Raw genomic sequence first — 202,390 nt, 5'->3', positions numbered from 1 at the left:
GCCGCCTGTCCTGCCCGCGGCGGCGCCGGCATCGCCGGGCGCCCGCCGCGTCTGATCAGTCCGACAACAGCATCCGCTCGAGCTGCTCGAGGATTGCGTCGCGCTTGTCCTTCGGCAGGCCGCGCAGGCGCAGTTCGATGCGATCTTCGCCATACGACTTCAGGTCGCCGACCGACTTGCCGCCAAGCTTGATCTCGAGACGCTGCGCATAGCGCTGACGGCCGGCAGCCTTCGGCGTTTCCTGCGCCGCGACGCGACCCTTGACGATGTCCGACACCTGGCGCGTGCTGAGATCGTCCGACACGATCTTGTTGATCAGCCGCAGCGTGGCCTCGGTGCCGCGCGCGTTGTGATAGCGGCCGACCTGATACGCCATGTTCGAACCGAAGCGATCGGGGCGTGCGACCATTTCCTGCATGATCGCTTCCGGCAGCTTGCCGATCGACAGGGCGACGGCCACCGTCGACTCGTCGAGGCCAAGGTGCTCGGAGAGTTCCTTCTGGCTCTGGAAATGCTTGTCGTCGAGGAAGCGGCGCCACACGACGGCGTTGTCGAACACCGTCTGCGAATCGCGCTGGACGTTGAGATCGTAGCCGAGCTTGTAGCTCTGGATACCGATCGGCACGTCGATCACGATTGCCTTGACCGACTCCTTGTTGGCTTCCTTCAATGCCCGTACACGGCGGCCGCCGTCGCTGACGAAATACGTGCCCGGGTTGTCGTAATCCGGAATCACGTGGATCGCCTGCTGTTGCCCTTGCTTCGCGAGGTTGACCGCGAGTTCGGCAATCGACGATTTCAGATAGAAGTGCCGCGGATTGAACGGGCTATGCTTGATCGCCTTCAGCGACAGCTCGATCACCTGCCCGGGCGCATAGCGGTTCTCGAGACGCCACGCACGGTATTGGGACGATTCGTCCGTCGACGCATCGAGGGTGATGTCCGGCGCCGACGGCGTGACGCTGTCTTTCTTGGCTGATTTCGGTGCTGCAGGTGCGGGCGTTTCCGATTTGACGAGACCGTCGATCGCATTGAGTCGATCGAGCGCCGTGCGCTTCTCGCTCGTCGTGATATCCGGGCGCGCTTGGAATCCTTTGGCAAATTGGGAGGGTTTCATGTGACTCCTTTGTGCGCATAAAGTCAGGGCAGCATGGCGACGATTTCGTCGGCGCATGCGCGAATTTCCGTGGCGGCCAGCTTGCCGCCACGATCGTTCATCTGCAGCACGGTCTGACCGAGCGCCATCGCCTGCTTGTACGCCTCCCGGGTCGGGATCTGCGTTTTCAGCAACGGGAAGCCGAGTTCCTCGAGTGCGCGCTTGAGCTCGCGGGTCAGCATGCGCTTCTCTTCGGTCTTGTTCAGCAGGAAGACTGCGCGGAGGTCTTCGTTCATGACCTGCGCCTGCTGGATCAGTTTGACCAACCCGACGCTCGACCAGTAATCAGCCGGCGACGACGACGTCGGAATCACGGCAATCGATGCGGCCAGCAGGACGACGCCCGATACCTTCTCGGTGATCGACGGCGGGCAGTCCACGACGATGATGTCGTAGTCGTTGATGAACTTCTTGATCTCGCGATGGATCTGGCCATCGGCTTCGGCAAGGTTGACGACCGGAAACGGGATGCCGTTTTCACTGTCGCCGGATGCGCTCGACCAGTGAACCAGCGTGTTTTGACGGTCGGCGTCGATGACGAGGACGCGCTTCCCTTTTTCATGGAACGCGGCACCGAGGTGCATGGCAATCGTGCTTTTGCCGACGCCACCTTTTTGTTGAGTGACTGCAATGATTTCCGCGGCCAATTTTCACTCCTATTTTGGTCGTTGGAATTCTACAGGACGATATTTGAATTTCAATGAAATTGTCGTTCGACAACTACGCATTGGCCATTCGGGCTATCGGTTTATGCGCATAAACCGATGCCCCGATGGCGGCCGGAGCTGGCGCGCGTGCCGGGTTGGCGCATGAAGATGTCCGCATGGTTTTGTCGCTCCACGGTATGTGAATGGCGGGGCGAACGGTGGTCAGGTCATTGCCAGGCCAATCGGCACGATGCGAGCAACGCATCGACGTATAACGGAATCACCGTGTGGCAACAGCCCGCGGAGTTTATGCGCATCAATCGAAGGCGCCCTTCCGCTCATGCATGGGGGGATTCGTGACGATCGCCGGTGGCGCGGCCCCTCGAGCGGCCCCCAGACTGGTGAGCGGCTCTCACGCATGGCATGGTCGGCGTGCGTCAGGCCTTGTGTCGTTTATGCGCATAAACCGACCACTGATCAGCGTCCGCTCGCTCGTGGCATGACAGGCGGGTTGAGCCACGGTGCTGCGAATCGCGATGATCGGACGGTGTCAGGCGCACACCCCCCTGCCAGACACGGCCGCGCGCCACGCAATCCTTCCACGGCGATAGAGGGCATCACGCATCGTCGGGTTTATGCGCATAAAGAGGCGGGGCACTATTGAACGTCCCGACATTCCGCCGCCCTCGGGATCAAGCGACCAGCAAGCGTCCGAGACGCCGATGCGCAGTGCGACAACCCTACTCCCCGCTTCGAGCACGCCGTGAGGACTGGCTACAATACGAGACCCTATCACCCAGGTCCGAATGATGATCACGATCTACCACAACCCCCGATGCTCGAAGTCGCGCGAGACGCTGGCGCTTGTCGAGGCGCTGAAGCCGAGCGGCACGCCCGTGAATGTCATCGAGTATCTGAAGACGCCTCCGACGGTCGAGGCGTTGGAAACGCTGCATCGTCAGCTCGCGCGTCCGGTTCGCGACATGCTGCGCGACAACGAGGAGCCGTACAAGGCGCTCGATCTCGGTCGCGCGGATTTGACCGATGCGCAGGCCTACGACGCGATCGCCGCCCATCCGGTCCTGCTTCAGCGTCCGATCGTCGTGTACAAGGGCAAGGCCGCCATCGGCCGGCCGCCCGAATCGGTGCGCGAATTGTTCGAATAATTCTAATTTCACGTATTTTTCTTATTGTGCCGATCCGGCGCGAATGCTCCGGATTGATCGATGCGTGCTCGACGTGCGGCCGGATCGGCCGCGTCGGCACCGCGATCTATCGGCGCGTCCCACGGCGGGTATCACGCCGACACGCGTCAACGGCAGGAATCACCGGCAGCGTCGCTCGACGATCAACGCCGATGCGCACGTCGCGTTTCTCGACCGCCAGCGTCAGCCCAAAGCCGGCGAAGCCGTCACGCCTCCTCGTCCCCCTGCCCCGCCGCGGCCTTCGCCGCCGCGCGCAGCAGCGCGATCTGCTCACGGTATTGCCGGCAGCCGCTGCAGGTCGGCAAATGCACGCGCACCTGCACGCGCTCGTGGACCGTCAGGCGCCGGTCGAGCGCATCCGACAGCAGTCGCGTCACGTCAGTACATTTCCCCGGCAGCATCTTCGGTCGTCAGTCCTTTTTCACTGAGGCAGGTTCGCAGGCGCGTGCGCGCCCGATACAGCAGCACGCTGCAATGATTCGTCGTCAGCGTCAATTCGCTGCAGATGTCCGTAATTTCCACGTCGAGGAATTCGCGCATCATGAACACGCGCCCGATCTGCTCCGGCAGGTGATCGAGGCAGGTCTGGAACAGCGTCCAGAACTGCTGCTGCTGCAACAGCGTTTCCGGTCTCGGCCACGGTCGCGGCTTCGCATGCGCGGCCCAGTGCCCGTTTTCCTTGAACAGCTCGCGATCGAGCGCCGATTCCCCGTCGAGCTCGGCATCGAGTGCCGACAAGCTCACCGTGCGCTGCCGCGCGCGCAGCACGTCGATCAGCTTGTTGCGCAGGATGCCGAACACCCAGGTCTTGTGGGCCGACAGCCCGGCGAAATCGCCCGCATGCGACCACGCGGCGGCGAGCGCTTCCTGCACGGCGTCTTCGGCCGCGTCGGCATCGCGGAGCTGGAGTCGCGCGAAGCGCAGCAGGTCGTGCCGCAGTTGCGCGAGATAGGCGGGATCGTCGTAAGCGGACGGCATCGTCGGGAATCTCTCGGGAGGAAGCCGCGCGCGCCACAGGTCGCCGCGCCGCGCGGTGCGAGCAGCTTACTGGGCGTCGCGCCTGCCCGCAATGCGCAACATTGTTCATGAATTCGGCTGGCGGGCTGCGCTATGCTTGCCGACAGGTTGGCTTCGCGCAAACGTTGGTGCGCGACCGGTCATGTGTAACAGCCGGGCATGTCGACAAAGTTATCCACAATTTCTGTGGAAAACCTTGTGGAAAGTCGGCCGGGCGGCCCCGTGGGACGGTTCGCGGGCTGGCTTGCCTATAAACAGACCTTTGCCGCCTATCCTGAAGCAATCGATTCTATTCCACACCCACCGGAAGGAGACAGTCATGGCACATCGCATTGCGGTCATCGTCGGCAGCCTGCGTCGCGCTTCGTGGAACCGCGCGCTCGCGCACGCCGTGATCTCGCTCGCCCCCGCCGATTTCTCGTTCGAGTTCGTCGAGATCGGCGAATTGCCGCTGTACAGCCAGGACTACGACGCGGATTTCCCGGAAGTCGCGAAGCGCTTCAAGCAGTCGATCGAAGCCGCCGATGCGCTGCTGTTCTTCACGCCCGAGTACAACCGCTCGATTCCGGGCGTGCTCAAGAATGCGCTCGACTGGGGCTCGCGCCCGTGGGGTTCCAATTCGTGGTCGGGCAAGCCGGGTGCGGTGCTCGGCACGTCGCCGGGCGCGACGGGCACCGCGCTCGCGCAGCAGCACCTGCGCAACGTGCTCGCGTATCTCGACGTGAAGACCCTCGGGCAACCCGAGATGTTCATCAAGCACGATCCGGCACGCATCGACGATCAGGGCCAGATCGTCAGCGAAGACACCCGCAAGTTCCTGCAGGGCTTCGTCGATCGCTACGCCGCGTGGGTGCGGCTGAACAAGGGGGCCTGAGGCCAGCGAAGCGCCGGCCGCGGGCCGGCGCGCTCCGTCAGGCGCCGGCCGCGTGCCGCGCATCGCGTGCATCGCGCGTGTCGCGGATGCCCAGCAGGATCTCGTCGAGCAGCGCGATGTCGAACGGCTTCGACAGCACGCGGACGTTGACGGTGCGCGTGCGGTCGAGTTCCTCCGCGTAACCCGTGACGAGAATCACGGGCAGTTTCTCCGGCCGCTTCTCGACCGCTTCGGCGAGGTCGATGCCGTTCAGGCGGCCCGGCATGTGGATATCCGAAATCACGAGGTCGAAGCCGTCGTCCGCCGGCGCTGCTTCGACGAGACTCAGCGCGTCGTCGGCGGTGGGCGCGTAGGTCACGCGGTGCCCGAGCAGCGACAGCAGCGCTTCGGTGCCGGCCGCGACTTCGCTGTTGTCCTCGACGAGCAGGACGTGCAGGCCGGCGAGCGCGCCCGTGCCCGCGTCGTGCGCGACCGCCGGCGGCCGTGCGACGACATCCTCGGCGCGCGCGCGTGGCAGGTAGAGGCGCACCGACGTGCCCGCACCGACCGCGCTGTCGATCGTCGCGAGGCCACCCGAGCGTTCGCAGAACGCGAATACCTGCGGCAGGCCGAGCCCCGTCCCCATCCCCTGCGCCTTCGTCGTGAACAGCGGCTCGAACGCGCGGGCGAGCACGTCGGGCGCCATCCCCGAACCCGTATCGTCGAGCGAGATCTGCACGAAGTCGCCGGTCAGCGGAAAGCCGTCCTCGCGACGCAGCGTCACGTTGCGCGCGCCGACCGTGAAGCGGCCGCCGGCCGCCATCGCGTCGCGCGCGTTGACCGCGAGGTTGATCACCGCGAGTTCGAGCTCGGCGACGTCGACGCGGATCGGCCACACGCCGGGCTCGATCGCGACGACCAGCGACGATTTCGAACCGAGCGACGTCTTCAGCAGTTCGCGGCATGTGCCGACCCATTGCCCGACGTCGATCGTCTCGTTGTGCAGCGGCTGCTTGCGTGCGACACCGAGCAACTGGCGCGTGAGCGACTGCCCGTTCTTCAGCGCGCGTTCGATCGCGCCGAGTTCCTTGTCGAGATGCTGGGCCTCGCGCCGCCGCACGATCTGCACGTTGCTCGAGATGATCATCAGCAGGTTGTTGAAATCGTGCGCGACGCTGCCGACGAGATTGCCGAGCGCCTGCATCTTGCGCGACTGCCGGTACGCCGATTCGATCGAGCGCCGCATCGACGCTTCGGCCTGCCAGCGGTCCCACGCCTCCTCTTCCGCCTTCAGCCGCTTGAGCGACAGCCAGATCACCGACCACAGCGCGACCGACGGCGCGAACATCGAGAGGAACAGCACGCTCAGGTGTTCGTACCATTCATGCCAGATCGCCGACGTGCGATACGCGCACGTCACGTAGACGGGATAGCTGCCGACCTGGCGATACGCGACGATCTCGCTGCCGGCATCGTGGCGCACGCGCACGACGCCGCCGCGCGGGTCGCTGTGCTCGTCGCCGAACGACAGCGCGCGATAGGCTTCGGCCGCGGCGGGCGGCGGCGGATACGACGCGATCACCGCGCCGTCCGAGCGCGCGAGCGCCATCGTCATCGGCGTGCTGGCGCCGCCGAGCAGGTCGCGGTAGAACGCGTTGAAATACGACGACTTCAGCGCGATCGACACCATCCCGGCGAACGAACCGTCGCTATGGCGACGCGCGACGCCCGTGTTGAACACGGGCGTGTCCGCGAGCCGCCTCGGCCCCTGCATCACGCGCGAGATGTGTTCGATCACCTTGCCGTCGCGAATGCCGGCGAAATCGTCGCGGTTCGCGATCGACGCATAGGGCGCCGGATAGTAGAGGCTGTTCGCGAGCAGCATCCCGCTCGCGCCGAAGATCGACACGGCAGCCACCTGCGGATAGCCGCCGCCGATCGTGTTCAGCGCTTCGTGGATGTCGGACTCCCTGTTGCGCACGGTCGCATCGTCCATGTCCTGCACGAGATCGACGATGCGCGCGTCCAGCGTCTCGCTCAGGTCGAACACCTTGAGCGCGTGCTCCTCGGCAACCCGCACGGTGCGCATCGTCACGTCGCTCGCGGCGGCCTCGCGTGTCTTCAGGTCGTTGTACGCCATTACCACGACATAGATGCAGGGCAGCACGATCGCCGCGACGAGCAGCACGATCAGCGTCACGCGTCGCACCGCGAAATCGTGCTCGGGCGCACCGGACGCATAGTTGCCGTCGTCCTGCCAGTCGTCGGCGGGCGTGGAGGCGGGAGCGTGGGAATCGGCGGGCCGGTCGGACGTCATCGAGGAAGCGGTGAGGCGGAGGTGCCTGCCATCATAAACGAGTTGCGCCCGGAGCTCGCGCCACGCGGCGCGCGCCGTCCTGACGTTTCCGACAGGGGGATATTGTCAGATTGAAAACGCGACGAATCCGGCAGCGCAAACGTACACAAGGAAAAATTTTGCGTCCTTGGCGTAAAAATGGTCGTAGCTGTTTTCGGAATGCGGCGCGATCGGATCGATTCTGTCTGAATCAGCAAAAATGGCGAGTTGCATCGCCTCCGGTTTACTCCGAGAATCGCGCCTTGCTTTCCCTATGACAGATAGATACGCGCCTGCTGATGCCAGCGCGCAGCCCGCCGCGGGCGACAGTTGCCGCGGCGTCCGGCGCAGGGGTGCCCGGCGGCTGCACGCGTTCGCTTACACGGCGCCTAAAGAAACGCGGCGCGCGGTCGTTAACGCGAGAGAGACCATTCCGTATACCGCTTCGCCCCATGCCTTTGCCGATTGTAATTGCCGACGATTCGCTGCTCGCTCGCAAACTTCTGACAAAGGCGCTGCCGGGAGGCTGGGACGTCGATGTCGCGTATGCCGCGAATGGTCGAGAGGCCTTGGCGCTCTATCGTGACGGCAAAGCTTCCGTAATGTTTCTGGACCTGACGATGCCCGACATGAGCGGATATCAGGTGCTGGAGACACTGCGCCACGAAGATATGAACACGTTCGTGATCGTGGTATCCGCCGATATCCAGCCGCAGGCGCAAGCACGCGTGCGCGAATTGGGCGCGATCGCATTCGTTGCCAAGCCCGTGACGTCGGAGGCATTGCTGCCCATTCTCAAGGAGTATGGGTTGTATGCCTGACTCGGTGTTCACGGCGGAGCAACGCGACGCGTTGCAGGAGATCGCCAACCTCGCAATGGGCCGTGCCGCCGCACGGCTCGCGTTGTTGCTCGGGCGCTTCATCGAACTGTCGGTGCCGCGCGTGCGGGTCGTGAAAGCGACCGACGCGGGCGACGCGCTGCGCGAGATGACGGGCATCTACGACAACGTGACCGCCGTGCGCCAGGGCTTCCGTTCCGACATCAAGGGCGAGGCGATCGTGTTGTGCCGTACCGCGGGCATCGCGCGGCTCATGTCGGTCGTCGACCGCACGTTCGGCGAAGGCGTGTACGGCGGGATGGCGACACCCGACGAAGTCGTGTTCGACGTCGCGAACGTGCTGATGGGCGCCTGCGTCGCCTCGATCCTCGACGAGCTCGGCCGCAAGCCCGTGTTCTTTCCGCCGGGGCTGCTCGGCGCGAACGTGTCGTTCGACGACGTCTTCCAGCCGACCGAGCTGGCATGGAGCGTGGCCTTGCTGCTCGAGGTGAACTTCGGGCTCGAGGACCACGCGTTCCGGGCGCACTTCGTGATGCTGATGGCCGAGGATTCGATCCGGCTGATGGGCGACGCGCTCGACGCGTTGCTGTCCGCGCTATGACGGCCGCGACGCCGTCGCTGAGCGATCTCGTGATCGAGCGGGTGGGCTTCGGCCTGTTCGTGCTCGACCGCGCGATGACCGTGCTGATGTGGAATCGCTTCATGCAGGACCACAGCGGCATCCCGGCCGCCGACGTGATCGGCCGCAACCTGTTCGACTGTTTTCCCGACCTGCCGCGCGCGTGGCTGTCGCGCAAGCTCGAGAGCGTGTTCCAGCTCGGCAGCTTCGCGTTCAGCTCGTGGGAGCAGCGGCCCTACCTGTTCCGCTTCGAGCACGACCGGCCGATTACGGGCGGCGTCGACTACATGCAGCAGGACTGCACGTTCATGCCGCTCACGCGCGGCCGCGACGTCGAAGCCGTGTGCGTGACGATCTCGGACGTCACGCACGTGAGCGTGATGCAGCGCGAGCGCGAGGAAGCGGTCGCGAAGCTGCGCGAACACGCGAATCGGGACGGCCTGACCGGCATCGCGAACCGGCGCTTCTTCGAGGCGCGGCTCGGCGACGAATTCGCGCGCTGGCAGCGCTACGGCGGCGACATGTCGGTGCTGCTGTTCGACCTCGACCACTTCAAGACGATCAACGACCGTTTCGGGCATGCGGCCGGCGACGCCGTGCTGCGCGAGACGGCGCGTCGCGTCGCGTCGATCGTGCGTGCGCAGGATACGTTCGGCCGCTTCGGCGGCGAGGAATTCGCGCTGCTGCTGCCGTGCACGAATCTCGACGAGGCGATGCGCGTGGCCGACAAGGTGCGCGATGCGATCGGCAGCGTGCCGGTCGATGCCGAGGGCGTCAGCGTGCCGGTGACGGCGAGCGTCGGCGGCGCGTGTGCAAAGCCGGGTGCGCCCACTTGCGACGTGCTCGTCAACGAGGCCGACGCCGCGCTCTATCGCGCGAAGCGGCTCGGGCGCGACCGTTCGGTGGCCTACGCGTAGGCGCACCCGCACCGCCCTGCTGGGCACGGAGCGGAGGCGCCCCGCGCGTGCCGTGCTCAGCTTTTCGCGATGTCGGCCAGCACGCCGGCCAGGACGGCCGGCTGCGACACGAACGGCGAATGGCTGGTGTCGAGCTGGTGCACGTGGGTCGGGTTGCCGGGCGCGAACGCGTCGGCTTCGTCGATGAAGCGCTGCTGCAACGCGGGCAGGATCACGCGATCCTGCAGGCACTTGATGTAGTGGCGGTCGATTGCGCCCCAGCGCGCGGCCGTCGTCGGGATCGCGGTCGCGAACGGCGCGGCCGGCACGTCGCAGGTCATCAGGTTCGCGACGGCCTCGAAGTCGGCCTGCGGCACGTCGTCGTACAGCGCGCGCTTCGCGAGCGCGCGATACGCGGCGTCACCGCTGCGCGGGTCGATGCGCAGCGCACCGGCGACGCGCGGGCTCGCCAGCATCAGCGGGCCGAGCATTTCACCCTTGTTCTCGGGCGCGCGCACGTAGTCGAGGCCCGGCACGCCCGACGCGGGCATGAAGGCCGCGAGATAGACGATCTTCGCGATTTTTTCGGGCGCGCGTTCGGCCGCCGCCGTGATCGCGAGGCCGCCCATGCTGTGCCCGACGAGCACGACCTTGCCGTGGCCGAGCGCGTACGCGTCGTCGACCGCCTGCATGACCTGCGTCGCGTAATCGTCGAGCGTCGTGTTCGCGACCGGCGACGGCTCGGCGCCGAACGCATCCTTGTCGAGCGGGCGGGTGAAGTAGGAAGCCGGAAAGCGGGCGTTGATGCCGTGCGCGGGCAGGTCGCGCGCGATCGACAGGTGGCCGCGCTCCGCCAGCGCGGCCGCAACGTGCGCGTAGCACCACGCGCCGTGCCAGGCGCCGTGCACGAGCACGAAAACGGGATGGGCGGACTGCGGGGATGCGGGTGGCACGGCTGTCACGTTCGTCTCCATGAGTTCGGAATGCGTTGTCCGGATAAAGCGTCATCTTAGACGAACCGACGCGAGCCCAAGCGGCGGCGGCCGGTCGCACCGGATCGGCCGCCGGCCATGTGTCCCCGAATGTGTCGCGGAGACGACATTTCGTTCATATCTGATTTAAATTCGCGGCAGATCGCGCTAATTTGTTGCTTTGCCCGCGATTGTGCCCCATGAACGTCGACTATCTCTTCTATCGGAAGCCGAACAAACCCGGCCCCTATTCGCTCGACGACCTGGGCGACATCGCGCCGCCGATCGGTCCGGGCGACCTGATACGCGCGGGCATCGCGCGCGTGTTCGCGCAGATCGACTGGCAGGAATCGCCCGATGTGCCGGGTGCGTGGTTCGGCACGGGCGGCGCGGTGTTCCAGTTCACCGCGGAGCCCGACGGTCACGTGACGAGCTTCATGGGCTCGCGCCTCGAGCGCCGCTCGATGCTGCAGCTCACCCGCGAAATGGGGCTCATTGCGCTCGACCTGCAGCGCGACATCGTCTACGGCTAGGCCTGAAGCGCCTGTAGAGGCCCTCGACCAGGCGTCCCCGGCCCGCAGGGGCCGTCCGGCCGAGGGCGGCCAGCCGCGCACGGCGGGCCGCGGAGCCCGGCGCCGCGCGTCCGGGCGCCGCCCTGCCGCACGCCGGCCGCACCGCCATCGAACTTCAAAGATTGCTATACTTTCGCCCAATTCCGGCTTCCGGCCGGTAATTTGTGCCTGTCTGCGTCGATCGTTCGCATATCTCGCACACATTTGACACCCTGACCATCCCAGCCGGGCATGGCTTCTTCAATCGCCCCGCGTGGGTGTCTCCGTGGAGCTTGTCTTGGCCGTTTCCAATTCCGTCGTGGACGAACAAGAAACCGACGCCGCTGCCGTCACATCGGGCAGTTCTTTCTATCTTGCAATGCGCATCCTGCCGGCCGTGCAGCGCGATGCGATGTTCCAGGTCTACGCGTTTTGCCGCGCGGTCGACGACATCGCCGACAGCGACCTGCCGCGCGCCGAGCGCAATGCGGGCCTCGATCGCTGGCGTGCCGACATCGACGCATGCTACGCCGGCCGCCCGCCGCGCCACCTGGCCGCGCTCGACCGCGAGATCCGTGCATTCAACCTGCAGCGCGACGATTTCCACGCGATGATCGACGGGATGGCGATGGATGCGGCCGAAGACATCTGCGCGCCCGACGAGCCGACGCTCGACCTCTTCTGCGATCGCGTGGCGAGCGCGGCCGGCCGGCTGTCGGTGAGGATTTTCGGGATGCCTGAAGCCGAAGGGATCAAGCTGTCGCATCACCTCGGTCGCGCGCTGCAACTGACCAACATCCTGCGCGACATCGACGACGATGCGGCGATCAACCGCTGCTACCTGCCGCGCGAGCTGCTCACGCGCGAAGGCATCGCGATTACCGATCCGGCGACGATCGTGCGCGATCCGGCGCTGCCGCGCGTGTGCGTGACGCTCGTCGAGCGCGCGCTCGAGCATTTCCGCCAGGCCGACGCGGTGATGGATACGTGCCCGCGTGCGCAGGTGAAGGCGCCGCGCATCATGTCGGGCGCGTATCGCTGCATTCTCGAAGCCGCGATCGCACGCGGCTTCGCCTTCCCGCGCGCGCCGTTGCGCAAGCCGAAGGCGCGCATGCTGATGATCGCCGCGCGCTACGCGCTGTTCTGAGCCGACCGAGTCGATGCCCAGAACCGTCCACGTGATCGGCGCCGGCCTTGCCGGCCTGTCGGCCGCGGTCGAGCTGCAACGCCGCGGGCGACGCATCGTGCTGCACGACGCGCACGCGCATGCGGGCGGCCGCTGCCGCTCATGGTTCGACGGGACGCTGAACACGACGCTCGACAGCGGGCTGCACACGGTGTTCGCGGGGCAGCCCGCGACGCAGCGCTACCTGCGCGCGATCGGCGCGGCCGACCAGCTCGCGGGGCCCGCGCTGCCTGAATTCCCGGTCGTGGACATCGCATCGCAGCAGCGCTGGACGCTGCGCTTCGGCGACGGGCGCTGGCCGTCGTGGCTGTTCGATGCCGCGTCGCGTGCGCCGGGCACGACGCCGCTCGACTACCTCGCGCTCGCTCCGCTCGCGTTCGCGCGCATGGGCCGCTCACTCGCACAGACGATGCGGTGCGACGGCATGCTGTGGGAACGTTGGCTGCGGCCGTATTTCCTCGGTGTGCTGAACGTCGAGCCGCGCCACGCGAGCGCCGAACTCGCGCGTGCGGCGCTGTGCGGCACGTTTGCGGCGGGCGGCCCCGGCTGCCGTCCGCTCGTCGCGCGCCATGGTCTCGGCAGCGCATTCATCGAACCGGCGCTGCGGATGCTGCAGCACGGCGGCGCGCAGATCCGGCTGAACTCGCGGCTCGACGCGTTCGAATTCGGCGCGCACGGCAATGCGGTCGATGCGGTCTCGGTCGGCGGCGAGCGGATCGATCTCGCACCGGGCGACGCCGTCGTGCTGGCCGTGCCGCCCGAGGTCGCGCAGCCGCTCGTGCCCGAACTCACCGCGCCCGACACGTTCAGCGCGGTCGTGACCGCGTATTTCGCGGTCGAGGCGCCGGCCGGTACGCCGTTGCAGACGGCGGTCGTGAACGGTGTCGTCGATGCGGTGCGCACCGGCGGCGGCCCGCTCGCGGCGACGATCCGCGACGCCGGCCGCTGGCTCGACACGCCGCGCGACACGCTTGCGCGGCGCATCTGGGAAGACGTCGCGCGGGTGACGGGCGCGGACCCGGAAACCATCCCCGCATGGCAGCTCGTCGTCGAGCCGCGCGCGGGCTTTGCGGCGGTGCCGTCGCAGGAAATGAAGCGTCCGGCCGTGCGTACGCGCTGGACCAATCTCGTGCTGGCGGGCGACTGGATTGCCACCGGCTTGCCCGCCACGATCGAGGGCGCGATCCGCTCCGGCCAGCTGGCCGCGGACGTGCTCCAGACACAGTAAGCAACAGAGGGACCGATGAACGATCTCACCGAAATGGCTACCTTGTCCGCCGGCACCGTGCCGGCCGGCGTCGATGCGGCCGTCGTGCGTGCGACCGACGCGCTGCTGGCCGCGCAGAACGCGGACGGCCACTGGGTTTACGAACTTGAAGCCGATTCGACGATTCCCGCCGAATACGTGCTGCTCGTCCACTATCTCGGCGAGACGCCGAACGTCGAACTCGAACGGAAGATCGGCAAGTATCTGCGCCGCATCCAGCAGGCCGACGGCGGCTGGCCGCTGTTCACCGACGGCGCGCCGAACATCAGCGCGAGCGTGAAGGCGTATTTCGCGCTGAAGGTGATCGGCGACGACGAGAACGCCGAGCACATGCAGCGTGCGCGCCGCGCCATTCATGCGATGGGCGGTGCCGAGATGTCGAACGTGTTCACGCGCATCCAGCTTGCGCTGTACGGCGCGATTCCGTGGCGCGCGGTGCCGATGATGCCGGTCGAGATCATGCTGCTGCCGCAGTGGTTCCCGTTCCACCTGTCGAAGGTGTCGTACTGGGCGCGCACCGTGATCGTGCCGCTGCTCGTGCTGAACGCGAAGCGCCCGCTCGCGAAGAACCCGCGCGGCGTGCGCATCGACGAGCTGTTCATCGACCCGCCCGTGAACGCCGGGCTGCTGCCGCGCCAGGGCCACCAGAGCGCCGGCTGGTTCGCGTTCTTCCGCGTGGTCGACCATGCGCTGCGCGCGGTCGACGGCCTGTTCCCGAACTACACGCGCGAACGCGCGATCCGCCAGGCCGTCTCGTTCGTCGACGAGCGCCTGAACGGCGAGGACGGCCTCGGCGCGATCTATCCGGCGATGGCCAACGCGGTGATGATGTACGACGTGCTCGGCTATGCGGAAGATCATCCGAACCGCGCGATCGCACGCAAGTCGATCGAGAAGCTGCTCGTCGTGCACGACGACGAAGCGTATTGCCAGCCGTGCCTGTCGCCGGTGTGGGACACGTCGCTCGCCGCGCATGCGTTGCTCGAGACGGGCGACGCGCGTGCCGAGGAAGCCGCGCTGCGCGGCCTCGAATGGCTGCGCCCGCTGCAGATCCTCGACGTGCGCGGCGACTGGATCTCGCGCCGCCCGCACGTGCGGCCCGGCGGCTGGGCATTCCAGTACGCGAACGCGCACTACCCGGACGTCGACGATACGGCGGTGGTCGCGGTGGCGATGGATCGCGCGCAGAAACTCCGGCAGAACGACGCGTATCGCGACTCGATCGCACGCGCGCGCGAGTGGGTCGTCGGGATGCAGAGCAGCGACGGCGGCTGGGGCGCGTTCGAACCGGAAAACACGCAGTACTACCTGAACAACATCCCGTTCTCGGATCACGGCGCGCTGCTCGATCCGCCGACGGCCGACGTGTCGGGCCGCTGCCTGTCGATGCTGGCGCAGCTTGGCGAGACGCCGCTGAACAGCGAGCCCGCGCGCCGCGCGCTCGACTACATGCTCAAGGAGCAGGAACCGGACGGCAGCTGGTATGGCCGCTGGGGGATGAACTACGTGTACGGCACGTGGACGGCACTGTGCTCGCTGAACGCGGCCGGCCTGACGCCGGACGACCCGCGCATGAAGCGCGGCGCGCAGTGGCTGCTGTCGATCCAGAACAAGGACGGCGGCTGGGGCGAGGACGGCGACAGCTACAAGCTGAACTATCGCGGCTTCGAACAGGCGCCGAGCACGGCGTCGCAGACGGCCTGGGCGCTGCTCGGCCTGATGGCGGCCGGCGAGGTGAACAACCCGGCGGTGGCGCGCGGTGTCGACTACCTGATCGCCAACCAGAACGAAGAAGGCCTGTGGGACGAGGCGCGCTTCACGGCGACGGGCTTCCCGCGCGTGTTCTACCTGCGCTACCACGGCTATCGCAAGTTCTTCCCGCTGTGGGCGCTTGCGCGCTATCGCAACCTGAAGCGCGACAACACGACGCGCGTCACGGTCGGGCTGTAACGCGTGGCGACGCAATCCACCGGCATGCTGCCCGTCATCGCCGTGACGGGGATGGCATTCGAGGCGCGCATTGCGCGCGGCGACGGCGTCGAAGCTGTCTTCGCCGCGCGCGCCGACCGGCTCGAACGCGCGCTGACCGAGGCGACCGCGCGCGGTTGCGCGGGCATCGTGAGCTTCGGCACGGCAGGCGGGCTCGCGCCCGACCTCGCGCCCGGCGCGCTGGTGATCGCGAACGCGATCGACGGGCCGTTCGGCCGCGTCGAGACCGATACGCGCTGGAGCACGCGGCTCGTCGCCGCGCTGCACGACACGCCGGTGTGGGCGCGCGTCACGCGCGGCACGATCGCGGCCGTGGGCGCACCGGTCGTCAGCGAACAGGAAAAGACGTCGCTGCATCGCGCGAAGGGCGCGCTCGCCGTCGACATGGAGTCGCATATCGCGGCGGCCTTCGCGGCTGCGCGCGGCGTGCCGTTCGCGGTGTGCCGCGCGATCGTCGATCCGGCGTGGCGCACGCTGCCGCGCGCGGCGACGGCCGGCCTGCGCGACGACGGCAGCACGGCGATCCTGCCGATCCTGCGTGAGCTGCTGAAGCAGCCGTCGCAGCTCGGTCCGCTGCTGCAGGTGGCCAGCGACGCGCGTGCGGCGCGCACGACGCTGATCCAGGCGCGGCACGCGTTCGAGCGTGCGGGCGCGATGCGGATCGGGTGAGCGGGCGCTTCCGTTTTTCCTCCCACCTTCCTCCCTCCCTTTTCCTTCGAAAGAACGGCGTCCGCCGCGACGGCGGTGTGCGCCGTCGTGTGCAATGTCGGAGCGCTACCGAACCTACCGGGTCGAGATGCCTGCCGGCCACCTGAAACAGGCCTACACTCATCCATGCCCCGCGGTATCTGAGTACCGGCCGCCACATCGGTTCGCGGCAAAGGAGAAGCCATGGAAAAGATCCCGAAATCCACAGCCTTGTTCATCGCAGGCTTTGGCCCGATTGTGAGTGAAGCCCAGGCAAGCCGCGACCTCTACAGTCAGGCCCTCGGTATTCCCTTCAAGGAAGAGAAAGGCGGCTACCTTCATACGGAGAGTCTGAAAGGCGCAAACACGTTCGCGTTGTGGCCGCTTTCTCAGGCCGCTCAGTCGTGCTTCGGCACGGATTCGTGGCGTCGTGACGTACCCATCCCACAAGCCTGGATCGAGTTCGATGTCGACAACGTCGAAGCCGCTACGGCAGAACTTGAATCACGCGGGTATCGAATGCTCGTCAGGAATCGGAACGAGCCGTGGGGCCAGACAGTCAGCCGCTTCATCGGGCCGGAAGGATTGCTGGTGGGAATCACTTTTACGCCGTCGATGCGGGACGAGAAATGATGGCGGACCGGGTTGTGGCAACGGTCGTCAAACGACCTCAAGCTTGCTGCAAATTCACCAAAACAAAAAAAAGAGCGCTGCATCGAGCAGCGCTCCTGATCGTCTTGCAGCCGGTGCGGCGCTAGCTACTGCGCTGCGGGACCGCTCGCAGGCACCGCCGGCGCACTCGCCGGCATCGCACTGCCCGCCCCCGGATCGTCATATTGCGGCAGCCCAGGCGCGGCCGGTGCGCTGGCCGGCGCCCCGCCCGACTCGCCCGGATCCTCGTAGTTCGGCAGCCCGGGCGCCGCCGGCGTGCCGGCGGGCTTGCCGCCCGGCGCCGCTTCCCCACCCGATTCATCCGGCTCGTTGTATTGCGGCAGCGCGCCCGGCGCGGACTCGCCCTTGTAGGTCAGCGACTTGCGCTGCTGCAGGTACGCGTCGCGCACGAACGAATACGGATCGAGCGCGGCCTGCTTCAGCAGGTCGGTCGCGCCGAGCAGGTCCGAGCGCGCGCTGATGAACTGCGCGATGTACATCGGGTTGCGCGCGGCCGGCTCGATGTAGTTGAGCAGGTTGAAGCGCACGTCCACCGCGCGGCCGACGCCGTCGCGGAACGTACTCGGCCCGAACACGGGCAGCACGAGGTACGGGCCCGACGGCACGCCCCAGCGCGCCATCGTCAGGCCGAAGTCCTGGTGATGCTTCGGCAGCCCGGCCGGCGTCGCGATGTCGATCAGGCCGGCGACGCCGAACAGCGAGTTCATCGCCACGCGCATCAAGTCCTGCGTCGCATCGGTGATGCGCAACTGCAGCAGGTTGTTCGCGATGTTGCCGAGGTCGCCGAGGTTCGAGAAGAAGTTGCTGATCGCGGTGCGCACGGGCGTCGGCGTGACCTTCTGGTAACCCTTCGCGATCGGCTGGGCGATGTTCGTGTCGACGGTGTCGTTGAACTTGTACATCGCCCGGTTCATCGGCTCGAGCGGGTCGTTGGGGTTGCGGTTCGGTCCCGTCGCGCAGCCGGTCAGCACTGCGCTGGCGGCAACGGTCGCCGCAATGATTCGCACCTTATTCATTGATTCCTTGCGATTGGTTCTTGGCGCGTTTGACGCGCGGTTTGCCCATCAGGACGGGCTGGAACACCACGGCGCCGATCAGCGTGCAGGTCAGGGCCAGCGCGAGCAGCTTGCCCATGCTCGACGTGCCCGGGTGGTGCGACAGCCACAGGCTGCCGAATGCGGTCGCCGTCGTCGCGGCGCTGAACAGGACGGCGTGCGTGAGGCTCGAGTGCAGCAGCCCGGTTTGCCCCGCGCGCCACGCCATCACGAAATACACCTTGAACGCGACGCCGACGCCGAGCATCAGCGGCAGCGCGATGATGTTCGCGAAGTTGAGCGACATGCCGAGCACGACGCACAGTTCGAGCGTCACGATGCCCGACACGAGCAGCGGCACCAGCGTGCGCAGCACGTCGCCGAAGCGGCGCAGCGTGACCCACAGCAGGATCGTGATCGAGATGATCGACCACAGTGCCGCATGCAGGAACGCGTTGATGATCGTGTCGGCCGAATGCAGGATCGAGATCGGCCCGCCGGTCGCGCCCGGCTCCGCGGCCTTCACGGTCTTCGCGAAGCGGCGCAGCATCGTGTCGTCGTTCGGGTCGACGCCCTTCGGCACCTTCGGCGAAATCTGCACGAGTGCGTGGCCGTCCGGTGCGACCCAGTCGCGCACGAGCTGCGGCGGCAGCGATTCGCGCGTGATGTCCTGCGGCTGCAGCAGCGAGGCGAGCTGGTTGAGCGCGATGCGCAGCGTGTCGGAGAACGCACGCTCGGCGCGGTCGCGCGTCGCGGCGTCCGCGGCGGCGAGTTTCGCGAGCGAGGCCGACAGATGCTGCGCGGCGGCCGCTCCCGGGCCCGGGTGATCTTCGGCCGCGTAGCTCAGCAGGTCCGACACGCGCTTGAGCGCGGCGACGCGCTGCGCGTCGGTCGCGGGCGGCGCGGCCGGTTGTGTCAGCGCGGGCAGCAGCTCGCCCGCGGCCGCGGCGATCGCCGCGCGCTTGGCCGGCTGGTCGGCGGGGATGAAGGTCGACAGCGTGGTCGTGCGGCCCACTTCAGGCAGCGCGTCGAGGCGCTTCGCGGCCGCGTCGGCATCGGCGAGCGACGGCGCGAGCAGCGTGACGTCGTTGACGGCGGCTTCCGGCGAATCCTTCAGTGCGAGCAGTGTCGCCATCGATTCGCTGTGCGGATCCTTCAGGTGCAGCGGGTTGAAGTCGAAGTGGAGGAACGCGAGCAGCGGCAGCGCGCCGACCACGACCACGAGCGTGCCGATCAGGATCGGCTTGCGATGGCGATCGAGGTAGTCGTCGACCGGCGCGAGCCACGGGAAGCCCGGCGTCTTCGATTCGCCCGGCGGCGCGAACAGGCGCAGCAGCGCCGGCAGCAGCGTGATCGTGGTCAGCAGCGCGACGAACATCCCGACGCCCGCGATCAGGCCGAGTTCGGACACGCCGCGATAGGCGGTGGGAATGAACGAGAAGAAGCTCGCCGCGACGGCCGCGGTGGCCAGCGCGAGCGGCATGCCCATGGAATGCGCGGCGCCGATCAGCGCGTGATCGATGCGCGGATCGCGGAAGCGCTCCTCGCGGTATTTCACGCCGTACTGGATCGAGAAGTCGACGCCGAGGCCGACGAACAGCACCATGAACGCGACCGAGATCATGTTCAGCGAGCCCACCATCGCGAGGCCGAGCGCGGCGGTCACGACGAGGCCGACGAACAGCGTGACGAGCACCGAGCCGATCATCCGCTTCGAGCGCAGCGCCAGCCACAGGATGACGAGCACGGCGAGCAGCGTGAGCACGCCGTTGAGCGCCGCGCCATCCTCGACGGACGCGAATTCGTCGTCGGCGAGCGGCTGCTCGCCGGTCAGGCGCACCGCGGCGCCGTAGCGCTTCTCGAGGTCGAGCGAACGGGCCGCGTCGCGGATCACCTGGCTGGTTTCCGCGCCGGCCTTCAGCGCACCGTAGTTGACCACCGGCTGCACGGTGACGAATGCGCGCGCGGGCTGACGCGCGGCATCGTTGTCGACCAGCGCGCGCCACGAGAACGCGGCCGGCTTGCCGGCCAGCACGTCGTCGACCGTCGCGGCGCTGCGTGCGAGCAGCTTCGCCATCGCGGGCAGTTTCACCTGGCCGGTCAGCAGCGGCTGGCCGAGCGTGGTGGAGAGTGTGGTGGCGAGACCGGTCAGGCTCGGGTTCTTCGCGAGTTCGTTGACGAGCGGGCGCGCGCTCGCGAGCTGCGAGGTGGTATCCGTGACGTCCTGCGTCGACAGGAACAGCAGCCCGTTGTGCTCGAAGAACGGCCCGCCGCCGGGTTCGGCGACCTGGCCGATACGACCGGCTTCGGCATCCTTGCGCAGCGCTTCGGTCAGCGCATGCGCGGCGGCGTTCGCGAATTCGGGCGCGGGCGCCTCGACGACCGCGAGGATCGTGCCGTTGCGTTGCGGGAACGCCTTGTCGACGGCCTGCCCGAGGGCGGCCCATTGCGGCTCGGCATCGACGAGCTTGCTGATGTCGGTGTTGATCTTGAAATGCTGCGCGACATAGACGCCGCTGAGCGCGGCGATGACGAGCGACAGGACGACGACCCAGACGGGGCGGCGCACCGACCATGCAACGAGTCGGACGATGAGAGATGTCACCATGTGGCGGTGGGGAGCGGCTGGCAAGGGCAAAGTAGCCAAGTATACCGGCGCAGCGTGGCGGCGGTCGTGACGTTGGGCGTCGTGGGGCCGGAAGAATCTTTTCCTGTCGGAGAGGGAATCGGCGCCGGGCCGGGTTCCCGTCATGGGTAAGCGTTTGTTTACTTTCCCCGAGGCCGCCGTTTCCGGCCGCGCCTGTGACAATCCGGCGTGAAAGGTAACAGTCGGTCACGGTGCGGCAAGCGTGCGTCAGGCCCGGTATACTTGCGTCGACCGGATGGCGCGCCGCGCCGTCCGTTTTTCCTTAGCGAGTGCGATATTCGTATGAAACGTCATCTGTTTGCTTTCGTCGCGGCGGCCGCCGTGTCGGTTTCCGCTTTCGCGCAGAGTGCGCCGGTCGACATCGTCCGCAACGCGGTCGAAGGTACCGTCAACGCGATGAAGGCCGATCCGGCCGCACGCGGCGGGGACATGGCGAAGGTCTCGGCGGTCGTCGAGCAGCGCTTCCTGCCTGCAACCAACTTCGAGCGCACGACCCGCATCGCGGTCGGCGATGCGTGGAAGCAGGCCACGCCGCAGCAACAGCAGGAGCTTTACAAGCAGTTCAAGCTGCTGATGACGCGCACCTACGCCGCGTCGCTCGCCCAGCTCGGCAGCCAGGACGCGAAGTTCTCGTTCAAGGCGGGCGGCGCGTCGGGCGCCGACGCGCTCGTGCAGTCGACCGTCACGACGCCGGGCGACAGCCAGTCGGTCGGCTATCGTCTCGGCAAGGTCGGCAACGACTGGAAGATCTACGACATCGACATGTCGGGCGCATGGCTGATCCAGGTCTACCAGGGCCAGTTCAAGAGCCAGCTCGCATCGGGCGGGATCGACGGCCTGATCGCGTATCTGCAGAAACACAATTCGCGGACGAACTGATAGGGATAAGGGCGATTCGACTTGCTCCGGGTGCGCAAGAACATGTATCATGGTCATCGGTAGCGTATAAACGGAACGGCGAAAGTCGTGCGTTACCCCCGCCCTGCGAGGGGTCACCACCCAAGTGTGGCGATAGCCAAGAGGTCCGATTAGCAGTTTGAACGAGGCTCCTTTCGAGGAGCCTTTTTCATTTCCGACGCTACCTGCTGTTGCCTTCAATACACCGGCTCCTTGATCGGTCGATTGATCAGCGTGTTGTGCAGGATCACATGCAGTCGGATCGGCTTCCTCTTCGGGCGGTTGCCTTTGTGGGACCGGTCCCGCACATAGGCGCTCTGGACGAACAGATTGAGTACGCCGCGCTTGGTCGCGCGCGACGCTGTGAAGTAGACCTCATATTCCTGAACTGCGCCCTGCTCGTCGACGGCTTCCATGACGAAGAAATTGCCTTTGCCGGTGTGATAGCAAGGGCGGACAGCCAATCCGTCAACAATTGCCGGCAGCAGCATGGACAGCCGGTAGCGCCGCTCACAGAACACGCGTGTTTCTCGAGCATCGCTATAGAGCCGCGCCGGATCGATCACCTCGCCTGGTTCGGCCGACCGGGTAAAGCAGTGCAGGCCAAAGATGAGCTGGACCACATATGTACGTGCCGGATGTTTGCCCTTTGCTGGCTGAACGAATTCGATCTGGCAGGGATGCAGGTGGGACAGGTCGTAATCGACGCCGGCAAACGTAAAGGCCTTCCATGCAATCATGACGATGCCGCCTCGTTTCTAACCGTCGCTGCACGTCTTGCTTTGACCGCAATGGACTTCGCGCCAGAATTCGCTTTGGTTTTCGCTTCCATGAGGACGTTCCGGTAATTCGGTGGAAGCAGTATCCAAGAGCAACCTCCAGCACGGCAATGGCGCACTGGCTCAACTGGGCGGCGCCGGCGCTCCCGACGTAGTTGGACTATATCGTCTGCTAGTCGTAGATATCGCTACCTATGCGTACGGTTTCTCTGCAATCCTGCTTATCTAGGGTGGGGGTGCCTCCCACTGGAGGGCGAATTTGCGTCCTAGTGCGAGGCGCGTGCGCCGCTCCAAAAAAATTGAAGCAACCTGGATTATCGGTGGTTTGGACACGCCACGAACGTGCCTACTACCTTCGGCATATAGGGGGCGAGCCAGTGATGAGGTTGATTGTCGAAATGGCAATGCCGGCCGGCAACATCGAGCACGCCTTGCTCTGCATGGCACGGGGCGTCTTGGCGTTTCGCCCCTACCGCCGCCGATGCTCGACCGCGAACTTGATCAGCTCGGCCTGCCCCTCGATTTCCAGCTTGCGCTTCAGGTTGAGCCGGTGCGTCTCGACCGTGCGCACCGACAGCCCCGTCTGCTGCGCGATCTGCTTGCTCGACAGCCCTTCCGCCAGCGCGTCGAGGATGTCGCGTTCGCGCGGCGTGAGCCGGTCGAGCGGCGACGCGGTCGTGCTCGCGTGGATCATCCGTGCGGCGAGCCCTTCGCTGAAGAACGTCTGGCCCGCCAGCACCGTGCCGATCGCGCGCACGATCTCGCTCGCGGGCGAATCCTTCAGCAGGTAGCCGCTCGCGCCGGCACGCACGGCCTGCGTCACGTATTCGACGTTGTCGTGCATCGACAGCATCAGCACGCGGATGCCCGGAAAACGATCGTGAAACACGCCCGCGAGCGTGATGCCGTTCATTCCGTTCATGCCGATGTCCATCAGCGCGAGATCGGGTTCGAGCGACGCGGCGAGCGCGAGCGCCTCGTCGGCGTTGCCGGCTTCGCCGACCACCGACAGGTCGGCCGCTTCGAGCCGCATCCGCAAGCCGTCGCGCACGAGCGGGTGATCGTCGACGAGCAGCAGTCGGGCGACCGGCTGGGCGACCGGCTGGGCGACGAGGTCGGCGGGGAGCCTTGCGGGGGTGTCCGGGGCGCTCATGGGCGATGGGTCTCCTTGAATCGAGTGGCGGCGCGCGCGGTCAGGCCGGTGAAGTCAGCGGCACGCGCGCGGCGACGATCGTGTGACCGACCTGCGACGTGATCGTCAGCGTACCGCCGAGCGCGTCGAGGCGCTCGCGCATGTTGCGCAGCCCGATGCCGCGGCGCGCGTCGGCCTGCGAGCGTTCGGCGTCGAAGCCGCAGCCGTTGTCGGCGATGGTCAGCGTGACGGATTGCGCGCCGACGTCGAGCGTGACGGCCGCGCGCGACGCCCGCGCATGATGCACGATGTTGCTGAGCGCTTCCTGCGCGATCCGGAACAGCGCGGTGTTGACCGCCGCGGGCAGCGGCCGGGTGCCGCTGTGCGCAACCTGCGTGTAGCCGATGTCGATGCCGCTTTCGGCGCCGAGCTCGCGCACCAGCTGCTCGAGCGCCGCCGCGAGGCCGAGATCGTCGAGCATCGCGGGGCGCAGCGCATGCGAGATGCGCCGCACTTCACGCAGCGTGTCGCCGAGCCGCACGACGCCCGAGGTCAGCGCCTGCTCGGCCTCGGGCATGCGCGCGGTACCGCGTTCGAAGCGCGCGAGCGCGGATTCGAGCATCAGCTTCGCCGATACCATCATCTGGCTGATCCCGTCATGCAGCTCGCGTGACAGCCGCGCCCGCTCCTGCTCCTGCGATTCGACGACGCGCTGCGCGAGCAGCTTGAGCTTCGCGTCGGCACTGCGCGACTCGCTGACGTTCAGCACCAGCGCGCATACGGCGATCGCGGCCGCCCCCGTGAGCGCGATCGCGGTGAGCCAGCTCATCGTGCGCTCGATGTTCGCGGACGCGCGCGCGTCGATGCGCTGCAGCGCGGTGTCGACATCGTCGAGATAGATGCCGGTGCCGACCATCCAGCCCCAGCGTTCGAGCGCGATGACGTAGCCGAGCTTCGGCGCGACGCGGCCCGTCGACGGCCGCTGCCACGCGTAGCGCACGTAGCCGCCGCCGCTCGACGCCGCGCCGATCAGCTTCTGGATCGTCAGCGCGCCCTGCGGGTCGCGCATCGACCAGTAGTTGTGGCCGACACGCTCGGGCTCGCGCGGATGCATCAGCGAATTGCCGTGCAGGTCGTATACGAAGAAATAGCCGTCCGGGCCGAAGTCCATCTTCTGCAGCATCGCGAGCGCCTGCGTGCGCAGCAGCGCGTCGTCGCGCGCGTTGCGGCCGCTCGCGTCGTAAAGCGGCATGATCGCGCTCGTCGCGAGCTCGACGTAATGCTTGAGCTCGACTTCCTTGCTCGACAGGTACGCGGCCTGGATCGTCGCGTGCTGCGTGCGCGCGAGGGACGTCGCCTGCTGGCGCACGCCGAAACCGATGCCGGCGATCGCGAGCAGGAACGGCACGATGGCCAGAAGGAAAATCTTTGCCTTGAGTCTCATGGTGGTGTGGGCCGGCCATGCGGGCCCGTGCCGGCGCATCGAGCCGGCGCATTGAGCCGGCGCATTGAGCCGGTATTGTCGGCGATTTTGCGCGGGCGTGGCGGTCCGGGCAGCCGGCGCCGCACGCCGCCGCCGCATCACGCCCGCCGGCGTTGGAAGCGCGTGGCGGCCTGCACGAACACCTGGTTGCGGCCGCGCTCCTTCGCGCGATACAGCGCGTCGTCGGCCAGCTTCAGCGCCGCGTGGACGCTGCCGTCCCATTCGGGGAAGCAGGTCGTCACGCCGATGCTGGCGGTCAGCCGGCCGAACTCGCTGGCGTCGTGCCGGATGCCGAGATCGAGGATGCCGGTGCGGATCGTCTCGGCGACCGCGGCCGCGCCGCCCGCGTCGACGCCCGGCAGGATCACGACGAACTCCTCGCCGCCGTAGCGCGCCGCGTAATCGGCCGGGCGGCGCAGGCAGCCGGCGATGCAGTGGCCGACCGCGGCGAGCGCGTCGTCGCCGGCCTGGTGCCCTTGCGTGTCGTTGTAGCGCTTGAAGTAGTCAACGTCGATGAACAGCAGCGACAGCGCATGCTGCGAGCGCGCGGCGCGGCGCCATTCGCGTGCGAGCGTGACGTCGAGCATGCGGCGGTTGTCGAGGCCCGTGAGGCCGTCCGTACGCGCGAGCGCCTGCAGTTCGGTTTCCGCGCGGTGGCGCTTGCGCAGCTGCACGTCGAGCAGCAGCGACAGGCCGACGAAGCCGATCGCGAGCGCAGCCATCGCGGAGCCGATCGGAATCGCACGGTCGTACCACGCGGCGTAGATGTCCGCTTCCGAGCGCGCGACCATGATGATGAGCGGCAGGTGCTCGAGGTGCCGGAACACGTACAGGCGGCGCACGCCGTCGATCGACGCGGTATCGGCGAAGCTGCCTTCGCTGGCGGTCATGAACCGCCGGAACGTGCTGGCGTGGCTGATGTCGCGGCCGACGATCTTCGGGTCGTACGGCTTGCGCATCAGCATCCGGCCGTTCGTCGCGATCAGCGATATCGCGCCGCGATCGCCGAGCGACAGCCGCGAGAACAGGTTCTGGAAATATTCGAGCCGGATCGACATCACGGCGGCGCCGCCGAACGAGCCGTCGGGCTTCGTGATCCGCCGGCTGAGCGCGATGCTCGGCGAGCCGTTGCGCAGCCGCGACCGATACGGATCGCTGACGTACAGGCCGACGTCGGGATGGTCGCGGTGCACCGTGAAGTACGGCTCGTTGCCGAAGTTGGCCTTGCGCGGCACGTCGCTCTTGCCGTCGACCTCGATGTCGCCCTTCGCGTCGAGCACGTAGATGCCGCCGAGGTACTTGGCCGTCGTCGCACGGTCGAACAGCACCTGGCGGCGCAGCGGCATCGGCAGGCGCGCGACGTCGGGCTGGCCCTGCCCGTCGACGACGGCCTGCAGCGACAGCGAATAGATTTCGATGTTGCGCTCGATGTCCCACGACGCCATCAGCGCGAGATTCTGCAGCGTGGTGCGCGCGCGCTCGCGCGCATCGATCCGGCCCTCGTAGAGCACGATGCCGCACAGCAGGAGCAGGATCAGCGCAATCAGCAGTCCCGAGTAGAAAATCAGGTGCGGACGCAGCAACCGGCGCAGGCGCGTGGCGGCGCGGCTCGTCAGGCCGGATTCGCTGGGCACTGCGTAGTCGGTTTCTGCCATGGTCCGAAGATCGGTGGGCATCGCCGGTGCGCGCAACGGGCGTGCCGGGCCGATGCAGTTGTTCTCGTATGGTGTTGCTGGCGGCGATCCGGTACGGCTCTGTTCATGCCGGATGGCGGGCGGGCCCGGGCGGGCACCGAAACCATCCGGATGTCTGTCTCCTGCTTGATGGAGAAACGGCCAGGCTGAACATCGGCGGCAGGCGGCTGATCCTCGCGCATTTGCCGTCGGCGTCCGATGCAGCGCACGTTGCACGGCGCGCATCGGACGCAGTATAACTGCGCGCTTTTGCGGGCGCGATAAATGTTGAGAATCGATGTGACGAATTGAATTACATCGGGTTTCAACGGACCCGAACGGCGGTTCGAGCCTTGTCCGGCAACGGTTTTCAGGCGCAGGAGGAGACTCACCCGATGCGCGGGATGGTCAAATCGAACGGCTGTTCGTGACCTGATATGAAAAACGGGCGGCCGCGATGGCCGCCCGTTTCGGCACGCAGGCACGCGGGGGCGACCCGCGTGCGGCGATCAGCCGGCGCGCTGATGCTGCTTGAACGCAAGCCGGAACCGGTGCAGCAGCGGTTCGGTATACCCGCTCGGCTGCGACGTGCCCTGCAGCGCGAGCGCGCACGCGGCCTTGAACGCGGTCGACTGGTCGTAGCCGGGTGCCATCGGGCGATAGTTCGGGTCGCCGGCGTTCTGCTGGTCGACGACGCGCGCCATCCGCTTGAACACGTCGAGCACGAACGCCTCGGTGATCACGCCGTGGCGCAGCCAGTTGGCGATGTGCTGGCTCGAAATGCGCAGCGTCGCGCGGTCTTCCATCAGGCCGACGTCGTGGATGTCGGGCACCTTCGAGCAGCCGACGCCCTGTTCGACCCAGCGCACGACGTAGCCGAGGATGCCCTGCGCGTTGTTCTCGACTTCGCTCAGGATCTCGGCTTCGCTCCACGCGGCGCGCTCGACGACCGGCACGGTCAGCAGCCCTTCGAGCAGCGTGTCGCGTTCGCTCGCGTACGGCGTCTTCTCGAGTGCCTGCTGGACGGCCTGCACGTCGACGAGGTGGTAGTGCAGCGCGTGCAGCGTCGCGGCGGTCGGCGACGGCACCCAGGCGGTGTTCGCGCCGGCGCGCGGATGCGCGATCTTCTGCTCGAGCATCGCGTGCATCAGGTCGGGCATCGCCCACATGCCCTTGCCGATCTGCGCGCGGCCGCGCAGGCCGGCCGACAGGCCCGCGAGCACGTTGTTGCGCTCGTACGACTGGATCCACGCCGACGATTTCATGTCGCCCTTGCGGATCATCGGGCCCGCTTCCATCGCGGTGTGCATCTCGTCGCCGGTGCGGTCGAGGAAGCCGGTGTTGATGAACGCGACGCGTGCGGCGGCGGCGGCGATACACGCGGCGAGGTTCACGCTGGTGCGGCGCTCCTCGTCCATGATGCCCATCTTCAGCGTATTGCGCGGCAGGTTGTACAGATCCTCGATGCGCGCGAACAACGTATCGGCGAATGCGACTTCGACCGGGCCGTGCATCTTCGGCTTCACGATGTAGATCGAGCCCGTGCGCGAGTTGCGCTTCGCCTTCAGGTCGTGCAGCGAGCACAGCACCGTGACGACGCCGTCGAGGATCCCTTCCGGAATCTCGTTGCCGTCGCGGTCGAGCACCGCGCCGTTGGTCATCAGGTGGCCGACGTTGCGCACGAACAGCAGCGAGCGGCCGTGCAGCGACAGCGTGCCGCCGTCGGGCGTCGTGTACTCGCGGTCGGCGTTCAGGCGGCGCGTGAAGGTCTTGCCGCCCTTCGCGACTTCCTCGACCAGCGTGCCCTGCATCAGGCCGAGCCAGTTGCGGTAGAGCTGGACCTTGTCGTCGGCGTCCACCGCCGCGACCGAATCCTCGCAGTCGATGATCGTGCTGACCGCGGCTTCGAGCACGACGTCCTTCACGTTCGCGAGATCGGCGCGGCCGATCGGCGTCGATGCGTCGATCTGGATCTCGAGGTGCAGGCCGTTGTGCTTCAGCAGGATCGCGGACGGTGCGTCGGCCGCGCCCTGGTAGCCGACGAACTGCGCCGGCTGCGCGAGGCCGACGATCCCCTTGGCGGTTTCGACGGCGAGCCGGCCGTCCTGCACGCGGTAGCGCAGCGCGTCGCGGTGCGAGCCGCTCGCGAGCGGCGCCGCGTTGTCGAGCACGTCACGCGCGTAGTCGATCACGCGCTGGCCGCGCGTCGGGTTGTAGGCCGTGGTGCGTTCGGCGCCGCCGTCTTCGGGCAGTGCGTCGGTGCCGTACAGCGCGTCGTACAGGCTGCCCCAGCGCGCGTTCGCGGCGTTCAGCGCATAGCGCGCGTTCGACAGCGGCACGACGAGCTGCGGGCCGGCCTGCGTCGCGATCTCGCTGTCGACGTTCGCGGTGGCTGCCGCGACGTTCGACGGGACCGGCACGAGGTAGCCGATCTGTTCGAGGAATGCGCGATACGCGGCGTGGTCGCGCACGGGGCCGGGGTGCGCGCGGTGCCAGGTGTCGAGTTCCTGCTGCAGGCGGTCGCGCTCCGCGAGCAGCTCGCGGTTGCGCGGCGCCAGGTCGTGCACCAGGGCCGAGAAACCGCTCCAGAACGCGGCCTTGTCGATGCCGGTGCCCGGCAACGCTTCGTTTTCAATGAACTGGCTCAGCGCTGGCGCGACTTGCAGTCCTGCTTGGTCGATCATCGTGATTCCTCCCGGGGAAAAAAATCGCGCGCGGCTTGGCTGGCTATGCCACGACGCTTTGTGTGCCGGCGCGGGCGATCTGCGCGTCCTGTTCGGACTTTACGCCAGACACGCCGATCGCGCCCGCGATCCGGCCGCCGACCGTGACCGGCACGCCGCCTTCGAGCAACCCCGTCAGCGGCACGCTGAGAAACGCGGTGCGGCCACCGTTGATCATATCCTCATACGCTTTCGTCTCGCGCCGGCCGAGCGCCGCCGCGCGCGCCTTGTCCTGCGCGACGTACGCGCTCGCGGGCGACGCGCCGTCGAGCCGCATGAGCGCGAGCAGGTGGCCGCCGTCGTCGACGACGGCGATCGACACGGCCCAGCCGTGGCGTTCCGCTTCCGCGCGGGCGGCGGCGAGCATGCGGTCCGCGTCGGCGCATTCGAGTACGGGTCTGGTTTGCATGGCGGTTGCTCCGGAATCAGTTGACGTGGGGGTGTCGAACAGTTCGCTCCAGTGCGCACGGGCGTGCGGCCCGCGCCATGCCGATCAGTCTGGCAGCCGATGCGGGCGGTGACAATCGGGTCTGGCCGCGGGCCGGTTGCGCGTTCCTTGACGCGCGTCACGGACCGCCGGTCGCGCACGGTCGTCGCGCATGCAAATATGTCACAATGTGAGCTATTTTCGCGTGACCTGTCGCGAGACGATCCGATGCGTCACCGTTTCTGCATGGAGGACGTCGCATGTCACATCAGACCCGTGGCGAAGCCGGCCCGGCGCCGGTCGACGCGCAGCGCGACGCGCTGCTCGCGGTGCTGGACGAACTGCTGGAAGCTGAGCGCGCGGGCGCGCGCGTCGCGTCCGAGACGGCGGCCGAGATCCACGATCCCGAGCTCCACCGGCTGGTCGCGGGCATCCGCCTGGACGAGGCACACTGGTGCAGCGTGCTCGTCGACGCGATCAGGTCGCTGAACGCGACGCCGACCCGCAAGACCGGCGCGTTCTACGAAAAGGCGATGGCGATCGACGACCTGGCCGAGCGGATGGCGTTCCTGAACCGCGGCCAGCGCTGGGTCGTGCGCAAGCTGCAGGCGCTGCTGCCGACGCTGGACAATCCCGAGATCCATCATGCGCTGACGTTGATGCTCGTGTCGCACGAGAAGAACATCGGGCATGTCGACGCGCGCTTGCGCGAAGGGCATCAGGCCCCCCCGCCGTAAACCTCCCGCGCCACCGCGCGCAGCGCGTCGACCATCACCGTCGCCATCGGCGAATCGGTCAGTTGTCCAGCAGGTTGTCGACGAGCCTGATCCAGCGGCGCACGGGCGTGCGGCCCGCGCCGTTCTGTTGCAGGGGCGCGCGTATCTCGACCAGATCGCCGGCACGATCTCGGAGGGGATACTCGTGACCAACGCGAACCTGCACCTGCCGGATCTGCTCGACGTCGCGCGGCGCGGTGTGCCGGTCGTGCTGTGCCTGTGGGAGCGGCCCGAGGCGCCGCCCGACGGATTGCCATGCGTGGCGATCGATTTTCGCGAGGCGGGACGGATCGCGACGCGGCATCTGCTCGAACTGGGCCATCGCGAGATCGGCGTGATCGTCGGCGGATCGGCGAGCGGCGTGCAGGCGGCGCGCTACGACGGCTTCGTCGACGCGATGCGCGAAGCGGGGCTCGATGCGTCGATCGTCGCGGCCGAGCCCGATTCGATCGAAGGCGGCGTGCGCGCGGCGGGGCGGCTGCTCGACGCGCATCCGCAGCTGACCGCGCTGGTCGCGACCAACGACCTGCCGGCGATCGGCGCGCTGCACGCGGCGGCCGATCGCGGCGTGCGCGTGCCCGATGATCTGTCGATCGTCGGGATGACCGACATTCATCTGGCCAGCGATACGCGCCCCACGCTGACGACCGTCGCGATCCCGACCGCCGAAGCGGCCGGCCTTGCGGTCGAGCTGCTCAATACGTTGCGCGAGGCGGGCGGCCGGATCGACGATGCCGCGCGCGTGCGGACAGCGTCGTTGCCGCGGCTGGTGGTGCGCGGCACGACCGCGCCGGCGGGCGAGCGCGCAACGCGCCGTGCCGCGCGATCGCGGCTCGACTGAGGCCGCAAGGCAGCCGTATATCGGCCATGTGCCCGCGGGAGCTTCGTTGGTAGAATTCGCATCCGTAGACAGCCGCAGGCCGCGCCCGGCTCCGCCGACGGCCGCGCCGCGCACCCGTGCACCGGTCGTTCGCGGCGGACGATGCGCGTGTTGCGCGATGGCGCATCGAGCGCGGCGACCGGATATCGACCGCCATCGTCGAATGATGACCGCGCCCGACGGCCGACCCGCGTCCGTCCCGGCGTCCGACCCAACACGTGAATGAAGAAAACCGTCAAGACAGGTGCGGCACCGACTTCCGGCACCGCGCGCACACGCCGGCCGACGCAGGCGGAACGCAGCCAGGCGACGCGCGAACGCGTCATCGCCGCCGCGATATCGCTGCTTCACAAGGAAGGCTATTCGGGCGCGACGACGCTTGCGATCCGGCGCGAAGCCGACGTCAGCATGGGCGCGATGCAGCATCAGTTTCCGACCAAGGCGGAACTGATGGCGGCGGTGCTGGAACGACTCACCGGCGAGCGCCTCGCGAAACTCGAGCATGCATTGCGCACCGCCAAGACCCCGCTCGAGCGCATCGATGGCCTGCTCGACGCCGCCGGTGCGCTGATCGGCTCGCCGTTGTTCGCCGCGAGCATGGAGATCCAGCTCGCGCGTCGCGCCGACAAGGAACTCGACGAAGTGACGGCACGCATCCTCGCACCCTTCGATGGACGGTTTCGCGCGCTGATGGGCGAAGTCACCGCCGGCCTCGACGAGGCGACCGCGTACAAGATCAGTCAGTTTCAATTGCTCGCCGGGGCAACGATTCGCGGCCTGACCGTCGATGTCGTCGGCGGCGCGGAGCCCGCCGCGGCGCGAGCCGCGTTCCGGTTCTGGCGCGAAATCGTGCTTCGGCAACTGGCGGATGACATAGCGCAGCCGGCGCCGACGAAGGCGGGAGCCGGCAAGCGCCGCGTGTCGCGCTGACGCGTATCGGGCGTGCTCGCGCGAGCCCCGACCGTATCGCGCGATGCATCCGCCGCGGCCCGGCCGGCCGCCGTCCGGATTGCGGAATCGGCGCCCGAACCCCGCATTCGCATTTCGAGAGATCGCTCGATTCGTCTCTTTGACAAGCAATATGCTCTACTTGTATGTTGCAAGGCAATTCCGGCGATGTCGCTGTCGATACACCGCTCGGCCTGCATCGCGGAACGCACGCAATTTGCAAGCAGGCTAACCTGCTTTTTTATAACTCGGGGCCGCCCCGACGTGGTTCGGACGCCCCATTTGGAGACATGGATGACGATCGACACTTCCCTCCCGCGATCCCCGGGGCGCCGTGCCGTCCTGCAGGCTGGCGCGGCGGCGGCCGGTTTCGCCTGCATGCCGGCGTTTGCCCGCGACAACGACGCACGCTTCGCCGACGATTTCGTTTGGGGCGTTGCGGCATCGGCCGCACAAACGGAAAGCCGCGACGGGCGCGGGCGAAGCAATTGGGACGTGTTCGCGGATCGCGCCGGGAATATCGCCGACGGCTCGACGAATGCGCGCTGCACGGAATTCGAGCGGCGCTATCCGGCCGACCTCGAGTGGATGGCCGCGGCCGGAATTCGCGCATTGCGGTTCTCGATCGCATGGCCGCGCGTGCAGCCGCAAGGGCCCGGCGCGGCGAGCGACGCGGGCCTCTCGACTTACGAACGGATGGTCGACGCGATGCTGGCGCGGGGCATCGAGCCCGTTCCCACGCTGTTTCACTGGGATACGCCGGTCTGGGCCGGCGATTTCCGGAGCCGCGACATCGCGTTCCGGCTCGCCGACTACGCGGATCGCGTGACGCGCCGGCTCGGCGATCGCGTGCGCCGCTGGATCGTGCTGAACGAGCCCAACAGCCTGGCGTTTCGCGGCTACGGCCTGGGTGTGCATGCGCCGGGCTTGCGTTCGCCGGAAGCCGCGTTCGCCGCGGTCCATCACCAGAATCTGGCTCAGGGCCTCGCCTTCCAGGCGCTGCGCGCGAACCTGCGCGACGCGCGGATCGGCACGACGATCAACCTGCAGCCGGTGCGTGCCACGGGGAGCCGCGATGAAGATCGCAAGGCGGCGCAGCTCGTCGACATGCTCTGGAATCGTGCGTTTCTCGATCCGTTGTACGGGAAAGATTATCCCGACGCGCTCAAGCGGTCGTTGTCCGCGTTCATCAGGCCCGACGACATGAACATCATCGCGGCGAAGCCCGATTTCCTCGGCATGAACTACTACTCGCGCATTTACGTTCGCGCCAACCAGGCTGCACCGTTCGGCATCGAACAGAGCGAGCAGCCGGCCGACCTGCCGCGCACAGCGGCTTTCTCGGTCGAACCGGACGGCATGACCGAGATGCTCGTTCGAGTACATCGCGACTACGGCGCGCCGGAAATCTACATCACCGAAACCGGGTTCGCACTGGACGATCCGCCGCCGCGCGACGGCGCGGTCGACGACGGCCCGCGCAGCGATTACCTGGCGCGCTATCTGCGCGCGGCGCACGACGCGTATCGCCAGGGCGTGCGGCTGAAGGGCCTGTTCTACTGGGCCGCCACCGACAACTGGGAATGGGGGCAGGGGTTTACGAAGAAGTTCGGCCTCGTGCACGTCGATCTCGACACGCAGGTTCGTACGCCCAAACGCAGCCTCGCGTACTACGCGCGCTGCATCGCGCGGAACGCGGTGGCGTGATGCAGCGCGGCCCGTTGCTCCGCAACGAAGCGTATTGCCGGGGCGGATGGCCGGGCGCGCGCTTCCGAAGCGCATGAAGGTCGGCCCGCGCGGACCGCCGCGATGCGATCCCGCGAGCCGGACGAAGCTGTTGCATCGACCAGGAACATACCTCGGCGATGTCTGAATAATAAGTAAAACGAAATATATGGATGGAGACAAATGAAACGAATCATCGTGGTTTCGGCGTTGGCATGCTTGGCCGCCGACGCCGTCGCGCAATCGAGCGTGACATTGTTCGGCTATGTCGGCGGCGGCGTGCGCTGGACCGACGGCGTGAAAGGGGGAAGCCAGGTCGGTTTCGACAACAACGCGATATCGGGCAACATCTTCGGTCTGAAGGGCGCGGAGGATCTCGGCGGCGGCCTGCAGGCGATCTTCATGCTGCAGAGCGGATTCCTGACGGGCACCGGGGCGCTGGGGAAATCGCCGGGGCTCCTGTTCTCACAGGTGTCCTATGTCGGCCTGAGCGGCACGTTCGGCCGCGTCACGTTCGGGCGACAGTTGAACGCGGCCGAGGACATCGGCATTGCGTTCGACCCGAATTACGCGCAAGGGCTGACGCTCGCGACGAATCCGGGCGCCGTGTGGGCCGGCAACTTCTTCACGCTCGATTCGCGCTTCAACAACACGATGAAGTACGTCGGTACGTTTGGCGGCGCGACCGTGCGCGGCAGCTACTCGCCCGGTGGAACCGCCGGCAACCAGCGCGCCGGTTCGAACGTCGCGGTCGGCGCGAGCTACCGGTTCCGGACGCTGTCGCTCGGCGTCGCGTACCAGACGACGTGGAATGCCGACGCATCGCAGTGGGCGCGCACGGTCATGGGCGGCGCGAGCTGGCAGATCGGCCCGGGCCGCGTCTACCTGAGCTACAGCGATCTCGCCGTCAGCGCCGCGAACGCCGGCGCGCCGGAACGGCGCGACCGGATACCGGCTGTCGGGATCGTCTATCAGGTCACGCCGTTCCTGCAATTTTCCGGCGCGACCTATTACGACTTCGGGCAGAACCTGAAGAATGCCGCGGGCATGGACGGGCGCAAGCTCACGTCGTACGCGATGCTGCAGTACTTCCTGTCGAAACGGACGAGCCTGTATGCGGAATTCGATCGCAACGGCTTCTCGGGCGCCTACAAGCGGGATCCGACCAACGTCGCGGGGCTGTCGCTGCGACCGGACGGACGCACGGTGACCGGCGTGTCGGTCGGCATGATCACGCAGTTCTGATGCGCGCGGCTTCAGCTGCCGGTGCGTCGTTCGATCTCCCTCCTTTTGCGGAATTCACACATGATTCATTCGAATCCCAGACTCGTCATGATGCTCGTCGCGCTGCTCGTCGCGACCGCGGCGCCGGCATTTGCCCAGCCGCCTGCATCGACCGCCGTGTCGGCTGCCGCTGCGACGAGCGATGCCGGCGTTGCCGGCGCCGCCGGCTCGAACCGCGACGCCGCGCGGGCCCGGCGCAAGATGAACCGGCAGCTCGTCAAGCGCGTGGCCGCGGCACTCGCACGCACGCGCGGGCTCGACTCGAGCCGCATCCTGATTCGTGCGTCCGACGGCACGGTGACGCTGTCAGGTAGCGTCCCGGACAACGTGCAGATTCCGCTGGCGGTCAATGCCGCGCAGCAGGTCGCCGGTGTGACGGCGCTCCGCAATCAGCTTCGTATCGGGATGCGCACGGAGTAGCATCGTCCGGCATGTCGGCCGGTGCGCGTGCGGCACGCGCGCCGGTGTTATCCGCCTTCGACGAGCCCCATCACGATGCGCCTGGCCGATTCGAGATGCGCGACCGTCATCGACCGAGCGGCACGCGCATTGCGTTCGCGGCACGCTCGAGTCGCCGAGCAGGCGATGGACGAGTTCGGCGCGCGCGAGCGTCTCGTCGTCGAGCCGCTTCACGCTCCGGTAGATCGCGTCGCCCATGGAGAAGACGCCCCCCGACGAAGGGCCCGGCCGCCGCGTCACGGCACGATTCCGTACACATCCCGCGCGGCCGCGCGAATCGCGTCGGCCATCACCGCGACGGCCGGTGAATGCAGCCGGTCGGTGCGCGTGATGATGCCGAAATCGTCCATCCGGCAATCCATCTCCAGCGGCAGCACCGTGACGATCCCGTGCCGCGCGTAGTAGCGCGCGACGTCCTCGGCCAGCACCGCGATCATGTCGCTCTGCTCCAGCAACTGCGTGATGAACAGCAGCGCCGCCGTTTCGACGAGGTTCGCCGGCGGCGCGAGGCTTGCGCGCTGGAACACGAGATCGAAGCGGTGGCGCAACACGCTGCCGGCCGGCGGCACGACCCACGCGGCGCGCTGCACGTCCGCGAGCGCCAGCGGCGCCTGCGCGAGCAGCGGATGACCGGTCCGCACGACGGCCGCCACCGACTCGCCGGTCAGCGGCTCGTAGCGCAGCCGCAGCTTGTCGTGTTCGGCGGAAAGCCGGCCGACCACGATGTCGATCTTCTCCTGCGCGAGATGTTCGAGCAGCACGTTGCTGGTGTCGATCTCGACCGACACGTGCAGGCCCGCATGCGTGCCCTTCACCGCGGCCACGGCCGGCGGCACCAGCCGCAAGCCCGGCGACGTGATCGCGCCCACCGCCACGTGGCCGAGATGGCCGGCCTTCAGCGCGGCCAGTTCCTCGTGCGCCTGGTCGAGGCTGCCGAGCGCCGCGCGCGCGTGACGGATCAGCGCGTCGCCGTACAGCGTCGGCCGCATCCCGCGCGGCAGGCGTTCGAACAGCACCGCGCCGATCGATTCCTCCAGTTCGCGCAGCAGCTTCGACGCGGCCGGCTGCGTCATGTTCAGCGCGGCCGCCGCGCGGTGAATGCTGCCTTCGTCGGCGAGCGCGACGACCAGCAGAAGCTGGCGCGTCTTCAGGCGGCCACGGTTTCCCCACGGGCTGGCTTCGGGCATCGTACGGGTTTATATCGATATCGGAATCGATATCGTAATCGCCAAAAACGTCATTAGCCAGTTATCAAAATTCTGCCTAGACTGCGCCGGTATCCCGTCACCACAGGACTGACGATGTCGGCAACAAAACCCAGGCTGCGCTCCGCCCAATGGTTCGGCACGAACGACAAGAACGGCTTCATGTACCGGAGCTGGATGAAGAATCAGGGCATTCCCGATCACGAGTTCGATGGCCGTCCGATCATCGGCATCTGCAACACGTGGTCCGAACTGACGCCGTGCAACGCGCACTTCCGCAAGCTCGCCGAGCACGTGAAGCGCGGGATCTCCGAAGCGGGCGGCTTCCCGGTCGAGTTCCCGGTGTTCTCGAACGGCGAATCGAACCTGCGCCCGTCGGCGATGCTCACGCGCAACCTCGCGTCGATGGACGTCGAGGAAGCGATCCGCGGCAACCCGATCGACGCGGTCGTGCTGCTCGCCGGCTGCGACAAGACGACGCCCGCGCTGCTGATGGGCGCGGCGAGCTGCGACGTGCCGGCGATCGTCGTGTCGGGCGGCCCGATGCTGAACGGCAAGCTCGAAGGCAGGAACATCGGCTCGGGCACGGCCGTGTGGCAGCTGCATGAATCACTGAAGGCCGGCGAGATCGACCTGCATCATTTCCTGTCGGCCGAAGCCGGGATGTCGCGCTCGGCCGGCACCTGCAACACGATGGGCACCGCGTCGACGATGGCGTGCATGGCCGAGGCGCTCGGCGTCGCGCTGCCGCACAACGCGGCGATTCCGGCGGTCGATTCGCGCCGCTACGTGCTCGCGCACATGTCCGGCATCCGCATCGTCGAGATGGCGCTCGAAGGGCTGGTGCTGTCGAAGGTCCTCACGCGCGCGGCGTTCGAGAACGCGATCCGCGCGAATGCGGCGATCGGCGGCTCGACGAATGCGGTGATCCACCTGAAGGCGATCGCCGGCCGCATCGGCGTGCCGCTCGAACTGGAGGACTGGATGCGCATCGGCCGCGACACGCCGACGATCGTCGACCTGATGCCGTCGGGGCGCTTCCTGATGGAGGAGTTCTATTACGCGGGCGGGCTGCCGGCCGTGCTGCGCCGGCTCGGCGAAGGCGGGCTGCTGCCGCACCCGGACGCGCTGACGGTGAACGGCAAGTCGCTGTGGGACAACGTGCGCGAAGCGCCGAACTACGACGACGAAGTGATCCGCCCGCTCGACCGGCCGCTGATCGCGGACGGCGGCATCTGCATCCTGCGCGGCAATCTCGCGCCGCGCGGCGCGGTGCTGAAGCCGTCGGCGGCGAGCCCCGAGCTGCTGAAGCATCGCGGCCGCGCGGTCGTGTTCGAGAACCTCGACCACTACAAGGCGACGATCAACGACGAGGCGCTCGACGTCGACGCCAGCTCGGTGCTCGTGCTGAAGAACTGCGGGCCGCGCGGTTATCCGGGCATGGCCGAGGTCGGCAACATGGGGCTGCCGCCGAAGCTGCTGCGCCAGGGCGTGAAGGACATGGTGCGGATTTCCGACGCGCGGATGAGCGGCACCGCGTACGGCACGGTCGTGCTGCACGTCGCGCCGGAGGCCGCCGCCGGCGGGCCGCTCGCGGCCGTGCGCAACGGCGACTGGATCGAGCTCGACTGCGAGGCCGGCACGCTGCATCTCGACATTACCGATGACGAACTTCAGCGCCGTTTGTCGGACGTCGATCCGACCGCGGCGCCGGGCGTGGCCGGGCAGCTCGGCAAGGGCGGCTACGCACGGCTGTACATCGATCACGTGCTGCAGGCCGACGAGGGGTGCGACCTCGACTTCCTGGTCGGCACGCGCGGCGCGGACGTGCCGAGCCATTCGCATTGAGCAGGGTGCGGTGCGGCGTGCGCGATACGCGGCACGGATGAAGCAGGACGGACCGGCGACGACGCCGGCGCAGTCCACCATGGAGACACGATGACGACGACACAGCACCCGTCCGCGACCCCGGCCGCGGCTCGATTCGGCCCGTCGGCCGCCGTCGACGAACGGCAGCTGATGCGCATGCTCACGCGCAAGCTGGTGCCGTTCCTCGCGCTGATCTACGTGGTGGCCTATGTCGACCGCACGGTCGTCGGCTTCGCGAAGCTGCACATGAACGCGGCCGTCGGCCTGAGCGACGCGGCATACGGGCTCGGCGCGGGCCTGTTCTTCGTGGGCTATTTCCTGTGCGAGGTGCCGAGCAATCTGGCGCTCGACCGCTTCGGCGCGCGGGTATGGTTCGCGCGCATCCTCGCGACGTGGGGCGCGATCACGATGGCGATGGCGCTCGTGCGCGGGCCGGCCAGCTTCTACACGCTGCGCTTCCTGCTCGGCGCGGCCGAGGCCGGCCTGTATCCGGGCATCCTGTATTTCCTCACGCAGTGGTTTCCGATGCGCGACCGCGCGCGCGTGTTCGGCCTGCTCGTGCTCGCGCAGCCGCTCGCGGGCATCGTGACGGGCCCGCTCGCGGGGCTGCTGCTGACCACGCACGGGCTGTTCGGGCTGTCGAACTGGCAGCTGCTGTTCGTCGTGAGCGGCCTGCCGGCCGTGCTGCTCGCGTGGCCGACGCTACGGCTGCTGCCCGATTCGCCGGACCGTGCGCGCTGGCTGAGCGACGACGAACGGCGCTGGATCGCGCGCCAGCTCGCCGCCGATCGCGAGGCCTACCGCCCCGACGTGCACCGCAATCCGCTCGCCGCGCTGGCCGACCGGCGCGTGCTGCTGCTCGCGGCCCTGTTCCTGCCGTTCCCGCTGTGCATCTACGGGCTGTCGCTGTGGCTGCCGTCGATCATTCACGCGTTCGGCGCGGGCGACGCGGCCACCGGCCTGCTGTCCGCCGTGCCGTACCTGTTCGCGGTGATCGGGCTGCTGATCGTGCCGCGCCATTCGGATCGCACGGGCGACCGCTACCGGCACATCGTCGTTGTGTCGGCCGCGGCCGCGCTGACGGTGGCCGCGAGCGCATGGGCGCGGCAGCCCGCGCTGCAGTTCCTGTTCATCTGTCTCACGGCATTCTCGCTTTACTCGATCCAGGCCGTCGTATGGGCGCTTCCCGGCGAATTCCTGACCGGGACGGGCGCGGCGGTCGGCATCGCGGCGATCAACTCGCTCGCGAATCTCGGCGGCTATGTCGGGCCGTACGGCATCGGCCTGATCAAACAGGCGACCGGCAGCCTCGCTGCCGGCCTGTATTTCCTTGCGGCGACGCTGCTGTTCGCGGTGCTGATCACGTTCGTGGTCCGCGCGGCGCTGCGCGCGCCGCAGCCGGCCGCGGGCGCGCCCGCCCGTGAATCGCGACCCTTTTCCGGCTGACCGCCGTTTCGAACGCAGGACCCGAATCATGACCACGAGCCGTCCGCCGCGCTATCGCGGCATCTTCCCCGTCGTCCCGACGACCTTCACCGACACCGGCGAGCTCGACCTCGCGAGCCAGAAACGCGCGGTCGATTTCATGATCGACGCGGGTTCCGACGGGCTGTGCATCCTCGCGAATTTCTCCGAGCAGTTCGCGATCACCGACGACGAACGCGACGTGCTCACGCGCACGATCCTCGAACACGTCGCGGGCCGCGTGCCGGTGATCGTCACGACGTCGCACTACAGCACGCAGGTGTGCGCGGCGCGCAGCCTGCGCGCGCAGCAGCTCGGCGCGGCGATGGTGATGGCGATGCCGCCTTATCACGGCGCGACGTTCCGCGTGCCGGAAGCGCAGGTCTTCGATTTCTTTGCGCGCGTGTCGGACGCGATCGCGATCCCGATCATGATCCAGGATGCGCCCGCGAGCGGCACGGTGCTGTCCGCGCCGTTCCTCGCGCGGATGGCGCGCGAGATCGAGCAGGTCGCGTACTTCAAGATCGAGACGCCCGGGGCGGCGAACAAGCTGCGTGAGCTGATCCGGCTCGGCGGCGACGCGATCGAGGGGCCGTGGGACGGCGAGGAGGCGATCACGCTGCTCGCCGACCTGCATGCCGGCGCGTCCGGCGCGATGACGGGCGGCGGGTTTCCGGACGGCATCCGGCCGATTCTCGAAGCGTTCCGCGAAGGCCGGCACGACGATGCGTTCGCGCGCTATCAGGCGTGGCTGCCGCTGATCAACCACGAGAACCGCCAGTCCGGGATCCTCACCGCGAAAGCGCTGATGCGCGAAGGCGGCGTGATCGCGTGCGAGCGGCCACGGCATCCGATGCCGGAACTGCATCCGGACACGCGCGCGGAACTGCTCGCGATCGCGCGCCGGCTCGATCCGCTCGTGCTGCGCTGGGCGCACTGAGCGGCCGGCGAAGGAGGAACGCAGATGAGCAAGGTGATTTCGCTGGGCGTGATCGGGATCGGCAAGATCGCGCGTGGCGAAAGCGACGTCGACGTGCGGCCGCTGCGCCTCGTCGCCGATGCGTTCCTGTTCGGCCGGCGCGTGCAGACCGACGCGTTCGGACGCTGACATCGTGCCGGCGCGTTCCACTGCGACCGTGCACGACGGATGTTGAAGACCCAGGCCAATACAAGGAGACACCGCATGAACCGCACGACCCACACGATTCGCCGATACACGCTGCGCGCGCTGCTCGCCGCGCTTTGCATCGCGCCGCTCGGCATGCAGGGCGCCGCGCGCGCCGACGCGCCGCTGAAGATCGGCTTCCTGGTGAAGATGCCCGAGCAGGCATGGTTCATCAACGAGCAGAACGCGGCGTCCGCGCTCGGCCAGAAGGAGAATTTCTCGGTCGTGAAGATCGGCACGCCCGACGGCGAGAAGGTGCTGGCCGCGATCGACAACCTCGGTTCGCAAGGGGCGCAGGGTTTCGTGATCTGCGCGCCCGACGTGCGCCTCGGGCCGGCGATCGCCGCGCGCGCGAAGCGCTACAACATGAAGTTCGTGACCGTCGACGACCAGCTCGTCGATTCGACCGGCAAGCCGCTGTCGAACGTGCCGCACCTCGGGATGTCGGCGACCAAGATCGGCAACCAGGTCGGCCAGGCGATTTCCGACGAGATGAAGCGACGCGGCTGGAAGCCCGAGGAAGTCGGCGCGCTGCGGATCACGAACTACGAGCTGCCGACCGCGAAGCTGCGCACCGACGGCGCGACGCAGGCGCTGCTCGCGAACGGTTTCCTCCAGGCGAACATCTTCGACGCGCCGCAGAAGACGACCGACGACGAAGGCGGCTTCAGCGCGGCCGCGCCGGTGCTCGCGCGGCATCCGAACATCAAGAAGTGGGTGGTCTACGCGCTGAACGAGGAAACCGTGCTCGGCGCGGTGCGCGCGACCGAACAGCTGCACATCCCGGCCGCCGACGTGATCGGCGTCGGCATCAACGGTGCGGGCGAGGCGTTCGCCGAATTCCAGAAGAAGGAGCCGACCGGCTTCTACGGGACGATCGCCGTCAGCTCGACGAACCACGGCAAGGACAGCACGCAGAACCTCGTCGACTGGATCCGCAATGGCAAGACGCCGCCGGCCGACACGCAGACGAGCGGCAAGCTGATGACGCGCGCGAACTGGCAGGCCGTGCGCGCCGAGCTCGGCATCTGACGACGGCCGGCGAGGACGCGATGACGACGGACACGATTACGCGGCCCGACGCCGTGACCACCCGCGATGCGCTGCTCGCGCTCGACGGCATCACGGTGACGTTCCCGGGCGTGCGCGCGCTCGACGCCGTGTCGCTGTCGGTGCGCGCGGGCGAAGTGCACGGGCTGATGGGCGAGAACGGCGCGGGGAAGTCGACGCTGCTGAAGGTGCTGTCCGGCGTGAACCAGCCGCAGGCCGGCACGCTGACGCTGAACGGCACGGTGCAGCACTTCGCGTCGACGCGCGCGGCGCTGGAGGCCGGCATCGCGATCATCTACCAGGAGCTGCATCTGGTGCCCGAGCTGACGGTCGCGGAAAACCTGATGCTCGGGCAGCTGCCGAGCCGGCTCGGCGTGGTCGACGCGCGCACGCTGGTCGCGCGGGCGACGCGCGAGCTCGAGCGGCTCGGCGAGCGCATCGACCCGAACACGCCGGTCAAGCATCTGTCGATCGGTCAGCGCCAGATGATCGAGATCGGCAAGGCGCTGATGCGCGACGCGCGCGTGATCGCGTTCGACGAACCGACGAGTTCGCTGTCCGCGCGCGAGACCGCGCAACTGTTCCGTATCATCCGTGCGCTGCGCGCGGAAGGCCGCGCGATCATCTACGTCACGCACCGGATGGAGGAAGTGTATGAACTGTGCGACCGCGTGACCGTGTTTCGCGACGGCCGCCGCATCGACACGTTCGAATCCGTGACCGATCTCGACCGCGACCGGCTGATCGGCTGCATGGTCGGCCGCTCGATCGAGGACGTGTACGGCTACCGGCCGCGCACACCCGGCGACGTGCTGATCGAGGCGAAGGGGCTGGCAGGGCCCGGGCTCGCGGAGCCCGTGTCGTTCACCGCGCGGCGCGGCGAGATCGTCGGCTTCTTCGGGCTGGTCGGTGCCGGCCGCTCGGAGCTGATGAAGCTGCTGTACGGCGCCGCGCGCCCGAGCGCGGGACACGTCGAACTGAACGGGCGGCGCGTCGCGTTCGGGAGCCCGCGCGACGCGGTGCGCGCCGGCCTCGCGCTGTGCCCGGAAGACCGCAAGCAGGAAGGCATCGTCGCGATCGCGTCGGTGGCCGACAACCTGAACATCAGCGCGCGCCGCCATTTCAGCCCGGCGCGCGTGCTGCTCGCCGGGCGGCGCGAGCGCGAGCTGGCGCGGAAATACATCGAGCGGCTCGCGATCAAGACCCGCGACGGCGACACGCCGATCGGCGCGCTGTCGGGCGGCAACCAGCAGAAGGTCGTGCTCGCGCGCTGGCTGGCGGAGCGTATCGAGGTGTTCCTGATGGACGAGCCGACGCGCGGCATCGACGTCGGCGCGCGCGCGGAAATCTACAACCTGTTCTACGAACTCGCGGAAGCGGGCCGCACGGTGATCCTCGTGTCGAGCGATCTCGCCGAGGTGATCGGCGTGTCCGATCGGATCATCGTGATGAAGGAAGGACGGATCGCGGGCGAGGTCGCGAAGGCGCAGGCGACGCCCGACGCGCTGATCAAGCTCGCGCTGCCGCGCTAGCGGCGCGAAAGCAGGACCGAAGCGAAACGTGAACGGAAACGAGTAACGACATGAGCCAAGCCATGCAACCTCAAGGCACTTCCCCTTCCCCCGACACGCCTGCGCCGGCGGCGCGCCCGCGCGGCGGCGTGTGGCAACTGATCAACCGCTCCGGCATCGTGATGGTGTTCCTCGTGCTGTTCGCGACGCTGTCGCTGACGGTGCCGGACTTCCTCACGCCGCGCAACATCCAGGGCCTGCTGCTGTCGGTCACGCTGATCGGCTCGATCGCGGTGACGATGATGTTCGTGCTCGCGCTCGGCGAAGTCGACCTGTCGGTGGCGTCGATCGTCGCGTTCTCGGGCGTCGTCGCGTCGACGCTGATCACCGCGACGCACAGCGTCGTGCTCGGCATCGCGGCCGGCGTGCTCGCGGGCGGTGCGGTCGGGCTCGTGAACGGCGTGCTGATCGCGCGCTGGCGGATCAACTCGCTGATCGTCACGCTCGCGATGATGGAAGTCGTGCGCGGGCTCGCGTTCATCACGTCGAACGGCGACGCGGTGATGATCTCCGAGGAGCGCTTCTTCGATCTCGGCGGCGGGTCGTTCCTCGGCATCTCGTATCCGATCTGGAGCAACATCGTCGGCTTCGTCGTGTTCGGCTTCCTGCTGCGTCGGACGGTGTTCGGCAAGAACGTGCTGGCCGTCGGCGGCAACGGCGAGGCGGCGTTGCTCGCGGGGCTGCCGGTGATGCGCATCAAGATCGCGGTGTTCGTGCTGCAGGGGCTCGTGACGGGCTTCGCCGGCGTGATGCTCGCGTCGCGGATGAGCCTCGGCGATCCGAAGACGTCGGTCGGCCTCGAACTCGGCGTGATCTCCGCGTGCGTGCTCGGCGGCGTGTCGCTGACGGGTGGCGTCGCGACGATCTCCGGCGTGCTCGTCGGCGTGCTGATCATGGGCTCCGTGCAGGACGCGATGAGCCTGCTGAATGTGCCGACCTTTTACCAATATCTGATACGCGGCGGAATTCTGTTGCTCGCGGTGCTGTTCGACCAGTATCGTCGCAACCAGCGGCGCGCGATGCGGGTCTGACGGCGGGGCCGGATGCTGTCGGGGCGGCTGCGCGCGAATACAGGCAGACATTCTGGAGACAGCATGCAACAGCAGATTCAGGCGGCGCGGGCGACGCTGCTCGTGGACAGCCGCAACACGCTCGGCGAAGGCGCGACGTGGTGCGACGCGACGCACGCGCTGTACTGGACGGACATCGAAGGTGCGCGGCTGTGGCGCTGCCGCGCGGACGGCTCGGACCTCGCGCAGTGGCCGATGCCCGAACGGCTCGCGTGCTTCGCGCTGACGCACGATCCGGACGTGCTGCTCGTCGGGCTCGCGACGCATCTCGCGTTCTTCGACCTGCGCACCGGTGCATTTACGCGGATCGTCGACGTCGAACCCGATCTGCCGACGCGGCTGAACGACGGGCGCTGCGATCCGTTCGGCGCGTTCGTGTTCGGGATGAAGGACGAAGGCGGCGAGCCGCCGCGCGCGGTCGGCGGGTTCTACCGGCTCAATCCCGATCTCACGCTCGAGCGGCTCGCGTTGCCCGCGGCCGCGATCGCGAACAGCATCGCGTTCTCGCCGGACGGCACGAAGATGCATTTCTGCGATTCGCTGGTGCGCGAAATCCTCGTTTGCGACTACGGCCGCGCGGGCGCGTCCGGCGTGCGGCCGTTCGCGAGGCTGACGGATGCGGACGGCGACCCGGACGGGTCGACGATGGATCGCGACGGCGGATTGTGGAATGCGCAGTGGGGCGGCCGAAGGGTGGTGCGTTATGGACCGGACGGGGTCGAGACGGAGCGTATCGCCGTGCCGACCGCGCAGCCGAGCTGCGTCGCGATCGACGGTGAAGGCCGGTTGTATGTGACGAGCGCGCGCGTCGGGCTGAGCGATGACGCGCTGGCCGGTGACGGGCATGCAGGCGGCGTGTTCGTTGCGCAGACGCGATACGCGGGCTTGCCGGCCGCGCGGTTCCCGTTCAGGCGTACGGTGCGCGGCTGATGGCGTGAACCGCACGCGCGTGCTGGTAAGATGGCCCGCAATTCCATCCCGCCCGCACCATGAGTTCCGCACCGACCAAGTCCGCGAATTCCAGGAACGCGAAAAGCGCCGCCTGCGCCACGGGCGACAAGCCGAAAGCCCGCGTGCAACAACGCCTGACCTACGTGATCGGCGGCCTCGACCGGCTGCTGCGCCGTCACATGACCGACGCGCTCGCGCCGCTCGGCATCACGCTCGCGCAATACACGGCGCTGTCGGTGCTCGAGGCGCGCGGCGCATCGTCGAACGCGCAGCTGGCCGAGCGCTCGTGGATCACGCCGCAATCGGCGAACGAAGTGATGAGCGTGATGGCCGCCCGCGGTTTCGTCACGCGCGAGGCCGACCCGTCGCACGGTCGCATCATCCTGCTGACGCTGACCGATGCAGGCGCGGCGATGCTGCGCGAATGCGAAGCCGTGCTGCGCCCGCTGGAGGCGCGCATGCTCGGCGACATCTCGTCCGACGACGCCGCGCACGTGCAGCGCGCGCTCGAACTGTTCTCGCGCAACCTGCGCGGCTGACGTACCCGACCCCACGAAACCGCCGGTAGTTCGCTGTCCCGGATATCCCCGACAGGACACCCGATCCGGGTTTACACCGCCGCTCATGACGCTTGCAATATCAGGTAGCCTGATATTAAATGAAGCCGTCCGCAGCAGGAATGTTGCGCACCGAATCGCACCGGAACGAACGACAGGAACAGACATGAGCAAGTACGACAACCGCTGGCAGACCGTGAAAGTGAACGTGGAGGCCGGCATCGCGTGGGTCACGCTGAACCGCCCCGAGAAGCGCAACGCAATGAGCCCGACGCTGAACCGGGAGATGCTGGAAGTCCTCGACGCGGTCGAGTTCGACGACGAAGCGAAGGTGCTGGTGCTGACCGGCGCGGGCGCCGCGTGGACCGCCGGCATGGACCTGAAGGAGTATTTCCGCGAGATCGACGGCGGCTCCGACGCGCTGCAGGAAAAGGTGCGCCGCGACGCATCGGAATGGCAGTGGCGCCGCCTGCGGATGTACAACAAGCCGACGATCGCGATGGTGAACGGCTGGTGTTTCGGCGGCGGGTTCTCGCCGCTCGTCGCGTGCGATCTCGCGATCGCCGCGGACGAGGCCGTGTTCGGGCTGTCGGAGATCAATTGGGGCATCCCGCCGGGCAACCTCGTCAGCAAGGCGATGGCCGACACGGTCGGGCATCGTCGCGCGCTGCACTACATCATGACCGGCGACACGTTCACCGGCGTGGACGCGGCGGAAATGGGCCTCGTGAACAGCAGCGTGCCGCTGGCCGGCCTGCGCGACGCGACGATCGCGCTCGCCGCGCGGCTGATGGACAAGAACCCGGTCGTGCTGCGCGCGGCGAAGCACGGCTTCAAGCGTTCGCGCGAACTCACGTGGGAGCAGTGCGAGGATTACCTGTATGCGAAGCTCGACCAGGCGCAGCTGCGCGATCCGGAGCGCGGCCGTGAGCAGGGGCTGAAGCAGTTCCTCGACGACAAGACGATCAAGCCGGGCCTGCAGGCATACAAGCGCTGAGACGAGCGCCGAAGCAACCGCCAACGTAGCCGTAACGAGAGACAGGCAAGGCAGGAGACGACATGACCGACAGACGGATGCTGATCGCGGGCGAGTGGTGCACCGCCCGCGACGGCCGAACCTTCGACCGCTTCAACCCCGCGACCGGCGCGCTCGCGTCGCGCGCGCCGGCGGCCGGCGTGGCCGACGCCGACGCGGCGATCGACGCCGCGCATCGCGCGTTTCCCGCATGGGCGGCGCTCGCGCCGACGGAGCGGCGCCGCCGGCTGCTGAAGGCGGCCGACCTGATGGACGCGCGCATCGACGAGATCGTCGCGACGGGCGTCGCCGAAACGGGCGCGACGCCGGGCTGGCTCGGCTTCAACGTGACGCTCGCGGCGAACATGCTGCGCGAGGCCGCGTCGATGACGACGCAGATCGACGGCGACGTGATCCCGTCCGACGTGCCCGGCAATCTCGCGCTCGCGATGCGCGTGCCGTGCGGCGTGGTGCTCGGCATCGCGCCGTGGAACGCGCCGGTGATCCTCGGCACGCGTGCGTTGGCGATGCCGCTCGCGTGCGGCAACACGGTCGTGCTGAAGGCGTCCGAGGCGTGTCCGGGCGTGCACGCGCTGATCGGTGCGGTGCTGGACGAAGCGGGGCTTGGCGCGGGCGTGGTGAACGTGATCACGCATGCGGCAGCCGATGCGCCCGAACTCGTCGAACGGATGATCGCGCATCCGCACGTGAAGCGGATCAACTTCACCGGGTCGACGCACGTCGGCCGCATCATCGCGCGCCACGCGGCCGCGCACCTGAAACCCGTGCTGCTCGAACTCGGCGGCAAGGCGCCGGTGCTCGTGCTCGACGACGCCGATCTCGATGCGGCAGTCGATGCGATCGCGTTCGGCGCGTTCTTCAACCAGGGGCAGATCTGCATGTCGACCGAGCGCGTGATCGCTGCGCGGCCGATCGCCGATGCGCTCGTCGAGCGTCTCGCCGCCAAGGCGCGCACGCTGGTCGCGGGCGATCCGCTCGCAGGCCATCCGCTCGGCACGATGGTCGACGCGGCGGCCGCCGTGCGCGCAGCGTCGCTGGTCGAGGATGCGCGTGCGCACGGCGCGCAACTGCCGCTCGGCTGCCGCGTCGAAGGCGCGACGATGCAGCCCGCGATCGTCGACGGCGTCACGCGCGACATGCGCCTCTATCGCGAGGAATCGTTCGCGCCGGTGGTCGCGATCCTGCGCGCGGACAGCGACGACGAAGCGGTCGCGCTCGCGAACGACAGCGAGTTCGGGCTGTCGGCGAGCGTGTTCAGCCGCGATATCGCACGGGCGATGACGGTTGCCCGCCGGATCGAATCGGGGATCTGCCACGTCAACGGGCCGACCGTGCACGACGAGGCGCAGATGCCGTTCGGCGGCACGAAGGCGAGCGGTTACGGCCGCTTCGGCAGCCGCGCGTCGATCGCCGAATTCACCGAGCTGCGCTGGATCACCGTGCAGACCACGCCGCGGCACTACCCGATCTGAGAGGGAAACGATGAACGCATCGATGACCTCGCACGCCACGGATCGCAATGCCGGCGGCGCACGCTATCGCGCGGTGGCGGTCGCGCAGGGCGACACCGACATCCATCGTGACGGCGACGGCACCTGGCGGCTGCACGCGCTCGAACCGCTCGGCGCGTATCCGGAGCGCCTCACCGATTGCCTCGCGAACGGCGCGCACGCGCATCCCGACCGCGTGCTGGCTGCACGGCGCGGCGCCGACGGCCGCTGGATCGAGATCACCTATGCGCAGATGCTCGAACGCGCCCGCGCGCTCGGCCAGGGCCTCGTCGATCTCGGGCTGACGGCCGAGCGCCCGCTCGCGGTGCTGTCCGGCAACGATCTCGAGCATCTGCAGCTGATGTTCGCGGCGATGCTGGCCGGCGTGCCGTACTCGCCGATCTCGCCCGCGTATTCGCTGGTGTCGACCGACTACGGCAAGCTGCGTCACACGCTTGGCGTGCTGCGGCCGGGCGCGGTGTTCGTCGCGGAGCGCGCGCCGTTCGCGCGTGCGCTCGACGCGACGCTGCCGGCCGATGCGGCGCTGATCGTCGCGCAGGGCGGCAGTGCCGACGCAGGGCGCGACGCCGTGCCGTTCGCGCGCATGCTCGACACCGTCCCGCGCACGATCGATGAAATCCATGCGGCGGTCGGCCCCGACCATCTCGCGAAGATCCTGTTCACGTCCGGTTCGACGAAGCAGCCGAAGGCGGTGCCGACCACGCACCGGATGCTGTGCAGCAACCAGCAGATGCTGCGCCAGACGATGCCCGAGCTGACGCACGAACCGCCGGTGCTGGTCGACTGGCTGCCGTGGAATCACACGTTCGGCGGCAGTCACAACCTCGGCATCGCGCTGTACAACGGCGGCTCGCTGTATGTCGACGACGGCCGCCCGGTGCCGGGCCGCTTCGACGAAACCGTGCGCAACCTGCGCGAGATCGCACCGACGATCTACTTCAACGTGCCGAAGGGCTGGGAAGAGCTGACCGCCGCGCTCGAACGCGATGCGGCGTTGCGCGACACGTTCTTCTCGCGCGTGAAGCTGTATTTCTTCGGCGGCGCGGGGCTGTCGCAGGCCGCGTGGGACCGGCTCGACCGCGTGACCGAAGCGCATTGCGGCGAGCGCATCCGGATCATGGCCGGCCTCGGGATGACGGAGGCGTCGCCGTCGTGCCTGTTCACGACGGGGCCGCTGATGCGCGCCGGCTACATCGGGCTGCCCGCGCCTGGCTGCGACGCGAAGCTGGTGCCGTGCGGCGGCAAGCACGAACTGCGCTTCAAGGGGCCGAACGTGATGCGCGGATACTGGCACGCGGACGTCGATCCGCGCGACGTGTTCGACGAAGAAGGCTATTACCGCAGCGGCGACGCGGGGCGTCTTTGCCGATCCGGCGCGGCCGGAACTCGGGCTGCTGTTCGACGGCCGGCTGACCGAGGATTTCAAGCTGAGCAGCGGCACGTTCGTCAGCGTCGGGCCGTTGCGCGCGAACGCGGTGTCGAGCGGCGCGCCGTACGTGCAGGACGTGGTCGTCACCGGGATCGATCGAGACGACATCGGCTTGCTGGTGTTTCCGCGCGTCGACGCGTGCCGCGCGCTGGCGGGGCTCGCGGCAGATGCATCGGTTTCCGAGGTGCTGCGCGCGCCGGCCGTGCGCGCGGCGTTCGCGGCATGGCTCGTCGCGCTGAACCGGCATGCGAGCGGCGGTTCGACGTTCGTCGCGCGCATCCGGCTGATCGACACGCCGCCGTCGCTCGATCTCGGCGAGGTCACCGACAAGGGCTCGCTGAACCAGGCGGCCGTGCAGAAGCATCGCGCGGCGACGATCGACGCGCTGTACGACGCGACGGCCGGCGACCCGGCGGCCGGTGACCCGGATGTGATCCACGCTTGAGCATTGGCCGGTCGGGTGAGCTGCCGACCGGTTTTTTTCGACTACATAATCAGGCAGCCTGATAAAAGCTGCCGTTCGATCAGGAGACAGCGCGTTCGTCGGCCTCTGGCCGCCGGCGGATGCGCGCGTGGGATTTGCATAGGACTGGAGACAAAATGAACACCTATGTTGCAGAGAAGCCGGCGATCGCGACCACGCTCGCACTGTGTTTCGCGATCGCCCTCCTCGAAGGGCTCGACCTGCAGTCGGTCGGCGTTGCAGCACCGCGCATGGCGCGCGAATTCGGGCTCTCCGTGTCGCAGATGGGCATCGCGTTCAGCGCGGGCACCTTCGGGCTGCTGCCCGGCGCGATGCTCGGCGGGCGGCTCGCCGACCGGATCGGCCGCAAGCGCGTGCTGATCGCGTCGGTCGTGCTGTTCGGCTTGCTGTCGATCGCCACCGCGCAGGTGTCGACCTTCGCGATGCTCGTCGTCGTGCGCGTGCTGACCGGCATCGGGCTCGGCGGCGCGATGCCGAACCTGATCGCGCTGTCGTCCGAAGCGGTCGAGCCGCGCTCGCGCAGCAGCGCGGTGGCGACGATGTACTGCGGCATCCCGTTCGGCGGCGTGATCGCGTCGCTGATCGGCGTGCTGCTCGCCGGCGATACCGAATGGCGGCACATCTTCTACGTCGGCGGCGCGGGGCCGCTGCTGCTCGTGCCGCTGCTGGTGTGGTGCCTGCCCGAGTCGCGCGCGTATCTCGACGTCGCCGGCACGCAGGCCGCGGCCGCGCGCACGAGCGTCGCCCGCACGCTGTTCGGCGACGGCCGCACGACGTCGACGGTCGCGCTGTGGGTCAGCTACTTCTGCACGCTGATCGTCCTCTACTTCCTGCTGAACTGGCTGCCGTCGCTGATGGCCGCGCGCGGGCTCGATCGCGAGCACGTCGGCCTCGTGCAGATCGCGTTCAACGTCGGTGCGGGGCTCGGCGCGCTCGGCATCGGCGCGGCGCTCGACCGGATGCGCGCGTCGCGCGTGGTCGGCGGCATGTATGTCGGGATCGTGCTGTCGCTCGCCGCGCTCGCGGCCGCGCCCGGCTTCGCGTCGCTCGCGGCGGCCGCGTTCGCGGCCGGGATGTTCGTGGTCGGCGGGCAGTCGGTGCTGTATGCGCTCGCAGCGATCTACTACCCGACCGCGATGCGCGGTACGGGCGTCGGCACGGCGGTGGCCGTCGGCCGGCTCGGTTCCGTCGTCGGGCCGCTCGCGGCCGCGACGCTGCTCGCCGCCGGCCGCAGCGCGCCGGTCGTGATCGGCGCGAGCATCCCCGTCACGCTCGTCGCGGCCGTCGCCGCGTGGCTGCTGATCGGGCGGCCGCAGGCGGGCGACTGATTCCTGAGTCGCTTTTTCAACCACGAGCGCCGTCAGAGCGCGACATCAACACAGGTTCGGAGACACCATCATGAAGAACACCCAGGCCCTGCTGGCCGCCGGCGCGTGCTGCGCACTGGCCGCGCCGGGCGCGCACGCGCAGTCGAGCGTGACGCTGTACGGGATCATCGATACGGGCGTCGAATTCGTGTCGCATGCGAACGCGGCCGGCGACCACGTGGTGCGTATGCCGGGCGTGACGGGCGAACTGCCGTCGCGCTGGGGCCTGCGCGGCACCGAGGATCTCGGCGGCGGCTATCAGGCGGTGTTCACGCTCGAAAGCGGCTTCAACGTGCGCGGCGGCGATCTCGGCCAGGGCGGCCGGCTGTTCGGCCGGCAGGCGTTCGTCGGGCTCAAGAGCGGCTTCGGCACGCTCGCGTTCGGCCGCCAGTACACGATGACCTACCTCGCGCTGCAGGGCGCGGACATCATCGGCCCCGACATCTACGGGCTCGGCTCGTTCGACGCGTACGTGCCGAACGGCCGCGCCGACAACGCGGTCACGTACACGGCGAATTACAAGGGCTTCACGTTCGGCGCCGCGTATTCGTTCGGCCGCGACGGCGCGGGCACCGGCAACTCGCCGGGGCAGGGCACGTGCGCGGGGCAGGTGCCGGGCGACGCCACGCAGTGCCGCAACTGGTCGGTGATGCTCAAGTACGACAGCGCGTACTTCGGTGCGGCGGCGTCGTACGAGGAGCAGCGCGGCGGCGCGAATGCTGCGGCGAGCTTCTTCGACGGTGTCGCGCCCGCCGCCTTCACGACCAGCGCGGACAAGGATGCGCGCACGCACGTCAGCGGCTACGTGAACGTCGGCCATGCGCGGATCGGCGCGGGCTGGATCGGGCGGCGCGTGTCGACCGGTTCGCCGGCCGCGCCGGGCGCGCATTCTGACCTGTTCTTCGTCGGCGCGTCGTATGCGTTCACGCCGCTGTTCACCGTCGACGGCGAGGGCTACCGGATCGTCAACAGCGAGCACGACACGCGCGCGACGATGGCCACGCTGCGCGCGACCTATCTGCTGACCAAGCGCACGGCCGTCTATGCGCAATCGTCGTATCTGTGGAACAGCGCGCATGCGCGCTACGCGGTCAGCGGCGGCGGGCCGGGCACGACGCCCGGCGAAGGCATGGGGCAGCTCGGCGCGATGGTCGGCGTCAAGCATCTGTTCTGAGCCACTTTCCTGACGAAACGGAGACACCGTGAACAAATCCGTACTCCTTTGCGTTGCGCCGCTGTCCGCGGCGGCCATGCTCGCCGGGTGCGGCGGCGACGATTCGATCTTGCCGGCTTCCCCGCATTTGAGCGCCGCGACGCCGGCCGCGATGGCGCAGACCTGCGACGCGCTCGCCGCGAAGCTCGCGTATGCGAACACGTCGTTCACGTCGGTGACGACCGCGGCGGCCGGCGCGCTGACGGTCGCCGGCAAGCCGGTCGCCGAGCACTGCGTGATCGACGGGAAGATGAACGAGCGCGTGAGCGCGGTGGACGGCAAGACCTACGCAATCGGCTTCGAGATGCGCTTGCCGAAAGCGTGGAACGGCCGCTTCTTCTACCAGGCGAACGGCGGGCTCGACGGCAACGTCGTGACCGCGACCGGCGAGATCGGCGGCGGCGGGCCGCTGAACGATGCGCTGAACATGGGGTTTGCCGTGATCAGTTCGGATTCCGGGCACAGCGCCGCACAGAATCCGCTGTTCGGCCTCGATCCGCAGGCGCGCATCGACTACGGCTACGGCGCGGTCGACGCGCTCACGCCGATGGCGAAGCAGGTGATCCGGCTCGCGTACGGCAAGGCGCCCGACCGCAGCTATTTCGGCGGCTGCTCGAACGGCGGCCGACACGCGATGGTCACGGCGGCGCGCAACCCGGCCGACTACGACGGCATCATCGCGGGCGATCCGGGTTTTCATCTGCCGAAGGCGGCGATCGGCGAGATGTACGGCGCGCAGCAGTTCGCGAAGATCGCATCGGCGACGGGATCGAACGGGCTGCCGGACATCCGCAGCGGCTTCACCGATGCGGAGCGGCAGTTCGTCGGCGCGAAGATCCTCGAGAAATGCGATGCGCTCGACGGGGCTGCCGATGGGATGGTGCAGGACGTCGCCGCGTGCCAGGCGCACTTCAGCGTCGAGTCGGACGTCCCGACCTGTGCGAACGGCACGCGCACGGGGGCCTGCCTGACGCCTGCGCAGAAGACCGCGCTCGAGAACGTGTTCACGGGGGCACGCAACAGCGCGGGCGCGGCGCTGTATGCGAGCTTTCCGTACGATCCAGGCGTCGCCGGCAGCAACTGGGCCGCGTGGAAGCAGTCGAATTCGATCACGCTCGATCCGGTCGCGATGGCGTTCACGTTCATGACGCCGCCGAAAAGCGCCGCGACGCTCGCGAACCTGCCCGGTTTCGCACTCGGCTTCGACATGGACAACGACGCACCGGCGATCTTCGCGACGAACGGCACGTACACGCAATCCGCGTGGACGTTCATGACGCCGCCCGACGACACGAACCTGTCCGCGCTGAAGGCGCGCGGCGCGAAGCTGCTCGTCTATCACGGCACGGGCGACCCGGTGTTCTCGTTCGACGACACGCGCGACTGGTATGCGCGGCTCGCCCAGGCGAACGGCGGCGATGCGTCGGATTTCGCGCGCCTTTATCCGGTGCCGGGGATGAACCACTGCGCGGGCGGCCCGGCGGCCGACCAGTTCGACCTGCTGACGCCGCTCGTCGCGTGGGTCGAGCAGGGGCAGCCGCCGGAGGCGGTCGTCGCCACCGCGCGCGATGGGACGAATGTGATTCCGAATGCGGAAGTGCCGGCGTCGTGGGGGGCGGGACGTACGCGCCCGCTGTGTCCGTATCCGCAGGTGGCGCGGTATAGCGGGGCGGGGGATGTGAATTCGGCGGCGAGCTTCAGTTGTCGGTGACCACGGACCGAGTTCTGGATGCTTAGACTCTAGTTTCAAGTGCAACACCTGTATTGAGATAGGGTGTTGCGATGAAGAAAAGCTACAGCCACCTGAGCGCGGAAGAACGTGCGGTGATCATGATCGAAAGCGGAAAGAAGGTGAGCGTGCGCGCGATCGCCCGACTGCTCGGACGCAGCGCATCGACCGTCACGCGAGAACTGGCGCGCAACCGCGCCGAGTCTGCGCGAAGTTATGACGCGACGGTCGCGGCCAAGGCCTACCGCGCACGGCGGGAGCGAAGCCGGCGGCCGCGCAAACTGCTTGCCGCAAGCGCGCTGTACTGGCATGTGCATCATCAACTGGTCTATCGGCGCTGGTCGCCGCAGCAAATTGCTGCCAGACTTCGCGAAATGCACCCAGACAGCCCCGACCAGCGCGTCAGCCACGAAACGATCTACGCGGCGATTTACACCCATCCTCGTGGTGGCTTGAAGCAAGCCATGATCGAGGCGCTTCGCCAGGAAAAGCCTGCGCGCGGCAACCCGCGCAAGACCCTTGCCCGCAAGAGCTTCGTACCGGAAGAACTGCGCATCATTCACCGGCCCGAGCAGATCGAAACGCGCAAATGGCCGGGGCATTGGGAAGGCGATCTGGTCAAGGGCGCCTTCAATCGCTCCTGCGTGGGCACGCTGGTCGAGCGCAAGACACGCTTCGTGGTGCTGTGCCGCATGGACGGCTGTACGGCGAAGGATGCACTCGAAGGCTTCACGCGCCAGATGAAGAAGTTGCCGGCGTTCTTGCGCGAGAGCCTGACGTATGACCGTGGATCGGAAATGACCTGTCATGTCGAACTGGCCGAGCGGCTGAATCTCGATATCTGGTTTGCGGACCCATACGCGCCCTGGCAGCGAGGCAGCAACGAGAACACCAACGGTTTGCTGCGCCAGTTCTTGCCCAAGGGCATGGACCTGTCGGGCGTCACGCAAACGCAGTTGAACGACATCGCCAAATTGCTCAATGGCCGTCCTCGTCAAACCCATTCCATTACACACAAGTCGGCGTGATCGGCTTGTAAACTGTCGCGGCTTGCCGTTTACTCTTGCTTTTTGCGCGGCACGCGAATGGCACGAGCAACGGAGAGCTGGGCAGCAATGGAATTCAAGGGCATCGATCTGGGCGACAAGCGGCTGAACCGGCGGGCGATCCTGCTGGCCGAGCAACTGTCGGGCAATCCGACGGCGAGCATTCCGCTGGCGTGCGGCGGCTGGGCTGAGACGGCGGCGGCTTATCGGTTCTTCGCGCAGGACAAGCTGGAATGGACCGACGTCATGGAGCCGCACTGGCAGAGCGCGGCCGAGCGGATGCGGGCATGCGAGGTGGTGCTGTGCCTGGATGACACGACCGAGCTGAACTTTAACGGGCAGGAGATCGCTGGACTGGGGCCGTTGTCGTATGAAGCCCAGCGCGGCATGTACGTTCATGCGACCTACGCGGTCACGCTACAGCGTGAACCGTTGGGCGTGCTCAATGCCTGGATGTGGTCGCGTGAGCGCAAGGACGCCCGAGGCAAGCGGGGCGGTATCAAGGAAAGCACGCGCTGGATCGAGGGATACGAACGGGTGGCCGAGCAGGCGGTGGATCTGCCCGGCACACGGTTGGTGTATGTCGCGGACCGGGAGTCGGACATTGTCGAGCTGATGGCCAAAGCGCGCGATTTGGGTTACCCGGCCGACTGGCTGATTCGCGCCCAGCACAATCGCGTGTTGCCCGAGGGTCAAAGGCTCTGGGATCACGCCACGCAAGCTGAGCCGCTCGGTGAAATCCGCTTCACATTGCATGGTCGCCAGCGACAGAAGGCGCGGGAGGTTCAGCAGCAAATCTGGAGTCGTCGGATCGACGTGCCCGATGGTCAGGGCGGTGTGGTGTCGATCAATTGCCTTGTTGCGCGCGAGATTGACGCGCCCGCCGGGGTGACGCCGATCGAATGGCGCTTGCTGACCAATCGCGACGTGCCGGATATGACCGAGGCCGCACGGCTGATCGATTGGTACCGCGCCCGCTGGGAGGTGGAAACCTTCTTTCATGTGCTGAAGAACGGTTGCCGAGTCGAGGCGCTACAACTGAGCACGATCGAGCGCATCGAGCGGGCGCTGGCGGTGTTCATGGTGGTGGCGTGGCGCATTGCTCGTCTCATGCGGTTAGGTCGAACGTGCCCGGACCTCGATGCCGGACTGCTATTCGAGCCCGATGAATGGAGGGCCGCCTTCATCCTCAACAAGAAGGCCCCACCCGACAAACCGCCGCGGCTAAACGAAGTGGTACGGCTCGTCGCCAGGCTCGGCGGCTTCCTCGCCCGCAAAGGCGACGGCGAGCCTGGCGTCAAAACCATCTGGCTAGGCATGCAGCGAGTGGTGGATTTTGCTGCCGGCATCACATACGCGCGCGAGCTTGAGCAGCAGACTTGTGTGTAATGGAATGCGTCAAACCCTCGGCTGGAAAACGCCGGAAGAGGCGATGGCCATTGAATTGGCTGCCGCTGGATTAGCGAAACGTTGCACTTGATTCTTGAGACCGCCATGCACTCGTCAATTTAAACCAACCAGTCTTCTCGATTCCCGGTGCGGTTCAGGTCAGATTCCGGATTTATGACGTGGCAAGACTAGCTCGAGCGCACTAATTGCGGCGTCCGTTCCGTAAACATTCTTGCGCTCAATTGTCAGGATTTGGTATGCTTTTCCGCCAAAGCTGGGGGTTTCGAATTATCAAACGAACGGGTGTATAAAATCGCTGCCGTGCCTCTATCTAAATCAGGCGAAGATCTGACGTCGTTTTATTGAATATCGGCCGCTTCCCTGTCATCGCTTCCCTCTGAATCGCCGTACACAGCCGCGCCCGACTTGGCCGCGGCTGTGTACGCTTGTCGCCAACATTCCGAGCAAGCAAGACCATGGCCGAAGCCGACCGGATGCCGCATCCGCTAGACCTCTTTTTCCAGCAGGACACGCGCCTGCTGGGTCTGTCGTTTCCGAAGGACGACGCGCCCACGGCCACCGGCCTGCGTGGGCGCTCCATCCCCGTGCAGATGGTCGTCGAGCGCCTGGAAGCCAAGGAGGGCCTGGGCCAGGACTTCCGTTTCGAGCTGACGCTACTGGCCGACAGCGCCGGCCTCGTGCTGGCGGATATGCTCGGCAAGCTGCTGGCGGTATCCCTGGTCAAGCCGGACGGCACCCTGCGCTGGTTCACCGGGTACGTTGCGGAATTCTCGCTGGTCGGCAGCGACCCCGGCGTGGCGACCTACCGTGCGGTGCTCCGGCCGTGGCTGTGGTTCGCGCGGCACCGGATCAACAACCGCGTGTTCCGGGACCAGAGCCTGTACGAGCAGTTTGCTGAAATCCTGCAAGGCTATGGCGCCTGGGCACAGTGGCGCTGGGACGTGAGCGGCGAGGATACGCCGTTCACCATGGCCGTACAGGGCGGTGGCCTGGGCGAGAGCGACCACAACTACATCTACCGCAGGCTGGAAGCACGGGGCTGGACCAGTCGCTACGAACACGATGCAACCGGCCACCAGCTGGTCATTTTCAACAGCAGCAGCCAGTGCCCGCCCGTGGCGGGCGAGCGCCGGATACCCTTCCAGGCCCAGGGTGGACCGCAGGAAGAAAACGCCATCCAGCGCTGGATGCCCGTGCAGACGGCGGCGGCCGCGCTGTTCGCGGCGAGCGCAATCGACTTCAAGCACCCGAAGCCGCAGCACCATGCAGAACCGGCGCAGCACAAGCAGGGCCGCGTGCCGGACCTGGAAGCGCACGAATACGTGGGGCACTACGGATTCACGAAGGAAGACGCGATGGGCGTTGCGCTCATGCATCTGCGCCGCGAGGAAGTCGAAGCGCACGCTCAGCAATACCAGGCCGAGGGCAACAGCGGCAGCGTGGCGACCGGCTGCTGGTTTTCCCTGTCCGACCACTTCAGCAACACGGAGCGCGAAGAGGACAGCGAATACCTGATCGTGGAGGCCAGCCACAGCGCGAGCAACAACTACCTTGCGGAACTCGGGCGGCAGGGCGGCCACGAGGCACCGCCGGCGGCGCTGCTTGCCGGCCGGAAAGGTGAATACCGCAACCGCTTCAGTGCGATCAAGCGCGCGGTGCCGTGGCGTCCCGGCCGAGGCAGGAACAGCGTCGACGTGAGGATGGACGGACACCAGACCGCGACGGTCGTCGCCGCCGGCGGGCTGGGCGCGCTGGATGTCGACGAACACGGCCGCATCCTGGTCCGGTTCCACTGGGAACGGGAGGGGAAGGTCAGTGCGCGCGTGCGGGTGGCGTCCAACTGGGCCGGCGGCGAAACCGGCATGGTGTCGTGGCCGCGCGCGGGTAGCGAGGTATGGGTGATCGCACTGGACGGCAACCCCGATCACTTCCTCGCCGTTGGCGTCGTGCATAACGCCCAGCGCATGCCGCCGTGGCAATTGCCGGCGCAGAAGGCGCTGATGGGCATCCGCAGCCGGGAGCTGACGTCGGGCGGCGGCAACGATCCCGACGGCCGCAGCAACCACCTGATCCTGGACGACACGGCGGGCCGGATTCAGGCGCAGTTCAAGAGCGATCACCTCAATAGCACGCTGAGCCTCGGGCACATCACGCGGATCGACGGCACGACCGGCCGACAGAACCCGCGCGGCCAGGGTTTCGCGCTGGACACCGAAGGGCACGGCGCGCACCGCGCCGCTGCCGGCATGCAACTGACCACCGAAGCCCCCAACGGGGGCGGCAACATGATGGATGCAGCTGCGCCGCTGGCGCGGCTGACGGTGGCCCATGAGATGCACGAACGGTTGTCGGATGCGGCGCGGATGGCGGGGGCGCAGCAGGCGGACGACCAGGGCGAGGTTGCCAAGCAGTTGCACGAGCAGAATGCCGGCCTGACGGGCAGCGGCGGCGATCCTGCGCAGGGCCGCTTCCCCGAGTTCCAGCAGCCGCACCTGATGCTGGCCAGCCCGGCGGGAATCGAGAGCAGCACGGCCGGCAGCACGCACCAGCAGAGCAACGCACATCACGCGATCACCAGCGGCGGGCACACCAGCATTGCCACCGGGCGCAGCTTGCTCGCCAGCGCCAAGGACGCGATCCGGCTGTTTGCCTACCGGGTCGGCCTGAAGCTGGTGGCCGCCAGCGGGGACATCGACATGCAGGCGCTCAAGAACGGCATCAACATCCTGGCGAAGCTGGACATCAAGATGGAAGGCAAGCGGGTGGACATCAACGGAACGGACGGGGTGCGCATCAACGGGGGCGGCAGCTACATCGATTTGAGTCAGGGGGGCATCACGAGCGGCACCAACGGCGCGTTCCAGGTGCATTCGGCGGACTATTCGTTCGTGGGGCCGGACAGCCGGCCGGTGGTGCCGCATGAGGTGACGTCGGCGTTGAAGCCTGACGAACCGATCCGTGTCGTGGACAAGCTGGGCAACGGCCCTGTGCCTGACAGTCATGTCATCGTGCGCCCCGGTCAGAACGAGACGCGCACGACCATCGAGGGCGGCAAGATCGCTTCGGACGCACCGCTCGATCAGCACGTGCTGCGGCGCTGGCGGCCCCGGCGTGGTTGAGTAGGGCCAGCCATGCGGGATCATTCACGGAGACCTCGTTGAAGCACCAGCCTCATTCCTGCTCATGGCATCGCCGTGTTGTTACGCGCGGCATGCTGCTGGTCGCTACCACGGCGGCGTTGGTGTCGCTGGCCGGCTGTGGTCTCTCGCCGACTGATCGGGCTGCGGCATCCGTGGGTTTCGGCGACACGATCAGCGAGAAGACACTGAACAACATCGCGCGGCCGCCCAAGCAGGTGGTGTATCGCTTCGATGAGCATCGCTACATCGAGAATGATCCAGGGCCGGGGTACAACCTGCCGTGTCAGGCGGAGTTGTACTACGTGGATGAAACGCTGGGCGTCCGCACGCAGTTCGGCGGGAACGGCAAGCGCAATCCGACGGGGCTGTTCAAGGTGGTCAACTCGCCCTATGTAATCGCTCGGGATGACGGTGGCCTCTATGTTTCCTTTGATCAGGGGCGCAGCTTTAAATTCGTCGTGGTTGGTGGTCGCGCCGATGTTGTCGTTGTAGGGAACGACGTCTACGCCGGAGGTGGAGGTGAGAACGGGCCGCATGGGGCATTTGGTGAGCGCCGATTTGCCTATTGGTTTGTGATTGACCCTTTTAAGCAGGAAATCACGCGTAAATATCGATCCGGCAATTCTCAAGACCCCGAGGGAGATCGCATTCGCAAGCTCGCCCGCGAACATGTGGCCAATAGCCGGTATCAAGACCCGGATCAGTATTTCACGTGTAGGGAGGACCTCCATTGGCGTCCCTCGATCAACCGTGAGCGCCAGTTGCAGAAGCAGCAACGGCAAAACCTGTCCACCGTCAACGCGAGCCCGAACCCGTGAGAGTTCCCAAGTTCAAGCACTTCGTCACCAAGGTCGATTGGCTCAAGGAAGTGGCACTGAAACGAGGAGTTTTTTCCGATATGCGAAGCACCCGCATTGCCATGCTGACCAGCGTAACCGCAGCAATGCTGGCGTTGGCCGGATGTGGCCTCTCGCCAGCCGACCGGGCCGCAGCATCCGTGGGTTTCGGCGACATGATCAGCGAGAAGACGCTGAACAATATCGCGCGGCCGCCCAAGCAGGTGGTGTATCGCTTCGATGAGCATCGCTACATCGAGAACGATCCGGGGCCGGGGTACAACCTGCCGTGTCAGGCGGAGTTGTTCTATGTGGATGAGCGGTTAGGCATTCGGACGCAGGTTGGCGGAAATAGAAAACACAATCCAGAAGGGGTGTTCAAGGTCGTCAACTCGCCCTACGTGGTCACAAGAAGCGATGCAGCTGTTCGTGTTTCATTCGACCAGGGGCGCACCTTCAAAATTGTTCCTGATGTTGGTGGTAGCACTGATGTCGTCGTCGTTGGCGACAACATTTACTTGGGCGGCGGCGGAGCAGACGGGCCTCGTGGAGCATTCACCCTTGGGGCCATCAGATTTCTAGTCATCAAGCCAGACGAGCAAAAGATTGAGCTGCAATATATAGCGCGAAAACCCTTTTCTCCGTATGACTTGAAACGACTGGCGTCGGGAGGAGGGCCGGTGCCCGAGCCAGATCCGCGATATCCAGAATTGTTCAAACTCGCCCGCGCACAACTCAGTTTCCCAGTGAGTCAGGCTGAGTATTTCTCTTGTAGAGAGGATTTGCACTGGCGTCCCTCAATTAACCGCGAGCGCCAGTTGCAGAAGCAGCAACAGCATAATCCGGTCACCGTCAACGCGAGCCCGAACCCGTGAGAGTTCCCAAGTTCAAGAACTTCGTCACCAAGGCCGATCGGCTCAAGGAAGTGGCGCAGAAACAAGGAGTTATTTCCAATATGCGAAGCACCCGCATTGCTATGCTGACCAGCGTAACCGCAGCAATGCTGTCGTTGGCCGGCTGTGGCCTCTCGCCCGCCGACCGGGCCGCAGCGTCCGTGGGTTTTGGCGACACGATCAGCGAGAAGACGCTGAACAACATCGCGCGGCCGCCCAAGCAGGTGGTGTATCGCTTTGATGAGCATCGCTACATCGAGAATGATCCAGAGCCCGGCTTCAATTTGCCGTGCCAAGACAATTTGTTCTACGTGGACGAGCAGTTGGGGGTTCGAACGCAGATTGACGCGAACAAGAAGGGCAATCCGACGGGGGTGTTTAAGGTGGTCAACTCCCCCTATGTGGTAGCCCGGAATGATTTGGCTGTCTATGTTTCCTTTGACAAGGGGCGAACGTTTAAATTGCTTCGGCCACAAGTCAGCGGTGGCAGCGACGTTGTTGTAGTCGGAAACGACATCTATGCCGGAGGCGGAGGCGATGAGGGGCCACGTGGAGCATTTAATAAATGGGGAGGCGCAAGGTGGTTCGTCATAGATCCCACAAAGCAGGAAATCACGCTCAAATATCAGGCCAGTAGCTCCCAAGATCCTGAGGGCGACCGCATTCGCAAGCTCGCTCGTGAACAACTCAGTTTTCCAGTGAGTCCGGCTGAGTATTTCACGTGTAGAAGGGACCTCCATTGGCGTCCCTCAATCAACCGTGAGCGCCAGTTGCAAAAGCAGCAACAGCAAAAACCGTCCGCCGCCAACCCGAGCCCGACTCCATGAAAGCCCCCAAGTTCAAGCAGTTCACTCCCAAGGTCGATGAACTCAAGGAGGTGCGGCTGAAGTACGAATCCACACCGCTTGGACTCGAACTTGGCCGCTCCATCGATGGCCCAGAGCACGAAGGCAAGCCGGTGTATCGCCAAACCAACCCACTACCGTGCCTCGTGATCTTCGTGCATGGCGTCAACAGCGAGGGCGAGTGGTACAACGACGCTGAGAAGCATATCTGCGCGGGCCTAAATGATCGACTGGGGAGATGGGGGAGCGAAGTCGAATTACGGACATCGGTCTATAAAAAAGATGATCCCAACTACACCTACAGCCTCGATCGTCCGCTCAAGCGCACTCGTCCTCTTTTCGAAGGCGGTCAGACCGCCGCCAACTCCGAGTACTTGGTCGCCAAGTCTCCGGTGATTCGCTTCTACTGGGGCTTCAAGTCGCGCAAGGGTGACTACGGCCGCCCCAGCGCGGGCGATTTGAATGACCGCACCCATCCTGAGCTTCGCGATTACCCGGTCGCACTGGATGAGGATGACGCTTGGGGCGGAGGCCCTTTTCAGAACGGCACGTCGGGGCTGTGGCACATGTTCCGCAAGGACAAAGGTTTCACGCTAGCCTTCCAGCGCGTCAACCCCGTCACGGACCGTTACCTGACCGACTGCCCGCCACGCACGTACTATGTGCACGCCGCTCGCCGACTGGCCCATCTGATTGCCACCGTTCGCCGTAACAGTCCGCATGAGACTATCAACATCGTCAGCCACAGCCAGGGCACCATGGTGTCGATGCTCGCCACGCTCATGCTCAAGGAACAAGGCGTGCGCGGCCCGGAGGCGCTGTTCGTATGCAACAGCCCCTTCAGCCTGAACGACCCCGGCGGCCTGATGGAGTGCGCGCAGTTCGGCGAGGCCTACGTGGTCTCCCAGGCGGCGCGCTTTGCCACCCTCAAGGCCGTGGCTGAAGTGGTGAAGGAGGCCGGCGAACATGCCGACGCCACGACCGACAGCGAGCTGGAAAAAATGTGCCTCTGCACCCCGGCACGCAAGCCGCTGTTGAACCGCGAGGAATACGGCAAGTTCTACGTCTACGCTAACCCGCACGACCGGGTGATGGGCGCCAGTGTGTTGCGCTCGATCGGCTGGCGCGCGATGATGCAATCCGAGCAGGAGCGCGTGGGCGCCTCCAACCTGCGAGTGCGCATGTTCGCGGAGAACATCGAGGCAGGCAAGGGCAAATACAGCTACGTTGCGTGCGCCAAGAGCTTTGCCATCACCAAGGACGATGATGGCAACGAGATCGGCACGGAGCGCACGGAGTTCTGGATTCCGAAGTCCGAAAAAGTCTTGGGCGTTTATGGCGTCTATTCGCCCCCGAACGAGGCTGAAGAAGCCGTCTACATCAACGCGCCCACCGTGCCGTGGCTGATGAATCAAGCACTGCGGCAACACATGGAGCAGGCGAAGAATACGGCTGGGGACACAGCCTGGAAGAATTTGGCTGGATGGAACGGGCGCCTCAAGGATTTTCACCAGTACCGAGACAAGCTTGAGCCTACTATCAGTGGCGGCGACGCCCGCGACGTGGACGCATACCGCCAAGTCTACGGTCCGAACTACGAAGTGGTGCGCATGGAGGTAGACATCTATGGGAAAAGCTACCCGGTCTACAAGACGGTGGACGAGGCGGCTGAGGATTTGATCAAGATCGCACACAACCAGACCAATCACAGCTCCCTGCCGAAAGACGAATTCGTGGTGCGCGGGGTGATGGCGTGGGACCTGGCGGTGGGGACGAACCAGAGCTACACCGATGTCGCCTACTGGTCCTACCTCAAAGCGCTGGCGGACTGGAAATGCAGCGACCCGTACTTCCTGGAAAACGACGAGGGGCACCAGCCCGAACCGGGCGAACCGCCGCCGGGGGTGGACCGCACGCTGGCCTATCCTCGTCGGGAACCGTCGGTCGCTTCCGCAACCAAGCCGGTTGTCACCGGCTACACCTGCCCGCAAACGGGCTGGTGGCAGTGCGACGAAGCGGGCGCGATAGCCAGCGAGCGGCGCCAGTTCATCCAGGAGGGGCAAATCATGCCCAAGGTGGCGGTCGCGAGCGAGCCGTCGCTGTGGCAGCGTGTCAAGGGTGAGCAGCCCGTCTCGAACACGGCTACCGTGTGGAGGCTGGCGAGCGACGAGCAGGCGGCGCATGCGCCCAACGCGGACGCGAACGTGTCATGAGTGCGCCGCAAAGCACATGGGATGCGCTGCATGAGGCTGACCCGCTTCGACGGGAAGCCATCGATGACAGCTGCGCTGATGCTCCACACTCCTCTACCTGATACGCCATGCGTCGAATCATTCGCCTGGGCGACCCCACCGACCACGGTGGGGAAGTCGTCCAAACCTCGGCACAACAGTTCAAGGTCCACGGCGTTCCCGTTGCGCGCAAGGGAGATCGTTGTTCCTGCCCGCGCGACGGCCATCACGATTGCGTCATCATCGAGGGCGACGAGAACTTCAAGGTGGATGGCGTACCCGTCGCCTTCGAGGGACACAAAACATCCTGCGGCGCTACGTTGATTGCAACCGTGACCGGCTTTGGCACTCGCTGACTGGGGCGACAGTAGTAAGCGGTCGTGAACCTGTCGAACCTCAGGGCGAGCGTTGATTGCAAAAGCCTTGGGGTTCTTCCCGCTCGCATTTCACTCCTCCACGTCCACCGCCACCCCCAACCCCACCTTCACCCGCCCCATGCTCACCAGCGTCTTGAAGCGCTTCACGTTGTTGTTCGCGAAGAACAGCTCGCGCGTGAGCGCGTTGTACTGATCCATGTTGCGCACGGCCAGGATCAGCACGAAATCCCATTCCCCCGTCACGTAGTAGCACTGCTGGATCTGCGGGCAGCGCTCGAACGCGCGTTTCATCGCGTCGAGCTGGTCGATCTGCTCGCTTTCGACCTCGACGTTGACGACGATCGTCAGCGGATGATCGACCTTGTCCGGTGCGACGACGGCGGTGTAGCGCTCGATCACGCCGACGTCCGCGAGACGTTTCAGGCGCCGGTTCACGGCCGCGGTCGACAGGTTGACGCGCGCGCCGAGTTCGCTCTGCGGCGTCTGCGCGTCGCGCTGGATCTCCATCAGCAGCTTGCGATCGAACGCATCGAGTGGGGTGGTCATGATGGCGCGTGAAACCTCGAAAGAATGAGAAATTGTTGCGCAAAGCCGGCTTGATTAGGGATTTTATTGACCAGCCTGCGCAATATTATTTTGCTCATCGAGGGCAGGCGCAACCGGCGCTTTCCCGATACGACTCAACCAACGGACCTCTGCCGAGGCCGCCTCTCCGGAGCAAGCCTGCCATGCTGATCGCCAACCCCCGCGCATCGCGCGCCGCCTATCCCCACGCGCTGCGCCGCGTGATGAACATCGCGTCCGCCGACGAAAGCGGCGCGTGGCTGTCGCACTGGCCTCTCCTCGGCGCCTCGCCGACGCCGTTGTGGAGCCTGCCCGACGCCGCCGCGCAATTCGGCGTCGCGCGGCTCGCGGTCAAGGACGAGTCGTGCCGCTCGCCGCTCGGCAGCTTCAAGGCGCTGGGCGCGCCGATCGCGCTGGTGCGGCTCGTGAAGCGCCTGCGGCGCACGCACGGCCTCGACCCGCAGGATCTGATCGCCGGCCGCCACGCGTCGCTGCTCGCCGGCCTGACGGTGATCAGCGCGACCGACGGCAATCACGGCCGCGCGCTCGCCGCCGCCGCGCGCGCGATCGGCTGCGGGTGCGTGATCGTGCTGCACGCGAACGTCGATGCCGAGCGTGAACGCGCGATCTCCGCGTACGGCGCGCGGATCGTGCGCATCGCGGGGAACTACGACGAGTCGGTGGTCTGCGCGGCACAGCTCGCGCAGGCGAACGGCTGGTATGTCGTGTCGGATACGTCGTACGACGGCTACGAAGCGATTCCGCGCGACGTGATGCAGGGTTACGGCGTGATTGCGGCCGAACTCGTCGGCCAGGCGGCGGACACGCCCGGTGCGCCCGCGTTCACGCACGTGTTCCTGCAGGGCGGCGTGGGCGGCCTCGCCGCGGGCGTCGCGAGTTATCTGTGGGAGCGCGACGGCGTGCAGCGGCCGCATTTCATCGTCGTCGAGCCGCGCCAGGCCGACTGCCTGTACCAGAGTGCACTGGCCGGGCGCGCGACCAAGGCGACCGGCAGCGTCGATTCGGTGATGGCCGGGCTCGCATGCGGCGAGGCGTCGCCGCTGGCGTGGGATTTCCTCGAGATGTGCATCGACCACTTCATGCTGATCGACGACGCAGACGCGGTGCGCACGATGCGCCGCTTCGCGGCGGGCACCGGCCGCGACGCGCCGCTCGTGATCGGCGAATCGGGCGCGGCCGGCGTTGCGGGGCTGGACGTGCTGATGCGCGACCCCGAACAGGCACGCGCGGCGGGGCTCGACGCCACGTCGCGCGTGCTGGCGATCAATACGGAAGGCGCGACGGCGCCGTCCGTGTACCGGAGCTGCGTCGGCGAGACGGCCGACGCCGTGCTCGCGCGGCAGCGCGACTGGCTGGATCGCACGGCGGCCGCCGTCGCCGTGTAACCGGCATCGGCATCGACATCGACGAGGAGTTCGGGATGGAAAGCACGCTGCAAGGACAACTGAAGGCCTGGCGACAGCACCTGCATCGCTATCCGGAGACCGGTTTCGACGAAGTGAAGACGTCCGACTTCGTCGCGACGATCCTGACGACACTCGGGCTCGACGTGCATCGGGGGATCGGCGGCACGGGGCTCGTCGCGAACCTGACGGCCGGCACCGGCAAGCGCGCGATCGGCATCCGCGCGGACATGGACGCGCTGAACATCGCGGAAAGCGCACCCGGTCGCGCGCACGCGTCGCTGACGCCCGGCAAGATGCACGCGTGCGGGCACGACGGCCACATGTCGATGGTGCTCGGCGCCGCGCGACTGCTGGCCGAGCGCAAGGATTTCGACGGGACCGTGCGCTTCATTTTCCAGCCGGCCGAGGAGCATGGCCGCGGCGCGAAGGCGATGATGGCCGACGGGCTGTTCGAGCGCTTCCCGGTCGACGCGATCTTCGGCGCGCACAACATGCCGGGCATGCGCGCGGGCACCTTCTCGACGCGCGCGGGCGGCATCATGGCGAGCGAGGACAACTTCGTGATCCGGATCGACGGGCGCGGCACGCATGCGGCGCGCCCGCACATGGGCATCGATCCGATCGTGATCGGCGCGCAGGTCGTGCTCGCGCTGCAGACGATCGTGTCGCGCAATCTCGATCCGGGCCAGCAGGCGGTGATCTCGTGCACGGAATTCGTCACCGACGGGCTGCGCAACGTGCTGCCGTCGACGGTGACGATCAAGGGCGACACGCGCAGCTATTCGCGCGACGTGCAGGCGCTGCTGGAAACGCGGATGCGCGAGATCAGCGAAGGGATCTGCCGCACGCACGGCGCGGCGTGTGCGTTCGAGTACACGCACGAGTTCGCGCCGACGGTGAATTCGCCGGAATACGTCGACGTCGCGGTGCGGGCCGCCACGAACGTCGCCGGGGCGCAGGGCGTGGACCCGAACGTCCAGCCGATGATGATCTCGGAAGACTTCGGCGCGTTTCTTCATGCGGTGCCGGGCAATTTCGTGTTCATCGGCAACGGTGAGGCGGGGGGCCACGGCGGCGTGCCGCTGCATAACGCGACGTACGACTTCAACGACGCGATCCTGCCGGTGGGCGCGCGGTATTTCGCGGAGCTTGCGCGGCTTGCGTTGCCGGTCGCGTGAGAACCAACCGCCGCGTCCGGGCCGACGCGTGCATCAGCCTCCCGCATCACGCCATCACGCCATCACACCAGTTCCCCCAGGCACGCATCGAACTGCGCGACGAGCCGATCGACGTCCTCGGCGGTAGTCTGCGGGCACACGAGCATCATGTTGTGGAATGGCGTGATCAGCACGCCGCGATTCAGCAGGTACAGGTGCACGATGTGCTCGAGTTCGCTGTCGAGCTGCGCGCCGGCGATCGTGCCGTTGCGCGGCGGCACGGGTGCGAACTGGAATTCGGTGCGCGCGCCGATCCGTGTCACGCACCACGGCAGCCCGTGTTTCGCAATCGCCTGTTCGAGCCCCGTCGCCAGCCGCGCGGCGCCTTCGAACATGTGCGCATACGCGGCGTCGGTCGCGACCTCGGCGAGCGTCGCTCGCATCGCATGCATCGCGAGCATGTTCGCGGTGAGCGTCGTGCCGATGCCGGAATGGCCGGGCGGCGCGTTCAACTTGGCCTGCTTCGCGCGTTCCGCGAATTCGGCGCTGAACCCGTACACCGCGCACGGCACGCCGCCCGCGATCGGCTTGCCGACCACCAGCATGTCCGCTTCGAGATCGTGCGCGACCGCGTAGCCGCCCGGGCCGCTGCTGATCGTGTGCGTCTCGTCGATCACGAGCAGCGTGCCGTAGCGGCGCGTCAGTTCGCGCGCGGCCTCCCAGAAGCCCGGCTCGGGCAGCACCATCCCGATGTTCGTCATCGCGGGCTCGGCCAGCACGCATGCGACGTCGCCATCCTTCAGCGCGGCTTCGAGCGCGGCCAGGTCGTTGAATTCGACGACACGCGTGTTCGCGAGCAAGTCATACGACTGCCCGAGCAGGCTGTCGCGCTGCACCGGGCGGCCGTCGACGAGATCGACGAACACGTCGTCGACCGTGCCGTGATAGCAGCCGTTGAACACGACGATCGTGTTGCGGCCGGTGGCCGCGCGCGCCCAGCGCAGCACGAAGCGGTTCGCGTCGCTCGCGCTCAGCGCGAACTGCCAGACCGGCAGCCCGAAGCGGCGTGCGAGTTCGCGCGCGACCCACGCGGCGTCCTCGCTCGGCAGCATCGTCGTGTAGCCGCGCGTCGCCTGCTCGACGAGCGCGCGTGCGACGGGTTCGGGCGCATGGCCGAACATCGCACCCGTATCGCCGAGGCAGAAATCGACGTACCGATGGCCGTCGACGTCGGTGAACGTCGCGCCGTGTGCTTCCTTCACGTACAGCGAGAACGGCGTCGACCAGTCCTGCATCCAGTGCAACGGCACACCGAACAGCAGATGCTCGGACGCTTCCGCGGAGAGCGCGCGGGAGACCGGCATGGCTTCGGTGAAGGCACGGCGCTCGCGATCGAACAGCGCGCGGGCGCGGATGAGGTCGACTCCGTGACGGGAAGGCAAGTGGGGCTCCTCTGGCAAGGTGGATCGGATGACGCCTGAGCGAGCTTGTCACATTCCGCGTGCCGGGTCGATCAGGGCTCGACCGCGTATCTGTCTGATTTGAAGTTTTTGCGCATAAATGTACGACAACGGATGTCTTGGGTGCGTTCGTGAAGTGAGTGTGCGCCCACATATTTGCGGATATGCAGGCCGCTTCGCTGCGTCATGACAGCGTCTTGATCATGTGGTGCTCGTCGTAGAACCGCCCGTCGACGAACAGGGAGCGCGGTTCCGTACCGAACCGCACGAACCCTTGCGACGCATACAGCCGCTCCGCAGTGCCGTTGATCTCGTTCACGCACAGCAGCAGTTGGCGGCATTGCCACGCCTGCGCCGCGTGCGCGGTCGCGCTTTCGAGCAGCGACTGAGCGATCCTGCGTCCGCGATACGCGGGATCGACGAACAGGCCCCAGACCGTCGCCTTGTGTGCGATCTTCGTGCGCGCATCGCGGCGCACGCCGGTGATGCCGACGAGCGTGTCGCCGTCGAATGCGCCGAATACCGCGAGCTCCGGCGTCGGGCGCATGCGCGACACCACTTCGTCAAGGGAGAGCGCGGCCTGTTCGTCGCGGGTCGGCAGGAACGAGGTCGGTGAAGTCTCGATCGCCCGGAGGCGCAGGGATTGGAACAGCGCCGCGTCGGCCGCGTCGAGCAGGCGAGTCGTGATCATGTGTCGTTGGTCTGGTGGATCGTCGGAATCCGCGGCGCGTCACGCCGCGGGGCGAGTCCATGCTAATCGGATTCGGCAACGCCTGCTTTGCCGATCGAAGCCGCTGCGATGACGCGCTGATGCGCTGAGGTGCGCGCCCATGCCGTGCTTGTCGGCCGGCGTGCGGCTGAATGACATGCGCCCCGCGGCGCGGGTTCGGCTGGCCGATCTTGCGGCGGTCATTCGCCGGGGCCGTGCGGCAAGGCGGGAAAGCGGGCTGCCCGGAATCGCGTGTCGCGTGCTTCCGGGGCGTGAGCTTGAGGACGGGGAAGGAGGCGGTGGGCGGCGCCGTATTGGCGGCGCGTACGAAGCAAAGCGGGCGGCGCGGCGCGTGACGTCGCGCCGGTCAAGGGCACGACGTCGACCGAGGACGTCGTGCCGCCGAAATCAATACCGCGCCAGCTGATTGCCGTTGATCTGCACGCGATCGCCCGGGCGCAGGTTGCCCGGCGACTGCACGTCGAACGAGCGCATCGTGCCGTCGCTGACCTGCACGTCGATCCGGTAGCTGCTCGGGCCCTGCGCGGCGCCCATCTGCTGGCCGATCTGGTTGCCGGCCACCGCACCGCCGAGCGCACCGATCACGGTCGCCGCATCGCGGCCGTGGCCGCGGCCGAACTGGTTGCCCACCAGGCCGCCGACCAGCGCCCCGACGACGGTGCCGGCCACGCCCGCCGGCGCCACGGCGCTGCTGACCGGGCGGATGTTCGCGACCGTGCCGTACTGCGTGCCGTATTGGTTGCCATACTGGTTCCCGTACTGGTTTCCATACTGCTGGTTCCCGTATTGCGAATCGTACGGAGACGGCGCCTGGTTCGGATACGGCTGTTGCTGCTGCACGTAGCCCGGCTGCGAATACGCGGGCTGCGCGTAGCCGGGCGTCGCGTATTGCTGCTGCGGATAGCCCTGCGCGCCGTACGGGCCATAGCCCGGCGCGACGCAGGCGGTCAGCGGAAGCGCCGCGACGGCGACGAGCGAGGCGAACAGAACGGTCTTCGTGGAAGGCATGCGCATCATGATGATTCCTGCATCGGCAACGGGTTCGCCGACGAATTCCGGGACGGGTGGCGAACTCGGCGTGAGTATAAGGAATGGCTGGTGGCGCGTCCGGTGCGGCCGGGTAACAACGTGTAAAGTCTGTTGCCGCGTAAATCCCGGGGTCTGTATGGCCGGCTCGCCTGACCGCCGCGCATCGCGAAATCGAATGCGCGGCATCGCGACATTTAATTGGCGCCGCGCACGGGCGTCCGATATCGTGGCCGGATTCCCCACTCACGGTCGCGCGGCGCCGGCTGCGGTTCCGCCCATATTGGCTGCGGCGCGATCGCCTCATCGCCACCGTGTCATGACTGACCGCATCTTCATCAACGCCGCCGCTCCGGACGGCCAGCCCGTGAACCTCGTCGTCCGCGACGGCCGTTTCGTCGCGATCGGTCCTGATTGCGCGCCGTTCACGCCGGCGCTGCGGTTTGCGCGATGAGACGCTCGCGCATCGCTTCGAATCGTGCAGACGAATGGATATGCCGATGACCAGCCTGCTGATCCGCAACGTCCGCCCGAGCGCCGACGCCGCGCTCGACATCCTGATCGAAGGCGATCGCATCGCGCGCATCGGCCCGTCGCTCGACGCGCCCGCCGGCTGCGCGATCGAGGACGGCGCGGGGGCGCTCGCGCTGCCCGGCCTCGTCGAAGGCCACACGCACCTCGACAAGACGCACTGGGGAATGCCGTGGTATCGCAACCAGGTCGGCCCGCGCCTCGTCGACCGGATCGAGAACGAACGCCACTATCGCGCGACGAGCGGCCATGACGCCGGCGTCGCGTCGCTCGCGCTGGCGCGCGCGTTCCTCGCGGCCGGCACGACGCGTATCCGCACCCACGTCGACATCGATACCGAAGCCGGGCTGCGGCATCTGCACGGTGTGCTCGCGACGCGCGAGACGTTGCGCGGGCAGGTCGACATCCAGATCGTCGCGTTTCCGCAATCGGGCGTGCTCAAGCGGCCGGGCACGGACGCGCTGCTGTCCGACGCGCTCGCCGCCGGCGCCGATCTGCTCGGCGGGCTCGACCCGTGCGCGATCGAAGGCGATCCGGTCGAGGCGGTCGACGTGCTGTTCGCGATCGCCGAACGCCACGGCCGCGGGCTCGACCTCCACCTGCACGAGCCGTCGACGATGGGTGAGTTCTCGCTCGACCTGATCCTGCAGCGCACGGCGGCGCACGGCATGCAGGGCAAGGTGACGATCAGCCACGGGTTCTGCCTGGGCGATATCGCCGAACGCGAGCGCGATGCGCTGCTTGCCCGGATGGCGGAACTCGGCGTCGGCCTCGTCACGACCGCGCCGGCGGCGGTGCCCGTGCCGCCGGTGGCCGCGTGCCGTGCGGCGGGCGTGACGGTCATCGGCGGCAACGACGGCGTGCGCGATACGTGGACGCCGTACGGGTCGCCCGACATGCTCGAACGCGCGATGCTGATCGGCATGCGCAACGATTTCCGCCGCGACGATGCGCTCGAGGTCGCGCTCGACTGCGTGACGCACGGTGCGGCGCGCGGGTGCGGCTTCGACGGTTACGGGCTGCAGCCGGGCAGCCGCGCGGATGTCGTGCTGGTCGACGCGCTGACGTTCGCCGAGGCCGTCGTCGCACGGCCGGTACGGCGGCTCGTCGTGTCGTCGGGGAAGATCGTCGCGCGTAACGGCGTGCTGGTTTGAACGCGGGCGGAAGGGCGGTCCGGCCGCGTGGGCCGGCGGCCGGGAACCCGCAGCGGTCGTGCGAGTCCGATCCGCTTTTCAGTCACGACATCGGGTGAACGAGATGCGACACCGCTTCACGAGACAGGTTTCGGGATGGGCCTTGGCGACGGCGTTCGCCGCATCGGCCGCACATGTCGCGGCAGCCGACACGGGCACCGCTCGACAGGAAGCGAATCGCCGGGCAGTGCTTGCCTTTTACGAGAAAGGCCTGAACGAGAAGGACGCCGACGGCGCGCTCGCGTATGTCGGCGATCGTTACGTGCAGCACAACCCGAACGCGGCCGACGGCCGCGACGGCTTCCGCAAATTCGTCGCGTTCCTGCGCGACAAGTATCCGCAGTCGCACAGCGAGATCAAGCGTTCGTTCGTCGACGGCGACTACGTGATCCTGCACGTGCACGCGGTGCGCGAACCCGGCACGCGCGGCAGCGCGATCATGGACATCTTCCGGCTCGAGAGCGGCAAGATCGTCGAGCACTGGGACGTCAATCAACCCGTGCCCGAGCAGGCCGCGAACGGGAACACGATGTTCTGACGCACGCCGCGCGGCGTCACCGCCGCTCGCGCTCCAGCATGGCCGCGAGCGCCTTCGTCAGTTCGCTGACCATCGGGTCGGCCGTCGGCCGATGCAGGATCGCGATGTCCATGTGTTCGATCGGCGCGAAACCCTGCTTCGCGGTCAGCACGACGTGCTCGTCCGTCACCACGCGCGCGGGCAGCACGCTGATGCCGAGCCCGTCGGCGACGGCGGCCTGGATGCCGCTCAGGCTCGACGTCGTGAAGCTGATCCGCCAGCGGCGGCCGCGCTCCTCGATCGCCTTGATCATGTCGTCGCGATAGAGCCCGCGCGGCGGAAACACGACGATCGGCACCGGGTCGAGATCGATCGACGGATGCGCGGCGCTGTCGATCCAGCGCAGCTTCTCGGGCCAGCGCACGACGGCCTCGCGGCTATCGCGGCGCTGCTTGATCAGTACGAGGTCGAGTTCGCCGCGATCGTATGCGGCGCTGATGTCGCGGCTCAGCCCGCACATCACCTCGAGCTTCACTTGCGGATGCTCGCGCTTGAACGCCGCGAGCGCATGCGTCGTGCGTCCCGCCGCGAAATCGTCGGGCACGCCGAGCCGGATCGTCAGCGCGACCGTCGCGCCCGACAGCGCTTCCAGCATCTCGTCGTTCAACGCGAGCATGCGCCGCGCATAGCTGAGCACCGTCACGCCCGCGTCGGTCGGCCGCACGTCGCGCGTGCCGCGGTCGAGCAGGCGATGCCCGGCGATTTCCTCGAGCCGGCGCACCTTCTGGCTGACCGTCGACTGCGTCGAATGCAGGCGCGCGGACGCCGTCGTGAAGCTGCCGCAATCGGCGACCATCACGAGCGCGCGCAGCAGGTCGATGTCGAACAGGGGTCTATTCATTTCTGCACTTCTGTGGGTTCATGCATTGTGCTTTCGAATGTGTGCGATGACTTTTAGCATGGGCTGATGCGGCGGGCAATGGCCGTTCGCCGGACAGGTAGGCTTGCCCGCTTGCCTTTGCTTGTTCCTTACCATAAAGTAAGGAATATCGATGCTCGGAGGACAAGAAGGTGGCTTCTGCAACCGTAACTTCAAAGGGACAGGTTACGATTCCCGTAGATGTGCGTAACCGCCTCGGTCTGTCGACCGGTGATCGAATCGATTTCGTGCTCAATGAGCAGACAGGTCGGTATGAAGTGATTCCGGCCACTTGTTCGGTGACCGCGCTCAAGGGCATTATCCGCAAGCCGGCGAAACCCGTGTCGATCGAAGACATGAATGCGGTGATCGCTGAGCAGGGAGGTTCGGCCCGATGATCGGCCTCGATACGAATGTGCTGGTGCGCTACTTCGCGCAGGACGATCCGGCGCAAGCAAAGAGAGCCACGACGTTGATTGAATCGCTCACTGTCGAACGCCCCGGATATATCACGCAGATTGCATTGGTCGAGGTCGTGTGGGTACTTGCGCGAGCATACGATGCAGATCGCGGCGAGATTGCGCAAGTGATAGAGACGCTGCTGCGCATCGACGAATTCGTGGTCGAAGCGGCTGATACCGTGTGGAAAGCATTGCGCCTGTATGCAAGTTCGTCGGCCGATTTTGCAGATTGCCTGATCGAGCGTGCCTGTCACGAAGCGCAATGTGAATACGTCGCGACGTTCGACGCGAAAGCGGTCAAGACGGCCGGAATGCGACTGGTCAAATAATCAAGCGGAGAGGGCGACCGGTCGTTCCTGGGGTCCTTTGCCTGCTGTATAGACTGCAAGGCGAAAACCGGTGCTGACCATGCTGCTCCGCAACTTCGTCACGCTCTACCAGCGAGCATCCGAACGTACTCGTTCGAGCCAGCTATCCACCCTGCCGCTTGCGCTCGAAAATTATGCGGTCTAGACTGCATCGCGGCTTCATCGAATCAGCCGCGATACATCCAACCGACAGGCGAGCCATGATCACGAACATCAAAGATCGCGTCGCGAAAGCCGTGACGCCCGAACTGATCGCCGCGTTCCGCGAGGAAGGTGCGGTCTGCATCAAGGGCATCTTCTCGCCCGACGAGATTGCGACGCTCAAGTCCGGCATCGACGACAACCTCGTGCACCCGAGCCCGCGCGCGAAAGTCGCGAGCCGGCCCGACGATCCGGGCTGGTTCTTCGAGGATTTCTGCAACTGGCAGCACAACGACGCGTATCGCGACTTCATCGTGCGCTCGCCCGCGCCGTCGGTGGCCGCCGCGCTGATGGGCACGGAGAACGTGCGGCTGCATCACGACCACCTGCTCGTGAAGGAGCCCGGCACGCGGCAGCGTACGCCGTGGCACCAGGACCAGCCGTACTACAACATCGAGGGCGACGACAACGTCAGCATGTGGATTCCGGTCGATCCGGTGCCGCTCGAGTCGACGCTGGAATTCGTCGCGGGCTCGCATCGCGGGCCGTGGCTGATGCCGCGCACGTTCATGGACAAGGAAGCGAAGTGGTTTCCGGAAGGCAGCCTCGCGGACCTGCCCGACATCGAAGGCGACCGCGCGGCCTTCCCGATCCGCCATTGGGCGCTCGAGCCCGGCGACATGGTGTGCTTCCGGATGCTCACGCTGCACGCGTCGGGCGGCACGCAGAACCGCCGGCGCGCGTTCTCGATCCGCTTCGTCGGCGACGATATCCGTCACGCGCCGCGCCGCTGGAAGACGTCGCCCGATTTCCCCGGGCTCGCGGAACAACTGCCCGACGGCGCGCCGCTTGACCACCCGCTGTTTCCGGTCGTGTGGTCGAAGGAGGCCGGGCAGGCGGCGGCGCTCTGAGCGCGCCGCTCAGGTCTGCTTGTGTCCCGCGCCCGGCTTGAAGCGCGAGCCGAGCCGGTAGCGGTTGCCCGGATGCAGGAAGTGCACGAACGTGACGGGCAGCCCGTTCGTCCAGGTGCGGCGCGTGAGCGTGAGGCACGGCTCGTCGGTGCGCATGTCGAGCAGCCGCGCCTGTTCGCCGGTCGGCAGCGACGCATCGACCACGTGCTCGATTTCCAGTTCGTAGTGCGACACGTTGTTGAACAGGTACTCGGACGGCGGCTCGACCTGGAAATCCTGGTCGATGAAACCGGGCGCGGCGGCCGGGTTCACGTAGCGATCCTCGAGCTGGATCGGGCGGCCGTTTTCCTCGTGCACGCACACGACGTGAAACACCGGCGTATTGACCGGCAGGCCGAACGCGGCCGCGACGTCGAACGACGCGGGCTCGCTCGACTGGCTCAGCACGCGGCAGCGGTATTCGTGTCCGCGCGCGCGGATTTCGTCGCGGATGTGCGCGATCATCAGCAGGTTCGACTGCGGCTTCACCTCGGCGACGAACGTGCCGACGCCCGCGATGCGCTTCAGCACGCCTTCCTCGGTCAGCTCGCGCAGCGCGCGGTTGACCGTCATGCGTGCGACGCCGAACTGCGCGGCGAGATCGAGCTCGGACGGAATGCGGTCGCCGGGGCGCCAGTCGCCCGAGTCGACGTTCTGGCGAACGAGCGTCTTGATCTGCTGGAACGGTGCGGTGGCCTTCGTGACCATCGGGAATCCTTGGGCGGGGAGAAGCGACGATTCTAGTCGTCGTGGCTGACGATGACCAGGATCTCCGCCTGCGCGGCGCCGAGGCTGCGCGTGCGGTGCGGGATGAGTGCGTTGAAATAGACTGAGTCGCCGGTCTTGAGTTGCACCGTCTCGTTCGGAAATTCGATCTCGACGCGCCCCTTGTGCACGAACAGGAATTCCTCGCCTTCGTGCTCGCGGAACGTCGATGCGACGAATTCGTGCGGCGGATGCACGACGAACGGCAGCATCTTCTTCGGCGCGACGCCGGCCGCGATGCTCTCGAACGCCTGCGCATGCCCGGCGGACCTGCCGCCCGGCGCGGCGCGCTCGCCCGCGCGCGTGACCGTGATCAGCTCGCGGTTGCCGCTTTCCGAGAACAACTGCTCGACGTCCACATTCAATGCCTTCGACAGCTTCAGCGCGACCGCGATCGACGGCACGCTCAGGCCGCGCTCGACCTTCGACAGGTAGCTCTTGGTGAGGCCCGTCTCGTCGGCCAGCACGTCGAGCGTCCAGCCCTTCTGTTTTCTCAGCAGCTTCAGGCGAATCGTCATGGGGCGCCAGGTGTCCTTCGAAAAACCGATTGTAACGCATGACACAATGTGTCATATAATCGGCCTTGTGTCATGAAGTGCGCAAACGGATGCGCATGACGGGCACGTCCTTTCGATTGAGGAGGCTATATGGCGGAAACATTGCAGTTGTCGAAGGCGGCGCTCGTTGCGCTCGCGCAGCGGCGTCTCGAGAGCGAGGTGGGCGACAGCGGCTGGTCCGCGCGGCAGAAGCTCGCGCTCACGTGCCGGATCCTGTTCGATGCCGGCCACGATTCCGGCCTGGCCGGGCAGATCACCTGCCGCGCGGGCGACGCCGGCACGTACTACACGCAGCGGCTCGGGCTCGGTTTCGACGAGATTTCGGCCGCGAACCTGCTGCGCGTGAACGAGGATCTCGACGTCGTCGACGGCGAAGGCATCCCGAATCCGGCCAACCGGTTCCATACGTGGATCTATCGCGAGCGCCAGGACGTGAACTGCATCATCCATACGCATCCTGCGCATGTCGCGGCGCTGTCGATGCTCGAGCAGCCGCTCGTCGTGTCGCACATGGATACCTGTCCGCTGTACGACGATTGCGCGTTCCTGAAGGACTGGCCCGGCGTGCCGGTCGGCAACGAGGAGGGCGAGATCATCTCGAAGGCGCTCGGCAGCAAGCGCGCGATCCTGCTGTCGCATCACGGCCAGCTCGTGGTCGGCAGGACGATCGAGGAAGCGTGCATCCTCGCGCTGCTGATCGAGCGGGCCGCGAAGCTGCAACTGCTCGCGATGGCGGCCGGCGAGATCAGGCCGGTGCCGCCGGCGCTGGCGCGCGAGGCGCACGACTGGATCTCGAAGCCGAAGCGCGACGCGGTGACGTTCGAGTATTACGCCCGCCGCGCGCTTCGCACGCATCCCGATTGCGTCGCCTGAATCATCGATGCAATCAGTCCACATCGGCTTTTAATTCTGGAGTGCAAATCGTGTCAACCCTGCTGAAAGGCATCATTGCCTACCCCGTTACGCCGTTCTCCGCCGGCGGCGGCGTCGACCTCGCAGCGCTCGACGCGCTGATCGAGCGTTTGGTCGCCGATGGCGTTCACGGCATCGCGCCGCTGGGCAGTACCGGCGAGAGCGCATACCTGTCCGACGCCGAATGGGAGGCGGTCGCCACCGCGTCGATCCGCGCGGTGCGCCGGCGCGTGCCGACCGTCGTCGGCATTTCCGATCTCACCACGGCGGGCGCGGTGCGCCGCGCGCGCTTCGCCGAGCAGGCCGGCGCCGATGCGGTGATGGTGCTGCCGGTGTCGTACTGGAAGCTCGGTCACGACGAGATCGTCGCGCACTATCGCGCGATCGGCGCCGCCATCGGCATCCCGATCATGTTGTACAACAACCCCGCGACGAGCGGCGTCGACATGTCGCCCGACCTGATCGCGACGATCTGCCGAACCGTCGACAACGTGACGATGGTGAAGGAGAGCACGGGCGACATCGGGCGGATGCACCGTCTCGCGCAGCTGACCGACGGCGCGATTCCGTTCTACAACGGCAGCAACCCGATGGCGCTCGCCGCGCTCGCGGCGGGCGCGGCCGGATGGTGCACGGCCGCGCCGAACTTGAACGCGCGTTTGCCGCTTGCGCTGGTTGAGGCCGTTCGGGCGGGCGACCTGGCGCGCGCCCGGACGGTCTTTCATGCGCAGCTGCCGCTGCTGCAGTTCATCGTCAACGGCGGCTTGCCGGTGACCGTGAAGGCCGGGCTGCGCCTGCGCGGCTTCGATGCCGGCGAACCGAGGAAGCCGCTGATGCCGCTCGGCGAGGACAGGACGCGCGATCTCGCGCGCCTGCTCGCCGCGCTGCCGGTGTGCGAGCCGGCATGAGCGGTGACGCGCTTCCGGCGATCGACGCGGGCATCGGGGCCGTGCTCGTCGGGGCGTGCCGGCCGCTGGCCGGCACGCCGCACGCCAGCGCGATCGCGAAGCGGCCGGTGGGCGCGCCTGTGGCTGGGCGCGCTCGGCTTTGCCGGCGACGAGCAGGCCGATGCGCGGCATCACGGCGGCCCCGACAAGGCGGTGCACCACTATGCGCACGATCACTACGCATGGTGGGCCGCGCAGATCGGCGCGCGCGACGTGCTCGCGCAACCGGGGGCGTTCGGCGAGAACCTGTCGACGCACGGCGTGACCGAGCGCGACGTGTGTCTCGGCGACGAGTTCACGCTGGGCGGCGCCGTGCTTCAGGTGTCGCAGTCGCGGCAGCCGTGCTGGAAGCTCAACGCGCGCTTCGATCATCCGCGGATGGCCGCGCTCGTGCAGCAAAGCGGCCGGACCGGCTGGTATTACCGCGTGCTGCAGGCGGGTTGGGTGGCGCCGGGCGACGTGCTGGCGCTGCACCGGCGCGCCTATCCGCAATGGACGCTGGCGGCGGTGCTCGACGTGCTGTACCGGCGCACGCTCGACATGGGCGCGCTCGACGCGCTGTGCGGCATCGGGACGCTGCCGGCCGGCTGGCGCAAGATGCTCGACAGGCGCCGGGCGGAGCGGCAGGTCGAGGACTGGACGAAGCGGCTCGAAGGGTGACGGGCGGCGGCGCTATCCGGCCGCCAGCTCCCGCACGTCGGCAGTCGGCACCGAGCCGAACGCATCGCTCAGCGCATAGCCGATCAACTGTCGCGCGGCCGCCTCGGGCGTCGCGAGCGCGCCGCTCGACTTCAACTGGTCGAATTTCTCGCGCTGCGGGAAACGATCGGTGCTGGTCGAGCGGATCGTTGCCTGCATGCCCGTGTCGACGACACCCGGCGCGACGCTGCAGATCCGCAACGCACGGTTCGCGTCGAGCGCGACTGCGCGCGCGTGGTGATCGAGCGCGGCCTTGGTCGCGCAGTAGACGCTCCAGCCCGCGTACGCGTTGCGCGCCGCGCCGCTCGACACGTGCAGGATGCGGCGCTCGACGGTGTCGGCGCCGGCCTGTGCGAGCGCGGCCGACAGCATCAGCGGCGCCGCGACGTTCACGCCGACCGCGCGTGCGACGATCGCCGGATCCTGCGCGGCGAGCGGGCCGATCGGATCGACGATGCCCGCGTTGTTGAACAGCAGCACGATCGACGCGCCGTCGACGAAGCGGCCCAATGCGTCACCGGCGAGCCAGGCTTCGACGCGTGCCGGCTCCGACAGGTCGAGTTCGATTTCGGTGAATCGGTCGCCGGCTTGCGACGCCAGCGCCGGATGACGGCTGCGCGACACGCCCAGCACGGCGATGCCGCGCGCCAGCAGTTGCGCGGCGAGCGACGCGCCGAGGCCGCGTGTGTGTCCGGTGACGATCGCACGAACGGACGGGAATGGAGTGGACGGGCTGGGCATGTCGATGGAAAGCGGATGGGGGTTGAACGGGCGCGATGGCCGATCGATCACGGCGATGGGGCGCCGGAAGCGGATGCTCCGATGCGTCGTGACCCGCCTGACGAACGCGTATCGTAGCGCCGGCGTTCGCGTCGCGCAAACGCGAACGCCGTTGCACGATCTACACGGTCGCGACGAGGAACACTTCGCCGTCGAGCGGCCGGAACCCGTCGGTCCGTCCGCTGAAATAGCGTTGCGCGAGATCGGCCGGCAACACGCAGCGGGCTTCGCTGAAGCCGGCCTCGCTTGCGAGCGCGAGGATTTCGGCCGGAATGAAGAGGCTCACGAACGGCGTGCCGGAATCGCGCGCGCGGGTCAGCACCGCGTCATATAGCGGGCGGTCCGCCGGCTCGACGAGCTCGGGCGGCAGCAGAAACGTCATCGCGAGCGTCGAGCCCGGCGCGAGCGACGCGATCTGCCGCAGCGTCGCCTTGATCGCGTCGAGGCTCAGGTACATCGTCACGCCGGTGGACGCGACGACCGCCGGCCGGTCGGTCGCGAAACCCGCCGCCGCCAGTTTCTCCAACCACGAATCGCTGGCCTCGAAATCGACCGGCACGAAACGCAGCCAGTCGGGCACGCCGAAACCGAGCGAGATCAGGCGCTGCCGCTTCCATGCCTGCGGGCCCGGCTGGTCCACCTCGAACACCTGCAGGCGCGACGCGAGGCCCGGCCGGCGCTGCACGAAGCTGTCGAGCCCCGCGCCGAGGAGCACGTACTGCGCGATGCCGCGGTCGGCATGCTCGGCCACCAGATCCTCGATGAAGCGCGCGCGTCCGACGACCGACGCCCGAAAGCCGCGCGTGCCCTGCGGGTGCATGTCGGGACGGTCGCGCCAGTCTTCGTCCGGCGCGATCAGTTGCAGGCCGATATCGTCTTCGAGCACATACGGCGGCGCATCGACCTCCGTGTGCATGGCCCGCCACAGTGCGACGCGCAAAGCGGTGCTTTCCGGTGCGACGGATTGCTTGTCTGGCATGACGACCTCCTGTCTGGTGGCGAAAGTTCGAGCCGCGCACAGAGTGTAGTCATCGTGTGCGGCGGTTCCAAGCCGGCCGTTAGCCGCGATTCGGGCAGCGCATTCGGCGAACGCGACTGACGCAGCGTATGCAGCGATTGCGATCGATGCAACCAGCGCAACGAATGCGATGAATGTGACGAATGCCGCGACACGCGACCGCACGCCCCGGCGGCGCGGCACCGGCTATCATATGGCTCGCCCGCCCGGCGCGCCGCCGGGCCGTGATCCGCTTCCCTTTCACACGCAGCATGCCGCGACGCCACCCATGAACACCACTCCGGTTACTCCTTCGCCCCGCCCCCTTCGCGAACTCACGCCCCTCGAGGCCCGCATTCTCGGTGTGCTCGTCGAGAAACAGCACACGGTGCCGGACACCTATCCGCTGTCGCTGAATGCGCTGACCGCGGGCTGCAACCAGAAAACCGCGCGCTCGCCGGTGATGAACGTCAGCGAGGACGAAGTCACGACCGCGCTCGACGGGCTGAAGCACCTGAGCCTCGTGATGGAGGGCAGCAGCAGCCGCGTGCCGCGTTTCGAGCACAACGTGAACCGCGTGCTCGGCATCCCGAGCCAGGCGGTCGCGCTGCTGACGATCCTGCTGCTGCGCGGCCCGCAGACGGCCGCCGAGCTGCGCCTGAACAGCGCGCGCCTGCATGGTTTCGCGGATATCTCGTCGGTCGAGGCGTTCCTGGAAGAGCTGGCGACGCGCGAGCCGCCGCTCGTCGTGAAGCTGCCGCGCGCGCCGGGCGCGCGCGAGAACCGCTGGATGCACCTGATGTGCGGCGAAGTGAACGTGGCCGACTTCGCGGGTGCGGATGCCGGCGGGGCCGATTCCGTGCCGCCTTCGGAATTCGAAGCGCTGAAGGCCGAACAGAAGCGCCTCGCGGATGAAGTGGCGCGGCTGCAGGCGCTCGTCGAGCGGATGGCCGCCGAACTGGGGATCGAAGTCGATCGGGCGGCCGACGCGTCCTGAGCGAAGCGGACGGCGCGCGCCGGGTCGGGCATGCGTGCGACCCGGCGCCGGCCGCTGCCGCGACAGCCGGGTGAGATAATCGAGCCTGCCATTTCTACTCGAAGTCCCCCCGGAGAATCACCATGCAGAACCTCGACAATCCTTCCCACGATCGCGAGGTAGGCAGCGCCGACGCGACGCAGGACACCACGCGCATCGACGACGTCCGTATTGGCGCGGTGCGCCCGCTGATCTCGCCTGCGCTGCTGCTGGACGAACTGCCGGTGCCGGCCGCCACGCAGACGCTCGTCGAGGATACGCGCCGCGCGATCGGCGACATCCTGCACGGCCGCGACGACCGGCTGCTGCTCGTCGTCGGCCCGTGCTCGATCCACGATCACGACCAGGCGCTCGACTACGCACGCCGGCTGAAGGCCGCCGCCGATGCGCTGCAGGACGACCTGCTGATCACGATGCGCGTCTACTTCGAGAAGCCGCGCACGACGGTCGGCTGGAAGGGCTACATCAACGATCCGCGCCTCGACGGCAGCTTCCGCATCAACGAAGGGCTGCGCGCCGCGCGGCAATTGCTGCTCGACATCAACGCACTGGGCCTGCCGGCGTCGACCGAATTCCTCGACCTGCTGAGCCCGCAGTACATCGCCGACCTGATCGCATGGGGCGCGATCGGCGCGCGCACGACCGAGAGCCAGAGCCACCGCCAGCTCGCGTCGGGCCTGAGCTGCCCGATCGGGTTCAAGAACGGCACCGACGGCGGCGTGCAGGTCGCGTCCGACGCGATCGTCGCGGCGGCCGCGAGCCATGCGTTCATGGGGATGACGAAGATGGGGATGGCCGCGATCTTCGAGACGCGCGGCAACGACGATGCGCACGTGATCCTGCGCGGCGGCAAGAACGGCCCGAACTACGACGCCGAACATGTCGAGGCGAGCTGCGCAGTGCTGCGCAAGGCCGGCTTGCGTGAGCAGGTGATGGTCGACTGCTCGCACGCGAACTCGAACAAGTCGCATGAGCGGCAGATCGACGTCGCGCAGGATCTCGCGCGGCAGCTGTCGCAGGGCGAGCAGCGGATCGTCGGCGTGATGGTCGAGAGCCATCTCGAGGCGGGGCGGCAGGATCTGAAGCCGGGCGTGCCGCTGAAGTACGGCGTATCGATTACGGATGCGTGCCTGAGCTGGGTGCAGACGGAGCCGGTGCTCGACGTGCTGGCCGACGCTGTGCGGCAACGGCGCGCGCAGCCGCGCAACGCGTGACGCGAGGGCGGGCGAGCCTTGAGCATCGACGCTAACCTGCGTGCGTCGCCGCAGCATTGCTGCGTCATGGTGTCCGATGCGGCGCCACGAGCGTGGCGCTAACATGGCGTCAGTGTTGCGCCACGCAACGTGCCCGACACCAACGACAAACGAACCGGAGTCCGACAACATGGCTTTCTACAAGACCCTCATCGCAGCAACCGTCCTCGCCTCGAGCGTCAGCGCGCACGCGCAGATCGCGGGTGCGCAGCCGATCAGCGTCACCGTCGAGCAATCGCAGGCGCTGCTCGAAGGCTGGAGCGTGAAGAAGAGCGTGCTCGGCAAGGCCGTCTACAACGACGACAACCAGAAGGTCGGCACCGTGCGCGACCTGATCGTCGCGCCGGACGGCTCGGTGTCCGCGGCGATCGTGTCGGCCGGCGGCTTCCTCGGCGTGGCCGCGCACGACGTCGCGGTGCCGATCGCGTCGCTCGACGTGCGCAAGGGCAACATCTACCTGCCCGGCGCGACGAAGGAAGCACTGAAGGCGACGCCGGCGTTCCAGTACGCGAAGGTGCCGTCGCCGCCGAAGCCGAAGAAGGTCGACGACAAGCATTGAACCTGATCCGCGGGTGACGCATGCGGCCCGGTGTGCAATACACCGGGCCGCTTTCGATCACGCCTGGTCGTAACGCTTCATCTTCAGCACGCGCGAGATCTGCCCGGACGTGAAGCCGCTGTTGCGCACGAGCTGCTGGTAGTCGAGCGGGATGGTCAACGATTCGCTGACGGCGAACAGGCCGACGAAACGAAACGCGTCGGTTTCCACCTTGATGAACACCGGAATCGCACCGCCCTGGTTGCGCGGCGAGCGTCCTGCCGGCGGCGCGCGCGGACGCGCTGCCGTCACAGAGGATCACGTCGGGCGCATGCGGGTTGAGGTCCGTGCGCAGGCAGGCGGCCACGACCTTGCCGTTCTTCGTCGGCAGGAACGCCTGCTTGCTGCCGCCGCAGGCGGTGTGGATGAATTCGCGGGTGTAGTTCTTGTTCATTTCAAACATGTCAAAACTCCTGGGTCGTCAAATGCAAGGCATGCGGACACGCATGCCTGCGGATCGAAGCGTCGGTGTCATCGCCGTCGTGGGAAGCGCGCTTGAGGTCAGGCCGGATTGGCAGGCGAAACTGCACGCTCCCGCGTGATCCATTCGCTCAGCATCCGCAGCATCACCTTGCCCTTGCGCGTGATCGAGAACTTGGGGGCGCCCTTGTCCCGATCGATGAGTTCCGCGAGTCCCGCGTCGCGGAGCATGGTCATGTCGAGCGTTCCCCGCTCGATTTCGACCGGAGCCTGTTCAAGCAGCATCAAGGCCGCCATTTCATGTGCGCTCAGTCGCGGCATGCCGGCCGGCGCCGAAATTCCGTGAAGCTCGTTCATCAGTAATCCTTTCTTAAACCGCGCGTGACAAGCGTGCGGATCATGTCGTTCGCGATGCGCGAACGAAGCGAGGCTCGGGAAGCGGATGAAAGGCAAGGGGCTGCGTCGCGACGCGAGCGCTGCGTTCGCGGTGGCCACGCGCGCATGAATTCCTGCGGCCCGGTCAACCGTGCACGCGCAAGAACGCTCGGGAGAGTAACGACGGATGCGCACCGCTCGCCTTTCGGCAAGACGATGGCTCGGGAAAGAGCAGGCGTCCTGCCTGTCAGGTGGGGAAGCGACTTGGGGGGCGAGGATTTCGGATGTTCATGTCACCGGCTCTTGGTGGGATTATCGAAACATTTTAGTGAGCCGCCATCCGGTGGCAAGTAAAAAGGTTGTAAAGGGCGGCTCCCGAATCAGCTCACCTTATCCGTTGCGGCGGGCGATATGGATACAAAAAAAGTTCATCGCTTAGTGTGACGCGCCGCTTCCCTCAAGTTTCGTGTGACGAATGCCGTAATACGACTGTATGGAACCTCACGTTCAGCTGTCACGGTTCATTCACTAAACACACGGAAGCACGTCATGAAGATCGATTCCTCTTTGGTCGCGGGCCCGGCACAGGCTGCGGCGAACCCGACGACGGCCGGCGCATCGGGCAATCAGCAAGCCACCGCCGCCGGCTCCACCGCTGCTGGCTCCACCGCAGCGTCGGGCACGGGCGCAGGCGCGAAGGCGAACGCCGCGCAGCCCGCATCGGCCGAAGGCTCCGCGCCGCTGGGCGGTGCGAACAGCAAGGCTGAAGACCCGGCGGTCAAGCAGCTGAAGGAGTTGATCGAGAAGCTGCAGAAGCAGCTCGCGCAGCTGGAAGCCCAGATAGCGCAGGCTGGCCAGCGGGCGAAGAAGGACCCCGCGGCCCAGATCGAACAGCAGGCGCTGGTCGCGCAGGCCGGCGAAGTGTCCGCCGCGCTGCAAACCGCGGTCGCAAAGATGGTGGAATTGCTGCGCAAGCAGTCGAGCAATCCCACGGGCGGTCTGGTCTCGACGCAGGCCTGACGCGAAGCCGTTTCGGTTCACGCCTTTCGTTGACGCGCCGACTTGGCGTCGCTCACAGCGGATGCGCGGCGCCAGCCTGCGCCAGCAGCTGCACGGCGGCCGGATCGGGCATGCCGTTGGCGTCGATCGCCCCCGCCTTCGCCAGCGCAACGAGGTCGCTGTCGACGCCGGGCTGGCCGACCACGAACGGCGTCGTCAGGAACGCTTGCGTTGTCAGCGTGACCGCGTAGCGCTGCTGGAGATTCGCGACGACCGCCACCTGCGCGGCCTGCACGTCGGACTGGTTTTCCAGCACCTGCTGCACATGCGCGCTGTTCGGCACGTTGGCGATCAGGCCGGCCGTGGTCGTGCCGAGCTGCGATGCGAGGTAGACGAGCATCAGGTCGGTCTCGGGCGTCGTATTGAAGGTGCCGCCGGCGAACGCGAGCGAATGCAGGGTCGTGCCGCCGGACGTGACGGTAAGCACGCACGGGAGTGTCGCGTTGAACGTCAGGCTGTAGTTCCCGCCGCCGTCCGACAGCGCGGAGCCCGAACCCTGCGCGCAGCGGGCGGCGACGGTCGCGCTGGCCAGCGCCGGGCCGGTGGCGGCCGTGCCGGAGACGGTGATGGTCTGCGTGCCGTTTCCGTTTCCGTTGAAACATCCATCGTTGAAGCCGAAGCACGCTTCGCCGCCGCACGCGGACAGCGTCGCGAGCGAAGCCACGCAGAGTGCGCCCAGCGCGGGGCGGATGACGCGCGCATCGTGAAGGTTCATGGCGGCTGCTTCTGACGATGGGAAGGGGAAACGCCCGGCCGGGGGCACAGCGACGGCCGGCGCTGCGTTCAATTCTAGGTTCTATTCCACGGAACTGCTCGCCGCCGGGAGCGGTTGTTTCCGGATGGGCGGCTGCCGAACGCGCTCGCCTATTGACTGCCTCCCAAAGTGCCGCCCAAGCTCAGGCGACCTTTCTCGACCCACCCTTCGAAATCCTCCCCCGTCTTGCCGTTCACGTACATGATCTGATACCAGCCCTTGTACGGCTTATAGACGATCACGGAGTCGCCGGGAATGATGAAGGTTCGCTTGGTGACGCACTGCGCGTCGGGAGCCGAATGAAAATAGGCGCGCCCCGAGCCGATGACCGTCGCGGAAACCGGCGGCCTGAAATCGTCGCCGGGGCCCCCGACCGCTTCGTTGAGTTGACGGCAATCCACCGGGCCTTTTGCATGGGCGTACATCGGGGCGATGCATGCGCACAGCGCGAAGAGGGCGGCTGCCCGGATGCGTTTCGAAATCTTGGCATTCATGGTTTTTCCGAGGAGGCAGGGCAAGGCAAGTCTTCGACCGGTCATCAAAAGCCGGCAAGTTTAACGGCAGGCAAAGCGGAAATTCCAATCGGAAATACCGCATGTGCTTCAGCGAATGCCTTTCAAGATGCACACCGAAGGCCAAGGCGTGCATTTGATCTACGTAATACTACGTAGCCCCGCATACGTAGTTAACCGCTTGTAAGCGGTCCCCCGAACGCGAATACTACGAGCCCATCATGCCGGTCTTTGCGAGGTCGGCGTGACGTGCCATACCGACACACGAGCGCGCGGCGGCCCAAGCGCCGCGCGATATCAATAACCACAGGAGACGCCATGAATCGGGCTTCCGGTACCCTGCTCTGGATTGCGGTCGCGCTGCTCGGCGCGTTCGCGTTTGGCACGATCGCACTCGCACACGGCGAGCGCGTCAGTGCCCTCTGGATCGTGATCGCCGCAGTCTGCGTGTATCTGATCGCGTATCGCTTCTACAGCCGTTTCATCGCCAGCAAGGTCATGCAGCTCGACGGGCTGCGGATGACGCCGGCCGTCAAGTACAACGACGGCCTCGACTACGTGCCGACCAACAAGTACGTGCTGTTCGGCCATCACTTCGCCGCGATCGCCGGCGCCGGCCCGCTCGTCGGGCCCGTGCTCGCCGCGCAGATGGGCTACACGCCCGGCATGCTGTGGATCCTGGCCGGCGTCGTGTTCGCCGGCGCGGTGCAGGACTTCATCGTGCTGTTCATCTCGACGCGCCGCGACGGCCGTTCGCTCGGCGACCTCGTCAAGATGGAGCTCGGCACGGTGCCCGGCGTGATCGCGCTGTTCGGCGCGTTCCTGATCATGGTGATCATCCTCGCGGTGCTCGCGCTGATCGTCGTGAAGGCGCTGACCAATTCGCCGTGGGGCACGTTCACCGTCGCCGCGACGATTCCGATCGCGCTGTTCATGGGCGTCTACACGCGCTACATCCGTCCGGGCCGCATCGGCGAAGTGTCGATCATCGGCTTCGTGCTGCTGATGGCGTCGATCGCGTTCGGCCAGCAGGTGCACGATTCGCCGACGCTCGCCGCGTGGTTCACGTTCACCGGCACGCAGCTCACGTGGATCCTGATCGGCTACGGCTTCGTCGCATCGGTGCTGCCGGTGTGGCTGCTGCTCGCGCCGCGCGACTACCTGTCGACGTTCCTGAAGATCGGCACGATCCTCGGCCTCGCGATCGGCATCCTCGTCGTCGCGCCGGAACTGAAGATGCCCGCGCTGACGAAGTTCGTCGACGGCACGGGCCCGGTTTGGTCGGGCAACCTGTTCCCGTTCCTGTTCATCACGATCGCGTGCGGCGCCGTGTCGGGCTTCCATGCGCTGATCTCGTCGGGTACGACGCCGAAGCTGATCGACAACGAAACCAACGCGCGCTTCATCGGTTACGGCGCGATGCTGATGGAATCGTTCGTCGCGATCATGGCGCTGGTTGCCGCGTGCGTGATCGAGCCGGGCATCTACTTCGCGATGAACGCACCGGCCGCCGTGCTCGGCTCGACGCCGGAAGCGGTGGCCAACACGGTCACGCAGTGGGGCTTCGTGCTGACGCCGGACATGCTGACGCAGACCGCGAAGGCCGTCGGCGAAACGACGATCATCGCGCGCGCGGGCGGCGCGCCGACGCTGGCCGTCGGCATGGCGCACATCCTGCACCAGGTGATCGGCGGCGAAGCGATGATGGCGTTCTGGTATCACTTCGCGATCCTGTTCGAGGCGCTGTTCATCCTGACGGCCGTCGACGCCGGCACGCGCGCGGGCCGCTTCATGCTGCAGGACCTGCTCGGCACGTTCCACCCGGCGCTCAAGCGCACCGAGTCGCTGCCCGCGAACCTGGTCGCCACCGCGCTGTGCGTGGCCGCGTGGGGCTACTTCCTGTACCAGGGCGTGGTCGATCCGCTCGGCGGCATCAACACGCTGTGGCCGCTGTTCGGCATCTCGAACCAGATGCTCGCCGCGATCGCGCTGGTGCTCGGCACCGTCGTGCTGTTCAAGATGAAGCGCGAGCGCTATGCGTGGGTGACGATCGTGCCGACGGCGTGGCTGCTGATCTGCACGCTGACGGCCGGCTGGCAGAAGATCTTCGACGCGAACCCGAAGGTCAGCTTCCTCGCGCACGCCGCGAAGCTGCAGGCCGCGGTGGACGAAGGCAAGGTGCTCGCGCCGGCGAAGTCGATCGCGCAGATGAAGCGGATCATCTTCAACGACTACATCGATGCGGCGCTGGCCGGGCTGTTCATCCTCGTCGTCGTGGCGATCGCGGTGTACGGCGTGATCGCCGTGCTGCGCGCGCGCCGCGAGTCGAAGCCGACCGTGCGCGAGACGCCGTACGAAGCGATGCCGGCCGCACAGGCGCTCGGCAGCGGACGTTAAGGGGAGGCCGCGATGTTCAGCGATCTTGGCAGCGACCTGCGCAGTGCGGGGCGTTACCTCGGGCAGGCGTTGCGGCTGATGGTCGGCCTGCCCGACTACGACACCTACGTCGCGCACATGCGCGAGACCCATCCGGACCGCGAGCCGATGACGTACGAGGAATTCTTCCGCGAGCGCCAGAATGCGCGGTACGGGTCGGGAGCAGGGAAGTGCTGTTGAGCGCGTGATACGCGCGGTCGATGCAAAAGCGCCATGATTCACGTCATGGCGCTTTTTTCGCGGGTGCGCGGCATGCATTTTGGTTTCGCCGAAGCGCGGGCGAAGCCGTTCGACGACAACGGACGGGTCGCACGCGGCGTGCTCGGCCCGGCGAGCAGCGTGCCGGGCCTGCCGTTTCGCCTCCGCGCCGGACCGATGCCGGCATCAATGCGGTTCCGCGTGCCGCGGGTGCCGCGCATCGTACGGCGCCGCGATGGCCAGCAGCGCGGCGACCGCGACGCCTGCGGCCAGACAGTACAGCGCCAGCGAGAAATCCGGCGAGCGGGTACGTGCAACGCCAACCAGCCACGGCGAAAAGAAGCCGGCGAGCCCGCTGATCGAATTGATCAGCGCCATCCCGCCGGCTGCGCCCGCGCCGGCCAGGAACGTCGGCGGAATCGTCCAGAACACGCTCAGCGAGCCGACGATGCCCGCGGCGGCAATGCAAATGCACGCAAACGACAGGAGCGGCGAGCCGGACGTCAGGCCGCTGCCGGCGAGGCCGGCCGCGCCGACGATCAACGCGCCGGCAAGATGCCATCGACGTTCCATCCGACGATCGGAATGCCGTGCGTTGCCGAGCATCGAGATTGCGCCGAGGACGAACGGAATCGCGCTGACGACGCCGATTTCGACGATCGACAAGCGGCTCATCTGCCTGATGACCTGCGGCAGCCACGTCGAAATGCCGAAAAAACCGATGCCGATGCAGAAGTAGAGCAAGCCCATCAGCCAGACCAGCGGCGACAGCATCGCGTCGCGGAAGCTCGCGGTGCCGGTTTGCGCGGCCGCGGCTTCTTCGCGTGCGAGCGTGGACGTCAGCCAGCCGCGTTGCGCGGCATTCAGCCATTTCGCTTCGGCCGGCCGGTCGACCAGTACGAACCACGCGAGCACGCCCAGCGCGACGGCCGGCAGCCCTTCCAGCAACATCATCCAGCGCCAGCCGGAAAAGCCGGCCGACTGATGGAAGTGCGCGATCAGCAGCGTCGACAGCGGGCCGCCGAAGATCAGCGAACAGATATTGGCCGAATAGACCTGGCTGATCGCACGCCCGAGATGCTGCTTCGGATACCAGGTCGCGAGGTAGTACAGCACCGACGGAAAGAATCCGGCCTCCACCACGCCGAGCAGCAGGCGCGCCGCGTACAGCTGCTCGGCGGTCTGCACGAACGCGGTCGCGGCCGACACGATGCCCCAGGTGACCATGATGCGCGCGAGCCATTTCCTCGCGCCGACGCGATGCATGATCATGTTGCTCGGTACCTCGAAGCCGATGTAGCCGAGATAGAAGATGCCGGCCGCGAAGCCGAACATCTCCGGGCCGAGATCGAGTTCCTGGTTCATCTGCAGCGCGGCGAAGCCGATGTTCGCGCGGTCCAGATAGTTGACGAACCATGCGACGAAAACGAGCGGAACCAGCCGCCGCGTCACTTGCCGGATCGTCGCGCGTTCGACGTCGTGTTCTCGACTGCCGCTCGATGCGAGCGCATCGAGTTGGGAATATGTCATGGGGGTTCCTTGTTTTGGATGGAAGCGACCGGTCGACCGGCGGTTCGCCGTCGACCTGTCGCTGCCGGTTCATCCGCGTGCCGTGGCGCGGCGCATCGATCACCGGCCGGCGTCGCGCGCGAAATGCGCAACCGAATCCGCCAGCGAGCAGGCTGCGGTGAAACCCAGTTCGCGTCGTGCCGCGCGCACATCGGACGGCGCCGGGCGGCGGTGCGGGAAGGCGGCAAAGCCGCCGTCCGGAAGCCGCATGGCGCCGATGCGCAGTGCGGGAAACTGCGCGCGCACGACATCGACGAATTCGTCGACCGTCCACCATGCGCCGGTCGCGATGTTGTAAGTGCGCTGCGTCGGCGCTTCGGCGCGCAGCGCGGCGACGTTCGCGTCGGCGCAGTCGCGTGCGTCGACGAACTCTTCGCGGCCGTTCCACAACAGCACCGGATCGTCGAGCTGGGCCGGAACGCCGCGCCGTCCGGCATCGAGCAGGCAATGCAGCAGGCGCCCGGGCACGCTCGTGGCCGCTTCCGGCCCGGTGCCGAGCACGGCGCCGTAACGGAGTACGACGGTGCTCAGCCCGTATAGCGACGCATACGCGAGCGCGAGATGCTCGCCGGCGATCTTCGTCGCCGCATAGAGACTGGCCGGCGCTTCGCTGACGCTGTGGCTGACGAAGTCTTCGGCGATCGGTTCGGCCGGCAACGTGCCGAACGCCGTATACGCGACCGTCGTCGAGCTGGCGATGACGGTCCGATCGAGCCGATGTCGCCGTGCGGCTTCCAGCACATTCGCCGTGCCGAGCATGTTGACCTTGATACCCGCGAGCGGATCGCGGCGAATCGCGGTCGATAGCAGCGCGGCCGTGTGCACGACCGCGCGCACCCGATGGCGGTCGATCAGCGTCGATAGCGCGTCGAAATCGGTGACGTCGCACTGCACGACGTGAAGGTTCCGGCGTGTGCTTTCATCCGGCATCCGCACGTCTGCGAGAACCACGGATTCGTGTTGCGCGTGCAGGCGCGCTGCGGTGAGGCGGCCGATCAGGCCGGCTCCGGTGATCAGAATGGTCATGTCGTGTATTCGAAAAAAATGATCTGGATTCCTATGCCGGGATTTCGACGACGCGGCCGCGATTCAGAAGCGACTTCGGATCCAGCGTTTTCTTCAGCGCGGCCATCAGCGCGACTTCGTCGGCGGAGCGGCTGTCGCGCAGATACGGCTTCTTCGACAATCCGATCCCGTGCTCGCCGGACACCGAGCCGCCGAGCGCGCCGACGGAGCGATGCACGCATGGCGACACGCGCGCCGCGAAGCCGGCGTCGTCCGGCGTGCCGCCGGCGACCAGATGCAAGTTCCCGTCGCCGAGGTGGCCGTAGGTCTGCATCCGGACCGTGCCGAGCCCGTGCAACTGCGCATGAATGTCGATCACCCACCGTTCCATGTCGGCAATCGGCAGGCTGACGTCGAAGCCGACCCACGGTGCGATCGCGTTCGCGGCTTCGCCGGACGCTTCGCGCAGCGCCCACAACGCGTCGGCCTCGGCGAGCGAGCACGCGATGATCGCGTCCGCTCCGTCGGAGGCTTCGAGAAACTCGCCGAGCACGTCGGTCAACGGAGCATCGTCGTCGTCGGGCTGCGCGCCCATCGTTTCGACGACGATCAGATGCGAGCCCGGACGCGCGAACGCCGGCTTCCCGATCTTCAGTTCCTGCGTGACGGTGTCGTAATAGTCACGCCACATCACTTCGAAGCTGGTCAGCGACGCGCCGAGCCGCCGGCGGCACGTTTGCAGCAGTGCGATCACTTCGCCGAAGCCGTTCACCGACACGAGCGCCGTCCGGCGCGATGCCGGCAGCGGCTGCAGCGACAGCACCGCGCGCGTCACGACGCCCAACGTGCCTTCGCTGCCGATGAACAGATGCTTCAGGTCGTAGCCGGCGTTGTCCTTGAGCACCTTGCCCATCCGCGAGATCACGGTGCCGTCGGCCAGCACGGCCTCGAGCCCGAGCACCGCGTTGCGCATCATCCCGTAACGCAGCACGCGGTTTCCGCCGGCGTTGGTCGCGATCATTCCGCCGATCTGGCACGAGCCGCGGCTGCCGATGTCGACCGGAAACAGCAGGTCGCTGGCGGCCGCGGCCGCGTGAACGGATTCCAGGCATACGCCGGCCTGAACCACCATCGTGCAGCCGACCGCATCGATCTCCTCGATCCGGTTCAGCCGCTCGAGCGACATCACCGCTTCGCCGGGCTGCGGCACGGCACGCACGCGCCGACGAGGCCGGTCATGCCGCCCTGAATCACGACGGGCTGATTCAGCGCGTGGAGGATCTTCATGACCGCCGCGACCTCGGCCGGCGTTTTGGGACGCAGGACCGCGACCGGTTCGCCGCGACCGCCGCTGAAGTCCTCGCAGTAGCGCGCACCGGCTTCATCGCCGTCGATGAAGCCCGCTTCGTTGAGGACGCCGGACAACGCGGCGCGAAGCTGCGCGGCATTCGAATTGCTCATCGTTGATCTCCTTTGGGAAACGCGTCAATGAACCGACGCGCGAGCCGGTTCGAACCGATCCGGGAACGGCAGCACCGCCGCCAGAACGGCGGCGACTGCGATACCGGAAGCCATGAAATAGATCGGCGCCGAAAAATCCGCGGTCCGGTCGCGGATGAGGCCGATCAGATAAGGCGCGGACAGTCCGGACACACTGCCGATCGTGTTGACGAGCGCGAGGCCGCCCGCTGCGGCCGCGCCGCTGAGAAACGCCGACGGGATCGACCAGAACACGCTGAGGCCGCCCATCAGCCCGGCGGTCGCGATGCACAGGAACACGAATGCGACGACCGGGTTCGACCACGCGGCCGCGCTCGCGATCATCCCGATCGCACCGACGGCCAGCGGGATGGCCAGATGCCATCTGCGCTCCCGCGTTTTGTCCGAATGCTTGCCGTTGACGAGCATCGCCGCGGTGCCGACGACGAACGGGACCGCGCTGACGAGGCCGATCGCAGCGATCGGCAGCCCGGACAACTGCTTGATCAGCTGCGGCAGCCACATCGTGATGCCGTTGAAGCCGATGCCGAGCGAGAAATAAAGCAGGCCCAGCAGCCACACGATCGGGCTCGTCAGCGCCGGAAGCAACTCCGACGTGCCCAGGCTTGCGGCGGCGCGGTCTTCCCGCTTCATTTTTTCCGTCAGCCACGTCCGTTCCGCGTCGGACAGCCACGCGGCTTTCGACGGCGCATCGGTCAGATAGAGGAACGCCGCGATGCCGAGGACGACGGCCGGAATGCCTTCGACGATGAACATCCATTTCCATCCGGAGAGTCCGCCCAGCCCGTGCATCGACGACATCAGCAATCCGGACAGCGGCGCGCCGACGATCACGGCGATCGTGTTGGCCGAGTAGACTTTCCCGATCGCCTTCGCGCGGTGCGCTTGCGGATACCAGCAGGTCAGGTAGTAGATCAGCCCCGGAAAGAAGCCGGCCTCGGCGATGCCGAGCAGAAACCGGACGCCGTACAGATGGTGCGGGCTGGTGATCGCGGCCTGGGCGATCGAGATCACGCCCCACGTGATCATGATCCGCGCGAGCCACGTGCGGCCGCCGAAGCGTTGCAGAAGCAGGTTGCTCGGAATTTCGAACAGGATGTAGCCCGCATAGAAGATGCTCGCCGCGAGTCCGTACATCGCCGGCTTCAGCCCCAGCTCGTCGTTCATCTGCAGCGCGGCGAAGCCGATGTTCACGCGGTCCAGGAAATTGACGAAATAGATGGCGAACAGCAGCGGCACCAGCCTTCGGGTGACCTTCCTGACGACAGCGTTTTCCAGATCGGGGAGCATGACGGTTCCTTCTAGAAGCGGTGGTTGATGCCGAGATTGAATGCGGAATTGCCTGCCGCGGGGTTGCCGACGTCGGTCGCGTTCCATATGCGGTAGAAGCCCGACGTCGCGGTATTCGACGCGCGGTTCCAGATGTGCGTGTACGACGCGTACAGGCTGGTGCGTTTCGACAGGTTGTGCACGTAGCCGAGCGCGAATTGCCGCGCGTCGTTGCGGTCGGCCGTGCGGTCGTCCTTGTAGATGCATGACGCAAGCAGGTAGTCGGTGCCGATGCGAACACTGGCGCCGATCAGGAAGTCTTGCGAGCGTCGATTGACGGTGCGCGGCACGATCGCGCCGCGGTTGATCACATAGTTGAGGTACGCGGTCGCGACGTCGAAGTCGTATTTGGCGCCGAAAAATACTTCGCGCGCGTCGTCCCCGCGGCCGTCGGCATTCCTGGCGTCGGCATAGGCGACGATCGTGTCGAGCTTGCCCGCGTTGTAGCCGAGCGATGCGCCGAACTGGCTGTTTGCGACGATCGATCCGGGCACGCCGCCGAGGCTGTACGAAATCTCGCCATACGGTCGGCCCGGCGTTTTCGGCAACGCGTATTTGATTGCGTTGTTCATCCGGTTGCTGCCGCCATGGCCGCCTGCGGAAATCAGGTTCGCCGACGTGCCGGCGAGCCCGGTGCCGAACGGATCCATCGTCACCTGCGCGATCGCGAGCGTCGTGTACTGGCGACCAAACGTCAGTCGTCCGAATCGAGCGGAGTCGACGCCGACGTACGCCTGGCGTCCGAACAGCAGGCCGCCTTGCCCGGCCGCGCCCGTATGGGTCAGGAAGCCGCCCTCGAGCGTGAAGACGGCGGACAGGCCGCCGCCCAAGTTTTCCCGGCCGCGCAGGCCCCAGCGGGATCCGCTCATGACGCCGCCGGTCTGTCGCGTGACCGCGCCTGCCGCGGCGCCGGACTCGTGCACGATGCCGACGTCCACGATGCCGTAGAAGTCGATCGCGGCGTCCCGGCTCTGTGCACGGGCCGTTACGCATACCGCGCAGGCGATTGCCGCGATGCCGACCACGTTGATTGCCGCTCGATTCATTGATTTCCCGTCCGTTCGTGGGGCGCGTGCCGAAGGCGCGCGAAGCTGTTCGCCGTATCGGCATCGCGTCGACGGCATGCACGGTCGTGTTTTATATGTGAAACAACGTTCCGTGCATTGAACTTAGGAAATTATAAATTTTTGCCGATCAAAGAAACTCTGTGTATACCCTAGAGCCGGCGGTGCGCGCGTACCGGGCGCAGCGAATGCGGCGAGACAGGGGGCCGGGCATCGGCGTGCGTACCCGTCCTTGCGGTTGACGCGGCCTTTAGGCACAGGCGCATGCGCGTGCCGACACAGTGTTGTAGCGGTACGCAGAATTTATAAAGCTGGCCGGGTGGTATAAGATTTCGCCTAACGCAATCCCGCCCTCGTCCTCAACCCGATGCTTCGCGCACGCCCATGATCTCGTCGCCCACCCGCGCTCCACGTCACGCGCCGTCCACCGATCCCGCGGTGTCGCAGACCATTTCGGAGAAGGCCTACAAGCTGCTTCGCGCGGACATCATTGCGGGCCGTCTGGCTCCCGGCGAAAAGCTTCGGCTGCAGTCGCTGCAGACGCGCTACGAACTCGGCGTCAGCCCGATCCGCGAGGCGCTGATGCTGCTGTGCGGCGACGAGCTCGTGACCAACGAAGGCCAGCGCGGCTTCAGCGTCGCGCCGTTGTCCAGGAGCGATCTGCTCGACCTGACGAGCGCGCGCATTGCGATCGAACAGGTGTTGCTCGCAGATTCGATCGCGCAGGGCGACGACGATTGGGGTGCCGACATCACGGCCGCGTATTACAAGCTCACGAAGGCGCGCTTGCCGACCGACGCGTCGGACGTCGCGGCGATCGAGCTATGGGAAGCCGCGCACCGTCGGTTTCATTTCTCGCTGGTGGCGGCGGCGACGTCGAAATGGCTGCTGCGGATGGACGAGCAACTCGTCGATCATTCGGAACGCTATCGACGAATCCGGCTGGCTTACCCGCGGTCCACGAAAAAGCTCGCCGACGACGTGCTGAAGGAACACCGGGATTTGATGGAAGCCGTGCTGGACCGCGACACCGCTAAGGCGCTGGAACTGCTGCGGCATCACGTGACGGGCACCGCCGAAGCGCTGCTCAAGCGCTTCGGCGACTGACGGTCGCGCGCCGGGCCGCTCGACTACTCGCGGGCGGGCGGCAACGCGACATACGCGACGATTTCGATCCGCATGGCCGGCGCCACCAGCGCGCCGGCGATTACCGTCGACCGGTTCGGATACGGTGGCGTGAAGAATTCCCGATAGACACGGTCGACGACCGGCACGTCGTCGACGTCCAGCAGCGTGATCAGCACTTGCGCAACGCACGACAGATCCGCACCGGCGGCTTCGGCCGCGGCCTTCAGATTCCGAAACGTGATGCGCGCTTGCGTCGCGATATCGCCGGTCTCGAGCGAACCGTCGCTGCGCACCGGCCCGTGTGCGGTGAAGAGCAGGCCCGCGGCCTTGATTGCCCATGAGAACGGCTGCGCCGGTTGGGGCAGTCCGATGTCCACCGCCTCTTTCAATTCGACGTCTCCTCGACCAGATGGGCAAGCGTTGCGAACCACGGATGCGACGGATCGCGCAATGCGGTATGCGTCTGAAAATGATCTTCGCCGGGATGCTCGTCGCAGCGAAGCAGGCTGCGCGGATCGGCGTGCGCGAGTAGCGCATGCATGCGCCGGTTCGAGCGGATCACGCGTTCGCTGTCGTTTTGCCCGTAGCTGAGCACCATCGGCACGGCGGACGTTGCCGCCCAGCACAATGCGCTCATCGCGGCGTCGCTGTCGGTGCGATCGAGCAGTGTCGTATAGACGCGTTCTTCCAGGCTGCCGGGCAACGGGCTCGGATGGCACAGATCCATCACGCCGCTGATCGGAAGGCAGCCTCGCACGGCGGTCGGCGAGCCGCCGGCGGCTCGCAGCGCGGGCGCGCGCAATGCCGCCATCGCGGCGATCGCGCCTCCCGCGGAATGTCCGGCCAGATACAGGCGGTCGGGATCGCCGCCCCATCGACGCGCTGCGCCGGCGAGATGCGCGAGCAACGCCGCGGCATCGTCGAACGCGGCCGGCAGCCGATGCCGCGGCGCGAGCCGGTAGGTGGGGGCGACCAGCACCATGCCGATACGGACCACGGCGGACGCGAGAAACGATACGTATTCCTTGTATCCGTTCGTCCAGCCTCCGCCGTGCCAGAACACCAATATCGGCGCGTTTTTCAGTCGATCGGCACCGAACACGTCGTAGCGGTGCTGCGGATCGGGGCCGTAGCGGAGATCGCGTATCGCGACGACATCCGGCGGGATGTCGGTCGACCAGCTCAGGACGGTCCGCTCGTAATCGATCGCGGCTTGGGACGGCAACGGTGGCTGCGCGTCGGCGGACATGGTGGATGGCGTGCTCATCTGGGTACGGAAGGGCGTTTCGCCGCGTTCGACGGCGGGTCGCGTAAATAAAAAGCGCAGTATATGTTCGATACGTAGGAATTTGTAAATTATTCGCCGACCCGATCGCAATCGCGACCGGCCGCCCGTTTCGGGAAGGCCGTCGCCGAATCCGCGACGCGCAGCGCGAATCGAAGTGAAGGGAAAAGCGCATGCCGGCTGAGCGCGCGAGATCCGACATCGACTGCGTCGAAGGGAACGGCGCCAGCACCCGGATGACCGTGTTGTTGCGCGTCGGCAGGTTGCGTGCGTGCGCACATCACGGCATGCTTCGCTCGCCGGTATCATGGCAGTCCCTTGTTCCGGTCAACCGCGCAGGAGAACTCGTCGTGCATGCCGGTGAGCGTTTCAACAGCATTACCCATCTCGTCGGCGCAGTGCTATCGGTGGCAGGGCTGGTAACACTGGTGACGATGGGCGCGCTCGAAGGCGACGCCTACAAGGTGGTGAGTTTCAGCGTGTACGGCGCGATGCTCTGCGTGCTCTACGCGATCTCGACGCTGTACCACAGCGTGCGTAGCCCGCGCCTGAAAGCCATCCTGCAGAAGTGCGACCACTCGGCGATCTACCTGCTGATCGCCGGCAGCTATACGCCGTTCACGCTGGTCACGCTGCGTGGCCCGTGGGGCTGGTCGCTGTTCGGGGTGAGCTGGGGGCTGGCCGTGTTCGGCATCGTCCAGGAACTGACGCTCGGGCGGCGCACGCGCCTGCTGTCGATGATCCTGTACGTGGCGATGGGCTGGCTCGCGCTCGTCGCGGTACGTCCGCTGATCCATGCGCTGCCGCCGGTCGGCACCGCATGGCTCGTGGCCGGGGGCCTCATCTACAGCGCGGGCATCTACTTCTTCGTCAACGACGAACGCATCCGCCACGGGCACGGCATCTGGCATCTGTTCGTGCTGGCCGGGAGCCTGTGCCAGTTCGTCAGTGTCGCGATGTACGTTGCGTGAGCATCGCGCCGTGCCGCATGCGTGAGCGCGTCGGCGCGACGATGGCGATCATGCGCGCTCGGCCGTCGATGCGGCGCTGCGCAGCGCAGTGAATCCGACCCATCCCCAGTACACGCGATGATGCGCGATCAGCCCGTCGCGCAGGTCCATCACTTCGACGAGATCGACCTGGTCGCCTTCCGGCGTCGCGCGCGGATATTCCCACGTGAGCCGGCGGCCGTTCGAGAAGAACAACCCGGTGCGGTACCAGCGCCCGAGCCGGTTCTGCGGATTGCGCAGGCCGGCCGCGAAGAACGCGCCGATCGCGGCCTTGCCATGCAGCACGCCTGAGCCGTGATCGGGCAGCGTGGCGACGATCAGCGGCGTTTCGAGCACCGCGTCGTCGGCATACAGCGCCATCAGCGCATCGACGTCGCGCGCGACGACGGCCGCGTGCCAGCCTTCGTGGATGCGCCGGGCATCGGCGTCAGTGTCGGCGTGTGTCGTCATGGCGGGCTTCGGACAGCGTGGATAACGGACCCACTGTATCGGACGCACACTGGCAGACGTTTCAGCACGGACCGAAACGTGGATGTCGGCCCGTGCTACACGGTTAATCCGCGAACACGCCGAGGTTCAGCACGTACGACTTCCCGATCCACACGGCGCAATCGCGATGGTCGCGCAGTTCGTCGCCCGTATTCGGATGCAGGAAGATATCCAGCGCGCCGTGGTTCAGCACGAGCCACGGCACGATGTCGTCGAAGCGCGCGGTGTCGAACGCGATCTGGTACGACCACGCCGGGTGCGGGCCGACGAGGCGTTCGTGGAAGCGGCCGAGTTCGATGACCGCGCCGAAGCGCTGCTCGACGATCTGCCGGAAGGTCCAGGCCGCATCGCGGCTGGCGGCGTCGAAGTAGACGTGCGCGTGCCAGCTGTCGATGGCGGCGACGTCGATGGAAGTGGCGTGAGCGTGCATGCTGGAAGGCGAACGTGTGCGCCGTCGCGTCGGCAACGGCCGGAGCGCCATTATCGCGCCGCGCGGCGCGGCCTGCAGCGACCTGCGTCACGCGGCGCGTCAGTGCAGCCACGAAGGCAGCTCGACGATGACGACATACGTCGGCGCGCCGCGCCGTCGCGACACCAGGGCCGGCATCCGTCGGCGGCGTATCGAGCGGGCGCGCTCGCGCCGCCGGCGGTGTCCGGGCGTCGCCGTTTCCGCGCGGATTGCGGCCGCGCGCATCACGTCGGGCGAACCTGCAATGCTGCGCGGTCCGTGTCCGTCAGCCGCGCGGCAAGCGCGGCGGCCTCGTCGAGCGACGCCACCGCCTCGTGCGGAATCCCGAACGCCTTTACGGCCGTCTCGCCTTGCTCGGCGACCCGCGCGCGCCGCTCGGGATCCGGCTCGACGCTGACGAGCGCCTTGCAGACGGCGCCCAGTGCGACCTTGTTCTGCTTGAGCCAGACCGCGCGATGCTTGCGGTCGTCGTGGCTCTCGTCGGTGTCGAGCTCGACGTAGACGATCACGAACGGCTCGCCGTGGCGCATCAGCGCGTCGATCTCCTTCTCCCATTGCAGCGCATAGCCCGGCGTCGCGGCCTGCGCGCGAAACACGCAGAACGGAAACCGGCTGATGTCGTGCACGACGAATTCCTGCGGATCGAGATTCATGGCGATTCTCCTGTGAAGCATGACGACGGGAACACCGGCGCAATGCGCGTCAGCGTGCGGGGCCCGGCGGCGGGCCGTCGGCCTGCGCGACCGGCGCGTCGTTGCGCCAGCCGACGCCGAGCGACTTGTAGAGCGCGATCGCGCCTTGCACCTGGGCGAGCCGGCTGAGTGCGAGCGCATCGCGGGCGCGGTACGTCGCGCGCTGCGCCGTGAGTACCGACAGGTATTCGCCGAGGCCGTTGCGGTACAGCCGCGTCGCGCGTGACTGCGCATCCTGGCTGCTGTCGACCGCCGCGGCGAGCGCCGCCTGCCGGTCGCGCTCCGCGTAGATTTCGGCGAGCGCATCCTCGACCTCGCGGAACGCGACGCGGATGCGCTGCTCGTATGCGAGCCGCGCGGCCTCGGCGGCCGCGCGCGCGGCGTCGACGCCGGCTTTCGCGCGGCCGCCGTCGTACAGCGTCTGCGTGCCGTCCAGCGCGACCGACCAGGCGACGCTCGCGCCCGAGAACAGGTCCTGCACGAGGCTCGCCGTCGTGCCGAGGCTCAGCGGAATCGCGAAATGCGGAAACTGCTCGGCGCGCGCGACGCCGATCTGCGCGGTCGCGGCGGCGAGCCGCCGTTCGGCGGCGCGAATGTCGGGACGCTCGCGGATCACGTCCGACGGCAGCGTGACGGGCAGCGCGGGCGCGACCGGCAGGGTCGCGCCGGGCGCGCTCAGCGTGTCGCGCAGCGCGCCGGGAAAGCCGCCGGTCAGCACGCCGATCGCGTGGGCGAGACGCGCGACGTCCTGCTGCAGCGGCGGCACCGCCGCCTGCGCGAGCTGCAGCTCGGCACGCGCCTGCGCGACCGCGAACGACGTGCCGAGGCCGCGCCGGTTCGAGCGCTCGGTCAGCTGCCGCGTGGCGTCGAGGCTCGCGACGTTGTCCGTTGCGATCCGCAGCCGTTCCTGCGTCGCGCGCAGTCCCGCGTAATCCGACGCGAGTTCCGCCAGCAGGCTCACGAGGATCGCGTGGCGATCGTCGTCGAGCGCGTCGATCTGCGCATCGGCGGATTCGACCGCGCGTCGCGTGCCGCCGAACAGGTCGAGCTCCCACGACGCGTCGAAGCCGAGCCGGTAGGTGCGCGACTGGCCGATCCCGGGCGGCCATTCGAGCGCCCGCGACGAGCGCAGCGCATCGGCGTTGCCGCCCGCGGTGACGGTCGGGCCGAGGCGGCTCGCGATCCGGTCGCGTTCGGCGCGCGCCTGCAGCAAGCGCTGGCGCGCGATCGCGAGATCCTGGTTGCCGTCGAGCGCCTGCGCGATCAGCCGGTCGAGCAGCGCATCGCGGAACGCGCGCCACCAGTCCTGCAACTGCGCGGGGTCGGCCTGCACGGCGCTGTCGCCGCGCTCGATCCAGCCGGGCGGGTGCGCGGGCTGCGGCGCCACGTAATCGGGGCCGACCGTCGTGCAGGCGGTGAGCGCGCTCGCGCAGGCGGCGGCGCCGAGCGCGGCGCCGAATCGTGTCGATCGGAAAGGCGTGCGTCGCATCGGAGCCGCCTACATCCACGCGTGCAGCCACGACGCGAGCCGGCCGCGCGGCGTGCGCTCGCGTCCGCGTTCGCCGACTTCGACGCTGCACGTCATGCCGGCCGCCAGCAGCACGCCGGCCGGCACCCGGTCGATCTCGATGCGCACCGGAATGCGCTGCGCGAGCCGCACCCAGCTGAAGGTCGGGTTGACGGCCGGCAGCCCGAGTTCGTCGAGCGTGCCGTTTTCGTCGGCGATACCGCGGCCGATGCTCGTAACGTGCCCGCTCAGCAGCGGATCGAAGCCCATCAGCCGGATCGTCGCGGGCGCGCCCGTCGCGACGCGGCGCAGCTTGGTCTCCTCGAAATAGCCGGTGATCCAGAAGCTGTGCGCGTCGAGCACCGAGATGCCGGGCTTGCCTTCGACCGCGTAGTCGCCGTGACGCAGGCGCAGCTGCGTCACGTAGCCGTCGACCGGCGAGCGCAGCGTCGTGCGTTCGAGGTCGAGCTTCGCGACGTCGAGCGCGGCCAGCGCCTTGCGGTGCTCGGCCTGCGCGATCGCCACCGCGCGGCTCGAGCGCTGGATGTCCTCGCGCGGCACGAGATCGTCGAGGCCGGTGCGCCGCTGCGCTTCGTCGCGCTTCTGGCGCATCGACTCGGCGGTCGCGGCGACCTGCGCCTCGGCCTGCTCCACCGCCAGCGCGAAGCGCTGCGGATCGATCCGGTACAGCACGTCGCCTTTCGCGACGCGCTGGTTGTCGACCACCGCGACTTCGACGACGGTGCCCGACACTTCGGGCGCGATCCGCACGACGTGCGCGCTGACGCGCGCGTCGCGCGTCCACGGCGCGAGGACGTATGCATGCCAGAGCGCGGCGACCAGCACGATCGCGACGCCGGCCGCGGCGAGCGTCAGCAGGGAGCGGGTGAGGGGTTTGAGCGACATGACGCAGATCCTAGGGTCTGTTTACATATGGAACGTACATGCGTTGCCACGAGAACGGCCGCTCGCGAGGCGTGCGACGCCGCGAATACTGGACGTATCGCCAAGGAGCACAACGTGGCGAGCGGCCGTTCTCGTGGCAACCCCAAACTTGAAATTCATTCCAGGGGAATGCCCGAAATCGCCCGTATGGCGGCGTCGCTCGTCGCTTGTTTGGCGCGGCCAAACGGCGCTCCTCGCTCCTTGCCCTACGAGCGATTTCGGGCATTCGCATGTACGTTCCATAGGTAAACAGACCCTAGAGATAAAGAACCAGCGTGGCGACCAGCACGAGCGAAATCGCGAACTCGAACAGCGCCGGATGCCACACGCGGCGCAGCACGCCGAGCCGCGCGAGCAGCGCGCGCACGGCCAGGTAGAGCGGCACGGTCGCGCACGCATAGACGAAAAAGGGCGGCAGGTAGATGCCGGCCAGCGGGAATTCACTGAGCATCGCGGGCGCGCTCCGGAACGGCGGTGAAATAGGCGGCGTACGTGTGCAGCAGCACGTGGACGTCGGCGAACGCGGCCATCAGGCGTTTCAGCTCGGCGCCGCAGCCGGGATGCGCGGCGGCGAGGCCGGCCAGCGCGTGCGCGGCGCGCCGTGCATGCCGGGCCGCGCGCACGGGTTGCGCTGCGCGGCGGGCGAGCCGAGCGAGCGCGGTGCGCGCGCACTGCCGCGCGGGCTCGGGCAAGCCGTCGCGCGCGGCGCCGCGGCGGATCCGCAGCAGCTCCTTGCCGACGTGCAGTGCCGCGAGCGCCTCGATGCTCGCCTGCGTCATCGCGGCCGGCTGGCCCGCGAGCAGCGCGCCGAGCTGCGCGATGCGGTGCTGCTGGCGCTGCTGCCAGCCCGCCGCCGTGACGCGCCGGCCGGCCACGAGCGCGAGCGTGTCGTCGCGGATCGTGCGGCGCAGCCGCGTGGCATCGGTGGCCAGGTTGCCCGGCAGGATCAACCGGAACGTGAGCAGCGTGAGGAACGTGGCGAGCACCCACGCGACCGACTGGTTCAGGAACAGCGCAACGTCGGGGCGGAACGGATTGGTCGCGCCGGTCAGCGTGTTGAACGCGACGAGATAGGCGAGCCCCGCGAGCGCGCTCTTCGGCACGCTCGTCGCGTAGATGCCGGGCATCCAGAACAGCGCGAGCGCGACGACGAGCAGCGGAAAGCCTTCGATGCGCGGCAGGATGCCGAACGCGCACACGAACGCGGCCGGCACGGCGAGCACCGTGCCCTTGATGAACGCCTGCGCGCCGGCGGCCGGGTTGCCGGCGGTCGCGAGCAGCGCACAGTACGGCGCGACGACGAGCAGCATCATGTCGCCCTGGTTCCAGCCGGTCGCGAGCCAGAACGCGCCGGAGATCACGATCGCGCACATCGAGCGCACGCCGTTCTCGAGCGCCGAGCGTACGTCGCGATGGAAGCGCACCGGCGCGGGCCGGCGCTGCGGCCGCGCGCGCTGCAGCTCGACGAGCCCGTCGAGCGCCGCGCGGTAGTCGTCGATCTGCTCGATCAGCCGCTCGCCGGCGATCAGCAACGCCGCGTCGTCGCGCGGATCGGCCAGCACGATCTCGTCGAGCGCCGTCCTGAAGCGCTGGCGCGCGTCGCCGAGCAGCGCAAGCGCGCGCACGGTGCCGGCCGGGCCGTCGGCGAGCGCGTCGGCGGCGGCCTGCCACGCGGCCGCGAGACGCGGCTGCAGCGACGCGACCGCGCGCGCGCCGGGGCTGTCGGCCGGCAGCGGCGGCATGCCGCCCGCGAGCGCGCCGAACAGCGACGCCATCCCGTGCCGCACGGCGGCCGCGCGTTGCGCGAGGTCTGCCGATTCGGCCTTGCCGAGCGCGAGCAGATCGTCGATGCCGTAGATGCCGGCGAACAGCGCGTGCCGCTGGTCATCGCCGGGCGCGGCGGCGATCCCGCCGCGCTGCACGGCGATCGCGCGGGCGGCGGACGCGGCGAGCCGCGCGACCAGCGCTTCGAGTTTCATGCGGACGTCGCGCGTGCCGAGCAGCATCGACACGAGGCTCAGGCACAGCACGCCGATCGCGACCGTCGAGCCGCGCCCGATCACGTGCTCGAAGGTCAGCTCGGGGTGCTGCATCGCGCCGTAGGTCGCGAGGCCGATCGTGTAGCCGGCCACCACGGTGCCCGACGCGCGGAAGTGCCGCAGCAGCGTCATGCCCGCGACGCAGACACCGAGCCAGAACGCGAAGCCGAGGATGAACAGCAGCGGCTGCTGCGCGAAGCAGCCCATCAGCACGAACGCGACGACCATCCCCGCGATCGTGCCGACCACGCGCCACACGCCCTTGCCGATCACCGCGCCCTGGACGGGATTGATCACGAGCAGTACCGTCGACGCGGCCGAATACGGGGTTTCCAGTTCGAGCAGGTACGCGACGCCGAGCGCGAGCGCGGCGGCGATGACCGAGCGCGCGACATACGCGCCGCGCGGCGTGAAGATGTCGATGCGCGCGACCAGCGCCGCCGTCGCTCGACTCAGGCGCCCGGGCGGGGCCGGCGCGGTGGCCGGCGGATCTGCTGCGTTATGCACTCCTGTACTCCTGATGCACCATGATGAATGACGCAAACAGTCTACGGGCGGGGCATGCATGCCGAACAGTGACGTCTTTGCACTCGACGCGTGCATCTGGCGCACGCGTCGAGTGCGCGTCATGCGTGCGTCGGCTGCAATGCCGACGGGCCGGTGCACAGCCCGCGCACCACACGCCGCAACCACTGGTGCGCGGGGTCGCTCTGGAAGCGCGGATGCCACGCCTGCGTGATCAGCACGGTTTCGAGCGGCACCGGCAGTTCGAACGTGCGCACGCCGAGCCCGGCCCGCACCGCGCCGCGCGCGAGATGCTCGGGCAGCGGCAGGATCAGGTCCGACGCCTGCAGCGCGAAGATCGCCGCATACGGCGTCGGCACGACGAGCAGGACGTGCCGTTCGAGGCTGCGCTCCGCCAGCGCGGTGTCGATCGGCCCCACCGACTTGCCGCGCCGCGAGACGCCGATATGCGGCCAGCGCGCGAAGCGCTCGGGCGTGATGTCGTCGTCGAAGATCGGGTGGTCGTGGCGCGCGAGGCCGACGAAGGTCGTCGTGAACAGCGGCTGCACGCGAATCTCCGGCCCCAGGCGGCGCGACGCGCTGATGAACAGGTCGATGCGGCCGCTGCGCAAGGCGTCGTCGTCGATGTCGTCTTCCTCGGGCATGAAGCGCAGCATCGCGCGCGGCATCCCGCGCGCCATCTCCTCGAGCAGCCGGCTGCTGTGCAGGCCGACGAAGACGTCGTTCGCCCGCACGTTGAACTGCTTGTCGAGCGTGCCGAGATCGATTTCCGCGGACGGCGCGAGCAACTGCGATGCGCGCTCCACGGTTTCGCGGACGACGCCGCGCAGTTCGAGCGCACGCGGCGTCGGCACCATCTTGCGGCCGGCCTGCACGAAGATCGGGTCGCCGACCGTTTCGCGGATGCGCGCGAGCGTGCGGCTCATCGCGGGCGGGCTGAGGTTCATGCGGCGTGCGGCGCCGACGACGCTGCCCTCTTCGAGCAGCGCATCGAGCGAAATCAGCAGGTTCAGGTCGGGTGCCATCAAGTCCTCCTCAAAGCGTGCATGCGGCGCAATGGTAGTGCGCGAGCCGCTCGCCTGGCGTCAGTGCAGCGCACGCATCGATTGCGCGCGGCGACATGCGCGGCGCACGCAACGACGCCGTCATGTGCGCTCGCCGGCGGCCGACGGCGCGCGCGTCGCATCGGACGGCAGCGAGCGGACGGCGGCGAATGCGCCGTTCACGTACATCAGCGGGTTCACGTCGGCGGACATCGCGACGCGCGTGACCCGGCCGACCAGAATCGAATGCGAGCCGACCTCGACCTGTTCGAGCGTGTCGCAGAAGAACGACGTCTGCGCGTTCTCGAGATAGGGCAGGCCCGTCGCCGCGTCGGTACGCCATGCGTCGTGCGCGAAACGCGCGTCGGAGCCCGTCGTGCTGCACGCGAGCGCGAGCGGCACGTGGCAGCTTCGCAGCGCGTTCACGCAGAAACGCCGGCGGCCGGTGATCGACGCGTGAATGCTCGCGCGCCGGTTGATGCACACCAGCACGGTCGGCGGATCGAGCGCGACCGACGTGAACGAGCTGGCGGTCAGCGCGCACGGTGCGGCGGCGGCGCCGTCGCCGCCGGTCGTCACGATCGTGACGGTGGCGGCCACGCCGCGCATCGCCTGTTTCAGTTGCTGCGCAATGTCCACGGTGTTCGTCATGATGCGGTTCCATCGCGAAAGGCCCCGGCGCGAAGCGCGGCCGCGCGGCGCCGGGGTGAAGCGTCACATCTGGTACGCGTCGGCCCAGGTCCAGTGATAGGACCTGAAGTCGGCGCGGCGCGACTTGAGCTCGGCGTCGCGCGCCTGCTGCTCGGGGCCGTCGGGCAGGTGGAATACGCCGCCGTTGCCGGCCGATGCCAGCTGGATCCGCGCGCTGCGGTCGATCCGCAGGCGCTGGTATTCGACCAGCGCGGCGCCGAGGGCGTCCTTCGACGCGAGCCCGGTCACGCACCGGCCGAGCACGACCGCGTCCTCGAGCGCCTGCGCGGCGCCTTGCGACTGGTACGGCAGCATCGGGTGGCATGCGTCGCCGAGCAGGCACACGCTGTCCCACACCCAGCGCGTGAGCGGCTGGCGGTCGTGCAGCGACCAGCGGCTCAGGTCCGACGCGCAGCGGATCAGCCCGACGAGGCGCGGATCCCAGCCGTCGAGCTCGGCCTCGAGCGTCGCGCGGTCGCCCTTGCTGCTCCACGATTCGCGCGTGCTGCCGTCGCCCGGCACGATCACGACGAGGTTCAGCAGCCGGCGGTCGCGCACCCAGTAATGGATCGCGTGCCGGCCGGGCCCGAGCCAGATCGTCACCTGCGGTTCCCTGACGATCTCGAACACGGGCGAGCGCGGGTCGATCGCATCGGCGTCGATCAGCGCGCGATACGCGTCGTCGCCGCTGTAGTGCGGCGCGTCGTCGCCGAGCAGCGCGTGGCGCAGCGTCGAATGAATGCCGTCGGCCGCGACGACGAGATCCGCGCGCCAGCGCGTGCCGTCCGCGGCGACGACGCTCGCGCCGTCGGGTCCGTGCGCATCCAGGTCGCGCACCGCGACGCCGCCGCGCACGTCGACCGGCACGCCGGCGCCTGCCGGGTCGCGCACGGCGTCGAGCAGCGCGGCATGCAGGTCGGCGCGATGCGCGTTCCAGTACGGTGCGTTGAAGGCGGCTTCGACTTCGTCGCCGAGCGGGAAGGAACCGAGCAGGCTGCCGTCCTGCCAGCGGCGGCGGATCGTCGCGATCGGGGCGACGGCGGCCAGCCGCTGCCGGTCGAGCACGCCGAGCGCACGCAGCGCGCGCGTCGCGTTCGGCACGACCTGCAGCCCGGCGCCGACTTCCCGGAACGCCCGGCTCTGCTCGAGCACGGTGACCCGATGGCCGGCGCGCCGCAGCGCGAGCGCGGCGGCGAGGCCGCCGATGCCGGCGCCGACGACGAGCGCGCTGAGTGAAGTTGTCGTGATCATGGAGGGGTTCGCCTCTCGTCCGGAATAGATCGACATGGCGTCATAGTCCCGGCAGCACGTCGCGGGCGAACACCTCCAGGTTGTTGCTCATCAGCTCGTACGGCTGCGCGCCGTAGTCGATGTGCCACAGGATCGCGTCGAGACCGAGGTCGGCCTCGAGCGCGCGGATGCGCTGGCGCACGGTGTCGGGCGTGCCGAGCACGGCGGTTGCGTCGAGGTCGGCCGTGTCCATGCCGCCCATCTTGTTCTTCATCGCTTCGTTGTAGCCCTGGTAGGCAGGCGACTGCACCTGCTCCCACGACTTCGCCGCTTCCGCGAAATAGCGCCAGTGATGGCGCAGGCGCGGCTCCGCGAGTGCCAGCGCATGCGCGTCCGACGTGCCGATCATCAGCGGGATGCTGATCGAGACCTGCGGCTTGCGGCCGGTGTGGCCGTGATGGCGCTCGAACGTGTCGCGATAGAGCGCCACCATCTCCTGGGTCTTGGCGAGCGCGGCCTTGCGCGGCGGCGCGGCCATCAGCAGGTTGAAGCCGCGTTCGCCGATCCACTCGAAGCTGGACGGCGTGAGCAGCGCCGCGACCCACACCGGCGGGCGCGGCTGCTGCGTCGGGCGCGGCAGCGATTGCGCGTCGCGGTAGCGGAAGAACGGGGTGTCCTCGCTGGCCGATTCCTCGGCGAGGAGCCGCACCGTCGCGTCGATCGTCTGCTGGAAGCGCGTCTTGCTCGAGTCGAGATCGATGCCGAATGCATCGAATTCGTACGGCAGGAAGGCGCGCGCGAAGCCCAGTTCGAGCCGCCCGTTCGAGATCGCGTCGAGCTGCGCGGCTTCGGCCGCGAGCTGGACCGGATGATGGAACGACGCCTGGATGCCGCCCGTCATCAGGCGGATCGACTTCGTCTGCGCGGCCACGGCCGCGAGGAACATCAGCGGCGACGGGCTGTAGCCGCCGTACGGCTTCAGGTAGTGCTCGGTCATCTTCACGTACGTGTAGCCGAGCCGCTCGGACAGCGCGCTGAGCTTCAGCGCCTGCGCGTAATAGTCGGCCGCCGGGCGGTCGGCCGGGCCGGTATCGGGCAGGAAGGACACGCCGAACTTCATAGACACCTCACAGGTTGATGTGCTGCCGTTGTCTGCAAAGGGGAAGCGATGCCGCGACGAATGCGTCCCCCGGTCGGGAAACAGGATCGCTCGCAAGTCACTTGCAAGGATGATCCAATCATAGGATGATTGGGTCTATGCAAGTCTTACACGTCGCAAGATTTGCTGCAAGCGTTGCTCGGTTGTCGCTCCAGTTCCGCCCGCAAGCGGGCACCCCGGAGGCAGGCTGAAGTCGAACGGGCCGGCCTTTCCATTTCTGGCGAGGAATCACGGATGAACGCTCTTCTATCGGTTTCTGGCAAGGCGCTCAGGATGCGGCGGGTGGTGCGTGCCGCGTCGGGCAAGTGTCTGATGGTGCCGCTCGATCATTCGCTCGCGGACGGGCCGATCGCCCATCCGCAGCAGTTGCGGCAACTGGTCGGCGACATCGCCGCGCACGGCGGCGACGCGATCGTCGTGCATCGGGGCCGCGCGCGCTTCCTGGCGCCCGACGTGCTGAGCGATCTCGCGCTCGTCGTGCACCTGAACGGCTGCACGCGCTACGCGGAGGACGCGAACGCGAAGACGCTGTTCGCGAGCGTCGAGGACGCGCTGGCGAGCGGCGCGGACGCGGTCAGCGTGCACGTGAATCTCGGCTCGAAGACGGAATCCCAGCAGCTGCTCGACCTGAGCCGCATCGCGACCGAATGCGCGCGCTGGTCGCTGCCGCTGCTCGCGATGATCTATCCGCGCGGCCCGGGCCTCGGCGATCGTCCGCAGGCCGAACTGATCGCCCATGCGGCGAACGTCGCGGCGGATCTCGGCGCCGACATCGTCAAGCTGCCGTACAGCGGCGACGCCGCGAGCATGGCCGACATCATCGCCGGCTCGTCGCTGCCGGTGCTGGTCGCGGGCGGCGCGAAGCTGCCCGAAGACGAGTTCGTCGCGTTCACGTCGCGGGTGATGAACGCGGGCGCGCTCGGCATCGCGGCCGGCCGCAACGTGTTCGCCGCGCCGAAGGCCGCCCCGCTGATCCGCCGCCTGTCGGACGCGGTGCACGGCGTCGAGCGGCGCGCCGCACACCTGGCCGCCTGATCCGGTGCGCCGGGCCGTCGTGCCCGGTCTTTTTCGACCATCGAGGGTTTCCATGCATCGCTATCCGTGGATCGACCTGCGCGCGCTCGGCGCGCAGGCAGGCGCCGTCGCGGCCGACGCGGCGAGGGCCGGCGCGCGCCGCGTCGTGATCGACGAGTCGGCCGTGCCGGCCGGCGTGAGCAACGCGCCCGCGCAGGCGGTGGTGTCGCGCGCCGGCGCCGCGATGCTGGTCGGCGACGCGAGCGCGCCGCTCGCAGGCCGCCGCGTGCGGATCGATGAGGCGCCCGATTTCGACGCGGCGCGCGACGCGATCCGGCGTCACGCGTTCGTCGTGATCGACTACGCGCTCGCGACCACGATGCCGCTCGAGCGCCTGCTCGCCGACGTCGGCGAGCTCGCGTGCCGCATCGTCGTGTCGCTGGCCGATCCGCACGGCGCCGTGTATCTCGCCCGCAAGTACGCGCTGGCGCCGATCGGCATCGCGTTCGCGCCGCGCGACGCAAGCGAGCTGCGCGATGTGCTGGCCGCGTGCGGCGAAGCCGGTTCGCACGAGCCGCTGAAATTGCAATCATTCGAAGTGTTGAGCGTCGAGCCGCTCGGAACCGGCCCGCACGCGATCGTCGACGGCTGTTCGCAGCTCGACGGCGAAGAGTGCGTGCTGGCCGGCGCGAGCGCGACCAGCATGCTGCTCGTCAAGGCCGCCGACCGGCCGCACGACGACGCGCAGCCGCTCGCGTTCTCGATCAGCGCGGGCTCGATCGACTCGTTCGTGTTCTGCGGCGGTGCGCGCACGCGCAAGCTCGCGCTGCTGCGTTCGGGCGAGCGGATCCTGACCGCCGGTGCGGCTGGTGCGTTGCGCACTGTCGTTGTCGGCCGCGTGCGGATCGAATCCGCGCCGCTCGTCGCGCTGCATACGCGCAGCGCATCCGGCTCGGGCGTGCGGCTCGTGATGCGCGCCGATCGTCCGCCCCTGCTCACGACCGACGACGGCGCGCGCGTCGGTCTGTCCGATCTCGCGCCCGGCTGCCGGCTGGCCGGCTACGAGCCGGGCATCGGCTGGATCGACTGCCGGATGCGGCCGCCCGCGTCGCGGATGGTCGTGGCTGTCCATCGTCAAGTTGCTTCACCCCGTCACTAACCCGGTTGTATTTCCACTCGCAGGAGATTGGCCTTGAAGAAGCTTTCCTGGATTGACCTGCGCAACATCGGCGAGCTCGCGGACGAGATCACCGAGGAAGCGCTGCATGTCGGCGTGTCCGCATTCGTCGTGAAGGATGCGCAGCAGGCCGGGCGGCTGCCGCCGAGCGCGTGCAAGGTCGCGGTCGTCGATCGGCCGCCCGTCGACACCGAATTGCTCGAGCAGGTGCAGATCGTCCTCGTGAAGGATGGGCTGCCGGTCGATTTCGCGGTGCCGGACGGCGTCGAGCTCGGCGTGTTCATCGAAGTGACGGGCGAGGCGACGCTCACGCGCGCATGCGAGCTGTCGGTGTCCACGCCGTGGCTGCTCGTCGAATTCCTGCAGGACCCGAGCAAGATCCCGCTCGAGATCCTGCTGGCGGCCGCCGATCGCGCGGCGGGCGAGCTGATCACCGTCGTCGCCGACCTGGAGGATGCCGAAGTAACGCTGAACGTGCTGCAGCGCGGCCCCGAAGGCGTGCTGCTCACGCCGACGCAGGTCGGGCAGGCCACGCAGCTCGTGTCGATCTGCAGCGACACGGTCGAGGATCTGCAGCTCGAGGAAATCGAGATCGTCGGGCTCACGCACCTGGGGCCGGGCGAACGCGTGTGCGTCGACACCTGCTCGCGCTTCGAGCAGGACGAGGGCATCCTCGTGGGCTCGTATTCGACCGGCATGATCCTGATCAGCAGCGAGACGCACCCGCTGCCGTACATGCCGACGCGTCCGTTCCGCGTGAACGCGGCCGCGCTCCATTCGTACGTCGTCGCGCCGGACAACCGCACCCGCTACCTCGCCGAGCTCGAATCGGGCGCGGAGATCCTCGCCGTCAACGTGCAGGGCAAGGCACGCCGCGTCGTGGTCGGGCGCGCGAAGGTCGAGACGCGGCCGCTGCTGCTGATCGAGGCGAAGAATGCCGCGAATCGCGCGATCAACATCATTGCGCAGGACGACTGGCACGTGCGCGTGCTCGGGCCGAAAGGCAGCGTGCACAACATCACGGAGCTCAAGCGCGGCGACCGCATCCTCGGCTATACGCTCGATGCGCAGCGCCACGTCGGCTACCCGATCCGGGAATTCCTGCACGAACAATAACCGTCGTCGATTGCCACGACGATCGCGCGGCGCGCCACGCCGCGGGCGCGCCCGCGCGATCGGCCAACGCACAGGAGGGCATTCATGGAACAGGCAGCAAAGGTTGTACTGGACACGCTGTTCGGGCGGTGGCGCAGCCGGATCCTGTATGCGGGCACGCGGCTCGGCGTGTTCGATGCGGTCACGACGGACGCGCCGGTTTCGTCGGCCGCGCTCGCCGCGACGCTGAAGGTCGACGAGCCGCTGCTTTACCGGTTGCTGCGCGCGCTCGCCGCGCTCGGCCTGCTCGACGAGGACACGCGGCGCGGCTTCCGGGCCACCGCGTCGGGCGCGCTGCTGCACACGGACGCCGCGAGTACGTTGCGCGATTTCGTGTTGCTGCAGGAAGGCCCCGAGCATTACGCGATCTGGGCGCACCTGCCCGACATTGTGCGCGAGGGGCAGCAGAACGGCTTCGTCCGCGAGTTCGGCGCGATGGCGTTCGACTATGCGAAGGATCACGAACGTTACCGCACCGATTTCAAGCGCGCGATGTCGAGCTTCTCGACCGTGCAGTCGGAACAGGTCGTCGATGCGCTGCGCGACGTCACGTTCGCGCCGGGCACGCACGCGTGCGACATCGGCGGCGGCCAGGGGCACATGCTGTGCAGCCTGCTCGCGCAGTTCCCGTCGCTCGCGGGCATCGTGTTCGACCTGCCGGAGGTGATCGACGGCGACGACGAATCGTGGGCCGGGCGGATGGGCGTCGGCGCGCGCTGCCGGCAGGTCGGCGGCAACATGTTCGACGCGGTGCCGGCGGCCGACGTCTACCTGCTGAAGCTGATCCTGCACGACTGGAACGACGACGAGTGCGTGGCGATCCTCCGGCGGGCACGCGAAAGCGCCCGCGACGTCGCGCGCGTGTTCGTGATCGAGCGGGTCGTGCCGGCGCCGGGCGTCGCGCATTTCTCGAAGCTCTACGACATTCACATGATGTGCTGGGGCAGCGGACGCGAGCGCACGCGGGACGAATACGACGCGCTGCTCGCCGCCGCCGGCTGGCGGCCGGTCGGAATCCGGCATGCGTCGGACGGGCAGATCGACGTGATCGAGGCCGTCGCCGCGTAGGCTTGGTTTCCGCCACGGTCTCCGCTACGGTTTCCGCTATCGACGGGCCCGCGAACGCGCGTGACCGGCCGCCGTGCCGGCCGCCGCGTGAGCGGGCCCGGCGTCAGCGGCCGAGCGGATCGCGCGTCTCGAGCCAGGTCATCTGCGGCTTGAGGATCGCGAGCGTCGCGCGCACGGCCTTGTTCTCGTCGCGCTGTTCGATCGCGTCGAGCACCGCCTGGTGCGAGCGCATGTCCGGCTCGGGAATCTCGGCCTCGTCGAGTTCGACGAGGATGTCTTCCACGTTCGCGAGAATCGAGCCCGAGAAATAGCGATACAGCGCCTCGAGCGCGTGATTATGCGAGGCGGCGGCCACGGCGATGTGAAACGCGCGGTCGCGCTCGACGAACTTCTTCACGTCGCGCGACGCTTCGCGCTCGCCGCGTGCCTTCAGCAGCTTGCGCAACGTCACGAGATCCTCGTCGGTGCGCCGGCGCGCCGCGTAGCGCGCGCATTCCGTTTCGAGCATGCATTGCAGTTCGAGATGGTCGCTGCGCGCGGCGCGATCGACGTTGCGCATCGTTTCGGCCGGGTCGACGTTGCGGCGCACATAGGTGCCGTCGCCCTGGCGCACTTCGAGCACGCCGGAATACGCGAGCGTGCGAACCGCCTCGCGCACCGTGTTGCGCCCGACTTCGAGCTGCTTCGCGAGATCGAGCTCGGTCGGAATGCGCTGGCCGACGCGCCAGATGCCGGAGGTGATATTGGATTTGAGGATCTCGATCGCCGAATCGACGAGCGAGTGTCGGGTGGCCGGGGGCAGGCTTGACATTAAGTGTGTCGCTTGAAACTTGAGGGTGTCGCTATCCTATCATCCGATCATTCATTTGGTCGTTCAGGATAACGATATTCAAACGTGACAAATTGTTAATCCTGCATGAATAGCTGCAATGCGGCAAATGTTGCGGGAATGGCGGGTTTTCCGCGGGAAAATCGGTGAATTCGCGTCACGCTCGTGACACGATGCCCGCCATTGGTGCGTCGCTCGGCGTGAGTGCGTTTCATGCATTCAACGATTGCACGCGGCGGCATTTATGTTCCGGTCGCCACAATGAATGATTCCCATTCACGAAATGGTTCGGGCCGCCGTTGTGCACGCGGCCTTCTACGGGCGCGCTGCCCTTCTGTTTCGCACTGCTCATCGCTGGTTTCCGGATAGTTCGACATGGTTCAACGATATGTCGGCCGCCGCGCGCGGCCAGGATTCACGTTGCCGCGTGCGGCGCTCAGGCGGATGCCGGGCTGGGTGGCGGCGTTCGCGTACGCCGCGTCCGCGCCGGCCGCCGCGTTCGCACAGAATGCGGCCGATGCTGCCGACCCGCAGGTGCTCAAGCCGATCGTCGTCGACGGGCGGCGCGAGACGGGCGTCGGCCCCGTGCGAGGCATCGCGGCCGACGTGTCGCGCACGGGCACCAAGACCGACACGGCGATCGTCGAGGTGCCGCAGGGGCTGTCGGTCGTCACGCGCGAACAGATGGACCGGCAGGACGTGCACAGCGTCGGCGACAGCCTGCGCTACACGCCGGGCACGTACGCGGACTCGCGCCCCGGCGGCGTGCTCGAGAGCGTGTTCCTGCGCGGCTTCGGCGGCTTCGCGGCGGCGGCGATCAATCCGCAGATGCTCGACGGCCTGCCGTTGCCGAAAGGCGTGAACTGGGCCGCGAGCGTCGTCGATCCGTGGACGCTCGAACGCATCGACGTATTGCGCGGCCCGGCGTCGGTGCTGTACGGGCAGGCGAGCCCCGGCGGCATCGTCGACATGGTCAGCAAGCGGCCGACGCGCGACGCGCAGCACCTGCTCGCCGTGCAGACCGGCAACCGCGATCGCGGGCAGCTTGCGTTCGATTTCAGCGGGCCCGCGACGCAGGACGGCCGTGGCGCTACCGGATCGACGGCCTCGCGCGCCGCGCGGACGAGCAGACCGACTATTCGCGGCAGCAACGGATCGTCGTCGCGCCGTCGCTGACGTGGCAGCCGAACGCCGATACGAGTTTCACGCTGCTGGGTTCGTTCCAGCGCGATCCGCACAACAACTTCGCGGGCTGGCTGCCGGCCCTCGGCACGCTGCGGCCGAGCCCCACCGGGCAGATTCCGACGCACTTCTTTGCCGGGCTGCCGGATTTCGACACGTACGACCGCACGCAGGCGATGATCGGCTACGCGTTCGAGCATCGTTTCGACTCGACGTGGAAAGTCCGGCAGAACGTGCGTTATACGCATCTCGACGTCGACTTCGCGGGCGCGGCCGTCAATTTCGTCGCGCCCTACCTGGCGCCGGGCGTGCTGAACCGTTCGCTGTCATGGTCGCGCGAGCACGTGAACCATCTCGCGCTCGACAACCAGGCGGAGATGCGCGTGATGACGGGGCCGGTCGAGCATACGGTGCTGGCCGGGCTGTCTTACGAGCATGCGGTCGCGACGATGAGCGCGTCCGGCTTCGGCGCGGCGCCGCCGCTCGATACGCGCCATCCGGACTACGGGCAGCCGTTCGCGGCGCCGCCGACCGGGCAGCAGACGCGCCAGACACCCGACCGGATCGGCGTCTACCTGCAGGACCAGGTGCGCTGGGATCGCTGGGTCTTCACGCTCGGCGGGCGCGAGGAATGGTCGCGCACGACGACCGACGACCGGCTGCACGGGAGCTCGGTGCGGCAGAGCACGCGTGCGTTCACCGGGCGCGCGGGCGCCGTTTATCTGTTCGACAGCGGCTTCGCGCCGTACCTGAGCTATTCGACGTCGTTCGAGCCGGCGCTCGGCACGCGCTTCGACGGCCAGCCGTTTACGCCGACGAAGGCGAAGCAGTTCGAGGTCGGGCTGCGCTACCAGTCGCCGGACCAGCAGCGGATGGCGTCGATCGCCGCGTTCGACATTCGCCAGCGCAATGTGCTGACCGCCGATCCCGAGCATCCGTTCTTCAACGTGCAGACGGGCGAGGTGCGCTCGCGCGGGATCGAGCTGGAAGGGCGTTCGCGCGTCTCGGCAATCGCGTCGACGTGATCGCGGCGTACACGTATCTCGACACGACCGTGCGCGCCGATTCGAATCCGGCTTTCGTCGGCAAGCGCGTGGCGGCGGTGCCGCGCCATCTCGCGTCGCTGTGGCTGAACTATGACGTCGCGCGCCCGGGCTGGCGCGGGCTGAGTGTCGGCGGCGGCGTGCGCTACGTCGGGCGCAGCGCGGGCGACAACGTCAATACGTTCGACGTGCCGGCCGTCGTGCTCTTCGATCTCGGGCTGTCGTACGACCTGGGTGTCGAGCGGTCGGCGTGGAAGGGGTGGCGCGTCGCGGCGCACGTGAACAACCTGTTCGACCGGACTTATGTGTCGTCGTGTTTTTCGGCGGGAGGGTGTTTCTATGGCACGCGGCTGAGCGTGACGGGCGACGTCAGCTACCGGTGGTGACGGCGGCCGCCTGATTGCCTGACCGCTGCTCGCTACCCGACGAAAAGACAAAAGGGTGTGACGGAATCGCTCCGTCACACCCTTTTTTGTACTGCCGATGCGTGCGGCGATCGCCGCCGCACGCATCGCAAGTGGCTTAAGCCGCCGCTGCCGGCTTCGCCGGCTTCTGCAGCTTGCCCTTGCCGGCGCGCTGGATTTCCTCGAGCTTGATCTCGACGTGGCGCGAGAACACGTACTCGGCCGGACGCTGCTTGTCGATCGGAATGTCCGGTGCGAACGGGCCGTCGGTCTTGATGCCCTTGCGGCTCACGGCGAACGCCTTCAGCGGATGCGCCATCGTGTCCATCACGGCGGTCGCCTCGAAGCCGCAGTGGACCATGCAGTCCGCGCACTTCTCGTAGTTGCCGACGCCGTAGTTGTCCCAGTTCGTGTCTTCCATCAGTTCCTTGAAGGTCTTCACGTAACCTTCGCCGACCAGGTAGCACGGCTTCTGCCAGCCGAACACCGTACGCGCCGGGTTGCCCCACGGCGTGCACTTGTACGTCTGGTTGCCGGCCAGGAAGTCGAGGAACAGCGACGACTGGCTGAACGACCAGCGCTTGCCGCCTTCGCCGCGCTTCAGGATCTCGCGGAACAGGTTCTTCGTCTTGTCGCGGTTCAGGAAGTGCTGCTGATCCGGTGCGCGCTCGTACGCGTAGCCCGGCGACACGGTGATGCCGTCGACGCCGATCGGCTTGAGCGTATCGAAGAACTTCGCGACGCGCTCGGGGATCGCATCGTTGAACAGCGTGCAGTTGATGTTCACGCGGAAGCCGCGGCGCTTCGCTTCCTTGATCGCCGCGACGGCCTTGTCGTACACGCCTTCCTGCGACACCGAGTGATCGTGCATCTGCGCGTCGCCGTCGAGGTGGACCGACCAGACGAAGTACGGGCTCGGCTGGTAGTCGTCCATCTTCTTTTCCATCAGCAGCGCGTTCGTGCAGAGGTAGACGAACTTCTTGCGCTTCATGATGCCGCGGACGATTTCCGGCATTTCCTTGTGCAGCAGCGGCTCGCCGCCGGCGATCGACACGATCGGTGCGCCGCACTCGTCGACCGCTTCCAGGCATTCCTGGACGGACAGGCGCTGGTTCAGGATGGGATCCGGGTAATCGATCTTGCCGCAGCCGTTGCAAGCGAGGTTGCAGCGGAACAGCGGCTCGAGCATCAGCGCGAGCGGATAGCGTTTGTTGCCGGACAGGTGTTGGCGCGTGATGTACGCGCCGACGCGGACTTGCTGGAGCAGCGGAATAGACAAGAGATGTCCTCCTTAAACTTCGCGGGCGACAGCTTGCGTGAGCTTCGCCGGCAGCTTGAATTCGACTTTTTCCTCACGGCCCGCCATCGTCGTGACGTCGACGGGCCCCAGCGCGCGCAACGCGCCGATTACATCTTCGACCATTTCCTCGGGCGCGGACGCCCCGGCGGTCAGGCCGACGGTCGTCGCATTCGCGAACCATTCGGCCTTGACTTCCGAACCGTCGGCGACGAGGTAGCTCGGCACACCGCTTTCGGTGCCGATCTCGCGCAGGCGGTTCGAGTTCGAGCTGTTCGTCGCGCCGACCACGAGCAGCACGTCGACCTGTTCGCTCAGTTCGCGCACCGCTGCCTGTCGATTCTGCGTGGCATAGCAGATGTCGCGCGTGTCCGGGCCGACGATGTCGGTGAACCGGCGCTGCAGCGCTTCGATGATGCCGCGCGTATCGTCGACCGACAGCGTGGTCTGCGTGATGTACGCGACCGGCGTGTCGACGGGCAGCGTCAGCGTATCGACTTCCGCTTCGCTTTGCACGAGGATCACCTCGGCCGGAATCTGGCCGATCGTACCCTCGACTTCCGGGTGGCCCGCGTGGCCGATCAGGATCAGCCGGCGGCCCGCCGCGACGTACTGGCGGCCCTGCACGTGCACTTTCGTGACGAGCGGGCAGGTGGCGTCGAGCACGTCGAGCCCGCGCGTTTGCGCATCGCGCTCGACCGTCTGGGCGACACCGTGCGCGCTGAAGATCGCGACAGCGCCGTGGGGCACCTCGTCGAGTTCCTCAACGAATCGCGCCCCTTTATCACGCAGGTTTTCGACGACATGCCGGTTATGCACGATCTCATGACGCACATAGACCGGCGCACCGTGCTGTTGCAGCGCGCGATCGACGATCTCGATCGCACGGACAACCCCCGCACAAAAGCCGCGGGGCTGGGCAAGGATGACTCGCATATGTGAGCGAACTCCGACGACAGACGCCGGGGTTCGAGGAGCTGGCACCGCTCGCTCGCCCCGGCTTGAAGTTATGAAGGCAGGAACGAACCGGCCAGGCCAGGCCCCGGAACCCCGAATTAATCGCGCATTTTAACTCTATCGGGCCGTCCTTGCTTTGGTGCTGTTTCGAACGTGTTGCAATCGCGTTGCAGGCGTGGGACGGACGCGTCGGCGCCCGCCGGCGCGGAACCCAGTAAACTATGCGGTTTCGCAGGCTTCCTTTCGGTTGCCTGACGTCGAGCACATTTCAAGGCCCCCTCGATGACCGTCGATTCCTACGAATATTGCCCTGCGGCGCCGCAGGCCGCACGCGCCGCTTTCGGCGTTTCAAATCCGACCCTGATTGCAGTGCCCGGCTCCGCCGCGGGCTGCGCCCGCCGGGAGGCGTGCCGATGATGCTGGTTCTCGCTTTCCTGGTGTCCGGGCTGTCGCTGATCATCTGGATCGTGCTGCTCGTCGCGCGCGGCGGCTTCTGGCGCGCGGTGCCCGCGCGGCCGCTGCCGCCCGAGGCGCGCGGCGCCGCGGCCGAGGCCGGCTGGCCGGCCGTCGTCGCGGTCGTGCCGGCGCGCAACGAGGCCGACGTGATCGCCCGGGCGGCGACTTCGCTGCTCGAGCAGGATTACCCGGGCGAATTTCATCTGATCATCGTCGACGACCACAGCGACGACGGCACCGCCGACGCGGCCCGCGCGGCCGCGCTCGCCATCAACCGCGCCGACCGGCTGACGGTGCTGGCCGCGAAGCCGCTGCCGGCCGGCTGGTCGGGCAAGGTGTGGGCGCAGTCGCAGGGGATCGCCGCGGTGCGGACGCTCGGCCTGCCGGCCGACTACCTGCTGCTGACGGATGCCGACATCGGCCATCCGCCGGACGCCGTCGCGCAGCTCGTCACGCGCGCGCAGGCCGAGAACCGCGATCTCGTGTCGCTGATGGTACGGCTGCGCTGCGATTCGTTCTGGGAAAAGGCGCTGATCCCGGCGTTCGTGTTCTTCTTCGCGAAGCTCTACCCGTTCTCGTGGATCAACAACCCGCGCAACCGGACGGCCGGCGCCGCGGGCGGCTGCATGCTGGTGAAGCGCACGGCGCTCGAGGAAGCGGGCGGCATCGAGTCGATCCGCGGCGCGCTGATCGACGACTGCAGCCTTGCCGCGCAGATCAAGCACCGCGGCAGCGGCCGCCATCCGATCCGGCTCGACCTGGCCGACCGCAGCGTGTCGCTGCGCCCGTACGACAGCTGGCGCGACATCTGGAACATGATCGCGCGCACCGCGTTCACGCAGCTGCACTATTCGCCGCTGCTGCTGGCCGGCACGCTGCTCGGGATGACGATCATCTATCTCGTGCCGCCCGCCGCGGCGCTCGCGTACGGCGCGCGCGCGTGGCCGGCGTGGCTCGCGTGGGCGTCGATGTGCGCCGCGTATGCGCCGATGCTGCGCTACTACCGGCGCTCGCCGCTGTGGGCGCCCGCGCTGCCGCTCGTCGCGCTGTTCTACGTCGGCGCGACGTTCGCGTCCGCGTGGCGGTACTGGCGCGGCAAGGGCGGCCAGTGGAAGGCGCGCGTGCAGGCGCCGGTGGATCGCTGAGCGCCTCGGCCCGCGCGGCGCGGCGGGCCCGATGTGAAAAAGGGCGGCGCAAGGCCGCCCTTCGATGGCCATCCCGCGGATGGCCGCCCCATGCTTACCGCTGGGTCAGCATCATGTACATCTGGATCACGACGTCCGGCGAGAACGTGAACGGCACCCAGCCGTAGCCCGTGTGACGGGCGACCAGCAGGCGGTCGCCGTTCGACTGCTTCTGCACGGCCATCATCGGGTTCTTCGTCGTCACGAAGCGCCAGCCGGCCGGGATGCCGGGCGGCGGCTCCGGCTGCATCGACGCGCGCGCATGCGCGAGTTCCTCGATCAACTGGCCCAGTTGCTCCGGATGCAGCGTGATCGATTCGCCGTTGATGGTCAGCGTGATCTCGTTCTGCGACGGGCGGGCGACATGCAGCGTCGGTTTGTCCGCTGCGGCGGCGGGCGCTTCGGAGGTCGCCGGTGCCGACGCGGATTCCGGTTCCCCGGCGGTTTCGGCTTCGGTTGCCGCGGGCGCGGGTGCATGGGTGTCGGTGGCCGCCGGCGCGGCTGCGGCTTCCGGCGCGTCCGCGCGTTCAACGGCTTCCGCAGTTTCGGCGGTTTCCACGGCTTCCACGGTTTCCGCCGACGCGGCCCCGTTGACGACGGCCTCGACCAGCGCCTCGGCGTCGGCGATGGCCTTTTCATGACGCTGAGCGGCGGCTTCGGCTTCCGCGAGCGCCAACGCGTGGCGTTGCGTGACGGCCTCGGCCTGCGCGGTGGCATCGGCGTGGCGTTGCGCGGCCGCTTCGGCCTGCGCGATCGCTTCGGTATGGCGTTGCGTGACGGCCTCGGCCTGCGCGGTGGCATCGGCGTGGCGTTGTGCGGCAGCTTCGGCCTCGGCGATGGCTTCGGCGTGGCGCTGCGCGACGGCTTCGGCCTGCGCGGCCGCGTCGGCCTGGCGTTGCGCGGCGGCTTGTGCGTCCGCGATCGCATTCGCGTGGCGCTGCGAAGCGGCTTCCGCCTCGGCGATCGCAACCGCGTGACGTTGCGCAGCGGCCTCGGCTTCCGCAGCGGCGGCCGCATGGCGCTGCGCGGCCGCTTCGGCTTCGGTGGCTGCTGCGTCGTGACGCTGCGCGGCGGCCTCGGCTTCGGCGATCGCGGCCGCGTGGCGCTGCGACGCCGCTTCGGCATCCGCGTGACGCTGCGCGAGTGCTTCGGTCAGCGCGGTGGCTTCCGCATGGCGTTGCACGGCGGCTTCGGCTTGCGCGGTGGCATCGGTATGGCGCTGGGCGGCGGCTTGCGCTTCGGCGCTCGCCGCGGTGTGGCGCTGCAGCGCGGCTTCGGCCTCGGCGGCCGCTTGGGCATGGCGCTGCGCGGCAGCTTGCGCGTCGGCCTCGGCCGCGGCATGACGCTGGGCGGCCGCGTCGGCTTCCGCCGCGGCCGCGCGCGCGAAGGCTTCCGCGCTGCGAGCCGCCTGTTGCGCGGCGTGGTGATCGTGGAGGAGCTGATCGACGCCCATGGTGAGCGAAGCGATCTGATCGTTCAGGTTCATGCGTGTCTTCTCTGCGTAAGACCCGCGATTTTAACCGCTGCGCCGGCGCCGGGCCGCGCGGGACGTGTAACAAAGTGCGCAAAGCGGCGTGAAGTACGCCGCTTTGTGTTACTTCAGGTAGCCCGCGGAGCCGAACCAGTCGAGCGCATCGCGCAGCCCTTCGCGGTACGGGCGCGCACGGTAGCCGAGCTCGCGCTCGGCCTTCGCGGACGTGAAATACATCTTGTTCTTCGACATCCGCAGCCCGTCCACGGTGACGAACGGCTCCTTCTTCGTGAACTTCGCCACCGCTTCCGCGCCGACTGCGAGCGGATAGAGCGGCCAGCGCGGCAGCGCGATCGTCGGCGCCTTGCGGCCCGTCATCTGCGCGATGTCGGCGAGCATCTGCTGCAGCGGCAGGTTCTCGCCGCCGAGGATGTAGCGCTCGCCGATCCGCCCGCGCTCGAGCGCGAGGAAGTGGCCGTGCGCGACGTCGTCGACATGCACGAGGTTCAGCCCCGTGTCGACGAACGCCGGAATCTTGCCGAGCGCGGCCTCGACGATGATGCGGCCGGTCGGCGTCGGTTTCACGTCGCGCGGGCCGATCGGCGTCGACGGATTGACGATCACGGCCGGCAGCCCTTCGTCGGCGATCATTCGCTCGACCGCGCGTTCCGCAAGCACCTTGCTGCGCTTGTAGACGCCGATCGCCTGTTCCGCCGTGAGCGGCCGGTTTTCGTCGGACGGATCGCCGGCACTCGTCACCTTCAGCGTCGCGACGCTGCTCGTGTAGACGATCCGCTCGACGCCTTCCGCGCGTGCCGCGCGCATCGTCGCGACCGCCCCCTCGAGGTTCGCGCGCTCGATCTCGTCGGGATCGGGCGCCCACAGCCGGTAGTCGGCCGCGACATGCAGCAGGTAGCGCACGCCGCGCAGCGCGGCGCGCATCGACGCCTCGTCGCGCATGTCGCCGGTGACGATCTCGGCGTCGAGATCCGCCACGTTCGTGCGCGGGCTGGTCGGGCGCACGAGCACGCGCACCGCATAGCCTTTCTGCTGCGCGATGCGCGCGACGGCCGAGCCGACGAAACCGGACGCACCGGTGACGAGAACGAGATCGCGGGAGGTATCAGTCATGCGTTTCCTTCAGGGCCGCGCGCGGGCGGCGCGGCGGTTGAGCGTCGGCGAGATTGTACGTGGTCGGCGCGCGCGGCGACGCAAGGCCGCGACGGGTGCGGGCATGTGCGAAGCGGCCGACGCGACTACAATGCCGGGCTTGAATGCAACGGGAGGGCGACGCGATGAGCCGCAATGAACTGGACGAACGGATCGAGACCTACTACGTGCGGGTGCGCGGCGTCGTGCAGGGCGTCGGCTTCCGGCATGCGACGGTGCGCGAGGCGCACGCGCTGAAGCTGCGCGGCTGGGTCGCGAATCTCGAGGACGGCACCGTCGAAGCGATGATCCAGGGCCCCGGCGCGCAGATCGACCGGATGCTCGCGTGGCTGCGTCACGGGCCGCCGGCCGCGCGCGTGACCGAGGTGACGTTCGAGGAACGCCAGACCGAGAAGCGCTTCGAGCGCTTCCAGCAGCAGTAAGGGGCACCGAACGATCATGACGGGGTATCCGGAGGCCGGGCGCGGCCTCATGCTGTCGGTGATGGCATCGACGCTGTTCGCGCTGATGTCCGCCTACGCGAAACTGCTCGCGCCGCTCACGGGGCTCGACATCTTCGCGTGGCGCGTGTTGTGGACCGCACCGGGCGCGCTCGCGCTGATCGCGCTGCGCGGCCGCTGGCCGGCGCTCGTCGACCTCCTTCGGCGCAGCGTGCGCGACTGGCGCCTGCTGATCGCGGTGCCCGTGAGCGCCGCGCTGCTCGGCGTGCAGTTGTGGCTGTTCCTGTGGGCGCCGCTGCACGGGCGCATGCTCGAAGTGTCGCTCGGCTATTTCCTGTTGCCGCTGACGATGGTGCTCGTCGGCCGCTTCTACTATCACGAACGGCTCGATCCGCTGCAATGGGCGGCGGTCGCGTGCGCCGCGCTCGGCGTCGCGCACGAAGTGTGGGCGACGCGCGCGTTCGCATGGCCGACGCTCGTCGTCGCGCTCGGTTATCCGCCTTATTTCGTGCTGCGCCGGCGGATCAACGCCGATTCGCTCGCCGCGTTCGCGGTCGAGATCGCGCTGCTGTGCCCGGTCGCGTTCACGATGGTCGCGACGAGCGCGACGCAGGTGGCCGGCCATCCCGTGCTGTGGGCCGCGCTGTTGCCGGGGCTCGGCGTGCTCAGCACGCTCGCGCTCGCGAGCTACCTGAAGGCCAGCCGGATGCTGCCGATGGCCCTGTTCGGAATTCTCGGCTACGTCGAGCCCGTGCTGCTCGTCGCGGTGTCGCTGCTGCTGCTCGGCGAAACGCTGAGCGTCGCGAAGCTCGCGACGTACGGGCCGATCTGGGTCGCCGTTGCGCTGACCGCGTGGCACAGCGCCATGCTGATGCGGCGCCTGCCCGCTCGCTGACCGTGGCGTGACTGCTGCGGCGTCGACCCGCGAGGCAATCGCACGCTGTCGTCAGACTGACCGCCAACTGACCACCCGCTGACGTTGCGCTGACCGCGCCGCCCGCTTCTACTGCGCCGCCTGCCGCGTATCTCGCGCGTGTAATCGAACAGAAGATTCGGTTGCACTTTGTTACTTAGGGTATCCCCCGATCGGCCATTAGACTGGCCTGACGTCATTCCTTCGTATGCCGCTTTCCGATGAACGGTCCACCGCGTATCGCCGCCGGCCGCCTGATCGAAGTCGATTTCTTCCGCGGCATCGTGCTGCTGATGATCGTCGTCGATCACATCGGCGCGAGCGTGCTGTCGCGCGTCACGCTGCACGCGTTCGCGCTGTGCGACGCGGCCGAGGTCTTCGTCTTTCTCGGCGGCTTCGCGACCGCGAGCGCCTATGGCGCGATCGCCGAACGGCATGGTGCGCGCGCCGCGCAACGGCGGTTCGTGCGCCGCGCGATGCAGATCTACCGCGCGTTTCTCGCGACCTCGACGCTGATGCTCGTCGTGTCGGCCGTGCTCGACCACTACGGGATCGATGCGCCGAACCTCGCGCTCGACGACGTCAGCGTGATGCTCGCGTCGCCGCTCACGGGCCTTGCCGAACTGCTGACGTTCCAGCGCCAGCCCTATCTCGCGTCGGTGCTGCCGATGTACGTGCTGTTCGCGCTCGCGTCGCCGGTGCTCGTGCCGTTCGCGCGCCGGCATCCGTGGCTGCTCGCCGCCGCGAGCGTGTCGTCGTGGATCGCGGCGGGCTGGCTCGGCCCCGAGCTGCTGGATACCGACGGATTCCGCTGGAGTTTCAATCCGTTCGCGTGGCAACTGATGTTCGTCGCCGGCGTGCTCGCGCGCTGCCAGCCGTTCTACCGGCGCATCGCGCTCGGCCGCTGGGGGGCCGCGGCGACCGGGCTGGCCTGCGCGGTCGTGCTCGGCTGCGCGAGCTACAAGCTGTTCTCGGGGCTGCCGCTGCCGGAGGGGATGATGAAGCGCGACCTGGCGTTCGCGCGCGTCGTGAGCTTCGCGGCCGTCGCGTGGCTGATGGCCGATTGCGTGCGCTTCGGCTGGATCGCGCGGATCGCGCAGGGCGTGCGGCCGGTCGTGGCCGTGGGCCAGCGCGGGCTGATCTGCTTCGTCGCGGGCGCGGCGATCTCGCTGACGCTCGATTCGCTGCTGCATCCGGCGGCGCACGGCGCGCGCCTGCCGCATGTGATCGGCGTCGGACTGGCCGCGGATGCGTGCGCGCTGGGCCTGATGATGGCGCTTGCGAGTTCGGGGACGTGGCTGGCGCGGCGGCGCGGGGCGGCCGCGTAACCGGCGCGTGCGCTAGTGAGGTGAGCCGATACGGGAGCGGGGTGTGGGCGGTGCGTCGTCGGTGTCCGCTTCGCCGCGATCGTCGTCGGCGTCGTTGCGTTCCGCGAGTACCGCGTCGGCTTCGGCGGCCGCCTTCGCGGCGCGCAGCGCGGTGCAGCGTTGCGCGCGCCGGATATCCGACAGCATCCTCAAGAGCCGCGTCGTCTTGCTTTTCATGACTTTCTCCTGCCTGTCGCGCGTCTCGTCGGAAGCGCTCCCTGCAACCAGTGTAGGACGGGCGCGGGGAATCGGCAGGAGAATGTGGCGCGCACGCAGCACGCCAAGGGATTTCACTGAGCCGCGACGGCCGCCGTTGCCGACGTGGCCTCTTCGCGGCGCTCTTCCGCACAACGCTGGTGCTGGCGCGACAGGCGGTTCATCAGCGGCAGCAGCAGCAGCGCGAGCAGCATGCCGATCGCGGCGAGCCAGCCGAGCTTCTCGAACAGCGACAGGTAGAGCGGCAGCGATTCGGTGGCCGGCAGTTCGTGCGACGGCATCTGCGCGAAGTTCGCGACGACGCTGCCCAGATACTGCGACACGCCCGTCGCGACGAAGTACGCACCCATCATGAAGCCGCTCATGCGCGCCGGCACGTAGCGGGCGATCATCGCGAGGCCGAGGCCGCTCACCAGCAGTTCGCCGAGCGAGTAAAGGCCGTAGCCCCACACCATGAACCACGACGACACGCGGCCGTCCACGGCAAAGCGGCCGCTGATCGTGAACACCAGGTAGCCCGCGGCCACTGCGCCGAAACCGAGCGCGTACTTCGCGGCGACCGGCAGGTCACGGCCGCCCTTCGCGACGGCGTTGTAGACCCACACGAGCACCGGGCTCAGCAGCATGATCCAGATCGGGTTCAGCGCCTGGAACTGCGCGGCGCTCCAGGTGAACAGCGTCGTGCCGAACAGCATGAAGCGCGGATCGACGTTGCGCAGCGCGAACAGCGTCAGCGACGTCGACATCTGCACGTAGAAGATGAAGAACAGGATCACCTGGCCGATCAGCACGAGCGCCGCGATCAGGCCGGCGCGCTCCGAGCGCTCCGACTTCGCGATCATGTACGCGAAGATCGCGAGGATCGCGAACGCCGCCGTCCACACGCTGGCGACGGCCAGCTGCTTGTGCTGCAGCACGTACAGCGTGACCAGCGCGAGCCCGACACCGCCCAGGGCGACCGCGCCGAGGCGCTTCCAGCGGATCGGCTGGTCGTCGGGTAGCGAGCCGACGTGCGCGAGCGTGCGATGCATCAGCATGAAGTTGAGGATCGCGAGCAGCATGCCGCCGCAGCAGACCGCGAACGCGGTGTGCCAGCCCCAGTGATCCTTGATCCACGGCGTCGCGAGCATCGACACCGTCGAGCCGATGTTGACCGCCATGTAGTAGATCGTGAACGCGCTGTCGATGCGCGCGTCGTCGCCTTCATAGATGCGACGCACGAGGTTCGCGGCGTTGGCCTTGAACAGGCCGTTGCCGACGACGATCACGCCGAGCGACGCGTACATGTACGTCAGCTGGTCGTTCGGTACCGACAGCATCAGGTAGCCGGCACACAGCACGGATGCGCCGATGATCATCGTGCGACGGGCGCCGAGCACCTTGTCGCCGATCCAGCCGCCGATCGACGGCGCGGCATAGACGAGTGCGGTAAACGCACCCCAGGTCAGGTTCGCGTGGCTGTCGGTGAAGCCGAGCCGGTCGACCATGAAGAGGACCAGGAGCGCGGCCATGCCGTAGTAGCCGAAGCGCTCCCACATTTCGATGAGGAAGACCGTCGTGAACGATCGGGTTTGTGAAACAGGTGAAGGTGAATGCATGTCAATCTCGGTTCAAGCGGGCGGCGCGGATCGCGCGCTGCCAAGGGTCGATCTGGTGCCTGCGCGTATCGGCCGGGTAGGCGGCGCGAAGGCGGCGGCAAAATCGGGCGGACTGGCCCCCGTCGGGGTCAGTCGCCTCCCGTGACAGGTGGCGCGAGGCTTCGGCCGGCGCGCGACTGGTAAGGTTGACAGGTGCGCCGCGTCAGGTCCGCGCCACACCGGGAAATCCCTGACGTGTCAGGAGTTTTCAGGACAATTCGTCTCGTCATGTCTTTGTAAGTTTGCGTCAAGGGCCTCGGCAATATCCCGGAGAGCCGCTTGCAGCTTGCCTGTGAAGCCGGCGAGTCTGGCAAGATAGCGCGTTTTGCGGCCTGGGCCGAACGGTGTTTAGCGCACCGCGAGCAACGCTCGAGACGCACGTAAACCCGAAGACTAAGCTATATCGTTCTAACTTAGTTATTTTCCATCAAACATTTTTTGACGATCACTTTTCGGCCTGCTATGGTTCCCCCCACTGAAAACTCGCGGTCCGCAGACGCTGCCGCCGCTCTGGGCAGCAAGATTCGCGCGTTGCGCCAACGACTCAAGCGCACGCTCGACGACACCGCTACCGCCGCGGGGATTTCGAAGCCGTTTCTGTCTCAAGTCGAACGCGGGCTCGCGTCGCCGTCGCTGACATCGTTGGCCGGTATCGCGCACGCGCTCGGTGTGACGGTGCAGTACTTCGTGGATACGCCGAGCGAGGAACGCTCGGTCTGCCGAGGCGAGCAGCTGCGCTTCTTCGGGTTTGCCGATTCGGCGAACCTGTTCGCGAGGCTGACGAACGTGTCCGAAGGACGCCAGCTGGAGGCGATCCTCGTGCGGATGCCGCCGGGGCAGAAGCGGTCGGAGGTGACGACACATGCAGGAGAGGAGTTCCTGTATGTGATTGAAGGGGAAGTGTCGCTGACGCTGGAAGGCAAGACGTTCGTCCTGCAGGCCGGCGACAGCTCGCACTATCAGTCGACGGTCCCGCACAGCTGGGTCAACACCGCGAAGATCGAGTCGGTGGTGGTCTGGGTCGGTACGCCGAGGCTGTTCTAACGCACAGGTATTCCTTCGTTTCGAAGACGGAATGCCTGTCGAAAGAAACGTAAGGAATACTAAAATGCAATACGAGAATCACGGGCCTCCTCAATCGCTGCACACGGCAGCGTCCTACGTGTAACCCGCGACGTCCCGCCGCGACACACGCACCGAAAACCCACCAAGTACTGACACGATGAAATCCTTGCATGCCATGTCGGCCGTGCTGGCCGCGCTCGCCCTGACGCCTGTCGCCCACGCCGTTTCCGTTCCGTCGAACGTCGCGCTCGCTCCTCAACAGGACCTGACGCGCCAGGTGCCCGCCGAAGTCGAGTCGCTCGACCCGGCGCACATCGAATCGTGGACCGGCAACACGATCGGCCTCGACCTGTTCGAAGGGCTGGCGCGCATCGACGCAGCCGGCCAGGTCGTGCCGGGTGTCGCGCTGTCGTGGGAGCGCAAGACGCCGACGACGTGGATCTTCAAGCTTCGCCACGACGCGAAGTGGAGCAACGGCCAGCCGGTGACGGCCGCCGATTTCGTCTATGCATGGCAGCGCCTCGTCGATCCGAAGACGGGCTCGAAGTACACGATCCTCGTCGAGTTCGTGAAGAACTCGAAGGACATCATCGCGGGCAAGGCCGCGCCGTCGACGCTCGGCGTGCACGCCGTCGACCCGTACACGCTGGAAGTGACGACCGACGTGCCGGTCGCGTTCTTCCCCGAGCTCACCGCGATGGTGCCGCTCGCGCCGGTGAACAAGGACACGGTGACGAAGCTCGGCGACGCATGGACGCGCCCGGGCAACATCGTCAGCAACGGCGCCTACCAGCTCGTCGACTGGCAGCCGAACAACCGCATCGTGATCTCGAAGGATGCGAAATACTGGAATGCGCCGAAGGTCGTGATCAACAAGGTCACGTACCTGCCGATCGAGAGCGACGAGACGGCGATGCGCATGTACCAGGCCGGCCAGATCGACTACAGCTATTCGATCCCGTCGGGGATCTTCCAGCAGGTCAGCAAGCAGTTCGGCGGCGAACTGCGCCAGGGCCTGCAGCTCGCGACGTACTACTACTACCTGAACAACAGCGATCCGGTACTGAAGGACAAGCGCGTGCGCCAGGCGCTGTCGATGGTGCTCGATCGCGACGTGCTGACCCAGAAGCTCACGCAGGCCGGCGAGAAGCCGATGTACGGCCTGATGCCGAACGGCACGAAGGGCGTGCAGCCGTTCACGCCGGACTGGGCGTCGTGGCCGATGGCCAAGCGTGTCTCGGCCGCGAAGGACCTGCTGAAGCAGGCCGGCTATTCGGATGCGAAGCCGCTGTCGTTCACGCTGACCTACAACACCAACGACCTGCACAAGAAGGTCGCGCTGTTCGCGGCGTCCGAATGGCGCACCAAGCTCGGCATCAACACGAAGCTCGAGAACGTCGAGTTCAAGGTGCTGATGAAGCAGCGTCATGACGGCAAGGTGCAGATCGCGCGCGACGGCTGGTTCGCGGACTACAACGACGCGATGACGTTCTTCGACCTGCTGCGTTGCGGCAGCGCGCAGAACACCGTCGGCTACTGCAACAAGCAGGCCGATGCGCTCGTCGACGAAGGCAACCAGAAGCTCGACGACAAGGCGCGTGCCGCGCTGCTCACGCAGGCACACGATCTTCTCGCACTGGCCGACACGCCGATGGTGCCGCTGTTCCAGTACTCGGCCGACCGTCTCGTGAAGCCGTACGTCGGTGGCTACTCGCTGAAGAACGTGATCGACATGCGTGCTTCGCAGGACATGTACCTGATCAAGCACTGAGCGGAGCGATCATGCTGGCCTACGCATTGAGGCGTACGTTGTGGGCGGTGCCGACGATCCTCGCGGTCGTCACCGTCTGCTACCTGCTGCTGCACCTGACGCCCGGTGGCCCGTTCGATACGGAGAAGCAGCTGTCCGCGGCGACGCTCGCGAACCTGAACGCGAAGTATCACCTCGACCAGCCGCTGTGGAAGCAGTACCTGATGTACCTGGACGCGCTGCTGCACGGCGATCTCGGTCCGTCGTTCCGTTACGTCGACTGGTCGGTGAACGACCTCGTGCGCAAGGCGCTGCCGGTGAGTCTCGGCGTGGGCGGCCTGTCGATCCCGATCTCGATCGGGCTCGGCGTGCTGCTCGGCACCGTCGCGGCCGTGCGCCGCGACAGCTTCATCGACCGCATCGTGATGCTGATCGGCAACGTCGGCAACGTCGTGCCGCCGTTCGTGCTCGGCCCCGTGCTCGTGTGGGTCTTCGCGATCCTGCTGAAGACGTCGGCCGGCAACGGCTGGCTCCCGGCGGGCGGCTGGGGCGACGGCGGCTGGCAGTACCGGCTGCTGCCGATCGTGCTGCTGACCTTCATCAACATGTCGCTGCTCGCGCGCGTGATGCGCGGCTCGATGATCGAGACGCTGTCGAGCAACTACATCCGCACCGCGCGCGCGAAGGGCCTGCCGGGCTCGACGATCGTGCTGCGCCACGCGCTGAAGCCCGCGCTGATGCCGGTCGTGTCGCTGGTCGGCACGGTCTGCATCTCGTCGATCACCGCGGCCGTCGTCACCGAATCGGTGTTCGCGCTGCCGGGCCTCGGCCAGCTCGTCGTGAACGGTGCGATCAACCGCGACTACACGCTCGTGCTCGGCCTCGTCGTGCTGACCACCGTCTGCGCCGTGCTGTTCAACCTGCTGGTCGACCTCGCGTACGCGTGGCTCGATCCGCGCATCCGTTATTGAGCGAGGCACCGCGATGACTCCGACTACTCCCGTCGTCGGCCTGCCCGTGCAGACCGACACGCCGCCGCGTTCGCGCTCGCCGCTCGCGCTCGCGATGGCGCGCTTCCTCCACAACCGTGCGGCCGTGTTCAGCCTCGTGCTGCTCGCGCTGATCACGCTCGCGTGTTTCGTCGGCCCGTGGCTGCTGACCGCCGACCCGGCCGCGAGCGACTGGGCCGCGATCAGCCTGCCGCCGACCTGGGCCAACCAGCACTGGTTCGGCACCGACGAACTCGGCCGCGACCTGCTCGTGCGCACGCTGATCGGCGGGCGCGTGTCGATCGAGGTCGGCGTGCTCGGCACGCTCGTGTCGGGCCTGTTCGGCGTCGCGTGGGGCGCGACCGCGGGCTTCGCGGGCGGCCGCACCGATGCCGTGATGATGCGCGTCGTCGACATGATGTACGCGATCCCGTACCTGTTGATCGCGATCCTGATGATGACCCTGTTCGGCCGCTCGTTCATGCTGGTCGTGCTGACCATCAGCGCGTTCTCGTGGATCGACATGGCGCGTGTCGTGCGCGGCCAGACGCTGTCGCTGCGCAGCCGCGAGTTCGTCGATGCGGCGCGCGCGATCGGCGTGTCGCCGGCGTCGATCGTGCTGCGTCACGTGGTGCCGAACCTGCTCGGCGTGGTCGTCGTGTACGCGACGGTCTCGGTGCCGGGCATCGTGCTGACCGAATCGGTGCTGTCGTTCCTCGGCCTCGGCGTGCAGGAACCGATGACGAGCTGGGGCGTGCTGATCCAGGACGGCGCGCAGAAACTGGAATCCATGCCGTGGCTGCTGCTGGCCCCGGCCGTCATGCTGTGCGTGACGCTCTACTGCGTGAACTTCGTCGGCGATGGCCTGCGTGACGCGCTCGACCCGAAGGATCGCTGAAATGGGTGCACTGCTGGAAGTAGACAACCTCGGCGTGCGCTTCTCGCGCAAGGACGCGCCGCCGGTCGACGCCGTGAGCGGCGTGTCGTTCTCGCTCGAAGCCGGCAAGACGCTCGGCATCGTCGGCGAATCGGGCTCGGGCAAGAGCCAGACCGTGATGGCGCTGCTCGGCCTGCTGGCCGGCAACGGCACGACGACGGGCGCCGCGCGTTATCGCGGCGACAACCTGCTCGAGATGAATGCACGCGCGCTGAACAAGGTGCGCGGCGACCGGATCGCGATGATCTTCCAGGATCCGATGACGTCGCTCAATCCGTTCCTGACGATCGAGCGGCAGATGACCGAGACGCTGCAGCTGCATCGCAAGCTGTCGCGCAAGGAAGCCACGAAGCGCGCGATCGAGGCGCTCGAATCGGTGCGTATCCCGGACGCGGCGCGCCGCATCCGCATGTATCCGCACGAGTTCTCGGGCGGGATGCGCCAGCGCGTGATGATCGCGATGGCGCTGCTGTCCGAGCCGGAAATCCTGATCGCCGACGAGCCGACCACCGCGCTCGACGTGACCGTGCAGGCGCAGATCATCGACCTGCTGCGCGAGCTGAACCGCGAGCGCGGCACGGCGATCGTGCTGATCACGCACGACATGGGGGTGGTCGCGGGCCTCGCGGACGACGTGATGGTCATGTATGCGGGCCGCACCGTCGAATACGCGCCGGCCGAATCGATTTTCGCGGCGCCGTCGCATCCGTACACGATCGGCCTGCTCAACGCGCTGCCGCGCCTGACCGACGCGGACGATGCGCCGCTCGTCGCGATTCCCGGCAATCCGCCGATGCCCGGCACCGCGCCGGCCGGCTGCGCGTTCGCGAAGCGCTGCACGTATGCGGAAGAACGGTGCGGCGCGGCGCGCCCCGCGCTCGAAACCTATGGCGCCGTGGGCGCGGTGCGCGCGTGCCACCGGCCCGTGGCCGATATGACGGGAGGTCTGCGATGAGCGTCGATGAACGCCGCAATACCGGCGCGACGGACGACACGCTGCTGTCCGTCGATGGTTTGAAAGTGCATTTCCGCGTGCCGCTCGGCGGCTATCCGTGGTCGCCGAAGGGGACGCTGCGCGCCGTCGACGGCGTGTCGTTCGACGTGAAGCGCGGCGAGACCGTCGGGCTCGTCGGCGAATCGGGCTGCGGGAAGTCGACGCTCGCGCGTGCGCTGATCGGCCTCGTGCCGATGACGGCCGGCGCCGTGAAATGGCGCGGCGAAGCCGTGGCGCCCGATCACCTGCGCGGCACCACGATGCGGCGCGAAGTGCAGATGATCTTCCAGGATCCGCTCGCATCGCTCGATCCGCGCATGACGATCGAGCAGGTCGTCGCGGAGCCGCTCGTCACGCACCAGGCCGGCCTCGGCCGCACCGAGGTGCGCCGCCGCGTGGTCGCGATGCTCGAACGCGTCGGCCTGAACGCGCATCACCTGCTGCGCTATCCGCATGAATTTTCCGGCGGGCAGTGCCAGCGCGTCGGCATCGCGCGCGCGCTGATCGGCGAGCCGAAGCTCGTGATCTGCGACGAACCCGTATCGGCGCTCGACGTGTCGATCCAGGCGCAGATCGTGAACCTGCTGCGCGATCTTCAACGCGAACTGTCGTTGTCCTATCTGTTCGTTGCACACGATCTCGCCGTGGTGAAGGCGATCAGCCAGCGTGTGCTCGTGATGTATCTCGGCCGCGTGATGGAGTTCGGCACGCGGCATGACGTGTACGGCGTGCCTCAACACCCGTACACGAAGGCGCTGCTCGATGCGGCGCCGACGCCGGAGCCGGCGCGCGAGCGTGCTCGCCGCCCGATGCTGCTGGCGGGCGAGATGCCCTCGCCGCTCAACCCGCCGTCCGGCTGCGCGTTCCGCACGCGCTGCCCGGTCGCGATCGATGCGTGCGCGCAGGACGTGCCGCTGCCGGAAGTACGGCACGGTTCTGCGGCGAAGGTCGCGTGCATCCGCGCGGGTGTGGGCTGAAACACAAATAAGCAGGCAGGTCAACAGGGGTAGGTGCGGCGCGAACGATCTTCGCGCCGCGGGTACAGGCGCGTCCTTAACCGGGCGCGCCGGGGTGGGACCGGAAGCGTATCGCGACCGGCGCAGACGACATCAACACAAGAAGAGAACCACGATGACAAAACACAGGAAGATCGGGACGGCATCGAAAATGCTGCTCGCATGGGGGCTGCCGGCACTCGCCGGTGTCTCGCTCACGGGCGCGGCCTACGCGGACGACGCAGCGCCGCTGGCGGTGGCGCAGGCAGCGCCGGGCGCCACCGTCGCGCAGGCGTCCACGCCGAACGCGATCATCAACGCCGAGGCGACCCAGGCCGTCACGCCGCCCGACGAGCCGTCTGCCCAGTCGCAGTCGAAGGGCTTCATTGCCGACAGCCACCTCAACTTCCTGTTCCGCAACTATGCGGACGTGCTCGACGCCAAGGGCGGCCCGCATCGCCACGCGTGGGTCCAGGGCGCGATGGCGAACTTCGAGTCGGGCTATACGACGGGCCTGATCGGCATCGGTTTCGACGCGTCGCTGTATGCGGCGCTGAAGCTCGACGGCGGCCAGGGCGCCGGCAGCATGGTGCACATCGCGAAGGGCGGCGGGGGCGGCAACCAGCTCGCATGGGCCTATCCCGGCATCTACGACGTGAAGGCGCGCATCTCGAACACGGTGGTCAAGTACGGTCTGCAGGCCGTCGACAACCCGTTCATGGAGCAGCACGACAACCGTGCGCTGCCGCCGACGTTCCTCGGCGCGACACTCGTCAGCAACGAATTCAAGAACGTGATGCTCGAGGCCGGCAGCTTCACGAAGACCGACGCGCGCGGTCACACGACGCTCACCAACCTGACGACGCAATACGGCGGCACGCGCATCAATCGCCTGTCGTACGTCGGCGGCACGTGGGATTACTCGCCGAACGGCGAAATCGCGCTGTACGCGAACCAGGCCGACGACGTGTGGCACCAGTACTACGCGTCGGTGAAGCACAGCATCGGCAGCCCGCAGACGATCAAGTGGACGGGCTTCGGCAACGTCTACTCGACGCACGACACGGGCGATGCGCTGCAAGGCAAGATCAACAACAACGCGTACAGCCTGTCGCTGGCCGCGCAGCACGGCCCGCACGAGCTGCTGCTCGGCTTCCAGCAGGTGCTCGGCGACCAGTTCTTCGACTACCTGAACGAAACGAACGGCATCTTCCTGACCAACTCGATGGACGTCGACTACAACGCGCCGCACGAAAAGTCGCTGCAGCTGCGTTACACGTTCTACGGCAAGGAAGCGGGCCTGCCGGGCTTCAAGGCGATGGTCTGGGGCGTGACGGGCTGGGGCGCGGACGGCAGCGCGAGCGCGGCGCTCGACCCGAGCAAGTCGAGCATCTACTGGAGCAACGGCGCGCCGGTGCAGGGCCGTCACCACGAGTTCGGCTTCATCCCGTCGTACACGTTCCAGAGCGGCAAGCTGAAGGACACGAAGGTCACGTTCATCGCGATGTGGCACGCCGGTTCGGCGCACTACTCGGACGCGACGAACACCGAGTACCGTCTGGTCGTGAACCTGCCGCTGCACGCGTTCTGATCGACGCGCGGGAAGAGACGGAAGGGCACGTGCGCTGCGATGGCGGCGCGCGTCGTGCAGCGGGCACCGCGCGATCGCGGGCCCGCTGCTTGCGCTTACAAGGACCTAAGCAGGCTTGTGAAAGCCGGCGACGGGATCGTTCGCGGCCGGCGTGTCTTCCACGAGCGACGTGAGCTGGCGGCCCGTATCGCGCCAGGCGTCGAGGCCGCCGCGCAGCGCGAGCGCATCGGTGAAGCCCGCGTCGAGCAGGCGCTTCGCCATCAGGGCCGCCGTCACTTCGTTCGGGCACGAGCAGTACACGACGAACTTCTGCGAGAGCGGATAGCGCGCGACGATGTCGCCGATCTGGCGATCGTCGGCGAATTGCGCGCCGGGAATCGTGAACGGGTCGAGCTTGCGGTGCTCGGGCGAGCGCACGTCGAGCACGACCGGCGCGGTGGCGTCGCGCAGCAGCAGGTCGAGTTCGTCGACGCTGATCCGCGCATTGGCGAGCTGGCGGATCAGCGCGCGGCGGCGCATCCAGCGGATGGCCGCATACACGGCGAGCAGCGCGACGATCACCAGCAGGACCGCGCGGCCGAGGTGGCTCGCGCCGGCGAACAGCCAGTCGATCTGCCGGTAGAACACGAGCCCGGCCGCCAGGCCGACGATCGTCCACAGTGCGGCGCCGAGGGCATCGTAGCCGGCGAACGTGCGGTAGCGCGTGCCGAGCGCACCGGCCATCGGCACCGAGACGAGCGACAAGCCGGGAATGAAGCGCGCGACCGCGAGCACGCGCACGCCGTAGCGGCCGAAGAAGCGTTCGGTCTTTCTCACGCAGGTATCGCGCGACAGCGACAGCCGGCAGATCGTCTTCAGCGTCGTGCCGCCGTAACGGCGCCCGGCGACGTACCACACGGTGTCGCCGATCAAGGCGCCGAACACCGACAGCGCCACCACCGTCACCAGCTGCGAGCCGATCATCTCGGGATGCATCGCGGACATCGCGCCGAACAGCACGAGTGTCGGCATCGCGGGCACCGGCAGGCCGATGGCCGCCGCGAGCACGTTGGCGAAGACGAGAAGCGGCCCGTATTGGGCGACGAGGTCACGGAGCATGACGGCTGGCCGAAAAGGAAAAGGCGGGCAAGGGCCGGCAAATGCGCGGAATGCGCATGGATGGGCCGATTATCGGCCTTTTTCAAGACAGTGGCGGGAAACGTTGAAGCAGGCGAAACGGTGCGGAGGTGAGCCGGCGCATCGTGCGCGGCTCACCGATCCGTCGGATCAGGAGGAGGTGCGGGCGAGCGACGCGGCGCCGTGGTTTTCGCCGGGCAGCTCGGCGCCGTGCGAGCGGATCGCCGCGATCAGTTCGGCCGGCGTGATCTCGTAGCGGACTTCGCGATGGATGCCGGGCTTGCGTTCGTCGATCTCGATCAGCAGCACGCTCTTGCCGTCGGCGGTTGCCTCGAGCCGGAGCGAGCGCAGTTCGCGGCCGTCGGCCGGGTCGTGTTCGGTGAGCAGGGTCATTGCCCCGGATGAGCCGGTAGTGCGCATCGAACCTATCCTCGTGTCGTATGTGCCGTAAAGGCGAAGATGGCGTTTTTGCAAACAGCTTGACGGAGTTTAACGCGAACCGGCGGCGAACAAGGAGCATTTTCGTGCGGTGCGAAATCAGGGCGGCACCAGCCATCCGTCTGATGATCTGCGCGGGCCGGGCGGGCGCTGCGGTGCGGCGAAGCGCGGCGGCCCGGCGGGGCCAGGTCGCCGGTGAAGCCGCGGTGAGCGCCGTTGGGGCCGAGCCCTCCAGGGGTCGTGCTCGTCGCCGTCGGCGGCGGCCGTTCAATCGCCGTGCAGCCGGTCGAGGTGCGGCTTGTCGCAGACGTGGAACACGGCGGCCGCGCGAGCGCGTGCATGCAGTTCGCAACGCAGGCGTCCAGCTTGCATGATGTTGCGCACGCAACGAACTACGAACCGCGGGAATGCACGATCCGTCGCGCGATGCAGCGTGATTTCGTCGGTTCGCGGCCGTATCCGGCGCGGCGAATTCGGATAAGCTCGACGTTTTCCCCGGCATGCCGCCGACCTCCGACGCAGCCGCAACGTTCGCTTCCTCCGTTTGCCCGATAGCTCCATGACCGACATCAAGATCCGGCACAGCGAGACGCACGACGTCGACGCGATCCGGCAGATCGCCGCGCACCCCGCGGTCTATGCGAATACGCTGCAAGCGCCGTTTCCGTCGCTGGAGAAATGGCAGGAGCGCATCGAAGGGATACGTCAGAAGGGCTTCAGCCTCGTCGCCGAAATCGACGGCGAGGTGGTCGGCCATCTCGGGATTCAGCCCGAAGCGAATCCGCGCCGCCGCCACGTCGCGGGGTTCGGGCTGATGGTCAAGGCGTCGCATCACGGGCGCGGCATCGGCGGCCGGTTGCTTGCCGCAATGATCGATCTCGCGGAAAACTGGCTGAACCTCACGCGCCTCGAGCTGACCGTGTTCACCGACAACCGGAGCGCGATCGCACTGTACGAAAGGCACGGCTTCCGGATCGAGGGCGAATCGCCGGGCTATGCATTGCGCGACGGCGTGTATGTCGCCGCGTGTCACATGGCGCGGCTCAAGCGTGACGCCGGCCCGGCGGCCGGCGGCGGTCGCGAATGATCCTGCGCGACCGGCGCGTCGGCGATCGTCGGCGGGGCGCACTGCCCATCGCCTGAACCGGTTCCGGACGCAATCTCGCGCGGCCGCGCGCGGTGTTCCGCGGTGTACCGCCATCAACGGAATCGACGCCGTGCCCGGCAAGCAGCCTTGTCGACCTGAATGACGTCGATTTGACGTCGCCCCCCCACCTTTTCCTTCTTCCCTCCTTCCTCCGTTCCGACGCTTCGTCCCGCGCAGGGCCGGGCGGCGTTTGCGCGCATCGGCATCCGAATTCGAAATGAGATTTTTTAAAGCACCAAATGAGACAAAACGATGGGGTCGAAATTGCTTATTTTTCTATGATTTTGTTTAATGAAAGATTTTCATTTAAATAATGGATTTTGATTGCAAATTTAACCATGTATGACAAATATTTCGGCCGGTTTTTACATTTTTTGAAGATTGATCCGTGAGGTAATAAATAGAATCCATTTCCGGTTAGTGCGGAGTTGAATTAAATCGACTCCGATTTATCGATGAAAATAATGGATTCCAATGATGAATAAATGCTATAAGACGATCTGGAACGAATCATCGGGCGCCTGGGTGGCGGTGCAGGAAGGGGCCGCATCGCACGGCAGGGCAGGCGGCCGCAAGCGCGTACGGGGCCTTCGCGTGATTGCGGGTATTGCATTTTCGATTTCCGGATTGACGCTCTCTGCATATTCGGAAGCGCAAACGGCGGTTTCAGGAACTTCCGCTAATAGTGGTGGATCCGGTTCGGCGGCCAGCGTCGATTCAGCCTGTTCGCAGAATTTCGTCGACCGCCAGAATCCTGGAAACCCATCCAGCGCATCCGGCTCGCAATATATTCTGCAAAACGGCTGCAGTACGGCCATCGGAAATAACGCGAATGCGCAAAAGGCATCGGTGGCAATCGGCGATCGCGCCAGCGCATCGGATTCCGGTATTTCCATCGGCATCGGCGCGAGCACGACGAAGAACTCGGCGATCGCAATCGGCACGGTCGCGCTGGCGACCGGCAACACCAGCTTCGCGCTCGGCCGCCAGTCGGCGGCGACCGCCGATTACGCGACGGCGATCGGCAACGTTGCCTATGCGAGCGGAGAAAGCGGGATCGCGATGGGGCATTCGGCGTTCGCCCAGGGCTATCGGTCGATCGCGATCGGCTCGTCCGATTCGCGGGCGGCGGGCAACGACGGCGTGTCGAGCGGCGCGACCTACAACCCGGCGACGCAGACCCGCGCGAGCGGCATCGCGTCCGTCGCGCTCGGCGCGGGCGCGGTGGCAGCGCCTGACGGCAGCATCGCGCTGGGCGCGAACAGCGTGGGCGCCGCCAACGCGACCGGCCCGGCCCGGTTCAGCGGCGATGCGATCGCGTCCGGCGGCGCGCTGTCGGTCGGCAGCGCGGGGGCGGAGCGGCAGGTCCGCAACGTCGCGGGCGGCACGGCGGGCACGGACGCGGTCAACGTCAACCAGCTGGCCGCGGTCGCTGACAGCGCGGTGCAATACGACGACGCAACCAAGGGCAACGTGACGCTCGGCGGCTCGACGAGCACCGACGGCGGTGTGACGGGCGGCACGAAGCTGACGAACGTGGCGCGCGGCGCCGTATCGGCGACGAGCACCGACGCGGTGAACGGCAGCCAGCTTTATCAGACGAACCAGCAACTGTCGAACGTGAGCACGCAGGTCGCGGGCAACACGTCGAACATCGCGGCGCTCCAGCAGGACGCGCTGCAGTGGAATGCGACGCTCGGCGCGTATGACGCGAGCCACGGCAGTGGTGCGCCGCAGCAGATCGCCAACGTCGCGCAAGGCGTGAAGGGCACCGATGCGGTCAACGTCGATCAGCTGAATGCCGCGGTGAAAACCGGTGTCGGCCAGCTCGATGCACTCGCCGTGAAGTACGACGACGCGAGCAAGAAGCAGGTTTCGCTCGGCGCGGGCAACGGCGGGAGCCCGGTGCGCCTGACCAACGTCGCGGAAGGCAACGTCTCGGCCGGCAGCACGGACGCGGTGAACGGCGCGCAACTGCGACATGCGACCGACAGCGTGGCGGCGGCGCTCGGCGGCGGCGCAACCGCGAACGCGAACGGCTCGATCAATGCGCCGAAGTATGACGTCGGCGGCGCGACCTTCAACAACGTCGGCGACGCGCTCGGCAATCTCGACACTCGCGTGGCGGGCAACACGACGACACTCGAGAATCACGAAACGCGCCTCGGCAACGCGGAAACGAACATCGCCAACAACACGACGGCGATTTCGGGCTTGCAGAAGGATGCGCTGCAATTCGATCCGGGCGTCGGCGCCTACAACGCGGCGCGCGGCGGCGTGGCGACGCAGATCACCAACGTGGCGGACGGCGGCATCGCGGCAGGCAGCACGGACGCGGTGAACGGCGGCCAGTTGTCGGGCGTGAAGTCGTCGCTCGAACAGCAGATCACGCAGGTGTCCAACCAGGCGGGCGAGGCCGTGAAGAACGTCGTCAAGTACGACGTCGACGCGAACGGCAACCGGATGAACTCGGTATCGCTCATCGGCGGCGACGCCGCGTCGCCCGTCGTGCTGAAGAACGTCGGGGCCGGCGTGGACGATACCGACGCGGTGAACGTCAAGCAGTTGAAGGGCGTGCAGTCGAGCCTCAACCAGCTGGGCGCGATGGCCGTCACGTACGACGACGCCTCGAAGGGCGTCATCACGCTCGGCGGCGGCGCCGGCGGCACGAGGATCACCAACGTGCAGGCCGGCACGCTCAGCGCAACCAGCACGGACGCGGTGAACGGCTCGCAGCTCTACGCGACCAACCAGCAGGTCGCGAAGAACACGACCGACATCACGAACCTGCAGGGGAACGTGAACAACATCGCGAACGGCAAGGCCGGCCTCGTGCAGCAGCAGGATCCGAACGGCCAGGTCACGGTCGGCGCGGGCACCGGCGGCACGTCGGTGAACTTCGCCAACAGCGCCAACGCGGATCGCGTGCTGACGGGCGTGGCGGCAGGCGTCAACAACAACGACGCCGTGAACGTCGGCCAGCTCAACAGCGTGCTCAAGGACGTCAGGACCAGCCAGGAGATCAAGGCTGCCGCCACCGATGCGAATACGAGCTGGATCGCGCGCGCGGATGCGGGTTCGATCGGGTCGACGGCAACCGCAACCGGCAAGAACGCGGTCGCGGTCGGCCAGGGCTCCGTCGCCGATCGCGACAATTCGTTCTCGGTCGGTGCGAAGGGCAGCGAGCGCCAGGTCACGAACGTCGCGGCCGGCACGGCGCCGACCGACGCGGTGAACGTGCAGCAACTGAACGACAACGTCGCCGCCGCGTCGGCGGCATCGCGCGGCTACACGGATCAACGCATCGGCCAGGTCTACAACGACCTGAACACCGTCAAGAAGGACATGTACGGCGGCGTGGCATCGGCAATGGCGGTGGCCGGTCTTCCGCAACCGACTGCGCCGGGGCGCTCGATGGTCTCGGCGGCGACGTCGAACTATCACGGCCAGCAGGGTTTCGCCGCCGGGTACTCGTACGTGACGCAAAACGACAAGTGGGTCGTCAAGGCGTCGGTGACGGGCAACACGCGTTCGGACTTCGGCGCAGTGGTGGGCGCGGGTTACCAGTTCTGACGCAGGCCGACTCGTGACGATGCGTTTCCGTCGAGTGCGTGGCCCGCCGATGTTGCGTGCCCGTTCGGGCGAGCAATGTTTCTGCGCGCTGCAGCAAAGGGCCTAACGCCGGATTGGCTGCACAATCCCGCCGCCGGTCGTTTCTCGTGCAACCCGGCAGCTGCTGCGCTCGGCGCATCCGTCGGGATCGAACGGGACGCGATCGCGGCGCTCGCGATCAGCGTGCATGGGCGCCCGACGGGAGCGGGTGCCGGGTGTGTCGTCGGGCGTGTCGCCGGGTGTGGCGATTACCCGGCTCCGCCGGCGACGGCAGCGGATTGTTCGGGCCGCTGCCGTTCGCTTCACCGGCCGCACGCATCGCGTGCATTCCCCGGACGATCGTGCCGCGATGACTGAGAGCGGCGCATGCAGGCCGGCCATGGAGCAACGGCTTGCGGCGCCGGATTCGCGGCGCCGGACCGTGGTTCTGCGCGTCGGCGGCCGTGCTGCGTCGCCGCCCACGATTCACGGCAAGAAGGATCGCAATAGAAAACGGAAATGCGAGGGGATCATGGCTTCCGGGGAAGTCTTTCTATCGACCGAACGCGTCGAGCCGGCGCTGCGTGACGAATACTGGCGCCAGGTCACGCGGCCCATCGTCGACACGACGCCGATTGCCGGACACGGGGACGCGCGGCTGGCCGGGACGCTGGCGTCGCGGATGCTCGGCGAGCTGCTGATGTCGCGCACGTCGTTCAATGCGCAGCAATACCGGCGCGACCGCCGGACCATCCAGCAGAGCGGCTTCGACCAGTACGTCGTGCAGCTCGTGCGCTCGGGCTCGCTCGTCGGCGATTTCAACGGCGTCGAAGTGCGCGCGTGCCCGGGCGACATCTACATCATCGATCTCGGCCAGCCGATGTGCAGCCGCGTGGACGCGGGCGAGAGCGTCGCCGTGTTCGTGCCGCGCGAGGGGCTCGAGAAGGCATCGGGCGGGCGCGACCTGCACGGCGTGGTGCTGCATGCGAACCGGGCGATCACGCGTTTGCTGGCCGATTATCTGGTGGGCATGTACGAGCTGGGCGAGCAGGCGTCGCCGGCGCAGGCGATCGCGGTGCAGGATGCGATGGTGGCGCTGCTCGCGGCCGCGCTCGCCGAGGCGGCCGCGCCGGCCGGCCGGCGGCCGGTCACGCATGGCGCCGCGCTGCGCCGGCGGATCGTCCAGCACATCTCGCAACACGTCACCGATCGCGACCTGAGTCCCGACACGCTGATGACGCACTTCCGCATTTCGCGCGCGCACCTGTACCGGGTGTTCGAGGCGGACGGCGGCGTCGCGCGCTTCATTCGCGACCGGCGTCTCGATCTCGCGTATCGGGCGCTCGTCGATCCGCGCTCGAACGGGCAGACGATCAAGGAAGTCGCGTTCCGCTACGGCTTTTCGAGCAGCGACATGCTGGTGCGGGCGATGCGCCAGCGCTTCGGCGCAACCGCGCGCGAGATTCGCACCGAGCACGGCGAGCACTTCGAGGCCGCCCATGACCTGTCGAGCCTGCACGTGCACTTCGCGCGCCATGCGGTGCCCGTGATTCCGCTGCAGGGAGGGCGGGACTGAAGGCGGCAAGCGCGGGTGCGCGGCAAAAAAAGAAGCCACGCGAAGGTGGCTCAAGAATGGCACAAACATTCCCGGGCGCGGGGAGCGTCCGGGTGCGGAATTGTCACATTCTTTCTGCGCCGGTTGAATCACGGCACGCTTCGATTTGTCTCGTGTTTACCCTGATGACGTCCCATATCGACGCGATGCGGATTCAGGCCGCTGCCTCGGGCACGCGTGCGCGAATTTTCGACGGCGCAACGATACACGGCTCAATGCAGCCGAATATTTCAGGTTTCGATTCGCGCGAATGCCGGAGTGAATCCACTTCATATCCATTCGAGAATTCAATCGTTTTCTTCTGGATGCGCGATCCGTATCGTTCTACGATTTGTCGGCCTGGCAGATGCCGGATGCCTGCCAAATATTGGGAATGCCGGCGTCGATGCGCCGGCGTTCGAGAACGGAATGCCGCGCACGCGCGGCCGTCACGATCAACGGAGACCGCATCGATGCAAACCTCTCTTCGGAAACTGGCCGCCGCGTGGCTGCTCGCGACGGCAAGCGCGGCATACGCGGCCGACACGCCGCGCGAGCCGGTGCACGTGCCGCCCGGCATCGCGTGGCAGCACGGCGACGTCGACGCCGCTTTTGCGCTGGCGAAGCGCACCGGCAAGCCGCTGCTGCTCTACTGGGGTGCGGTGTGGTGCCCGTCGTGCAACCAGGTGAAATCGACGATCTTCAGCCAGCAGGCATTCAAGACCCGCTCGTCGTTTTTCGTGCCCGTGTATCTCGACGGCGATACCGAAAGCGCGCAGAAGCTCGGCGAGCGTTTCAAGGTGCACGGCTATCCGACGATGATCCTGTTCCGTCCCGACGGCACCGAAGTGACGCGGCTGCCGGGCGAAGCCGATCTCGATCGCTACATGCAGGCGCTGTCGCTCGGGATGACCGCCGCGCACCCGGTGCGGCAGACGCTCGCGACCGCGCTGAAGAACGGCGCGTCGCTGACGCCGGACGAATGGCGCCTGCTGGCCGACTATTCGTGGGATACCGACGGCGCGCTGCCGGTGCCGGCCGATCGCGTGGCCGAGACGCTGCAGTCGCTCGCGCAACGCGCGCGCGCGGCCGGCGCGACGGGCGATGCGCAGCGGCTCGAGCTGAAGTCCGTGGTGATCGCGGCGTCGGGCGATCCGGCGCAGGCCGGTGCGCTGGACAAGACGGCGGGCGCCGACGTGCTGCGCACGGTGCTGCGCGATGCCGCGCTGTCGCGCGCCAATGCCGACGTGCTGGTCGCCGCGCCCGCGCGTGTGGTCGCGTATCTCGGTGGCGGCGACGCGCAGCGCGCGAAATTGCGCGGTGCGTACGACGCGGCGCTCGCGCGGCTGTCGACCGACACCACGCTGTCGTCGATCGACCGGCTGATGGCGCTGCACGGCCGCGTGCTGCTCGCGCGCGGCGACGCACGCAAGGGCGCACCGCTCGATGCGCCAGCGCTCGTCGCGACGGTGCGCGGCCAAACGGCTGCGGCGATCCAGGGCGCGGCGAACGTCTATGAACGTCAGGCGCTGATCAGCGAGGCGGCCGACACGCTCACCGACGCCGGGCTGCTCGACGAATCCGATACGCTGCTGAAGGCCGAGTTGCCGCGCTCGTCCACGCCGTACTACTTCATGTCCGGGCTGGCCGCGAACGCGAAGGCGCGCGGCGACAAGGCCGCTGCGCTCGACTGGTACCGCAATGCCTACGACAGCGCGACGGGGACCGCGACGCGGCTGCGCTGGGGGGCGACCTATTTCGCGAATGCGGTCGAACTGGCGCCGGACGATTCGGCGCGCATCGAAGGGATCGCGGCGAGCGTGCTCGCGCAGGCCGACAAGACGCGGGACGCGTTCTACGGCGCGAACCTGCGTGCGCTGACGAAGGTGGTCGCGCAGCTGACGCGCTGGCGTAACGGCGGCGCGCACGATACGTCGGTCAGGTCGGTGGTGAAGCAATTCGACGGCGTATGCGGGAAGCTGCCGGCGGGCGACCCGCAGGCGGCCACGTGCGAGCGGCTGATTCAGCCGGTGAAGGCGTAGGGTTCGTCCGCGTGTGCGTTGGCATCTGCGTCGGCGTGCGATGCGGGCGCGTCGTATCCACGGGTAACATGGGCGTCTTTCCGTGCGCCGGACCGACATGATCGGTCCGGCGCGCCGGCGATTCCAACCACGACCATGACGCCATGCCCCACCTGACGCTCGAATATTCCGCGAACCTCGACGGGTTCGATGCCAACGCGACGCTTGTCGCGCTCAACGAAGCGCTCGCGGGTTCCGGGCATTTCATTGAACTCGACATCAAGAGCCGCGCGACCCGCTTCGACGATTTCGTCATCGGCACGGCGAGCGCGCCGCGCGCGTTCGCACACGCGAAACTCGCGATCCTGAGCGGCCGGTCCGCCGACGTGAAGCGCGCCCTGTCCGAGCGGGTGTTGTCGGTATTGGCGCAATGCTGCCGCGCGCCGTCCGGAACGCATCTGCAGTTGAGCGTGGAAATACTCGACCTCGAGCGCGAGACTTACGCGAAGGCGATCGTCGAGCCGCGTTGACCGGGGTGTGGGGCGTGAGGCAGGAGGGAACAGCAGGGTGCGACTTTCGCCCGCCGGCAGAGTGTTGCGGATGTACCAGTTTGTCTCGACGACCGCGCACTTGCGGTCCTCGGCACTATCCCGGTCGTGCTCAGGGTGGTCCAACAGCGCGAACCAGCGTCCCACGTCAACGCCGGGCAGGCTGCCTACGCCGTAGAATCGCTTCGCGCACGATTCCCATTCCTCAAGCTTCAGCTTCGTAAGCTGGTCGCCGCGGTCATCCTCCAGATCGGTGTATGGTCCGGTGTACTCATAGACTTCGGCCTGCTGAGTCCAGAGTGTGACCGGCTGCGCGATGACTGACTTCAGCTCGAGCGAATCCTGCAGCGAAACAACATCGACGACACTCTCAAAATTGTCACCCAGCCGAGCAGTGCCTACCACGATGTGCGGTAGCAACACATTCGGTCCTGCGCTCTCATTTTTTTCCTTGTACCGGCTTCCCTCAAAGCCGAGTAAGATTACCTAGTGAATACCCTATATAAGCAATAAAAGCGGTTTGACTGGTCATCATTAACAGGCAGGCGGTTCAACAACGTCCAAGCATTGCTCACGTTCAGAGTGCAATCGAGGTGAAAGTCGGCGATTGGTTCGCGGAGGGGAGCCTTCGCGTGTCACGAACTGAAGCGCAGGATAAGGGCGAGACACTTCGAGTAGATGGCAAACCGCAAACACAAAAGTCGGACAGGCCCATCGCGAAGGTTCTGATTCGTTTCCGAGAAAACGGAGAAATATGATGCGGCCAGATGTTGACCAGCTCGCGGCTTTTGTTGCAGTCGTGGAATTGGGCAGTTTTTCGAAAGCGGCAAACCACCTATCAGTCTCTAAGTCCATTATCAGTCGGCGAATAGCGCTGCTCGAAGAGGAGCTCGGCGTGCGCTTGTTGAGCCGCTCGACGCACTATGTCACGCCGACTGCGCTGGGTAACACCTTCAACGAACGTGCGCGACGGATTCTGCATGACATAGACGACACAGTCGGCTTTCTGAAAGGCGCAATCTCCGAAGTATCGGGAGTGGTTCGCATTACGTCGCCGACCACGTTCGGTACGCTGTATCTGAATCCTGCTGTTCGTGACCTGATGACGCGTTACCCACAGCTTGAAATTGCGCTAGACCTGAGCGACCGTGCGGGTGACCCGTTTACGGATGGAGCGGATTTCGCCATTCGCATTGGTATTCTGAAGGACTCGACACTCGTCTCGCGGTTCTTTAAGCCGGTACGGCAGGTACTCGTCTGCAGCCCGACCTATGCTGAGCGCCGCAGCTTGCCCACATCGCCACGCGACATCTTCAAGCACGAATGCCTTGTCTATCAGGACCCGTACTGTCCGGCGCAATGGCGATTCATGGTCGATGGTGTGTGGGAAAGTGCCAAGCCGGCCGGTCGCCTGCGTACGAATAACCCGTCTGCAGCCGTAGAGGCTGCAGAGGCCGGGCTCGGTCTTGCCGTTGTGCCCATGTTCACAGCGAGTAGTGCAATCGACTGTGGCGCGCTTATCCAAGTGCTGCCCCAGTATCCCCTTGAGGAACTGGGCCTGCACGCCGTCTTTCCGCCAAACCCCATGCTGCCAGCCAAGGTGCGCACGGTCGTTGATTTTCTTGCCGCGCGGTGGCGCAAGCCGCTTCCGGAGCCCAAGCCAGCGGCGCCCGACAACAAGCAGGCGGAAGGCGGAGCAAACGGCAAGGACGGGCACCATCAAACGATAAATGGCACGCATTCCATCTTGGTCAGCGCGCCGTTGAAGGAAGGGGCGGGCGTGTCGACCTAAGGCATGCCCCAGCTCGGTGCCCGTCCTTCTGTTTCACGACCATTACCAGCTCATTACGGTTGCGGCCGGCACGCTGTCTAGAAGGACGTCTTTAATGGCCCCTGTGACCCGCGCATAGCGACTTAGCAGCGACATTCTTTCGTCACTGGTCATTACGTCATCGATTTCTTGGAACCGAAGCCCGCCGCTACGATGCTCCACAACATCGAGAATCGCGTCGGGCGCACACTCCCGATTAAGAAGCACAACATCTCGCGTCGCAGGCAGCCGCTGTCGCTCATAGTCCAACAGTGCCTGCTCGATGGCCCCGTTCGCAGCCAAACACTCGGCGAGTGTATTCGCATCCAGAATGGCCTGACACGCGCCATTGGAACCGAACGGATACATCGGGTGCGCCGCATCGCCGAGCAGCGTGATGCGCCCACGACTCCAGAAGGGCAACGGGTCCTTGTCGACCATCGGGTAGCGCAGAATGCGTGCCGTCTGATGTACTAGACTGGGGGCGTCCAGCTCAGGGATACCCCACTCTCTGTCTACCCACGCAAGTTCGGTTGCGTCGCCGTGCGCACTCCAATCCTGCCGTGACATGTTGGCGACTCGCTTTTCTGCAACCCAATTGACGAGCCGCTCGTCTTCGCCGCTTGTCGGGTCAAGCGGATAGATAACCAACTTGCCTGCGTCCAGCGAGCCCGCCAGAATCATTGCAGTCCCACCGAGAAACGATGGCGCGCGTCCGACACCTCGCCACATCGTGACGCCAGAATATCGTGGCAAGTCACTTCCTGCATGCAGTAGCGCCCGGACGCGCGAATGAATGCCATCGCACCCTACCAGCGCACGGACTGTCCGCTGCTGTCGGCTTCCGTCCACGTGCCCCGTGACAACACTGACACCTGCCTGCGTTTCGTCTGCGTGCAGACACCGAACGCCAAGCTCCAGCCGCGCATCCCCCAATCGGGCCCGCACAGCATCGAGCAGCATGGACTGAAGTCGCGCCCGATGAATCGCATACTGCGGATGGTCAAAACCCGCTTGCCGACCCCGCGGCTGCACGTGAATCAACTGCCCATGCCGACTGAAGAAGCGCAACTCGCTGATAGGAGCTGCACGCGCCGCCAATGCACTGCTTAGTCCGAGCCTGTCCAACACGTCGACAGCGTGTGGCTGTAGATTGATTCCTGCGCCGATTTCCTCAAGGCTCGAAGCGGCCTCAATAATCCGACATGCAACCCCTTCATTGTGCAGAGCGAGCGCCAGCGTCAATCCGCCAACTCCGGCCCCAACAATCAAGACTTCCGTCCTGTTGTCCATTTGACAGCCCTTGTGGTTGGTGATTGGTCATGCGCTGACGCCTTCCACAACTCCCATCAGCCGGCTTTCGGGATAGTGGCTTGTCTTGTATTTCCAGCCCGCAGCGGCAAGCAGCGAGGCATACTCGTCTTCCGTCCGCTCGCGACCGGACCCCCAGCACATCATGTGAATGTCGTAAAGCTTTGAGAAATGCGGGTCACGTGGCCCCTGCACAATGTGCTCGACGATGAAGATTCGGCCTGGCCCAGTTGCATTTTCTCTCAGGTTCTTCAATATCGTTATGCATTCCTCATCATCCCAGTCGTGAAGAATCATCTTGAGACTGTATGCGTCGGCCTTCGGCACTGACTGGAACATGTCGCCACCAATATACGAACAACGGTTCTGCACTTGCAGGCGTGATGACCAGGTTCCTTCTCCTTTCCGCACGACTGCCGGCATGTCGAAAACTATTCCGGTCAGATGGTCGTATTTTTCGAGAATCGAGCAGAGCAGGTGGCCTTCTCCACCTGCGACATCGCACCAGATGTTCACATCTGAGAGGTCCACCGAGGCAAGCGCCTCTAGTGCAAGTGCGGATTGCACACCGGAGAAGCTCGACATCGCTGAGCGAAAGATGTTCGCATAGGCCTCGTTGTCGTGCGCATATTCGAAGGCGCTCTTCCCGTATTCGAGCACGAACCCGTTCTGCCGGCCGTTCCTTACCATGTCCGCGAGGTGCGTCCAGATGGCGTAATGCTCGGGCCCTTCCTCGAGCAACGTCATGTAGAGAAGTGACCCAGGCGAGTTCGATTGCAGCAGTGCGCCATGCGAAGTCAGCCGGAAACCACCCGACTCCGATTCCTCAAGCATGTTTATCGCGCCCAGCGCGCGCATGAGGCGATACAGCAGCGGGCCGTTAAGCCCGGCCTCTTTGGCGACCTCTTCTGCAGTGCGCCGGTGTTCAGTATCGAGCCGGTCGAAGATTCCGAGCGTCGCTCCAGCGTACAAGACCTGACTGCGCCAGCGGCCAAAGATAAGCGATGTGACGTGTTCGACATCCTTGTTCACTGTGCTACCTCCTTGCGAAAACATCCTGGGTTGAATTGCTCTGCGTTTTGCCCCGCCTCGCTGCGGTTCGACTATAGCCGTGACAAATCGCGACGAGGGAGCACTAATTCACCGACATTCGTGTTGCTGAAAATCGAACAGGTTACGAGCCGAACAGGGCGATGTTGGACCGACTCCACGTCAGGAACATATGCGGGGAAAGCGTTACCAGCCCGAGCGACGGTGTTCGACATAAGTGAACACCCTTTTGCTCGATAGATGACTACCAGTTACAAGCGTCCATTCGTATAGTCAATTTTCGTTGGTGAAGCAGTTAGCGAAACAGATTCCGAGCCCAACACCCCATACCCCCTTTAACCCAGAGGCAAGAGAGAAATGACACATCTAATCAATCAGATGGGACACGTCATGCTTGAAACGCCGGACCTGCATGCAAGCGTGCATGAAGCTGTCAACCTCCTTGGCCTACGCGTCACGATGCAGGACGAGGAGAAAGCCATCTTGACCTCGAACACAAGGAGAGGCGAGTTGACGTACATAAAATCGTCACGCGCAGCCATCCGCTCGTTTGGTCTGGAAGCCATCGACGAAGCTGCATGTGAGCAGGCGCTGGCTCGCGTCAAGGGGGCCGGTTTCGAAATCATCCGCGACAGACCTCACGCACCGGGTGCGGCACACGGTTTCGTGTTCCGCTCGCCCTCCGAGCATGCTATCGAGATACACACTGCCGTGCCTCGAGACCAGCCGGCCGATTACCCGACCATTGGTATCCGACCCAAGCGTCTCGACCACGTGACCATCATGGCCGCCAACCCTCGCGCCATGCAGGACATGCTTTCCGAACTGTTTGGCATGCAGCTCTCAGATACGGTCGACAATGAAGAATTCGTCTTCATGCGCTCCGCCAACCTCTATCACCACACGATCGCCATCGCCAAGGGGCGCCCCGGACTGCACCATGTCGCTTTCGAAGCGCTACACATGGTGGACTTGATGCGTGTGGGGGACCACCTCAAGCAGTTGGGGCGCAATCTTGCTTGGGGGCCCGGCCATCATGGCGCGAATGCGCAAAGCTATTTCACGTATCACAAGGACGTCATTGGCTGCATCATCGAATACTCGTATGGCATGGCTCGTATCGACAACGAGGCTGTCTACGAACCGGGCGTCTGGCCCTCGAGTCCTGCACCTGGGGAAGATTGGCTCAATCTTTGGGGCGCTCCGCCCTCCGAGATGTTTGTTACAGGCGGCGTCCCGGTCATGGAAGAGGAAGCGGTCGCGGATCTGACCTGAAACGTTGCGAGGCGCCATCATGTCCTTTAACTGGCAAGACTCTTTTTCAGACAGCGCCAATCAGATGGCGCCAGCACCGACCTTTCTTGCTCTAGCATCACGTCCTGACGTCATCTCGTTCGCCGGCGGAGTCCCCGACCCTGCCGTATTCCCTGCACGCGCGTTGCAGAGTGCATACAGGGAAATTCTTGCTGACCCAACGGCACGTAACCTGGCACTGCAGTACGCACCGAGCGTCGGGCTGCCTGCGTTACGGGAACTTATCGCGGAACAGATGGCCGCGCGTAGTATTGCCGTGACAGCCGACGACATCATCGTCACAAGCGGTGCTCAGCAGGCGCTCGACCTGGTCGGCAAGCTGCTCATCAATCCCGGTGACAGGGTGGCCGTCACTGCGCCAACATTTTTCGCGGCACTTGATACATTCAATGCCTATCGTCCGACGTTCGAGAGCATTCCTTTCAGCTCGGCAGGGTTGGACCTTGAGCGCACCGTGGCAGTAATCCGGTCGAAACCTCGCTTTGTCTATGTGATATCTGATTTTCAGAATCCGACCGGTCTCTCGCTTAGCCTCGATGACAGGGAATATCTGCTTACATTGTGCGCAGAGAACGGGGTACCAATCCTCGAAGATGCTGCGTACGACGCCCTGCGCTATTCGGGAGAGGCCGTCCCTGCCATCGCCGCGCTCGCGCAACGGAGGGGCCTTGGCTCGCTGGTCATTTACGTCAACACGTTTTCCAAGACCATCTCGCCAGGCCTTCGCGTTGGTTGGCTCGCCGCAGACCCGGTCGCTATCAAGAAGCTCGCGGCACTGAAGCTATCCACTGATGTGCATACGAGCGTGCTTAACCAGATGGCAGCGCTCCGCGTTATCGATTGCGGATTTGCTCAACACGTCAGGAACATTTGTGAAACTTACAGTGTTCGGTGCTCTGCGATGCTGGCCTCCCTTCAAGCTCACATGCCGTCGGGTGTCACCTGGACTCGCCCCCAAGGCGGACTGTTCGTGTGGGTCGACGCGGGGCCGGGTGTCGATATGAGTGCAGCCTTCTCAACCGCTGTGGAGGACTACGCCGTCGCCTATGTTCCCGGCCAGATGTCCTTCGCAAGTGGCGATGCTCGTCAAACGTGCCGATTGAGCTTCGCGACGGCCAGCCCAGAACGTATCGAAATGGGTATTCGCGCACTGGGCAATCTTGTCGCGCAGATTCGCGAATCCGGCAACCAATCGTTCGCCGCCGACGGAGTGGAGAGCTCCATATGATTATCGAACTTCGAACATACAAACTGAAAGTGGGCGCGCTCGAACAGTATGTGCGCCTCTATCGCGAGCACGGCTACGCGTTGCAGTCCCGAGCCCTTGGCGAGCCGCTCGGCTGGTACACGGTTGACGGGGGCATCCTGAGCACGGTCATTAGCCTATGGCGGTATGACAGCCACGAAGACCGCGCACAAAAGCGTGCAAACCTCGCGGCAAACCAGGATTGGCAGGCCTACCTGCGTGAAGTATCTCCGCTTTTCGAGGCAATGAACAACCAGTTTCTTGTTCCGATACAACTGGGGGCGGAGGCTCGCACCTAATGATTGGCGGCATACTCGCGGGCCTCGCCACTGGCGCGCTCTGGGGGCTGACGTTTGTGGCGCCCAGGGCAGTAGCCCCTTTCTCAGCCATTGACCTCGCAATCGCGCGGTATCTGGTTTTCGGCGTCGCTTCCATTGCGCTGATGCTCTGGCCTGCATTCCGGCCGCGAGGCATCGGCTTGAAGCCTTCACTTGTCGCCATCTTGCTGGGCTCGGTGGGATATATCGGCTACTTTCTCGCAGCGTCATTTGCAGTGCGTTATGCGGGCGCGACAGTACCACCGCTCGTCATAGGCCTTCTACCAGTGGCGCTCGCCATCATTGGCAACTGGACAAACGCTGACGTGCGATGGTCCCGGCTGATTGTGCCGCTCGCGATGATTTGTGCGGGCGTGTTACTCATCAATGTCCGCGCGGTGCTCAGTGCAGACCAACTGGTCGAACGCAACAACGTACTGCTCGGCGTCCTTTGCGCGTACATCGCGCTAGCCATCTGGATAGCATACGGCGTTATCAACGCGAAGGCTCTTCGCGCCGCAGGGGGGCCAAGCCCACTTGTGTGGACAGGACTGCAGGGCATGGGCTCCGGTCTCGGCACCCTGCCTCTGTTCGTGGTCGCGTCACTCGGCACTCCGTCGATGCTCTTTAACCAAGATGCCACTGCTGGACAATGGGCTGTTTTTCTCGGATGGGCCGTTGTCATGGGCATCGCAGGCTCATGGGTAGCAACATGGTGCTGGTCTATAGCGTCACGCAAGCTACCCCTTTCATTGTCTGCGCAGCTCATCGTCGCTGAGACCGTCTTTGGGCTTGCATATGGCTTCATCTACGAGCATCGCTGGCCGGCCCTTGCAGAGTGGACAGGTATCGCACTGCAGATGGTAGGTGTTGCCGTTGCCATTGCAGTGTTCACATCAAGGCCCACGATTGCACCTGACGCTCGCCTTGAGAAGAGCATCGGCGGCAATCGCACATAACACATTACAGTCCAGAGGCGTATCGACCGTTTTCGTGACGGTCGGCAATTGTGCCATTCCAGTTGACCACGAAGACACGAGGGCCGAAATATGACTAGCGCGTTACCTACGCAGGGCCATACTGCACTGGCAATTCCAACCCCGCTCCAGATGCGAAACGAGTTGCCGGGCACGGCACAGGCACATGCGCTGATAGCAGAATCCCGCTGCGCGATACGACAGATTATTCGGCAACAGAGCGACCGACTGCTTGTCGTGGTGGGGCCATGCTCCATACACGATACGCGTGCGGCGCTAGCGTACGCAGACCGCCTCGTGTCGGTTCGCAATGAGCTTTCGGGCGAACTCGAAATCGTCATGCGGGCATACTTCGAAAAGCCGCGAACACGTACTGGTTGGAAGGGGTTGCTGTACGACCCGCTTATCGACGATAGCGGTGATATCGAGGGAGGCATCCGAGCAGCACGTGACTTGCTGGTGAGACTGACAGGGATGGGAATGCCTGTCGCGACCGAGTTCTTGAGTCCAGTCGCGGCACACTATCTTGCTGACCTCGTGAGTTGGGGCGCGATTGGCGCGCGCACGACCGAGTCGCAGAAGCGATGTCGAGACGTGTGCCCCTCGCGTAAGAGATACGGTGGAGCTGCTCGCAAGGCGGTGACCAAAGGACTATCCGGCTGACGCAATCGAATGGCTATGTAGCCTCAAGTGTGTTGCATCGACGGGTTGAATCCGCATCGAATAGGTGCTTCAGGCACCACAACACATATTGTGTTGTGGTGCCGCAACATGGGGAATTTTAGAGTTCGGTCAATCTTACTGTGCAACGGGGTGTCTTTGGAACACCAAAGTTTGATTTCAAACTCAAACTAACCCGTTGTCAGCAGAACCGGCCGAAGGCGGCGTCGCGCTTACACGAGACCCGTCGCGTAGTACACGGCGATCACGAAGAACACCGCGAGGGTCTTGATGATCGTGACCGCGAAGATGTCGCGATACGACTCGCGGTGCGTGAGGCCCGTGACCGCGAGCAGCGTGATCACCGCGCCGTTGTGCGGCAGCGTGTCCATGCCGCCGCTCGCCATCGCGACGACCCGGTGCAGCACGTCCAGCGGGATATTGGCGGCCTGCGCGCCCTTGATGAACAGGTCCGACATCGCGGCGAGCGCGATGCTCATGCCGCCCGACGCCGAGCCCGTGATGCCGGCGAGCGAGCTGACCGACACGGCCGCGTTGACGAGCGGGTTCGGGATGCTCTTCAGGGCATCGCTGACGACGAGGAAGCCCGGCAGCGCGGCGATCACGCCGCCGAAGCCGTATTCCGACGCGGTGTTCATCGCGGCGAGCAGCGCGCCGGCGACGGCGGCCTTCGAGCCGGCCGCGAAGCGCCCGCTGACGCGTTTGAACGCGGTCAGCACGACCAGCACGATGCCGAGCAGCAGCGCAGCCTCGACCGACCAGATCGCGACGACGGTCTTGATCGACGTCGTGACCGGCGCGTGCACGCCGGGCAGCACTTCCGGCGCGACCGTGTACGACGCGGCGCCGTACCACTGCGGAATCAGCTTCGTGAACGCGAAGTTCGACACGCCGACGAGGATCAGCGGCAGGATCGCGAGGCGGGATTCGGCAGCGACTTCGCCTCGACGCGCTCCGGTTCGTTGACGAGCGACGTGCCGTAGCCTTCACCCTTTGCCATCGCCGAACGGCGGCGCCATTCGAGATACGTGAGGCCGACGACGATGATGAACAGCGAGCCGATCGTGCCGAGCGCGGGCGCGGCCCAGGCGGTCGTCTTGAAGAACGTGGTCGGGATGATGTTCTGGATCTGCGGCGTGCCCGGCAGCGAATCCATCGTGAACGAGAACGCGCCGAGCGCGATCGCGCCGGGCATCAGCCGTTTCGGGATGTTGCTCTGGCGATAGAGTTCGGCCGCGAACGGATAGACCGCGAACACCACGACGAACAGCGACACACCGCCATAGGTGAGCAGCGCGCACACCGCAACGATCACCGCATTCGCACGTGAGCGGCCGATGTAGCGGATCGCCGCGTGGACGATCGACTCGGAGAACCCGGAGAGTTCGATCACCTTGCCGAACACCGCGCCGAGCATGAACACCGGGAAATACAGTTTGACGAATCCGACCATCTTCTCCATGAAGATGCCGGAGAAGACCGGTGCGACGGCGGCGGGTTCGGTCAGGAGCACCGCGCCGAGCGCGGCGATCGGCGCGAACAGGATCACGCTGTAGCCGCGATACGCGGCGAACATCAGGAACGCCAGCGCGGCGAGGACGATCACGAAAGACAAGGGAGTCTCCTAATGGCTTTGGTTGTTGTTCGATCGCGCGACGCGCCGCGGACCGGCTCAGGTTCGTGCAGGTTTCGTGCCATCGGCCGGATAGCGCCGCCGGACAGGGATCCGCCGGGGACCGGCGGGCCCGCGCCGGCCAATCTTCAGGCGATTCTACATAAATCGTCTCTGCGTGGAGACGAATTTCCCGTCCGGATGGCCCGGACATGCTTGCCGAACGTGAGTGGGCAAGGCCGTTGCGGGCTGTCTCCGGAGTGAGATAATCCGTCTCGTTCCGGAGACAGCCGGTCGACGATACACGGAGACGAAGACACGATGATGAACGACTGGGCCCGCCTGCCCGTCAACTACGGCGACGTGCTGCGGCGCGCCGCCGAGTCGCTGTTCCGGACCTTCGAGGATTCGAGCGCGGGCACGGTGGTCGTCGATCGCGATGCACGCGTCGTGTGGATGAACGAGCGGTATGCGGCGCGCTTCGGTTTCGCCGATCCGCAACAGGCCGTCGGCCTCGACTGCGAGGCCGTGATCCCGAACAGCCTGATGCGCGAGGTCGTGTCGACCGGGCAGCCGATCCTGCTCGACATCATGGAGACGGGCCGCGAGCCGCTCGTCGTCACGCGCCTGCCGCTGAAGAACGAGGCCGGCGAGACGGTCGGCGCGATCGGCTTCGCGCTGTTCGACCAGTTGAAGACGCTCACGCCGATCTTTTCCCGCTACGCCCAGCTTCAGCAGCAACTGATCGCGACGCAGCGTTCGCTCGCGCAGGCGCGCCGCGCGAAATACACGTTCGCGAGTTTCGTCGGCACGAGTGCGGCGAGCCTCGAAACCAAGCGCCAGGCGCGCCGCGCCGCCCAGGTCGATTCGCCGGTGCTGCTGCTCGGCGAGACGGGCACCGGCAAGGAATTGCTCGCGCATGCGATCCACGCGGCGTCGGCGCGTGCACTCCAGCCGCTCGTGACCGTCAACGTTGCCGCGATTCCCGACACGCTGCTCGAAACCGAATTCTTCGGCGCGGCGCCCGGTGCGTACACGGGCGCCGACCGCAAGGGGCGCGTCGGCAAGTTCGAGCTGGCCGATCGCGGGACGCTGTTTCTCGACGAGATCGGCGACATGCCGCTGCCACTGCAGGGCAAGCTGCTGCGCGTGCTGCAGGACAAGGAGTTCGAGCCGGTCGGCTCGAACCGGATCGTGCGCGCGGACGTCCGGATCATCGCGGCCACGAGCGCCGACCTGCCGGCGCTGGTCGCGGCCGGGCGTTTTCGCGCGGATCTCTATTACCGGCTGAACGTGCTGACGATCCACGCGCCGCCGCTGCGCGAGCGCGCCTCCGACATCGCCGCGCTCGTCTACGCAACCCTCGAGGAACTGGCCGCGCAACACGGGCGCGCGGCCCATTGCGAGCTGACCGACGATGCGCTGCGGATGCTGTGTGCGTACCCGTGGCCGGGCAACGTGCGCGAGTTGCGCAATACGCTCGAGCGTGCGCTGATGCTGTCGGACCGGTCGGTGATCGATGCGCGTGCGCTCGCGCCGTTTTTCGGGCCTGCGCGCGCACAGCCCGACGGCATGCCGCCCACGCAGGCGGAGGCCGAACCTGAGGCAGGCGCGGCGCCTGCCGCATCCGCCGTGTCGTACGCGGACGCGTTGGCGGCGTGGGAGCGCCAGTTCCTGACCGATGCGCTCGCGGCTTGCGACGGCAAGGTGGTGGAAGCGGCCGCGCGCATCGGGATCGGCCGCGCGACGCTGTACAAGAAGCTGGCGGCGCTGGGCATCGACCGGTAGCGCGCCTGTGTCCGGCGCGGCTCGAACGAGGAGGCGACGATGAAGCGAACCTGCATCGCGTGGTGGCTGGGCGTGACGCTGGCGGCGTCCGTGCTGGCGGCATCCGCGCTGGCGGCATCCGCGCTCGCGCAACCGGATGCGGCGGGCGAACAGACGATGCGACGCAACTGGTACAACGATCCGTTCGTCGCGCTGTCGCGGGACGTGCCCGAATGCCCGTTGCCGCTCGGCCCGTGGATGACGCGGGCCGAGATGACGGACGACGCGCACTACCGTGCCGAACGCGGCACCACGTGCTGGCTCGCGCACCGCTGCACGAAGCCGAACTCCTACATGTATGACGCACCGATCGCGGCTGCGGCGAAGGCGCACTTTGCCGGCGCGACGCGGCTGAGCGGCACGAGCCTGTGGATCACGGTGCAGCGGCGCTTCGTCTACGTGGAAGGGTGTGCGGACGCGTCGTTCGATCGCGCGGCGCTGCAACGCGAATTGGCGGCGCTGCCCGACGTCGAGCAGGTTTTCGTTCGCATCACCGACGATCCGCGCCGGTCGGTGCCGTACAAGACCCGCGCGCAACCCGACCGGGCGCCGAATTGACGAGCGTGCAGGGGCGCATGGCATACTCGCGACATTCAGAAAAAGGTTGACGGGAAGAACAATGAAACACATGCTTGCGTCGGTCTGTCGAAGGCCCGACGCGTTGTTGCGGCGGGCCGGGGCGATTGTCTTGCTGGCGGTGCTCGGGGGATGCGGCGGAAGTGCTCCGCTATTTACTTCGGATGGCCGTCCGACCACGTTGGTGCAATGCACGAGCGGCGATTCATGGGGCAATTGCATGGACAACGCGCGCGCCACCTGCAGCGGTGAATTCGACGTGCTTCAGCAATCGGTCGACGGCGGCGTGCGGAGTCTTCTCTTCGCATGCAAGAGAAAAAGCGGTTATTGATCCCGTTTTCTCAGCCGGAGAAATCTCCCGATCGCGCAGACCCCTTTTTTATTTGCTTCGAGTCACCTATTTTTCACGAATAACACTCACGGAGTCCCATCCATATGGCGACCTACAGGCAACTGACCGCGCAGCTCGAACGGCTTCAGCAAAAGATCGACAGGGAACGCGAAAAGGCGATTGCCGATGCGATTGCCGATATCCGCGCGAAAATCGAGGAATACGACATTACGCCGGAAGAGCTCGGGTTCCGTTCCACGGGCGCCCCTGTCAAGGCCAAGCGTCCGCTGCCGCCGAAATATCGCCATCCGAAGACGGGTGAAACGTGGAGTGGCCGTGGACGGTCGCCGGCGTGGCTCGGCAAGAATCGCGCGCGTTTCCTGATCAAGGACTGACTCCCGAAAATTCTCACCTTTCGCGTGCCGACCGACGGTGCGAACGGCCATGCGGCCGTCGCACCGTTTTGTTTTGGTGCGCGCGCCGATCATTTGAATCCCCCGAAGCGTGGCGCGCTGCTGCGCGATTGCCGCGTGCCGTTTCGGCAAATCACCGCGATTTATCCACGTTTCGCGCCGATTCCCGGTAAACCGCCGCGCAATCGCATGTCGCATGTGCGTATCCGCAGGCGAATTGCGCGGTGCATGCGCCGACGATGTTTCCATCACCTTTCGCCGTTTCGCGCATTCACGTGCGCAATTCCCGAACGTTCTCACCTTGGCTCCTGTAAATCCTCACCATTGCCGAGCCGGCGCGGACGAACGCGTTCGCGTTTCGCGTGACGCTGCATGCCGGACACCCGTGCATGGTGCAGGGCTTGACCGAGGTCGAGTAGTCGGCCGTCCGGCATATAGGCAGCCGCGAACGGTTCGCCTATGCTTTGAATTCGCGCAGGCCGGACGGCGGCTCGTCGAGCCGCATCCGGGTCCGGCCATCTTTCGTTACCGCAGGGAGCCGATGTGACCGTTCGCCATCTCGATGCGTTGTTCCAGCCCAGGTCCGTTGCGGTCGTCGGCGCGTCGTCGCGCGCGGGCAGTATCGGCGCGATGGTGTGGTCGCGCGTGCTCGACGGCGCGTTCCAGGGGCCCGTGTGGCCCGTCAATCCGAAATACGACGCGCTGAACGGCTACAAGGTCGTGCCGGATGTCGACCGGTTGCCCGCACCGCCGTCGGTTGCCGTGATCTGCACGCCGCCCGCGACCTGGGCCGGCATCGTGCGCAAGCTCGGCGAGCTCGGCACGCGCGTGGCGGTGATCGTCGGCGAGGCGCGCACGGATGCCGATCGCGCCGCGCTCGATCGCACGCTGAAGGCGGCGAAGCCGTTCGTGCTCCGTATCGTCGGGCCGGGCAGCCTCGGCGTGCTGTCGCCCGCACGGCATGCCCATTTCGGCGCGCCGGCCTATACGGCGCGTTCGGGCGGTGTCGCGTGGGTGTCGCAATCGAATGCGCTGACGAACGCGGTGCTCGGCTGGGCCGACGCGAGGGGCCTCGGTTTTTCGCATGTCGTCGCGCTCGGCAGCGAGTCCGACGTCGATGCGGGCGACGTGCTCGACTATCTCGCGAGCGACCCCGGCACGCGCGCGATCCTGCTCGAACTCGATACCGTGCGCGCGGCGCGCAAGTTCATGTCCGCCGCCCGCGCGGCCGCGCGCAACAAGCCGGTGCTCGCCTTGCGCACCGGGCGCGCCGATCCCGGCGACGCGCTTTATACGGCGGCGTTCCAGCGCGCGGGGATGGTACGGGTCGATGCGCTCGACGATCTGCTCGACGAGATCGAGACGCTCGGCGTCGGTCGCGTCACGGCGCGCGGTGCGGCCACGCTCGTGACGAGCGATGCAGGCGTCGCGAAACTCGCGGTCGACGCGGTGGCCGAAGTGCGCGACGTGCTGGCCGAATGGCCGGCGGAGGCAACGGCGGCCGTCGCGCAAGCGCTGCCGCATCTCGCATCGCCCGGCAATCCGCTGACGCTGGGCGACGATGCGCGGCCCGAGCATTTTGCCGCGGCGGTCAAGGCGCTCGCGCCGTTCCCGCAAACGGGCACGCTGTTCGTCGTCCATTCGACTTCCCACAGCGCGCCGGCCGATGCGGTCGCGCACACGCTGATCGAAGCGCGGCAGTACGCGCATCGCGGCATCCTCGCGTGTTTCTTCGGCGCGGTCGACGCGGCGACGCGCGATGCATTGCATGCGAACGGCATTCCCGTGCACACCACGCCGCAGCGGCTCGCACGCGCGTATGCGCGTCTCGTCGACTACAACCTCGGGCGGCAACTGCTGATGCAAACACCCGAGGGCACGCCGCCGCAGCCGGCGGCATGCATCGCGTCCGCGCGAGAGGAGGCGCGCGGGTGGCTGGAGGCGGGGCGGCACGAACTCGCCGGCGAGCCCGCGCTGCAATGGCTGGCGCATTTCGGCCTGCAAGGCGCGGCGCCGTCCGACGAGCCGCGCGATGCCGTGGTCGTCGACGTGACGGTCGACATGCACGACGACCCGAATTTCGGTCCGGTATTCCGCTACCTGGTGCCTCCGGCGGACGGCGTGTCCGCGCCGTTCGTCGTCTATGGCCTGCCGCCGCTGAACACCGTGCTCGCCCGCGCGGTGATGGAACGCTCGCCGTATGCACGCAGCACACCCGTCGAGCCGACGCTCGACGCATTGACGGCGCTGTCGCAGGTCGTCTGCGACGTGCGCGAAGTCGTGGCGATGTCGGTCACGCTGCGCGTGCTGTCCGATCGTGCGCAAGTGATGGCACCGCGTATCACGCTGGCCACGGGCCGCAGCCGGCTCGCGATCATGCCGTATCCGCGCCACCTCGAGCAGACGCTCGAGTGGCGCGGCGAGACGGTAACGATCCGCCCGATCCGTCCGGAAGACGAGGCCGCGCACAACGAGCTGCTCGGCGCGATGACACCGGACGATCTGCGGATGCGATTCTTCGGTGCGGTGCGCAGCTTCGATCATTCACAGGTGGCGCGCATGACGCAGATCGATTACGACCGTGAGATGGCCTTCATCGCGTCGGTTGACGACGGGGCAGGCCGGTCGCACACGCTCGGCGCGGTACGCGCGGTGGCCGATCCCGACAACGAGACGGCGGAGTTCGCGATCGGCATTCGGCCGGACCAGAAGGGCAAGGGGCTTGGCCGGCTGATGATGAACCGGATCATCGACTACGCGCGTTCGCGCGGAACCGCATGGATGATCGGCGAGGCGCTGCGCGAGAACGCGGCGATGATCGCGCTCGCGCGTGCGTGCGGGTTCACGGTCACAGCGACGGAAGAGCCCGGCATCGTGGGCTTCAGGATGAAGCTGCAGGCGTGACGCGCGGCGCTTCTCTTCCTTTGCCGGATACGGCATGCCGCACGCACATTCGCCCCCGGCCGCGGCGCGAGCGAAGGCGGGCAACGATGCCTTTACACCCCCATCGCGTCAAAGGTGAGCTTTTTCGGGGGCCATGCGTGAGCCTTTCCGGGAACGCAGGAGTGAGCTTTTTCGGGAGCCTTCGGTGAGCCCTTTCGGGAAGGGGCGGTGAGCGTCTCCGGGAGACGCCGGTGAGCCTTTCCGGGACGCAATGGTGAGCCTCTGCGGGAAGCTGCGGTGAGGGTCTGCGGGAGGCTCGGGTGAGCCGTTCCGGGAGCCCTCGGTGAGCGCTTTCGGGACGTTCAGGTGAGCACTTGCGGGAGGCTGAGGTGAGATTTTTCGGGAGCCCGCGCCGGCGGTGCTCCCGTGGGCACGGCGCCGGCTGTCGCGTTGCGCGCGCCGGTGTCGGCCGTGCCAGGCGGTCCGGTCAGGCGGCCAGTTTCGACGCCGCGTCGTTCACCTGGTCGCGCGAAATCGCGAGTTCGGTCAGGTGCGCGTCCGCGTACACGGCGCCGGTTTCGCGCTCGAGGCGGGCGATCGTCAGTGCGCAGCGTGCGGTGTCCTTCGGCATCGCGATGAAGCGCTTGACCGATTCGCCGGACGTGAATGCTTCGAACAGCGCGCCGCGCACGTCGTCCGGAAGCGTCTTGGTCCACTGGTACGGCTTGCCGTTGAACGTGATCGACGGCGGCAGCGTGCGTTCTTTCTTGGTCGCCGTGATGAGCCCGTAGGTGCGGGCCGCGTCGCCGATCTGCTCGGGCGAGAAGAGCTCGTCGGGCGTGATGTCGAACTGCTCGATGTAGTTCTCGATCGCCTGCATCGCGGCGGCACGATCGTCGCGCTTCTTCTGCGCGCGCGCGACGATATCGCGCAGTTCGTCCGCCTCCTCGGGCGTGATCGTGAAGCTTGCCTGCTTCTGCTGAAGTTCGGAGAAACGCTGGAATTCTTGATCGTTCAGAAGTTTGGCCATGACATCCATCGGACACGGCGGCCGCGACAACCGGCCGCCGTAGTTTTTGAGAGGGCCGCTATTTTAGCGTAGCGACCCTGCATGGCGCGGCCGTGCGAAGCATCGCGGCCACGCGCAACATGCGCAACATGCGTGATACGCGGCGGCGCCGCGCGTGCCGCGTCGCGGCGCGCGTTGCCGCCGCACCCGCATCGGTCCGACGCGCTCGCGTGCGCCGGTCAGTTCCGCTCGATGCGGCTCATCGACAGCGTCGCGGCGGTGGCGCGCAGGCGCTCGGCTGCCGCGTCGACCGACGGCGCCATGTGCGCATCGATCCGGCGCATGTACGGGCAGGTCAGCACCGCGATCGCATGACCGGACGGCCCGAGGATCGGGACGCTGATGTCGACGACGCCATAGGCCTGACGGCTGTCCCGGCACAGGAAACCGTCGCTGCGGATCGCCTGGCACGCGTACGCGAGTTCCTGCTCGTTCAGCGGCGCTTCGCCCTTGACCTTGCGGTGCTCGACGAGCATGTGCGCGCGCTGCTCGGCGCCCTGGAACGACAGCATCACCCGCCCCGATGCCGTATCGGCGAGCCCGATGCGCGAACCGAGCCGGACCGACACGCCCCACGGGCCGGGCCCGTCGACTTGCGCGATCACGAGCAGGTTGCCGCGATCGTAGACGGACAGGTGGCACGATTGTTCGGAGGAATCGGCGAAGCGCTGCATCGGCGGCAGCGCCTCGGCGATCAGCCGGCTCATCGGCGGGTGCCGGTGCGCGAGCGAGAACAGCTTGAGGCTGAGCGTATAGCGGTCGCCGCCGGTCGAGCGCATCACGTAGCGGCGCGCGACGAGGCGTTCGAGCATCCGGTAGATCTCGCTCGCGTTGCGGCCGAGCTCCTTCGTGATTTCGGTGCGGGTGAGGCCTTCTTTCTGCTCCGACAGGAGTTCGAGGATGTCGAGACCCTTGTCGAGCGCGGGTGCGCGATAGCGTTCGAGTCCCCCGCCGTCTCCATGGGCGTCGTTACCGGGGGACCGGTCGTTGATCATCTGCATCGTCTTGGTATCGTGGGTCGGTGAAGTGCTCACGATCGGTCGGCAGCGCACGCGCAACGGCTTTGCAACGCCCACGTGCAAAGCCTGTACGCGCCGGCGAGCGCACTTCGATCGAGCATAACAATAAACAATTGAGAAATAATTCGGCAAATTCTTACTGATTATTACCAATCTGGCGCGTATGTGCGGCTGCTCAGACGACAAATATGGCAAGAAAGTGCATATTTATTTTATGTGACGAAATAGTCGCAGTGAATCGATGACGCCTGTATGGCGAGTATTCACGTCGCGTTGCCCGGAGCGGATCGGGCCGGCGCGGGACCCTGACGGATAACGGCGATGCTGCGCCGCAGCGCCCGCGGGCGCACCAATAGTCGGTATCCGTCGCGCGTCATTTCATGGCGCGCGGCCGATGGTACAAAGAGCGGCAGGCAACGCTGGCGCGCTGCGCGCGAGCGCCGTTTCGCCGGCGTCGACCCGCAAACCGACGGCCGCCCGTTCGTTGCGTGCGTCGGCATCCTGTCACATCCGATCACGGAGGTTGAGTTCGATGAAACTGCTTCGCTATGGCCCGTCCGGCCAGGAAAAGCCCGGTATTCTCGACGCGGACGGCCGGATTCGCGACCTGTCGGCGCATGTGCCGGATCTGTCCGGCGATGTGCTGTCCGACGCGGGTCTCGCGCGCCTGCGCGCCATCGATCCGGCCACGCTGCCGCTCGTGTCGGGCGAGCCGCGCATCGGCGCGTGCGTCGGCCATGTCGGCAAGTTCATCGGCATCGGCCTGAACTACGCCGATCACGCGGCCGAAGCCGGCATGCCGGTGCCGAAGGAGCCCGTCGTGTTCGGCAAGTGGACGAGCTCGATCTGCGGCCCGAACGACGGCATCGACATCCCGAAGGGTTCGGTCAAGACGGACTGGGAAGTCGAGCTGGGCGTCGTGATCGGCGCGACCTGCAAGGACGTCGACGAAGCCCGCGCGCTCGATCACGTCGCGGGCTACTGCGTCGTCAACGACGTGTCGGAGCGCGAATGGCAGATCGAGCGCGGCGGCCAGTGGGACAAGGGCAAGGGCTTCGACACGTTCGGCCCGATCGGTCCGTGGCTCGTCACGCGTGACGAGGTGCCCGATCCGCAGCGTCTCGACCTGTGGCTCGAGATCGACGGCCACCGCTATCAGAACGGCAACACGCGCACGATGGTGTTCACCGTCGCGCAGCTGATCGCCTATCTGTCGAGCTGCATGACGCTGCAGCCGGGTGACGTGATCACGACCGGCACGCCGCCGGGCGTCGGGATGGGCATCAAGCCGTCGCCGGTGTTCCTGAAGGCCGGCCAGACGGTGCGCCTCGGGATCGACGGGCTCGGCGAGCAGTTGCAGGGCACGCGCAACGCGCAGTAGCCGTTCGGCGATGCGAAAAGCAGAGGCCCGATTCCGCGCACGACGGAATCGGGCCTTGGGTCGACGGGTGGCAGATCACGCGCGATGCACGCGTCTCCAATGTAACGAACGCCCCCGTCACACGATGTTGTCCAGCTCGCAATGGGCTTCGAGCCGATATCCGTCGGGATCGACGACGAACGCCGCGTAATAACCGGGGCCGTAGTGCTCGCGCTTGCCGGGCCCGCCGTTGTCCTGGCCGCCGTGCTCGAGCGCGGCGCGGTAGAACGCGTCGACTTCCACCGGTGACGACGCCTTGAACGACACATGCAGCCCCGATTCCGGATCGGCCGCCACGGGGCGCGCCGTGTACGTGAGCCACAGAACCGGTTCGGCCGTGCCGTAGCCCAGTGACGACGCGTCGCCGAACAGCCGCTTGTAGCCGAGCGCGCCGAGCGTGCTGTCGTAGAACGTGCGGCTGCGGCCGATGTGGGCGACGCCGAAGGAAAGGTGATCGATCATGTCATTGCTCCTTGAGACTGCGTGGGTGTCAGTGCGGCAAGCGAGTTTTAACCACCATGCAGGTTATGCTAGGAAACGTCCTTGCGCTTGTCAACCGGCATGCTGGTTAGATACGATCGCGTCATGAGCAAAACGCAACCTTCCGTCACGACGGACTGCCTGGTTCCGGCGCCGCCGGAAACGCTGAGCATCGATTTCGCGAACACGCTGTACTGGCGCGGCGCCGACACGCCGACGGAGACCTTCGGGACGCTGGAAGACCTGTTGACGTGGTGCCGCGAGCAGGCGGGCGTGCCGGCCGGCCTGGCCGACGCGTGCGGCGCGTCGATCGCGGATGCCGGGCCGGCATGGCTCGACGGTGCGCTGGCGCTGCGGGAGACGCTTTACCGGCTCTACCTCGCGCAGGCCGAGCAGCGCGAGCCGCCGGCGCGCGACGTCGCTGCGCTGCGCGGCCATCTCGCGCAAGCGGCGCCGCGTGTCGCGCTGGCGCGCACGAACGACCGGTACGCGTGGCAGGTCGGGCGCGAGGCCGCAACGCTCGGCGGGCTGCTGAGCCCGGTACTGTGGTCGGCGATCGACCTGCTCGGCGGTGCGCGGCTCGCGAAGGTCAAGCGTTGCGCGAACGACGCCTGCCAGTGGCTGTTCATCGACGACAGCAAGAACGGCAGCCGCCGCTGGTGTTCGATGTCGTCGTGCGGCAATCGCGCGAAGGCGTATCGCCACTATCACAAGGCGGACTGACCGGGGACCGGCGGCGGACCTGTGCGCACGGCCGCGTCGCGGCGGGCGTCGCCTACCTGCCGGACAGCTTCCGCCACAGCGTCGTCTTGCTGATGCCGAGCATCGCGCATGCGCGGTCGCGGTCGCCGCCGCACGCGTCGAGTACCGCGCGGATCTCGTCGGCCTCCGCGCGACGGCGGCGTGCGTACAGCGTCTGCGCATCGTCCGGATCGGCACCCGCGTCGGCCGGGCTCGCGAACAGCTCGGGCGCGATCGCCTGCAGCGCGTCGGGATCGAGCACGCCGCACGGCGCAGCCTGCCCGTCGTCGCCCGCTTCCTCGGCCAGCTCCACCGCGATCCGCTCGATCACGTTCTGCAGTTCCCGCACGTTGCCGGGCCACCGGTAGCGCATCAGGATCGCCTGCGCCGCGTCGAGCATGCGCGCCGCGTCGCCGGCATCGCGCAGGCTGTCCGCGAGCCGCGGCTCGCGCCGCGCGGCCTGCACGAGCAGCGTGGCCGCGAGCGCCGGGATGTCGGCCGCGCGCTCGCGCAGCGGCGGCAGGCCGACGTTCAGGATGTTGAGCCGGTAGTAGAGATCCGCGCGGAACGTGCCGGCCTCGACGGCGGCGAGCAGCGGACGGTGCGTCGCGGCGATCACGCGCACGTCGATGCGGATCGGCTCGGTCGAGCCGAGGCGGATCACCTCGCGCTCCTGCAGCACGCGCAGCAGCCGGCTCTGCAGCGACGGCGGCATCTCGCCGATCTCGTCGAGAAACAGCGTGCCGCGGTGCGCGGCTTCGAACAGGCCGGTCTTGCCGCCGCGCCGCGCACCAGTGAACGCGCCTTCCTCATAGCCGAACAGCTCGCTTTCGAGCAGCGCTTCCGGAAACGCGCCGCAATTGACCGCGACGAACGGGTAGCTGCGCCGCGCGGACAGCGCGTGCAGGCTCTGCGCGATCATTTCCTTGCCGGTGCCGCTTTCGCCGAGCACGAGCACGGTCGCGTCGGATTTCGCGTAGCGGCGCACGAGATCGCGCACGCGCGCCATCGGCGCCGATGCGCCGACCACGTCGTCGAGCGCGTAGCGCGCCGCGAACTGCTGCGTGGTGGGTTGCGAACGCAGTGCGCGGTCGAGCCGTTCGACCGCGCGCGATTCCTGGAACGTCAGCACGCTGCCCGACGTGACGCCGCGATCGACGAGCGGCCCGCGATGCACGACGTAGCGCACGCCGCGCACGGTTGCGAGCGCGTCGCCGTCCTCGCCGCGCAGCGTGCGCAACTCGGGCCGCAGGTCGACGAGCGCGCGGCCGACGGCCGCCGCGGGTTCGACCCCGAGCGCCGACGCGAGCCGTTCGTTGATCGCCTCCACGCGGCCGCGCGCGTCGAGCGCGACCACGCCGTCGCGCAGGTGCTGGAGCAGGTTGTCGAGCCGCTGGCGGCGGAACGCCTCGGCGTGCGTCGCATACGCGACTTCGAGCGCCGTATCGACGGCCTTGCGCACCGATGCGTGCGAATACAGGAACACCGCGCCCATGCCGGCGCCGGCCGCGAGATCGGTGACGAGGCCGGGGCCGACGATCGTCTCGATGCCGCGGTCGCGCAGCTCGTGCACGCAGGCTTCCGCTTCCTGCGCGGACTGATATGACGCAAACTGCACGTCGAGGCCGTAGGCGGCGACGAAGCGGCGCACTTCGGGCGGCGTTTCGCCGGCGCTGACGAGCGCGATCCGCGACGCGTCGCGCCGGGCCCGCGCGAGCGCCTGCATCACGTCGAAGCCGGTCGGCGACACGACCACCACCGGCACCTGCGCACGCGTTTTCAGGAAGCCGCCGTTCGAGCCGGCCGCGACGATCACGTCGGGCCGCGCGGCACCGGCCTCGGCGATCGCGCTGAGCGCATCCTCATAGGCGCGCGTGACGATGCGCACGTCGGCGCGTTCGTCGAATTCGCCGGCGATCTCGCGAAACAGCTCGCGCAGGCGGCTGATGCCCATCGCCCAGATGCGCGGGCGCGCCGCGCGATCCGCCGGGCCGACGGGCTTGGTCGAGGAAAGGTCCATGGCGGTCGATTATGCGCGCGCGATTTCATTTTTGAAACACGAAATTGCCGAATTGAAATCGCCGGGTGCGGTTTCGCCCGTGCCGGTTGCTTAAGAATCAGTGGGTTAGCGACGTTCCGCGAGCTGGCCCGGTCCTTGCTGTTATCGGGCATTCCATCAGGAGGCCGTTCATGAGCAACACGCATCTTCAGAGCGCCGGCGCGAAATTCCGCGCGGCAGTCGCGGCGGAGCAGCCGCTGCAGGTGGTCGGCGCGATCACCGCGTATGCGGCCAAGATGGCGCAGGCCGTCGGCTTCAAGGCCGTGTATCTGTCCGGTGGCGGCGTCGCCGCGAACTCGCTCGGGATCCCCGACCTCGGCATCAGCACGATGGAAGACGTGCTGATCGACGCGAACCGGATCACCAACGCGACCGACCTGCCGCTGCTGGTCGACATCGATACGGGCTGGGGCGGCGCGTTCAACATCGCGCGCACGGTGCGCTCGTTCATCAAGGCCGGCGTCGCGGCCGTGCACCTGGAAGACCAGGTCGGCCAGAAGCGCTGCGGCCACCGTCCGGGCAAGGAAGTCGTGCCGGCCGAGGAAATGGTCGACCGCGTGAAGGCCGCGGTCGATGCGCGCACCGACGATCAATTCGTGATCATGGCGCGTACCGACGCCGCCGCCGCCGAAGGGATCGATTCGGCGATCGAGCGCGCGGTGGCCTATGTCGAGGCCGGCGCGGACATGATCTTCCCGGAAGCGATGAAGACGCTCGACGACTACCGCCGCTTCAAGGCGGCCGTGAAGGTGCCGATCCTCGCGAACCTGACCGAGTTCGGCTCGACGCCGCTGTTCACGCTCGACGAGCTGCGCGAGGCGAACGTCGACATCGCGCTGTACTGCTGCGGCGCGTATCGCGCGATGAACAAGGCCGCGCTGAACTTCTACGAGACGCTGCGCCGCGACGGCACGCAGAAGGCTGCCGTGCCGACGATGCAGACGCGCGCCGAGCTGTACGACTTCCTCGGCTATCACGAATACGAGCGCAAGCTCGACGAGCTGTTCGCGCAGGGCAAGAAGTAATTCGGCCCGCGCGCCGGGCACGGTTCCCGGAACGCTTTGCATGAAACCGGGCGGCGCGCACCCGTGCCGCGCCCGGCGGACATGACACCCCCGATACCTATTGGAGAACGGAAACATGAGCGAGACGAAAGACGCAGCAGCACCGGCCGCCGCAGGCGCATTCAAGCCGAAGAAGTCGGTGGCGCTGTCGGGCGTGACGGCCGGCAACACGGCGCTGTGCACGGTCGGCAAGACCGGCAACGACCTGCACTATCGCGGCTACGACATTCTCGACGTCGCCGAGTCGTGCGAATTCGAGGAAATCGCGCACCTGCTCGTGCACGGCACGCTGCCGAACCTGACCGAACTGGCCGCATACAAGGCGAAGCTGCGCGCGCTGCGCGGCCTGCCGAACGCGCTGAAGGCCGCGCTCGAGCAGATCCCGGCATCCGCGCACCCGATGGACGTGATGCGCACGGGCGTGTCGGTGCTCGGCACCGTGCTGCCGGAGAAGGACGACCACAACCTGCCGGGCGCGCGCGACATCGCCGACCGCCTGATGGCGTCGCTCGGTTCGATGCTGCTGTACTGGTATCACTTCTCGCACAACGGCAAGCGCATCGAAACGGAAACCGACGACGACTCGATCGGCGGCCACTTCCTGCACCTGCTGCACGGCAAGACGCCGTCGAAGTCGTGGGTCGAGGCGATGCACACGTCGCTGATCCTGTACGCGGAGCACGAATTCAACGCGTCGACGTTCACCGGCCGCGTGATCGCGGGCACGGGCTCGGACATCTACTCGGCGATCACCGGCGCGATCGGCGCGCTGCGCGGGCCGAAGCACGGCGGCGCGAACGAAGTCGCGTATGAAATCCAGAGCCGCTACAGCTCGCCGGACGACGCCGAAGCCGACATCCGCCGCCGCGTCGAGAACAAGGAAGTCGTGATCGGCTTCGGCCACCCGGTCTACACGATCTCCGATCCGCGCAACAAGGTGATCAAGGGCGTCGCGCACAAGCTGTCGAAGGAAGCGGGCGACCTGAAGCTGTACAACATCGCCGAGCGCCTCGAATCGGTGATGTGGGAAGCGAAGAAGATGTTCCCGAACCTCGACTGGTTCAGCGCGGTGTCGTATCACATGATGGGCGTGCCGACCGCGATGTTCACGCCGCTGTTCGTGATCTCGCGCACGTCGGGCTGGAGCGCGCACATCATCGAGCAGCGCATCGACAACAAGATCATCCGCCCGAGCGCGAACTACACCGGCCCGGAAGACCTGCAGTTCGTGCCGATCGAGAAGCGCTGATCCGGCGCCCGGGGGAGGCCGGTCGGCTTCCCCCGCTCATGAATCCCCAGCTTTCCCCCACATCATGAATACCGCCTACCGCAAACCCCTGCCCGGCACGTCGCTGGACTATTTCGACGCGCGCGCCGCGGTCGACGCGATCGCACCCGGCGCGTACGACACGCTGCCGTACACGTCGCGCGTGCTCGCCGAAAACCTCGTGCGCCGTTGCGATCCGGCGATCCTCGCCGATTCGCTGAAGCAGATCATCGAGCGCAAGCGCGAACGCGACTTCCCGTGGTTCCCGGCGCGGGTCGTGTGCCACGACATCCTCGGGCAGACGGCGCTCGTCGACCTCGCGGGCCTGCGCGATGCGATCGCCGACGGCGGCGGCGACCCGGCGAAGGTGAACCCGGTCGTGCCCGTGCAGCTGATCGTCGACCACTCGCTCGCCGTCGAATGCGGCGGCTTCGATCCGGACGCGTTCGCGAAGAACCGCGCGATCGAGGATCGCCGCAACGAGGACCGCTTCCACTTCATCGAGTGGACGAAGAAGGCGTTCGAGAACGTCGACGTGATCCCGCCGGGCAACGGCATCATGCACCAGATCAACCTCGAGAAGATGTCGCCGGTGATCCAGGCGCAGGACGGCGTCGCGTACCCGGACACCTGCGTCGGCACCGACAGCCACACGCCGCACGTCGACGCGCTCGGCGTGATCGCGATCGGCGTCGGCGGGCTCGAAGCGGAGAACGTGATGCTGGGCCGCGCATCGTGGATGCGCCTGCCCGACATCGTCGGCGTCGAGCTGACCGGCAAGCGCCAGCCCGGCATCACCGCGACCGACGTCGTGCTCGCACTGACCGAGTTCCTGCGCAAGGAAAAGGTGGTCGGTGCGTATCTGGAGTTCCGCGGCGAAGGGGCGGCGAGCCTCACGCTCGGCGATCGCGCGACGATCTCGAACATGGCGCCCGAATACGGCGCGACGGCCGCGATGTTCTTCATCGACGGCCAGACGACCGACTACCTGCGCCTCACCGGCCGCAGCGACGAGCAGGTGAAGCTCGTCGAGACCTACGCGAAGGCGGCGGGCCTGTGGGCCGATACGCTCGCCAACGCGCAGTACGAGCGCACGCTGACGTTCGACCTGTCGAGCGTGGTGCGCAACATGGCCGGCCCGTCGAACCCGCACAAGCGGCTGCCGACCTCCGATCTCGCCGCGCGCGGGATCGCCGGCCAATGGGAAGAGAAGGCGGGCGAGATGCCCGACGGCGCGGTGATCATCGCCGCGATCACGAGCTGCACGAACACCAGCAACCCGCGCAACGTGATCGCCGCGGCCTTGCTCGCGCGCAACGCGAATGCGCGCGGCCTCACCCGCAAGCCGTGGGTGAAGAGCTCGCTCGCGCCGGGCTCCAAGGCGGTCGAGCTGTACCTGGAAGAAGCGAACCTGCTGCCCGAACTCGAGAAGCTCGGCTTCGGCATCGTCGCGTTCGCGTGCACGACCTGCAACGGGATGTCGGGCGCGCTCGACCCGAAGATCCAGCAGGAAATCGTCGACCGCGACCTGTACGCGACGGCCGTGCTGTCAGGCAACCGCAACTTCGACGGCCGGATTCACCCGTATGCGAAGCAGGCGTTCCTCGCGTCGCCGCCGCTCGTCGTCGCGTATGCGATCGCCGGCACGATCCGTTTCGACATCGAGAAGGACGTGCTCGGCCACGACGCGGACGGCAAGCCCGTCACGCTGAAGGACATCTGGCCGACCGACGAGGAGATCGACGCGATCGTCGCGTCGAGCGTGAAGCCCGAGCAGTTCCGCAAGGTCTACGAACCGATGTTCGCGCGCAGCGCCGATGCGGGCGAGCGCGCGGCGCCGCTGTACGACTGGCGCGCGCAGAGCACCTACATCCGCCGTCCGCCGTACTGGGAAGGCGCGCTGGCCGGCGAGCGCACGCTGCAGGGCATGCGCCCGCTCGCGGTGCTCGGCGACAACATCACGACCGACCACCTGTCGCCGTCGAACGCGATCCTGCCGGACAGCGCGGCCGGCGAATACCTCGCGAAGATGGGCCTGCCGGAAGAAGACTTCAACTCGTACGCGACGCACCGGGGAGACCACCTGACCGCGCAGCGCGCGACCTTCGCGAACCCGACGCTGATCAACGAGATGGCGGTCGTCGACGGCGCGGTGAAGAAGGGCTCGCTCGCGCGCGTCGAGCCGGAAGGCAAGGTCATGCGGATGTGGGAAGCGATCGAGACGTACATGAATCGCAAGCAGCCGCTGATCGTCGTGGCCGGCGCCGACTACGGCCAGGGTTCGTCGCGCGACTGGGCCGCGAAGGGCGTGCGGCTCGCGGGCGTCGAGGCGATCGCCGCCGAAGGCTTCGAGCGGATCCACCGCACGAACCTGATCGGGATGGGCGTGCTGCCGCTCGAGTTCAAGCCCGGCACGAACCGGACGACGCTCGGCATCGACGGCACCGAAACCTTCGACGTGATCGGCGAGCGCACGCCGCGTGCCGACCTGACGCTGGTGATTCACCGCAAGAACGGCGAGCGCGTCGAGGTGCCGATGACGTGCCGGCTCGATACGGCCGAGGAAGTGTCGATCTACGAAGCGGGCGGCGTGCTGCAGCGCTTCGCGCAGGACTTCCTCGAATCGTCGCAGGCGGCTTGACCGGGTCACACAGGGACAACGCAAACATGGCTCACATTCCTCAAATCAGGATTCCGGCGACCTATATCCGCGGCGGCACCAGCAAGGGTGTGTTCTTCCGGCTGCAGGACCTGCCGGACGCCGCGCAGGCGCCCGGCGCCGCGCGCGACGCGCTGCTGCTGCGCGTGATCGGCAGCCCCGATCCGTACGGCAAGCAGATCGACGGGATGGGCGGCGCGACGTCGTCCACCAGCAAGACGGTGATCGTGTCGAAGAGCACGCGGCCCGGCCACGACGTCGACTACCTGTTCGGGCAGGTCGCGATCGACCGCGCGTTCGTCGACTGGACCGGCAACTGCGGCAACCTGTCGGCGGCGGTCGGCCCGTTCGCGATCGGCGGCGGGCTCGTCGATCCGTCGCGCGTGCCGCGCGACGGCATCGCGACCGTGCGGATCTGGCAGGCGAACATCGGCAAGACGATCGTCGCTCACGTGCCGATCGTGAACGGCGCGGTGCAGGAGACGGGCGACTTCGAGCTGGACGGCGTCACGTTCCCGGCCGCGGAAGTGCAGCTCGAATTCATGGACCCGGCCGCCGAGGAAGAAGGCGCGGGCGGGTCGATGTTCCCGACCGGCAACCTCGTCGACGATCTCGCGGTGCCGGGCGTCGGCACGCTGAAGGCGACGATGATCAACGCGGGCATCCCGACGATCTTCGTCGAGGCGGAAGCGATCGGCTATACGGGCACCGAGCTGCAGGACGCGATCAACGGCGATGCGAAGGCGCTCGAGAAGTTCGAGACGATCCGCGCGCACGGCGCGCTGCGCATGGGCCTGATCGACACGCTCGATGAAATCGCGACGCGGCAGCACACGCCGAAGATCGCGTTCGTCGCGAAGCCGGCCGATTACGTCGCGTCGAGCGGCAAGCGCGTGAACGCGGGCGACGTCGACCTGCTGGTGCGCGCGATGTCGATGGGCAAGCTGCACCACGCGATGATGGGCACGGCGGCGGTCGCGATCGGCACGGCCGCGGCGATCCCCGGCACGCTCGTCAACCTGGCGGCGGGCGGCGGCGAACGCAACGCGGTGCGCTTCGGCCATCCGTCGGGCACGCTGCGCGTCGGCGCGGAGGCGCAGCAGCAAGCGAACGGCGAGTGGACCGTCACGAAGGCGATCATGAGCCGCAGCGCGCGCGTGCTGATGGAAGGCTGGGTGCGGGTGCCGGGGGATGCGTTCTGACGCGGCGCGTTCAGTGTGAACAGCCCTGCCGATCCCTGCGAAGCGGACCCCGCCGAGCAGGGATTTTTCGTTTGAGGGGGCGTCCGTCGCAAACGCCCACCGACCGCAAAGCATGGAGAACCGCATGCCGATCGAATCGCCGCTGACGGGCGTTCATATCGTCGAATTCGAAGGTCTCGGCCCCGGCCCGCTCGCGGGCTGGATGCTCGCGGGGATGGGGGCGCGGATCACGCTGATCGCGCGCCCGGCCGGCCGCACGAGCGCGCCGGACGCATTGAAGGCCCGCGACGGCGACCTGCTGCGCGAAGGCAAGACGATCGTCGAACTCGACCTGAAATCGCCGGCGGGGCGCGACGCAGCGCTCGCGCTGGTGTCACGCGCCGATGCGCTGATCGAGGGCCTGCGGCCCGGCGTGATGGAGCGGCTCGGCCTCGGCCCGGCGGATTGCGCACCGCATAACCCCCGGCTCGTCTATGGCCGGATGACCGGCTGGGGCCAGCACGGCCCGCTCGCGGCCGCGGCCGGGCACGACCTGAACTACGTCGCGCTGACGGGGCTGCTGTCGCTCGCCGCGCCGCGCGGCGCGGACAGCGCCAAGCCCGGCCTGCCGCCGACCGTCGTCGGCGATGCGGGCGGCGCGCTCGGGCTCGCGTTCGGGATCGTCTGCGCGCTGTTCGACGTGCGCGGCGGCGGGCCGGGGCGCGTGGTCGACGGCGCGATCGTCGACATCGTAACGATGCTCGGTTCGCTCGCGCTGTGGGCGCGCGCGAACGGGCAACTCGACGGCGCGCAGCCGAGCCTGTTCCACGATGCGCCGTTCTACGACGTGTATCGCTGCGCGGACGGCGAGTGCGTGACGATCGGCGCGCTCGAGCCGCCGTTCTATGCATTGCTGGTCGAGCGCCTCGGGCTGACCGACGTCGATCCGGCGTCGCAGTACGACCGCGCGCGCTGGCCCGCGCTGAAGGCGCGTTTCGCCGATGTGTTCGCCCGGCAGCCGTCCGCGCACTGGCGCGCGCTGCTCGAAGGCACCGACGTGTGCTTCGCGCCGCTGCTGAGCGTGGCGGAGGCGGCGAAGCATCCGCACAATGTCGCGCGCGGGGTCTATCGCACCGATGTGGACGGCACCGTGCGCGCGAATGTCGCGCCGCGTTTCCTGTCGCTGGCAGGCAATTGGGCGGAGTAGGCGCGTCTGCCGGGATGAGCTTCGGAGGCTCAGGTATCGAGGACCGGTGAGCCAATTTTGGCACTAAATTTGGTGCTAAATGACGTACAATCGACGCTTATTCGAGGAAGGAGCCGAAATGCCTCACACCATCCTGGCAAGCGTTACGGCGAGCGTCTCCGAGCTGAAGCGGAACCCGATGGGAACCGTTGCGGCGGGAGAGGGTTCCCCGGTGGCGATCCTGAACCACAACGAACCGGCGTTCTATTGCATCCCTGCGAAGACCTGGGAGGCGATGCTCGAACGTCTGGAGGATATCGAAGACAACGCGCTGGCTGATGCGCGTGCCAAGGAGAAGGCCGTCAAGGTCAAGCTGAATGACCTTTGAACTCGCATTTCTCGAACCTGCATTGAGAGAGTGGAAGAGGTTTGATCGCACCGTTCGCGACCAGTTCAAATCCAAACTCGCCGAGCGGCTTGAAAACCCTCGCATCCCCTCGGCAAAGCCGCACGGCCACCCGGATCGCTACAAGATCAAGCTACGCAGCGCCGGCTACCGACTTGTCTACGAAGTGCGCGACACGGAGGTCATCGTGCTGGTTGTCGCAGTCGGCCGGCGCGAACGCGATGCAGTCTATCTTGCCGCGCTGAAACGTTAGAGCGAGACGGGCCGCGCATAGTCTGCGGCCGCTGGCCCGCATGCTTGACCGTTCAGCTCGGGTGCGCCGCGTCGCCCTGCACGCGATCGATTTCAGTCGGCGCAGCGCCTCAGGCCGTTTCCTCCGGCGCATCCGGCATCTTCCCGTCGCCGACGCGGTTGATCGTGCCTTGCGCGATCGCGACGAGTCGCTCGTGATCGCCGTCGATGACGAACACGTGACATTGGCAGGTCGCCTGGTGCCGGCCCGCATAAACGAGCTTCGCGCGCGCGACGAGCGTGCCGTTCACGGCCGGGCGCAGGTAGTTGATCTTGTATTCGGCCGTAATCACGCGCGGGCCCAGCACGAGCGCGCCGGCGAACGTCAGCGCGTTGTCCGCGAGGTAGCTGATGACGCCGCCGTGCACGAAACCGTGTTGCTGCCGCAGTTCATCGCGCACGGGCAGACACAGCGACACCTCGTTGTCGCCGATATGCATCAGCTCCGTGCCCAGCAGCATGCTGAACGGTTGCGCGCGCAATGCGCCGCGCGCGTGATCCGTGATGTCGGTCATCGAACTTCCTTCGAAATGAGTGCCCGCTTGCGCTGAACTCTAGGAAGGGGGCTGCGGATAAGCAAGGAAATTCGTCCGCATTTCCTGCGATTGGCGGCGCCGCGCAATGCGATTATTGCGTCGCACGCGCGCGACCTCCGCAAATTGGAGGAGGTTCTCGGGCATGCCTAAAGTCCGCCCGGGAAATGCCGCTAATGCCGGGGCATTGCCTCATCGTCCGCTTTCCAGGAATCTCCCCCCATGTTCGGAAAAATCAAGCTCGCGTCGGGTCTGCTCGGCGTGTTGACCGTGTTCTGCCTTTTCCTGTTCGCGATCGAGGCGCTCGGCTTCTGGGCGCTCACGTCGACGCGCAGCGGCGTCGACGACCTGTCGAACGTCGCGATCACGCAGGTCGGCGCGGCGAGCCAGGCCACCCAGCAACTGCTCGACGCGCGCATCAACCTGTCGCGCGCCGGCACACGGATGGTGCGCGGCGGCCCGAAGCCGGACGACATCATCCGCCATGCCGGCGCCTCGCTCGCGGAAGCCGACAAGGCGTTCGCCGCGCTGACGGCCGTGCAGCCGGTCGACGAGACCAACCGCGCGCGCGTCGCGGCGCTGACCGAGCGCTACCGGAAAATCCACGCGGCGCTCGCGGAGCTCGTGCAGTTCCTCGACGCCGACAACATCCAGGCATTCCTCGACCAGCCGACGCAGCGCATCCAGGATGCTTACCTGACCGAGCTGCATCGCTTCGTCGAGTACGGCAGCGCGTCGAGCCGCTCGGCGCTCGACACGATCGACGGCGGCATGCTGTGGTTCAAGTCGGTCGGCATCGTGCTGCTGGCGGCGATGCTCGTGGCGAGCGCGGCGATCTACGCGGCCGCGCGGCGCGCGGTCGTCGCGCCGCTGGAAGAGGCCGGCCGCCATTTCGAGCGGATCGCGCAGGGCCGGCTCGATGAAGTCGTGCGGGCAGGCGGCGTGTTCGAGATCGACCGGATGCTGCGCGGCCTCGCGACGATGCAGACGAGCATCGCGGGCACCGTGCGCACGGTGCGCCAGGCGTCCGATGCGATCCACCTCGGCGCGGGCGAGATCGCCAGCGGCAACGCCGACCTGTCGGCGCGCACCGGCACGCAGGCCGCGTCGCTGGAGGAGACGGCCGCGAGCATGGAGGAGCTGACGGCGACCGTCCGTCAGAACACCGACAGCGCACGCGCGGCGAGTGCGCTGGCCGACGCGGCGCTCGAGGCGACGAGCCACGGCGGCGGCGTGGTCGACAGCGTGATCGACCGGATGCGCGGCATCGCGCAGAGCTCGGGGCGGATCGCGGAGATCATCTCGGTGATCGACGGCATCGCGTTCCAGACCAACATCCTGGCGCTGAACGCGGCCGTGGAGGCCGCGCGGGCCGGCGAACAGGGCCGCGGCTTCGCGGTCGTCGCGGGCGAAGTGCGCTCGCTCGCGCAGCGCAGCGCGCAATCGGCGAAGGAGATCAAGGCGCTGATCGAGGATTCGGTCGCGCAGATCAACGGCGGCGCGGAGCTCGTCGAGCGCGCCGGCGAAGCGATGCGGACGGTGTCGACGTCGATCACGCGCGTCGTGCAGACGATGTCCGAGATCACCTCGGCGTCGGTCGAGCAGAGCGTCGGGATCGAGCAGGTGAACCAGGCCGTCACGCAGATGGATCAGCTCACGCAGCAGAACGCGGCGCTCGTCGAGGAAGTCGCGGCGGCGGCCGCGTCGCTGAACGACCAGACCGCGCACCTGATGCAGGCAGTGTCGGTATTCGAACTGGGCGATGGCCGTGCCGCACGCGATGAGCGTGCGGCGCCGGCGTTCGCCGGGACGGGTTACGAACCGGCCGGCAGCGCCGCGTAGGCGGTCGCGAGGTGGTAGGGCGTCGTCGACGGCATGTCGGCGCGCGACACCTGCCCGTCAGCCGTCTTGCACTCGAACCAGCCGCGCGGATGCAGGAAGCGCGCGGCGAAGCGTTCGGTCTGCCGCGCGAGCGGCGCGGAGGCCGGCGTGCCGCCGTGCGTCGCGAGCGCGCGCAGATACTCCGTCTGCGCCCAGATCCGCTGCGTGCCGTCGACGCATGCGCCTTGCGCATCGAGCGCCGCGCAGACGCCGCCCGTCTGCGGATCGACACCGTATTGCTCCGCAAAGCCGAACGCGCGCGACAGCGCAGCGGGGAGCCCTGTTTGCGCGAGCCGCGCGCCGGCCGCATCGACCAGGTAGAACCACTCGAACTGATGGCCGGGCTCGAAACGGTTGTCTGCCGCGCCGAGCGGCAGCTCGGCCACGCAGCCGGTCGCCGCGTCGACGAACGTGCGCTCGACGGCCTGCGCGGTGTGCGCGAGCGCGTCGTCGAACGCCGCGTCGCCGAATGCATCGGCAGCCGCGAGCCACGCTTCGGTCAGGTGCATCAGCGGATTCTGCAGCGCCCCGCTGCCGGACGGCGAGAAATCGGCGTGGCGCGCCGCATCGAGCAGCGCGTCGCCGGGGTGCGGCGCGAAACGGTCGCGGATCAGCGCGGCCGTGTCTTCGGCGACCGTGCGCGCGGCGCGCTCGCCCGAGGCCGCGTGATACGCGGCGCACGCGAACACGATGAATGCGTGCGTATAGAGATCCTTGGTCGTGTCGAGCGGCGCGCCCTGCGCGTCGACGCTGTAGATCCAGCCGCCGTGGCGCGTGTCGCGAAAGTGCCGGCCCAGCGCGTCGAACAGCGTGGACGCGTGCGCGGTGTCGCCGGCCTGTGCGAACACGAACAGTTGCCGTGCGCAGGCCATTGCGCGATAACGGGTCGCGGGCAGCGGCGCGTGGGTGGCCGGATCGACGGCTTCGAACGGCAACTGCAATGTCTGGTCGAACCCTGAACCCCGCCAGATCGGCAAGACGACGTGCGCGAAATGGTGGCGCAGCTGGGCGGCCTGGGCGGAAGCGGAGTCGGAAACGGACATGACGGGGTTGAGCGCTGGGTTCGAAACGTGTCGGCGCGGCCCGGAGGATCGGCGCGGCCGGGGCCAAGGATAAAACATTCCGCGCGGCCGGCACCAAAAAAAGGACGGAAATCCGCTGCGTGCGCGCGCTGCCCGGCGTGACGCGCGGCGACGACGGAAACGATCGGGCCTGAGATGAATAGGCGACAGGTCATGCGACAATGCACGGTCACTGATTCCGTTTGACGCTCCGGTTCCGCGTTCGCGGGGCCCCGCATCCCGACCTCCATGACCGAATCCGTAGCCACGCCCCGTTCCCGTTCCAACCGTCCGTCCGCGAAGCCGCGCCGTCGCGCCGCCGCCGCTGCCGCGGGCCGCGCGCCGGCCCGCGCGACGATGCAGCCCGGCGGCGACGCGCAGGCGGCCGGCGCGCCTCGCGACGAGCGTACGCTCGACCTGTTCGGCGATCCGGTGCTCGAGGCCGGTGAAGGGGTGTCGGCGGTCGCACGCAGTCGGGTGGCCGAGGCCGCGGCCGTCGTCGACGCTGCAAGGGACGCGCCGGATCATCAGCAAGCGACGCTCGACGGGTTCGACGCGCCGGAGGTGGCGGTCCCGGCTGCGGCTGGCGGCGAGCTTGCCGCCGATGGCGCGACGGCAGGGGCCGGACATGTGCCGGCGGCTGCCGACGCTGCATCCGGGGCGGCTTTCGAGCCGACGGAGCAAGGCATGCCGGCTGGCGCCGAGCGCGAGCCGGCGGCCGAGGCGACGCTGGAAGTCGTCTCCGACGCGACGGCGCAGGATGCGTCAGCTCACACCGCCGACGCCGCGTCGGCAGCGCAGGACAGCGGCGCGCCGAGCCGTGCCGAGGACATCGCGACGGCCGGCGCGGCGGCAACGCTGCCGCTTGCAGCGGCAGCCGCGGTTTCCACGGAAGACGACGGCGGCGCGGCAACGAAGCCGGCGCTCCCGCGCGCGGCAGGCGCCCGCTCATCGACAGGGACGAAGCGTCGCACGTCGGCGGCAGCCGCCCGCGAAGCGACCGCACAGCCCGCGCCGGGAGCAGCGGACGAAGCGTCCGGGCCGGGCAAGGCAGACACGCCGCCGCGCATGACCGCCTCTGCGATGAGCGTCGAGCCTTCCGTCAGCGCGCCCGAACGCGACGATGCGGCTGCGTCGGCTGCGTCGGCTGCGCGGCCGGCGGCGTCCGCGGCGACGTTCGTCACGAAACCGTCGTCGGACCACGCCGGGCCGTCGTTCGATGCCGATACGCAGCTGCGGCCGCTCTCCGACCGTCTTGCCGCATTGCAGGCGGAAACGACCGCGCTGCGACGCGCGGCCGATCGCGAGATGCGCCGCGTCAACCGCCTGCTGCTGGCGTTGGCCGTCGTCGTGCTGGCCGGGCTCGTTGCGCTGGTGCTGCAGACGATGCAGGTGTCGCGCCTGAAGCTCGGCGCCGTCGCCCAGCAGCAGCGAATCGATCGCCTGACCGCTGATCTGGCGACGCAGCAGGCCACGGTCACGACGCTCGAGCAGCACAACGACGCGCTCCTGTCGCAGGTCGACCGCCTGGAACGCAACGTGAGCCGCCAGACGGCGGCGGGGAAGCGCGTCCGTCGGGGCCGCTGAACGTTTCGACCCTACCTGGAGAGCCCCGCCACACCGAGATCGGCGTTTGTGGCGCTGGGCTCGTCATTGGCCGGTTGCGGCAAATTGCTGCGGCACGCTGGCAGAGTTCAGGGAAAACCCTTAGAATAACGTCAATCTAAGGGAAAACCCTAGCTACATCTGTCAGGAGTCTCACATGAGCTTCATCCTCGCCCTGCTGCAAAAGATCGACGACCTGTTCGTGTCGCCCCACCTGCCGCTCGACGCCGAATACTCGTACGCAGCGCGTCGTGCCGAAGCCGAGCGCGTGCGCCGTGCGCACCTCGTGCCGATCGTCCTGTATCGTCGCTGATTCGCTGATTCGCTGATTCGCTGATTCGCTGATTCGCTGATTCGCTGATTCGCTGATTCGCTGATTCGCTGATTCGCTGATTCGCTGATTCGCTGATTCGCTGATTCGCGGCCAGCGCGACGCCCGTCGCACCTGCCCGCCCGTTTTCCGCCGCCGCACCGTACGTGTGCGAGCGCGACCGTCCCGCTACACTGGAAGTCCGAATCCGTTCACGGTGACCGGGCCATGCTGCAGATGCGGCCGATGACGGCCAGCGAATTCCACGCGTACCGTACGCGAGCCATCGACGGCTACGCGCGCGATCTCGTCTCATCCGGACAAAATGCTGTCGAAGACGCGGCCAGCCGGGCGCGCGCCTGTTTCGACACGCTGCTGCCGGATGGCCTGCTGACACCGGGCCAGATACTCGTCTCCCTCGTCGACGCCGCCAGCGGCGATGCGGTGGGCGACCTCTGGTACGCGATCGTGCCTGAAGGGCCGAACCGCACGCTGTTCATCTACGACCTCGACATCGTCCCTTCCCGGCGCCGCCAAGGCTGGGCCACGCGCACGCTCGATGCGCTCGACGCCGAGGCGCGCCGCTACGGCATCACCGAGATCGGGCTGTCGGTGTTCAATCACAACACGGCGGCCCGCGCGCTGTATCGTGCGTGCGGCTTCGCGCCGATCACGACGACGTTGATCAAGCCGGTCGTGTCGGGCTAACGCCGGTTCAATCCGGCCCGCCACGCGGCCCCCCATGCAAACGGGCCCGGCGCAACCGGGCCCGTCCTTTCTTTCCCGTTATGGCGCCGCGCTCAGCCACGCGGCGCGTCGCCTCACCGAGCCCGCCCCTTCCATCTCCGCAGCAGCAACGCGTTGGTCACGACGCTGACGCTGGAAAACGCCATCGCCGCGCCCGCGATCACCGGGTTCAGCCAGCCGAGCGCCGCGAGCGGCACGCCGACCAGGTTGTAGACGAACGCCCAGAACAGGTTCTGCTGGATCTTCCGGTACGTGCGTCTGGAGATGTCGATCGCGTCGGCGACGAGCGCCGGGTCGCCGCGCATCAGCGTGATGCCGGCCGTGTGCATCGCGACGTCGGTGCCCGTCGCCATCGCGATGCCGACGTCGGCCGCGGCGAGCGCGGGCGCATCGTTGATCCCGTCGCCGACCATCGCGACGATTCCGCCGTGCGTGCGCTTCAACTCGGCGACGACGCGCGCCTTGTCGTCGGGCAGTACCTGCGCATGCACCTCGCCGATGCCGAGCGCCGCCGCGACCGCCGCCGCGCTGCCACGGTTGTCGCCCGTCACGAGCACGCTTGCGACGCCGCGCGCCGACAGCGCCGCGATCGCGTCTCGGGCGCCCGGCTTCACGGTGTCGCCGAAGGCGATCAGCGCGAGCAACGCGCGCGGCGCATCGGTGCGCATCAGCCATGAGATCGTGTTGCCCGCGCGTTCGAGCTCGGCCGCGCGGGTGTCGAGCGCGGGCGGCACGACGATGCCGAGCTCGTCGCGCCAGCGTGTGCTGCCCAGCGCCAGCAGCCGGCCGGCGACGCGCGCCTCGACACCGCGTCCGGCGACCGCCCGTGCGTCGGTCGCGACGGGCGCCGACGTCGCGCCGCCACGCGCCGCGACGTCGGCATGGTGCGCGGCGACCACGGCGCGCGCAAGCGGATGGTCGCTCTGACGCTGCACCGCCGCGGCGAGCGCGAGCGCTTCGTCATGCGGCACGCCGACGGCTTCGAACGCCGTCACCGAAGGCTTGCCCTCGGTCAGCGTGCCGGTCTTGTCGAACGCGATCACGGTCGCGCGCTGCGCGAGTTCGAGCGCCTGCGCATCCTTGATCAGCACGCCGTGCCGGGCGGCGACGCCCGTGCCGGCCATGATCGCGGCGGGCGTCGCGAGGCCGAGCGCGCACGGGCACGCGATGACGAGCACCGCGACCGCGTTGAGGATCGCGGTTTCCGTCCCGGCGCCGGCAATCAGCCAGCCGGCCAGCGTCAGCACGGCGATGCCGAGGATGGCCGGCACGAACACCTCGCTGACGCGATCGACGAGCCGCTGGATCGGCGCCTTCTCGGCCTGCGCGGATTCGACGAGGCGGATGATGCGCGCGAGCGTCGTCTCCGCGCCGATCGCGGTGGTTTCGACGACGAGCGCGCCTTCGCCGTTGATCGACCCGGCCGTGACGGGGTCGCCGTCGTCCTTCGGCACCGGCAGGCTTTCGCCGGTGATCAGCGATTCGTCGATGTGCGAGCGGCCCGACACGATCCGGCCGTCGACGGGCACACGCTCGCCGGGCCGGATGCTGACGCGGGTGCCGACGCGCACCTGCGCCAGCGGCACGTCGCGTTCTACACCGTGCTCGACGACGCGGGCCCGGTCGGGACGCAACGCGTTCAGCGCGCGGATTGCGTCGGTGGTCTGGCGCTTCGCGCGCGATTCGAGCCATTTGCCGAAGCGCACCAGCGTGACGATGACGGCCGACGCCTCGAAATACAGGTGGCCGGGATGGTCGGTGCCGCGCAGCAGCATCCACAGGCTCAGCCCGTACGCGGCCGACGTGCCGAGCGCGACGAGCAGGTCCATGTTGCCGGTGCGCGCCTTCACCGCGTGCCAGGCCGCGCGGTAGAAGCGCGCGCCGAAGCCGAACTGGACGATCGACGCGAGCACGAGCTGGACCCAGCCGTTCGGCATCAGGTGGATGCCGAACGGCGCGACGAGCATCGGCGCGACCAGGGGCGCGCTCAGCAGCGCGGCGGCGATCACGAGATCGCGTTCGCGAATCGCTTCGAGGCGCTTGCGCGTGTCGGCGTCCGTGGCGCCCGGTTTCTGGCTGGCGGGCGCGCTGGCCGCGGCGGGCAAGCCGGATGCGCCGGCCGGCGGCGCGGCGACGCGCGACGCCCGGTAGCCGGCGGTGGTGACGGCCGCGATCAGCGTGGCGGCGTCGAGGGCGCCGGCGCCGTGCACCGATGCGCGCTCGGTCGCGAGGTTGACCGAAACGCGCGCGACGCCCGGCACGGCGGCCAGCGCCTTTTCGACGCGGCCGACGCAGGACGCGCAGGTCATCCCGTCGATGTCGAGTTCGATCGCGCCGAGCGCGGCGTCCGGCGCGATGGCGGGCTCCGGTTCCGCGACCGGCGTCGCCTGATAGCCGGCCTGCCTGACTGCGTCGACCAGTTGGGCGGTCGTCACGCCGCCCGCCGCGTCGACCGTCGCGCGCTCTGTCGCGAGGTTGACCGACGCGCGGGCGACGCCCGACACGTTCGCGAGCGCCTTTTCGACGCGCGCGACGCACGATGCGCAGGTCATCCCTTCGATTTCGAGTTCGATCGGCGCCGTCGCGGGGGCGGCCGGCGATGCCGTCGCGGCGGCGGCGTCAGCGTGACGTTCGCTCGTGTCGGCCGACTCGCGCAACGTCGCGCGATAGCCCGCGTCGCTGACCGCTTCGACCAGCCGGGCCGGATCGACCGTATCGTGCGCGCTCACGGTGGCCGAGCGATCGGCTAGATCGACGGCGCAGTCGACGACGCCCGGCACCGCGGCCAGCGCCCGTTGCACGCGGCCCGTGCAGGCGCCGCAATGCATGCCGTCGACGCTCAGCTCGATCGTGTGCAGCGCTGCGGAGGCAAGTGGTTCAGTCATGTCGGATTCCCAAAAAGAGCGGTCTGAGCCGCAGACAGGTCAAGTATCAACATTCCCATCATGGGAAGGTCAAGCAGCAGCGACGATGTGCCGCGGGCAGGCATCGGCCATGCGTCCGCCTTGCATCCGCGTCGAACCGTCGGCAGAGGGCTCCATACATGAACATACAGGTCTTCATGATGGACGACTGCGCGACTCAGGGCTACGGCCGGGTCATCCCGAAGCTCGCGAAACCTTGCAGGACGTGTGTCCGATACGTCGTCGACAACTTCGCCGCGCAGCCCGTGTTCGAGAATTTTCCTGCCGCCGTCACGATTGCTCTGCAAAAGGCTACGCGCCAACGTCATGCAATAATTCGCGCTTTCAATTACATAATTCACTTATTGAAAATCAAAATTACAATAAATTATTTGTCGAGTTTTCCAAATATGAAAATCTGCCGCATAAAATGAAGCTGTCGATCCGGAGCGTTCTGGTGACATGGACTCGACATCCAGTTTTCAATTCTCTTTATTGTTTTAAAAAATAGCGAAGGAGAAGCGATCATGGCTCAAGTCACACTGTGGGGCAGTGTCCAAAGAGACGGCGTGGTTTTGGATGGCTCGGGCGGATATTCTGTGAAACGTGAAAGCGCCGGCACGTATCAGATCAAGTTTAGTGTCGCATTCACGAAGACGCCGGCGGTTGTCGGTTCACAAGGGGCATACAATAGCGGGCAAAGCACGCTGGACAACGTGATCTTCCCGGTAGTTCATCCTCGTGAGATCACGGTTCAAACTGGCGACGAAAAAGGAAAATATTCCGACCGGAATTTCAGCTTCATCGTTATCGGAACGATTGCCTGAATGTCGATCGGATCCGCATTTATATCGACTGCGGTAGTTTGATTTGAAGAAGATGTCGGGGCGAATGCGGTTCCAATTCAATGACCGGCCGCGTTGGTGCAGCCACCGACGCGGGCCGCGCAATGCACGCCTGTCGGATTCCGCCGAACCTGAACGAGTGGTCATGTTCGACCTGTCCGCAACGACAGCGCAGGCCTGCATAACCGCCAACTTCACAGCCAGCCAGCCCGGTCGGCCGTTCTGAGCTGCTGGCGCGTGCAGTCTCATTCCCGTTTCCAATTTCGCGTCGACGGCATCGGCCGGCGGTCGGTCGCCGTGGCGCCTTGGCTCGCACAAGTTCTGTGAGTTGACCATCCTGTATGTCACCCAACGCTCGAGATGGGCTCGACGATGGCGTCCGCCCCGCGCATTTCGCGGTCGCAATGACAAGCATCCGGCATATTAGGGGATGCCCGTAGGCGCTATGATACCGGCCTGACGATAGCGCCCGCTGCGGTGAAATTGCAGCGGGGCAAGGCCGGGGCAGCCTCGGTTGACCTTGCTTGGCCTTGGATTCGCAGGTCGCGAATCGCGCAAGGCGTTGATTTACAAAGAATTAGATACGGCCACGAATCAATGATAAAAACCCGACGAGAATCAGTTTCTCTGCGGCGCGTGTGCGCGTCGCTGGCCATGGCGGCCCTTCTGGCCGGATGCGCCACCCAGCCCGACGCGATCCCGCGCAAGACCGGCTGGATGCGCGCGGAAGTCGCCGACTCCTATGTATACGCGTATCCGCTCGTGCTGATGGACGTCGCGAAGGAAGCGGCGACGGGCGGCGACGGTGCGCAGCCGGGGCAGGCGCCGCTCAACACGCTGCGCCACGCGCAGGCGCTGCCGCCCGTCGGCGCGGTCAATCCGCCGCTGCCGGGCGTCGACACGCTCGACTCGACCGGCTGGCTCGACGTCGCCGCCGAACCCGTGATCGTCACGCTGCCCGACACGCGCGGCCGCTACTGGGACGCGCGCGCGCTCGACATGTGGACGAACGTGCTGTGGTCGTCGAGCGTGGCGGCGCGAGGCGCACGCGGCGGCGCGCGATCGCAAACGATTGCCTTCGCGGCGAAGGACTGGCAGGGCACGTTGCCGAAGGGCGCGGCCCGGGTCGACGTCCCGTCGGCCAACGCGTGGATCGAAGTCCGTCTGCAGACGAGCGGCGGGCGCGACCTGACGAACGTGAAGAAACTGCAGCGCGCGATCCGCGTGGTGCCGCTGTCCGTCTACACGGGCGCGGCGCGCGGCGCGTCGGTCGCGGTTCATGCGGGCAGCGCGCCGTCCGAGGCGGTGGGCGGCGGCACGCCGGCCGAGCAGGTGGCCGCGCTCGACCCGAAGGCGTTCTTCACGCGCTTCGCGCAGGCGCTGCAGGACAACCCGGCGCCCGCCGACGACGCGCACGCGCAGGCGTTGCTCGGCGACATCGGCGTGTCGGCCGGCTACCCGGTGCTGTGGACGGGCGACCGCCTCGCGGCCGCGACGGCCGGCGTCGCCGAGGCGCGCGCGCGGCTCTCGACACCGCCGTCGAACCTGTTGAACGCGAACGGCTGGAGCTGGATCGGCGATACGGCCGGCAAGTACGGCCAGGACTACACGCTGCGTGCGTACGCGGCCTACACGCAGTTCGGCACCGCGACGCGCGACGACGAAACGCTCGCGGTCGTGCGTGTCGACAGCGACGGCCATCCGTTGAACGGCGCGAACCGCTACGTGCTGCATTTCGCGCCAGGTGCGCTGCCGCCGGTTCGCGCGTTCTGGACGCTCACGCCCTATGCGACGAACGGCGCGCTGCCCGACGTCGGATCGGCGCGCCGCTCGCTCGGCGATCGCGACCGCCTGCGCCGCAACCACGACGGCTCGATCGACATCGTCGTGTCGGCGTCGCCGGGCGGCACGCATGCGGGCAACTGGCTGCCGGCGCCGCGCGCCGATTTCGCACTCGCGTTGCGCCTGTACGCACCGAAGCCGCAGGCGAGCGACGGGTCGTGGATGCCGCCCGTCGTCGTGCGCAAGTGAACGCGCCGCCGCCGCGCCGGTCCGACCGGCAGGCGCGGCGGCGGCCCCATCTGCGTTCCGTCACCTCCTGAGCCTATACTTTCGGGAAACGGGCCGGATCGCACCGATTCCCCGGATTCCCTGAAATATTGCTCCCAAGGCAATTCGGCATGGCAAGCCTCAACAAAGACACCGTTTCCTCGACGCTGCACGCGCTGCGCGACGTCGCGCGCGCACGCCGCACCCGGCGCATCGGCCTCGGCCTGCTGATCTTCGTCGTTTTATTCGGACTGCTCGGGTTCTTCGCGGCGCCGCCGCTGATCCGCCATGTCGCCGAACAGCAGTTGAGCCAGCAGCTCGACCGCCCCGCCACGATCCGGCGCATCGCGCTGAATCCGTACACGCTGAACCTCGAGGCCGACGGCATCCATCTCGGCGACAAGGGCGGGCAGGGCGACTTCATCGACATCGCGAAGCTCGTCGTGCGGCCGTCGTGGTCGTCGCTGTTCCGCGGCGCGCCGATCGTCAATGAAATCCGCCTCGATTCGCCGCGCTTCCATATCGTCCGCTACGATGCGCAGCGCTTCAATTTCACCGACCTGATCGAGAAATTCTCGACGCCGTCGCCCAAACCGGAAAGCAAGCCGACGCAGTTCTCGGTGTCGAACATCCAGGTCAACAACGGCCGGATCGATTTCGACGACCGCCTGCTGAACGAAAAGCACGTCGTCGACAACTGGACGCTCGGCATTCCGTATATCGCGACGCTGGCATCGAAGACCGACATCTTCGTCGAGCCGAAGCTGCGCGCGCGCTTCGACGGCAGCCCGATTGCGATCGACGGCAAGACCAAGCCGTTCGCGCAGTCGCGCGAATCGGAGATCGCGCTGAAATTCGACCGCCTCGACGTGCCGAAGCTGATCTCGTACGTGCCCGCGAAGCTGCCGGTGGCCGTGACGAGCGGCCTGCTGAGCAGCGACCTCACGGTCAATTTCGTGATGAGCGGCGAGACGCCCGCGCTGCGCGTATCGGGCACCGTCGACCTGAACGACGCGAAGGTGACGGACCGCGCGTCCGCGCCGCTGTTCGCCGCGCGCGGCGTGCATGTCGCGGCGGCCAGCCTCGAGCCGCTGCGCAACGCGATGCACTTCGACGAAATCCGGATCGACCAGCCGGTGGTCGACCTTGCGCGCGACAAGCAGGGCGTGCTGAACGTCGAGAAGCTCGCCGCGCATCCCGCGGCGCAGCCCAACGCAAAGGCGCCGGCGGCCGCGCCGGCCGCGTCGGGCGTGGCCGTGCCGGCAGCGGCGAGCGCGGCGACGGCCGCATCGGGCGCCGCAGTGCCGACCGAAACCAAGACGCCGCCGCTCGACCTGACGATCCGCCATTTCGCGATCGACGGCGGCACGGTCAACGTCGACGACCGCGTGCCGGCGACGCCGACCGCACTGTCGCTCACGAAGCTCGCCGCGACGCTCGACGGCTTCTCGATGCAGGGCAAGACCTCCGCGAAATACACGCTGTCGACGTCGCTGTCGCGCGGCGGCGACGTGACGGCCGAAGGTACGTTCAATCTCGCGGGGAAGCAGGCCGACAGCAAGCTGACGGTCGCCGCGCTCGCGCTGCCGGCGCTGCAGCCGTATCTCGGCGAGGCCACGCGTGCGCGCGTGCTCGACGGCACGCTCGGCGCCACCGTCAACGCGAAGGCCGACTGGGGCAAGACGCCGCTCGCCGCGCAGGTCGCCGACAGCACGGTCAGCCTGAAGTCGCTGAAGATCGCGGCCCCCGACGCGAAGGCGCCCGCGATCGTGCTGCCCGACGCGAGCGCGAAGATCGCGAAGGTCGACGTTGCCGCGCGCACCGCGGAGATCGCGAGCGTCGACGCGAGCGGGCTCGCGCTCGACGTGCAGCGCCTGAAGGACGGCAGGATCGACCTCGCGGCGCTGGCCGAACCCGCGCAGGCGTCGGTGCCGAAGCGCACCGTCGCGCGCAAGGCCGAGGCGGCCGCGCCGTCGTGGCATTACCGGATCGATGCGCTGAACGTGAAGGATTCGTCCGCGAACTTCACCGACCTGTCGACGCCGCGCCCGGTGAAGCTGGCGATCAAGCCGCTGGAACTGTCGGTGCAGAAGATCAGCGACGACATGACGAAGCCGCTGCCCGTGCAGCTGAAGGCGACGCTGAACCGCAAGGGCTCGCTGAACGTGACGGGCGACGTGACCGCGCAGCCGCTGAAGCTCGGCCTGAAGATCAACGGCAACCGCCTCGACGCGGCCGCGTTCGAGCCGTACTTCGGCAGCGCGCTGAACGCGACGATCGCCAGCGCGCTGCTCAACGCGCAGGGCAACCTGACGTTCGCGCAGGTGAAGGACGCGCCGCGCGCGACCTATCGCGGCGACGTCGCGCTCGTCGACGTGCGGATGCTCGACAAGGCGACCTCCGACCCGTTCGCGGGCTGGCGCTCGCTCGCGCTGACGAACCTGAAGGCGAACTACGACGAGAAGGGCACCGACGTCGACGCCGCGCGCGTGACGTTCTCGAACTTCTACGGCCGCGTGCTGCTCGACGCGCAGGGGCGGCTGAACCTGAAGGACGTGGTCGCGAAGGAATCGGGCCCCGCGCAGTCGCTCACGCGTGACGCGAGCAAGGGCGAGCCGGTGCCGCTGTCGCCGCCGGCCGCCTCGGCGCCGGCTGCCGCGCAGCAGGCGTCCGCGCCGGCCGCCGCGTCGGCGACGGTGGTCGTGAAGGCCGCGCAGCCGCCGCAGAACCCGGTGCGGATGCATTTCGGCGAGTTGCTGCTGCAGAACGGCCGCGTCACGTACACCGACAACTTCATCAAGCCGAACTACACGGCGAACCTCGTCGCGATCAAGGGCACGGTCGGCGCGTTCGGCACGGATTCGACGACGTCCGCGCCGGTCGACGTCGCCGCGAACCTCGCGGGCAACGGGCCGATCTCGATCAAGGGGTCGGTGAACCCGCTGATCGAGAAGCCGGCGCTCGACCTCACCGCGACTGCGCACGACATCGAGCTGACCAACCTGACGCCGTATTCGGCGAAGTATGCGGGCTATCCGATCACGAAGGGCAAGCTCAACGTCGACCTGCATTACGAGCTCGTGAACGACCAGCTGAAGGCGAACAACCACATCTTCATCGACCAGCTCACGTTCGGCGATCATGTGGAGAACGACACGGCGACCAGGCTGCCGGTGAAGCTCGCGATTTCGCTGCTGAAGAACACGCGCGGCCAGATCGACGTGAACCTGCCGGTGTCGGGCTCGCTGTCGAACCCCGAGTTCAGTGTCGGCGGGCTGATCTGGCGCGCGGTGCTGAACCTGATCGCGAAGGCCGTCACGTCGCCGTTCTCGCTGCTCGCGCATGCGTTCGGCAGCGGCGGCGAGGATCTCGGCTACGTCGAGTTCGCGCCGGGCTCGTACCAGCTCGACGACGCGCAGCAGAAGAAGCTCGACACCGTCGTGAAGATGCTGACCGAGAAGCCGTCGATCCGCCTCGACCTGATCGGCCGCGTCGACCCGGCGAAGGATACGTCGGGGCTCGGCGACGCGTACGTCGAGCGGCTGGTGCGCCAGCAGAAGCTGAAGGACGTGGTCGGGCAGGGCGAGAGCATCGACCCGATGTCGGTGAAGGTCGAGCCGGCCGAGTACAGCAAGTACCTGACGCGCGCGTACAAGGCCGCCGACTTCAAGAAGCCGCGCAACCTGATCGGCCTGCAAAAGACGCTGCCCGATGCCGACATGAAGAAGGCGCTCGCCGAACACGCGCCGGCCGACGAAGGCAGCCTGCGCGCGCTCGCGCAGCAGCGCGCGCAGGCCGTGCGCCAGTACCTCGACGGGAAGATCGATTCGAGCCGCGTGTTCGTCGTCGCGCCGAAGCTCGATGCGAAGGGCATCGACGACAAGGGCGCGACCACCCGCGTCGATTTCGGCTTGAAGTGATCCTTACCGTTCTTCCGCTGCCGCGTCCGTCTGTTCGGGCGCGGCAGCGGAACGTTCAGCGCGCGACTTCGGGTTCGCGCTTGCCCAGTTCCTTCTTCGCGGCCAGCGGCAGACGCGCGTCGTCCCACTGCGCCAGCCATTCGACTTCCTTCGCGGTGAACACCTGTCCGTAGTTGCGCAACGCGTACTGCAACGCGTCGACGACGTGGTGGCGAATGATTTCGGGGGTGCGTGCATCGTCCAGCACGAACCGGAGGGCTTCCAGGGTCGACATACTCGTGCTCCGGGTCAGGGAAAACCCTTTATCACACGCCAATAGTCGCGCGCCAAGCCGGAAAAAAAGTGCTGATGGCTGTTCGTGATGAGGGTCAGGCGGCGCTGCGCCAGGGCGCCAAGTCTCGGGCTTCTTCAAGGATCCATTTCGCAAACGCCTGTAGCGGCCCCTCGCTCAATTCGATCGGCTCAGGAAGAACGAGGCAGAAGTTCTTGGCGATCGCTTTGCCGTCCGGCCAAGGCGCGACCAGACGGCCTTGTTCAAGCTCCGTCTCGACGTAAAGACGCGGCACCAGCGCGACACCCAGGCCGGCCACCGCCGCTTCGATCAGCATCGAATGGAGATCGTAGCGCGCGCCGACCGCCGAATTGCTCAGCACGAGGCCGGACTCTTGTGCATACATCTGCCACGCGTCCGGGTTCTGCCGCCGGTGAAGGCGTGGCAATGCATCCAGCGACGGGTTCGCCCCGGCGCCCGCGAGCAACGCCGGACTGCACACGGGCACCAGCACTTCCTCCAGCAGCGGATGCAGATGCATCCCCGCCCATGCCGGATGCTCGAAATGGATGGCGGCATCGAAACCGCTCCCGGCCAGCAGGAACGGTTCCATGCGTTCGGCGATATGCACCGTGACGTTCGGATGCCTGGTTTGAAAATGTTTCAGTCGCGGAATGAGCCAACGGGTGGCGAAGGTCGGAATGGCGGCGATGTCGATACTCGCGCCTTCGACGGGCTGCCCCATCAGGTACAGGCTGTCCCGTTCCAGCCGATCCAGAATCTCGCGAACCTGCACTGCGTACCGCGCACCGTTCGGTGCCAGCCGTACCCGGTTGCCGATCCGCTCGAACAGCGTGACGCCCAGGAACGCCTCCAGCCGGCCGATCTGACGGCTGACGGCGCCCTCGGTTCGGGCGAGTTCATCAGCGGCTCGGGCAAAGCTGCCGTGTCGGGCCGCGGCTTCGAATGCCTGCAGCGCGGAATTGCTCGGGATCTTGCGTCGCATTGGAGTCTCTCCGATCGGAATGCGTTCGTCGCCAGCTTGAGTAAATGTCACGGAAGGCTGATTTTAATTCGATATCTAAGCGAGATGCAGCGGGCTAGCATTACACAACTGCAATGAATATGCATCATTTGCAGAAAAATGCGCGTCCGTCGCGAAGGATAATCTGATGATCTACACCGTGGAATGCAGCTTCGCCGACGCCGACAGCGAAGCCGAATGGAACGACTTCTACAGCCTTGAAAAGCTGCCTGCCCTGATCTCGGTGACGGGGTTTCACACGTCGCAGCGGTTCAAGTCGCTGAGCGATGATTGCCCGGCCTACCTGGCCGTCCACACGATCGACGGCCTCGATGTCCTGACCGGCGACGAATATCGCCGGAAAGGCGGCGGCAATTTTGCGAAATGGCAGCAACACATCACCGACTGGCATCGCAATCTCTATGGCGATATCGGCCTTGCGCCGGCGGTCAATGCCGACGAACTCCTCGCGCTCTGTGCAAGCGGCCCCGATCCCCTGATCCGGATGGGCCTCACACCGTTGGCCATGCGCGCAGTTGCGCTGGAGAAATTGCCGGAGCGCCGTTGGCTCGCGACGCTGCCTCGGCAACACGCTCGGCTTGTCGAGAGCATCCCCGAAGGCGTCCACCTCTACGCGCCGATGACCGAGCAACTAACGAGCTTTCGCCCCGTTTCGACCGAACAGCAAAAATAGGTCCGCGATGCCCAATGTCACTATCTATATTCCTGCGGGGCAAATGCCGTCTGACGAGAGGCTCGCCGAGCTTACCCGCGACTGCGTCAAACTCTGTACGAGCGTCCTTGAAGCGGCACTCAAGAACGTTCACGTCATCTATGTCGACGTTCGGCATGGGCACGGACATCCCGTCTTCGCGGAAGTCCAATATCGCGTCGAGACGTTGCGCACGCCCGCGGTAATGAACCAGTTCATGGAAGCCTTGGAGAGCGCCATCGCTCGCTGCACGGGCCTCACGGCGCGCATCCGTTGCTTCGGTCATGCCGCGTCGAACATTCACGCCCGGAATTAGCCGGTCTGGAGAAGCGTTGTGTCTACCGTTACCTTTCCAAGCCAGCAAGCTGGCGACTTCACGATTACCGCCATCAGCGATGGCTACCTCACCGCGAGTCTCGACTTTCTGTCGAATATCGACGCGTCCGAGGCCGCCGGAATGCAGCGTGAAGCAGGGCAAGAGGAGCCCACGGCCGTGCACATCAATTGCTACGTGGTACGCGGAGCAGGCCGCACGATTCTCATCGATGGTGGGGCTGGAGGGATCAAGCAATGGGGCGGCCGCCTGAAGACCAATCTATTGCTTGCCGGCATCGAACCCTCCACGATCGATACGATCCTGCTCACACACGCGCATCCCGATCATGTCGGGGGGCTGGTGAATGCGGCCGGACAAATTGCCTTTCCGGAGGCGGAGCTCGTTGCTCATCGGCGCGAGGTCGAATTTTGGCAGGACGACGGCAATCTGAGTCGCGCCAGCGAGCGGGCCCGCGGCAACTTCCTGATAGCGCGCCAGGTGTTCGACGGCTACAGCGACAGGCTCCGTACGTTCGACGAGGGGGAGGTGCTTCCCGGTATCAGAGCGATGCCGCTGCCGGGACACACGGATGGACACACCGGATATATCGTCGAATCCCGTGATCGGAGCCTGCTTGTCTGGGGGGATATCGTTCATTTTCCTTACGTCCAGATCAAGCGGCCAGACGTATCGATTGCATTCGATCAAGACCCGTCCCTGGCAGCCGCCACACGCTCACGGCTTTTGGACCTGGTCAGTTCGGAGGGGCTTTTGATCGCCGGCATGCATCTGGGGGAACCCGGTTTCGCGCGAATCAGGCGAACGCGGGGGGAATACGGGCTGCTTTACGAGACCGACGCATGAGGCCGCGAAACCATCACATCGCGACCATTTGATGTCACTTGCGATTGGTTACGTTTGACAGACAACAGAAAGCCCCGCTTCACGGAGCCGCCCCACAGCTCGGCGATATTGACGCGCCTGTTTCGCAGGCCATGCAGTTCAACGTCAATCGATGAGGTGGGGTGATCATGTCTTTCCTTGGTAAGCAGCGGAAGTGGGTGGCGACGGTGGCGGGCACGCTGGCGCTCGCGAGCGCGGGCGTCCACGCGCAGGGCGACAACGAACGGCATGAGCACGGCCGCCGCGTGGCGAAGCACGTGCTGCTGATCAGCGTCGACGGCCTGCACGAGCAGGATCTCGCGCGCTGCATCGGCGCGAACACGTGCCCGAATATCGCGGTGCTCGCGAAGAGCGGCGTGACCTACACGAATGCCTATACGCCCGGCCTGTCGGATTCGTTTCCGGGCCTCGCCGCGCTCGTGACCGGCGGCTCGCCGAAGACGGCCGGCCTGTTCTACGACGTGTCGTACGACCGCAACCTGTACGCGCCGGGCGACACGAGCTGCTCGGGCAAGCAGGGCTGGAACGTCGTGTTCGACGAGACGACCGGCATCGACGCCGAGAACGGCGGCGCACTGGTTCACCTGAACGGCGGCGGCGCATTCAATCCGCAGGCGATCCCGAACGCGAAGGTCGACGGCAAGTGCGTGCCGGTCTATCCGCACAACTACGTGAAGACCAATACGGTGTTCGAGGCCGTGAAGGCGGGCATCCCGAACGCGACCACCGCGTGGGCCGACAAGCACGCATGGGGCTATGACTGGCTGAACGGGCCGTCGGGCACCGGCGTCGATGATCTCGCGCGCACCGAGATCAACTCGATCGACCCGGCGACCCAGACGGACTACACGGACGTCTATTCGCATACCGCGCAATTCGACAACCTGCACGTGCAGGCGCTGATCAACCAGATCAACGGCCGCGACTCGACGGGCACGAAGAGCGCGCCGGTGCCGACGCTGTTCGGCGCCGACTTCCAGACGCTGAGCGTCGCGCAGAAGGCGGTGGTGACGAAGGGCGGCGGCTATCTCGACGCGAACTTCACGCCGAACGGGCAGGTCGCGAACGCGATCACGTACGTCGACAACGCGATCGGCCATGTCGTCGCGGCGCTGAAGCAGGCGAACCTGTATGCGTCGACGGCCGTGATCGTCACGTCGAAGCATGGTCAATCACCGACCGATCACACGAAGCTCGTGAAGAACGGCGACACGCTGACGAAGCTGCTCGAAGCGAACAACTATCTCGACCCGAACGGCAACTTCGGCCAGAACAACACGAAGACGGGCAACCTGAACGACGGTTCGGGCCTGGTCGGCACGGGCTTCGTGCAGACCGACGACGTCGGCCTGATCTGGCTGCGCGACCGCAACCAGCGCACGGCCGTGGTGCAGACGCTGAAGGCGAACCTGGGCTGCAACGCGCAGGGGATCTGCGCGGACGGCCCGCAGGCGTACATCCTGTACGGCGCGGCGCTCGCCGAGCGGTTCGGCGACCCGGCCAACGGCCGCACGCCGGACATCATCGTCCAGCCGAATCCGGGCGTGATCTACACGTCGAGCACGAAGAAGGACGAGGAGCACGGCGGCAACGCGCCGGACGACAGCCACCTCGGCCTGCTCGTGTCGTATCCGGGCCTGCATCGCGCGCGCACGGTGACCGACACGGTCGGCACGAAGCAGGTCGCGCCGACGATCCTCGGGCTGCTCGGCGTCGAGCCGGAGCGGCTGCACGCGGT

177 protein-coding genes and 9 pseudogenes (1 of these 186 cut by a window edge) are annotated in these 202,390 nt (G+C 67.1%); 116 read left to right on the top strand and 70 right to left on the bottom strand.

Annotated features, from left to right (window positions below; all coding sequences use genetic code 11):
• Positions 1 to 55: 55 nt before the first annotated feature.
• Both WT26_RS35000 and parA read right to left on the bottom strand, forming a co-directional pair.
• Positions 56 to 1,117, bottom strand: a complete 1,062-nt coding sequence (locus WT26_RS35000) for a ParB/RepB/Spo0J family partition protein (RefSeq protein ID WP_069275098.1) — start codon at positions 1,115 to 1,117, stop codon at positions 56 to 58.
• A gap of 23 nt (positions 1,118 to 1,140) precedes the next feature.
• Positions 1,141 to 1,803, bottom strand: a complete 663-nt coding sequence (gene parA, locus WT26_RS34995; protein WP_027790199.1) for a ParA family partition ATPase — start codon at positions 1,801 to 1,803, stop codon at positions 1,141 to 1,143.
• An 809-nt stretch (positions 1,804 to 2,612) separates the two neighbouring features.
• On the opposite strand from parA, the gene arsC reads away from it, so the two are divergent.
• Positions 2,613 to 2,969 carry an arsenate reductase (glutaredoxin) gene (gene arsC, locus WT26_RS34990; RefSeq protein WP_059958977.1) on the top strand — a complete coding sequence of 119 codons (357 nt, stop codon included), beginning with the start codon at positions 2,613 to 2,615 and terminating at the stop codon, positions 2,967 to 2,969.
• A gap of 245 nt (positions 2,970 to 3,214) precedes the next feature.
• Here the strand turns inward: arsC and WT26_RS34985 are convergent, their stop codons facing one another.
• Entirely contained in the window at positions 3,215 to 3,409 is a 195-nt protein-coding gene (locus WT26_RS34985; protein WP_069275097.1) for a zf-HC2 domain-containing protein, read from the bottom strand.
• Positions 3,387 to 3,986, bottom strand: a complete 600-nt coding sequence (locus WT26_RS34980) for an RNA polymerase factor sigma-70 (RefSeq protein ID WP_069275096.1) — start codon at positions 3,984 to 3,986, stop codon at positions 3,387 to 3,389. Before WT26_RS34980 ends, WT26_RS34985 begins: the two co-directional genes overlap by 23 nt.
• Before the next feature lie 358 nt (positions 3,987 to 4,344).
• Here WT26_RS34980 and WT26_RS34975 point away from each other — a divergent pair, with 358 nt between their 5' ends.
• Complete coding sequence (locus WT26_RS34975) at positions 4,345 to 4,899, top strand: NADPH-dependent FMN reductase (RefSeq protein ID WP_069275095.1); 555 nt, start codon at positions 4,345 to 4,347, stop codon at positions 4,897 to 4,899.
• Positions 4,900 to 4,936: 37 nt separating this feature from the next.
• Here WT26_RS34975 and WT26_RS34970 read toward each other — a convergent pair whose 3' ends face one another.
• Positions 4,937 to 7,195, bottom strand: coding sequence for a hybrid sensor histidine kinase/response regulator (locus WT26_RS34970; protein WP_069275094.1), 2,259 nt, complete (start codon positions 7,193 to 7,195; stop codon positions 4,937 to 4,939).
• Positions 7,196 to 7,300: 105 nt separating this feature from the next.
• Positions 7,301 to 7,447, bottom strand: coding sequence for a hypothetical protein (locus WT26_RS37915; protein WP_155774715.1), 147 nt, complete (start codon positions 7,445 to 7,447; stop codon positions 7,301 to 7,303).
• 218 nt (positions 7,448 to 7,665) lie between these two features.
• Between WT26_RS37915 and WT26_RS34965 the strand changes: the two genes are divergently transcribed.
• Genes WT26_RS34965 through WT26_RS34955 form a run of 3 tightly spaced genes read left to right on the top strand, consistent with a single transcriptional unit; the run spans position 7,666 to position 9,588 of the window.
• The gene (locus WT26_RS34965; protein ID WP_059523096.1) at positions 7,666 to 8,034 is read left to right on the top strand and encodes a response regulator; all 369 of its coding nucleotides are present in this window, start codon (positions 7,666 to 7,668) and stop codon (positions 8,032 to 8,034) included.
• Positions 8,027 to 8,653 carry a chemotaxis protein CheC gene (locus WT26_RS34960; protein WP_059523097.1) on the top strand — a complete coding sequence of 209 codons (627 nt, stop codon included), beginning with the start codon at positions 8,027 to 8,029 and terminating at the stop codon, positions 8,651 to 8,653. Before WT26_RS34965 ends, WT26_RS34960 begins: the two co-directional genes overlap by 8 nt.
• The gene (locus WT26_RS34955) at positions 8,650 to 9,588 is read left to right on the top strand and encodes a GGDEF domain-containing protein (RefSeq protein WP_059523098.1); all 939 of its coding nucleotides are present in this window, start codon (positions 8,650 to 8,652) and stop codon (positions 9,586 to 9,588) included. The genes WT26_RS34960 and WT26_RS34955 overlap by 4 nt, the downstream gene beginning before the upstream one ends.
• A 56-nt stretch (positions 9,589 to 9,644) precedes the next feature.
• On the opposite strand, the gene WT26_RS34950 is transcribed toward WT26_RS34955, so the two are convergent.
• The gene (locus WT26_RS34950) at positions 9,645 to 10,541 is read right to left on the bottom strand and encodes an alpha/beta fold hydrolase (RefSeq protein ID WP_069275093.1); all 897 of its coding nucleotides are present in this window, start codon (positions 10,539 to 10,541) and stop codon (positions 9,645 to 9,647) included.
• Between the two features lie 197 nt (positions 10,542 to 10,738).
• On the opposite strand from WT26_RS34950, the gene WT26_RS34945 reads away from it, so the two are divergent.
• The 6 genes from WT26_RS34945 (at position 10,739) to WT26_RS34920 (ending at position 16,851) form a co-directional block, all read left to right on the top strand.
• A complete protein-coding gene (locus WT26_RS34945) occupies positions 10,739 to 11,071 on the top strand; it encodes a hypothetical protein (protein WP_027790205.1) in 333 nt (110 codons plus the stop codon).
• 316 nt (positions 11,072 to 11,387) lie between these two features.
• The gene (hpnD, locus tag WT26_RS34940) at positions 11,388 to 12,236 is read left to right on the top strand and encodes a presqualene diphosphate synthase HpnD (RefSeq protein ID WP_059901740.1); all 849 of its coding nucleotides are present in this window, start codon (positions 11,388 to 11,390) and stop codon (positions 12,234 to 12,236) included.
• Between the two features lie 13 nt (positions 12,237 to 12,249).
• Entirely contained in the window at positions 12,250 to 13,503 is a 1,254-nt protein-coding gene (gene hpnE, locus WT26_RS34935; protein ID WP_059523101.1) for a hydroxysqualene dehydroxylase HpnE, read from the top strand.
• Positions 13,504 to 13,518: 15 nt separating this feature from the next.
• Entirely contained in the window at positions 13,519 to 15,492 is a 1,974-nt protein-coding gene (shc, locus tag WT26_RS34930) for a squalene--hopene cyclase (protein ID WP_069275092.1), read from the top strand.
• 24 nt (positions 15,493 to 15,516) lie between these two features.
• Positions 15,517 to 16,200, top strand: coding sequence for a phosphorylase (locus WT26_RS34925; protein ID WP_155774732.1), 684 nt, complete (start codon positions 15,517 to 15,519; stop codon positions 16,198 to 16,200).
• A 222-nt stretch (positions 16,201 to 16,422) separates the two neighbouring features.
• Entirely contained in the window at positions 16,423 to 16,851 is a 429-nt protein-coding gene (locus WT26_RS34920) for a VOC family protein (RefSeq protein WP_059800840.1), read from the top strand.
• A gap of 125 nt (positions 16,852 to 16,976) precedes the next feature.
• Here WT26_RS34920 and WT26_RS34915 read toward each other — a convergent pair whose 3' ends face one another.
• Together WT26_RS34915 and WT26_RS34910 are read right to left on the bottom strand one after the other, a co-directional pair.
• Positions 16,977 to 17,906 (bottom strand): VacJ family lipoprotein, encoded by a 930-nt coding sequence (locus tag WT26_RS34915; protein WP_069275090.1) that lies wholly within the window; start codon positions 17,904 to 17,906, stop codon positions 16,977 to 16,979.
• Positions 17,899 to 20,532: an MMPL family transporter gene (locus WT26_RS34910; protein WP_069275089.1), complete on the bottom strand. Its 2,634-nt coding sequence runs from the start codon at positions 20,530 to 20,532 to the stop codon at positions 17,899 to 17,901. Before WT26_RS34910 ends, WT26_RS34915 begins: the two co-directional genes overlap by 8 nt.
• A 321-nt stretch (positions 20,533 to 20,853) precedes the next feature.
• Here WT26_RS34910 and WT26_RS34905 point away from each other — a divergent pair, with 321 nt between their 5' ends.
• Positions 20,854 to 21,450 carry an MlaC/ttg2D family ABC transporter substrate-binding protein gene (locus WT26_RS34905; RefSeq protein WP_027790211.1) on the top strand — a complete coding sequence of 199 codons (597 nt, stop codon included), beginning with the start codon at positions 20,854 to 20,856 and terminating at the stop codon, positions 21,448 to 21,450.
• A gap of 215 nt (positions 21,451 to 21,665) precedes the next feature.
• On the opposite strand, the gene WT26_RS37910 is transcribed toward WT26_RS34905, so the two are convergent.
• From WT26_RS37910 to WT26_RS34875, 6 genes are all read right to left on the bottom strand, one after another.
• The gene (locus WT26_RS37910) at positions 21,666 to 22,208 is read right to left on the bottom strand and encodes a hypothetical protein (protein ID WP_060226890.1); all 543 of its coding nucleotides are present in this window, start codon (positions 22,206 to 22,208) and stop codon (positions 21,666 to 21,668) included.
• 508 nt (positions 22,209 to 22,716) lie between these two features.
• Complete coding sequence (locus tag WT26_RS34895; RefSeq protein ID WP_069275088.1) at positions 22,717 to 23,400, bottom strand: response regulator; 684 nt, start codon at positions 23,398 to 23,400, stop codon at positions 22,717 to 22,719.
• A 40-nt stretch (positions 23,401 to 23,440) separates the two neighbouring features.
• A complete protein-coding gene (locus WT26_RS34890) occupies positions 23,441 to 24,823 on the bottom strand; it encodes a cache domain-containing protein (RefSeq protein ID WP_069275087.1) in 1,383 nt (460 codons plus the stop codon).
• A gap of 137 nt (positions 24,824 to 24,960) precedes the next feature.
• Entirely contained in the window at positions 24,961 to 26,517 is a 1,557-nt protein-coding gene (locus WT26_RS34885) for a sensor domain-containing diguanylate cyclase (RefSeq protein ID WP_069275086.1), read from the bottom strand.
• A 527-nt stretch (positions 26,518 to 27,044) separates the two neighbouring features.
• Positions 27,045 to 29,219 carry a malate synthase G gene (locus WT26_RS34880; protein WP_069275085.1) on the bottom strand — a complete coding sequence of 725 codons (2,175 nt, stop codon included), beginning with the start codon at positions 29,217 to 29,219 and terminating at the stop codon, positions 27,045 to 27,047.
• Between the two features lie 43 nt (positions 29,220 to 29,262).
• Positions 29,263 to 29,667 (bottom strand): GlcG/HbpS family heme-binding protein, encoded by a 405-nt coding sequence (locus WT26_RS34875; RefSeq protein ID WP_069275084.1) that lies wholly within the window; start codon positions 29,665 to 29,667, stop codon positions 29,263 to 29,265.
• A gap of 320 nt (positions 29,668 to 29,987) precedes the next feature.
• Here WT26_RS34875 and WT26_RS34870 point away from each other — a divergent pair.
• The 6 genes and pseudogenes from WT26_RS34870 to WT26_RS34845 form a co-directional block, all read left to right on the top strand.
• Positions 29,988 to 30,422, top strand: a pseudogene (locus tag WT26_RS34870) (DUF6306 domain-containing protein); the annotation flags it as partial.
• Between the two features lie 127 nt (positions 30,423 to 30,549).
• Positions 30,550 to 31,302: pseudogene (locus WT26_RS34865) on the top strand (LacI family DNA-binding transcriptional regulator); the annotation flags it as partial.
• A gap of 261 nt (positions 31,303 to 31,563) precedes the next feature.
• Entirely contained in the window at positions 31,564 to 32,271 is a 708-nt protein-coding gene (locus WT26_RS34860) for a TetR/AcrR family transcriptional regulator (protein ID WP_060120231.1), read from the top strand.
• A gap of 186 nt (positions 32,272 to 32,457) precedes the next feature.
• Positions 32,458 to 33,996, top strand: a complete 1,539-nt coding sequence (locus WT26_RS34855) for a glycoside hydrolase family 1 protein (protein ID WP_230461693.1) — start codon at positions 32,458 to 32,460, stop codon at positions 33,994 to 33,996.
• Between the two features lie 201 nt (positions 33,997 to 34,197).
• Positions 34,198 to 35,259: a porin gene (locus WT26_RS34850; RefSeq protein WP_060140338.1), complete on the top strand. Its 1,062-nt coding sequence runs from the start codon at positions 34,198 to 34,200 to the stop codon at positions 35,257 to 35,259.
• A gap of 60 nt (positions 35,260 to 35,319) precedes the next feature.
• Entirely contained in the window at positions 35,320 to 35,718 is a 399-nt protein-coding gene (locus WT26_RS34845) for a BON domain-containing protein (protein WP_230461692.1), read from the top strand.
• A gap of 275 nt (positions 35,719 to 35,993) precedes the next feature.
• On the opposite strand, the gene WT26_RS34840 is transcribed toward WT26_RS34845, so the two are convergent.
• Positions 35,994 to 36,944, bottom strand: a complete 951-nt coding sequence (locus tag WT26_RS34840; protein ID WP_069275083.1) for a LysR family transcriptional regulator — start codon at positions 36,942 to 36,944, stop codon at positions 35,994 to 35,996.
• Between the two features lie 114 nt (positions 36,945 to 37,058).
• Here WT26_RS34840 and WT26_RS34835 point away from each other — a divergent pair, with 114 nt between their 5' ends.
• The 23 genes and pseudogenes from WT26_RS34835 (at position 37,059) to WT26_RS34730 (ending at position 66,185) form a co-directional block, all read left to right on the top strand.
• Complete coding sequence (locus WT26_RS34835; protein WP_059523132.1) at positions 37,059 to 38,810, top strand: IlvD/Edd family dehydratase; 1,752 nt, start codon at positions 37,059 to 37,061, stop codon at positions 38,808 to 38,810.
• A gap of 90 nt (positions 38,811 to 38,900) precedes the next feature.
• Positions 38,901 to 40,277: an MFS transporter gene (locus tag WT26_RS34830; RefSeq protein WP_069271789.1), complete on the top strand. Its 1,377-nt coding sequence runs from the start codon at positions 38,901 to 38,903 to the stop codon at positions 40,275 to 40,277.
• A gap of 28 nt (positions 40,278 to 40,305) precedes the next feature.
• Positions 40,306 to 41,235, top strand: a complete 930-nt coding sequence (locus WT26_RS34825) for a dihydrodipicolinate synthase family protein (RefSeq protein ID WP_069275082.1) — start codon at positions 40,306 to 40,308, stop codon at positions 41,233 to 41,235.
• A gap of 66 nt (positions 41,236 to 41,301) precedes the next feature.
• A pseudogene (locus tag WT26_RS37905) lies at positions 41,302 to 41,403 on the top strand (gfo/Idh/MocA family oxidoreductase); the annotation flags it as partial.
• Between the two features lie 75 nt (positions 41,404 to 41,478).
• Positions 41,479 to 42,492, top strand: a complete 1,014-nt coding sequence (locus WT26_RS34820) for an arabinose ABC transporter substrate-binding protein (protein WP_059665395.1) — start codon at positions 41,479 to 41,481, stop codon at positions 42,490 to 42,492.
• A gap of 20 nt (positions 42,493 to 42,512) precedes the next feature.
• A complete protein-coding gene (araG, locus tag WT26_RS34815; protein ID WP_069275081.1) occupies positions 42,513 to 44,042 on the top strand; it encodes an L-arabinose ABC transporter ATP-binding protein AraG in 1,530 nt (509 codons plus the stop codon).
• Between the two features lie 50 nt (positions 44,043 to 44,092).
• Positions 44,093 to 45,112, top strand: coding sequence for an L-arabinose ABC transporter permease AraH (gene araH, locus WT26_RS34810; RefSeq protein WP_069275080.1), 1,020 nt, complete (start codon positions 44,093 to 44,095; stop codon positions 45,110 to 45,112).
• A gap of 63 nt (positions 45,113 to 45,175) precedes the next feature.
• Positions 45,176 to 46,081: an SMP-30/gluconolactonase/LRE family protein gene (locus WT26_RS34805; protein ID WP_069275079.1), complete on the top strand. Its 906-nt coding sequence runs from the start codon at positions 45,176 to 45,178 to the stop codon at positions 46,079 to 46,081.
• Positions 46,082 to 46,140: 59 nt separating this feature from the next.
• Positions 46,141 to 46,641 (top strand): MarR family winged helix-turn-helix transcriptional regulator, encoded by a 501-nt coding sequence (locus tag WT26_RS34800; RefSeq protein ID WP_069275078.1) that lies wholly within the window; start codon positions 46,141 to 46,143, stop codon positions 46,639 to 46,641.
• Positions 46,642 to 46,825: 184 nt separating this feature from the next.
• Positions 46,826 to 47,656, top strand: a complete 831-nt coding sequence (locus WT26_RS34795; protein WP_059523138.1) for a p-hydroxycinnamoyl CoA hydratase/lyase — start codon at positions 46,826 to 46,828, stop codon at positions 47,654 to 47,656.
• 62 nt (positions 47,657 to 47,718) lie between these two features.
• Entirely contained in the window at positions 47,719 to 49,167 is a 1,449-nt protein-coding gene (locus tag WT26_RS34790) for an aldehyde dehydrogenase (protein ID WP_069275077.1), read from the top strand.
• Positions 49,168 to 49,177: 10 nt separating this feature from the next.
• Positions 49,178 to 51,080: pseudogene (locus WT26_RS34785) on the top strand (feruloyl-CoA synthase).
• Between the two features lie 155 nt (positions 51,081 to 51,235).
• Positions 51,236 to 52,447, top strand: coding sequence for a 3-(3-hydroxy-phenyl)propionate transporter MhpT (gene mhpT, locus WT26_RS34780; RefSeq protein WP_069275076.1), 1,212 nt, complete (start codon positions 51,236 to 51,238; stop codon positions 52,445 to 52,447).
• A 70-nt stretch (positions 52,448 to 52,517) separates the two neighbouring features.
• Positions 52,518 to 53,660, top strand: a complete 1,143-nt coding sequence (locus WT26_RS34775) for a porin (RefSeq protein ID WP_069275075.1) — start codon at positions 52,518 to 52,520, stop codon at positions 53,658 to 53,660.
• Positions 53,661 to 53,736: 76 nt separating this feature from the next.
• Positions 53,737 to 55,410, top strand: a complete 1,674-nt coding sequence (locus WT26_RS34770) for a tannase/feruloyl esterase family alpha/beta hydrolase (protein ID WP_069275074.1) — start codon at positions 53,737 to 53,739, stop codon at positions 55,408 to 55,410.
• Positions 55,411 to 55,481: 71 nt separating this feature from the next.
• Positions 55,482 to 56,456, top strand: coding sequence for an IS30 family transposase (locus tag WT26_RS34765; protein ID WP_080485810.1), 975 nt, complete (start codon positions 55,482 to 55,484; stop codon positions 56,454 to 56,456).
• 57 nt (positions 56,457 to 56,513) lie between these two features.
• Positions 56,514 to 57,863 carry an IS4 family transposase gene (locus WT26_RS34760; RefSeq protein ID WP_069271782.1) on the top strand — a complete coding sequence of 450 codons (1,350 nt, stop codon included), beginning with the start codon at positions 56,514 to 56,516 and terminating at the stop codon, positions 57,861 to 57,863.
• Positions 57,864 to 58,339: 476 nt separating this feature from the next.
• Entirely contained in the window at positions 58,340 to 61,003 is a 2,664-nt protein-coding gene (gene vgrG / locus WT26_RS34755) for a type VI secretion system Vgr family protein (RefSeq protein ID WP_069271781.1), read from the top strand.
• A gap of 38 nt (positions 61,004 to 61,041) precedes the next feature.
• Entirely contained in the window at positions 61,042 to 61,842 is an 801-nt protein-coding gene (locus WT26_RS34750) for a T6SS immunity protein Tli3 family protein (RefSeq protein WP_069271780.1), read from the top strand.
• An 80-nt stretch (positions 61,843 to 61,922) separates the two neighbouring features.
• The gene (locus WT26_RS34745) at positions 61,923 to 62,735 is read left to right on the top strand and encodes a T6SS immunity protein Tli3 family protein (RefSeq protein WP_069275242.1); all 813 of its coding nucleotides are present in this window, start codon (positions 61,923 to 61,925) and stop codon (positions 62,733 to 62,735) included.
• Positions 62,732 to 63,580, top strand: a complete 849-nt coding sequence (locus WT26_RS34740) for a T6SS immunity protein Tli3 family protein (RefSeq protein WP_230461690.1) — start codon at positions 62,732 to 62,734, stop codon at positions 63,578 to 63,580. The genes WT26_RS34745 and WT26_RS34740 overlap by 4 nt, the downstream gene beginning before the upstream one ends.
• Positions 63,577 to 65,811 carry an effector protein Tle3 domain-containing protein gene (locus WT26_RS34735; protein WP_069271779.1) on the top strand — a complete coding sequence of 745 codons (2,235 nt, stop codon included), beginning with the start codon at positions 63,577 to 63,579 and terminating at the stop codon, positions 65,809 to 65,811. The genes WT26_RS34740 and WT26_RS34735 overlap by 4 nt, the downstream gene beginning before the upstream one ends.
• 107 nt (positions 65,812 to 65,918) lie before the next feature.
• Positions 65,919 to 66,185: a PAAR domain-containing protein gene (locus WT26_RS34730; RefSeq protein ID WP_060169998.1), complete on the top strand. Its 267-nt coding sequence runs from the start codon at positions 65,919 to 65,921 to the stop codon at positions 66,183 to 66,185.
• 90 nt (positions 66,186 to 66,275) lie between these two features.
• On the opposite strand, the gene WT26_RS34725 is transcribed toward WT26_RS34730, so the two are convergent.
• Positions 66,276 to 66,752 carry an Lrp/AsnC family transcriptional regulator gene (locus WT26_RS34725; protein WP_069275073.1) on the bottom strand — a complete coding sequence of 159 codons (477 nt, stop codon included), beginning with the start codon at positions 66,750 to 66,752 and terminating at the stop codon, positions 66,276 to 66,278.
• A gap of 182 nt (positions 66,753 to 66,934) precedes the next feature.
• Here WT26_RS34725 and WT26_RS34720 point away from each other — a divergent pair, with 182 nt between their 5' ends.
• Both WT26_RS34720 and WT26_RS34715 read left to right on the top strand, forming a co-directional pair.
• Entirely contained in the window at positions 66,935 to 68,176 is a 1,242-nt protein-coding gene (locus WT26_RS34720) for a diaminopropionate ammonia-lyase (RefSeq protein WP_069275072.1), read from the top strand.
• Between the two features lie 35 nt (positions 68,177 to 68,211).
• On the top strand, positions 68,212 to 69,375 hold the full coding sequence (locus WT26_RS34715) for a M20 aminoacylase family protein (protein ID WP_069275071.1): 1,164 nt from the start codon (positions 68,212 to 68,214) through the stop codon (positions 69,373 to 69,375).
• A gap of 62 nt (positions 69,376 to 69,437) precedes the next feature.
• Here WT26_RS34715 and WT26_RS34710 read toward each other — a convergent pair whose 3' ends face one another.
• The 3 genes from WT26_RS34710 to WT26_RS34700 form a co-directional block, all read right to left on the bottom strand.
• A complete protein-coding gene (locus WT26_RS34710; RefSeq protein WP_069275070.1) occupies positions 69,438 to 70,796 on the bottom strand; it encodes an aspartate aminotransferase family protein in 1,359 nt (452 codons plus the stop codon).
• A gap of 202 nt (positions 70,797 to 70,998) precedes the next feature.
• Positions 70,999 to 71,505 (bottom strand): GNAT family N-acetyltransferase, encoded by a 507-nt coding sequence (locus tag WT26_RS34705; RefSeq protein ID WP_069275069.1) that lies wholly within the window; start codon positions 71,503 to 71,505, stop codon positions 70,999 to 71,001.
• A 426-nt stretch (positions 71,506 to 71,931) separates the two neighbouring features.
• Positions 71,932 to 72,561, bottom strand: coding sequence for a glycine zipper 2TM domain-containing protein (locus WT26_RS34700; RefSeq protein WP_069275068.1), 630 nt, complete (start codon positions 72,559 to 72,561; stop codon positions 71,932 to 71,934).
• 328 nt (positions 72,562 to 72,889) lie between these two features.
• On the opposite strand from WT26_RS34700, the gene WT26_RS38875 reads away from it, so the two are divergent.
• The 3 genes from WT26_RS38875 (at position 72,890) to WT26_RS34690 (ending at position 74,832) form a co-directional block, all read left to right on the top strand.
• Complete coding sequence (locus tag WT26_RS38875; RefSeq protein WP_257785712.1) at positions 72,890 to 73,024, top strand: hypothetical protein; 135 nt, start codon at positions 72,890 to 72,892, stop codon at positions 73,022 to 73,024.
• A gap of 46 nt (positions 73,025 to 73,070) precedes the next feature.
• Complete coding sequence (locus tag WT26_RS34695; RefSeq protein ID WP_069275241.1) at positions 73,071 to 74,255, top strand: amidohydrolase family protein; 1,185 nt, start codon at positions 73,071 to 73,073, stop codon at positions 74,253 to 74,255.
• A 103-nt stretch (positions 74,256 to 74,358) separates the two neighbouring features.
• Positions 74,359 to 74,832: a nuclear transport factor 2 family protein gene (locus WT26_RS34690; protein ID WP_231130537.1), complete on the top strand. Its 474-nt coding sequence runs from the start codon at positions 74,359 to 74,361 to the stop codon at positions 74,830 to 74,832.
• A gap of 16 nt (positions 74,833 to 74,848) precedes the next feature.
• Here WT26_RS34690 and WT26_RS34685 read toward each other — a convergent pair whose 3' ends face one another.
• Positions 74,849 to 75,712 carry a LysR family transcriptional regulator gene (locus tag WT26_RS34685; protein WP_069275066.1) on the bottom strand — a complete coding sequence of 288 codons (864 nt, stop codon included), beginning with the start codon at positions 75,710 to 75,712 and terminating at the stop codon, positions 74,849 to 74,851.
• Between the two features lie 170 nt (positions 75,713 to 75,882).
• On the opposite strand from WT26_RS34685, the gene WT26_RS36940 reads away from it, so the two are divergent.
• The 3 genes from WT26_RS36940 (at position 75,883) to WT26_RS34675 (ending at position 77,611) form a co-directional block, all read left to right on the top strand.
• Positions 75,883 to 76,128: an AbrB/MazE/SpoVT family DNA-binding domain-containing protein gene (locus WT26_RS36940; protein WP_059967848.1), complete on the top strand. Its 246-nt coding sequence runs from the start codon at positions 75,883 to 75,885 to the stop codon at positions 76,126 to 76,128.
• A complete protein-coding gene (locus WT26_RS34680; RefSeq protein WP_059538000.1) occupies positions 76,125 to 76,520 on the top strand; it encodes a PIN domain-containing protein in 396 nt (131 codons plus the stop codon). Before WT26_RS36940 ends, WT26_RS34680 begins: the two co-directional genes overlap by 4 nt.
• A 239-nt stretch (positions 76,521 to 76,759) precedes the next feature.
• On the top strand, positions 76,760 to 77,611 hold the full coding sequence (locus WT26_RS34675; RefSeq protein WP_069275065.1) for a phytanoyl-CoA dioxygenase family protein: 852 nt from the start codon (positions 76,760 to 76,762) through the stop codon (positions 77,609 to 77,611).
• 9 nt (positions 77,612 to 77,620) lie between these two features.
• On the opposite strand, the gene hutC is transcribed toward WT26_RS34675, so the two are convergent.
• Positions 77,621 to 78,358, bottom strand: a complete 738-nt coding sequence (hutC, locus tag WT26_RS34670; protein WP_069275064.1) for a histidine utilization repressor — start codon at positions 78,356 to 78,358, stop codon at positions 77,621 to 77,623.
• Between the two features lie 32 nt (positions 78,359 to 78,390).
• Positions 78,391 to 78,933 (bottom strand): helix-turn-helix domain-containing protein, encoded by a 543-nt coding sequence (locus tag WT26_RS34665; RefSeq protein ID WP_069275063.1) that lies wholly within the window; start codon positions 78,931 to 78,933, stop codon positions 78,391 to 78,393.
• 129 nt (positions 78,934 to 79,062) lie between these two features.
• Here WT26_RS34665 and WT26_RS34660 point away from each other — a divergent pair, with 129 nt between their 5' ends.
• From WT26_RS34660 to WT26_RS34650, 3 genes and pseudogenes are all read left to right on the top strand, one after another.
• A complete protein-coding gene (locus WT26_RS34660; protein WP_069275062.1) occupies positions 79,063 to 79,845 on the top strand; it encodes an aldolase in 783 nt (260 codons plus the stop codon).
• Between the two features lie 50 nt (positions 79,846 to 79,895).
• Complete coding sequence (locus WT26_RS34655; RefSeq protein ID WP_069275240.1) at positions 79,896 to 80,792, top strand: dihydrodipicolinate synthase family protein; 897 nt, start codon at positions 79,896 to 79,898, stop codon at positions 80,790 to 80,792.
• Positions 80,789 to 81,491 (top strand): annotated as a pseudogene (locus WT26_RS34650) (MOSC domain-containing protein). Before WT26_RS34655 ends, WT26_RS34650 begins: the two are co-directional and overlap by 4 nt.
• A gap of 12 nt (positions 81,492 to 81,503) precedes the next feature.
• Here the strand turns inward: WT26_RS34650 and WT26_RS34645 are convergent.
• Positions 81,504 to 82,271, bottom strand: a complete 768-nt coding sequence (locus tag WT26_RS34645; RefSeq protein ID WP_069275061.1) for an SDR family oxidoreductase — start codon at positions 82,269 to 82,271, stop codon at positions 81,504 to 81,506.
• A gap of 160 nt (positions 82,272 to 82,431) precedes the next feature.
• Complete coding sequence (locus tag WT26_RS34640; RefSeq protein WP_069275060.1) at positions 82,432 to 83,289, bottom strand: class I SAM-dependent methyltransferase; 858 nt, start codon at positions 83,287 to 83,289, stop codon at positions 82,432 to 82,434.
• 307 nt (positions 83,290 to 83,596) lie between these two features.
• Between WT26_RS34640 and WT26_RS34635 the strand changes: the two genes are divergently transcribed.
• The 3 genes from WT26_RS34635 (at position 83,597) to WT26_RS34625 (ending at position 86,155) form a co-directional block, all read left to right on the top strand.
• A complete protein-coding gene (locus WT26_RS34635; protein WP_069275239.1) occupies positions 83,597 to 84,304 on the top strand; it encodes a YceH family protein in 708 nt (235 codons plus the stop codon).
• A 122-nt stretch (positions 84,305 to 84,426) separates the two neighbouring features.
• On the top strand, positions 84,427 to 85,557 hold the full coding sequence (locus WT26_RS34630; protein WP_069275059.1) for a 3-deoxy-7-phosphoheptulonate synthase: 1,131 nt from the start codon (positions 84,427 to 84,429) through the stop codon (positions 85,555 to 85,557).
• A 169-nt stretch (positions 85,558 to 85,726) separates the two neighbouring features.
• Entirely contained in the window at positions 85,727 to 86,155 is a 429-nt protein-coding gene (locus WT26_RS34625; RefSeq protein ID WP_042974211.1) for a PRC-barrel domain-containing protein, read from the top strand.
• Between the two features lie 57 nt (positions 86,156 to 86,212).
• On the opposite strand, the pseudogene WT26_RS34620 reads toward WT26_RS34625, so the two are convergent.
• Positions 86,213 to 86,597, bottom strand: a pseudogene (locus WT26_RS34620) (hypothetical protein).
• Between the two features lie 98 nt (positions 86,598 to 86,695).
• Positions 86,696 to 86,971 carry a hypothetical protein gene (locus WT26_RS34615; RefSeq protein ID WP_060120263.1) on the bottom strand — a complete coding sequence of 92 codons (276 nt, stop codon included), beginning with the start codon at positions 86,969 to 86,971 and terminating at the stop codon, positions 86,696 to 86,698.
• Positions 86,972 to 87,538: 567 nt separating this feature from the next.
• On the opposite strand from WT26_RS34615, the gene WT26_RS34610 reads away from it, so the two are divergent.
• Positions 87,539 to 88,009, top strand: a complete 471-nt coding sequence (locus WT26_RS34610) for a hypothetical protein (RefSeq protein ID WP_059946788.1) — start codon at positions 87,539 to 87,541, stop codon at positions 88,007 to 88,009.
• A gap of 52 nt (positions 88,010 to 88,061) precedes the next feature.
• Here WT26_RS34610 and WT26_RS34605 read toward each other — a convergent pair whose 3' ends face one another.
• The gene (locus tag WT26_RS34605) at positions 88,062 to 88,763 is read right to left on the bottom strand and encodes a hypothetical protein (protein ID WP_069271771.1); all 702 of its coding nucleotides are present in this window, start codon (positions 88,761 to 88,763) and stop codon (positions 88,062 to 88,064) included.
• 149 nt (positions 88,764 to 88,912) lie between these two features.
• Entirely contained in the window at positions 88,913 to 89,296 is a 384-nt protein-coding gene (locus WT26_RS34600) for a hypothetical protein (RefSeq protein WP_069271936.1), read from the bottom strand.
• A 336-nt stretch (positions 89,297 to 89,632) separates the two neighbouring features.
• Here WT26_RS34600 and WT26_RS34595 point away from each other — a divergent pair, with 336 nt between their 5' ends.
• Together WT26_RS34595 and WT26_RS34590 are read left to right on the top strand one after the other, a co-directional pair.
• The gene (locus tag WT26_RS34595) at positions 89,633 to 91,711 is read left to right on the top strand and encodes a carbon starvation CstA family protein (protein ID WP_069275058.1); all 2,079 of its coding nucleotides are present in this window, start codon (positions 89,633 to 89,635) and stop codon (positions 91,709 to 91,711) included.
• Between the two features lie 12 nt (positions 91,712 to 91,723).
• Positions 91,724 to 91,930: a YbdD/YjiX family protein gene (locus tag WT26_RS34590; RefSeq protein WP_006480280.1), complete on the top strand. Its 207-nt coding sequence runs from the start codon at positions 91,724 to 91,726 to the stop codon at positions 91,928 to 91,930.
• A 204-nt stretch (positions 91,931 to 92,134) separates the two neighbouring features.
• Here WT26_RS34590 and WT26_RS34580 read toward each other — a convergent pair whose 3' ends face one another.
• From WT26_RS34580 to WT26_RS34560, 6 genes are all read right to left on the bottom strand, one after another.
• Positions 92,135 to 93,478: an MFS transporter gene (locus tag WT26_RS34580; protein ID WP_069271769.1), complete on the bottom strand. Its 1,344-nt coding sequence runs from the start codon at positions 93,476 to 93,478 to the stop codon at positions 92,135 to 92,137.
• Positions 93,479 to 93,577: 99 nt separating this feature from the next.
• A complete protein-coding gene (locus tag WT26_RS34575; RefSeq protein ID WP_069271768.1) occupies positions 93,578 to 94,543 on the bottom strand; it encodes an NAD-dependent epimerase/dehydratase family protein in 966 nt (321 codons plus the stop codon).
• A 31-nt stretch (positions 94,544 to 94,574) separates the two neighbouring features.
• Positions 94,575 to 95,732, bottom strand: a complete 1,158-nt coding sequence (locus WT26_RS34570; protein WP_155123292.1) for an FAD-binding oxidoreductase — start codon at positions 95,730 to 95,732, stop codon at positions 94,575 to 94,577.
• The gene (locus WT26_RS38775) at positions 95,708 to 95,983 is read right to left on the bottom strand and encodes an FAD-binding oxidoreductase (protein ID WP_155123291.1); all 276 of its coding nucleotides are present in this window, start codon (positions 95,981 to 95,983) and stop codon (positions 95,708 to 95,710) included. The genes WT26_RS34570 and WT26_RS38775 overlap by 25 nt, the downstream gene beginning before the upstream one ends.
• Before the next feature lie 24 nt (positions 95,984 to 96,007).
• A complete protein-coding gene (locus WT26_RS34565) occupies positions 96,008 to 97,312 on the bottom strand; it encodes an MFS transporter (RefSeq protein WP_069275057.1) in 1,305 nt (434 codons plus the stop codon).
• Between the two features lie 11 nt (positions 97,313 to 97,323).
• Positions 97,324 to 98,397: a porin gene (locus WT26_RS34560; RefSeq protein ID WP_069271766.1), complete on the bottom strand. Its 1,074-nt coding sequence runs from the start codon at positions 98,395 to 98,397 to the stop codon at positions 97,324 to 97,326.
• Positions 98,398 to 98,853: 456 nt separating this feature from the next.
• Between WT26_RS34560 and WT26_RS34555 the strand changes: the two genes are divergently transcribed.
• The gene (locus WT26_RS34555) at positions 98,854 to 99,522 is read left to right on the top strand and encodes an FCD domain-containing protein (RefSeq protein ID WP_230461689.1); all 669 of its coding nucleotides are present in this window, start codon (positions 98,854 to 98,856) and stop codon (positions 99,520 to 99,522) included.
• Positions 99,523 to 99,545: 23 nt separating this feature from the next.
• Here WT26_RS34555 and WT26_RS34550 read toward each other — a convergent pair whose 3' ends face one another.
• On the bottom strand, positions 99,546 to 99,932 hold the full coding sequence (locus WT26_RS34550) for a RidA family protein (protein ID WP_060138664.1): 387 nt from the start codon (positions 99,930 to 99,932) through the stop codon (positions 99,546 to 99,548).
• The gene (locus WT26_RS34545; RefSeq protein ID WP_080485807.1) at positions 99,929 to 101,137 is read right to left on the bottom strand and encodes an alpha/beta hydrolase; all 1,209 of its coding nucleotides are present in this window, start codon (positions 101,135 to 101,137) and stop codon (positions 99,929 to 99,931) included. The genes WT26_RS34550 and WT26_RS34545 overlap by 4 nt, the downstream gene beginning before the upstream one ends.
• A gap of 41 nt (positions 101,138 to 101,178) precedes the next feature.
• On the opposite strand from WT26_RS34545, the gene trhA reads away from it, so the two are divergent.
• Positions 101,179 to 101,799 (top strand): PAQR family membrane homeostasis protein TrhA, encoded by a 621-nt coding sequence (gene trhA / locus WT26_RS34540; RefSeq protein ID WP_059523176.1) that lies wholly within the window; start codon positions 101,179 to 101,181, stop codon positions 101,797 to 101,799.
• Positions 101,800 to 101,847: 48 nt separating this feature from the next.
• Here trhA and WT26_RS34535 read toward each other — a convergent pair whose 3' ends face one another.
• From WT26_RS34535 to WT26_RS34485, 11 genes are all read right to left on the bottom strand, one after another.
• Positions 101,848 to 102,288: a nuclear transport factor 2 family protein gene (locus tag WT26_RS34535; RefSeq protein ID WP_069275056.1), complete on the bottom strand. Its 441-nt coding sequence runs from the start codon at positions 102,286 to 102,288 to the stop codon at positions 101,848 to 101,850.
• A gap of 103 nt (positions 102,289 to 102,391) precedes the next feature.
• Positions 102,392 to 102,757: a DOPA 4,5-dioxygenase family protein gene (locus WT26_RS34530; protein ID WP_069275055.1), complete on the bottom strand. Its 366-nt coding sequence runs from the start codon at positions 102,755 to 102,757 to the stop codon at positions 102,392 to 102,394.
• A 263-nt stretch (positions 102,758 to 103,020) separates the two neighbouring features.
• On the bottom strand, positions 103,021 to 103,449 hold the full coding sequence (locus WT26_RS34525) for a hypothetical protein (protein ID WP_069275054.1): 429 nt from the start codon (positions 103,447 to 103,449) through the stop codon (positions 103,021 to 103,023).
• A 49-nt stretch (positions 103,450 to 103,498) separates the two neighbouring features.
• Positions 103,499 to 104,977, bottom strand: coding sequence for an efflux transporter outer membrane subunit (locus WT26_RS34520; RefSeq protein ID WP_069275053.1), 1,479 nt, complete (start codon positions 104,975 to 104,977; stop codon positions 103,499 to 103,501).
• Between the two features lie 9 nt (positions 104,978 to 104,986).
• Positions 104,987 to 105,901, bottom strand: coding sequence for an HlyD family secretion protein (locus WT26_RS34515; protein ID WP_069275052.1), 915 nt, complete (start codon positions 105,899 to 105,901; stop codon positions 104,987 to 104,989).
• Between the two features lie 295 nt (positions 105,902 to 106,196).
• On the bottom strand, positions 106,197 to 106,391 hold the full coding sequence (locus WT26_RS34510; protein WP_069275051.1) for a DUF1656 domain-containing protein: 195 nt from the start codon (positions 106,389 to 106,391) through the stop codon (positions 106,197 to 106,199).
• Complete coding sequence (locus WT26_RS34505) at positions 106,381 to 108,486, bottom strand: FUSC family protein (RefSeq protein ID WP_069275050.1); 2,106 nt, start codon at positions 108,484 to 108,486, stop codon at positions 106,381 to 106,383. Before WT26_RS34505 ends, WT26_RS34510 begins: the two co-directional genes overlap by 11 nt.
• Before the next feature lie 119 nt (positions 108,487 to 108,605).
• A complete protein-coding gene (locus WT26_RS34500) occupies positions 108,606 to 109,529 on the bottom strand; it encodes a LysR family transcriptional regulator (protein ID WP_069275049.1) in 924 nt (307 codons plus the stop codon).
• Between the two features lie 120 nt (positions 109,530 to 109,649).
• Positions 109,650 to 110,198, bottom strand: a complete 549-nt coding sequence (locus tag WT26_RS34495) for a flavin reductase family protein (protein WP_069275048.1) — start codon at positions 110,196 to 110,198, stop codon at positions 109,650 to 109,652.
• Positions 110,199 to 110,261: 63 nt separating this feature from the next.
• Positions 110,262 to 111,488 (bottom strand): FAD-dependent monooxygenase, encoded by a 1,227-nt coding sequence (locus WT26_RS34490; protein WP_069275047.1) that lies wholly within the window; start codon positions 111,486 to 111,488, stop codon positions 110,262 to 110,264.
• Positions 111,489 to 111,528: 40 nt separating this feature from the next.
• On the bottom strand, positions 111,529 to 112,587 hold the full coding sequence (locus WT26_RS34485) for an LLM class flavin-dependent oxidoreductase (RefSeq protein WP_069275046.1): 1,059 nt from the start codon (positions 112,585 to 112,587) through the stop codon (positions 111,529 to 111,531).
• Positions 112,588 to 112,860: 273 nt separating this feature from the next.
• Between WT26_RS34485 and WT26_RS34480 the strand changes: the two genes are divergently transcribed.
• The 4 genes from WT26_RS34480 (at position 112,861) to WT26_RS34465 (ending at position 117,040) form a co-directional block, all read left to right on the top strand.
• Positions 112,861 to 113,661 carry a 2-amino-3,7-dideoxy-D-threo-hept-6-ulosonate synthase gene (locus WT26_RS34480; protein ID WP_021164281.1) on the top strand — a complete coding sequence of 267 codons (801 nt, stop codon included), beginning with the start codon at positions 112,861 to 112,863 and terminating at the stop codon, positions 113,659 to 113,661.
• A 52-nt stretch (positions 113,662 to 113,713) separates the two neighbouring features.
• Positions 113,714 to 114,799: a 3-dehydroquinate synthase II gene (locus WT26_RS34475; protein WP_069275045.1), complete on the top strand. Its 1,086-nt coding sequence runs from the start codon at positions 113,714 to 113,716 to the stop codon at positions 114,797 to 114,799.
• Between the two features lie 33 nt (positions 114,800 to 114,832).
• The gene (locus tag WT26_RS34470; protein ID WP_069275044.1) at positions 114,833 to 115,933 is read left to right on the top strand and encodes a 3-dehydroquinate synthase II family protein; all 1,101 of its coding nucleotides are present in this window, start codon (positions 114,833 to 114,835) and stop codon (positions 115,931 to 115,933) included.
• 84 nt (positions 115,934 to 116,017) lie between these two features.
• On the top strand, positions 116,018 to 117,040 hold the full coding sequence (locus tag WT26_RS34465; protein ID WP_069275043.1) for a methyltransferase: 1,023 nt from the start codon (positions 116,018 to 116,020) through the stop codon (positions 117,038 to 117,040).
• A 103-nt stretch (positions 117,041 to 117,143) separates the two neighbouring features.
• Here WT26_RS34465 and WT26_RS34460 read toward each other — a convergent pair whose 3' ends face one another.
• Positions 117,144 to 117,851: a FadR/GntR family transcriptional regulator gene (locus WT26_RS34460; protein WP_069275042.1), complete on the bottom strand. Its 708-nt coding sequence runs from the start codon at positions 117,849 to 117,851 to the stop codon at positions 117,144 to 117,146.
• Between the two features lie 393 nt (positions 117,852 to 118,244).
• Between WT26_RS34460 and WT26_RS38755 the strand changes: the two genes are divergently transcribed.
• The 3 genes from WT26_RS38755 to WT26_RS38770 are packed head-to-tail and all read left to right on the top strand — an operon-like array spanning position 118,245 to position 120,480.
• Complete coding sequence (locus WT26_RS38755) at positions 118,245 to 119,045, top strand: TonB-dependent siderophore receptor (RefSeq protein ID WP_231130504.1); 801 nt, start codon at positions 118,245 to 118,247, stop codon at positions 119,043 to 119,045.
• Positions 118,967 to 120,076, top strand: coding sequence for a TonB-dependent receptor domain-containing protein (locus WT26_RS34455; protein WP_250637562.1), 1,110 nt, complete (start codon positions 118,967 to 118,969; stop codon positions 120,074 to 120,076). Before WT26_RS38755 ends, WT26_RS34455 begins: the two co-directional genes overlap by 79 nt.
• Entirely contained in the window at positions 120,073 to 120,480 is a 408-nt protein-coding gene (locus WT26_RS38770) for a TonB-dependent receptor domain-containing protein (protein ID WP_250637559.1), read from the top strand. The genes WT26_RS34455 and WT26_RS38770 overlap by 4 nt, the downstream gene beginning before the upstream one ends.
• Before the next feature lie 136 nt (positions 120,481 to 120,616).
• Here the strand turns inward: WT26_RS38770 and hpnH are convergent, their stop codons facing one another.
• Entirely contained in the window at positions 120,617 to 121,777 is a 1,161-nt protein-coding gene (hpnH, locus tag WT26_RS34450; protein ID WP_021158681.1) for an adenosyl-hopene transferase HpnH, read from the bottom strand.
• 12 nt (positions 121,778 to 121,789) lie between these two features.
• A complete protein-coding gene (gene ispH, locus WT26_RS34445) occupies positions 121,790 to 122,731 on the bottom strand; it encodes a 4-hydroxy-3-methylbut-2-enyl diphosphate reductase (RefSeq protein WP_021158682.1) in 942 nt (313 codons plus the stop codon).
• Positions 122,732 to 123,165: 434 nt separating this feature from the next.
• Between ispH and WT26_RS34440 the strand changes: the two genes are divergently transcribed.
• Positions 123,166 to 124,353, top strand: coding sequence for a glycosyltransferase (locus WT26_RS34440; RefSeq protein WP_069275041.1), 1,188 nt, complete (start codon positions 123,166 to 123,168; stop codon positions 124,351 to 124,353).
• A gap of 94 nt (positions 124,354 to 124,447) precedes the next feature.
• On the opposite strand, the gene WT26_RS34435 is transcribed toward WT26_RS34440, so the two are convergent.
• A complete protein-coding gene (locus tag WT26_RS34435) occupies positions 124,448 to 125,878 on the bottom strand; it encodes a phage tail protein (protein WP_069275040.1) in 1,431 nt (476 codons plus the stop codon).
• Positions 125,879 to 125,986: 108 nt separating this feature from the next.
• Entirely contained in the window at positions 125,987 to 126,994 is a 1,008-nt protein-coding gene (gene hpnA / locus WT26_RS34430) for a hopanoid-associated sugar epimerase (RefSeq protein WP_011353724.1), read from the bottom strand.
• Between the two features lie 164 nt (positions 126,995 to 127,158).
• Between hpnA and WT26_RS34425 the strand changes: the two genes are divergently transcribed.
• From WT26_RS34425 to WT26_RS34415, 3 genes are all read left to right on the top strand, one after another.
• On the top strand, positions 127,159 to 127,455 hold the full coding sequence (locus WT26_RS34425) for an acylphosphatase (protein ID WP_059523336.1): 297 nt from the start codon (positions 127,159 to 127,161) through the stop codon (positions 127,453 to 127,455).
• Between the two features lie 16 nt (positions 127,456 to 127,471).
• Positions 127,472 to 128,368: an EamA family transporter RarD gene (gene rarD, locus WT26_RS34420; protein WP_069275039.1), complete on the top strand. Its 897-nt coding sequence runs from the start codon at positions 127,472 to 127,474 to the stop codon at positions 128,366 to 128,368.
• Between the two features lie 239 nt (positions 128,369 to 128,607).
• Positions 128,608 to 129,714, top strand: a complete 1,107-nt coding sequence (locus tag WT26_RS34415; RefSeq protein ID WP_069275038.1) for an OpgC domain-containing protein — start codon at positions 128,608 to 128,610, stop codon at positions 129,712 to 129,714.
• A 12-nt stretch (positions 129,715 to 129,726) separates the two neighbouring features.
• Here the strand turns inward: WT26_RS34415 and WT26_RS34410 are convergent, their stop codons facing one another.
• Together WT26_RS34410 and WT26_RS34405 are read right to left on the bottom strand one after the other, a co-directional pair.
• Positions 129,727 to 129,930 (bottom strand): hypothetical protein, encoded by a 204-nt coding sequence (locus tag WT26_RS34410; protein WP_042584799.1) that lies wholly within the window; start codon positions 129,928 to 129,930, stop codon positions 129,727 to 129,729.
• A 113-nt stretch (positions 129,931 to 130,043) separates the two neighbouring features.
• Positions 130,044 to 131,567, bottom strand: a complete 1,524-nt coding sequence (locus tag WT26_RS34405; protein WP_069275037.1) for a peptide MFS transporter — start codon at positions 131,565 to 131,567, stop codon at positions 130,044 to 130,046.
• A 501-nt stretch (positions 131,568 to 132,068) separates the two neighbouring features.
• Here WT26_RS34405 and WT26_RS34400 point away from each other — a divergent pair.
• The 7 genes from WT26_RS34400 to WT26_RS34370 all read left to right on the top strand — a co-directional run bounded on the left by WT26_RS34400 (position 132,069) and on the right by WT26_RS34370 (position 139,927).
• Positions 132,069 to 132,650 carry a cupin domain-containing protein gene (locus WT26_RS34400; protein WP_021162455.1) on the top strand — a complete coding sequence of 194 codons (582 nt, stop codon included), beginning with the start codon at positions 132,069 to 132,071 and terminating at the stop codon, positions 132,648 to 132,650.
• A 178-nt stretch (positions 132,651 to 132,828) separates the two neighbouring features.
• A complete protein-coding gene (locus tag WT26_RS34395; RefSeq protein WP_069275036.1) occupies positions 132,829 to 134,442 on the top strand; it encodes a peptide ABC transporter substrate-binding protein in 1,614 nt (537 codons plus the stop codon).
• 11 nt (positions 134,443 to 134,453) lie between these two features.
• Complete coding sequence (locus WT26_RS34390; protein ID WP_059523190.1) at positions 134,454 to 135,392, top strand: ABC transporter permease subunit; 939 nt, start codon at positions 134,454 to 134,456, stop codon at positions 135,390 to 135,392.
• A 13-nt stretch (positions 135,393 to 135,405) separates the two neighbouring features.
• Positions 135,406 to 136,308 (top strand): ABC transporter permease, encoded by a 903-nt coding sequence (locus WT26_RS34385; RefSeq protein ID WP_059523191.1) that lies wholly within the window; start codon positions 135,406 to 135,408, stop codon positions 136,306 to 136,308.
• 1 nt (position 136,309) lies between these two features.
• On the top strand, positions 136,310 to 137,302 hold the full coding sequence (locus WT26_RS34380) for an ABC transporter ATP-binding protein (RefSeq protein ID WP_059523192.1): 993 nt from the start codon (positions 136,310 to 136,312) through the stop codon (positions 137,300 to 137,302).
• A complete protein-coding gene (locus WT26_RS34375; protein ID WP_069275035.1) occupies positions 137,299 to 138,318 on the top strand; it encodes an ABC transporter ATP-binding protein in 1,020 nt (339 codons plus the stop codon). Before WT26_RS34380 ends, WT26_RS34375 begins: the two co-directional genes overlap by 4 nt.
• A gap of 154 nt (positions 138,319 to 138,472) precedes the next feature.
• Positions 138,473 to 139,927 (top strand): OprD family outer membrane porin, encoded by a 1,455-nt coding sequence (locus tag WT26_RS34370; protein ID WP_069275034.1) that lies wholly within the window; start codon positions 138,473 to 138,475, stop codon positions 139,925 to 139,927.
• A 105-nt stretch (positions 139,928 to 140,032) separates the two neighbouring features.
• Here the strand turns inward: WT26_RS34370 and WT26_RS34365 are convergent, their stop codons facing one another.
• Positions 140,033 to 141,025: a DedA family protein/thiosulfate sulfurtransferase GlpE gene (locus WT26_RS34365; RefSeq protein WP_069275033.1), complete on the bottom strand. Its 993-nt coding sequence runs from the start codon at positions 141,023 to 141,025 to the stop codon at positions 140,033 to 140,035.
• Between the two features lie 168 nt (positions 141,026 to 141,193).
• Positions 141,194 to 141,463, bottom strand: a complete 270-nt coding sequence (locus WT26_RS34360) for a hypothetical protein (protein ID WP_059523195.1) — start codon at positions 141,461 to 141,463, stop codon at positions 141,194 to 141,196.
• A gap of 577 nt (positions 141,464 to 142,040) precedes the next feature.
• Here WT26_RS34360 and WT26_RS34355 point away from each other — a divergent pair.
• From WT26_RS34355 to WT26_RS38750, 6 genes and pseudogenes are all read left to right on the top strand, one after another.
• Complete coding sequence (locus tag WT26_RS34355) at positions 142,041 to 142,568, top strand: GNAT family N-acetyltransferase (RefSeq protein ID WP_069275032.1); 528 nt, start codon at positions 142,041 to 142,043, stop codon at positions 142,566 to 142,568.
• A gap of 534 nt (positions 142,569 to 143,102) precedes the next feature.
• Positions 143,103 to 143,189, top strand: a pseudogene (locus WT26_RS39230) (ESPR domain-containing protein); the annotation flags it as partial.
• A gap of 327 nt (positions 143,190 to 143,516) precedes the next feature.
• Positions 143,517 to 146,201 carry a YadA-like family protein gene (locus tag WT26_RS34350; protein ID WP_420480959.1) on the top strand — a complete coding sequence of 895 codons (2,685 nt, stop codon included), beginning with the start codon at positions 143,517 to 143,519 and terminating at the stop codon, positions 146,199 to 146,201.
• 550 nt (positions 146,202 to 146,751) lie between these two features.
• Positions 146,752 to 147,795, top strand: coding sequence for a helix-turn-helix domain-containing protein (locus tag WT26_RS34345; protein ID WP_042584809.1), 1,044 nt, complete (start codon positions 146,752 to 146,754; stop codon positions 147,793 to 147,795).
• Positions 147,796 to 148,286: 491 nt separating this feature from the next.
• Positions 148,287 to 149,855: a thioredoxin family protein gene (locus tag WT26_RS34340; RefSeq protein WP_069275031.1), complete on the top strand. Its 1,569-nt coding sequence runs from the start codon at positions 148,287 to 148,289 to the stop codon at positions 149,853 to 149,855.
• A 143-nt stretch (positions 149,856 to 149,998) separates the two neighbouring features.
• Positions 149,999 to 150,364 (top strand): 5-carboxymethyl-2-hydroxymuconate Delta-isomerase, encoded by a 366-nt coding sequence (locus WT26_RS38750; RefSeq protein ID WP_069275030.1) that lies wholly within the window; start codon positions 149,999 to 150,001, stop codon positions 150,362 to 150,364.
• A gap of 54 nt (positions 150,365 to 150,418) precedes the next feature.
• Here the strand turns inward: WT26_RS38750 and WT26_RS39225 are convergent.
• Positions 150,419 to 150,865 (bottom strand): annotated as a pseudogene (locus WT26_RS39225) (phage late control D family protein); the annotation flags it as partial.
• 271 nt (positions 150,866 to 151,136) lie between these two features.
• On the opposite strand from WT26_RS39225, the gene WT26_RS34325 reads away from it, so the two are divergent.
• Positions 151,137 to 152,174: a LysR family transcriptional regulator gene (locus WT26_RS34325; RefSeq protein WP_069271753.1), complete on the top strand. Its 1,038-nt coding sequence runs from the start codon at positions 151,137 to 151,139 to the stop codon at positions 152,172 to 152,174.
• A gap of 42 nt (positions 152,175 to 152,216) precedes the next feature.
• On the opposite strand, the gene WT26_RS34320 is transcribed toward WT26_RS34325, so the two are convergent.
• Together WT26_RS34320 and WT26_RS34315 are read right to left on the bottom strand one after the other, a co-directional pair.
• Positions 152,217 to 153,485 carry an FAD-dependent monooxygenase gene (locus WT26_RS34320; protein WP_069271752.1) on the bottom strand — a complete coding sequence of 423 codons (1,269 nt, stop codon included), beginning with the start codon at positions 153,483 to 153,485 and terminating at the stop codon, positions 152,217 to 152,219.
• A gap of 27 nt (positions 153,486 to 153,512) precedes the next feature.
• Entirely contained in the window at positions 153,513 to 154,535 is a 1,023-nt protein-coding gene (locus WT26_RS34315; protein ID WP_155123289.1) for a methyltransferase, read from the bottom strand.
• Between the two features lie 408 nt (positions 154,536 to 154,943).
• Here WT26_RS34315 and WT26_RS34310 point away from each other — a divergent pair, with 408 nt between their 5' ends.
• The 5 genes from WT26_RS34310 to WT26_RS36910 all read left to right on the top strand — a co-directional run bounded on the left by WT26_RS34310 (position 154,944) and on the right by WT26_RS36910 (position 159,070).
• Complete coding sequence (locus WT26_RS34310) at positions 154,944 to 155,828, top strand: VOC family protein (protein ID WP_196222175.1); 885 nt, start codon at positions 154,944 to 154,946, stop codon at positions 155,826 to 155,828.
• Between the two features lie 19 nt (positions 155,829 to 155,847).
• The gene (locus WT26_RS34305) at positions 155,848 to 157,095 is read left to right on the top strand and encodes a PLP-dependent aminotransferase family protein (protein ID WP_063901071.1); all 1,248 of its coding nucleotides are present in this window, start codon (positions 155,848 to 155,850) and stop codon (positions 157,093 to 157,095) included.
• The gene (locus WT26_RS34300) at positions 157,092 to 157,412 is read left to right on the top strand and encodes an NIPSNAP family protein (protein ID WP_059532507.1); all 321 of its coding nucleotides are present in this window, start codon (positions 157,092 to 157,094) and stop codon (positions 157,410 to 157,412) included. The genes WT26_RS34305 and WT26_RS34300 overlap by 4 nt, the downstream gene beginning before the upstream one ends.
• Positions 157,412 to 158,389: a DMT family transporter gene (locus WT26_RS34295; protein WP_059532509.1), complete on the top strand. Its 978-nt coding sequence runs from the start codon at positions 157,412 to 157,414 to the stop codon at positions 158,387 to 158,389. Before WT26_RS34300 ends, WT26_RS34295 begins: the two co-directional genes overlap by 1 nt.
• Positions 158,390 to 158,479: 90 nt before the next feature.
• Positions 158,480 to 159,070, top strand: coding sequence for a 3-deoxy-7-phosphoheptulonate synthase (locus WT26_RS36910; RefSeq protein ID WP_080485806.1), 591 nt, complete (start codon positions 158,480 to 158,482; stop codon positions 159,068 to 159,070).
• 230 nt (positions 159,071 to 159,300) lie between these two features.
• Here WT26_RS36910 and WT26_RS34290 read toward each other — a convergent pair.
• Positions 159,301 to 160,703, bottom strand: a pseudogene (locus WT26_RS34290) (GntP family permease).
• Positions 160,704 to 161,021: 318 nt separating this feature from the next.
• On the opposite strand from WT26_RS34290, the gene WT26_RS34285 reads away from it, so the two are divergent.
• From WT26_RS34285 to WT26_RS34265, 5 genes are all read left to right on the top strand, one after another.
• Positions 161,022 to 162,488, top strand: coding sequence for a sigma-54 interaction domain-containing protein (locus tag WT26_RS34285; protein WP_069275029.1), 1,467 nt, complete (start codon positions 161,022 to 161,024; stop codon positions 162,486 to 162,488).
• A 39-nt stretch (positions 162,489 to 162,527) separates the two neighbouring features.
• On the top strand, positions 162,528 to 163,085 hold the full coding sequence (locus WT26_RS34280) for a hypothetical protein (protein WP_069275028.1): 558 nt from the start codon (positions 162,528 to 162,530) through the stop codon (positions 163,083 to 163,085).
• Positions 163,086 to 163,146: 61 nt separating this feature from the next.
• Entirely contained in the window at positions 163,147 to 163,434 is a 288-nt protein-coding gene (locus WT26_RS34275) for a hypothetical protein (protein WP_177309793.1), read from the top strand.
• Between the two features lie 104 nt (positions 163,435 to 163,538).
• On the top strand, positions 163,539 to 163,829 hold the full coding sequence (locus WT26_RS34270) for an H-NS family nucleoid-associated regulatory protein (RefSeq protein ID WP_069275027.1): 291 nt from the start codon (positions 163,539 to 163,541) through the stop codon (positions 163,827 to 163,829).
• A gap of 561 nt (positions 163,830 to 164,390) precedes the next feature.
• Positions 164,391 to 166,751: a GNAT family N-acetyltransferase gene (locus tag WT26_RS34265; RefSeq protein WP_069275026.1), complete on the top strand. Its 2,361-nt coding sequence runs from the start codon at positions 164,391 to 164,393 to the stop codon at positions 166,749 to 166,751.
• Between the two features lie 466 nt (positions 166,752 to 167,217).
• On the opposite strand, the gene WT26_RS34260 is transcribed toward WT26_RS34265, so the two are convergent.
• Both WT26_RS34260 and WT26_RS34255 read right to left on the bottom strand, forming a co-directional pair.
• Positions 167,218 to 167,769, bottom strand: a complete 552-nt coding sequence (locus WT26_RS34260) for a hypothetical protein (protein ID WP_069275025.1) — start codon at positions 167,767 to 167,769, stop codon at positions 167,218 to 167,220.
• Between the two features lie 209 nt (positions 167,770 to 167,978).
• Entirely contained in the window at positions 167,979 to 168,800 is an 822-nt protein-coding gene (locus WT26_RS34255) for an IclR family transcriptional regulator (protein WP_069275024.1), read from the bottom strand.
• A gap of 550 nt (positions 168,801 to 169,350) precedes the next feature.
• On the opposite strand from WT26_RS34255, the gene WT26_RS34250 reads away from it, so the two are divergent.
• Complete coding sequence (locus WT26_RS34250) at positions 169,351 to 170,199, top strand: ureidoglycolate lyase (protein WP_059523340.1); 849 nt, start codon at positions 169,351 to 169,353, stop codon at positions 170,197 to 170,199.
• A gap of 117 nt (positions 170,200 to 170,316) precedes the next feature.
• Here the strand turns inward: WT26_RS34250 and WT26_RS34245 are convergent, their stop codons facing one another.
• Positions 170,317 to 170,700: a VOC family protein gene (locus WT26_RS34245; RefSeq protein ID WP_069275023.1), complete on the bottom strand. Its 384-nt coding sequence runs from the start codon at positions 170,698 to 170,700 to the stop codon at positions 170,317 to 170,319.
• 123 nt (positions 170,701 to 170,823) lie between these two features.
• Here WT26_RS34245 and WT26_RS34240 point away from each other — a divergent pair, with 123 nt between their 5' ends.
• On the top strand, positions 170,824 to 171,441 hold the full coding sequence (locus tag WT26_RS34240; RefSeq protein WP_231130503.1) for a CGNR zinc finger domain-containing protein: 618 nt from the start codon (positions 170,824 to 170,826) through the stop codon (positions 171,439 to 171,441).
• A 52-nt stretch (positions 171,442 to 171,493) separates the two neighbouring features.
• Here WT26_RS34240 and prpR read toward each other — a convergent pair whose 3' ends face one another.
• On the bottom strand, positions 171,494 to 173,479 hold the full coding sequence (gene prpR / locus WT26_RS34235) for a propionate catabolism operon regulatory protein PrpR (protein ID WP_069275022.1): 1,986 nt from the start codon (positions 173,477 to 173,479) through the stop codon (positions 171,494 to 171,496).
• A gap of 170 nt (positions 173,480 to 173,649) precedes the next feature.
• On the opposite strand from prpR, the gene prpB reads away from it, so the two are divergent.
• The 7 genes from prpB (at position 173,650) to WT26_RS34200 (ending at position 181,534) form a co-directional block, all read left to right on the top strand.
• Positions 173,650 to 174,543: a methylisocitrate lyase gene (gene prpB / locus WT26_RS34230; protein ID WP_059665326.1), complete on the top strand. Its 894-nt coding sequence runs from the start codon at positions 173,650 to 173,652 to the stop codon at positions 174,541 to 174,543.
• Positions 174,544 to 174,658: 115 nt separating this feature from the next.
• The gene (gene prpC, locus WT26_RS34225; protein WP_027790338.1) at positions 174,659 to 175,831 is read left to right on the top strand and encodes a bifunctional 2-methylcitrate synthase/citrate synthase; all 1,173 of its coding nucleotides are present in this window, start codon (positions 174,659 to 174,661) and stop codon (positions 175,829 to 175,831) included.
• A gap of 64 nt (positions 175,832 to 175,895) precedes the next feature.
• Positions 175,896 to 178,490: a Fe/S-dependent 2-methylisocitrate dehydratase AcnD gene (gene acnD, locus WT26_RS34220; RefSeq protein ID WP_059665324.1), complete on the top strand. Its 2,595-nt coding sequence runs from the start codon at positions 175,896 to 175,898 to the stop codon at positions 178,488 to 178,490.
• A gap of 26 nt (positions 178,491 to 178,516) precedes the next feature.
• The gene (gene prpF / locus WT26_RS34215) at positions 178,517 to 179,710 is read left to right on the top strand and encodes a 2-methylaconitate cis-trans isomerase PrpF (protein ID WP_059523212.1); all 1,194 of its coding nucleotides are present in this window, start codon (positions 178,517 to 178,519) and stop codon (positions 179,708 to 179,710) included.
• Between the two features lie 124 nt (positions 179,711 to 179,834).
• Complete coding sequence (locus WT26_RS34210; RefSeq protein WP_069275236.1) at positions 179,835 to 180,896, top strand: CaiB/BaiF CoA transferase family protein; 1,062 nt, start codon at positions 179,835 to 179,837, stop codon at positions 180,894 to 180,896.
• A 118-nt stretch (positions 180,897 to 181,014) separates the two neighbouring features.
• Complete coding sequence (locus WT26_RS34205) at positions 181,015 to 181,263, top strand: type II toxin-antitoxin system Phd/YefM family antitoxin (RefSeq protein WP_069271745.1); 249 nt, start codon at positions 181,015 to 181,017, stop codon at positions 181,261 to 181,263.
• On the top strand, positions 181,253 to 181,534 hold the full coding sequence (locus WT26_RS34200; RefSeq protein WP_069271744.1) for a type II toxin-antitoxin system RelE family toxin: 282 nt from the start codon (positions 181,253 to 181,255) through the stop codon (positions 181,532 to 181,534). Before WT26_RS34205 ends, WT26_RS34200 begins: the two co-directional genes overlap by 11 nt.
• Positions 181,535 to 181,643: 109 nt before the next feature.
• Here the strand turns inward: WT26_RS34200 and WT26_RS34195 are convergent, their stop codons facing one another.
• Positions 181,644 to 182,087 (bottom strand): PaaI family thioesterase, encoded by a 444-nt coding sequence (locus WT26_RS34195; RefSeq protein WP_059523219.1) that lies wholly within the window; start codon positions 182,085 to 182,087, stop codon positions 181,644 to 181,646.
• A 240-nt stretch (positions 182,088 to 182,327) separates the two neighbouring features.
• Between WT26_RS34195 and WT26_RS34190 the strand changes: the two genes are divergently transcribed.
• Positions 182,328 to 183,947 carry a methyl-accepting chemotaxis protein gene (locus tag WT26_RS34190; protein WP_069275021.1) on the top strand — a complete coding sequence of 540 codons (1,620 nt, stop codon included), beginning with the start codon at positions 182,328 to 182,330 and terminating at the stop codon, positions 183,945 to 183,947.
• Here WT26_RS34190 and WT26_RS34185 read toward each other — a convergent pair.
• On the bottom strand, positions 183,920 to 185,029 hold the full coding sequence (locus WT26_RS34185) for an AGE family epimerase/isomerase (protein WP_069275020.1): 1,110 nt from the start codon (positions 185,027 to 185,029) through the stop codon (positions 183,920 to 183,922). The genes WT26_RS34190 and WT26_RS34185 overlap by 28 nt on opposite strands.
• A gap of 267 nt (positions 185,030 to 185,296) precedes the next feature.
• Here WT26_RS34185 and WT26_RS34180 point away from each other — a divergent pair, with 267 nt between their 5' ends.
• The 3 genes from WT26_RS34180 to WT26_RS34175 all read left to right on the top strand — a co-directional run bounded on the left by WT26_RS34180 (position 185,297) and on the right by WT26_RS34175 (position 187,670).
• The gene (locus WT26_RS34180; protein ID WP_069275019.1) at positions 185,297 to 186,634 is read left to right on the top strand and encodes a hypothetical protein; all 1,338 of its coding nucleotides are present in this window, start codon (positions 185,297 to 185,299) and stop codon (positions 186,632 to 186,634) included.
• Positions 186,635 to 186,809: 175 nt separating this feature from the next.
• Positions 186,810 to 186,965, top strand: a complete 156-nt coding sequence (locus WT26_RS38230; RefSeq protein ID WP_006481665.1) for a hypothetical protein — start codon at positions 186,810 to 186,812, stop codon at positions 186,963 to 186,965.
• 225 nt (positions 186,966 to 187,190) lie between these two features.
• Positions 187,191 to 187,670, top strand: coding sequence for a GNAT family N-acetyltransferase (locus WT26_RS34175; RefSeq protein WP_069275018.1), 480 nt, complete (start codon positions 187,191 to 187,193; stop codon positions 187,668 to 187,670).
• Positions 187,671 to 187,783: 113 nt separating this feature from the next.
• On the opposite strand, the gene WT26_RS34170 is transcribed toward WT26_RS34175, so the two are convergent.
• Positions 187,784 to 190,594, bottom strand: coding sequence for a heavy metal translocating P-type ATPase (locus WT26_RS34170; RefSeq protein ID WP_081333790.1), 2,811 nt, complete (start codon positions 190,592 to 190,594; stop codon positions 187,784 to 187,786).
• On the opposite strand from WT26_RS34170, the gene WT26_RS37895 reads away from it, so the two are divergent.
• From WT26_RS37895 to WT26_RS34150, 4 genes are all read left to right on the top strand, one after another.
• Complete coding sequence (locus tag WT26_RS37895; RefSeq protein WP_155774713.1) at positions 190,593 to 191,123, top strand: hypothetical protein; 531 nt, start codon at positions 190,593 to 190,595, stop codon at positions 191,121 to 191,123. The two genes, WT26_RS34170 and WT26_RS37895, sit on opposite strands and share 2 nt — an antisense overlap.
• A 16-nt stretch (positions 191,124 to 191,139) precedes the next feature.
• Positions 191,140 to 191,439 (top strand): hypothetical protein, encoded by a 300-nt coding sequence (locus tag WT26_RS34160; protein WP_069275016.1) that lies wholly within the window; start codon positions 191,140 to 191,142, stop codon positions 191,437 to 191,439.
• 615 nt (positions 191,440 to 192,054) lie between these two features.
• Positions 192,055 to 193,488, top strand: a complete 1,434-nt coding sequence (locus tag WT26_RS34155; RefSeq protein ID WP_069275015.1) for a DUF1254 domain-containing protein — start codon at positions 192,055 to 192,057, stop codon at positions 193,486 to 193,488.
• Positions 193,489 to 193,637: 149 nt separating this feature from the next.
• The gene (locus tag WT26_RS34150; protein ID WP_069275014.1) at positions 193,638 to 197,426 is read left to right on the top strand and encodes a DUF748 domain-containing protein; all 3,789 of its coding nucleotides are present in this window, start codon (positions 193,638 to 193,640) and stop codon (positions 197,424 to 197,426) included.
• Between the two features lie 55 nt (positions 197,427 to 197,481).
• Here WT26_RS34150 and WT26_RS34145 read toward each other — a convergent pair whose 3' ends face one another.
• Together WT26_RS34145 and WT26_RS34140 are read right to left on the bottom strand one after the other, a co-directional pair.
• On the bottom strand, positions 197,482 to 197,700 hold the full coding sequence (locus WT26_RS34145) for a hypothetical protein (RefSeq protein WP_069275013.1): 219 nt from the start codon (positions 197,698 to 197,700) through the stop codon (positions 197,482 to 197,484).
• Positions 197,701 to 197,794: 94 nt separating this feature from the next.
• Positions 197,795 to 198,703, bottom strand: a complete 909-nt coding sequence (locus WT26_RS34140) for a LysR substrate-binding domain-containing protein (RefSeq protein WP_069275012.1) — start codon at positions 198,701 to 198,703, stop codon at positions 197,795 to 197,797.
• A gap of 166 nt (positions 198,704 to 198,869) precedes the next feature.
• Here WT26_RS34140 and WT26_RS34135 point away from each other — a divergent pair, with 166 nt between their 5' ends.
• The 4 genes from WT26_RS34135 to WT26_RS34120 form a co-directional block, all read left to right on the top strand.
• A complete protein-coding gene (locus WT26_RS34135) occupies positions 198,870 to 199,415 on the top strand; it encodes a sugar ABC transporter (RefSeq protein ID WP_069275011.1) in 546 nt (181 codons plus the stop codon).
• Positions 199,416 to 199,422: 7 nt separating this feature from the next.
• Complete coding sequence (locus tag WT26_RS34130) at positions 199,423 to 199,749, top strand: hypothetical protein (RefSeq protein WP_059887245.1); 327 nt, start codon at positions 199,423 to 199,425, stop codon at positions 199,747 to 199,749.
• 18 nt (positions 199,750 to 199,767) lie between these two features.
• The gene (locus tag WT26_RS34125; RefSeq protein WP_059625408.1) at positions 199,768 to 200,613 is read left to right on the top strand and encodes an MBL fold metallo-hydrolase; all 846 of its coding nucleotides are present in this window, start codon (positions 199,768 to 199,770) and stop codon (positions 200,611 to 200,613) included.
• A gap of 167 nt (positions 200,614 to 200,780) precedes the next feature.
• Positions 200,781 to 202,390: the 5' portion of an alkaline phosphatase family protein gene (locus WT26_RS34120; protein WP_420480948.1), read on the top strand. 49 nt of this gene lie beyond the right edge of the window; 1,610 of the gene's 1,659 nt are visible here — the first part of the coding sequence; its start codon is at positions 200,781 to 200,783; the stop codon falls past the right edge of the window.

Origin of the sequence: Burkholderia cepacia, assembly GCF_001718835.1 — a bacterium.
Lineage (GTDB): Bacteria > Pseudomonadota > Gammaproteobacteria > Burkholderiales > Burkholderiaceae > Burkholderia > Burkholderia cepacia_F.
Note: the sequence above shows the minus strand (reverse complement) of the source record. Positions and strands in the feature narration are given on the sequence as shown.

Bases quoted from the DNA above. Each gene is read 5' to 3' on its own strand.
- WT26_RS34970 (WP_069275094.1), bottom strand. From the start codon at position 7,195: ATGACGTCCGACCGGCCCGCCGATTCCCACGCTCCCGCCTCCACGCCC.
- WT26_RS34615 (WP_060120263.1), bottom strand. From the start codon at position 86,971: ATGAACGAGCTTCACGGAATTTCGGCGCCGGCCGGCATGCCGCGACTG.
- WT26_RS34410 (WP_042584799.1), bottom strand. From the start codon at position 129,930: ATGAAAAGCAAGACGACGCGGCTCTTGAGGATGCTGTCGGATATCCGG.
- WT26_RS34790 (WP_069275077.1), top strand. From the start codon at position 47,719: ATGACCGACAGACGGATGCTGATCGCGGGCGAGTGGTGCACCGCCCGC.
- WT26_RS34920 (WP_059800840.1), top strand. From the start codon at position 16,423: ATGGAAAAGATCCCGAAATCCACAGCCTTGTTCATCGCAGGCTTTGGC.
- WT26_RS34140 (WP_069275012.1), bottom strand. From the start codon at position 198,703: ATGCGACGCAAGATCCCGAGCAATTCCGCGCTGCAGGCATTCGAAGCC.
- prpR (WP_069275022.1), bottom strand. From the start codon at position 173,479: ATGGACCTTTCCTCGACCAAGCCCGTCGGCCCGGCGGATCGCGCGGCG.
- WT26_RS34530 (WP_069275055.1), bottom strand. From the start codon at position 102,757: ATGCACGCTCACGCCACTTCCATCGACGTCGCCGCCATCGACAGCTGG.
- WT26_RS34250 (WP_059523340.1), top strand. From the start codon at position 169,351: ATGAAACTGCTTCGCTATGGCCCGTCCGGCCAGGAAAAGCCCGGTATT.
- WT26_RS34610 (WP_059946788.1), top strand. From the start codon at position 87,539: ATGAAGATCGATTCCTCTTTGGTCGCGGGCCCGGCACAGGCTGCGGCG.
- mhpT (WP_069275076.1), top strand. From the start codon at position 51,236: ATGAACACCTATGTTGCAGAGAAGCCGGCGATCGCGACCACGCTCGCA.
- WT26_RS34375 (WP_069275035.1), top strand. From the start codon at position 137,299: ATGAGCGTCGATGAACGCCGCAATACCGGCGCGACGGACGACACGCTG.
- shc (WP_069275092.1), top strand. From the start codon at position 13,519: ATGAACGATCTCACCGAAATGGCTACCTTGTCCGCCGGCACCGTGCCG.
- WT26_RS34275 (WP_177309793.1), top strand. From the start codon at position 163,147: ATGAAACACATGCTTGCGTCGGTCTGTCGAAGGCCCGACGCGTTGTTG.
- WT26_RS34890 (WP_069275087.1), bottom strand. From the start codon at position 24,823: ATGAGACTCAAGGCAAAGATTTTCCTTCTGGCCATCGTGCCGTTCCTG.
- WT26_RS34395 (WP_069275036.1), top strand. From the start codon at position 132,829: ATGAAATCCTTGCATGCCATGTCGGCCGTGCTGGCCGCGCTCGCCCTG.
- WT26_RS34525 (WP_069275054.1), bottom strand. From the start codon at position 103,449: ATGAATCTCGATCCGCAGGAATTCGTCGTGCACGACATCAGCCGGTTT.
- WT26_RS34245 (WP_069275023.1), bottom strand. From the start codon at position 170,700: ATGATCGATCACCTTTCCTTCGGCGTCGCCCACATCGGCCGCAGCCGC.
- WT26_RS34845 (WP_230461692.1), top strand. From the start codon at position 35,320: ATGATTCATTCGAATCCCAGACTCGTCATGATGCTCGTCGCGCTGCTC.
- WT26_RS34400 (WP_021162455.1), top strand. From the start codon at position 132,069: ATGGTTCCCCCCACTGAAAACTCGCGGTCCGCAGACGCTGCCGCCGCT.
- WT26_RS34270 (WP_069275027.1), top strand. From the start codon at position 163,539: ATGGCGACCTACAGGCAACTGACCGCGCAGCTCGAACGGCTTCAGCAA.
- hpnE (WP_059523101.1), top strand. From the start codon at position 12,250: ATGCCCAGAACCGTCCACGTGATCGGCGCCGGCCTTGCCGGCCTGTCG.
- WT26_RS34545 (WP_080485807.1), bottom strand. From the start codon at position 101,137: ATGATACCGGCGAGCGAAGCATGCCGTGATGTGCGCACGCACGCAACC.
- WT26_RS34175 (WP_069275018.1), top strand. From the start codon at position 187,191: ATGCTGCAGATGCGGCCGATGACGGCCAGCGAATTCCACGCGTACCGT.
- WT26_RS34310 (WP_196222175.1), top strand. From the start codon at position 154,944: ATGCTTGAAACGCCGGACCTGCATGCAAGCGTGCATGAAGCTGTCAAC.
- WT26_RS34765 (WP_080485810.1), top strand. From the start codon at position 55,482: ATGAAGAAAAGCTACAGCCACCTGAGCGCGGAAGAACGTGCGGTGATC.
- WT26_RS34950 (WP_069275093.1), bottom strand. From the start codon at position 10,541: ATGGAGACGAACGTGACAGCCGTGCCACCCGCATCCCCGCAGTCCGCC.
- WT26_RS34495 (WP_069275048.1), bottom strand. From the start codon at position 110,198: ATGACGAACACCGTGGACATTGCGCAGCAACTGAAACAGGCGATGCGC.
- WT26_RS34180 (WP_069275019.1), top strand. From the start codon at position 185,297: ATGACCGAATCCGTAGCCACGCCCCGTTCCCGTTCCAACCGTCCGTCC.
- WT26_RS34645 (WP_069275061.1), bottom strand. From the start codon at position 82,271: ATGCCCAGCCCGTCCACTCCATTCCCGTCCGTTCGTGCGATCGTCACC.
- WT26_RS34850 (WP_060140338.1), top strand. From the start codon at position 34,198: ATGAAACGAATCATCGTGGTTTCGGCGTTGGCATGCTTGGCCGCCGAC.
- WT26_RS34195 (WP_059523219.1), bottom strand. From the start codon at position 182,087: ATGACCGACATCACGGATCACGCGCGCGGCGCATTGCGCGCGCAACCG.
- WT26_RS34200 (WP_069271744.1), top strand. From the start codon at position 181,253: ATGACCTTTGAACTCGCATTTCTCGAACCTGCATTGAGAGAGTGGAAG.
- WT26_RS34770 (WP_069275074.1), top strand. From the start codon at position 53,737: ATGCTCGCCGGGTGCGGCGGCGACGATTCGATCTTGCCGGCTTCCCCG.
- WT26_RS34715 (WP_069275071.1), top strand. From the start codon at position 68,212: ATGGAAAGCACGCTGCAAGGACAACTGAAGGCCTGGCGACAGCACCTG.
- WT26_RS34345 (WP_042584809.1), top strand. From the start codon at position 146,752: ATGGCTTCCGGGGAAGTCTTTCTATCGACCGAACGCGTCGAGCCGGCG.
- WT26_RS34985 (WP_069275097.1), bottom strand. From the start codon at position 3,409: ATGCTGCCGGGGAAATGTACTGACGTGACGCGACTGCTGTCGGATGCG.
- WT26_RS34700 (WP_069275068.1), bottom strand. From the start codon at position 72,561: ATGATGCGCATGCCTTCCACGAAGACCGTTCTGTTCGCCTCGCTCGTC.
- WT26_RS34490 (WP_069275047.1), bottom strand. From the start codon at position 111,488: ATGATCACGACAACTTCACTCAGCGCGCTCGTCGTCGGCGCCGGCATC.
- WT26_RS34630 (WP_069275059.1), top strand. From the start codon at position 84,427: ATGCAGAACCTCGACAATCCTTCCCACGATCGCGAGGTAGGCAGCGCC.
- WT26_RS34680 (WP_059538000.1), top strand. From the start codon at position 76,125: ATGATCGGCCTCGATACGAATGTGCTGGTGCGCTACTTCGCGCAGGAC.
- WT26_RS34580 (WP_069271769.1), bottom strand. From the start codon at position 93,478: ATGACATATTCCCAACTCGATGCGCTCGCATCGAGCGGCAGTCGAGAA.
- WT26_RS34665 (WP_069275063.1), bottom strand. From the start codon at position 78,933: ATGACGATTCGCCTGAAGCTGCTGAGAAAACAGAAGGGCTGGACGCTC.
- WT26_RS34240 (WP_231130503.1), top strand. From the start codon at position 170,824: ATGAGCAAAACGCAACCTTCCGTCACGACGGACTGCCTGGTTCCGGCG.
- prpC (WP_027790338.1), top strand. From the start codon at position 174,659: ATGAGCGAGACGAAAGACGCAGCAGCACCGGCCGCCGCAGGCGCATTC.
- WT26_RS34640 (WP_069275060.1), bottom strand. From the start codon at position 83,289: ATGCCAGACAAGCAATCCGTCGCACCGGAAAGCACCGCTTTGCGCGTC.
- WT26_RS34500 (WP_069275049.1), bottom strand. From the start codon at position 109,529: ATGGCACCCGACCTGAACCTGCTGATTTCGCTCGATGCGCTGCTCGAA.
- WT26_RS34355 (WP_069275032.1), top strand. From the start codon at position 142,041: ATGACCGACATCAAGATCCGGCACAGCGAGACGCACGACGTCGACGCG.
- WT26_RS34725 (WP_069275073.1), bottom strand. From the start codon at position 66,752: ATGACCACCCCACTCGATGCGTTCGATCGCAAGCTGCTGATGGAGATC.
- WT26_RS34745 (WP_069275242.1), top strand. From the start codon at position 61,923: ATGCGAAGCACCCGCATTGCCATGCTGACCAGCGTAACCGCAGCAATG.
- WT26_RS34160 (WP_069275016.1), top strand. From the start codon at position 191,140: ATGGCTCAAGTCACACTGTGGGGCAGTGTCCAAAGAGACGGCGTGGTT.
- WT26_RS34830 (WP_069271789.1), top strand. From the start codon at position 38,901: ATGACGACGACACAGCACCCGTCCGCGACCCCGGCCGCGGCTCGATTC.
- hpnA (WP_011353724.1), bottom strand. From the start codon at position 126,994: ATGACTGATACCTCCCGCGATCTCGTTCTCGTCACCGGTGCGTCCGGT.
- WT26_RS34475 (WP_069275045.1), top strand. From the start codon at position 113,714: ATGCATCGCTATCCGTGGATCGACCTGCGCGCGCTCGGCGCGCAGGCA.
- WT26_RS34635 (WP_069275239.1), top strand. From the start codon at position 83,597: ATGAACACCACTCCGGTTACTCCTTCGCCCCGCCCCCTTCGCGAACTC.
- prpB (WP_059665326.1), top strand. From the start codon at position 173,650: ATGAGCAACACGCATCTTCAGAGCGCCGGCGCGAAATTCCGCGCGGCA.
- WT26_RS36910 (WP_080485806.1), top strand. From the start codon at position 158,480: ATGACTAGCGCGTTACCTACGCAGGGCCATACTGCACTGGCAATTCCA.
- WT26_RS34280 (WP_069275028.1), top strand. From the start codon at position 162,528: ATGAAGCGAACCTGCATCGCGTGGTGGCTGGGCGTGACGCTGGCGGCG.
- WT26_RS34145 (WP_069275013.1), bottom strand. From the start codon at position 197,700: ATGTCGACCCTGGAAGCCCTCCGGTTCGTGCTGGACGATGCACGCACC.
- WT26_RS34560 (WP_069271766.1), bottom strand. From the start codon at position 98,397: ATGAATCGAGCGGCAATCAACGTGGTCGGCATCGCGGCAATCGCCTGC.
- WT26_RS34440 (WP_069275041.1), top strand. From the start codon at position 123,166: ATGATGCTGGTTCTCGCTTTCCTGGTGTCCGGGCTGTCGCTGATCATC.
- WT26_RS34625 (WP_042974211.1), top strand. From the start codon at position 85,727: ATGGCTTTCTACAAGACCCTCATCGCAGCAACCGTCCTCGCCTCGAGC.
- WT26_RS34150 (WP_069275014.1), top strand. From the start codon at position 193,638: ATGGCAAGCCTCAACAAAGACACCGTTTCCTCGACGCTGCACGCGCTG.
- WT26_RS34775 (WP_069275075.1), top strand. From the start codon at position 52,518: ATGAAGAACACCCAGGCCCTGCTGGCCGCCGGCGCGTGCTGCGCACTG.
- WT26_RS34405 (WP_069275037.1), bottom strand. From the start codon at position 131,567: ATGCATTCACCTTCACCTGTTTCACAAACCCGATCGTTCACGACGGTC.
- WT26_RS34340 (WP_069275031.1), top strand. From the start codon at position 148,287: ATGCAAACCTCTCTTCGGAAACTGGCCGCCGCGTGGCTGCTCGCGACG.
- vgrG (WP_069271781.1), top strand. From the start codon at position 58,340: ATGGCCGAAGCCGACCGGATGCCGCATCCGCTAGACCTCTTTTTCCAG.
- WT26_RS34320 (WP_069271752.1), bottom strand. From the start codon at position 153,485: ATGGACAACAGGACGGAAGTCTTGATTGTTGGGGCCGGAGTTGGCGGA.
- WT26_RS34895 (WP_069275088.1), bottom strand. From the start codon at position 23,400: ATGAGCGCCCCGGACACCCCCGCAAGGCTCCCCGCCGACCTCGTCGCC.
- prpF (WP_059523212.1), top strand. From the start codon at position 178,517: ATGGCTCACATTCCTCAAATCAGGATTCCGGCGACCTATATCCGCGGC.
- WT26_RS34835 (WP_059523132.1), top strand. From the start codon at position 37,059: ATGTCGGCAACAAAACCCAGGCTGCGCTCCGCCCAATGGTTCGGCACG.
- WT26_RS34205 (WP_069271745.1), top strand. From the start codon at position 181,015: ATGCCTCACACCATCCTGGCAAGCGTTACGGCGAGCGTCTCCGAGCTG.
- WT26_RS34300 (WP_059532507.1), top strand. From the start codon at position 157,092: ATGATTATCGAACTTCGAACATACAAACTGAAAGTGGGCGCGCTCGAA.
- WT26_RS34595 (WP_069275058.1), top strand. From the start codon at position 89,633: ATGAATCGGGCTTCCGGTACCCTGCTCTGGATTGCGGTCGCGCTGCTC.
- WT26_RS34170 (WP_081333790.1), bottom strand. From the start codon at position 190,594: ATGACTGAACCACTTGCCTCCGCAGCGCTGCACACGATCGAGCTGAGC.
- WT26_RS34575 (WP_069271768.1), bottom strand. From the start codon at position 94,543: ATGACCATTCTGATCACCGGAGCCGGCCTGATCGGCCGCCTCACCGCA.
- WT26_RS34510 (WP_069275051.1), bottom strand. From the start codon at position 106,391: ATGCTCAGTGAATTCCCGCTGGCCGGCATCTACCTGCCGCCCTTTTTC.
- WT26_RS34185 (WP_069275020.1), bottom strand. From the start codon at position 185,029: ATGTCCGTTTCCGACTCCGCTTCCGCCCAGGCCGCCCAGCTGCGCCAC.
- WT26_RS34365 (WP_069275033.1), bottom strand. From the start codon at position 141,025: ATGCTCCGTGACCTCGTCGCCCAATACGGGCCGCTTCTCGTCTTCGCC.
- WT26_RS34600 (WP_069271936.1), bottom strand. From the start codon at position 89,296: ATGAATGCCAAGATTTCGAAACGCATCCGGGCAGCCGCCCTCTTCGCG.
- WT26_RS34695 (WP_069275241.1), top strand. From the start codon at position 73,071: ATGACCAGCCTGCTGATCCGCAACGTCCGCCCGAGCGCCGACGCCGCG.
- arsC (WP_059958977.1), top strand. From the start codon at position 2,613: ATGATCACGATCTACCACAACCCCCGATGCTCGAAGTCGCGCGAGACG.
- WT26_RS34155 (WP_069275015.1), top strand. From the start codon at position 192,055: ATGATAAAAACCCGACGAGAATCAGTTTCTCTGCGGCGCGTGTGCGCG.
- araG (WP_069275081.1), top strand. From the start codon at position 42,513: ATGACGACGGACACGATTACGCGGCCCGACGCCGTGACCACCCGCGAT.
- WT26_RS34135 (WP_069275011.1), top strand. From the start codon at position 198,870: ATGATCTACACCGTGGAATGCAGCTTCGCCGACGCCGACAGCGAAGCC.
- WT26_RS34660 (WP_069275062.1), top strand. From the start codon at position 79,063: ATGGCGGAAACATTGCAGTTGTCGAAGGCGGCGCTCGTTGCGCTCGCG.
- WT26_RS34975 (WP_069275095.1), top strand. From the start codon at position 4,345: ATGGCACATCGCATTGCGGTCATCGTCGGCAGCCTGCGTCGCGCTTCG.
- ispH (WP_021158682.1), bottom strand. From the start codon at position 122,731: ATGCGAGTCATCCTTGCCCAGCCCCGCGGCTTTTGTGCGGGGGTTGTC.
- WT26_RS34840 (WP_069275083.1), bottom strand. From the start codon at position 36,944: ATGCCCGAAGCCAGCCCGTGGGGAAACCGTGGCCGCCTGAAGACGCGC.
- WT26_RS34465 (WP_069275043.1), top strand. From the start codon at position 116,018: ATGGAACAGGCAGCAAAGGTTGTACTGGACACGCTGTTCGGGCGGTGG.
- WT26_RS34130 (WP_059887245.1), top strand. From the start codon at position 199,423: ATGCCCAATGTCACTATCTATATTCCTGCGGGGCAAATGCCGTCTGAC.
- WT26_RS34965 (WP_059523096.1), top strand. From the start codon at position 7,666: ATGCCTTTGCCGATTGTAATTGCCGACGATTCGCTGCTCGCTCGCAAA.
- WT26_RS34260 (WP_069275025.1), bottom strand. From the start codon at position 167,769: ATGGATGTCATGGCCAAACTTCTGAACGATCAAGAATTCCAGCGTTTC.
- WT26_RS35000 (WP_069275098.1), bottom strand. From the start codon at position 1,117: ATGAAACCCTCCCAATTTGCCAAAGGATTCCAAGCGCGCCCGGATATC.
- WT26_RS34415 (WP_069275038.1), top strand. From the start codon at position 128,608: ATGAACGGTCCACCGCGTATCGCCGCCGGCCGCCTGATCGAAGTCGAT.
- WT26_RS34925 (WP_155774732.1), top strand. From the start codon at position 15,517: ATGCTGCCCGTCATCGCCGTGACGGGGATGGCATTCGAGGCGCGCATT.
- WT26_RS34855 (WP_230461693.1), top strand. From the start codon at position 32,458: ATGTCGCTGTCGATACACCGCTCGGCCTGCATCGCGGAACGCACGCAA.
- WT26_RS34190 (WP_069275021.1), top strand. From the start codon at position 182,328: ATGTTCGGAAAAATCAAGCTCGCGTCGGGTCTGCTCGGCGTGTTGACC.
- WT26_RS34825 (WP_069275082.1), top strand. From the start codon at position 40,306: ATGACCACGAGCCGTCCGCCGCGCTATCGCGGCATCTTCCCCGTCGTC.
- WT26_RS37910 (WP_060226890.1), bottom strand. From the start codon at position 22,208: ATGATTGCATGGAAGGCCTTTACGTTTGCCGGCGTCGATTACGACCTG.
- WT26_RS34805 (WP_069275079.1), top strand. From the start codon at position 45,176: ATGCAACAGCAGATTCAGGCGGCGCGGGCGACGCTGCTCGTGGACAGC.
- WT26_RS34945 (WP_027790205.1), top strand. From the start codon at position 10,739: ATGAACGTCGACTATCTCTTCTATCGGAAGCCGAACAAACCCGGCCCC.
- WT26_RS34760 (WP_069271782.1), top strand. From the start codon at position 56,514: ATGGCACGAGCAACGGAGAGCTGGGCAGCAATGGAATTCAAGGGCATC.
- WT26_RS34360 (WP_059523195.1), bottom strand. From the start codon at position 141,463: ATGCGCACTACCGGCTCATCCGGGGCAATGACCCTGCTCACCGAACAC.
- WT26_RS34705 (WP_069275069.1), bottom strand. From the start codon at position 71,505: ATGATCACGACTCGCCTGCTCGACGCGGCCGACGCGGCGCTGTTCCAA.
- WT26_RS38775 (WP_155123291.1), bottom strand. From the start codon at position 95,983: ATGAGCAATTCGAATGCCGCGCAGCTTCGCGCCGCGTTGTCCGGCGTC.
- WT26_RS34910 (WP_069275089.1), bottom strand. From the start codon at position 20,532: ATGGTGACATCTCTCATCGTCCGACTCGTTGCATGGTCGGTGCGCCGC.
- WT26_RS34285 (WP_069275029.1), top strand. From the start codon at position 161,022: ATGATGAACGACTGGGCCCGCCTGCCCGTCAACTACGGCGACGTGCTG.
- WT26_RS37915 (WP_155774715.1), bottom strand. From the start codon at position 7,447: ATGCAACTCGCCATTTTTGCTGATTCAGACAGAATCGATCCGATCGCG.
- WT26_RS34565 (WP_069275057.1), bottom strand. From the start codon at position 97,312: ATGCTCCCCGATCTGGAAAACGCTGTCGTCAGGAAGGTCACCCGAAGG.
- WT26_RS34820 (WP_059665395.1), top strand. From the start codon at position 41,479: ATGAACCGCACGACCCACACGATTCGCCGATACACGCTGCGCGCGCTG.
- WT26_RS34880 (WP_069275085.1), bottom strand. From the start codon at position 29,219: ATGATCGACCAAGCAGGACTGCAAGTCGCGCCAGCGCTGAGCCAGTTC.
- WT26_RS34960 (WP_059523097.1), top strand. From the start codon at position 8,027: ATGCCTGACTCGGTGTTCACGGCGGAGCAACGCGACGCGTTGCAGGAG.
- WT26_RS34860 (WP_060120231.1), top strand. From the start codon at position 31,564: ATGAAGAAAACCGTCAAGACAGGTGCGGCACCGACTTCCGGCACCGCG.
- WT26_RS34800 (WP_069275078.1), top strand. From the start codon at position 46,141: ATGAGTTCCGCACCGACCAAGTCCGCGAATTCCAGGAACGCGAAAAGC.
- WT26_RS34210 (WP_069275236.1), top strand. From the start codon at position 179,835: ATGCCGATCGAATCGCCGCTGACGGGCGTTCATATCGTCGAATTCGAA.
- WT26_RS34955 (WP_059523098.1), top strand. From the start codon at position 8,650: ATGACGGCCGCGACGCCGTCGCTGAGCGATCTCGTGATCGAGCGGGTG.
- WT26_RS34370 (WP_069275034.1), top strand. From the start codon at position 138,473: ATGACAAAACACAGGAAGATCGGGACGGCATCGAAAATGCTGCTCGCA.
- WT26_RS34325 (WP_069271753.1), top strand. From the start codon at position 151,137: ATGATGCGGCCAGATGTTGACCAGCTCGCGGCTTTTGTTGCAGTCGTG.
- WT26_RS34515 (WP_069275052.1), bottom strand. From the start codon at position 105,901: ATGTCGCTCAAACCCCTCACCCGCTCCCTGCTGACGCTCGCCGCGGCC.
- WT26_RS34380 (WP_059523192.1), top strand. From the start codon at position 136,310: ATGGGTGCACTGCTGGAAGTAGACAACCTCGGCGTGCGCTTCTCGCGC.
- WT26_RS34255 (WP_069275024.1), bottom strand. From the start codon at position 168,800: ATGCAGATGATCAACGACCGGTCCCCCGGTAACGACGCCCATGGAGAC.
- araH (WP_069275080.1), top strand. From the start codon at position 44,093: ATGAGCCAAGCCATGCAACCTCAAGGCACTTCCCCTTCCCCCGACACG.
- WT26_RS34735 (WP_069271779.1), top strand. From the start codon at position 63,577: ATGAAAGCCCCCAAGTTCAAGCAGTTCACTCCCAAGGTCGATGAACTC.
- WT26_RS38230 (WP_006481665.1), top strand. From the start codon at position 186,810: ATGAGCTTCATCCTCGCCCTGCTGCAAAAGATCGACGACCTGTTCGTG.
- WT26_RS34685 (WP_069275066.1), bottom strand. From the start codon at position 75,712: ATGAATAGACCCCTGTTCGACATCGACCTGCTGCGCGCGCTCGTGATG.
- WT26_RS34730 (WP_060169998.1), top strand. From the start codon at position 65,919: ATGCGTCGAATCATTCGCCTGGGCGACCCCACCGACCACGGTGGGGAA.
- WT26_RS34675 (WP_069275065.1), top strand. From the start codon at position 76,760: ATGATCACGAACATCAAAGATCGCGTCGCGAAAGCCGTGACGCCCGAA.
- WT26_RS34435 (WP_069275040.1), bottom strand. From the start codon at position 125,878: ATGAACCTGAACGATCAGATCGCTTCGCTCACCATGGGCGTCGATCAG.
- WT26_RS34605 (WP_069271771.1), bottom strand. From the start codon at position 88,763: ATGAACCTTCACGATGCGCGCGTCATCCGCCCCGCGCTGGGCGCACTC.
- hutC (WP_069275064.1), bottom strand. From the start codon at position 78,358: ATGGTCACGAAGGCCACCGCACCGTTCCAGCAGATCAAGACGCTCGTT.
- WT26_RS34875 (WP_069275084.1), bottom strand. From the start codon at position 29,667: ATGCAAACCAGACCCGTACTCGAATGCGCCGACGCGGACCGCATGCTC.
- rarD (WP_069275039.1), top strand. From the start codon at position 127,472: ATGACGGGGTATCCGGAGGCCGGGCGCGGCCTCATGCTGTCGGTGATG.
- WT26_RS34485 (WP_069275046.1), bottom strand. From the start codon at position 112,587: ATGAAGTTCGGCGTGTCCTTCCTGCCCGATACCGGCCCGGCCGACCGC.
- WT26_RS34305 (WP_063901071.1), top strand. From the start codon at position 155,848: ATGTCCTTTAACTGGCAAGACTCTTTTTCAGACAGCGCCAATCAGATG.
- WT26_RS34390 (WP_059523190.1), top strand. From the start codon at position 134,454: ATGCTGGCCTACGCATTGAGGCGTACGTTGTGGGCGGTGCCGACGATC.
- WT26_RS34520 (WP_069275053.1), bottom strand. From the start codon at position 104,977: ATGCGACGCACGCCTTTCCGATCGACACGATTCGGCGCCGCGCTCGGC.
- WT26_RS38750 (WP_069275030.1), top strand. From the start codon at position 149,999: ATGCCCCACCTGACGCTCGAATATTCCGCGAACCTCGACGGGTTCGAT.
- WT26_RS34385 (WP_059523191.1), top strand. From the start codon at position 135,406: ATGACTCCGACTACTCCCGTCGTCGGCCTGCCCGTGCAGACCGACACG.
- WT26_RS34795 (WP_059523138.1), top strand. From the start codon at position 46,826: ATGAGCAAGTACGACAACCGCTGGCAGACCGTGAAAGTGAACGTGGAG.
- WT26_RS38755 (WP_231130504.1), top strand. From the start codon at position 118,245: ATGGTTCAACGATATGTCGGCCGCCGCGCGCGGCCAGGATTCACGTTG.
- WT26_RS34425 (WP_059523336.1), top strand. From the start codon at position 127,159: ATGAGCCGCAATGAACTGGACGAACGGATCGAGACCTACTACGTGCGG.
- acnD (WP_059665324.1), top strand. From the start codon at position 175,896: ATGAATACCGCCTACCGCAAACCCCTGCCCGGCACGTCGCTGGACTAT.
- WT26_RS34885 (WP_069275086.1), bottom strand. From the start codon at position 26,517: ATGGCAGAAACCGACTACGCAGTGCCCAGCGAATCCGGCCTGACGAGC.
- WT26_RS34460 (WP_069275042.1), bottom strand. From the start codon at position 117,851: ATGTCAAGCCTGCCCCCGGCCACCCGACACTCGCTCGTCGATTCGGCG.
- WT26_RS34690 (WP_231130537.1), top strand. From the start codon at position 74,359: ATGCGACACCGCTTCACGAGACAGGTTTCGGGATGGGCCTTGGCGACG.
- WT26_RS34295 (WP_059532509.1), top strand. From the start codon at position 157,412: ATGATTGGCGGCATACTCGCGGGCCTCGCCACTGGCGCGCTCTGGGGG.
- WT26_RS34905 (WP_027790211.1), top strand. From the start codon at position 20,854: ATGAAACGTCATCTGTTTGCTTTCGTCGCGGCGGCCGCCGTGTCGGTT.
- WT26_RS34480 (WP_021164281.1), top strand. From the start codon at position 112,861: ATGAACGCTCTTCTATCGGTTTCTGGCAAGGCGCTCAGGATGCGGCGG.
- WT26_RS38875 (WP_257785712.1), top strand. From the start codon at position 72,890: ATGACTGACCGCATCTTCATCAACGCCGCCGCTCCGGACGGCCAGCCC.
- WT26_RS37895 (WP_155774713.1), top strand. From the start codon at position 190,593: ATGTCGGATTCCCAAAAAGAGCGGTCTGAGCCGCAGACAGGTCAAGTA.
- WT26_RS34980 (WP_069275096.1), bottom strand. From the start codon at position 3,986: ATGCCGTCCGCTTACGACGATCCCGCCTATCTCGCGCAACTGCGGCAC.
- WT26_RS34590 (WP_006480280.1), top strand. From the start codon at position 91,724: ATGTTCAGCGATCTTGGCAGCGACCTGCGCAGTGCGGGGCGTTACCTC.
- WT26_RS34720 (WP_069275072.1), top strand. From the start codon at position 66,935: ATGCTGATCGCCAACCCCCGCGCATCGCGCGCCGCCTATCCCCACGCG.
- WT26_RS34915 (WP_069275090.1), bottom strand. From the start codon at position 17,906: ATGAATAAGGTGCGAATCATTGCGGCGACCGTTGCCGCCAGCGCAGTG.
- WT26_RS34535 (WP_069275056.1), bottom strand. From the start codon at position 102,288: ATGACGACACACGCCGACACTGACGCCGATGCCCGGCGCATCCACGAA.